The 225,695-nt window shown below is 65.9% G+C and carries 210 protein-coding genes and 2 tRNA genes (1 of these 212 cut by a window edge); 93 read left to right on the top strand and 119 right to left on the bottom strand.

All coding sequences use genetic code 11. The features are described 5' to 3' along the window. From G6P88_RS16510 to G6P88_RS16500, 3 genes are all read left to right on the top strand, one after another. On the top strand, positions 1–14 hold the final stretch of the coding sequence (locus tag G6P88_RS16510) for a thymidine kinase (protein ID WP_165324155.1). 586 nt of this gene lie to the left of the window's left edge; only the last 14 of its 600 coding nucleotides appear in the window; its start codon lies beyond the left edge, outside the window; the stop codon is at positions 12–14. 274 nt (positions 15–288) lie between these two features. Continuing rightward, positions 289–2,421: a TonB-dependent siderophore receptor gene (locus G6P88_RS16505; protein WP_226946614.1), complete on the top strand. Its 2,133-nt coding sequence runs from the start codon at positions 289–291 to the stop codon at positions 2,419–2,421. A gap of 2 nt (positions 2,422–2,423) precedes the next feature. Further along, entirely contained in the window at positions 2,424–3,617 is a 1,194-nt protein-coding gene (locus tag G6P88_RS16500; RefSeq protein ID WP_226946613.1) for a PepSY-associated TM helix domain-containing protein, read from the top strand. Positions 3,618–3,675: 58 nt separating this feature from the next. Here G6P88_RS16500 and G6P88_RS16495 read toward each other — a convergent pair whose 3' ends face one another. From G6P88_RS16495 to G6P88_RS16465, 7 genes are all read right to left on the bottom strand, one after another. Beyond that, complete coding sequence (locus G6P88_RS16495; RefSeq protein WP_165324153.1) at positions 3,676–4,695, bottom strand: sensor histidine kinase; 1,020 nt, start codon at positions 4,693–4,695, stop codon at positions 3,676–3,678. Between the two features lie 152 nt (positions 4,696–4,847). Further along, a complete protein-coding gene (pnp, locus tag G6P88_RS16490) occupies positions 4,848–7,166 on the bottom strand; it encodes a polyribonucleotide nucleotidyltransferase (RefSeq protein ID WP_165324152.1) in 2,319 nt (772 codons plus the stop codon). Between the two features lie 197 nt (positions 7,167–7,363). Continuing rightward, entirely contained in the window at positions 7,364–7,633 is a 270-nt protein-coding gene (rpsO, locus tag G6P88_RS16485; protein WP_165324151.1) for a 30S ribosomal protein S15, read from the bottom strand. Continuing rightward, positions 7,630–8,550: a tRNA pseudouridine(55) synthase TruB gene (gene truB, locus G6P88_RS16480; RefSeq protein ID WP_165324150.1), complete on the bottom strand. Its 921-nt coding sequence runs from the start codon at positions 8,548–8,550 to the stop codon at positions 7,630–7,632. Before truB ends, rpsO begins: the two co-directional genes overlap by 4 nt. 52 nt (positions 8,551–8,602) lie before the next feature. After that, positions 8,603–9,565, bottom strand: a complete 963-nt coding sequence (locus tag G6P88_RS16475) for an MBL fold metallo-hydrolase (protein WP_165324149.1) — start codon at positions 9,563–9,565, stop codon at positions 8,603–8,605. A 12-nt stretch (positions 9,566–9,577) separates the two neighbouring features. Then, positions 9,578–9,913 carry an STAS domain-containing protein gene (locus G6P88_RS16470; protein ID WP_165324148.1) on the bottom strand — a complete coding sequence of 112 codons (336 nt, stop codon included), beginning with the start codon at positions 9,911–9,913 and terminating at the stop codon, positions 9,578–9,580. 69 nt (positions 9,914–9,982) lie between these two features. Next, the gene (locus tag G6P88_RS16465) at positions 9,983–10,603 is read right to left on the bottom strand and encodes an arylesterase (protein WP_165324147.1); all 621 of its coding nucleotides are present in this window, start codon (positions 10,601–10,603) and stop codon (positions 9,983–9,985) included. Between the two features lie 153 nt (positions 10,604–10,756). Between G6P88_RS16465 and G6P88_RS16460 the strand changes: the two genes are divergently transcribed. Then, entirely contained in the window at positions 10,757–13,261 is a 2,505-nt protein-coding gene (locus tag G6P88_RS16460) for an esterase-like activity of phytase family protein (RefSeq protein WP_165324146.1), read from the top strand. A gap of 47 nt (positions 13,262–13,308) precedes the next feature. On the opposite strand, the gene G6P88_RS16455 is transcribed toward G6P88_RS16460, so the two are convergent. Together G6P88_RS16455 and G6P88_RS16450 are read right to left on the bottom strand one after the other, a co-directional pair. After that, positions 13,309–13,917 (bottom strand): M23 family metallopeptidase, encoded by a 609-nt coding sequence (locus tag G6P88_RS16455; RefSeq protein ID WP_165324145.1) that lies wholly within the window; start codon positions 13,915–13,917, stop codon positions 13,309–13,311. Positions 13,918–13,924: 7 nt separating this feature from the next. After that, entirely contained in the window at positions 13,925–14,866 is a 942-nt protein-coding gene (locus G6P88_RS16450) for a L,D-transpeptidase family protein (RefSeq protein ID WP_425594496.1), read from the bottom strand. A gap of 265 nt (positions 14,867–15,131) precedes the next feature. On the opposite strand from G6P88_RS16450, the gene G6P88_RS16445 reads away from it, so the two are divergent. After that, positions 15,132–16,466: an MFS transporter gene (locus G6P88_RS16445; protein ID WP_165324143.1), complete on the top strand. Its 1,335-nt coding sequence runs from the start codon at positions 15,132–15,134 to the stop codon at positions 16,464–16,466. On the opposite strand, the gene G6P88_RS16440 is transcribed toward G6P88_RS16445, so the two are convergent. Together G6P88_RS16440 and G6P88_RS16435 are read right to left on the bottom strand one after the other, a co-directional pair. Next, positions 16,441–17,937 carry a serine hydrolase domain-containing protein gene (locus G6P88_RS16440; protein ID WP_165324142.1) on the bottom strand — a complete coding sequence of 499 codons (1,497 nt, stop codon included), beginning with the start codon at positions 17,935–17,937 and terminating at the stop codon, positions 16,441–16,443. The two genes, G6P88_RS16445 and G6P88_RS16440, sit on opposite strands and share 26 nt — an antisense overlap. 41 nt (positions 17,938–17,978) lie before the next feature. Then, positions 17,979–19,562, bottom strand: a complete 1,584-nt coding sequence (locus G6P88_RS16435) for a peptide chain release factor 3 (protein WP_165324141.1) — start codon at positions 19,560–19,562, stop codon at positions 17,979–17,981. A 95-nt stretch (positions 19,563–19,657) separates the two neighbouring features. Between G6P88_RS16435 and G6P88_RS16430 the strand changes: the two genes are divergently transcribed. After that, complete coding sequence (locus G6P88_RS16430) at positions 19,658–20,842, top strand: BaiN/RdsA family NAD(P)/FAD-dependent oxidoreductase (protein WP_165324140.1); 1,185 nt, start codon at positions 19,658–19,660, stop codon at positions 20,840–20,842. Here the strand turns inward: G6P88_RS16430 and G6P88_RS16425 are convergent. Continuing rightward, positions 20,797–21,957, bottom strand: a complete 1,161-nt coding sequence (locus G6P88_RS16425) for an acyltransferase family protein (protein ID WP_165324139.1) — start codon at positions 21,955–21,957, stop codon at positions 20,797–20,799. The two genes, G6P88_RS16430 and G6P88_RS16425, sit on opposite strands and share 46 nt — an antisense overlap. Before the next feature lie 310 nt (positions 21,958–22,267). On the opposite strand from G6P88_RS16425, the gene G6P88_RS16420 reads away from it, so the two are divergent. Continuing rightward, positions 22,268–23,965, top strand: a complete 1,698-nt coding sequence (locus G6P88_RS16420; RefSeq protein ID WP_165324138.1) for a DEAD/DEAH box helicase — start codon at positions 22,268–22,270, stop codon at positions 23,963–23,965. A 76-nt stretch (positions 23,966–24,041) separates the two neighbouring features. Here G6P88_RS16420 and G6P88_RS16415 read toward each other — a convergent pair whose 3' ends face one another. From G6P88_RS16415 to G6P88_RS16405, 3 genes are all read right to left on the bottom strand, one after another. Further along, on the bottom strand, positions 24,042–25,832 hold the full coding sequence (locus G6P88_RS16415; RefSeq protein ID WP_165324137.1) for an acyl-CoA dehydrogenase C-terminal domain-containing protein: 1,791 nt from the start codon (positions 25,830–25,832) through the stop codon (positions 24,042–24,044). Positions 25,833–25,990: 158 nt separating this feature from the next. Further along, a complete protein-coding gene (locus G6P88_RS16410; RefSeq protein ID WP_165324136.1) occupies positions 25,991–28,312 on the bottom strand; it encodes a 3-hydroxyacyl-CoA dehydrogenase/enoyl-CoA hydratase family protein in 2,322 nt (773 codons plus the stop codon). Between the two features lie 2 nt (positions 28,313–28,314). Beyond that, positions 28,315–29,451 (bottom strand): thiolase family protein, encoded by a 1,137-nt coding sequence (locus tag G6P88_RS16405; RefSeq protein WP_165324135.1) that lies wholly within the window; start codon positions 29,449–29,451, stop codon positions 28,315–28,317. A gap of 163 nt (positions 29,452–29,614) precedes the next feature. Between G6P88_RS16405 and G6P88_RS16400 the strand changes: the two genes are divergently transcribed. From G6P88_RS16400 to G6P88_RS16380, 5 genes are all read left to right on the top strand, one after another. Further along, on the top strand, positions 29,615–30,019 hold the full coding sequence (locus G6P88_RS16400; protein ID WP_165324134.1) for a DUF2147 domain-containing protein: 405 nt from the start codon (positions 29,615–29,617) through the stop codon (positions 30,017–30,019). Positions 30,020–30,055: 36 nt separating this feature from the next. Beyond that, a complete protein-coding gene (locus G6P88_RS16395) occupies positions 30,056–31,366 on the top strand; it encodes an OmpP1/FadL family transporter (protein ID WP_165324133.1) in 1,311 nt (436 codons plus the stop codon). A 17-nt stretch (positions 31,367–31,383) separates the two neighbouring features. Then, on the top strand, positions 31,384–33,093 hold the full coding sequence (locus G6P88_RS16390) for a long-chain-fatty-acid--CoA ligase (protein WP_165324132.1): 1,710 nt from the start codon (positions 31,384–31,386) through the stop codon (positions 33,091–33,093). 4 nt (positions 33,094–33,097) lie between these two features. Beyond that, the gene (locus G6P88_RS16385) at positions 33,098–33,505 is read left to right on the top strand and encodes a MerR family transcriptional regulator (protein WP_165324131.1); all 408 of its coding nucleotides are present in this window, start codon (positions 33,098–33,100) and stop codon (positions 33,503–33,505) included. A gap of 93 nt (positions 33,506–33,598) precedes the next feature. Further along, entirely contained in the window at positions 33,599–34,114 is a 516-nt protein-coding gene (locus G6P88_RS16380; RefSeq protein WP_165324130.1) for a RidA family protein, read from the top strand. 9 nt (positions 34,115–34,123) lie between these two features. On the opposite strand, the gene G6P88_RS16375 is transcribed toward G6P88_RS16380, so the two are convergent. From G6P88_RS16375 to G6P88_RS16365, 3 genes are read right to left on the bottom strand one after another with little or no spacing between them, the layout of a single operon-like run. Further along, on the bottom strand, positions 34,124–34,630 hold the full coding sequence (locus tag G6P88_RS16375; protein ID WP_165324129.1) for a L,D-transpeptidase family protein: 507 nt from the start codon (positions 34,628–34,630) through the stop codon (positions 34,124–34,126). 13 nt (positions 34,631–34,643) lie between these two features. Next, positions 34,644–35,705 carry a GTP cyclohydrolase II gene (ribA, locus tag G6P88_RS16370; RefSeq protein WP_165324128.1) on the bottom strand — a complete coding sequence of 354 codons (1,062 nt, stop codon included), beginning with the start codon at positions 35,703–35,705 and terminating at the stop codon, positions 34,644–34,646. Next, positions 35,702–36,493 carry an exodeoxyribonuclease III gene (locus G6P88_RS16365; protein ID WP_165324127.1) on the bottom strand — a complete coding sequence of 264 codons (792 nt, stop codon included), beginning with the start codon at positions 36,491–36,493 and terminating at the stop codon, positions 35,702–35,704. Before G6P88_RS16365 ends, ribA begins: the two co-directional genes overlap by 4 nt. A 98-nt stretch (positions 36,494–36,591) precedes the next feature. On the opposite strand from G6P88_RS16365, the gene G6P88_RS16360 reads away from it, so the two are divergent. The 10 genes from G6P88_RS16360 to G6P88_RS16315 all read left to right on the top strand — a co-directional run bounded on the left by G6P88_RS16360 (position 36,592) and on the right by G6P88_RS16315 (position 46,837). Continuing rightward, positions 36,592–37,518, top strand: a complete 927-nt coding sequence (locus G6P88_RS16360; RefSeq protein WP_165324126.1) for a thymidylate synthase — start codon at positions 36,592–36,594, stop codon at positions 37,516–37,518. A 5-nt stretch (positions 37,519–37,523) separates the two neighbouring features. Continuing rightward, positions 37,524–38,024: a dihydrofolate reductase gene (locus G6P88_RS16355; protein WP_206335793.1), complete on the top strand. Its 501-nt coding sequence runs from the start codon at positions 37,524–37,526 to the stop codon at positions 38,022–38,024. A gap of 35 nt (positions 38,025–38,059) precedes the next feature. Continuing rightward, positions 38,060–39,001, top strand: a complete 942-nt coding sequence (locus G6P88_RS16350; RefSeq protein WP_165324125.1) for a bifunctional riboflavin kinase/FAD synthetase — start codon at positions 38,060–38,062, stop codon at positions 38,999–39,001. A gap of 89 nt (positions 39,002–39,090) precedes the next feature. Beyond that, on the top strand, positions 39,091–42,102 hold the full coding sequence (ileS, locus tag G6P88_RS16345) for an isoleucine--tRNA ligase (protein WP_165324124.1): 3,012 nt from the start codon (positions 39,091–39,093) through the stop codon (positions 42,100–42,102). After that, positions 42,095–42,616: a signal peptidase II gene (lspA, locus tag G6P88_RS16340; RefSeq protein WP_165324123.1), complete on the top strand. Its 522-nt coding sequence runs from the start codon at positions 42,095–42,097 to the stop codon at positions 42,614–42,616. The genes ileS and lspA overlap by 8 nt, the downstream gene beginning before the upstream one ends. Beyond that, on the top strand, positions 42,606–43,037 hold the full coding sequence (locus G6P88_RS16335) for a DUF3035 domain-containing protein (RefSeq protein ID WP_165324122.1): 432 nt from the start codon (positions 42,606–42,608) through the stop codon (positions 43,035–43,037). Before lspA ends, G6P88_RS16335 begins: the two co-directional genes overlap by 11 nt. Before the next feature lie 76 nt (positions 43,038–43,113). Beyond that, entirely contained in the window at positions 43,114–44,034 is a 921-nt protein-coding gene (locus tag G6P88_RS16330; RefSeq protein ID WP_165324121.1) for an ABC transporter permease, read from the top strand. Further along, a complete protein-coding gene (locus tag G6P88_RS16325) occupies positions 44,034–44,816 on the top strand; it encodes an ABC transporter permease (protein WP_165324120.1) in 783 nt (260 codons plus the stop codon). Before G6P88_RS16330 ends, G6P88_RS16325 begins: the two co-directional genes overlap by 1 nt. Beyond that, positions 44,813–46,381, top strand: a complete 1,569-nt coding sequence (locus G6P88_RS16320; RefSeq protein ID WP_165324119.1) for an ATP-binding cassette domain-containing protein — start codon at positions 44,813–44,815, stop codon at positions 46,379–46,381. Before G6P88_RS16325 ends, G6P88_RS16320 begins: the two co-directional genes overlap by 4 nt. A gap of 102 nt (positions 46,382–46,483) precedes the next feature. Then, a complete protein-coding gene (locus tag G6P88_RS16315) occupies positions 46,484–46,837 on the top strand; it encodes a hypothetical protein (protein ID WP_165324118.1) in 354 nt (117 codons plus the stop codon). A 15-nt stretch (positions 46,838–46,852) separates the two neighbouring features. Here G6P88_RS16315 and metC read toward each other — a convergent pair whose 3' ends face one another. Together metC and sseA are read right to left on the bottom strand one after the other, a co-directional pair. Beyond that, the gene (gene metC, locus G6P88_RS16310; RefSeq protein ID WP_165324117.1) at positions 46,853–48,049 is read right to left on the bottom strand and encodes a cystathionine beta-lyase; all 1,197 of its coding nucleotides are present in this window, start codon (positions 48,047–48,049) and stop codon (positions 46,853–46,855) included. Further along, a complete protein-coding gene (sseA, locus tag G6P88_RS16305) occupies positions 48,046–48,885 on the bottom strand; it encodes a 3-mercaptopyruvate sulfurtransferase (RefSeq protein ID WP_165325249.1) in 840 nt (279 codons plus the stop codon). The genes metC and sseA overlap by 4 nt, the downstream gene beginning before the upstream one ends. A gap of 185 nt (positions 48,886–49,070) precedes the next feature. On the opposite strand from sseA, the gene queF reads away from it, so the two are divergent. After that, the gene (gene queF, locus G6P88_RS16300; RefSeq protein WP_165324116.1) at positions 49,071–49,517 is read left to right on the top strand and encodes a preQ(1) synthase; all 447 of its coding nucleotides are present in this window, start codon (positions 49,071–49,073) and stop codon (positions 49,515–49,517) included. A 45-nt stretch (positions 49,518–49,562) separates the two neighbouring features. On the opposite strand, the gene G6P88_RS16295 is transcribed toward queF, so the two are convergent. Further along, positions 49,563–51,077 carry a S10 family peptidase gene (locus tag G6P88_RS16295; protein ID WP_165324115.1) on the bottom strand — a complete coding sequence of 505 codons (1,515 nt, stop codon included), beginning with the start codon at positions 51,075–51,077 and terminating at the stop codon, positions 49,563–49,565. A 106-nt stretch (positions 51,078–51,183) separates the two neighbouring features. Next, the gene (locus G6P88_RS16290; protein WP_165324114.1) at positions 51,184–52,134 is read right to left on the bottom strand and encodes an isopenicillin N synthase family dioxygenase; all 951 of its coding nucleotides are present in this window, start codon (positions 52,132–52,134) and stop codon (positions 51,184–51,186) included. A 137-nt stretch (positions 52,135–52,271) separates the two neighbouring features. On the opposite strand from G6P88_RS16290, the gene G6P88_RS16285 reads away from it, so the two are divergent. Next, the gene (locus G6P88_RS16285) at positions 52,272–53,744 is read left to right on the top strand and encodes an ATP-binding protein (protein WP_165324113.1); all 1,473 of its coding nucleotides are present in this window, start codon (positions 52,272–52,274) and stop codon (positions 53,742–53,744) included. 83 nt (positions 53,745–53,827) lie between these two features. Then, positions 53,828–55,786 (top strand): alpha/beta hydrolase family protein, encoded by a 1,959-nt coding sequence (locus tag G6P88_RS16280; protein WP_165324112.1) that lies wholly within the window; start codon positions 53,828–53,830, stop codon positions 55,784–55,786. 1 nt (position 55,787) lies between these two features. Here the strand turns inward: G6P88_RS16280 and G6P88_RS16275 are convergent, their stop codons facing one another. The 4 genes from G6P88_RS16275 to G6P88_RS16260 form a co-directional block, all read right to left on the bottom strand. Then, entirely contained in the window at positions 55,788–56,444 is a 657-nt protein-coding gene (locus tag G6P88_RS16275) for a glutathione S-transferase (protein WP_226946611.1), read from the bottom strand. Then, positions 56,392–57,366 carry an oxygen-dependent tRNA uridine(34) hydroxylase TrhO gene (gene trhO / locus G6P88_RS16270; RefSeq protein WP_165324110.1) on the bottom strand — a complete coding sequence of 325 codons (975 nt, stop codon included), beginning with the start codon at positions 57,364–57,366 and terminating at the stop codon, positions 56,392–56,394. The genes G6P88_RS16275 and trhO overlap by 53 nt, the downstream gene beginning before the upstream one ends. 68 nt (positions 57,367–57,434) lie before the next feature. After that, positions 57,435–57,686, bottom strand: coding sequence for a hypothetical protein (locus tag G6P88_RS16265; RefSeq protein WP_165324109.1), 252 nt, complete (start codon positions 57,684–57,686; stop codon positions 57,435–57,437). Positions 57,687–57,753: 67 nt separating this feature from the next. Further along, a complete protein-coding gene (locus tag G6P88_RS16260; protein ID WP_165324108.1) occupies positions 57,754–60,150 on the bottom strand; it encodes an FtsK/SpoIIIE family DNA translocase in 2,397 nt (798 codons plus the stop codon). 172 nt (positions 60,151–60,322) lie between these two features. On the opposite strand from G6P88_RS16260, the gene G6P88_RS16255 reads away from it, so the two are divergent. Next, on the top strand, positions 60,323–61,543 hold the full coding sequence (locus G6P88_RS16255; RefSeq protein WP_165325248.1) for an FAD-dependent monooxygenase: 1,221 nt from the start codon (positions 60,323–60,325) through the stop codon (positions 61,541–61,543). 45 nt (positions 61,544–61,588) lie between these two features. Here G6P88_RS16255 and G6P88_RS16250 read toward each other — a convergent pair whose 3' ends face one another. The 3 genes from G6P88_RS16250 to G6P88_RS16240 are packed head-to-tail and all read right to left on the bottom strand — an operon-like array spanning position 61,589 to position 63,275. After that, the gene (locus tag G6P88_RS16250) at positions 61,589–61,756 is read right to left on the bottom strand and encodes a Trm112 family protein (RefSeq protein WP_165324107.1); all 168 of its coding nucleotides are present in this window, start codon (positions 61,754–61,756) and stop codon (positions 61,589–61,591) included. After that, on the bottom strand, positions 61,753–62,367 hold the full coding sequence (locus G6P88_RS16245; protein WP_165324106.1) for an LON peptidase substrate-binding domain-containing protein: 615 nt from the start codon (positions 62,365–62,367) through the stop codon (positions 61,753–61,755). The genes G6P88_RS16250 and G6P88_RS16245 overlap by 4 nt, the downstream gene beginning before the upstream one ends. 11 nt (positions 62,368–62,378) lie before the next feature. Beyond that, the gene (locus tag G6P88_RS16240; RefSeq protein WP_165325247.1) at positions 62,379–63,275 is read right to left on the bottom strand and encodes a tetratricopeptide repeat protein; all 897 of its coding nucleotides are present in this window, start codon (positions 63,273–63,275) and stop codon (positions 62,379–62,381) included. Between the two features lie 175 nt (positions 63,276–63,450). Between G6P88_RS16240 and G6P88_RS16235 the strand changes: the two genes are divergently transcribed. Further along, positions 63,451–63,525 (top strand) — tRNA-Gly (locus G6P88_RS16235). A gap of 47 nt (positions 63,526–63,572) precedes the next feature. On the opposite strand, the gene G6P88_RS16230 is transcribed toward G6P88_RS16235, so the two are convergent. The 13 genes from G6P88_RS16230 to G6P88_RS16170 all read right to left on the bottom strand — a co-directional run bounded on the left by G6P88_RS16230 (position 63,573) and on the right by G6P88_RS16170 (position 74,758). Next, positions 63,573–64,730, bottom strand: a complete 1,158-nt coding sequence (locus tag G6P88_RS16230) for an integrase core domain-containing protein (protein WP_226946846.1) — start codon at positions 64,728–64,730, stop codon at positions 63,573–63,575. 192 nt (positions 64,731–64,922) lie between these two features. Beyond that, entirely contained in the window at positions 64,923–65,189 is a 267-nt protein-coding gene (locus G6P88_RS16225; RefSeq protein WP_165324104.1) for a Txe/YoeB family addiction module toxin, read from the bottom strand. Next, complete coding sequence (locus tag G6P88_RS16220; RefSeq protein WP_165324103.1) at positions 65,186–65,440, bottom strand: type II toxin-antitoxin system Phd/YefM family antitoxin; 255 nt, start codon at positions 65,438–65,440, stop codon at positions 65,186–65,188. Before G6P88_RS16220 ends, G6P88_RS16225 begins: the two co-directional genes overlap by 4 nt. A gap of 120 nt (positions 65,441–65,560) precedes the next feature. Beyond that, positions 65,561–66,307: an SDR family oxidoreductase gene (locus G6P88_RS16215; protein WP_165324102.1), complete on the bottom strand. Its 747-nt coding sequence runs from the start codon at positions 66,305–66,307 to the stop codon at positions 65,561–65,563. Positions 66,308–66,332: 25 nt separating this feature from the next. After that, the gene (locus G6P88_RS16210) at positions 66,333–67,670 is read right to left on the bottom strand and encodes an aromatic ring-hydroxylating oxygenase subunit alpha (protein WP_165324101.1); all 1,338 of its coding nucleotides are present in this window, start codon (positions 67,668–67,670) and stop codon (positions 66,333–66,335) included. Positions 67,671–67,692: 22 nt separating this feature from the next. Then, on the bottom strand, positions 67,693–68,139 hold the full coding sequence (locus G6P88_RS16205; RefSeq protein ID WP_165324100.1) for a nuclear transport factor 2 family protein: 447 nt from the start codon (positions 68,137–68,139) through the stop codon (positions 67,693–67,695). 70 nt (positions 68,140–68,209) lie between these two features. After that, complete coding sequence (locus G6P88_RS16200) at positions 68,210–70,435, bottom strand: TonB-dependent receptor (RefSeq protein ID WP_165324099.1); 2,226 nt, start codon at positions 70,433–70,435, stop codon at positions 68,210–68,212. Between the two features lie 95 nt (positions 70,436–70,530). Further along, positions 70,531–71,244, bottom strand: a complete 714-nt coding sequence (locus G6P88_RS16195) for a TetR/AcrR family transcriptional regulator (protein ID WP_165324098.1) — start codon at positions 71,242–71,244, stop codon at positions 70,531–70,533. Positions 71,245–71,316: 72 nt separating this feature from the next. Further along, positions 71,317–71,754, bottom strand: a complete 438-nt coding sequence (locus G6P88_RS16190) for a hypothetical protein (protein ID WP_165324097.1) — start codon at positions 71,752–71,754, stop codon at positions 71,317–71,319. 25 nt (positions 71,755–71,779) lie between these two features. Beyond that, positions 71,780–72,613 carry a Coq4 family protein gene (locus tag G6P88_RS16185; RefSeq protein WP_165324096.1) on the bottom strand — a complete coding sequence of 278 codons (834 nt, stop codon included), beginning with the start codon at positions 72,611–72,613 and terminating at the stop codon, positions 71,780–71,782. Further along, a complete protein-coding gene (locus G6P88_RS16180) occupies positions 72,613–72,861 on the bottom strand; it encodes a hypothetical protein (RefSeq protein WP_165324095.1) in 249 nt (82 codons plus the stop codon). Before G6P88_RS16180 ends, G6P88_RS16185 begins: the two co-directional genes overlap by 1 nt. Further along, positions 72,858–73,076 carry a hypothetical protein gene (locus tag G6P88_RS16175; protein WP_165324094.1) on the bottom strand — a complete coding sequence of 73 codons (219 nt, stop codon included), beginning with the start codon at positions 73,074–73,076 and terminating at the stop codon, positions 72,858–72,860. The genes G6P88_RS16180 and G6P88_RS16175 overlap by 4 nt, the downstream gene beginning before the upstream one ends. Beyond that, positions 73,073–74,758 carry an N-acyl-D-amino-acid deacylase family protein gene (locus tag G6P88_RS16170; protein ID WP_165324093.1) on the bottom strand — a complete coding sequence of 562 codons (1,686 nt, stop codon included), beginning with the start codon at positions 74,756–74,758 and terminating at the stop codon, positions 73,073–73,075. Before G6P88_RS16170 ends, G6P88_RS16175 begins: the two co-directional genes overlap by 4 nt. A 140-nt stretch (positions 74,759–74,898) precedes the next feature. Between G6P88_RS16170 and G6P88_RS16165 the strand changes: the two genes are divergently transcribed. Continuing rightward, a complete protein-coding gene (locus tag G6P88_RS16165; RefSeq protein ID WP_226946610.1) occupies positions 74,899–75,513 on the top strand; it encodes a TetR/AcrR family transcriptional regulator in 615 nt (204 codons plus the stop codon). 42 nt (positions 75,514–75,555) lie between these two features. Here G6P88_RS16165 and G6P88_RS16160 read toward each other — a convergent pair whose 3' ends face one another. Genes G6P88_RS16160 through cysD form a run of 3 tightly spaced genes read right to left on the bottom strand, consistent with a single transcriptional unit; the run spans position 75,556 to position 79,156 of the window. Then, positions 75,556–76,314, bottom strand: a complete 759-nt coding sequence (locus tag G6P88_RS16160) for a 3'(2'),5'-bisphosphate nucleotidase CysQ (RefSeq protein WP_165324092.1) — start codon at positions 76,312–76,314, stop codon at positions 75,556–75,558. After that, on the bottom strand, positions 76,311–78,233 hold the full coding sequence (cysN, locus tag G6P88_RS16155) for a sulfate adenylyltransferase subunit CysN (protein ID WP_165324091.1): 1,923 nt from the start codon (positions 78,231–78,233) through the stop codon (positions 76,311–76,313). Before cysN ends, G6P88_RS16160 begins: the two co-directional genes overlap by 4 nt. Further along, positions 78,233–79,156, bottom strand: a complete 924-nt coding sequence (gene cysD, locus G6P88_RS16150; RefSeq protein ID WP_165324090.1) for a sulfate adenylyltransferase subunit CysD — start codon at positions 79,154–79,156, stop codon at positions 78,233–78,235. Before cysD ends, cysN begins: the two co-directional genes overlap by 1 nt. Positions 79,157–79,233: 77 nt before the next feature. Here cysD and G6P88_RS16145 point away from each other — a divergent pair, with 77 nt between their 5' ends. Beyond that, positions 79,234–80,316 (top strand): helix-turn-helix transcriptional regulator, encoded by a 1,083-nt coding sequence (locus tag G6P88_RS16145; protein WP_165324089.1) that lies wholly within the window; start codon positions 79,234–79,236, stop codon positions 80,314–80,316. A gap of 7 nt (positions 80,317–80,323) precedes the next feature. Here G6P88_RS16145 and G6P88_RS16140 read toward each other — a convergent pair whose 3' ends face one another. Genes G6P88_RS16140 through G6P88_RS16115 form a run of 6 tightly spaced genes read right to left on the bottom strand, consistent with a single transcriptional unit; the run spans position 80,324 to position 86,634 of the window. Next, entirely contained in the window at positions 80,324–81,808 is a 1,485-nt protein-coding gene (locus tag G6P88_RS16140; RefSeq protein WP_165324088.1) for an FAD-dependent oxidoreductase, read from the bottom strand. Continuing rightward, positions 81,805–82,848 carry a 4-hydroxy-2-oxovalerate aldolase gene (gene dmpG, locus G6P88_RS16135; protein WP_165324087.1) on the bottom strand — a complete coding sequence of 348 codons (1,044 nt, stop codon included), beginning with the start codon at positions 82,846–82,848 and terminating at the stop codon, positions 81,805–81,807. The genes G6P88_RS16140 and dmpG overlap by 4 nt, the downstream gene beginning before the upstream one ends. Before the next feature lie 13 nt (positions 82,849–82,861). Then, a complete protein-coding gene (locus tag G6P88_RS16130) occupies positions 82,862–83,800 on the bottom strand; it encodes an acetaldehyde dehydrogenase (acetylating) (RefSeq protein ID WP_165324086.1) in 939 nt (312 codons plus the stop codon). Between the two features lie 10 nt (positions 83,801–83,810). Then, the gene (locus tag G6P88_RS16125) at positions 83,811–84,590 is read right to left on the bottom strand and encodes a fumarylacetoacetate hydrolase family protein (protein WP_165324085.1); all 780 of its coding nucleotides are present in this window, start codon (positions 84,588–84,590) and stop codon (positions 83,811–83,813) included. Further along, on the bottom strand, positions 84,583–85,398 hold the full coding sequence (locus G6P88_RS16120; protein WP_165324084.1) for an alpha/beta fold hydrolase: 816 nt from the start codon (positions 85,396–85,398) through the stop codon (positions 84,583–84,585). The genes G6P88_RS16125 and G6P88_RS16120 overlap by 8 nt, the downstream gene beginning before the upstream one ends. A 30-nt stretch (positions 85,399–85,428) precedes the next feature. Further along, positions 85,429–86,634: an acyl-CoA dehydrogenase family protein gene (locus tag G6P88_RS16115; RefSeq protein ID WP_165324083.1), complete on the bottom strand. Its 1,206-nt coding sequence runs from the start codon at positions 86,632–86,634 to the stop codon at positions 85,429–85,431. A gap of 196 nt (positions 86,635–86,830) precedes the next feature. Here G6P88_RS16115 and G6P88_RS16110 point away from each other — a divergent pair, with 196 nt between their 5' ends. The 6 genes from G6P88_RS16110 (at position 86,831) to G6P88_RS16085 (ending at position 93,444) form a co-directional block, all read left to right on the top strand. Further along, positions 86,831–89,047: a TonB-dependent receptor gene (locus G6P88_RS16110; protein ID WP_226946609.1), complete on the top strand. Its 2,217-nt coding sequence runs from the start codon at positions 86,831–86,833 to the stop codon at positions 89,045–89,047. Beyond that, complete coding sequence (locus tag G6P88_RS16105; RefSeq protein WP_165324082.1) at positions 89,044–90,756, top strand: FAD-binding protein; 1,713 nt, start codon at positions 89,044–89,046, stop codon at positions 90,754–90,756. The genes G6P88_RS16110 and G6P88_RS16105 overlap by 4 nt, the downstream gene beginning before the upstream one ends. Before the next feature lie 10 nt (positions 90,757–90,766). Further along, on the top strand, positions 90,767–91,522 hold the full coding sequence (locus G6P88_RS16100) for an SDR family oxidoreductase (RefSeq protein WP_165324081.1): 756 nt from the start codon (positions 90,767–90,769) through the stop codon (positions 91,520–91,522). Beyond that, positions 91,519–92,382, top strand: a complete 864-nt coding sequence (locus tag G6P88_RS16095) for an SDR family NAD(P)-dependent oxidoreductase (RefSeq protein WP_165324080.1) — start codon at positions 91,519–91,521, stop codon at positions 92,380–92,382. The genes G6P88_RS16100 and G6P88_RS16095 overlap by 4 nt, the downstream gene beginning before the upstream one ends. Before the next feature lie 67 nt (positions 92,383–92,449). Further along, the gene (locus G6P88_RS16090; RefSeq protein ID WP_165324079.1) at positions 92,450–92,980 is read left to right on the top strand and encodes an Lrp/AsnC family transcriptional regulator; all 531 of its coding nucleotides are present in this window, start codon (positions 92,450–92,452) and stop codon (positions 92,978–92,980) included. Then, complete coding sequence (locus G6P88_RS16085; RefSeq protein WP_165324078.1) at positions 92,977–93,444, top strand: Lrp/AsnC family transcriptional regulator; 468 nt, start codon at positions 92,977–92,979, stop codon at positions 93,442–93,444. Before G6P88_RS16090 ends, G6P88_RS16085 begins: the two co-directional genes overlap by 4 nt. Before the next feature lie 150 nt (positions 93,445–93,594). Here the strand turns inward: G6P88_RS16085 and G6P88_RS16080 are convergent, their stop codons facing one another. From G6P88_RS16080 to G6P88_RS16055, 6 genes are read right to left on the bottom strand one after another with little or no spacing between them, the layout of a single operon-like run. Further along, a complete protein-coding gene (locus tag G6P88_RS16080) occupies positions 93,595–93,954 on the bottom strand; it encodes an EthD domain-containing protein (protein WP_165324077.1) in 360 nt (119 codons plus the stop codon). 2 nt (positions 93,955–93,956) lie between these two features. Continuing rightward, entirely contained in the window at positions 93,957–94,496 is a 540-nt protein-coding gene (locus G6P88_RS16075; RefSeq protein ID WP_165324076.1) for a nuclear transport factor 2 family protein, read from the bottom strand. Beyond that, entirely contained in the window at positions 94,493–94,969 is a 477-nt protein-coding gene (locus G6P88_RS16070) for a nuclear transport factor 2 family protein (RefSeq protein ID WP_165324075.1), read from the bottom strand. The genes G6P88_RS16075 and G6P88_RS16070 overlap by 4 nt, the downstream gene beginning before the upstream one ends. Further along, positions 94,966–95,469 (bottom strand): SRPBCC domain-containing protein, encoded by a 504-nt coding sequence (locus G6P88_RS16065; RefSeq protein ID WP_165324074.1) that lies wholly within the window; start codon positions 95,467–95,469, stop codon positions 94,966–94,968. The genes G6P88_RS16070 and G6P88_RS16065 overlap by 4 nt, the downstream gene beginning before the upstream one ends. A gap of 29 nt (positions 95,470–95,498) precedes the next feature. After that, on the bottom strand, positions 95,499–96,203 hold the full coding sequence (locus G6P88_RS16060) for an EthD domain-containing protein (protein ID WP_165324073.1): 705 nt from the start codon (positions 96,201–96,203) through the stop codon (positions 95,499–95,501). Next, a complete protein-coding gene (locus tag G6P88_RS16055; RefSeq protein ID WP_165324072.1) occupies positions 96,204–97,139 on the bottom strand; it encodes a haloalkane dehalogenase in 936 nt (311 codons plus the stop codon). 137 nt (positions 97,140–97,276) lie between these two features. Between G6P88_RS16055 and G6P88_RS16050 the strand changes: the two genes are divergently transcribed. Both G6P88_RS16050 and G6P88_RS16045 read left to right on the top strand, forming a co-directional pair. Next, positions 97,277–97,717, top strand: coding sequence for a nuclear transport factor 2 family protein (locus G6P88_RS16050; RefSeq protein ID WP_165324071.1), 441 nt, complete (start codon positions 97,277–97,279; stop codon positions 97,715–97,717). Beyond that, positions 97,714–98,283, top strand: a complete 570-nt coding sequence (locus G6P88_RS16045) for an EthD domain-containing protein (protein ID WP_165324070.1) — start codon at positions 97,714–97,716, stop codon at positions 98,281–98,283. The genes G6P88_RS16050 and G6P88_RS16045 overlap by 4 nt, the downstream gene beginning before the upstream one ends. 12 nt (positions 98,284–98,295) lie before the next feature. On the opposite strand, the gene G6P88_RS16040 is transcribed toward G6P88_RS16045, so the two are convergent. From G6P88_RS16040 to G6P88_RS16030, 3 genes are read right to left on the bottom strand one after another with little or no spacing between them, the layout of a single operon-like run. Next, positions 98,296–99,045, bottom strand: a complete 750-nt coding sequence (locus G6P88_RS16040; RefSeq protein ID WP_226946608.1) for an SDR family NAD(P)-dependent oxidoreductase — start codon at positions 99,043–99,045, stop codon at positions 98,296–98,298. A gap of 7 nt (positions 99,046–99,052) precedes the next feature. Then, complete coding sequence (locus G6P88_RS16035) at positions 99,053–100,204, bottom strand: oxidoreductase (protein ID WP_165324069.1); 1,152 nt, start codon at positions 100,202–100,204, stop codon at positions 99,053–99,055. Beyond that, positions 100,182–101,003, bottom strand: a complete 822-nt coding sequence (locus G6P88_RS16030) for an SDR family NAD(P)-dependent oxidoreductase (RefSeq protein ID WP_165324068.1) — start codon at positions 101,001–101,003, stop codon at positions 100,182–100,184. Before G6P88_RS16030 ends, G6P88_RS16035 begins: the two co-directional genes overlap by 23 nt. 137 nt (positions 101,004–101,140) lie before the next feature. Here G6P88_RS16030 and G6P88_RS16025 point away from each other — a divergent pair, with 137 nt between their 5' ends. Genes G6P88_RS16025 through G6P88_RS16015 form a run of 3 tightly spaced genes read left to right on the top strand, consistent with a single transcriptional unit; the run spans position 101,141 to position 106,352 of the window. Further along, positions 101,141–103,483: a TonB-dependent receptor gene (locus G6P88_RS16025; protein ID WP_165324067.1), complete on the top strand. Its 2,343-nt coding sequence runs from the start codon at positions 101,141–101,143 to the stop codon at positions 103,481–103,483. Next, the gene (locus G6P88_RS16020; protein WP_165324066.1) at positions 103,480–105,072 is read left to right on the top strand and encodes an arylsulfatase; all 1,593 of its coding nucleotides are present in this window, start codon (positions 103,480–103,482) and stop codon (positions 105,070–105,072) included. Before G6P88_RS16025 ends, G6P88_RS16020 begins: the two co-directional genes overlap by 4 nt. After that, positions 105,069–106,352, top strand: a complete 1,284-nt coding sequence (locus tag G6P88_RS16015; RefSeq protein WP_165324065.1) for an MFS transporter — start codon at positions 105,069–105,071, stop codon at positions 106,350–106,352. The genes G6P88_RS16020 and G6P88_RS16015 overlap by 4 nt, the downstream gene beginning before the upstream one ends. On the opposite strand, the gene G6P88_RS16010 is transcribed toward G6P88_RS16015, so the two are convergent. Then, complete coding sequence (locus tag G6P88_RS16010) at positions 106,309–107,178, bottom strand: helix-turn-helix domain-containing protein (RefSeq protein WP_165324064.1); 870 nt, start codon at positions 107,176–107,178, stop codon at positions 106,309–106,311. The two genes, G6P88_RS16015 and G6P88_RS16010, sit on opposite strands and share 44 nt — an antisense overlap. A gap of 122 nt (positions 107,179–107,300) precedes the next feature. On the opposite strand from G6P88_RS16010, the gene G6P88_RS16005 reads away from it, so the two are divergent. From G6P88_RS16005 to G6P88_RS15990, 4 genes are all read left to right on the top strand, one after another. Then, a complete protein-coding gene (locus tag G6P88_RS16005) occupies positions 107,301–108,533 on the top strand; it encodes a hypothetical protein (RefSeq protein ID WP_165324063.1) in 1,233 nt (410 codons plus the stop codon). After that, positions 108,530–109,369, top strand: coding sequence for an oxidoreductase (locus tag G6P88_RS16000; RefSeq protein WP_226946607.1), 840 nt, complete (start codon positions 108,530–108,532; stop codon positions 109,367–109,369). Before G6P88_RS16005 ends, G6P88_RS16000 begins: the two co-directional genes overlap by 4 nt. A gap of 125 nt (positions 109,370–109,494) precedes the next feature. Continuing rightward, entirely contained in the window at positions 109,495–110,034 is a 540-nt protein-coding gene (locus G6P88_RS15995; protein WP_165324062.1) for a nuclear transport factor 2 family protein, read from the top strand. 83 nt (positions 110,035–110,117) lie between these two features. Next, a complete protein-coding gene (locus G6P88_RS15990) occupies positions 110,118–110,870 on the top strand; it encodes a glucose 1-dehydrogenase (protein ID WP_165324061.1) in 753 nt (250 codons plus the stop codon). 52 nt (positions 110,871–110,922) lie between these two features. Here the strand turns inward: G6P88_RS15990 and G6P88_RS15985 are convergent, their stop codons facing one another. The 10 genes from G6P88_RS15985 to G6P88_RS15940 all read right to left on the bottom strand — a co-directional run bounded on the left by G6P88_RS15985 (position 110,923) and on the right by G6P88_RS15940 (position 121,946). Continuing rightward, the gene (locus G6P88_RS15985; protein WP_165324060.1) at positions 110,923–112,092 is read right to left on the bottom strand and encodes a lipid-transfer protein; all 1,170 of its coding nucleotides are present in this window, start codon (positions 112,090–112,092) and stop codon (positions 110,923–110,925) included. Next, positions 112,089–112,487: a MaoC/PaaZ C-terminal domain-containing protein gene (locus tag G6P88_RS15980; RefSeq protein WP_165324059.1), complete on the bottom strand. Its 399-nt coding sequence runs from the start codon at positions 112,485–112,487 to the stop codon at positions 112,089–112,091. Before G6P88_RS15980 ends, G6P88_RS15985 begins: the two co-directional genes overlap by 4 nt. After that, entirely contained in the window at positions 112,484–113,611 is a 1,128-nt protein-coding gene (locus G6P88_RS15975; RefSeq protein WP_165324058.1) for an acyl-CoA dehydrogenase family protein, read from the bottom strand. The genes G6P88_RS15980 and G6P88_RS15975 overlap by 4 nt, the downstream gene beginning before the upstream one ends. A gap of 7 nt (positions 113,612–113,618) precedes the next feature. After that, positions 113,619–114,554 (bottom strand): bifunctional MaoC family dehydratase N-terminal/OB-fold nucleic acid binding domain-containing protein, encoded by a 936-nt coding sequence (locus G6P88_RS15970; RefSeq protein WP_165324057.1) that lies wholly within the window; start codon positions 114,552–114,554, stop codon positions 113,619–113,621. Continuing rightward, positions 114,554–115,726, bottom strand: coding sequence for an acyl-CoA dehydrogenase family protein (locus tag G6P88_RS15965; RefSeq protein ID WP_165324056.1), 1,173 nt, complete (start codon positions 115,724–115,726; stop codon positions 114,554–114,556). The genes G6P88_RS15970 and G6P88_RS15965 overlap by 1 nt, the downstream gene beginning before the upstream one ends. Further along, a complete protein-coding gene (locus tag G6P88_RS15960) occupies positions 115,716–117,542 on the bottom strand; it encodes a long-chain-acyl-CoA synthetase (protein ID WP_165324055.1) in 1,827 nt (608 codons plus the stop codon). The genes G6P88_RS15965 and G6P88_RS15960 overlap by 11 nt, the downstream gene beginning before the upstream one ends. Then, positions 117,539–118,396, bottom strand: coding sequence for an alpha/beta fold hydrolase (locus tag G6P88_RS15955; RefSeq protein ID WP_165324054.1), 858 nt, complete (start codon positions 118,394–118,396; stop codon positions 117,539–117,541). Before G6P88_RS15955 ends, G6P88_RS15960 begins: the two co-directional genes overlap by 4 nt. Then, positions 118,387–119,193, bottom strand: a complete 807-nt coding sequence (locus tag G6P88_RS15950; protein ID WP_165324053.1) for a Coq4 family protein — start codon at positions 119,191–119,193, stop codon at positions 118,387–118,389. Before G6P88_RS15950 ends, G6P88_RS15955 begins: the two co-directional genes overlap by 10 nt. Further along, positions 119,190–121,004: an acyclic terpene utilization AtuA family protein gene (locus G6P88_RS15945; protein ID WP_165324052.1), complete on the bottom strand. Its 1,815-nt coding sequence runs from the start codon at positions 121,002–121,004 to the stop codon at positions 119,190–119,192. Before G6P88_RS15945 ends, G6P88_RS15950 begins: the two co-directional genes overlap by 4 nt. Before the next feature lie 99 nt (positions 121,005–121,103). Beyond that, positions 121,104–121,946, bottom strand: a complete 843-nt coding sequence (locus tag G6P88_RS15940) for a helix-turn-helix transcriptional regulator (protein ID WP_165324051.1) — start codon at positions 121,944–121,946, stop codon at positions 121,104–121,106. Between the two features lie 295 nt (positions 121,947–122,241). Between G6P88_RS15940 and G6P88_RS15935 the strand changes: the two genes are divergently transcribed. From G6P88_RS15935 to G6P88_RS15925, 3 genes are all read left to right on the top strand, one after another. Further along, entirely contained in the window at positions 122,242–124,644 is a 2,403-nt protein-coding gene (locus tag G6P88_RS15935; RefSeq protein WP_165324050.1) for a TonB-dependent receptor, read from the top strand. 7 nt (positions 124,645–124,651) lie between these two features. Next, complete coding sequence (locus tag G6P88_RS15930; protein WP_165324049.1) at positions 124,652–125,461, top strand: SDR family NAD(P)-dependent oxidoreductase; 810 nt, start codon at positions 124,652–124,654, stop codon at positions 125,459–125,461. A gap of 123 nt (positions 125,462–125,584) precedes the next feature. Further along, positions 125,585–127,918, top strand: coding sequence for a TonB-dependent receptor (locus tag G6P88_RS15925; RefSeq protein WP_165324048.1), 2,334 nt, complete (start codon positions 125,585–125,587; stop codon positions 127,916–127,918). On the opposite strand, the gene G6P88_RS15920 is transcribed toward G6P88_RS15925, so the two are convergent. Together G6P88_RS15920 and G6P88_RS15915 are read right to left on the bottom strand one after the other, a co-directional pair. Continuing rightward, entirely contained in the window at positions 127,915–128,730 is an 816-nt protein-coding gene (locus G6P88_RS15920; protein WP_165324047.1) for a TIM barrel protein, read from the bottom strand. The genes G6P88_RS15925 and G6P88_RS15920 overlap by 4 nt on opposite strands. Continuing rightward, a complete protein-coding gene (locus tag G6P88_RS15915) occupies positions 128,727–129,785 on the bottom strand; it encodes an alpha/beta fold hydrolase (protein WP_165324046.1) in 1,059 nt (352 codons plus the stop codon). Before G6P88_RS15915 ends, G6P88_RS15920 begins: the two co-directional genes overlap by 4 nt. Positions 129,786–129,967: 182 nt before the next feature. Between G6P88_RS15915 and G6P88_RS15910 the strand changes: the two genes are divergently transcribed. Next, entirely contained in the window at positions 129,968–130,528 is a 561-nt protein-coding gene (locus G6P88_RS15910; RefSeq protein WP_165324045.1) for a carboxymuconolactone decarboxylase family protein, read from the top strand. Here the strand turns inward: G6P88_RS15910 and G6P88_RS15905 are convergent, their stop codons facing one another. Both G6P88_RS15905 and G6P88_RS15900 read right to left on the bottom strand, forming a co-directional pair. After that, positions 130,529–131,494, bottom strand: coding sequence for an alpha/beta fold hydrolase (locus G6P88_RS15905; RefSeq protein ID WP_165324044.1), 966 nt, complete (start codon positions 131,492–131,494; stop codon positions 130,529–130,531). Position 131,495: 1 nt separating this feature from the next. Continuing rightward, positions 131,496–132,395 carry a LysR family transcriptional regulator gene (locus tag G6P88_RS15900; protein ID WP_206335791.1) on the bottom strand — a complete coding sequence of 300 codons (900 nt, stop codon included), beginning with the start codon at positions 132,393–132,395 and terminating at the stop codon, positions 131,496–131,498. 61 nt (positions 132,396–132,456) lie between these two features. On the opposite strand from G6P88_RS15900, the gene G6P88_RS15895 reads away from it, so the two are divergent. Beyond that, positions 132,457–133,530 (top strand): 3-ketosteroid-9-alpha-monooxygenase, oxygenase component, encoded by a 1,074-nt coding sequence (locus G6P88_RS15895; RefSeq protein ID WP_165324042.1) that lies wholly within the window; start codon positions 132,457–132,459, stop codon positions 133,528–133,530. A 72-nt stretch (positions 133,531–133,602) separates the two neighbouring features. Here G6P88_RS15895 and G6P88_RS15890 read toward each other — a convergent pair whose 3' ends face one another. The 8 genes from G6P88_RS15890 to G6P88_RS15855 all read right to left on the bottom strand — a co-directional run bounded on the left by G6P88_RS15890 (position 133,603) and on the right by G6P88_RS15855 (position 142,167). Further along, entirely contained in the window at positions 133,603–135,138 is a 1,536-nt protein-coding gene (locus tag G6P88_RS15890) for a FadD3 family acyl-CoA ligase (RefSeq protein ID WP_226946606.1), read from the bottom strand. A gap of 78 nt (positions 135,139–135,216) precedes the next feature. Further along, positions 135,217–136,329 (bottom strand): Gfo/Idh/MocA family protein, encoded by a 1,113-nt coding sequence (locus G6P88_RS15885; protein WP_165324041.1) that lies wholly within the window; start codon positions 136,327–136,329, stop codon positions 135,217–135,219. A gap of 1 nt (position 136,330) precedes the next feature. Beyond that, positions 136,331–137,173 carry a sugar phosphate isomerase/epimerase family protein gene (locus tag G6P88_RS15880; RefSeq protein WP_165324040.1) on the bottom strand — a complete coding sequence of 281 codons (843 nt, stop codon included), beginning with the start codon at positions 137,171–137,173 and terminating at the stop codon, positions 136,331–136,333. Then, complete coding sequence (locus G6P88_RS15875; protein ID WP_226946605.1) at positions 137,170–137,931, bottom strand: SDR family oxidoreductase; 762 nt, start codon at positions 137,929–137,931, stop codon at positions 137,170–137,172. Before G6P88_RS15875 ends, G6P88_RS15880 begins: the two co-directional genes overlap by 4 nt. A gap of 24 nt (positions 137,932–137,955) precedes the next feature. Beyond that, positions 137,956–139,173, bottom strand: coding sequence for a hypothetical protein (locus G6P88_RS15870; RefSeq protein ID WP_165324039.1), 1,218 nt, complete (start codon positions 139,171–139,173; stop codon positions 137,956–137,958). Further along, positions 139,170–140,423, bottom strand: a complete 1,254-nt coding sequence (locus G6P88_RS15865; protein WP_165324038.1) for a sulfotransferase family protein — start codon at positions 140,421–140,423, stop codon at positions 139,170–139,172. The genes G6P88_RS15870 and G6P88_RS15865 overlap by 4 nt, the downstream gene beginning before the upstream one ends. After that, positions 140,416–141,429 (bottom strand): zinc-dependent alcohol dehydrogenase, encoded by a 1,014-nt coding sequence (locus tag G6P88_RS15860; RefSeq protein ID WP_165324037.1) that lies wholly within the window; start codon positions 141,427–141,429, stop codon positions 140,416–140,418. Before G6P88_RS15860 ends, G6P88_RS15865 begins: the two co-directional genes overlap by 8 nt. 78 nt (positions 141,430–141,507) lie before the next feature. Next, a complete protein-coding gene (locus G6P88_RS15855) occupies positions 141,508–142,167 on the bottom strand; it encodes a TetR/AcrR family transcriptional regulator (protein WP_226946604.1) in 660 nt (219 codons plus the stop codon). A 257-nt stretch (positions 142,168–142,424) separates the two neighbouring features. Here G6P88_RS15855 and G6P88_RS15850 point away from each other — a divergent pair, with 257 nt between their 5' ends. The 18 genes from G6P88_RS15850 to G6P88_RS15765 are packed head-to-tail and all read left to right on the top strand — an operon-like array spanning position 142,425 to position 158,003. Further along, a complete protein-coding gene (locus tag G6P88_RS15850; protein ID WP_165324036.1) occupies positions 142,425–143,318 on the top strand; it encodes a VOC family protein in 894 nt (297 codons plus the stop codon). Continuing rightward, on the top strand, positions 143,315–144,205 hold the full coding sequence (locus G6P88_RS15845; RefSeq protein WP_345719169.1) for a CoA transferase subunit A: 891 nt from the start codon (positions 143,315–143,317) through the stop codon (positions 144,203–144,205). The genes G6P88_RS15850 and G6P88_RS15845 overlap by 4 nt, the downstream gene beginning before the upstream one ends. 10 nt (positions 144,206–144,215) lie before the next feature. Then, positions 144,216–145,013 carry a CoA-transferase subunit beta gene (locus G6P88_RS15840; RefSeq protein WP_165324034.1) on the top strand — a complete coding sequence of 266 codons (798 nt, stop codon included), beginning with the start codon at positions 144,216–144,218 and terminating at the stop codon, positions 145,011–145,013. Next, positions 145,010–145,447 (top strand): Zn-ribbon domain-containing OB-fold protein, encoded by a 438-nt coding sequence (locus G6P88_RS15835; protein WP_165324033.1) that lies wholly within the window; start codon positions 145,010–145,012, stop codon positions 145,445–145,447. Before G6P88_RS15840 ends, G6P88_RS15835 begins: the two co-directional genes overlap by 4 nt. After that, on the top strand, positions 145,444–146,625 hold the full coding sequence (locus G6P88_RS15830; protein ID WP_165324032.1) for a lipid-transfer protein: 1,182 nt from the start codon (positions 145,444–145,446) through the stop codon (positions 146,623–146,625). The genes G6P88_RS15835 and G6P88_RS15830 overlap by 4 nt, the downstream gene beginning before the upstream one ends. 2 nt (positions 146,626–146,627) lie before the next feature. Further along, entirely contained in the window at positions 146,628–147,707 is a 1,080-nt protein-coding gene (locus G6P88_RS15825) for an NAD(P)H-dependent flavin oxidoreductase (RefSeq protein WP_165324031.1), read from the top strand. After that, on the top strand, positions 147,707–148,462 hold the full coding sequence (locus tag G6P88_RS15820; RefSeq protein WP_165324030.1) for an enoyl-CoA hydratase family protein: 756 nt from the start codon (positions 147,707–147,709) through the stop codon (positions 148,460–148,462). The genes G6P88_RS15825 and G6P88_RS15820 overlap by 1 nt, the downstream gene beginning before the upstream one ends. Before the next feature lie 2 nt (positions 148,463–148,464). Next, positions 148,465–149,616 carry an acyl-CoA dehydrogenase family protein gene (locus G6P88_RS15815; protein ID WP_165324029.1) on the top strand — a complete coding sequence of 384 codons (1,152 nt, stop codon included), beginning with the start codon at positions 148,465–148,467 and terminating at the stop codon, positions 149,614–149,616. A 13-nt stretch (positions 149,617–149,629) separates the two neighbouring features. Then, a complete protein-coding gene (locus G6P88_RS15810) occupies positions 149,630–150,616 on the top strand; it encodes an acyl-CoA dehydrogenase family protein (RefSeq protein WP_165324028.1) in 987 nt (328 codons plus the stop codon). Beyond that, on the top strand, positions 150,609–151,763 hold the full coding sequence (locus G6P88_RS15805; RefSeq protein WP_165324027.1) for an acetyl-CoA C-acetyltransferase: 1,155 nt from the start codon (positions 150,609–150,611) through the stop codon (positions 151,761–151,763). The genes G6P88_RS15810 and G6P88_RS15805 overlap by 8 nt, the downstream gene beginning before the upstream one ends. After that, complete coding sequence (locus tag G6P88_RS15800; protein WP_165324026.1) at positions 151,763–152,362, top strand: gamma carbonic anhydrase family protein; 600 nt, start codon at positions 151,763–151,765, stop codon at positions 152,360–152,362. The genes G6P88_RS15805 and G6P88_RS15800 overlap by 1 nt, the downstream gene beginning before the upstream one ends. Before the next feature lie 13 nt (positions 152,363–152,375). Then, a complete protein-coding gene (locus tag G6P88_RS15795; RefSeq protein ID WP_165324025.1) occupies positions 152,376–153,290 on the top strand; it encodes an SDR family oxidoreductase in 915 nt (304 codons plus the stop codon). After that, positions 153,290–154,408, top strand: coding sequence for an acyl-CoA dehydrogenase family protein (locus G6P88_RS15790; protein WP_165324024.1), 1,119 nt, complete (start codon positions 153,290–153,292; stop codon positions 154,406–154,408). Before G6P88_RS15795 ends, G6P88_RS15790 begins: the two co-directional genes overlap by 1 nt. Next, the gene (locus G6P88_RS15785; protein WP_165324023.1) at positions 154,405–155,187 is read left to right on the top strand and encodes an SDR family oxidoreductase; all 783 of its coding nucleotides are present in this window, start codon (positions 154,405–154,407) and stop codon (positions 155,185–155,187) included. Before G6P88_RS15790 ends, G6P88_RS15785 begins: the two co-directional genes overlap by 4 nt. Further along, positions 155,184–155,651, top strand: a complete 468-nt coding sequence (locus G6P88_RS15780) for a MaoC family dehydratase (protein ID WP_165324022.1) — start codon at positions 155,184–155,186, stop codon at positions 155,649–155,651. Before G6P88_RS15785 ends, G6P88_RS15780 begins: the two co-directional genes overlap by 4 nt. Position 155,652: 1 nt before the next feature. Further along, on the top strand, positions 155,653–156,039 hold the full coding sequence (locus G6P88_RS15775; protein WP_206335790.1) for a nuclear transport factor 2 family protein: 387 nt from the start codon (positions 155,653–155,655) through the stop codon (positions 156,037–156,039). After that, on the top strand, positions 156,032–157,231 hold the full coding sequence (locus G6P88_RS15770) for a thiolase family protein (protein WP_165324021.1): 1,200 nt from the start codon (positions 156,032–156,034) through the stop codon (positions 157,229–157,231). Before G6P88_RS15775 ends, G6P88_RS15770 begins: the two co-directional genes overlap by 8 nt. Before the next feature lie 22 nt (positions 157,232–157,253). Next, positions 157,254–158,003, top strand: coding sequence for an SDR family oxidoreductase (locus G6P88_RS15765; RefSeq protein ID WP_165324020.1), 750 nt, complete (start codon positions 157,254–157,256; stop codon positions 158,001–158,003). A 36-nt stretch (positions 158,004–158,039) separates the two neighbouring features. Here the strand turns inward: G6P88_RS15765 and G6P88_RS15760 are convergent, their stop codons facing one another. The 9 genes from G6P88_RS15760 to G6P88_RS15720 form a co-directional block, all read right to left on the bottom strand. Further along, positions 158,040–159,806, bottom strand: a complete 1,767-nt coding sequence (locus G6P88_RS15760; protein ID WP_165324019.1) for a M14 family metallopeptidase — start codon at positions 159,804–159,806, stop codon at positions 158,040–158,042. Next, positions 159,806–161,965: a TonB-dependent siderophore receptor gene (locus tag G6P88_RS15755; RefSeq protein ID WP_165324018.1), complete on the bottom strand. Its 2,160-nt coding sequence runs from the start codon at positions 161,963–161,965 to the stop codon at positions 159,806–159,808. The genes G6P88_RS15760 and G6P88_RS15755 overlap by 1 nt, the downstream gene beginning before the upstream one ends. A 165-nt stretch (positions 161,966–162,130) precedes the next feature. Next, the gene (locus G6P88_RS15750) at positions 162,131–163,285 is read right to left on the bottom strand and encodes an acyl-CoA dehydrogenase family protein (protein ID WP_165324017.1); all 1,155 of its coding nucleotides are present in this window, start codon (positions 163,283–163,285) and stop codon (positions 162,131–162,133) included. Then, positions 163,282–163,752: a nuclear transport factor 2 family protein gene (locus tag G6P88_RS15745; protein ID WP_165324016.1), complete on the bottom strand. Its 471-nt coding sequence runs from the start codon at positions 163,750–163,752 to the stop codon at positions 163,282–163,284. The genes G6P88_RS15750 and G6P88_RS15745 overlap by 4 nt, the downstream gene beginning before the upstream one ends. After that, positions 163,745–164,836, bottom strand: a complete 1,092-nt coding sequence (locus G6P88_RS15740; RefSeq protein WP_165324015.1) for a DUF1214 domain-containing protein — start codon at positions 164,834–164,836, stop codon at positions 163,745–163,747. Before G6P88_RS15740 ends, G6P88_RS15745 begins: the two co-directional genes overlap by 8 nt. After that, entirely contained in the window at positions 164,833–165,609 is a 777-nt protein-coding gene (locus G6P88_RS15735) for an SDR family oxidoreductase (protein WP_165324014.1), read from the bottom strand. The genes G6P88_RS15740 and G6P88_RS15735 overlap by 4 nt, the downstream gene beginning before the upstream one ends. Continuing rightward, on the bottom strand, positions 165,599–166,840 hold the full coding sequence (locus tag G6P88_RS15730) for an NADH:flavin oxidoreductase (RefSeq protein ID WP_165324013.1): 1,242 nt from the start codon (positions 166,838–166,840) through the stop codon (positions 165,599–165,601). The genes G6P88_RS15735 and G6P88_RS15730 overlap by 11 nt, the downstream gene beginning before the upstream one ends. A 4-nt stretch (positions 166,841–166,844) precedes the next feature. Then, on the bottom strand, positions 166,845–167,606 hold the full coding sequence (locus tag G6P88_RS15725) for an SDR family NAD(P)-dependent oxidoreductase (protein ID WP_165324012.1): 762 nt from the start codon (positions 167,604–167,606) through the stop codon (positions 166,845–166,847). A gap of 5 nt (positions 167,607–167,611) precedes the next feature. Next, a complete protein-coding gene (locus G6P88_RS15720; RefSeq protein ID WP_165324011.1) occupies positions 167,612–168,403 on the bottom strand; it encodes an SDR family NAD(P)-dependent oxidoreductase in 792 nt (263 codons plus the stop codon). A gap of 207 nt (positions 168,404–168,610) precedes the next feature. On the opposite strand from G6P88_RS15720, the gene G6P88_RS15715 reads away from it, so the two are divergent. From G6P88_RS15715 to G6P88_RS15695, 5 genes are all read left to right on the top strand, one after another. Then, positions 168,611–169,351, top strand: coding sequence for an SDR family NAD(P)-dependent oxidoreductase (locus G6P88_RS15715; protein WP_206335955.1), 741 nt, complete (start codon positions 168,611–168,613; stop codon positions 169,349–169,351). 20 nt (positions 169,352–169,371) lie between these two features. Beyond that, on the top strand, positions 169,372–170,538 hold the full coding sequence (locus G6P88_RS15710; protein WP_165324009.1) for a sulfotransferase family protein: 1,167 nt from the start codon (positions 169,372–169,374) through the stop codon (positions 170,536–170,538). Next, positions 170,535–170,984 carry a nuclear transport factor 2 family protein gene (locus G6P88_RS15705; protein WP_165324008.1) on the top strand — a complete coding sequence of 150 codons (450 nt, stop codon included), beginning with the start codon at positions 170,535–170,537 and terminating at the stop codon, positions 170,982–170,984. Before G6P88_RS15710 ends, G6P88_RS15705 begins: the two co-directional genes overlap by 4 nt. Beyond that, complete coding sequence (locus G6P88_RS15700; protein ID WP_165324007.1) at positions 170,984–171,784, top strand: SDR family NAD(P)-dependent oxidoreductase; 801 nt, start codon at positions 170,984–170,986, stop codon at positions 171,782–171,784. The genes G6P88_RS15705 and G6P88_RS15700 overlap by 1 nt, the downstream gene beginning before the upstream one ends. A gap of 172 nt (positions 171,785–171,956) precedes the next feature. Beyond that, positions 171,957–172,703, top strand: a complete 747-nt coding sequence (locus G6P88_RS15695) for a helix-turn-helix domain-containing protein (RefSeq protein WP_226946603.1) — start codon at positions 171,957–171,959, stop codon at positions 172,701–172,703. A 2-nt stretch (positions 172,704–172,705) separates the two neighbouring features. Here the strand turns inward: G6P88_RS15695 and G6P88_RS15690 are convergent, their stop codons facing one another. After that, the gene (locus G6P88_RS15690) at positions 172,706–173,476 is read right to left on the bottom strand and encodes an SDR family NAD(P)-dependent oxidoreductase (RefSeq protein ID WP_165324005.1); all 771 of its coding nucleotides are present in this window, start codon (positions 173,474–173,476) and stop codon (positions 172,706–172,708) included. A gap of 301 nt (positions 173,477–173,777) precedes the next feature. Here G6P88_RS15690 and G6P88_RS15685 point away from each other — a divergent pair, with 301 nt between their 5' ends. The 3 genes from G6P88_RS15685 to G6P88_RS15675 are packed head-to-tail and all read left to right on the top strand — an operon-like array spanning position 173,778 to position 177,830. Next, positions 173,778–176,171 carry a TonB-dependent receptor gene (locus G6P88_RS15685; RefSeq protein WP_165324004.1) on the top strand — a complete coding sequence of 798 codons (2,394 nt, stop codon included), beginning with the start codon at positions 173,778–173,780 and terminating at the stop codon, positions 176,169–176,171. 1 nt (position 176,172) lies between these two features. Beyond that, complete coding sequence (locus tag G6P88_RS15680; RefSeq protein ID WP_165324003.1) at positions 176,173–177,072, top strand: SDR family NAD(P)-dependent oxidoreductase; 900 nt, start codon at positions 176,173–176,175, stop codon at positions 177,070–177,072. Continuing rightward, positions 177,063–177,830, top strand: coding sequence for an SDR family NAD(P)-dependent oxidoreductase (locus G6P88_RS15675; protein WP_165324002.1), 768 nt, complete (start codon positions 177,063–177,065; stop codon positions 177,828–177,830). The genes G6P88_RS15680 and G6P88_RS15675 overlap by 10 nt, the downstream gene beginning before the upstream one ends. 43 nt (positions 177,831–177,873) lie before the next feature. Here G6P88_RS15675 and G6P88_RS15670 read toward each other — a convergent pair whose 3' ends face one another. After that, positions 177,874–178,302, bottom strand: coding sequence for a nuclear transport factor 2 family protein (locus G6P88_RS15670; protein WP_165324001.1), 429 nt, complete (start codon positions 178,300–178,302; stop codon positions 177,874–177,876). 174 nt (positions 178,303–178,476) lie between these two features. On the opposite strand from G6P88_RS15670, the gene G6P88_RS15665 reads away from it, so the two are divergent. From G6P88_RS15665 to G6P88_RS15650, 4 genes are all read left to right on the top strand, one after another. After that, on the top strand, positions 178,477–179,370 hold the full coding sequence (locus G6P88_RS15665; protein WP_165324000.1) for a hypothetical protein: 894 nt from the start codon (positions 178,477–178,479) through the stop codon (positions 179,368–179,370). Between the two features lie 173 nt (positions 179,371–179,543). After that, a complete protein-coding gene (locus tag G6P88_RS15660) occupies positions 179,544–179,954 on the top strand; it encodes a DUF350 domain-containing protein (RefSeq protein ID WP_165323999.1) in 411 nt (136 codons plus the stop codon). Positions 179,955–179,964: 10 nt separating this feature from the next. Then, a complete protein-coding gene (locus tag G6P88_RS15655; protein WP_165323998.1) occupies positions 179,965–180,384 on the top strand; it encodes a hypothetical protein in 420 nt (139 codons plus the stop codon). Then, positions 180,338–181,534 (top strand): glutathionylspermidine synthase family protein, encoded by a 1,197-nt coding sequence (locus G6P88_RS15650; RefSeq protein ID WP_345719168.1) that lies wholly within the window; start codon positions 180,338–180,340, stop codon positions 181,532–181,534. Before G6P88_RS15655 ends, G6P88_RS15650 begins: the two co-directional genes overlap by 47 nt. A gap of 98 nt (positions 181,535–181,632) precedes the next feature. Here G6P88_RS15650 and G6P88_RS15645 read toward each other — a convergent pair whose 3' ends face one another. Further along, positions 181,633–183,381: an N-acyl-D-amino-acid deacylase family protein gene (locus G6P88_RS15645; RefSeq protein WP_165323996.1), complete on the bottom strand. Its 1,749-nt coding sequence runs from the start codon at positions 183,379–183,381 to the stop codon at positions 181,633–181,635. Positions 183,382–183,403: 22 nt separating this feature from the next. Continuing rightward, a complete protein-coding gene (locus tag G6P88_RS15640; RefSeq protein WP_165323995.1) occupies positions 183,404–185,155 on the bottom strand; it encodes an N-acyl-D-amino-acid deacylase family protein in 1,752 nt (583 codons plus the stop codon). 247 nt (positions 185,156–185,402) lie between these two features. Here G6P88_RS15640 and G6P88_RS15635 point away from each other — a divergent pair, with 247 nt between their 5' ends. Continuing rightward, positions 185,403–185,861: a nuclear transport factor 2 family protein gene (locus G6P88_RS15635; protein WP_165323994.1), complete on the top strand. Its 459-nt coding sequence runs from the start codon at positions 185,403–185,405 to the stop codon at positions 185,859–185,861. On the opposite strand, the gene G6P88_RS15630 is transcribed toward G6P88_RS15635, so the two are convergent. The 5 genes from G6P88_RS15630 to G6P88_RS15610 all read right to left on the bottom strand — a co-directional run bounded on the left by G6P88_RS15630 (position 185,810) and on the right by G6P88_RS15610 (position 190,377). After that, a complete protein-coding gene (locus tag G6P88_RS15630; protein ID WP_226946602.1) occupies positions 185,810–187,042 on the bottom strand; it encodes a cytochrome P450 in 1,233 nt (410 codons plus the stop codon). The genes G6P88_RS15635 and G6P88_RS15630 overlap by 52 nt on opposite strands. A 73-nt stretch (positions 187,043–187,115) precedes the next feature. Then, positions 187,116–187,781 carry a TetR/AcrR family transcriptional regulator gene (locus tag G6P88_RS15625; RefSeq protein ID WP_226946601.1) on the bottom strand — a complete coding sequence of 222 codons (666 nt, stop codon included), beginning with the start codon at positions 187,779–187,781 and terminating at the stop codon, positions 187,116–187,118. A gap of 31 nt (positions 187,782–187,812) precedes the next feature. Further along, the gene (locus G6P88_RS15620) at positions 187,813–188,595 is read right to left on the bottom strand and encodes an SDR family NAD(P)-dependent oxidoreductase (protein WP_165323992.1); all 783 of its coding nucleotides are present in this window, start codon (positions 188,593–188,595) and stop codon (positions 187,813–187,815) included. A 4-nt stretch (positions 188,596–188,599) separates the two neighbouring features. Beyond that, positions 188,600–189,499 (bottom strand): NAD-dependent epimerase/dehydratase family protein, encoded by a 900-nt coding sequence (locus G6P88_RS15615; RefSeq protein WP_165323991.1) that lies wholly within the window; start codon positions 189,497–189,499, stop codon positions 188,600–188,602. A gap of 50 nt (positions 189,500–189,549) precedes the next feature. After that, complete coding sequence (locus G6P88_RS15610; RefSeq protein WP_165323990.1) at positions 189,550–190,377, bottom strand: SDR family NAD(P)-dependent oxidoreductase; 828 nt, start codon at positions 190,375–190,377, stop codon at positions 189,550–189,552. Between the two features lie 169 nt (positions 190,378–190,546). Here G6P88_RS15610 and G6P88_RS15605 point away from each other — a divergent pair, with 169 nt between their 5' ends. The 4 genes from G6P88_RS15605 to G6P88_RS15590 all read left to right on the top strand — a co-directional run bounded on the left by G6P88_RS15605 (position 190,547) and on the right by G6P88_RS15590 (position 193,867). After that, positions 190,547–191,548: an NADP-dependent oxidoreductase gene (locus G6P88_RS15605; RefSeq protein WP_165323989.1), complete on the top strand. Its 1,002-nt coding sequence runs from the start codon at positions 190,547–190,549 to the stop codon at positions 191,546–191,548. Beyond that, positions 191,545–191,883 (top strand): hypothetical protein, encoded by a 339-nt coding sequence (locus G6P88_RS15600; RefSeq protein WP_165323988.1) that lies wholly within the window; start codon positions 191,545–191,547, stop codon positions 191,881–191,883. Before G6P88_RS15605 ends, G6P88_RS15600 begins: the two co-directional genes overlap by 4 nt. After that, positions 191,876–192,523: a Dabb family protein gene (locus G6P88_RS15595; protein WP_165323987.1), complete on the top strand. Its 648-nt coding sequence runs from the start codon at positions 191,876–191,878 to the stop codon at positions 192,521–192,523. Before G6P88_RS15600 ends, G6P88_RS15595 begins: the two co-directional genes overlap by 8 nt. A 156-nt stretch (positions 192,524–192,679) precedes the next feature. Beyond that, positions 192,680–193,867, top strand: coding sequence for a calcium-binding protein (locus G6P88_RS15590; protein WP_165323986.1), 1,188 nt, complete (start codon positions 192,680–192,682; stop codon positions 193,865–193,867). A gap of 45 nt (positions 193,868–193,912) precedes the next feature. Here the strand turns inward: G6P88_RS15590 and G6P88_RS15585 are convergent, their stop codons facing one another. After that, positions 193,913–194,980: an alkene reductase gene (locus tag G6P88_RS15585; protein ID WP_165323985.1), complete on the bottom strand. Its 1,068-nt coding sequence runs from the start codon at positions 194,978–194,980 to the stop codon at positions 193,913–193,915. Beyond that, positions 194,980–195,600: a nuclear transport factor 2 family protein gene (locus tag G6P88_RS15580; RefSeq protein WP_165323984.1), complete on the bottom strand. Its 621-nt coding sequence runs from the start codon at positions 195,598–195,600 to the stop codon at positions 194,980–194,982. Before G6P88_RS15580 ends, G6P88_RS15585 begins: the two co-directional genes overlap by 1 nt. 121 nt (positions 195,601–195,721) lie before the next feature. Between G6P88_RS15580 and G6P88_RS15575 the strand changes: the two genes are divergently transcribed. Then, positions 195,722–197,416, top strand: a complete 1,695-nt coding sequence (locus G6P88_RS15575) for an FAD-dependent oxidoreductase (protein ID WP_165323983.1) — start codon at positions 195,722–195,724, stop codon at positions 197,414–197,416. Positions 197,417–197,468: 52 nt separating this feature from the next. Here G6P88_RS15575 and G6P88_RS15570 read toward each other — a convergent pair whose 3' ends face one another. Beyond that, positions 197,469–198,380 carry an alpha/beta hydrolase gene (locus G6P88_RS15570; protein WP_165323982.1) on the bottom strand — a complete coding sequence of 304 codons (912 nt, stop codon included), beginning with the start codon at positions 198,378–198,380 and terminating at the stop codon, positions 197,469–197,471. Between the two features lie 16 nt (positions 198,381–198,396). Between G6P88_RS15570 and G6P88_RS15565 the strand changes: the two genes are divergently transcribed. After that, positions 198,397–199,518, top strand: coding sequence for a helix-turn-helix transcriptional regulator (locus G6P88_RS15565; RefSeq protein ID WP_165323981.1), 1,122 nt, complete (start codon positions 198,397–198,399; stop codon positions 199,516–199,518). A gap of 3 nt (positions 199,519–199,521) precedes the next feature. Here the strand turns inward: G6P88_RS15565 and G6P88_RS15560 are convergent, their stop codons facing one another. Both G6P88_RS15560 and G6P88_RS15555 read right to left on the bottom strand, forming a co-directional pair. Continuing rightward, positions 199,522–200,289, bottom strand: coding sequence for an SDR family NAD(P)-dependent oxidoreductase (locus G6P88_RS15560; RefSeq protein WP_165323980.1), 768 nt, complete (start codon positions 200,287–200,289; stop codon positions 199,522–199,524). Then, positions 200,286–201,434 (bottom strand): LLM class flavin-dependent oxidoreductase, encoded by a 1,149-nt coding sequence (locus tag G6P88_RS15555; RefSeq protein ID WP_165323979.1) that lies wholly within the window; start codon positions 201,432–201,434, stop codon positions 200,286–200,288. The genes G6P88_RS15560 and G6P88_RS15555 overlap by 4 nt, the downstream gene beginning before the upstream one ends. Before the next feature lie 164 nt (positions 201,435–201,598). Here G6P88_RS15555 and G6P88_RS15550 point away from each other — a divergent pair, with 164 nt between their 5' ends. Further along, on the top strand, positions 201,599–202,480 hold the full coding sequence (locus G6P88_RS15550) for a VOC family protein (protein ID WP_165323978.1): 882 nt from the start codon (positions 201,599–201,601) through the stop codon (positions 202,478–202,480). Positions 202,481–202,501: 21 nt separating this feature from the next. Here G6P88_RS15550 and G6P88_RS15545 read toward each other — a convergent pair whose 3' ends face one another. Then, on the bottom strand, positions 202,502–204,289 hold the full coding sequence (locus G6P88_RS15545) for an ABC-F family ATP-binding cassette domain-containing protein (RefSeq protein WP_165323977.1): 1,788 nt from the start codon (positions 204,287–204,289) through the stop codon (positions 202,502–202,504). A 95-nt stretch (positions 204,290–204,384) separates the two neighbouring features. Between G6P88_RS15545 and G6P88_RS15540 the strand changes: the two genes are divergently transcribed. The 3 genes from G6P88_RS15540 to G6P88_RS15530 are packed head-to-tail and all read left to right on the top strand — an operon-like array spanning position 204,385 to position 206,806. Beyond that, positions 204,385–204,687 (top strand): PepSY domain-containing protein, encoded by a 303-nt coding sequence (locus tag G6P88_RS15540; protein WP_226946600.1) that lies wholly within the window; start codon positions 204,385–204,387, stop codon positions 204,685–204,687. A gap of 36 nt (positions 204,688–204,723) precedes the next feature. Continuing rightward, positions 204,724–205,386, top strand: coding sequence for a response regulator transcription factor (locus tag G6P88_RS15535; RefSeq protein WP_165323976.1), 663 nt, complete (start codon positions 204,724–204,726; stop codon positions 205,384–205,386). Between the two features lie 4 nt (positions 205,387–205,390). After that, positions 205,391–206,806, top strand: coding sequence for a sensor histidine kinase (locus tag G6P88_RS15530; protein ID WP_226946844.1), 1,416 nt, complete (start codon positions 205,391–205,393; stop codon positions 206,804–206,806). A 7-nt stretch (positions 206,807–206,813) separates the two neighbouring features. Here the strand turns inward: G6P88_RS15530 and G6P88_RS15525 are convergent, their stop codons facing one another. The 4 genes from G6P88_RS15525 to G6P88_RS15510 form a co-directional block, all read right to left on the bottom strand. Next, positions 206,814–207,638: an ATP-binding protein gene (locus G6P88_RS15525; RefSeq protein ID WP_165323974.1), complete on the bottom strand. Its 825-nt coding sequence runs from the start codon at positions 207,636–207,638 to the stop codon at positions 206,814–206,816. 563 nt (positions 207,639–208,201) lie between these two features. Then, positions 208,202–209,557, bottom strand: a complete 1,356-nt coding sequence (gene prsR / locus G6P88_RS15520; RefSeq protein WP_165323973.1) for a PEP-CTERM-box response regulator transcription factor — start codon at positions 209,555–209,557, stop codon at positions 208,202–208,204. Beyond that, a complete protein-coding gene (gene prsK / locus G6P88_RS15515; protein WP_226946599.1) occupies positions 209,554–211,695 on the bottom strand; it encodes an XrtA/PEP-CTERM system histidine kinase PrsK in 2,142 nt (713 codons plus the stop codon). The genes prsR and prsK overlap by 4 nt, the downstream gene beginning before the upstream one ends. A gap of 3 nt (positions 211,696–211,698) precedes the next feature. Further along, the gene (locus G6P88_RS15510; protein ID WP_165323972.1) at positions 211,699–213,087 is read right to left on the bottom strand and encodes a TIGR03013 family XrtA/PEP-CTERM system glycosyltransferase; all 1,389 of its coding nucleotides are present in this window, start codon (positions 213,085–213,087) and stop codon (positions 211,699–211,701) included. Positions 213,088–213,182: 95 nt separating this feature from the next. Here G6P88_RS15510 and G6P88_RS15505 point away from each other — a divergent pair, with 95 nt between their 5' ends. Further along, entirely contained in the window at positions 213,183–214,268 is a 1,086-nt protein-coding gene (locus G6P88_RS15505) for a mannose-1-phosphate guanylyltransferase/mannose-6-phosphate isomerase (protein ID WP_165325235.1), read from the top strand. A 9-nt stretch (positions 214,269–214,277) separates the two neighbouring features. Here the strand turns inward: G6P88_RS15505 and G6P88_RS15500 are convergent, their stop codons facing one another. Next, positions 214,278–215,666 (bottom strand): helix-turn-helix domain-containing protein, encoded by a 1,389-nt coding sequence (locus tag G6P88_RS15500; protein WP_165323971.1) that lies wholly within the window; start codon positions 215,664–215,666, stop codon positions 214,278–214,280. A gap of 315 nt (positions 215,667–215,981) precedes the next feature. On the opposite strand from G6P88_RS15500, the gene G6P88_RS15495 reads away from it, so the two are divergent. Continuing rightward, positions 215,982–216,347 carry a response regulator gene (locus G6P88_RS15495; protein WP_165323970.1) on the top strand — a complete coding sequence of 122 codons (366 nt, stop codon included), beginning with the start codon at positions 215,982–215,984 and terminating at the stop codon, positions 216,345–216,347. Between the two features lie 54 nt (positions 216,348–216,401). Here the strand turns inward: G6P88_RS15495 and G6P88_RS15490 are convergent, their stop codons facing one another. The 5 genes from G6P88_RS15490 to G6P88_RS15470 all read right to left on the bottom strand — a co-directional run bounded on the left by G6P88_RS15490 (position 216,402) and on the right by G6P88_RS15470 (position 221,395). Beyond that, entirely contained in the window at positions 216,402–217,691 is a 1,290-nt protein-coding gene (locus G6P88_RS15490) for a M20 metallopeptidase family protein (protein ID WP_165323969.1), read from the bottom strand. Between the two features lie 2 nt (positions 217,692–217,693). Then, positions 217,694–218,326, bottom strand: a complete 633-nt coding sequence (locus tag G6P88_RS15485; RefSeq protein WP_226946598.1) for a DUF4893 domain-containing protein — start codon at positions 218,324–218,326, stop codon at positions 217,694–217,696. Positions 218,327–218,436: 110 nt separating this feature from the next. Beyond that, on the bottom strand, positions 218,437–219,222 hold the full coding sequence (locus G6P88_RS15480; RefSeq protein WP_165323968.1) for a 3-hydroxybutyrate dehydrogenase: 786 nt from the start codon (positions 219,220–219,222) through the stop codon (positions 218,437–218,439). A 44-nt stretch (positions 219,223–219,266) separates the two neighbouring features. Continuing rightward, a complete protein-coding gene (locus G6P88_RS15475; RefSeq protein WP_165325233.1) occupies positions 219,267–220,400 on the bottom strand; it encodes a patatin-like phospholipase family protein in 1,134 nt (377 codons plus the stop codon). Between the two features lie 125 nt (positions 220,401–220,525). Next, a complete protein-coding gene (locus G6P88_RS15470) occupies positions 220,526–221,395 on the bottom strand; it encodes a DUF2171 domain-containing protein (RefSeq protein WP_165323967.1) in 870 nt (289 codons plus the stop codon). A 225-nt stretch (positions 221,396–221,620) separates the two neighbouring features. Between G6P88_RS15470 and G6P88_RS15465 the strand changes: the two genes are divergently transcribed. Further along, positions 221,621–221,696: transfer RNA gene (locus G6P88_RS15465), tRNA-Ala, on the top strand. A gap of 296 nt (positions 221,697–221,992) precedes the next feature. Here the strand turns inward: G6P88_RS15465 and G6P88_RS15460 are convergent. Both G6P88_RS15460 and G6P88_RS15455 read right to left on the bottom strand, forming a co-directional pair. Then, positions 221,993–224,530 (bottom strand): TonB-dependent receptor plug domain-containing protein, encoded by a 2,538-nt coding sequence (locus tag G6P88_RS15460; protein ID WP_165323966.1) that lies wholly within the window; start codon positions 224,528–224,530, stop codon positions 221,993–221,995. 60 nt (positions 224,531–224,590) lie between these two features. Further along, entirely contained in the window at positions 224,591–225,595 is a 1,005-nt protein-coding gene (locus G6P88_RS15455; protein ID WP_165323965.1) for an ABC transporter substrate-binding protein, read from the bottom strand. Between the last annotated feature and the right edge of the window lie 100 nt (positions 225,596–225,695).

Below are 225,695 nucleotides of genomic sequence, written 5' to 3'. Positions count from 1 at the left end.
GCGTGGTAGAGTAACGCTATCGCTACACGCGATTGGCAGTCGGAGGCGGGACTGGCCAGATATTCTCGCGCGCCATGTGTTCCAGTGCTGCAAACTGACAACCAACTTCGCGGGTCGGCCGGCACACGCATGACTGATGCCCGACAATCGCCCTGCGCCGCTTGAACGCCTCGATCATCCACTGCGCATCACATAGGGAAAGCGAGCTCTTATCCGCTTGTAACAAGCCGCTTGAATAGATAATGCGACTCGTTCTCATTAGCGAATATTCAGGGGGTCCGTTTGTCTTTGCGCCGTTTCATCCTTCTTGCATCCGCTGCGCTGGGCGCATGCCCGACACTCGCCGGCGAACTCGACGCCAACGCCGGCGGCGATATCGGCGTCGGCCCCGGCGACGCGATCATCGTCACCGGACGCGTCCAGCGCCTCTACCGGGCTGAGGAAACGACGGTCGGCAAGGCTGCCGAAGATCCCATGAACATTCCGCAGGCGCTGCAGGTCATCAATTCGGATCTTTTCGCAGACCAGGGGGCCCGCGACGCCACCGACATCTATCGCAATATCTCTGGCGTCAGCTTCTTCAGCTATGCCGGCGTGACCTTCCGGGGCTTTAGGCAGGACCAGTCCTTCTACGACGGACAGCGCGGCAATCCCTTCATCGGATTTTCCGTCCCGCAACTGTTCAACATCGAGCGGGTCGAAGTGCTCAAGGGCCCCGCGGGGCTATTCTTCGGTCCCGGATCGCCGGGCGGCATCATCAACTATGTTTCGAAGACGCCGTCCGATACGCCATCGCTGCGCATGGTCGCGACCGCCGGAAATTATGATCGCATCGGCATTTCGGCAGAAGCCACCGGGCCGGTCGATGCCAATGGCATCGTCACCTATCGCCTCGGAGGATTCTATGAATCGATGGATCCTTACCGCGTCAACACGCAGAACAAGTCCCGCATCGCCGACGGCGGGATCGCCATCAAGACCAATGAAGGCGGCAAGCTCACACTCCAGGCGGCGATCTACGACAATTATCTGAGGGCCAACCGCCTGCGCGGCGTCCTTACCGACGATGCCGGCAACTTCCTAACCGACATCCGCTGGAACGCCAACGAACCCACCGACTTCCTGCACCTGAAGAGCCAAGCCTATCAGGCCAGATATGCGACTGCGATCGGTGAGCGCGTGACCTTCGACGCTGGGGTACGCTACTTCAAAGCCCGCGAGGTCCAGCAATATCACGAGCCACGCGGTCTCGATCCCAATAATCCGGACCTCGTTCGCCGCGAATTTCGCGATCAGATCCGTCCCGTCAATGGCCTGTCCTTCATGACAAATGCGACAGCGCGCATCGACATTCTCGGAATGGAGCACAAGATTCAGGCGGGCGCCGACTGGTATGACGAGAAGAATATTCTCGACTCGCGCATCCTGCGTACCGGCGTCACGTCGCTCAGCCTGTCCAATCCGATCTATGGCACCTCCTCGACCGATACCGCACGCGCCGCACTGCTGCCCTTCACGCGGACCGACACGCGGACCAAACGCAAGGGCGCCTATTTCCAGGACCAGATCAGCCTGATGCAATCGCTGCTGCTGGTCGGCGGCGTGCGTTATGACAATTTCCGCGATGGCGTGACCACCAGCACGGGGGGCACGGTCAGCAGCCGCCCCACCTACAAGGACGACGACGTTACCTTCCGCACCGGCCTATTGTTCAAACCACGCTCGGACATCTCGACCTATGTCAGCTGGTCGGAGAGCTTCGAGCCGCAGTCTGCGGCAAGCCAGGACCGCAACGCTGGTGGTCCATTTGCACCCGTCACCGGCAATCAGATCGAAGCTGGTGTGAAGACGCAACTGTTCGGCGGCCGCCTTCAGGCCGACGCTGCCGTCTACCGGATCCTGCGCCGCAACATCCTGCAGGTCGATCCTTCACTCCCGCCGGTGAGCGGCGTCGATCAGCTCGCACCGATCGGAGAGGTGACCAGCAAGGGCTTCGAGTTCGACCTTGCCGCCGACGTGACGCCCGACTGGGTTGTTCTCGTCAACTATGGCTATAACGACACGAAGATTACCGGCACCGTCGCCGGACAGGCGATCACCAATGCCGTCGGCAATCGTTTCGCCAACGCCCCGAAGCACAAGGTCGGATTCTGGACCCGCTATCAGGTGAAGGCGATCGAAACGGCTTTCGCATTCGGTGGCGAACATGTGTCGCGGCGGATCAGCCTGTCGGGACAGACCGTGAAGCCTTACACCATCTTCGATGCCTCGATCATCAAGGGGCTTGGCTTTGCCGAGCTTCTGCTCAGGGTCGATAACATCTTCGACAAGACCTATGCGGCCTCCGGCTTCAGTGCCCAGAGCGGCCATTTCCCCGGCGAGCCGCGTACTTTCCTGGCCGAGCTACGCGTCCAGTTCTGACCGTGGAGCAGTCGCGCACGCAAAAGCCCAGATCGCTATGGTGGCGGGTCCACAGCTGGGCAGGATTGAAGCTGTCCATCTTCATGACCTTCATCCTCGCCACGGGAACGATCGCCGTCTTCGCCCATGAGCTCGACTGGCTGGTTACACCGGCGATGCGTGTCCAAGTCCAAGAGCGTCCCGTCGCGAGCTGGGGTGCACTTGCCGAGGCCGCAGCAGCTGCCGAACCGTCCGGGCGCCTCCAGATCCTATATGCGCCGATCGACCCTTGGTTTGCCGCAGAGGCCTGGGTCGAAGTCGGCAAGGGCAGCCCGCGCAGGGTCTATCTCGATCCCTGGACCGCCAGGGTGACCGGCACGCACGGATGGGCGAACGTTCACCGCTTCCTGCGGCAGCTCCACCGCCATCTCATGCTGCCGACACGGATTGGAATTCCCATCGTCAGTTCGCTGGCGCTGCTGCTGCTGGCGTCGCTCGTCACCGGAACCATAACCTATAAGAAATGGTGGCGCGGCTTTCTGCGCATGCCGCGCCGCGGGGACACGCGGCGCTTGAACGGCGACCTTCACCGACTGGCAGGCTTATGGTCCCTGTGGTTCGTCGCGCTCATCTCGCTGACCGGATTGTGGTACTTGGTGGAAACGCTTGGCGGCAACGCCGCCGTCCCGAAGCTTCCCGAAATCGCACAGGGCGCCTCAACTCGCCCTCCGACAGGGCGCGCGCTAGACCATCTGGTTCATATTGGCCAGCAGGCCCGCCCTACACTCGATATTCGGGAGATCCGCTTTACCAGGGAGAACGGCGTGATCCTGCTCGGCCAGGACCAGGCCTGGCTGGTCCGCGATCGCGCCAACGGGCTGGTGCTCGATCCTAACAGCGGCGCAATTCTGGCCGAGCTCGACGGTCGTGATCTCTCCGTACATCAGCGCGTTTCGGAAATGGCCGATCCGCTGCATTTTGGAACATTCGGTGGGCTGGCCACCAAGGCTATCTGGTTCATCTTCGGCCTGATGATGACCGCACTCTCGGTAACGGGCACCATCATATACGCCAAGCGCGTACAGAAGGCGGATCGAGCGGAAGCGAGCGCCACAAGGCTCGCCTGGTCGGGCATGGGCCTGTGGGCCTATGTCGCCGTCGCGCTCATCATCATGGCAATCATATTGACGCCGGGCGCCATCGCCGAGGCAAGCTGAGCGACTGCTCTCAGGCAACGGGACTGTCCGACTGCGCACCGCAGCCGCACGTCCGAGGTCAGGCCGCTTCGGTTTCGGGCAGCTTCAGCAGCGCTGTCGTCACATGACCGGCGGTCAGGTCGAAGCTTCCGCCGAGCTGGCGGGCGAGTGCCTGGGCGAGCTTCAGCCCCAGGCTGTTGGTCTGGTCGAGCCGGAAACCCTCGGGCAGGCCCGCCCCATCATCGGTCACGCGCACCTCGAGCATGCCGTCCGCCGCCCGCAGCGCAGATATGTCGACCTGGCCTTCGTCACGATCGCCGAAGCCATGTTCGATCGCGTTGCTTACCGCTTCCGCGACGATCAGCGCCATCGGAACCGCCGCGTCGGGAGACAGGGCGAAATCCTCCTCGACCGCGACGTGGCAGCGTATCCCCGGCTTGCCGCTGGCATCGATCAGATGCGGGCCCAACTGGTCGAGAAAATCGCGGATGTGCAGCTGGTCGCCCTGCGGATCGTAGAGCTGCCGATGGATGCGGCCGATCAGGCCGAGGCGTCGCGACGCCTCCTCGAGCGCGGCCCGGGCCGCGCCATCGGTCACGCTTTTCTTTTGCAGGGCGATCAGCCCGCTGACGACCTGAAGATTGTTCGAGACGCGGTGCTGCAGTTCGCGAAACAAGACTTCTCCCCGTTCCGCGAGACGCCGGCTTCGCTCCCGCTCAAAGGCGAGCCGCCGATTCATCCGCTGCAGCCAGTCGATCAGGGCAACGTCGATCAGCACGACCAGCGCATAGAAGGCCATCGCGAACATCACCCCGCCCGTGAACTTGACGGAGAAGGCCGGCGGAATGAAGCAATACCAGGATATGATGCCGCACAGCACGGCGGCCAGCGCTCCGGGGCCGACACCGAACAGGAAGGTCGAGAGAATGACGCCGGGGAAGAAGGTGACGAAAGGATAGCCGGCCGGCATCACAGGATCGGCAAGGGCGCGTACCGCAAAACAGACCGCGCAGATGACCAGCGTCGCTCCATAGCGCAGCCCCGGCCGCTTCCGGCCGAGTGGCAAGCGTTCAAGAAAGGACGTCTGTTCGTCCTTCAAAGGCCATTTCTCCACCGAAATCGTCCCTAGCTACTAAGCGCAATCGACGCTGCGGGGCAACATGCGATCATAGTCGCTCCCGATACGTCGGTGAGCCAACGAAAAAGGGGAGCCGCAAGGCTCCCCCTTCCCGTTTTGCGTTATGCGGACGATCAGTCGTCGTCGCGGGTAAGGAACGCCGGCGCGAACTCGGGATCACCGCCCTCGCTGCCACCTTCCGACCGCTCACGGCGGGGACGGTCGCGACGCGGGCCACGATCGCCGCCGCCTTCGCGACGACGGTCGCCGTCACGGCGCGGCCCACGATCGCCGCGATCACCGCGGTCGCTGCGTTCGCCACGCGGACGCTCTTCACGCGGCGGACGCGTGTCGGGCAGTTCCTCGCCGGTCTCCTGGTCGACGACGCGCATCGACAGGCGAACCTTGCCGCGATTGTCGATCTCAAGAACCTTTACCTTGACCTCCTGGCCTTCGGACAGGACGTCGGCGACCTTTTCGACGCGCTCGTTCTTGATCTCGGAGACGTGGACGAGACCGTCCTTGCCGCCCATGAAGTTCACGAACGCGCCGAAATCGACGAGATTGACGACCTTGCCGTTGTAGATCTTGCCGACTTCGGCCTCGGCGACGATGCCGATGATCCAGTTCTTGGCGGCTTCGATCTGGGCGATGTCGGACGACGAGATCTTGACCGTGCCGTCATCGTCGATGTCGACCTTCGCACCGGTGGTGGCGACGATCTCACGGATGATCTTGCCGCCGGTACCGATGATGTCGCGGATCTTCTCCTTGGGAACCGACATCGTCTCGATCCGCGGCGCATGCGCCGACAGTTCGGTCCGGCTATGATCGAGCGCCTTGGCCATCTCGCCCAGGATATGGGCGCGACCTTCCTTCGCCTGATGCAGCGCGGCCGTGAAGATCTCCTCGGTGATGCCGGCGATCTTGATGTCCATCTGCATCGTGGTGATGCCTTCGGACGTGCCCGCAACCTTGAAGTCCATGTCGCCGAGATGATCTTCGTCGCCCAGGATGTCGCTGAGAACCGCGAAATCCTTGCCTTCCAGGATCAGGCCCATGGCGATGCCAGAGACCGGGCGCTTGATCGGCACGCCGGCATCCATCATCGCGAGGCTGCCGCCGCACACCGTCGCCATCGACGAGGATCCGTTGGACTCGGTGATGTCCGAGGTCAGACGGATGGTGTAGGGGAACTCCTCCTTGGTCGGCAGCACGCCGTGCAGTGCACGCCATGCCAGCTTGCCATGGCCGACTTCGCGACGACCCGGCGCACCGAAGCGACCGACTTCACCGACCGAATAGGGCGGGAAGTTGTAGTGCAGCATGAAATGCTCGTAGCGCAGCCCGTTCAGGCCATCGATCATCTGCTCGGCATCCTTGGTGCCGAGGGTGCAGGTCGCGATGGTCTGGGTCTCGCCGCGGGTGAACAGCGCCGAACCGTGGGCGCGCGGCAGGAAATGCGCTTCCGCAACGATCGGACGGACCGTCTTGGTGTCGCGGCCGTCGATGCGGCGACCTTCCTTGAGGATCGCGGTACGGACGATCTCGGCTTCCAGCTTCTTGACGAGCTTCATCGCCGCCATCTGGTCCTGCGGGGTCGCCTCTGCGAAAGCTTCCTTAGCCTTGGCGCGCGCCAGGTTCAGCGCGTTCGAGCGCTCGGACTTGTTGGTCAGCTTGTAGGCCGCCTCGATATCCTTGCCGATCAGCTTCTTGAGCTTGGTCTTGGCAGCCGAGAGATCGGCCTGCGGAGCCATTTCCCAGGGATCCTTGGCCGACTTCTCGGCCAGCTTGATGATCGCCTTGATGACGTCCTGGGACGCCTTGTGTGCGAACATGACCGCGCCCAGCATGACTTCTTCCGAAAGCTCCTTGGCTTCGGATTCGACCATCATGACGGCGTCGTAGGTGCCGGCAACGACCAGGTCGAGTTCGCCCTCGGCGACCTGCGTGTCGGTCGGGTTCAGCAGATATTCGCCATCCTTGTAGCCGACGCGGGCAGCGCCGATCGGGCCCATGAACGGAACACCCGAGATGGTGAGGGCGGCCGAGGCAGCGATCATCGCGAGGATGTCGGGCTCGTTCTCGCCGTCATAGCTCAGCACCTGAGCGATGACGTTGATCTCGTTGTAGAAGCCTTCCGGGAACAGCGGACGGATCGGGCGGTCGATCAGACGGGAGACCAACGTCTCCTTCTCGGTCGCGCCACGCTCGCGCTTGAAGAAGCCGCCGGGAATGCGACCCGACGAGAAGTACTTCTCCTGATAATGAACGGTCAGTGGGAAGAAGTCCTGCCCTTCCTTGACGCTGCGCGCCGCAGTCACGGCGCAGAGGACGACGGTTTCGCCGAGGGTCGCGAGCACCGCGCCGTCAGCCTGGCGGGCAACGCGGCCCGTTTCCAGCGTGAGGGTCTGGCCGCCCCACTGGATTTCAACTTTCTTCGTATCGAACATCTGGCTTCCTTGTCTCCGAACGCCCTATGCGCCCGGGGCCTATGAGGGCGACCGGAGCCCTGCTCCGCGTCACCCGAAGGGCAGGCCTCCTTCGGCCTGCCATGGCGGGATCGTCTGCCCGCCGTCCTGCCCGGAACCGAATTGTTCCTGGCCGGAATGAGAACGGCCCCGGAGACCGGGGCCGTTCCGAAACTTGCTTACTTGCGCAGGTTCAGCTTGCCGATGAGGGCAGTGTACCGGTCGACGTCCTTCCGCTTGAGATAGTCGAGAAGGCTGCGGCGCTTGTTGACCAGCATCAGCAGACCGCGGCGCGAGTGGTTGTCCTTCGCGTGGGTCTTGAAATGCTCGGTCAGGTTGGTGATCCGCTCGGTCAGGATCGCGATCTGGACCTCGGGGCTGCCGGTGTCGCCATCTGCACGGGCATTGTCGGCGATGATGGCGGTCTTGCGCTCGGCGGTAACGGTCATTTCTCTTCCTTCGACATCAGATTGAAACCCCGCACCACGCGGACCTCTCGGTCCTCGACCTCGACGAGCGCCACCGGCATATCACCGTCGATCGCAAGACTAAGGCCGGAAGGTGCGGCGATCCCGACCAATTTGCGCCCCTCGCGGAGCGCCCTTGCCTGATCGGGGGTGACGGGTAGAGCCGGGATGTCGTCCAGCCCCGCCGTCAGCGGCAAGAGTATCTGTTCAAGGTGCCGGCCCTTAGCAAGTTCCTCCAGTTTGTCCAGTGGAATCGCCTGGGTCAGCGTGAACGGCCCCGCCTTGGTGCGGCGCAGCATCGTCACATGCCCCACGGTTCCGGCAGCCTGCGCTATATCCCGCGCAAGGCTGCGGACATAGGTTCCCTTGGACACGGCGCAGGAGAAGGTCGCCTCGGCCAGGCCGTCCCCTTCGCCGATTGGAGCGGCCGAAACAAGTTCCAGCCGGTGGATCGTCACCGCTCGCATCTTCATCTCGACGGCTTCGCCAGCCCGCGCACGATCATAGGCGCGCTCGCCATCGACCTTCAGCGCGGAATAGACCGGCGGCACCTGGTCGATCGCTCCCCGAAACCGATCGAGGACCGCCTCGAGATCCGCACGCGTCGGGCGCGCGTCGCTGGTTTCTACGGCCACGCCCTCGGCGTCCAGCGTATCGGTCTGCACGCCAAAGCCGATGGTGAATTCATAGGCCTTGTCCGCATCGAGCATGCGCCCGGATAGCTTGGTCGCCTCCCCCAGGGCTATCGGCAGTACGCCGGACGCCAGCGGGTCAAGCGTGCCGCCATGACCGACCTTATACTTGCCATATCCGCCGGTGCGCAGCGCGCGCTTGACCGCGGAGACGATCTGGGTCGACCCCGGTCCGACGGGCTTGTCGATGATGATCCAGCCGTGCATCGCGCGGATCTATCCGCGCCACCACCGGCTGTCGAGGCATTGCGGACGCGGGTCAGACCGCCAGTTCGAGGCTGTCGTAGGAGCAGACGACCTCGAGGGGCTGGCGGTCCTTGCGGCTGAGCGCCTCATATTGGATCGTCTCGGCCAGCAGAGCGTCGATATCGGCGTCGTTGCTGGTCGGCTCATGATGGAACAGAGCGAGCTTTCGGGCCCCTGCCCCGTGGCAGAGATTCACCGCCATCACGTTCGACGAGTGGCCCCAGTCGGCCTTGAGCGTGATGCTCTCCGCGAGCGAGTACATCGTATCGCACACCACCAGATCGGCATCGCGAAAGAAGGTCTCGAACGCGCGCTGATCGTCGAGGTCGTCCATCCGGTGCTCGGCATCGGTCGAGAAGACGAAGGTCTTGCCGTCGCGCTGGAATTTCCAGGCATAGGAGACATGGCTATGGTCCTGCGGCATCAGCTCGACGTCGATGCCGTCGATCGAATAGCGCTCTCCGGGCGTCAGCACCCGAAACTCAATCTTGGCGCGCAGCCAGTCGAACGCGACGGGGAAGCTGATCTCCTCCTGCTGGCGACGCAGCGCAGCTTCGCAGTCGGCATGGCCCGAATGGATGACGATCTGCGTTTCGGGATCGAAGGCGGGCCCAAAAAAAGGAAAGCCCATGATGTGGTCCCAGTGCAGGTGGGACATGAAGAAGTTGAACTTGCGCGCCCGGCCCTGGCCGAAGCGGCGAAAGGCGTCGTTGCCCAGCTCGCGCAGCCCCGACCCCATGTCGAGGACGAAGAAGCTTTCGTCGGCGCCTTCCAGCTCCAGGCAGGTTGTCGCTCCGCCATAGGTCCGGCCTTCGCCGAAACTGAGTTCCTCGGCTACGAACCGGCGCGCATCCCGCTCATCCGCGAAACGCCGCCCCTGCGCCCGCATCAGCGCGTTGACGATCTTCGCCTCGATCGCACCGGCACGGGGCGCCACCGGCAGCGAGCCGCGCGTTCCCCAAAAGCGGACCAACATCCCCCCCAACGCCTACTCTCCCCCGTCGTTCGGATCCTCGATGATGTCGAAGATGAGCTGATAGCGGCTGATCTCCAATATCTTCCGCAAGGCCGCCCCCGGTCTCGCGAGGATGATCTTTATGCCACCCGCGACCGCATCCTTCCGCGCGATCGTCAATGCCATCAGGACGGATGCCGACATATGGCCGACAGCCGCCAGATCGATGATCAGCGGGACCGAACGGGCGACGGCTTCCGCAACGCCATGACGCAGATGTTCGAGAAAGAGATCGCGATCGCCGTCTTCGATATCGCCCCGTGGGGTCGCCACGAGCCGCTGGCCAACAGTTGCGGCGGTCCACTCCATCGAAGCACTCCCCCGCTCCGTTGCGAATCCAAGCCTAGGGCCGGAACGATCGGGCTGCAACGTCACTGATCAGCCCAGTAATGATTTGACATGCGGCGCTATCCCCCGAACGATTACGGCTACGCCGCGAGCGTTCGGATGAATGGCATCGCCGATATGCAGCGAACGATCCCCCACTACACCCTCGAGAAAGAACGGATAGAGGGTGGCCTTGTACTTGGTCGCCAGCCGTCGATAGATCGGGTTGAAGCGCTTGGCATAGTCCGGCCCCAGATTGGGTGCCGCGACCATGCCGGCCAGGAGCACCCGGATTCGCCGTCGCGACAGTTCGGCCAGGATCGCGTCGAGATTGGCCTCCGCTCGTTCGGGGTCGAGCCCGCGCAGCATGTCGTTGGCGCCCAGTTCGACGATCACCAGGTCGGGCTTGACCTTGGCAGCAGACAACACCCAGGCGAGACGCGCCTTGCCCTGGGCGGTCGTGTCGCCGGAGACACCCGCATTCTGTACGCGCGCGGCCACCCCGGAGCGTCGGAGCGCGGCTTCGAGCTGTGGCGCGAAGCCCTGCCCCGGCGGCAGCCGGTAGCCGGCAGTAAGACTGTCACCGAAGGCGATGACCAGCTTGTCGGCTGCCTGCGCGGCGGCCGGCAGCATTGTGAGGGCGAGGAAAGCGAGGGCACGAAAAAACATCATCTGCTTGATATCGGGTCGGACGACCGATTTGTCGATGGGGCTTGCGCAAGCGCGCCCGGATAGGGCGGCATCGCAAATCCGTAACGAAAATGCCGCCGATCATTCGCAGCTTCTGGCTAGCCGCCCGGGTGGATCACAAACCGGGGGGACATCATGCTCAATCATTCCATTCTTGTACGCGGATCACTGCTCGCTCTGGCCGTTGCCGTTGCGGCGCCTGGCTTTGCCCAGTCGAAGGCCTTCACCACGGCAAATATCTCGACCGCCGCCGGGGCGGTTAGTTCGACGCTCAACGGTACGACCTTCGTCAATCAGGGTCTGTTGGGAGCAGGACGGCTGAGCGCCAGCACACGCGACTTCCGCAACGAGACGCTCGGCAGCTTCTCTGGCATGGCGCTGAATCTGGCGACCTGGGGCCGCAACGCCGACGGTAGCTACAGCGGCAGCATCTTCACCCTGCCGGACCGCGGACCGTTCGATGGCGCGATCGACTATCGCAACCGCGTTCACACCAGCGACATCACCTTCCGTCCGCTCGCGGCGAACTCGGGCGCGCTGCCGCAGACCACGGCGTCGCAGAACCAGATTACCATCACGCCCACCGGTGGCTTCACCCTCAAGGACACGCTCGGCGTGGAAATGACGGGTCGCGATCCCGGCGCGAACACGGTGACCCGCAACGGAATCGTCTATCCGGTCGCGACGGATGGAACCGCCGCCGGTCGGGTCGCCCTCGACGCAGAGGCGATCGCGTTCCTGCCAAACGGCACTTTCTACGTCTCCGACGAATATGCCGACGGCATTTATTATTTCGATGCGACCGGCAAGCAGATCGGCGCGATCCAGACGGTGTCGGCGATGCTGCCCCGCACCGCAGGAGCCATCAACTTCAACAGCACCACGCCCGGCCAGAGCGGACGGCGAAACAATCAGGGTCTCGAAGCGATGGCGCTGACCCCGGACAACAAGAAGCTGGTGACGATCCAGCAGTCGGCGACCGTTCAGGACACTAATGGCAGCAATCAGCAGACCCGCAACAACACGCGCATCCTAGTCTACGATATCAGCAGCAACGCGACACCGACCAACCCGGTCGGCCACTATGTGCTTCAGCTCCCGATTTTCAACAATAACGGGACCGGTGGAGCCCCGGACCGGACCGCCGCCCAGTCCGAGATGCTGGCCCTGAACGACACGCAGTTCCTAGTGCTAGCGCGCGACGGCCTGGGTCGCGGTGTCGCCGCCAACGCCAGCACCAGCACCACGCCGATCTACAAGAGCATCCTGCTGGTCGACACGAGCGGCGCGACCAACCTTGCGGGAACGACCTACGAGACGGGGAACACGCCGGTGGCCAGCAACGGCACTCTGGTGGCCGGCATCACCGCCGTGCAACAGGTCGAACTGGTCAACATGCTCAACCCGACGCAGCTCGGCCGCGTCGGCATGAACATCACGCGCCTGCCGCTCACCACCGCCACCACGATCGGCGAAAAGCTCGAAGCGATGGCTCTCGCCCCGGTACTGGAAGAAGGCGCGCCTCAGGATTTCTTCCTGTTCGTCGGCAACGACAACGACTTCCAGGCTACGGACATCAACTTCAACGGCGTCCCCGGCACGTCGGGCGCAGCTGACGGAACGGGGAATAACGACAGCGTCCTCCTCGTCTATCGCCTGACGCTCCCGACTTATGTCGATCCGATGGCGCTCTCCGCGCTCAATGCGACGGCGCCCAACATGCTGTACGGCACGCGCCTGGCTATGACCGGTCTCGGCCTGAGCGCCACCCAACCTGCCATCCGCTTCCTGAACGCGCAGCGCGGCTGGACCGGACAGGAGCGTCGCCCGCAGATCTGGCTGGACACCGAATGGAGCCGGATCGGCGCCGGCACATCCCCGCTGACCGATCTCGACGCCACCACCCAGGGCGCCACTTTCGGCTTCGACCTTCCGCTCGGTTCGGTTGCCCGCATCGGCGCGACCGCTGGCTATCGCAATCTCGACGGACAGATCAGCCTCGGTTCCCCGATCGAGGCACGCGCCTGGACGGCGGGAGGCTATGCGGCTGTCGAACTGCCGATGGGCGTTTACGCGCAGGGCTCGGCCGCATGGCTGGGCGACGTCAAGTTCCGCCGCCTCGATCGGGCCTCGGCCTATCGTCAGACCGCCAAGGGACGCACCAAGGGTGACGGCTGGGCTGCCAGCGCGGAAATCGGCTGGATGATGCCGACAGGATCGATCAGCTTCGGCCCGTTCGCCGCGCTCGATTATGCGAACATGGACCTGGATGGATATACCGAAACCGGCGCATCGGTGTCGAACCTCCTGTTCCCGGATCGGAAGTTCAGCAAGATGATCGTCAGTGTCGGCGGCGAATTGGCGACCCAGCTTGGTGCTATCCGCCCCGCCATACGCGCGGGCTACAGCTTCGAGCGCGAAAAGGGCGACAATGTCGCCACTGTCCGCCTTGCATCCGCTCAGCACAGCATGGCGACCGTAGCCCTGCCGCTTGGCGACACGGAGCGCGACAGCGTGTTCGGCGAGCTGCGCCTTGCCATGCAGCAGGGGCGCCTGTCGGGCTATTTCGCGGCCCGCGGTCGCTGGGGCCGGGGTCAGGACGATGCCCGGGTCAACATCGGCCTCGGCTACTCTTTCTGATCGACGCAGGGCGCCGGCAAAGGCTGGCGCCCCGTTTCCTCCAAAGATTAGCGGGACGACCTCAGCAGCGGATAAGGGTTGATCGCCTTGCCCTGCCACCAGCCCTCCCCGGGCGCCATGGCATTGACTGCGAAATGAAGGTGCGGCGCGTCGTCGCTCGCATCGCCTGTTGAACCAACCGTTGCAATCCGCTGGCCACGTTCGACGCGCTGCCCTTCCGCCAGCCCCGGCGCATAACTGTCGAGGTGAGCGTAATAGTCGATCCACTGCCCGCCGGTACGGCGCACATAGATGGTGCGGCCGCCCAATTTGCTGTCGAACAGCTTTTCGACCGTGCCGGCGGCCGCTGCGATCACCGGGGTGCCGCGCGGCGCCATGATGTCGATCGCGTCATGGACACGGCCCTCCCCGCGTGCATCGTCGAAGGTGTCCGACAGCTGCGATGCCGCGACGCCCTCGACCGGAATCGTGAGGTCGGACGCGGAGGGGCGGAGGGATGGCGAAGGCAAGGCCGGGCTACCCGCGGTGGAGACCGACTTAGCAGTCCCCGCCGCAGGTTCAGACGCGCGGTCCCGGCCAGGCAGATTGAGCAAGACGACCCAGCCGACATAGCCGAGGATCAGCACCACCAGGACGATCGCGAGCCTGCGGATCATCGACCGCCTACTCCTGGAAAATTGCCGGCGTGCCCGGCTTGACCATCACCGCGAGCCGCGCCGCGTCCCAGTTGGTCAGGCGGATGCAGCCATGGCTTTCGGTCTTGCCGATATTCTCGGGCTTCGGTGTGCCATGAATGCCATAATGCTTCTTGTCGAGGTCGATCCAGACCACGCCGACGGGCCCGTTGGGACCAGGCGGCAGCAGCGCCTTCTGGTCCTTGCTGTCGGCATCCCAGAACAGCTTCGGGTTGTAGTGGAATGGAGGATTGTAGGCGCGCCCCTGGATCTTCCAGCTGCCGATCGGCAGGGGATCATGCTGGCTGCCCATGGTGGCCGGAAACTGCGCGACGAGTTTGTCCGCCGCGTCGAACGCGCGCAGCACGCCGTCCGACTTGTCGACCACGACCTTCGCCACTTCGGGCTGGTCCGAACCGACGTTGAGGGTCCACAATGTCTTGCGCCAACCGGGGTTGATGTCCTCGGCAAAGGCCTGGGCGGGCGGGATCACATTCGGCACCCGGATGACGGTCCCCGGCACCAGCTTCGTGCCCGGCGAGTTGAGCGCGATCAAAGTCTGGCGCGTCGTGTGGTAGCGCTCCGCAAGCTTCTCCATCGCGTCCGAATAGCCCAAGCTCTTCATCTTGGCCTGCTGTGACTCCTTCGACGGGATCGCGCCGACGAAGGGCCCCTCCAATATCTCTGGCGTCAGTTTGACCTCGATGACCGTCGGCATCTCCCGAAAAGGTTCGAAGCTCTTCACCGTGGCCTCGTCGAGCGTGCCCGTGACGGTGAGACCCTTCGCCTGCTGCCAGCCGTTGAGCGCCTTGGCGAAGCTGCTTCCGCTAGCGCCATCGATCACGCCCGGACCGAAGCCGAGCCGATCGAGCAGCACCTGCGCGCCGAGGATGCGCTGATCCGGCTTTGCCGTCTGGGCGGACACCGCCATCGGGACGGTCAGGGCAGCAGAGAACAGGAGAACGGAAAATAGACGCACACGGAATTCCTTCGATCGTGACGTCGGAAGAACGTGCGGCTCCGCTTTTCTTTCCGTTTACCTCGAACCGCGATCAGCACGGATGTGATTGTCGTGCGATCACCGCCTATCCGCTGGACGTGAGGGCTGGAGCGTCATCCTCTCTCCACCGGTGCCGCACGACGAGGAGCGATCCTCCGGAAAATCACAGAAAAGGCATCGCTGGAGAGTGACTGCGATGGCCGAGCTGGAGTCCGTAAAGAGAAGCCGCGCGGGTGCCCCGTCGTTCTATGACTGGTATGGCGTGGCCATTCTCTTCGCCACCTCGGTGCTCGGCTATATCGACCGGGTCATACTGAGCTTTCTCGCGGAACCGATAAAGGCCAGCCTGGCCCTGAGCGACTGGCAGGTCGGAGCGGTCACCGGGGCGGCGTTCGCCCTTCTCTACGTGTTCGGCGGCGTGTTCATCGGCAGGCAGCTCGACCGGGGCCGGCGCATTGCGATCCTGTCGCTGTGCATATTGACCTGGTCGCTGGCGACGGCGGCCAGCGGTCTTGCGACCGGCTTCGTCGCACTGTTCGTGGCGCGGATGTTCGTCGGGGTCGGCGAGGCCGGGCTCAATCCGGCGGCGATCGGCATAATTTCTTCCCGCTTTCCGCAGGACCGCCTGCAAAAGCCGATCGGGTTGTTCACGACGGGTCTCTATGTCGGCGGCGGCCTCGCGATGATGCTCGGTGCGCAGCTGCTCGCCCGCTTCGCGGCGGGGGGACCTTACGACCTGCCGTTTCTGAAGGATGCCGAACCATGGCGCCTCGTCTTCCTGCTGCTCGCCCTGCCAGGGGTGGGACTGGCGTTCCTTCTCTGGCTGTCGGTAAAGGACGGTGCGCCGTCACGGGCAGAGGACAAGAGATCGGGCGGCGATGCGCTGGCCTTTGCGAAGGCGAACCGGAGGCCCCTGACCCTGCTCGCATTGAGCATCATCGCCTGGTCGATGAACAATTATGGACTGCTCAACTGGTATCCGGCCATGCTGATGCGGTCGCACGACATGACGCCGGCCATGGTCGCATCGACCTATGGCCCCGCCTTTCTGTTCGCGGGCGTCGGCGGCTGCCTGTTCGCGCATCCCTGCCATCGGGCGCTGAAGCGCAAGTCTGGCGACAAGGCCGCCTATCATCTCTGCTTCGCGGCGATGAGCATGCTGAGCCTCACGACCATCGTCGGCCCGCTGATGCCGACCGTTGCCGGCGCGGTGGCGATGGCGTTCGTCAACCTCTTCGTGAGCGCGCTGTCGGTGACCGCCGTGTTCATCCTGCTGGTGACGATCGTTCCGCCCGCGCTGCGCGGCCAATATACGGGTCTCTATATGGCGCTGGTGAACCTCACCGGTGGTGCCTTTGGCTCGGTGCTGGTCGGCCTGCTGACCGACAGGCTGTTCGGCGCAGAGCGTCTCGACCTCGCTTTGTCGACCATGGCATTCGCTTTCGGCTCACCCGCCGCGCTGCTCATGTTTCTCGCTACCCGCCCGCGAAACGCGGTGCTGGCGCCTAAGGCTGCGCCACTGCCAGCTTGAGCTCCTGGATCGATGGCCGAGGCGTGGGTGCCAGTAGGATGCTTCCATCGATCCGGCCATGCTCGCAGGTCCACTGGAAGCGGGCGCCCATCGCCGTGAGCGGAGTCGGTGGGGCGCTCGTGTCACAGGCGCCGACTGCGGTCCGCAACCGGGCGAGATCCGCCTTCCAATGCGCCGCATCGCGGTCGAGCAGGAAATTCATGGCCAGGCGATCCTGCGCCGCCAGCACATCGCCCGCCGCCCAGATCCGCGCCACGGCTGCATAGCCTTCGCTGAGCCCGGCGCTGACGGGGACCACCCGGTCGGCAATCGCACCGGCGGACTGGAGCGCGAGCGCCGCGCGAAAGGCCGGAACATAGGGAGCCGCGTAAGTGCGGTTGGCGAAGGCGAAAAGCGCAACACCCTTGTCGGGCATCAACATGACCACCGAACCATAGCCGGGATAGCCGCCGGTGTGGGTCACCACCCTGCCGAGGTCGCAATCGTCTATGACTCGCCAGCCCATCGCATAGGCCACCGCCTGTCGACAGGGCGCGCCGCCGATCGCAGCGGCCCGCATGGTGCCCGTAGCAAAGTTCGATCCTTCGACGACCGACCTTACCGTCGCCCGAGCCACGGGCCCGGTATCGGCATCGTCCCGCGCCGGCCAGGCGGAAAGGAGAAAGGATATCCAGCGGACATAATCTTCCGCACTGGTTTCCATCCCGCCCATCGCTCCGAAGGCGCCGTCCGCCAGATCGGGCTCGCGCACCCATCGATCATCTTCCCAGCGATAGCCGATGGCGCGTCGTTCGAGCGGGGATTTCGCTATGTCATAGCTGGTGGACGCCATGCCGAGAGGGCGCAGCAGCGCATCGCCGATATAATCCTGATAGCGCTTGCCCGAGACGTTGGAGACGATCCGACCGAGCGTCGCATAGCCGAAGTTGGAATATTCCATCGCGCTGCCGGGCACCCGAGAGAAGGGGACGCCCGCCCGCAGCATCGCGGTAAAATCGGCTTCGGGTAACGACTGCTGCCGATCACCCCAGGGATTGTCGTCGACGAAGCCGGCGCTGTGGTTGAGCAGATCGCGCACGGTAAGCCGGCGGGCATCTCTGGTCGGATAGGTCCAGCCGCGCAGTTCGGGCACATAGGTTTCGGCGGGGCGATCGAGCGAGAGCCGCCCCTCGTCGCGCAGCTTCAGGATGGCGAGCGCCGTGAAGGCCTTGCTCATCGAGGCAATGCGGAACAGCGTGCGCCGGTCGACCGGCTTGCGGCCTTCGATATCCTGGACGCCGAGCCCTCCGAAATGGACGAGCCGGCCATCGGCCACCACCCCATAGGCCATTCCCGGAACGTGGGAGTCGAGCGCCCAGCGAGCGAAGATCGCATCGACCTGCGCGAGCGTCACCGCCTCGATCGAAGCGGCGCGGGCGGACGCGCCGCACAGGGCGAGCGACAGGCATAATGTCGTCAGCAGTCGAAGCATGGCGCATCTCCCCGATCGCGCCGTTCCGAGAGGGCGTCGGATCAGCGCCGGTCTTTGGTAGCCGAGAAGTGGAGGGCGGGAAACTTGCCCTGGATATAGTTCAGTTCCCAGGCGTCCTTGGCCATGAACACCGGCGCTTCGTCGCGATCGCTGGCCATGGCGGAGCGGTGCAGCCCCATGAATTCGTCCAGCGCCTTGGGATCCTCGGAAGTGACCCAGCGCGCGGTGTCATAGGGCGAGGGTTCGAAGCTCGCCTCGACCTTATATTCCGCCTGCAATCGCGAGATGAGCACGTCGAGCTGGAGCTGGCCGACCACGCCGACGACGAGCTGCGAGCCGATCTGCGGATGGAAGACCTGCATGATCCCCTCCTCCGCCATGTCGTTGAGCGCGTTGCGCAGCTGCTTGGTCTTGGTCGGGTCGGCAAGCTTGACGCGACGCAGGATTTCCGGCGCGAAATTGGGCAAGCCCGTGAAGCGGATCGCCTCGCCCTCGGTCAGCGTATCGCCGACGCGCAGCGTCCCATGGTTGGGGATGCCGATGATGTCGCCGGGAAAAGCCTCTTCGGCCAGCTCGCGATTCTGGGCGAAGAACAGGATCGGGCTGTGCACCGCGATGACCTTGCCGGTACCGACCTGGCTCAGCTTCATGCCGCGGCGGAACTTGCCCGAGCATAGCCGCATGAACGCAACGCGGTCGCGATGCTGCGGGTTCATATTGGCCTGAACCTTGAACACGAAGCCCGCGACATTGGGCTCGCCCGGATCGACGTCGCGCGGCTCGCCCGGCTGGGGCCGGGGGCTGGGTGCGAAATCGGCGAGCGCGTCGATCAACTGCTCGACCCCGAAATCCTTGAGCGCGGAGCCGAAATAGACCGGGGTCAGATCGCCGTTGAGATAGGCTTCCTCATCGAACGCCGCATAGCCACCCTGCGCAAGCTCGGCCTCCTCGCGGAGCAGCGCGACCGCTTCCGCCGACAGCAGCTCTTCCAACTGGGCGTCCCCGAGACCGGAGACCGAGGTCGAATCGCCCTCGAACGCGCCGGTCGCATCGTCGGCCGGACGATGCAGCCGGTCGCGCGCCAGGTCGTAAATGCCTTCGAACGTGCCGCCCATGCCGGCCGGCCAGCTCATCGGCGCCACGTCGAGCGCAAGTGCGTCGGCGACCTCGTCGAGCAGCTCGAAGGGCGGCCGCCCTTCGCGGTCCACCTTGTTGATGAAGGTGATGATCGGCACCGAACGAAGGCGGCAGACCTCGAACAGCTTGCGGGTCTGCGGCTCGATACCCTTGGCCGCATCGATGACCATCACCGCCGAGTCGACCGCCGTCAGCGTACGATAGGTGTCCTCCGAGAAATCCTCGTGGCCCGGCGTATCGAGCAGGTTGAAGGTGATGCCGTTCCGCTCGAAGGTCATGACCGAGGAGGTGACCGAAATGCCGCGCTGCTGCTCGATCTTCATCCAGTCGGAGCGGGCACGGCGGTTCTGGCCGCGCGCCTTGACCTCGCCGGCCAGGTGGATGGCGCCACCGAAATAGAGGAGCTTTTCGGTCAGAGTGGTCTTGCCGGCATCCGGGTGCGAGATGATCGCGAAGGTGCGGCGGTCGGGGCGGTTCGGCTTGCTCATGATGGCGCGGGCCGATAGCAGCCTTCGGCGACCGACATAAGCCCCAGCGCCGCCCTGCCCCCCGTCTTCGGGCACAGGCGGACCGAAAGCAGCCGATGCTAGACCTGAATTACGACATGATCATCATCGGCGCGGGTGCCGCCGGCCTGATGTGTGCGCTGACAGCGGGGCAGCGCGGAAAGCGGGTCCTGCTGCTCGACCATCTCGATCGCGTGGGCGCAAAAATCCTGATCTCGGGCGGCGGACGCTGCAACTTCACCAATTTGGAGGCAGACCGGCACGACCGCTTCCTGTCCGCCAATCCCCATTTCGCCCGCTCGGCGCTATCGCGCTACCGCCCGTCGGATTTCATCGCGATGGTCGATGCCCATGGCATCGCCTGGCACGAGAAGGCGCTGGGACAGCTGTTCTGCGACGGGTCGGCGCGGCAGATCGTCGCGATGCTGGAGGAGGAGTGCGCCCGCGGCGGCGTCGAGATTCGCCTGTCGACGCTGGTGCGCTCGATCGCGCATGGCGACGGCCGCTTCTCGGTGGACACGTCGGGCGGGCTGCATCAGACCAGCGCACTTGTGATAGCGACAGGCGGGCCCTCGATCCCGAAGATGGGCGCGACGGGTTTCGCCTATGACGTCGCACGGCGGTTCGGCCTGAAGGTGGTCGAGCCGCGCCCTGCACTCGTGCCTCTCACGCTCGGCGCTTCGGACAGGCTGTTCGAAAGCCTGTCCGGCGTCGCGGTCGACAGCGTCGCCCGCCTGGGCAAGACCGCCTTTCGCGAAGCATCGCTTTTCACGCACAGGGGGCTCTCCGGCCCGGCCATCCTGCAGATCAGCAGCTATTGGCGCCACGGCGACACGATCCGGCTCGACCTGCTGCCCGACTGCGACGCCGCGCTTCTGCTAACCGAGGGCAAGCGTGCCCGGCCTAAAGCCGAGCCTCGCACCTTGCTGCGCGAGAAGCTGCCGGACCGGCTCGCCGATGCTCTGGCCGACAGGCTGGGCCTCACCGGCGCCCTTCATGGGCAGCGTGACCAGCAGCTGGTCGAGGCGGGCCGCACCCTCAACGGCTGGCCCTTTACCCCCAATGGTTCGGAAGGTTTCGCGAAGGCGGAAGTGACGATCGGCGGCGTGTCCACCAATGGCCTCGATCAACGCACGCTGATGGCCAAGACGGTAGCCGGCCTGCATTTCATCGGCGAAGCGGTCGACGTGACCGGATGGCTGGGCGGCTATAATTTTCAGTGGGCCTGGGCAAGCGGACGTGCTGCCGGACTGGCGATCTGATCGCGCCCCAGCCGACCGCCGCTCAGCAGGTCGGCAGCCGTCGGCGATAGCGTTTCCACCGCTTTCGCAAGGACGATCGCGAAGACGAGCGCCAGCGGCGGCATGACGAGAAACAGGCCCAGCCAAGCCGGATGTCCCATCGGACCCGTGATCTGGCCCAGCTGCGGCGCCACCAGCCACATGAACAGCAGATGCGAGCAGAACAGGAAAAAGGCGTAGCGCTCGAGCCCGAGTAGCTGCTCTCCGAGCGGCCGCCGGGCCAGCCCTATGGCGAGCCGCCAGACGAGCAGCGCAACCGCCGCGCGCGTGACCAGATCGACCGCTGCCAGCACATGGAGGTCGAGGCCGCCCCGTCCGTCCATCGCGACCGACAAGCCGATCTTCAGGGGGCCGATCAACAGGAAGGGCAAGGCCGCCTGCCATGGCGCAAGCCGGGCGGCGGCCTCCGCGAGATGATGGCGGCGGGCAAGCAGTCCGGCGATGAAGAAGATCAGGATCGAAGGGCGTAGCAGCAGGTAAAGCTGCCAGCCGACGATCACCCATAGCGTCGTTGCCGCGATAAGCAGGATGAGCCAGCGGCTGGAAAGCCTGACGAGCAAAGGCGCAGCCAGCATGCACAGGAACAGGTCGCGCAGGAACGTCATCTGGACGTTGATGTCCGCGCCACGGGTCACACTTAAAAGGTTGTTCGCGAAGAACATGAAGTCACCGCGGACCGGTCCGACAACCCATCCCGCGCGTGACGCGCTCATCACCACGACGATCCCGATCGCATTCCACAACAGCATCGGCGCGAGGACAGCCCGCGCCTTGCCCGCGACGAAAGATGGCGTCCCACGCCGCCCGATCGATGCCGCGACCAACCAGCCGGAGATCATGGTCAGCAACGGCACCGACGCCCGCCCGAACAGTTCAACGACCGACCAGCGCGTTATGCCCTGCGCCGATTCGGCAAGACGCGACATCTGTTCCCCGCCGATGCCGGTCCAGGCGTGGACGTAGACGATGCCCAGAATACAAATGAGCCGTGCCACGCCGATCGCCTGGGACAGGGGCAGTCCCGGCTCTTTCTGCGTGCCGATGCTCGGCCTGCGAGAGGTATGTTCGCCGTTCATCCGAACATGCAACGCGCCGATAGCTGAACTCGGGCTGCACGCGTCGACGAGCCGCCCCGGCGGCGGGACGGCGCGCTTCGCAGTCTCATCCGGCTGTCGATCCGGCATTCGCGTCCTCCTGGCCATGGCGCATGCCGGCCTGTACGAATGAGCTGCGGGCAAGCTTCCCATATCCGGGAAAAAGGGCCGTCCACGGGGGCGGCGACATTGCCGTACTTATCCCCGCTGGCCTTGCGGCACCTCTCGGACTATAGGGACGGCGAAGTTCCGCCGCGCAAAATCGGTGCGACCAAGACATATCGGATACAACATGCCTTTTTCGACCCTGCCGCGGCCCGTTGCCGAGGCCATTGAAGAGCGTGGCTACACCGCGCCGACTCCCGTCCAGGCCCAGGTCATCGCCGCCGAAGCCAATGATCGCGACCTTCTCGTTTCCGCCCAGACCGGCTCGGGCAAGACCGTCGCCTATGGCCTCGCCATCGCCGAGACCCTGCTCAAGGGCCAGGCCACCCTGCCGCGTCCCGGCGAACCCCTGGCCCTGATCATCGCGCCGACCCGCGAGCTCGCCCTCCAGGTGGAGCGCGAACTGCAGTGGCTCTACGCCAAGCTGGGCGCCCGTGTCGTCAGCTGCGTCGGCGGTATGAACGTCCGCGTCGAACAGCGCCAGCTCAGCTATGGCTGCCACATCGTCGTCGGCACACCGGGCCGCCTGCGCGACCATCTCGAGCGCGGTGCGCTGCAGCCCGGATCGCTGCGCGCGGTGATCCTCGACGAGGCCGACGAGATGCTCGACCTCGGCTTCCGCGAGGACCTCGAGGAAATCCTCGACATGACGCCGCCGGAGCGCCGCACGCTGCTCTTCTCCGCCACCATGCCCAAGCCGATCGCAGTGATGGCGCGGCGCTACCAGCGCGACGCTCTGCGGATCGAAACGACCGGCGAGCGCGAGCGTCACGCCGACATCGACTATCGCGCGGTCGCCGTCGCCCCCGGCGACATCGAGCATGCCGTGGTCAACATCCTGCGTTTCCATGAAGCCAAGGGCGCGATGATCTTCTGCGCGACGCGCGAAAATGTCCGCCGGCTCTCGGCCGCACTGACCGAGCGCGGTTTCGCGGCCGTCACCCTCTCGGGCGAACTGAGCCAGAACGAGCGCAACCATGCGCTGCAGGCGCTGCGCGATCGTCGCGCCCGGGTCTGCGTCGCGACCGACGTCGCTGCGCGCGGCATCGACCTTCCCGGTCTGGAACTGGTGATCCATGCCGAGCTGCCGATCGACGCCGAGACGCTGCAGCACCGTTCGGGCCGCACCGGCCGCGCCGGGCGCAAGGGCACCTGCGTGCTGGTCGTACCCTATACCCGCCGCCGCCACGCCGAGCGCCTGCTGCGCGGCGCCAACGTCCAGGTGAATTGGGACAAGGTGCCGAGCGCCGAGGACATCCATGCGCGCGACGACGAACGGCTGATCGAGAGCCTCGCGGCGATCGAAATATCCGACGAGGACCGCGAAGTGGCCCGCAAGCTGCTCGAATCGCGTTCGGCCGAGGACATCGCCGCAGCCTTCGTGCGCGCCCAGCGGCAGAGCCTGCCTTCGCCGGAGGAGCTGGCCGACGCCAGCCCCGCGCCGCAGGCCACGCGCGACCAGGGTCCGCGCCCAGGTTTCGAGGACGTCAGCTGGTTCCGGATCAACGCCGGCCGCAACAGCAGCGCCGATCCGCGTTGGCTCCTGCCGCTCATCTGCCGTCGCGGGCACATCACCAAGCGCGACGTCGGCGCGATCCGCATCTTCCCGAACGAAACCCGGTTCGAGATTCCGAAGGCGCTGGTCTCCAAGTTCATGTCGGCGGTCAAGCGCACCGCAAGCGAGGACGAGAGCGTCGTGATCGAGCCCGCGGGCGACATGCCGCCGCCGCCGTCCGATCGTCGCGGCCCGCCGCGCGACGCCCGGCGCCCCAACGGACCGCCCCAGGGTCGCCCGGGCCCCCGCCGCGGTCCGCCGCGCCGCTGACGCATTATCGAACAGACACAAAAAGGGGCGCCGCGAGGCGCCCCTTTGACGTTCGGCAGCAGGCCGGGACGCTCGATCAGAAGGCCTCTTCGGGAAGCTCCATCGTCGAGCGCTTGCCTGCCTTGATCGCGGTCAGCAGGCCCGCCACCTGCGGCAGGATGCGTTCGTAGAAGAAGCGCACGGTGGTGATCTTGGCGGCATAGAAGCCGTCGGGATCCTGCCCCATCATCTTCTTCATGCCGGCCAGCTTGGCCGAGCGCGCGAAAAGATAGGCGATCGCGACCAGGCCGAGCAGACGCAGATAATCCGTCGCGGCGGCACCCGCCTCTTCGGGGTCGGCCATGCCCTTCTGCGCGATCGTGGCTGTGGCCAGCTGGAGCGCGCCGAAGGATTTCTCCAGCGCGTCGACCATCTTCTCCATGCCCGGCACGGCCTTGTTCTTCTCGATGAACTCCGACACCGGATGAAAGAAGGAGCGCAGATATCGCCCGGCGTGCGTCGGCATCTTGCGACCGACGAGATCGAGTGCCTGGATGCCGTTGGTGCCTTCGTAGATCATCGTGATGCGGGCATCGCGCGCATATTGCTCGACGCCATGCTCGCGGATGTAGCCGTGGCCGCCATAGACCTGGATTGCGATCTGCGACGCTTCGTGGCCGAGGTCGGTGAGCAGCGCCTTGACGACCGGAGTCATCAGGGCGGTCATGTCCTCGGCGCGCTGGCGTAGCTCGGGATCGGGCGAATGGCGTTCGGCGTCGAGCGCCCGCGCGACCCACATCTGCAGCGCGCGGCAGCCCTCGGTGTAGGCGCGCATGGTCATCAGCATGCGGCGGACATCGGGGTGGACGATGATCGGATCGGCGGAAAGGTCGGGACGCTTGGTGCCCGACAACGACCGCCCCTGGACACGGTCCTTCGCATAGGCGACCGCGCTCTGATAGGCGGCGGTACCGACACCCAGGCCCTGCGTGCCGACCGAGACGCGTTCGGTGTTCATCATCGTGAACATCGCCGCGAGGCCCTTATGCGGCTCGCCGACCAGCCAGCCCTTCGCATCGTCGAAGCTCATCTGGCAGGTCGCCGAGGCCTTGAGCCCCATCTTGTGCTCGATGCCCGTGCACTGGACACCGTTGCGCGGACCGACGGTGCCGTCTTCCTTGGGCAGGAATTTCGGCACGAGGAACAGGCTGATACCCTTCACGCCCTTCGGCGCATCGGGCAAGCGGGCGAGGACGAGATGGATCACATTCTCGGTCAGGTCGTGATCGCCCGCCGAAATGAAGATCTTGTTGCCCGTGATCAGATAGCTGCCGTCGTCCTGCGGCACCGCCTTGGTGCGCAGCATGCCGAGGTCGGTTCCGCAATGCGGCTCGGTCAGGCACATCGTGCCGGACCAGACGCCGGCGACCATGTTGGGCAGATAGCGCTGCTGCAGATCCTCCGACGCATGGCCGATGATCGCCGAGGCCGCACCATGGGTCAGGCCCGGATAAAGGCCGAAGGAGATATTGGCCGAGCTGATCATCTCCTCGACCGCCTTGTTGACCGTCTCCGGCAACCCTTGGCCGCCCCATTTCGGGTCGGAGGCGAGCGCGCACCAGCCGCCGTCGCGGAACTGGTCATAGGCTTCCTTGAAACCCTTCGGCGTGCGGACGACGCCATTATCCCAGAGGCAGCCCTCCTCGTCGCCGCTGGCGTTCAGCGGCAGCAGCACGTCCTTCGCGAGCCGCGCCGCTTCCTCGAGCACGGCATCGACCAGATCGGGCGTGAACTCGGCATGGGCCGGCAGCGCGCCATATTCATCCTTGGCGAACAGTTCGTGGATCAGGAAGCGCATATCGCGCAGCGGGGCCTCATAGACTTGCATCGTCTTGCTCCTCAATTCCTACAACTCCTCCCCGGAACGGGGAGGGGGACCATGCGCAGCATGGCGGAGGGGAAATCCCAACGTCGCGCATGCCCCGCCCCCGCCTGCGGGGGTTCCCCTCCCCGCTCCGGGGAGGAATGGGGGCGTCGCGCATCATCTTAGTTCCGCAGCGGCTTGCCGGTTTCGAGCATCGACTCGACCCGCGCCATGGTGCGCGGATCGCGCACCCGCTTCATGAACGCGTGCTTCTCGAGTGCCAGCATCTGCTCCTCGGTCACCACATCGACGAGGTCAGCCTCGCCACCGGTCAGCACCGTCGCGAGGGCGTTGGACACGACCATATCATAGTCGGTCGCCATGCCGCGCTTGTGGAAGCCCTCTGCAGCCATGCCCAGTGCGACACGCCCGCTGGCGCCCGGCAGGCGGAACTCCGGCGGCTTCGGCGGCTGATAGCCGTCGACCATTGCCAGGGCGCGCGCCTTGGCATCCGCCAGAAGCCGATCGCGGTTCATCGTGATCCCATCGTGCTTGCGCAGGAACTGCAGTTCCCTCGCCTCGGCGGCCGACTTGGCGACGGTCGCGGTCGAGATGGTCTCGAACGCCTTGGCGACCGCCGGCATCGGGCCCTTGGGCAGCAATCCGGACTTCTGCCAGCGGTCGATATATTCACCGCAGCCGCCCCAGCCGGGGACGAGGCCGACGCCGCATTCGACGAGGCCGATATAGCTTTCGGCATGCGCCTGGATCGCGTCCGAATGGAGCAGGATCTCGCACCCGCCGCCGAGCGCAAGGCCGGCCGGCGCAGACACCACCGGGAAGGGCGCATATTTGAGCGCCTTGTAAGCCTGCTGCCCGCCGCTCACGAGTTTCTCGATCTCGCCCCAGGCGGCGATGTTCACCGCGAAGAGCGCGAGACCGAGATTGGCGCCGGCGGAGAAATTGCCGCCTTCATTATAGACGACAAGCGCCTTCATGCTCTTCGCGACATGCTCGACCGCTTGACCGAGCAGCTTGAGCGTCTCGCCGTCGAGCGCGTTCATCTTCGAGGTGAATTCGAAGCAGGCGACGCCGTCGCCGATATCCCAGACCGCCGCCGAGCCATTTTTCAGGATCGGCTTGGCGGCCAGCTTCACATCCTCGAGCAGCAGCACGCCATCCGGCCGGACGACGTCATGATAGGCCCCGTCGGTGCCGAGATATTGGCGCTTGCCGCCCTCGACCCGGTAGAAGCTGCGATCACCGGCGGTCGCGAGGATCGCGGGGACCGGCTTGCCTTCTTCCGCAAGCCGCTTGGCGAAGGCCGCCGCGCCGAGCTGGTCGATCAGCTCGAACGGGCCGTATTTCCAGTTGTAGCCCAGCTTCATCGCATCATCGATCGCGACGATGTCGTCGGCGATCTCGCCGACGAGGCTGGCGGCATAGCCCAGAACCTGGCTCAGCACGGTCCAGGCAAAGGCGCCGGTCTTGCCCGGCAGCGCCACCAGCTGGGGCAGCTTGGCGCGAGGAACCTCGGCCTTGATCGCGGGGCGATAGTCGCCAGTCGCGAGGTCGATCGCCTCCTTGCGCTTCCCCCCCTCGCGGTTGAGGCGATAGAAGCCGCCCTTCCCCTTGCGACCGGTATAGCCCTCAGCGATCATCTTCTCGACCAGCGTCAGCGGCCGAACCGTCGCGAGATAGGGGTCGCCTTCGGGCAGCGTCGAGGTGAAGCTCTTGAGCAACAGCGGCATCAGGTCGATGCCGACCAGGTCGAGCAGGCCGAAGATGCCGGTCTTGGGAACGCCCATCGGACGCCCGCCGATCGCGTCGGCCTCCTCGATCGTCAGCCCCAGGTCGACCGTCGCATTATAGGCGACCTGCAACCAGTAGCTGCCGATCCGGTTCGCGATGAAACCGGGGCGATCATGCGCGGGCACGACCCGCTTGCCGAGCATGCGGTCGATGAAGTCGCTGACCCGGCCAGCCGTCGTCGCGTCGGTGCGCGGCCCGGTCACCACTTCGACCAGACGCATGTAGCGCGGCGGGTTGAAGAAATGGGTGATCAGGAAATCCGCCGCGAAGGCATCGGTCCGGCCCTCGGTGAGCTTCTCCAGCGGGATCGTCGAGGTGTTGGACGACACCGCCGTGCCGGGCTTCCGCACCGCTTCGAGCTTCGCATAGAGCGCCTGCTTCAGGTCGAGCCGCTCGATGATCGCTTCGACCACCCAGTCGCACTCGGCGACCTTGGCGAGATCGTCCTCGATATTGCCCGTCTCGACCAGCTTCGCCGCCGCCTTCGACATGAACGGCGCCGGATCGGTCTTGAGCATGCGCGCGACCGCACCCTCGGCTATGGCGTTCCGGTTGCTGCCATCCTTGGGAAGAATGTCCAGGAGCAGCACGGGAACGCCCGCATTTGCGACCTGCGCTGCGATGCCGGCACCCATGGTGCCTGCGCCGATCACGCACACCTTGCGGATCGGATTGCTGCTGTCCGCGCCCATGGTCAGATCGCTTCCAGCACGGTGGCGATGCCCTGCCCGCCGCCGATGCACTGGGTGGCGAGCGCATATTTGCCGCCCTCGCGCTTCAGCAGTGCCGCAGCCTTGCCGACGATGCGCGCACCGGTGGCGCCAAGCGGATGGCCGAGCGCGATCGCGCCGCCGTCGATGTTGACCGCTTCGGGCTTGACCCCAAGCTCATTGCTGCACGCCAGCGCCTGGCTGGCGAAAGCCTCGTTCAGTTCGACAACGTCCATATCGGCAGCGGTAAGGGCAGCGCGCTCAAGCGCCTTGCGCGAGGCCGAGACAGGACCGATGCCCATGATCTCGGGCTCGCAGCCCGACACGGCGACGCTCTTGATGCGCGCAAGGATGGTGAGGCCGTTGGCCCGGGCATAATCCTCGCTGGTGACGAGCACGGCGGACGCACCGTCGGTCAAAGGCGAGGAGGTTCCTGCGGTGACCGAGCCATTGGCGTCAAACGCCGGCTTCAGGCCTGCCAGCGCCTCGGCGGTGGTCTCGGGACGGATGGTGCCGTCGGTGTCGACGACGCCCTTCTTGGTCTTGATCGGCACGATCTCGTCGGTCAGGCGACCCGCCTCGCGGGCGGCGGCGGCCTTCTTCTGGCTCTGGACCGCAAACTCTTCCTGCGCCTGCCGCGAGACCTGATATTGGGTCGCGACATTCTCGGCGGTTTCGCCCATCGACATATAGGCGCCGGGGCGTTTCTTCGCGAGATCGGGGCTAGGCATCGGATTATAGCCCATCATCGGCACGCGGCTCATGCTCTCGACGCCCGCGCAGACGAAGACGTCGCCCGCACCGATCGCGATCTGGCCTGCAGCGATATGGATCGAGCTCATAGACGAACCGCAGAAGCGGTTGACCGTCATCCCGCCGACCTTGAGCGGCAGATCGGCCAACAGCCCGATCAGACGCGCAACATTGAGGCCCTGCTCGGCCTCCGGGAAAGCGCAACCGAGCACGATGTCCTCGATATCCTCGGGCTTCACCCCGGTTTTCGCGATCAGTCCGCGAATCACCTGGGCGGCGAGATCGTCGGGACGGACGCGGGCGAGGTCGCCCTTGTTAGCAAGGTGGAAAGGCGAGCGCGCATAGCCCGCGATGACGGCAGTCGGCATGGAACCATCTCCCTAGGCGCGGCATTTTTACAACAGCCGCGGATGATTTCTCTTAAAGGTATGAAGTCTCCCCTATACGTCAATCCTTTTTTGTGCAATCCATGCTGCACCATAGGGAACGACCTGATCGCAGCATCAGGCGTCAGGAGGATGACGAAAGCGCATGAGCATCACCTTAATGGCCCTGGCCGCCGCAGCCGTCGGCAACCCCGACGTGGTCGTCGGCCGCTGGCGAACCGAGACCCGTGGCGGCATTATCGAAATCGCCCGCTGCGGCCCTTCTATCTGCGGCAAGATCGTCACGTCTGACGGTCTCGCGACCAATCCGAATCTCATGGACGTCAACAACAAGGATCCGAAGCTCCGCAATCGTCCGATCAAGGGGATGCAGATGCTGAGCGGCTTTTCCTACAAGGACGGTCTCTGGGACGGCGGCACCATCTACAATGGTGAAGACGGCAAGACCTATTCCGCCCGCATCACACCCATCGACGCCAACACCCTGAAGCTCCGGGGCTGCATCTTCGTGCCGCTCTGCAAGAACCAGACCTGGACCCGCGTGCGCTGATCCGCGCGCCTGTACCGTTTTAGAGAGGAATCTTTCATGTCCCACAGCACCATCCGCCGCGCAGCATTGGCAGGCGCATCCACCGCTGCCGCGCTGCTCGCAGCGGGTACGGCCAACGCCTCGGCCTTCTATCTGCAGGAGCAGTCGGTTGTCGCAGCAGGCCGCGCCTTTTCGGGCGAAGCCGCAGACCAGGGCGCACAGAATCTCTGGTGGAACCCGGCCGCGATCGCCGGCAACGAAACCAACACCCTCTATGGCGGCTTCAGCGCCATTCTTCCGAAGGGCAAGGTTCGCAACAACAGCTCGGTGATCATCCGCCCCGGTCAGGCCCCCGCCGGCATCACCGGCAATCAGGTTTCCAAGGATCCGCTGAACAAGGGCTTCCTGCCGTCGGGTGCGATTGGCTACAAGCTGAACGACAAATGGTCGATCGGCGTCTCCGTCGCCGCCCCCTACAGCTTCGCGACCAATTACGAGAATACCAGCTGGGCGCGCTACACTGCCGACAAGACCAAGCTGACGACGATCGATATCCAGCCGACGATCGCCTATGCGCCCTCGCCGATCATCGGCATCGGCGTCGGCCTGAACGTCGAATATAGCAAGGCGTCGCTGTCGAACTTCCTGCCGAACCTGTCCCCGGCTCTGCCCGACGGACACCAGACGCTGCGCGGCGACGGCTGGGATTTCGGCTGGTCGGCTGGTGTCCAGTTGCACCCGAGCCCGCTGATCGACCTCGGCTTCTCGTACAAGTCGTCGGTGAAGCACAAGCTGAAGGGCAGCATCACCACCGCCGGCCTGCTCGGTCCCCTCGCCGGCCAGAACGGCCGCATCGAAGGCATCACCGCGACGTTCCGCACCCCCTGGCAGGCCATCGCCAGCGCCCGCGTCCATGTCAGCGAAGCGCTGACGCTGAACGGCCAGGTCGTCCGTGCCGGCTGGAACAAGTTCGATGCGATCGATCTCGGCGCGCCGGTGAACGCTGCGCTCGACCAGAACTACAAGAACAGCTGGAGCGTCGCCGGTGGCGTCGACTATGCTGTGACTCCGCAGTGGACGATGCGCGGCGGCGTGCAGTGGGACCAGACCCCGACGCGCAACGGATCGCGTGACGCCCGCGTGCCGGACGCCAGCCGCATCAACTTCGCGGTGGGTACCTCCTATGCGATCACCGAGTCGATCACGCTCGATGCGGCCGCCAACTATGTCGACTTCAAGAACTCGTCGATCGACCGGCTCGGCGGCTTCTATGTCGGCACCCCCGCGCAGACGATCGTCCGTCCGAATGGAAGCCTGACCGGCGCGAGTGCGATCATCCTCGCCGTCGGCGGACGCATGACCTTCTGATCAGGAGACCTTTCGAGATGACTTCCCGCGACACCGTGACTGACCCACTTCCCTCCGGTCGCGGTGCCGCACTTCCGGACGGCGGAGGCGTGCCAGCGTCTCCGCCGATTCCGCCTCGGCTGCTGACCGACCTGATCGACAGCGCGGTTCGCGACCATGGTGAACGGCGCGCGATCGATTTTCTCGGTCGGCGTTGGACCTATGCCGAGATCGGCGCTCTCGTGGACCGCGCCGCCGCCGGGCTCCAGGCGATGGGCGTAGGCCCCGATGTCCGCTTCGGACTGTGTCTGCCGAACACCCCCTATTTCGTGATCCTCTATTTCGCGGCGCTCCGCTGCGGCGCGACCATCGTCAATTTCAACCCGCTCTATGTCGAGCATGAGTTGCGCCACCAGATTCGCGACTCGGGCACGACGGTCATGGCGGTCATCGACGTGGCGTCGATCCACGCCAAGGTCGCGGCGGTGGCGGAAGAAAGCGGGCTGGAGAAGATCATCGTCTGCCCGCTGGCGGACATCCTCCCGACCTTCACGTCGCTGCTCTATCGCCTGTTCAAGCGCTCGGAGATCGCCCGCTGGCCGGCGGACGCGCGGCACATGGCGTTCGGCGACCTGACTAGGGCGAATCCCGCATCGTTCAAGCCCGTCGCGGTCACGCCCGACGACGTGGCCGTGCTGCAATATACCGGCGGCACCACCGGCGTGCCCAAGGGCGCGATGCTGACCCACGCCAATCTGACCGCGAACAGCCACCAGATGACGCTTCACGTCGGCCATGGCGCAGAGGCAAACGACCGGATCATGGGCGTGCTGCCGATGTTCCACGTCTTCGCGCTGACCACGGTCCTGAACTTCAGCGTCGACACCGCCGCCGAGATGATCCTGCTGCCGCGCTTCGAGCTCAAGCAGTTCCTGAAGACCGTCAAGCGCACCCGGCCGACCAAGCTTCTGGCTGTGCCGACGATGCTGACCGCGCTCAACAAGGCCGCAGCGTCGCAGGATGTCCACTTCGACGATCTCGACTTCGTCGTGTCGGGGGGCGCTCCGCTGCCGTTCGACGTGCGGCAGGAGTTCGAGCGCGTCACCGGCGCGCGTGTCGTCGAGGGCTATGGCCTGTCCGAGACGTCGCCCATCCTCACCTGCAACCCCATCACCGGCGTCGTGAAGGACAACAGCGCGGGCCCGCCCTTCCCCGGCACCACGCTGGAGATCCGCAGCCTCGACGATCCGCACAGGATCATGCCGCAAGGCGAGCGTGGCGAGGTCTGCGCGCGCGGACCGCAGGTGATGAAGGGCTATTGGAACAAGCCGGAGGAGACCGAGAAGGTCTTCGTCGACGGTGCGATCCGGACCGGCGACGTCGGCTATCTGGACGAGGACGGCTATCTGTTCCTGGTCGACCGGATCAAGGACGTGATCATCTGCGGGGGCTACAATGTCTATCCGCGCGTCATCGAAGAGGCGCTGTACGAGCATCCCGCGATCCTGGAGGCGGTGGTGATCGGGGTGAAGGACGACTATCGCGGGCAGGCGCCAAAGGCCTTCGTCGTGCTGCGCCCCGGCCAGTCGGCATCGACCGCCGAGATCGCCGAATTCCTGAAGACCCGCCTGTCCAAAATCGAGCTTCCCCGCGAGATCGAAATCCGCCAGAGCCTGCCCAAGACGTTGATCGGCAAACTGTCCAAGAAGGAACTGGTGGCCGAAGAAGCGAAGAAGGCAGCGGGCTAGGGGCATGGATCAGGGGGTGACGGCAAAAGGCGAGCGCGACGCGCTCCAGACCATCCAGGACGTCGCCGACGAACTGGGCATGACGACCCGCGCAATCCGCTTCTACGAGGACAAGGGTCTGCTCGACCCGCAACGCGTCGGCACGATGCGGGTCTATTCGCGGCGCGAGGTGGCCCGACTCCAGCTGATACTGCGCGGCAAGCGGCTCGGCTTTTCGCTGCGGGAGATCAAGGAGTTCCTCGATCTCTACGACGCCGATCCGCTGCATCTCGAACAGACGAAGCGCCTGCTCGCCCGCGTGAACGAGCGCGTCGGCGCCCTGGAGGCGCAGCGCGAGGCACTCGACCAGACGCTCGGCGAGCTCCGCGATATCGTCGGGCAGTGCCAAGCCAGGATCGCCGCAGCGCGCTGACCCGGCTTCTTGCGGCGCAGGCTCAATTGGCTTGCGCTCACCTTCCCGGTCCCTAACCTCCGAACTCGACGCCAACCGCATCGAGGTTTCACCATGCACCGCGCCCTTACCGTTGCTTTTGTCGTTCTTACCGCATCGGCCACGCCCGCCGTGGCGCAGTCACCCGCCCCGATCGAGCGGATCGCCAGCCCCGGCCCCGACGGGAAACCCGGCCTGATCCTGAAGGGCGTGATCATCCCTGGCGGCTATGAGACCTTCTACCTCTCCGGCCAGCTCGCCGACCCGATCGACCCGGCGCGCAAGGAGACGGTCGAGGATTTCGGCGACACCCGCACGCAGACCGTCAGCACGCTGCGCAAGATCAAGGCGCTGCTCGAATCGAAGGGTTATTCGATCCGCGACGTGGTGAAGATGCAGGCCTTCCTCGCCGCCGATCCCAAGCTCGGCAAGATCGACTTCGCCGGCTTCAACGCGGGCTTCCGGGAGTTTTTCGGATCGGCCGACAATCCCGACACCGTCGCCCGTTCGACCTTCCAGGTGGCGAACCTCGTTGCGCCACAGTTCCTGGTCGAGCTCGAAGTGACGGCGGTCCGCCCCGCCAAGCGCTGACGTCGGCGGTCAGAGGATCTCGACCGCGTCCCCCGGCGCCAGCAGCGGCAACAGTGCGAGCAGCGCCGGCTTTTCGACCGCGACGCAACCGGCGGTCGGACGGCCTTCGCTGCAATGGAGGAAGATCGCGCTGCCGCTGCCCGGTACCGGCGGCGAATCATTGTGGCCCAGGACGACGATGACGTCATAGGCGCCGTCGTCGCGCACCAGCCGCTCGGCCGAGTGCGCGTGCGGGTGGCGGACGGGCCGGTTATATTCGGGATCGTCGACGCCGTCGGACCAGCCATCGTCGGGGCCGATCCAGCGCCAGGGCAGGCGCAAGCCGGGTGGCGGTACCGCCGCGCCTTTGCGGAACAGGATCGTCCGGATCGGCCAGCGGCCGAGCGGTGTCTTCCCGTCGCCCTCGCGCTTCTCATCGGCGGGGCAGGCGCCTGATCGCCCGATCGCACAGGGAACGGCCACGCCGTCCGGGCCCGTCAGCGTCAGCGCGTCGACGTCCACCCGGATGTCGGTCACGGCCGGCTATCGCTCACAGGACGTGACCGGTCCGGTCGCGCTTGGTCGCCAAATAGGCGCTGTTGTGCGGATTCTCGCCCATCTTGTGGGGCACGCGTTCGGCGACGGCGATGCCCGCCGCTTCCAGCCCGGCGACCTTCTGCGGGTTGTTGGTCAGCAGCCGCACCTTCAGCTGCCCCAGCAGCGAGAGCATTCGTGCCGCGACGCGGAAATCGCGCTCGTCGACGCCGAAGCCCAGCCGCAGATTGGCGTCGACCGTGTCGAATCCCTGATCTTGCAGCGCATAGGCGCGCAGCTTGTTGATCAAACCGATGCCGCGGCCTTCCTGCCGCAGGTACAGCAGGATGCCCCAGCTCGCCTGCGTCATCGCCTTCAACGCGCCGTTGAGCTGCGGTCCGCAGTCGCATTTGAGCGAACCCAGCACGTCGCCTGTCAGGCATTCGCTGTGCAGGCGGACGAGCGGCGGCGTGCCATCGGGCGTGCCGATGATCAGCGCGACATGCTCGGCCGCGTCGGCGACATGGCGGAAGGCGACGATCTCGGCCCGCTCGCTCACCGTGACCGGCAGGCGTGCCTGCGAGGCGATCACCAGATGCGCCGGATCTTCATAGTCGTCGAGCGACGCAGCCTCGAGCTCGGCCTCGACCGCGCCGTCCAGGCGGACGAACAGCGCCGGCAACAGACCGGCGAGGCGCGCAAGGCGAAGTGCTGCGGCGCAGGCTGCGGCCGCGGTAACGCCCTTGGCGCGGAACGGCCCTTTCAGCGGCGTCGCCATGTCGCGCACCGGATCGGCGAGCGCGATGGCGGTGGGCAGGTCGATCCACGGCACCCGCTCGATCATCGCCGGACAAGCCGGGCTCGCAGCATCGCGCTGGTTGGCGAGGTTGAGTGTCGCAGCGCGCGCAGCGGACAGCAGCACGTCCGCAGGCTGCCCGCCATCGAAGGCGGCAAGCGAAACATCGTTCGCGGTCTCGATCGCGAGCACGACGACGCGCCCGTCATCAGCGCTGACCGCAACCGGCCAGCCCCGCTTCAGCGCGTCGATCGCGCGGGCAGCATCTCTTGCAGCGGTCAAAATTCGAACTCGGTCACCAGAGGGATGTGATCGGACGGGCGCAGCCACGACCGGCAGGGTTCGCACACATAATGGTTGGTCGCCTGCTTCGCGACAGACGGGCTCGCCCACATATGGTCGAGGCGCCGTCCGCGATCGGACGCGGCCCAGTCCTGCGCGCGGTAGCTCCACCAGGTGTAGAGCCGCTCGGGCGGCGGGATGAAGGTTCGGCCGAGATCGACCCAGTCATGACTGGCCTGCAGGCGCGCCAGCGTCTCGACCTCGATCGGCGTATGGCTGACCACGTCGAGCAGCTGCTTATGGCTCCACACGTCGCATTCGAGCGGGGCGATGTTGAAGTCGCCGACCAGCAGGGTCGGCTCGCGCAGCTCCTCGGACCAGCGGATCATGCGCCCCAGAAAGTCGAGCTTCTGGCCGAACTTGGGATTGACCTCACGGTCGGGAACGTCGCCGCCCGCCGGTATGTAGACATTCTCCAGCCGGATGCCGCAGTCGAGCCGTACGCCGATGTGACGCGCCTCGCCATTGTCCTGCCAGTCGTGACGGCCATTGTCGTGCAGCGGCACTTTGGAGATGATCGCCACGCCATGGTGCATCGGCTGGCCGTTGATCTCGAAATGGGCATAGCCGAGCTTGCGGAACATCTCGAATGGGAAGACGTCGTCGCGGACCTTCGTCTCTTGCAGGCACAAGATGTCGATCTGCTGCTCCTCGAGGAACTGCCGCACGATGTCGATGCGCGCGCGGACCGAGTTGATGTTCCAGGAAGCGATCTTGAGCTTGGCCATATCGGAGCGATGTAGCGAGCGGGCGATCCGAATGCCAGTGCCCCATCGACATCCCCGCTCCCTTGAAAGGCGGGGGCGTAAGCGGCTACGCCCTTCCCATGACCGACCATCCCGAACGACAATATCTCGCCGCCATGCGCCGCGCCTGGACCGACGGCGACGAGCGCACCGACCGCACGGGGGTCGGCACCCGTGCCTTGTTCGGCGTCACGATGCGCTTCGACCTGTCGGACGGCACGGTCCCGCTGATCACCACCAAGAAGATCTTCTGGAAATCGGCGGTCAAGGAGCTGCTGTGGTTCCTGTCGGGCGAAACCAACATCCGCCCGCTGGTGCAGCAGAAGGTGCACATCTGGACCGACTGGCCGCTCGATAAATATCGCCGCGCCACCGGCGAGACGATCGACCGCGATACGTTCGAGCAGCGCATCATCGACGACCCCGCCTTCGCGGAGCAGTGGGGCGACCTTGGGCCGGTCTATGGCAAGCAATGGGTCGACTGGCCGCGCTACACCCCCGCCGGCGACGGGCTCTACCGCCGCGAGGGGCAGGGCATCAACCAGATCGCCGAACTGGTCGAGGCGCTGCGGACCAATCCCGGCTCCCGGCGGCTGATTTTCACCGGCTGGAACGTGCCCGAACTGCCGGGCATGGCGCTGCCGCCCTGCCACATGACCTATCAATATCATGTCGCGAACGGGCGGCTATCGGGCATCCTCTACCAGCGCTCCTGCGACCTCGGCCTCGGTTTTCCGTTCAACATCTTCGAAGCCGCGCTGCTGGTGCGGATGCTGGCGCAGCAGGCCGATCTGGAGCCGGGCGAGATCGTGTGGATGGGGGCCGACACCCATGTCTATTCGAACCATGGCCATCTGGTCGAAGAACAGCTGTCGCGCGAACCGCGCGCCTTCCCGACGCTGAAGCTGGTGCGCAAACCCACAAGCATGTTCGACTATGCGCTCGAGGACTTCGTGATCGAGGGCTATGACCCGCACCCGCACATCGCCGCGCCGGTGGCGGTTTGAGCGAGATGAGCGCGGTGAGCCGGCCGGAGATCGTCTTCGTCCTCGCCAGGGCGCGCAACGGCGTGATCGGGCGTGACGGCGATCTGCCGTGGCGGCTGCCGGCCGATCTGCGCCGCTTCAAGGCGCTGACGCAGGGCGCGCCGATGCTGATGGGGCGCAAGACCTTCGAGAGCCTGCCCGGCCTGCTGCCCGGTCGGCGCCACATCGTCCTGACGCGCGACCCCGCCTGGCAAGCGGAAGGGGCCGAGACCGTCCACAGCGTCGACGAGGCAATCGCCGCCGCCGGCAACGCCCCGCGCCTGTCGGTCGTCGGTGGCGCCGAAATCTATGCGCTGACGCTCGACCATGCCGACCGCATCGAACTGACCGAGGTCGAGCTGGAGCCCGAGGGCGATACGGTCGTCCCGCCCTTCGACCCGGCCATCTGGACCGAAGTCGCGCGCGAGGCGCATCCCGCCGAGGATGGGCGCCCGGCCTACACTTTCGTGACGTTGGTCAGGCGCTGATTGCGCGGGCCTCCGCCCCTTTCTATAGGCGGCGCATGGAGCGACTGACATGCGATCGCCCCGTGCCTGCGCATCTGCGCGGGGGCGTGGTGGCCCTGGGCAATTTCGACGGCTTCCACCGGGGGCATCAGGCGGTCGTCGGCGCAGCGATCGCGCATGGCCGCGCGACCGGGCGTCCGGTGCTCGTCGCCAGCTTCGATCCGCACCCGGTCCGCTTCTTCCGCCCCGATGCCCCGCCCTTCCGGCTGACCACGCTCGACCAGCGCGCGGGGCTGTTCGCCGAGGCCGGCGCCGACGCGATGCTCGTGTTCCGTTTCGACGGAGCGCTCGCCAGTCTCACGCCCGAACAGTTCGTCGCCGATTTGCTGATCGAGCGCGCGGGCGCGGCGCATGTCGTGACCGGCGAGGATTTCACCTTCGGCAAGGGTCGGTCGGGCAATGTCGCGATCCTGGCCGAAATCGGCGCGCGCCACGGCATGACCACCGCTGCGATCGGCCCGGTCAGCGACGACAAGGGCCCGATCTCGTCGAGCCGCATCCGCGCCGCGCTGACCGAGGGTGATCCGCAGGAGGCCGCGCGCCTGCTGACCCGCCCCTTCCGCATTGCCGGCACCGTCCAGCATGGCGACAAGGTCGGCCGCACGATCGGCTATCCGACCGCGAACATCGCGCTCGATCGCTATCTGCGCCCGCGCTACGGCATCTATGCGGTGCGCGGCCGCCTGCCCGATGGACGTGTGATCGACGGCGCCGCCAATGTCGGCATCCGCCCCACCTTCGACCCGCCCAAGGAACTGCTCGAGGTCTTCTTCTTCGACTTCGCCGAAAGCCTCTATGATCAGGCGATCGAGATCGAGCTGATCGCCTATATCCGGCCCGAAGCGAAGTTCGACAGCCTCGAGACGCTGACCGAGCAGATGGATCGCGACTGCGCCGAAGCCAAGCGGATACTTGCCGCGTCCAGCCCGGTCGCGTAGGGCCTGCCGGCAAAGCCCGAACCTGTCCGACGCCGCCGAGACCGTCTCGGCGCCGCGCCTGACCGGCGGCCTGTGGAACAGATCTTCGAATGACCGACGCAGCACCCGACTATCGCAACACCGTCTTCCTGCCGAAGACCGACTTCCCGATGAAGGCCGGCCTCGCCCAGAAGGAACCGGCGATCCTCGCCCGCTGGGCGGCGGAGGACCTGTACGGGACGCTGCGCAAGGCGCGCGCGGGCAGCGAGCGCTTCATCCTCCACGACGGCCCGCCCTACGCCAATGGCGACATCCACATGGGCCATGCGATGAACAAGGTGCTGAAGGACATCATCGTCCGCAGCCAGTCCTTGCTCGGCAAGGATGCGCCCTATGTCCCCGGCTGGGATTGCCACGGCCTGCCGATCGAGTGGAAGGTCGAGGAGGCCTATCGCGCGAAGAAGCTGAACAAGGACGAGGTCGACCCGGTCCAGTTCCGCGCCGAATGCCGCGCCTATGCCGAGAAATGGGTGTCGGTGCAGCGCGAGCAGTTCAAGCGGCTGGGCGTCGACGGCGACTGGGATGATCCCTATCTGACGATGAAGTACGACGCCGAAGCGGCGATCGTCGGCGAACTGCTCAAGTTCGCCGAGAGCGGCCAGCTCTATCGCGGCGCCAAGCCGGTGATGTGGTCCCCGGTCGAAAAGACCGCGCTGGCCGACGCCGAAGTCGAATATGAGGACATCGTTTCGACCCAGATCGACGTGGCGTTCGAGATCGTCGAGGCGCCTAATGCGCCTGACATCCAAGCATCGATCGACGCAGGTGAAAAAGTCTACGCGGTCATCTGGACAACCACACCTTGGACTATCCCAGTCAACCAAGCTTTGGCCTATGGCCCGGAGGTGGACTACGTCTTGGTCGAATCTACCAAGACATTCGCCCAAGTTGTGCAACCCGGCGAAGCAACGCCGCTAATGGGTAACTATCGGTTTATCGTTGCCGAAGCTCTGCTGGACAGCTTCAGAGCGCGCACGCAGCATGGCATGGCGCCCGGATACGTGATCCAGCGCTTCAAAGGCTCCCAGCTCGCCGGCACCATCGCCCGCCACCCGATGCACGAGCTCGGCGGTTTCTTCGCCAGGCCGCGTCCGCTCCTGCCGGGCGAATTCGTCACCACCGATGCGGGCACCGGCCTCGTCCACATGGCGCCGGACCATGGCGAGGACGACTTCTTCCTGTGCAAGGCGCATGGCATTGAGCCGGTGTTCGCGGTCGAGGGCGATGGCAAGTACCGCGCCGACTGGGCGTGGCTCGGCGGACAGGGTTCGGTGATCAACGCCAAGTTTACCGCACCCGACGGCCCGATCTGCACCGACCTGCGCGAAGCGGGCGCACTGCTCGCGGCGAGCGCGGACTTCAAGCACAGCTATCCGCACAGCTGGCGCTCCAAGGCCAAGGTGATCTTCCGATGCACCCCGCAATGGTTCATCCCGATGGATCGGGCCGTTAGCCCCTCCCCTTCAGGGGAGGGGTCTGGGGTGGGGCCTCAGGGTCTCGCAGAGTCTGGCGTTGGTGGGGAGAGTAGTCCCCACCCCAACCCCTCCCCTGAAGGGGAGGGGCTTAGCAAGACGAACGGCGCCACGCTCCGCGAGACCGCGCTCGATGCGATCGAGCGGACGCGCTGGGTGCCCGAGAAGGCGCGCAACCGCATCCATGCGATGGTCGCGGGCCGCCCCGACTGGGTGATCAGCCGCCAGCGCGCCTGGGGCGTGCCGATCGCGCTCTATGTCGACCGCAAGAGCGGTGACTATCTGCGCGACCCGGCGGTCAACGGCCGCATCATCGAGGCTTTCGAGGCCGGCGGTGCCGATGCCTGGTTCACCGCCGATCACCAGCAGCTGCTCGGCGCCGACTACGACGCAGCCGATTATGAGCCGGTCAACGACATCCTCGATGTCTGGTTCGATTCGGGCTGCACCCATGTCTTCACGGTCGAGGCGCGCTATGGCGCCGGCACCCGCGCCAACCTCTATCTCGAAGGCTCGGACCAGCATCGCGGCTGGTTCCAGTCGTCGCTGCTCGAAAGCTGCGGTACGCGCGACCGGGCGCCCTATGACGCGGTGCTGACTCACGGCTTCGCGCTCGACGGGCAGGGCCGCAAGATGTCGAAGAGCGTCGGCAATGTCGTCGATCCGCTCAAGATCATCAACGAGAGCGGCGCCGACATCCTGCGCCTGTGGGTCGCCTCGACCGATTATTTCGAGGACGTCCGCATCGGCAAGGAGATCCTCGCCGGCACCTCGGACGCCTATCGCAAGCTGCGCAACACCTTCCGCTATCTGCTCGGCGCGCTCGACGGCTTCGACGAGGCCGAGCGCGTCGCCCCGGCGGACATGCCCGAGCTGGAGCGCTATATCCTCAACCTGCTCGCGTCGCTCGACGCCGAGCTGCGCGAGGCGACCGCCGCGTTCGAGTTCAACCGCTATGCCCGCGCGCTGAGCGACTTCGCGAACAACGACCTATCGGCCTTCTTCTTCGACATCCGCAAGGACTCGCTCTACTGCGACGCGCCGTCGGACCTGAAGCGTCGGTCCTATCGCACCGTCCTCGACATCCTGTTCCACGCGCTGGTCCGCTATGCGGCGCCGATCCTCTGCTTCACCGCCGAGGAAGTGTGGACGACGCGCTATCCCGAGCGCGGTTCGGTCCACCTGCTCACCTGGCCCGAGGTCGAGGCCGGCTGGCGCGACGAGGACCTGCGCATGCGCTGGGAACTGCTGCGCCGCTACCGCCTGAAGCTGACCGGCCAGATCGAGCCGCTGCGCCGCGAGAAGGTGATCGGGTCGAGCCTCGAGGTCGACGTGACGGCGATCAGCTACGATCCCGCCGAAGCCGCCCTGCTCCGTTCGGTCGACTTCACCGAGATTGCCATCGTCGCCAAGATCGAGGTCGTCGACGGCGACCCGGCCGCAGCCGAGCTGGCTGGCGGATCGGATCCGATCGCCTTCGAGGTCGCCAAGACCGAGGCCGAGAAGTGCGGCCGCTGCTGGCGGCATTTGCCCGAGGTGACGACCGAAGGCGCGCTGTGCGACCGGTGCGAGTCGGTGGTCCATGGCTAACGTACAGGGGCGGCCCCATCGCGCCTTCGGGCTGATCGTCGCCGCCCTCGTCCTCGTCGCCGACCAGGTCAGCAAATGGCTGATCATGGGTCCGCTCGCCCTGCCACAGCGCGGGCTGATCCCGATCATGCCCTTCTTCGACCTGCGCTGGGTCGAGAATTACGGCATCTCGATGGGCTTTCTGGTGGCCGGATCGAACGCCGAGCGCTGGATATTGGTCGGCCTCACCTCGGCCATCGCGATCGGCGTGATCGTCTGGCTGTGGCGGGAGACGGCGCGGATCGACGTCGCGGCGCTGGGCCTCGTCCTCGGCGGCGCGGTGGGGAATATCGCGGATCGGACACGGCTCGGCTATGTTGCCGACTTCCTCGATCCGCATATCGGCGACTGGCATCCCTTTTTGGTCTTCAATGTCGCGGACGCCGCGATTACCATTGGTGTAGTGATCCTGGTCGCCCGCGCTCTCTTCGCGCGTGAGTCCCGGGACGGTTCGGAGAATATCGATGCGGTCTAAGTTGCTTCTGGGTTCGGCACTGGTCGCGATGACCCTGCTCGCGGCGTGCAGCCGTGGAGACCGCCCCGGCGTCATGGCCGGCCGCTCGTCCAATCTCGACGCCTTCGCGGTGTCGAAGCGCGCGCCGCTCACCATTCCGCCCGATTTCGCGCTGGTCCCGCCGAAGCCGGGCGCCTCGCGCCCGCAGGAAGCCGATTCGAGCCAGCAGGCGCTGTCGGCGCTGTTCGGCAACACCCAGGCACCGAAGAGCCAGACCGAGAAGGACATCATCGGCCTGACCAAGACCGTGCCCGAGCCCGGCATCCGGTCGTCGGTCGGTGAGATCAGCCAGTCGACGGTCGACAAGGGCAACACCACGCGCACCATCCTCGCTGCGGCCGCGACGACCAACGACACGGCCAGCGTCTCGCTCGGCAACTGACCGCCGGGGCGCCCCGCCTGACGCGATTTAGCCCGGCGCAAGCCGGGCGATCAGCCGCCGCGACGGCGATATCTCAATGCTAGACCTGATCCGGCGACGGCTGCTGACGGCGCTGCCGACGCTCGCCGCCGTGATCATCCTGTCCTTCCTGCTGATGCGCCTCGCGCCCGGCGGTCCGTTCGACGGCGAACGCCCGCTCGATCCGCAGACGCGCGAGGCGCTGATGACCGCCTATGGCCTGAACGAGCCGCTCCACGTTCAGGTCGGCACCTATGTCTGGCGGCTGCTCCACGGCGATTTCGGCCCCTCGCTTGTCTATCGCGACTTCACCGTCACCGACCTGATCGCGCGCGGATTGCCGGTTTCCCTGACCTTGGGCGGGCTCGCCCTGATCCTCGCGCTTTTCCTGGGCCTGTTGATGGGAATGGCGGCCGCGATCCGGCCGGGGAGCCGGACCGACCGGAGCCTGATGCTCATCGCGACGCTGCTCACCGCACTTCCCGCTTTCGTGGTCGGCCCCCTGCTCGTCCTTCTGCTCGGCCTGTGGGCAGGTTGGTTGCCGGTCTCGGGCTGGGGCGACGGGGACGTCCCGCATCTCGTCCTCCCCGTCGTGGCACTCGCGCTGCCGACGGCGGGCGCGATCGCCAAGCTGGCGCGCGCCGGCCTCGCCCAGGTGCTGGCGCAGGACCATGTCCGCATGGCCCGCGCGCGGGGTCTCGGCTGGCAGCGCATCCTGCTCGTCCATGCGCTTCGCCCCGCGCTGGTGCCGGTCGCCTCCTATCTCGGCCCGGCGGCGGCGGGCCTGCTGACCGGCGCGGTCGTCATCGAGACGGTCTTCGCGCTGCCGGGTCTCGGCCGCTACTTCGTGCAGGGCGCGCTCAACCGCGACTATCCGCTCGTGATGGGCGTGGTCACCCTCTATGCGGGCCTGATCATCCTGTTCAACCTGCTGGCCGATCTCGCTTATGGCTGGCTCGATCCCCGGACGCGCGGCTGATGCGCGCGCCGCTCGCAATCCTCGCGCTTATCCTGCTCGCGGCCCTGATAGGCCCCTGGCTGATCGACTGGCGCTATGACGTCATCGACTGGGACGCAGTCCGCGCTGCCCCCCTGTCCCCCGGCCACCTGCTCGGCACCGACAGCGTCGGGCGCGACCTGCTGGCCCGGACGCTGATCGGCACGCGGGTGACGCTGGGTGTCGCGCTGGCCGCTGCTTTGGTTTCACTCGTCATCGGTGTGGGCTGGGGCGCCATCGCCGGCTGGAAGGGCGGCCGGGTCGACGAGGCGATGATGCGGATCGTCGACGCGCTCTATGCGCTGCCCTTCATGTTCGTCGTGATCCTGCTGATGGTGCTGTTCGGTCGGTCGATCCTGCTCGTCTTCCTCGGCATCGGTGCGGTCGAGTGGCTGACCATGGCGCGCGTCGTGCGCGGACAGATGCTCGCTTTGCGCGAACGCCCCTTCGTGATCGCCGCCGAGGCAGCGGGCACCCCGCCCGTGGCGATCGTCCTGCGCCACATGCTGCCTAACATCGCCGGGGTCGCCATCGCCTATCTGCTGCTCACCATCCCGCAGGTCGTGATGATCGAGAGCTTCCTCTCCTTCCTGGGCCTCGGCGTACAGGAGCCGATGACGTCGCTCGGCATATTGCTCAAGGACGGGGTCGACGACATGGACATCGCGCCCCATGCGATGCTGGTTCCCGCCATAGTGCTCGTCGCCCTGCTGCTCTGCCTGACGCGCATCGGCGAGCGGCTGCGCGACCGGTTCGTCGGATGAGCCTGCTCGTCGCCCGCGACCTGTCGGTCGGCATCGCCGGCCGGCCCGTCGTGCACGGCCTCGACTTCACGCTGGAAGCCGGCCGCAGCCTCGCCCTCGTCGGCGCTTCGGGATCGGGCAAGAGCCAGACCTGCCTCGCACCCTTCGGCCTTTCCGTGGGCATCGCTTCCGGATCCTTCCAACTGGCCGGCGAAGAGCTGGTCGGCCTGCCGGAGCCCCGGCTGCGACAGGTGCGCGGCCAGCAGGTCGGCTTCGTGTTCCAACAACCGCTGACCGCGCTGACCCCGCATATGACGATCGGCGCGCAACTGCGCGAGGCCTGGGCGCAGGCAGGCGCTCCGCCGCCGACACGGGCAGAGATGGAGGCAGCACTCGAACGCGTCGGTCTCGACCGGCCGGGCGAACGGCTCGACCAATATCCGCACCGCCTGTCGGGCGGTCAGCGACAGCGCGCGCTGATCGCGATGGCGATCGCGCACCGCCCCAAGCTGCTCGTGGCCGACGAGCCGACGACCGCGCTGGACGCGATCCTGCGCGCCGAGATCATGGCGCTGCTCAGCCGCCTCTGCCGTGAGGAAGGCATGGCTCTGCTGCTGGTCAGCCATGATCTGGCGGCGGTCTCGGACCATGCCGACGCTGTGGCGGTGATGGAGAATGGCCGCATCGTCGAGAGCGGACCGACGCGCGCGGTCGTCGATGCGCCGACGACCGGCTATGCCCGCGCCCTCGTCGCCGCGAGCCCCCGCCTCGACCAGCCGGCACCGGCGCTCGGTCCGGTCGGTGCGCCGCTGCTCGAAGCGCGCGACGTTTCGGTATCCTTCCGCAAGCCGGGCTGGGCGCGCGGGCGCCTGCAGGCGGTCGACCGCGTCTCGATCGACGTCGCGGAGGGCGAAGCGGTTGCGATCGTCGGCGGCTCCGGCTCTGGCAAGTCGACCTTCGCCCGCGCCGTGGCCCGCCTGGGCCCGATCGACAGCGGCGAGGTGCACTGGCGCGGTGCCCCCCTGCCCGAACGCAAGGCGATGCGCGCCCGTGACCGCGCCGGTCTGCAACCGGTGTTCCAGGATCCGGTCGCCAGCCTCGATCCGCTCTGGACCGTGCGCGATATCGTCGCCGAACCGCTGACCCGCCTGCGGCCCGATCTGGACCGCGCCGCGATCGACGCGCGCGTCGGTGCCGTGCTGCTCGAAACCGGTCTGACCCCCGAGTTCGCCACGCGTCGCCCCACGGCGCTGTCCGGCGGACAGGCGCAGCGCGTGGCGATCGCCCGGGCGCTCGGGCCCGATCCGGCGATGCTGCTCCTCGACGAGGCGACGTCGGCGCTCGACGTGCTCGTCGCCGGCACCATCCTCGACCTGCTCGGCCAGCTCCAGCGCGAGCGCGGCCTCGCGATCCTGATGATCACCCACGACCTCCCCGTCGCGCGCCGGCTCTGCCATCGCATCGTCGTGATGGACCGCGGCCGCATTGTCGAGGAAGGCCCCGCGGAGGCGCTGATCGACGCGCCACGCCATGACATCACACGCCAGCTGATCGAGGCGAGCCGGTCGCACGCAGGCATCGCCTGACGGCCGATTTCGGTTTTCCGCAATGGCCGGTGAGACCAGGGTTGACCGGATATTAAGCATTCCGATCCATCGTCGGCGCGCAATCACAGGCCGGAGACCCCCATGTTCGAGCGCGCGATACGGATCGATGCAGGGACGCCCGCAACCGCCCAGCACTGCTTCGAACTGCTCGACCGTACCCTCGGTCGCTCGGCCGACATCGCCGCCCGCGAGGGCGTATCCGCTCTGCTTTCGACCCTGACCGAGGCCTATGCCGGCGCGCATCCGGTCGCGCGGCGACGCATCGACGCGCTGCTGCGCGAAGCCGAGCTGATCGCTGCCATGGGTCTGGGCGCCGTCGCGGCGCGGGATGCACGCCCGCCGCAGGGAAGCCAGGGCGCCGTCGCCGCCCTCGACAAGGCGCTGCAGGACATCGCCCGTCGCATCCGCTCGACGCTGTCGCCCGCCATCGCCTGACCGGGCGTGCGGCGTTCAGCCTGCCGCAGCCGCGAAGCGCTCCAGCCCCTGCCGCAGATCCTCGATCAGGTCGTCGGGGTCTTCCAGCCCGATATGCAGGCGAACGAGCGGCCCTTCCGCCTGCCAGGACGTGGCCGTGCGCAGCGAGTGCGGATCGACCGGCAGGGCGAGACTTTCGAAACCGCCCCAGGAAAAGCCGATCCCGAAATGGCGCAGCCCGTCGATCAGCGCGGCCCGCGCGGCGTCATCGCCGCCGCTCAGCATGAAACTGAACAGGCCTGAGGCACCTGCGAAGTCACGTTCCCACAGCGCGTGCCCGGGACAGTCGGGCAAGGCCGGGTGGAGAACGCGCGCGACCTGCGGCTGCTCGGACAACCATCGGGCCACCCGCAGGGCGCTCTCCTCATGGCGGCGGAGCCGGACCTCGAGCGTGCGCAGGCCGCGCAGAGCGAGAAAAGCATCGTCGGCGCTGATGGTCTGCCCCAGCGCCGTCGCCGTCTGGCGCAGGCGAGGATAGAGAGCCGGGGTCGCAGTCGCCGACCCCATCATCGCGTCGGAATGGCCGACCACATATTTGGTGCAGGCGAGGATCGAAACGTCGACGCCGTGCGACAGCGCCGGAAAAAGCAAAGGCGTCGCCCAGGTGTTGTCGATCGCGGTGAGCAGCCCGCGCTCGCGCGCGACTGCCACGATCGCCGGCACGTCCTGCACCTCGAAAGTCAGGCTGCCGGGGCTTTCGAGGAAGATCAATTTCGTGTCGGGACCGATCAGTTCCGCTATTCCGGCGCTGATGCCGGGATCATAGAAGCGGGTGCGGATGCCCATCCGCCGGAGCAGGCCGCCGCACAGCGCGCGGGTTGGCTCATAAGCGCTGTCGACCATCAGCAGTTCGTCGCCGGGCGACAGCAGCGCCAGCAGGGTCCCCGCGATGGCCGCCACTCCCGACGGATAGAGCAGCGTTCCCCCCGCCCCGGGCTCAAGCTCGGTCAGTGCCTCGGCGAGCGACCATTGGCTGGGCGTGCCACGCCTGCCGTAGAACAGGCCATCGTCGGGCTTACGGGTGGCGGCGCGCAGTTCGGCAACGCTGTCGAACAATATGGTGGAGGCGCGCCAGACGGGGGTGTTGACGATCGTCCGGCGTTCGCCATGCGGTCGCCCGGCCGTCGCCAGCCGGGTTCCCGTCTTCAACCTGTCGCGATCATCTGCGTTCACGCAGGACCGATCGCCTTTTCCGTGTCGGGGAGCAAGCCCCACTCGCTCCACGAGCCGTCATAGAGCGCCACGTCTTCCTTGCCGAGCAAGGCTGCGGCGAAGAGGATGACGGCGGCGGTGATGCCCGAACCGCAGGTGGTGATCATCGGCTTGTTCCAGTCGACGCCCGCAGCGTCGAATTCGGCGCGCAGCGCGGCCTTGTCCTTGAAGGTGCCGTCCTCCTGGAACAGGCGCTCATAGGGCAGGTTACGCGAGCCGGGGATGTGGCCCGCCGCGAGGCCACGTGGATCGACCTCTTCGCCCGAGAAGCGCTTGGCGCCGCGTGCATCGACGACCTGCTCCGCACCGCTCGCCAGATTGGCCTTCATTTGCGCCAGATCGCGGACCGGGGCTGGATCGCGCCAGACTGTGAAATGGCGATGGCGCAAGGCCACCTTGCCCTGCTCGAGCGGGCGCCCCTCGGCGATCCACTTGCCGATCCCTCCATCGAGGATCGCGACCTGATTCACCCCGAACATGCGGAACATGAACCAAGCGCGCGCGGCCGTGTGGTGCGGACTGTTGTCGTAGAGAACGATCCGGCTGCCGTCGCCCAGGCCCAGCGACTGCATGCGGCTGGCGAACTTCTCCGCGCTTGGCAGCATCGAAGGCAGGCTGGACGTCTCGTCCTTGAGATTGCCCAGGTCGAGGAATACGGCTCCGGGAAGGTGGCGCGCCTCATATTCGCCCTGCGCATCCCGCCCGGCATCGAGCGCGAAATAGGTCGCGTCGACGACGCGGAGATCATTCGCTCCGAGCTCGCCCGCAAGCCATTCGGTCGAAACCAGCATGTCCATCATAACCTCCTCAAACGAACGCGACAGAGCGCCACGCCTTCACTTAACGAATCGACACGCCTGGGGAGGCGTCGCTTAGTTACGTATTGTGAGAATGTGTGGCAAGTATATTTGTTCCTGAACGTATTATTTGTAATTTTCATACAGATGTGGCGATCGGATCGACGCTCCGCTAAGGGCGCCACATGTCCAAACCGCTCCATCTCGGCCAGACCAGCACGCTTCCCGCCACGCCCGAGGACGCGATCCTTGATTATGTCCCGAACCCGCGCAAGGGGCTCTATATGGTGCGCTTCGCGGCGCCCGAGTTCACCTCGCTCTGCCCGGTGACCGGCCAGCCCGATTTTGCGCATCTGGTGATCGACTATGCGCCGGCGGAAACGATCGTCGAATCCAAGTCTCTCAAGCTGTTCCTCGGCTCCTTCCGCAATCATGCCGGCTTTCACGAGGACTGCACCGTCGGCATCGGCCAGAGGCTGTTCGACGAGATGAAGCCGCACTGGCTGCGCATCGGCGGCTACTGGTATCCGCGCGGCGGCATACCGATCGACGTCTTCTGGCAGTCGGGCCCCGCGCCCGAAGGCCTGTGGGTTCCCGATCAGGGCGTCCCCGGCTATCGCGGTCGGGGCTGACCCCTCCCCGGCAGGGAGGGGTCTGAACCCACCATCTGACTCGCGTCAGCGCGCGCGGATGAACGCCTTCACGTCGGCGCTCAGCTTGCGCAGATCTTCCTGCCGCACATACATCATGTGGCCGGCGTCATAATAATGGAACTGGATCCGCGACGGGTCGAAGCCCGGGCGGTTCAGCGAATATTCGGCGCCGAAGAAGGGCGTCGCGAAATCATAATAGCCCTGGCCGACGAACACGCGCAGCCCGCTATTCTCGCGCAGCGCACGTCCGAGATAGGGCGCGACATTGACATAGACCTCGCCGTCGCGGCCGCCCTGCCCCTCCAGCTTCCAGTCCCAGCCGCGCACCCCGCCGATCGTCACATATTGACGGTCGGTGGTATATTTCAGGTCGCCGCGCAGATAGCTGTTCACCGCTGAGGTGTAGGAAGCGTCGATGCCGTAGAAGCTCGGGTCGTTGTCGCCCTCTTCCCCGGCGCGATCATAATCGACGCCGGTATAGCGGGAATCGAGGCGCCCCACCGTCAGCCCACGATCCCGCAGCAACTCCTTGTAGAAGCGGCCCGGCGTCACGCGCAGATTGGCATTGTCGAGATACTGCTCGGACAGTCCGGTCAGCCGCGCCAGTTCGGCGCGGATCGATGCCCGCTCCTCCGCGCCCAGCTGGTTGCCCTTGAGCAGCGCGGCGGCATAGGGCCCGATCGCGAAGGCACGCGCCTGCGCCGCCGCCTCGGCAACGGTCGCGGCCGGATTGGGCAGCTTGCGATGATACCAGGCGGTCGCCGTCATCGACGGCAGGTTGAGGATATAGGGCATCTCATTGCCCTGCACTTCGGCCGGCGCTGCGAAGTCGAGGATGGTCGAGATCAGGATGATCCCGTTGACCGCGACGTCGTTATAGCTGCCCTCGAGTTCGTTGATCAGCGCGACCGAGCGGGTCGTGCCATAGCTCTCGCCACCGATATATTTGGGCGAGGCCCAGCGGCCATTCTCGCTCAGCCATTTGCGGATGAAGTCCGAGATCGACTTGGCGTCGGAGGAGACACCCCAATAGTCCTTGGGGTCCTTGCCGCCGAGCGTGTGCGAGAAGCCGGTGCCGACCGGATCGATAAAGACGAGGTCTGTGACGTCGAGCAGGCTTTCCGGGTTGTCGACGAGCGGATAGGGCGGTGCGCCATCGTCCTTGGCGTCGGGCAGGACGACGCGCTTCGGACCGAAAGCGCCCATGTGGAGCCACAGCGAACCCGAACCAGGACCGCCATTGTAGAGGAAGGTCACCGGCCGGGTCTTCGGATCCCCTCCGTCCCTGACATAGGCGGTCGAAAAGATCGCCGCTGCCGGCTTGCCGTCCTTGTCGTTCAGATAGGTTTCGCCGGTCGTCGCCGTGTAGGCGATCGACTGGCCGCCGAATACGCCCTTATGCTTCGTCACCGAAACGGTGGGCGGCGGAACGGGCGCGGGCGCGGCGGCCGCCTCCTCGTCCTTCTTCTTGTCGGCGGCGTGCGCCGCGAACGGCGCGAGCGCAATGGCGAGAGCGGCGAGGCTGGTGGTCAGGCGCATTTCCGGAATCCCCTTGTAGGAGAACAGGCTAGCCCAGCTTTCGCCGCGAGGGAAAGCGTGAAATCTCACGCGCCGGCGCGGCTGCCCCGCGAACCGATGCCCGGGGTCAGATCAGCTTTATCTCGCGCAGCCGCTCCAGCAGATAGTCATTGGCCGTGATCGGTTCGGGAAAGCGGTTCGGCCGTTCCGGCGTGATCGTCTGCGGCAGCGTCTCAATCAGGTAATCGGGGCGGAAATGCAGGAAGAAGGGCATCGAATAGCGCGCAAAGCCGCGGCGTTCCGGCGGTGGGTTCATCACGCGATGGCTGGTCGACGGCAGCCGGCCATTGGTCAGCCGCTGGAGCATGTCGCCGATATTGACCACCAGCTCACCCGGCGCGATGTCGACCGCAAGCCAGCGGCCGTCGCGATCGAGAAGCTGCAAGCCGCCTTCCTCGGCGCCCAGCAGCAGCGTGATCGTGTTGATATCCTCATGCGCGCCCGCCCGGATACCCGGCGCATCGGGACCGATCGGCGGATAGTGGAGTAGCCGCAGGATCGAATTGCCGTCGCGCACCGGATCGACGAAATAATCTGCGGGCAGGTCGAGATAGAGCGCGATCGCCGACAATATCCGCGCGCCCGTCCGCTCGAAGGCGGCGAACAGGTCGAGATAGGTCTGGCGGAAATCCACGATCTCCTGCGGCCAGAGATTGGCCGGCATCTGATCGGCATAGACATGCCCGGCCGGCAGTTCGCGGCCGACATGCCAGAACTCCTTGAGGTCCGCCTCGGTCGAATCCTTCGCCGTCTCAACCCGGAAGGGCGTATAGCCCCGCTGCCCGCCGCCGCCCGCGACATGGTAGCGGCGCTTGACATCCTCCGGCAGCGCGAAAAAGGCCTTCGCCGCCGCTTCGGCGCGCGCGATCAGATCGGCGGGGATGCCATGATCGGCGACGACGGCAAAGCCGAAGCGCTCGAACGCCCGCCCGATCGCCTGCGCGAAGCCAGCGGCGTCATGGTCTGCGGTCGCCAGCGACGTGCTGGGAACGCGGGTGAGGTCTGCGATGTCGGTCATCTGTCCGATATAGCGGCCGCCAGCGGGGTCGTCATCCCCGCCGACGGCTAGCGGCCGACCGACAAAGGCGAGTCATCCACAGCTTTCTGCCGCAGACGGCTTGAACAAGGGGGCCGCCATCCGCCAGACAGCGGCACGTGACCGCACGAATCGACATCGGCACCAGCGGCCCGGGCCAGTCGGTCCATTTCGACGTTGAGGAGCTGCTCGCCACCCGTCTGCTCGTCCAGGGCAATTCGGGCTCGGGAAAGTCGCATCTGCTGCGCCGGCTGCTCGAGGAATCGGCCAATGTCGTCCAGCAGGTGGTGGTCGATCCCGAAGGCGACTTCGTCACCCTAGCCGACCGTTTCGGCCATGTCGTGATCCAGGCCTTCGACCATAGCGAGGCCGAGATCGTCCGCCTCGCCAACCGCATCCGCGAGCATCGCGTTTCGGTCGTGCTCGCGCTCGACGAACTCGAGATCGAACAGCAGATGCGCTGCGCGGCGACCTTCCTGTCGGCCCTGTTCGATGCGCCCCGCGACTTCTGGTATCCCGCGCTGGTCGTCGTCGACGAGGCCCAGCTCTTCGCCCCCGCCGTCGCCGGCGAAGTCTCCGACGAGGCGCGCCGCGCCTCGCTCGGCGCGATGACCAATTTGATGTGTCGCGGCCGCAAGCGCGGGCTGGCCGGCGTGATCGCGACCCAGCGCCTCGCCAAGCTCGCCAAGAATGTCGCGGCGGAAGCCTCCAACTTCATGATGGGTCGCACCTTCCTCGACATCGACATGGCGCGCGCGGCCGACCTGCTCGGCATGGACCGCCGCCAGGCAGAACAGATCCGCGATCTGCCGCGCGGCCAGTTCCTCGCACTCGGCCCGGCGGTCTCCCGCCGACCGGTTGCGGTAACGGTCGGCGCGGTACAGACCTCAGCGCGCAGCGGCAGCCCGAAGCTGGTTCCGCTGCCGTCTGCAGCACCCGGCGATCTGCAGGGCCTGTTGTTCGCCCCCGGCGACGACGCGCCACCCCCGCCCCCGCCGCCAAGGGCTCCAACGCCGACCAGCGACGACCTGCTGCGGGCGATCAGCCGCTCGGGTCCTGTCCTGACGCCGTCGGCCGCGCCGGGCGGCCCCGCCATGCCCGACGAAGAGCGTGATGCCGTCATCGACGCCGTATTGCGCGAAATGGTGGAGGATCCTGAGGCGACCTATCGTCAGCCCGCTGTCCTCTTTCAGGACTTCGCGGTGCGCTGCCGGATGCAGCGGTTGACCAGCCCCGGCCTGGACCTCGCGGGCTTCCGCCGCCGCCTCGCCATGGCGCGCGCGGGCCTCTACGGCGAACTCGACGAGGGCTGGCTCGACGCACTCGCGATCGGCGCCTCGCTGCCCGACGACATGCTCGCCCCCTTCCTGCTGGTCGCCCGCGCCGCGCGCGATGGTCAGGAGGCGCCGTCCGACACGGTTATGGCGCAGGTCTACGGCACGCACTCCCTCGGCCGCGTGCGCCGGCTGATCGCCTATATGGAAGAACAGGGGATCTTCGTCCTGCGCACCGACCTGTCGGGCAAGCGCTCGATCAACATTCCGCGCCTCGGCTGGACGACCGCCGCCTCGTTGCCCGAAGCCGCCGAATAGCGGGCCGATTGCTCCGTATCGGAGCAATCAAACATGGTCGCTTTCCCGAGCCGCGCTATTCCTGCGAGGCACAGGGGGCATTTATGATCGTGTTTTCGTGGTTTGCGCGGTTCGCGGCCGCTTTTGTCATGCTGCTTTCGGTCGCGGTGGCCGCAGCGCCCCCGATCGACGTCTATGGCAAGCTGCCCACGCTCGAGATGACCGCCATGTCGCCATCGGGCGACCGGATCGCGCTGATCGGCATGTTCCAGGGCAAGCGCCAGCTGCTGGTGACCGACGGAAACCGCAAGCTGCTCACTGCGGTGGAGGTCGGCGACTACAAGCTGCGTGCGATTCACTGGGCGGGCGACGAAACACTGCTCATGCACGCCACCAGCACCTATGCCCTTGGCTTCGGCTTCACGACCGACAAGACCGAACTCAGCTCTATGGTCGTCGTCAACCTCGGTAAGGGCGCCCCATGGACGATCTTCCAAAAGGATGACCGGATCACCGGCGGCATACGCGGCTATTTCGGGGCGATCGAGCGCGACGGACGCTGGTACGGCTATTTCGGCGGGATCACCCTGCAGCGCACCGGCTATGATTTCACGCTCGGGAGCACCAAGGCGGAACTGTACGAAGTCGACCTCGAAACACGCAAATCTCGGCTGATCTCCAATCGCTCGCCTTCCGTTTCCACATGGCGCGACTGGGTCGTGAACGCGGACGGCAGTCTGGCCGCCTATCTCGACTTCGAGGAGACGAAGGGCGACTGGACGCTCTACAATGGTCAGCGACGCTCGATCGCGACCGGCCGATCCCCCCTTGGCGACATTTCGCTGCTCAGCCTCGGCCGCACGCCCGGTACGGTCCTATACTTTGATCGTGATGCGGAAGGGCGCGGTACGGTCTTCGAGATCCCGCTGGCCGGCGGGGCAGCCGTCGAACTGCTGCCCGACGAGGCGACCGACCGCCTCCTGACCGATGACAAGAGCCGGCTGACGATCGGCTATACCCGCGATGGGGATGTTCAGGAGGATCATTTCTTCGACGAGCGCCACGAAAAGCGGATGGCGGGCGCCCGCCGCGCCTTTCCGGGCGCGACCGTCCGGCTGATCGACGCGAACGCCGCCTTCGACCGCATGATCGTTCGGACCGATGGCCCCGGCGATCCGCAGAGCTACTGGGTCGTCGACATCAAGACGGGGCGCGCCGATCCACTCGGCAGCAGCTATGCGATCAATCCGGGCGACGTGGGCCCGATGCGCATGATCCGCTACAAGGCTGCCGACGGCCTGGAGATCGGCGCTGTCCTGACCCTCCCGCCAGGTCGCGGCGAAAAGAATCTGCCGCTTATCGTCCTGCCGCATGGCGGCCCCGCCGCGCGCGACTATCCGGTGTTCGACTGGTGGGCACAGGCCTATGCATCGCGCGGCTATGCCGTGCTCCAGCCCAATTTCAGAGGGTCGGAGGGGCTGGGCCCGGCCTTCCGCCTCGCGGGCTATGGAGAATGGGGCCGCAAGATGCAGTCCGACATTTCCGACGGCGTCGCCGATCTCGCGCGGCAGGGCATCATCGATCCGAAGCGCGTATGCATCGTCGGGGCCAGCTATGGCGGCTATGCGGCGCTGGCTGGGGTTACCCTGCAACAGGGCCTGTATCGCTGCGCCGTCTCGGTCGCGGGCGTGGCCGACGTCTCACGGATGATCAGCACCGACATTCGCGAGAGCGGTCAGAGCCGCACCGTGATCCGGTCTCTGCGCACCGAGATAGGATCAGGCCGTGACATGAAGCTGGTTTCGCCCGCCAATTTTGCCGAACGCGCAGATGCGCCGATCATGCTGATCCACGGCGTCGACGATATCGTCGTTCCGTTCGACCAGAGCCGCCAGATGGCATCCGCCCTGTCGCGCGCGGGTAAACCGCATGAGTTCATCCGGCTCGAGGGCGAGGATCACTGGCTGTCGAAAGGCGAGACGCGGCTGGCGATGCTCAAGGCATCGATCGCCTTCGTCGAGAAGCACAACCCACCCGATCCGGCTCCGGCAGCGAAACCCTGAGCTAGGCTGGAAAGCTGACCGGTGCGTCGCTGGCCTTCCAGGGAGCAAGGCGCACCATGATCGCGGTGAACAAGTCGCTTTCGGTCAGACCGGCGAGCCATGCTGCGACCGCAGGCAGGGGCTGCGCGTCGAACCATCCGCGATCGGTTTCGGCGAACTGCCGCACGAAGGGGAAGATCGCGATATCGGCGAAACCCCGCCGATCGCCGCACAGATAGGGCCGGCTCGCGAGACGCGCTTCCAGTGCCAGGAGCATATCCATCCCGGCTGACCGGTGAACCTCCGCATCGCTGCCGTGCCGTTCCGGATATTTGTAACGGTCGAGATGGTGCTTGAACGGCCCGTCATTGGCCGCGATCAATGCCGGATCGTCGCGGCCGAGCCAGGCCTCAGGATCGCTACGGCCCAGAGCCCAGCGCATGATGTCGAGGCTTTCGTCGAGCACCCTGCCGTCGGGCAGGCACAGCACGGGAACAGTCGCCTTGGGCGAGGCCGCCGCCAGTTCGGGCGGCTTGGCGGACAGCTTCACCTCGCGAATCTCGCAGCTCTGCCCTGATGCGAGCAGCGCCATCCGCGCCCGCATCGCATAGGGGCAGCGGCGAAAGCTATAGAGGATCGGCAGCACGGTCATCGGCCACGGGCAGGACGGCACCGACATGCGCCACGCCTCGCTCGGCCGCGAGGCGCTCCTGCCGGTTGCGCTCGGCATAGCGGCGGCGCTGCTCCTCGTCGCGCTCCTCGAAGCAGGCCGGGCAGCAGACGCCCTCGATGTAGAGCGAGGATTGGCGATCCTCTGAGCTTACCGGCCGCCGACAGGCGAAGCACAGGCTATGGCTGCCGGGCGCCAGGCCATGCCCCACTGCCACCCGCTGGTCGAAGACGAAGCACTCGCCTTCCCACAGGCTTTCCGCAGGATCGACGGTCTCGAGATATTTCAGGATGCCGCCCTTGAGGTGATAGACATCCTCGATCCCCTCGGCCTTGACGAAGGCGGTCGCCTTTTCGCAGCGTATGCCGCCCGTACAGAACATCGCGATGCGCGGCGCCTTGCCCTGCCCCGCGAGCCGCTCGCGCTCGGCCCGGAACCAAGCCGGAAAGTCGCGGAAGCTGGGCGTCTTCGGGTCGATCGCTCCGGCGAAGCTACCGATCGCAACCTCATAGTCGTTGCGCGTATCGATGACGATAACGTCGGGATCGGCGATCAGCGCGTTCCATTCCTCGGGTTCGACATAGTGGCCGACGTCGTCGAGCGGGTCGATGTCGGGCTGCCCCATCGTCACGATCTCGCGCTTCGGCCGGACCTTCATCCGGTGGAAGGGCATCGCCGCCGCGCGCGAATATTTGACCTCGATATCGGCGCAGCCGGGGATCGTACGGATATGCTCGACGACCGCCGCGATCGCCGCATCGGTCCCGGCAATCGTGCCGTTCAGCCCCTCGCGGGCGACCAGCAGAGTGCCCTTGATCCCGAGCTCCGCGCAGCGTCGGGCCAGCGGCACGCGCACCGCTTCGGGATCGTCGAAACGGGCAAAGCGGTACAGCGCCGCGACGCAGATGGGCAAGGCTGCCGGATCGGTCATGGCGCGTGCCTATGACAAGAGATCGTCACCACGCAAAGCGGGAATATGGCGTCGAGGATCGCTCCGGCTCAGCCTTCCGGCTGACCCGGCTCCGACGGGAGGAGCGGTGCGGGTGCCTCGTCTGGGTGGAGTGGACGGCGATCGCCGAGGCGTACCGGCCTCGCCGCAGCAGCAGCCTCGTCCCTCGCAGCGGCAGCAGCCGCATCACGTTGCACCTTCTCGGCGACGATCGCTTCGGCGTCGAAGTCGATCGGCAAACCTTGCGCAACCAGGGCGGACGGCCATGCGGCGAGGGCGATCAACAGGGGGAGCAGCTTCATCCTCCCTGAATGGCACCACAGTCGAACCGGCGAGGTGATCCGCATCACAGCCGGTCAGAAAGCCAGATCAGTTCAGGAAGCGTCCCAGATCGGCGACGTCGACCAGCACCTCGCGGCGGCCGACATGGTCGGGCTGCGACACGATCCCGTCCTTCTCCAACCGCTCGATCAGCCGCGCCGCCGAGTTATAGCCCACCCGCAGCTGACGCTGCAGCCAGCTGGTCGAGGCCTTGCGATTCTCGACCACCAGCTGGATCGCCCGGCGATAGGCCTGCGTCTCGGGATCGTCCGGTCCGGTCGGCCCGCCCTCCATCGCGAAACCGCCATCCTCCGGTTCCTCGGTGACCGCCTGGATATAGTCGGGCGTCCCCTGCGAGCGCCAATGGTCCGCGACCGCACGGACCTCGTCGTCCGACACGAATGGGCCGTGGACGCGGACGATCTGCTTGCCGCCGGGCATATAGAGCATGTCGCCCTTGCCCAGCAGTTGCTCGGCGCCCTGTTCGCCCAGGATCGTGCGGCTGTCGATCTTGCTGGTGACCTGGAAGCTGATGCGGGTCGGCAGGTTGGCCTTGATCACGCCGGTGATGACATCGACCGACGGCCGCTGCGTCGCCATGATCAGATGGATGCCCGCGGCGCGCGCCTTCTGCGCCAGCCGCTGGATCAGGAACTCGACCTCCTTGCCCGCCGTCATCATCAGGTCGGCGAGCTCGTCGACGATGACCACGATCTGCGGCAGCGGATCGAACTCCAGCTTCTCTTCCTCATAGATCGGCTGGCCGGTTTCGGCGTCATAGCCGGTCTGGATACGCCGGCCGAGCGGCTGCCCCTTGGCCTTGGCCGCACGCACCCGCTCGTTGAAGCTGGCGAGGCCGCGCACCCCGACCGAGGACATCATCCGGTAGCGGTCCTCCATCTGCTCGACCGCCCATTTGAGCGCACGAACCGCCTTTTGCGGCTCCGTCACCACCGGCGACAGCAGGTGGGGAATGTCGTCGTAGATGCTGAGCTCGAGCATCTTCGGATCGATCATGATCATCCGGCACTGCTCGGGCGTCAGCCGGTAGAGCAGCGACAGGATCATCGAGTTGATGCCGACCGACTTGCCCGAGCCGGTGGTACCGGCAACGAGCAGGTGGGGCATCGGCGCGAGGTCGGCGATCACCGGGTCACCGCCGATATTCTTGCCCAGCACCAGCGCCAGCCCGGTCGCCGCTTCCTCGAAGGCATCGCTGGCGATCAGTTCGGACAGCGAGACGGTCTCGCGCTTCGCATTGGGCAGTTCGATGCCGATCACCGTCCGGCCGGGTATCACCGCGATGCGCGCCGACAGCGCCGACATGTTGCGCGCGATATCGTCCGCCAGCGCGATGACGCGGCTCGCCTTGATGCCGGCGGCCGGCTCGAGTTCATACATGGTGACGACCGGGCCCGGGCGGATCTCGACGATGCGGCCCTTGACGTTGAAGTCGTCGAGCACCGTCTCCAGCAGGCGGGCGTTGCGCTCGAGCGCAGCCTTGTCGATCGTCTTGTTCGTCGCGGGCGGCGCCGGCGCCAGCAGCGAGAGGCTGGGCAGCTTGTAGGTGTCGCCAAGCGGCAGCGAGCTCTGCCGTTCGCGCGCGACCGCCTTGGCGGAGGGCGCGGCGGCCTTCTTGCGATCGGCGATGACGGGCGGAGGTGCCGCCTCGACATCTTCCTCGATCGGCGCGTGGCGCGGCGGACGCACGGGAACCGGATCGCGGTCGATCGTGCTGATGTCGGTCTCGTCGAACGGGGGATCGTCGTCCATGTCGAACGGCTCGGCGGGACGACGGGCATGGGCGCCGCGCCGCAGCAGCCAGTCGCGTTCGTCCGCTTCCAGCCCAAGCCCCCATATCCACAGCGACAGGCCGATTATGGCGAGCAGCGCCGCGCTCCCCAGCCGGGCGCCGTTGGCGACCATCGGATCGGCGATCTGGTCGAGCCCATAGCCCACCAGCGCCGCGCCGCCGAGGCCGAGACTGCCCCCGTAGCCGGCGGGGAGGCCGGCAACCGAACCGCCCCGGAACAGGGCCAGGCCCACGCCCAACAGCGCGACGGCAAGCAACGCTATCAGGATGGAGCGCCCCCAGCGCCCCACCGGATGCGCACGCCACATGCGCAGACCCCAGACGAAGCCGAGCGGCAGAACGAGCGCGATCGCCGGGCCGAAGAGGCTCAGCGCGAGATCGGCGATCCAGGCGCCGACGGGACCCAGCACATTCTTCGGCGGGCCGCCCGCCGCCGTGTTGAGCGAAGGATCGGTGACATGATAGCTCACCAGCACGAAGCCGAGCGCGATCGTCCCAGCGATGAGCGCAAGAGCGCCGAGCAGACCGCCTGCCCGACGGCCGAGCCCCGCCAGCGACCCGCGCCAGCCCTCCGCCTGCGGCGGCGAAGGCGCCTCTTCCTCGCCTGCGATCCTGATGCTGCGACTTGCCATGATTCCATCCGCCGGCGGGACGACCGGCGCCCGCATGAATATGCTCGCCGCAGAATCCCATAGCGGGGAGTCCCGGTCAAGCGAGCCGCGCGTCGCTTCGTCGCGCCGCCACGTCCGAAGGTGCATGACGTGGATGGTGGCGCCCGTCGCGGCTTGGGCCTATGACAAGGGCATGGAACGGCAGGACGTCATCATCCTGGGCGGGGGCCTGGTCGGCCTGACGCTCGGCATCGCACTCTCGAAGCACGGCATCAGGGCGGCGGTCATCGATCCGGCCGACCCGCAAGCGGTGCTGGCCGCCGGCTTCGACGGCCGCGCCTCCGCGGTTGCGAGCGCCCCTTGGCGGATGCTCGATTCGATCGGCGTCGGCGAATTGCTCGCCGGCAAAGGCTGCCCGATCGACGCGATCAGCGTGCAGGACGGGCTCAGCCCCGAGGCGCTGATGTTCGAGCCGCCGGCGGACGACGGCGCGCTCGGCCATATGTTCGAGAATCGCGACCTGCGCATCGCGCTCGACACCGCCGCCCGGGCCGCCGAAGGCCTGACGCTGTTCCGCCCGCTGCGTCCCGTCGACGTCAGGCGCGACCTTGATGGGGTAGCCGTTACGCTCTCCGACGGTCGCATCGTCGAAGGTGCGCTATTGATCGGTGCGGAAGGCCGCCAGTCGCCGACCCGTGAGGCCGCCGGCATCACGGTGGCGCGCTGGAGCTACGGCCATGTCGCGATGATCACCGGCATCGTCCACGACAAGCCCCATGGCAATGTCGCCTATGAGATCTTCTATCCTTCCGGCCCCTTCGCCATCCTGCCGCTGATCGACGGCCCTGAGGGCGAGCATCGCTCGGCGATCGTGTGGACGGTGTCCGCCAAGGACGCTCCCGCGATGCTGGGTCTGCCCGACCGCGCCTGGCAGGCCGAGGCGGCCAAGCGCATGGGCGCGCTGCTGGGCGATTTCCGCCTCGCCTCCCCCCGCTCCTCCTATCCGCTCGGCTTCCACCATGCGGCGCGGATTACCGACACGCGGCTGGCGCTGGTCGGCGATGCGGCGCACGGCATCCACCCGATCGCGGGCCAGGGCGTCAATCTCGGCTATCGCGATGTCGCGGCACTCACCGAGGTCCTGGTGGAAGGGATGCGCCTGGGCCTCGATCCCGGCGACGCTCAGTTGCTCGCACGCTATCAGCGCTGGCGGAGCCTCGACAGCTTCATGGTTGCTGCCTCGACCGACGGCCTCACCCGCCTGTTCGGCGTGCCCGGACGAGCGGCCCGCACGGTCCGCCGCATCGGCCTCGGCGCCGTCCAGCGTCTCGGCCCGCTGAAGGGCCGCTTCATGGCAGAGGCGCGCGGCGAGACCGGCAAGCTGCCGAAGCTGCTCGAAGGGCTGGCGATCTAGGATGGGGCGACGGCACGGTAACTGCCGCTCCAACGGCCTTAGACGTCAGAGCGGACGGGCTTCCTCGACCACCATCACAGGCACGCCCTCCCGAATCGGGTAGGCCAGCCCGGCCGCGTCCGAGACCAGTTCTTGCCGAGCCTCGTCATAGCGCAGCGGCGTGCGCGTCACCGGGCAGACGAGGATAGCGAGAAGATCGGGATCGAGGCTCATTGCAGCGTCCCCCCGTCATCGTCGCCGCGGCGGAAGAAGGCGAGTATCTGGGCGAGCAGGTCGGCGCGCACGTCTAGCGTTTCCGCCTCCAGCAACGCCTGTTTCGACGCGGCGTCGAATGGGGCCAGCGCGCAGATGGCGTTGACCAGCGTCTCGTCATCGAGCCGGCTGACGCCGGTCCAGTCGACGGCGACGCCGCGCGCATCGGCGAAGCGGCGCGCTTCGCGCTCGATCTCCGCCCGAACGATGCTCGGCAGCGCATCGGGCGACGCGATGTCGTCGAACGCCTGGAGATCGGCCTCGACCTGCCGGAAGGGCGTGGTGACATCGAGTTCGCGAAGGATGCGGAAGCGGGTCAGCCCGGCGAGGATCAGGTTGAAACGCCCGTCGTCGAGCCGTTCGACTTCCTGGATATGGCCGACGCAACCGACATCGAATAGCGGCGGCGGCTCACCCGGGCCACGCGGCTGAACCATCGCGATGCGACGATCGCGGGCGAGCGAATCGGACACCATCGCCCGATAGCGCGGCTCGAAGATATGCAGCGGCAAATGGCCGCGCGGGAACAGCAGCGCCCCGGTCAGCGGAAAGATGGAGAGGCGCTCGCCCATAAGATTGCCGATCAGGTGAACAGAATTGCGGAAAGGCGGCGGCGCTGGTCGCGCACCCACTGGTCCTCCAGGCCGACGACTTCGAACAGCTTGAGCAGCCGCTGCCGCGCTGCGCCCTCGTTCCACTCGCGTTCGCGCGCGATGATCTCGAGCAGATTGTCCGCCGCGCCATCGCGATCGCCGCTCGCCATCAGGCCCCCGGCCAGTTCGAACCGCGCCTCATGATCGTCCGGGTTTGCCGCCACCTGCGCACGCAGTCCGCCAAGATCGTCGACCGGCTGCGCCTCGCGGGCCAGCGCGATCGCAGCCTGCGCCCGCGCCACCGGGGCTTCCTTCATCTTGTCGGCGGGCAATGTCGCCAGCGCGGCTTCGGCCTCTTCCAGCTCGCCTGCCTGCACGAGCGCGCGGGCCATGCCGCCCATCACTTCGGCATCCTCGGGGGCCATTTCGGCAAGCTGGCCGAAGATCGACAGGGCACGCTCGATATCGCCGGCCTCCAGCACCTCCTCGCCCATGGCGATCAGCGGCGCGATGTCCTCGTGCATCTTGGCGGCAGCGCCCTGGATCGGCAGCTGGCGCAAAATCTGGTCGAGCATCTGCTTGAGCTGCCCTTCGGTCCGGGCGGGCGTCAGGTCGGCCACGAGCTGCCCCTGGAACAACGCATAGACGGTCGGGATCGACTGCACGCGGAACTGCGACGCGATCATCTTCTGCTCGTCGACGTTGATCTTCACGAGGACCACGCCCTTGTCGGCATAGTCGGCGGAGACCTTGTCGAGAATGGGGCCCAGCGCCTTGCACGGACCGCACCATTCCGCCCAGAAATCGAGGATGACGAGCGAGGTCATCGACGGTTCGACCACGTCTCGGCGGAACGCCTCGACCGCTTCCCGATCCGCCGCGCTCATTCCCAGGGTCGCCACCGATGATTCTCCCAATGCCCGAAACAGGCCCCTTATGTGGGAGGGTGAAGGCCGATGCCAAGGCCCTGCATTTTTTTCGAGAATTGGGCTTGCGGTGTCAAAACACCCGGGCTAATAGCCGCGCCTCGACGGCAGGCATCGCCCGCCGGACAGCGCCAGAGCGGGCGTAGCTCAGGGGTAGAGCACAACCTTGCCAAGGTTGGGGTCGAGGGTTCGAATCCCTTCGCCCGCTCCAGTTTTAAGAATGTACATACCCGAGACATGGGTGACGGATTGTTCCGGTCACATGGGTAACAACCTCGTGCCGAACGGGTTGTCGATGGTTTGCAGGGTTTTCTGTTCCAAGTCGATATATCCGAGATCGTAGTCGAGGAATGAGACGAGCCATATTCCGTCGTCGACTTCCTTGATGCCGAGTTTCTGGCCGGCGAGAACGGTCGAGATGTTGACCCTTTTCCGGTGCATGCAGATTCGCCCGCAGGCGGTGACGAGCACGTCGCGGTCGTGGAACGGGTACTCGACCGGGGGCAGGCCCTGATAAGGTTTCGTCGAGGGCGTGTAGAGTTCGGCGGGATATTTCATGCCGAGCGCTTCATGCGGGCGCTCTTGGTTGAACTCGGTGACGAAGCTGTCGAACCGGTCCTGCTGCTGTAGGAAGTTCATGCGCGCCGGGCGTGTCGCCTCGGCTTTGAGCGTACGATGCATGCGTTCGTGCCGGCCGTTCTGCTGGGGGCGACCCGGCTTGATCCGTTCGATGGTGATGACCAGGCGGAGCCACCAGACGGACAGTTTGGACAGGTTGTAGAGGCCGTTGGGACTGGCGAAGGGAACGCCATTGTCGGAGCGGATGGCGGCCGGGAGACCTCTTTCCCTGAACAGCCTCTCGAAGCTCTCGATGACGGGCATTTCGCGTGTCGATTCCAGCGCCTCGCAGGCGAGCAGGAAGCGCGACGCATGGTCGGTGACCGTGAGCGGGTAGCAATATCGACCGCTTCCGAGTTTGAACTCGCCCTTGAAGTCGGTGCACCAGAGCTCGTTCGGCGCGAGGCCGGGCGACAAGGATGTTCCGGACGCCTTGCCTCGCCGCTTTCTGGCGCGGGTAACAAGTCCATGGCGATCGAGCACGGCGTGAACCGTGCTGACGGACGGTACGCGATAATCCCCGTCGAGCTTGCGCACCAACAACTCCCGGATCTTGCGGGCACCCCATCCCGGCTTATCCTTCTTGGTCGCGATCAGCAGTTGTACGATCTGGTCGGGCAGCTGATTGGCGTATCGAACCGGACGGCGGGAGCGGTCACACAGCGCGACCGGCCCATTCTCGCGGTACCGACTGACGATCTTGTAGCCGGTCTTGCGAGATATGCCGAACTCCCGGCACACATCGGTCATCGGCTCGCCCTCCAATATGCGGGCCACGAAGCGCAGACGTTCGTCCATCACGGAGACTTCCTTCCACGGCATCGACACATCTCCCCTGCGATCGCAGGGGAGATGTGTCACCCATGTCTCCGGTACAGTCTGTCACCTATCTCTCGGGTCGCTCAGAAGAAGATCAAGCGGTTGAGCGATCCGAAAGGGTCGCTTTTTTGCTTATATGCCTTCGGATTGGACCAGAGTAAGCGCCACCCATCAGTAGTGGAATCGGCACTGGGCGATTTCCAACTGCTGGTCAGGGGGGCTACCGGTGACACGGTAGACCAGCCGGTCCTCCAGTGTAATACGCCGCGACCACCAGCCCTTAAGATCCCCTTTCAGAGGCTCGGGCTTGCCGGTGCCCTTGAACGGGCTGCGCTGGCATTCCTTGATCAAGTCGTTGACGCGCTGCAGAGTGTTGGGGGCGTTGGCTTGCCAATGAAGATAGTCGTCCCAAGCCGCATCGGCGAAGACGAGCTTCATGGCTCGATCAGATCGCGCGCCTCGCCCTTGCCGCTATCCAGCTGTTGTATCGCCGCCAGCAGGCGCCCGCGGTTCGCCTCAGTCGACAGCAGATGCATCGACTCCTCGATCGCGTTCCAATCGGACAGGGACACCATCACGACCGACTCCGCCTTCTGCCGCGACACGACTATGGGCGCGCGATCGGCCACGACGCGGTCCATCACCTCCTTGAGGTGCGCGCGCGTATCGGAATAGCTGATGACGTCCATGGCAATTCTCCTGCGATTTATATGTACCAATTTCTGTACAATTGCAAGAATGTCGCTTGGCGTGCTGACCTGACCAGAACGATGCTGTGCCCTGTGGCCGCACAGCTCCGGACGTCCCCCTCAGCGCACCGTCTCGCCATTGTCGATCACCATGTTCGTGCCGGTGATGTGGCGCGACTCCTCGGACGCCAGGAACAGGACGAGGTTCGCGACGTCGATCGGCTTGCCCATGCCATGGTTGCGGGTCTGCTCCATGCCGGCGCTGTCGGCGTCGAGTTCGGCCACCGCTTGTGCCGTCATCGGAGTTTCGATGCCGCCGGGCGCGATCGAGTTGCAGCGGATGCGGTAGCCCTGCTCCTGGCAGTGGATCGCGATCGACCGGCTCATCGAGATGATGCCGCCCTTGGCGCCGGCATAGGCCGGAATCTGGCTGAGGCCGATCATGCCGCCGATCGAGGCCATGTTGATGATCGATCCGCCGCCACCCTTGGTCATGTGCGGGATCGCCGCCTTGCAGCCGAGGAAGGTCCCGTCGAGCATGACGTCGACCTGGATCTTGTAGTCGGCGAAGCTCAGCCCTTCGATCGTGCCGAAGCGGACGAGGCCGGCATTGTTGACGAGGACGTCGAGCTTACCGAAGCGAGCGATCGTCTCGGCGATCACCTCGTCCCAGCGCGCCTCGCTGCGGACGTCCTGGTTCAGGTAGACCGCCCCCGGAATCTCGGCGGCGATGCGCGCGCCGAGGTCGTCCTGCACGTCGGTGATGACGACCTTCGCGCCCTCGCGTGCCAGCACGCGCGCATCCTCGGCACCCAGCCCCGACGCGCCGCCGGTGATGATCGCGACCTTGCCTTCTACCCTACCCATCGTCCTGTCTCTCCTCGCATCCGGCTCAGCGCCGGCCTTCCAGATAATCGTTGATCACTTCGTGAAAGCGGCGAACCCGCGTCTCCTGTCCGGCCAGATAGCAATCGCCGAATGCCATCGATCGCAAGCCCTTTTGCTGCGTCACCGCCAGCGACAGGTCCTGCGCCAGAAAATCGCCCTGCGCGATCGTCGTCTGATAGGTCTCGAACTCGCCGAAGCTATGCTCGGCCTCGCGATAAGGGCGCATGCCGTAGAGCGTGGGGATCTCGCTCATCCCGCGCACCGGCGGCGCCAGATACCAATAGTCGAAGGTCGACCAGTTGGGATCCTCGGCATCGGGCTCGGTCCGGAACACGTGCAGCCCCTCGGGGGTGGCGGTCAGCGTCAGATTGGGAAAGCAGGTGTGGTGCATCTGATCGGTGAGTTCGTCATCGGTCAGCCGCGCGAAATGGTCATGGCCGCGTGCTGGGCCGAGTTCCCGCCGCGCCCGCTGGAGCGCCAGCCGCCCTTCCTGCGCCCGCCCCTCATAGTCCGCCGGATCGATGTCCCACTCGCGCAGGACAGAGGCCCAGAGCGGCTTGATCTGCTGCGCGTCCGGGTAGCGCGACGAAGGCTGCAGCTTCTCGATCATCCGGTTGTGGCCGTTCGGATACATCTCGAACAGGGTCGTCGAATAATGGTCGTCGATCATCGGCTCGAACTGCGGATGGACCGAGGGGATATGATAGGCCTCGTTGAAATTGTCCGAGGCGAACTTCCAGTTGGTGTTCACCCGCAGCGTCTGCCACACGACCCGCGTGTACTTCTCGAGGTCGCGATTGGCGAACAGCGTCGGGATCGGATCGAGATAGTCGAGCAGCGCGGGCGCGTGCGGATCGAAGCTCCAGAAGATGAAGCCGCCCCATGTCTCGCAGCGCAATTCCTTGAGCGTCAGCTTGCCGCACGGATTGCCCTGCGGGAAATCCTCCGGGTCCTGCACCTGCCCGAGCACCCCGTCGAGGCCCCATTTCCAGCCATGATAGGGGCAGGTGAACGCGCCGCTGACCGATCCCTCCGACACCGACAGCAGCCGGTTGCCGCGATGCATGCAGACATTGAAGAAAGCGCGGATGGCTCCGTCCTGCTGGCGAACCATGACCACGCTCTCGTGGCGGAAATCGTGGACGATGAAGTCGCCCGGTTCCTCCAGTTGCGACACCCGCCCGCCCAGATGCCAGACGCGCTTCCACATATGCTCCCATTCGCGGTCGGCGAACTCCTTCGACCAGTAACGGTCGCCGCCGATCGGATCGCCGCGCGCGGCGGGGGGACGAGCGTCTGGGTGGACCGGATAGCCGGTCCGGCTTTCGGCGAGCGTGGCCATGGCGATATCCTGAAGCGAGGGGTCAGCGGGTCGCGTGGATCTCGGCGAGCGATCCCGGCAGCGGCATCATCGAGAACATCGAATAGCGGCGACATTGCCAGCCGGCCGGCGTCTCGACCGCATCGAAGCGATACTGCACCTGCACCTCGACGCTGTTGCCGTCCTTGGCGCGACCCATGCCGATCACATAGGCGCTCATCGACGCGGTCGCGCCGTCATAGGCGTTCGGTCTAAAATTGGTGATATAATGGGCATGGTGGCTCATGTCGGCGAAGACCCGGTCGAAGAAGGCCTTCATCTCCCCGCGTCCGTTCATCACCGGCAGGCCGATCGCCGAGAAATCGAGCACGGCATCCTCGGTGAACAGGTCGAGCAACGCGTCGACGTCGCCCAGGCGGTCGACCGCATAGCAATAGGCAGTCATCAGGTCCTGGAGCGCGACGCGCACCTCCATCGGCATGCCGGTCATGCGATATGTCCTTTGCTGTTCAAAAAAACGGGGCCGACCACGAGGAGATGTGCAGCCGGCCCCTCCGCCATCACCAGCGGACCTTGAAATCCAGGCCATATTCGCGCGGGTTGCCGAGCGACGCGAGCGTGCCGATCCCGACCAGATTGAGCTTCTGGCCGTAATATTTCTCGTTGAAGAGGTTGCGGCTCCATGCACCGATCGACCAGCGTTCGCCATCGGGCGACCAGGACAGCGACGCGTTCGCCAGATCGATCGACTGAACGAGTTCGGACGGCCGACCGGTGAAGGCGGTGAACTTGCTGCTGGTATAACTGTAATTGCCGGTCGCGGTGACGGTGCCCCCGCCCAGCGGCTGCTGGATGGTGAAGCCGACATTGGTGTTCCACTTCGGCGAATTCATCAGCCGGTTGCCGGCATAGCTGACCGCGACCGTCTGACCCGTCGCATCGAGCACGAAGGTGTCGTACTTGGTGTAATAAGCGTCGAGATAGGCGACCGAGCCGTTGAAGGTGATGCCCTCGACCGGAACGAGCGTCGCCTCCAGCTCGACGCCCTTGGTCTTGGCGCCACCGGCGTTGCGGATCGAGGCCGAGTTGCGACCGTCGAGATAGGTCAGGTTCTGCGTGACCTGCATGTTCTTGTAGTCGTTGTAGAACAGCGCCAGATTCAGGCGCAGGTGGCGGTCGAACAGGTCCGCCTTGGCGCCCACCTCATAGGTGTCGAGATGCTCGGGGTCGAACGGGCCGATGTCCTGCGCCACCGCGATGCGGCCCGTGAAGCCGCCCGATTTGAAGCCGCGCGCATGATAGCCATAGAGCAGCACCGTCGGGGCAGCCTGCCAATCTACGCCGATCTTGTAGCCGACGTCGTCCCACGACTTGGCGCCGCTCGCGGAGATCAGCGAACCCGGGATCAGCGGATCGTTGAAGCTCGACAACCCACCGGGCGTCGTCGTGAAGCTGTTCGCGGTGGTCGAAGTCGCGGTCGTCTTCTCATGGCTCACGCGGACGCCGCCCTGCAGGCGGACCGTATCGGTCAGCTGGACATAAAGCTGCGCGAAGCCCGAGATCGACCAGTTCTTCTGCCGCTGGGTCTGCGGCTGGCCGAGGCCGCGCAGGAAGCCGTCGAGCTTGCCGCCCTGGAGGAGCCTGTATTTCTGGCTGAAGTAGAAGGCACCCGCGACCAGCTTGATGCGGTCGTTGATGTCGCTGTGCAGGCGCAGTTCCTGCGACAGCTGGTGCTGCTTGGTCTGGCGGCGGGTCTGCAGCAGGATCGCGGTCTGCGCGTCGTCGTCGCTGTAGAGATCATTGTCATATTCGCGATAGCTGCTGATCGCGACCAGTTCGCCGATTCCGGTTTCGATATTCTGGGTGAGCGTCACCGCATAGCTGTCGCGGTTGTTGTAATCCGGCTGGTCGAGGCTCTGCCCGCGGCGGAAATTGATGCCCTGATCGGTCTCGCCGGGAGCGTAGAAGAGTTCGCCCGGGCCTGCGATGATCACGCCGGTCTGCGATCCGTTCCGGCTGCGGTCATATTGGCCGATCAGCGTCGCATTATAGCCGTCGCCCGTATATTTCAGATAGGGGCGCACCGAGGTCATGTCGCGCTTGCCCAGGCGGCGATTGTCGCCATAGGCGCGGAAGAAGCCGTCCGAACCTGTGTGCAGCACGCTCACCTTGCCGGCCAGTGCATCGCTGATCGGGAAGTTGATCGCGGCGTTCAGGTCGATCCGGTTGTAATTGCCATAGACGATCTGCGCCTCGCCGCCGAACTCGCCGGTCGGCTGCTTGGTGATGACGTTGACGACGCCGCCGGTCGTGTTGGCCCCGAACAGCGTCCCCTGCGGACCGCGCAGCACCTCGACCCGCTCCACGTCGAACAGCGACAGCAGGGCCGCCGTATTCACGCCGACGGGTACGCCGTCGACCACCACCGACACGGTCGTCCCGACATAGGGATCGGCGTCGTTCACGCCGACGCCGCGGATAGTGAACACTGCCGAGTCCGGCGAGTTGGAAAAGCTGTTGATCTGGACGTTGGGGATCGTGTTGGCGAGGCCCTGCACGTCGCGCACCTGGGCGCGTTCGAGCGCCACGCCACTCACCGAGGTCACCGCAATCGGGACTCGCTGGATGTTCTCCGAACGCTTCTGCGCGGTGACGACGATGTCCTCGACGCCAGATGTGACGGCTTCTTCCGCAGCTGCCGGCGACTGTGCCATCGCGATCGACGACCAGCCCGCCAGAGCCGTTCCGACCAGCGCCGCGCGCGCGAAACCCTTGATTCCCCTCATGCTCGCTCTCCCAACTTCCGACCGCTTCTGGCAGTTCGGCTTCATCTATGGTGCATTTGCACCATTTCAGCGGGGAGCGTCAGCTGTGCAAATGATTAGCTTGCTCGGTCTGCCCGTCCGAGAAGCGCGTCGATGCCGCCGACAAGGAAATCCTCGAGATGATCGTAAAGGTCGGCAATGGCGTCGGCCGACCGGACGATCCGGGAGCGCGCCAGTTGCGAGTCCACATTGGCGTAGACCGACAGCAGGTTGGCCTCGATCAGATAATAGGCCGCGCGCGTACGCGCCGCGCCAGCCTGCGGATAGAGGCGGGCCAGTTGCCTGATGATACGTTCGTTGAGCGGTTGGAAGGACTGTCCGTGGCTGCGCACATAATCGGGCTGGTCGAAGCTCATCGTGCTGAGCGCGAGCATGCGGAGATAGCGGTGCCGTCCGGCATCATCCGCCGACAACCATGCCCTCGAAACCGACATCCCAGCACGCACGACCGCGCGGAGATCGGCCTGCCCCGCCTTCACGCTCGCCTCCATGCCCTCGACCGCCGCAGCATAGTCGGCCGTCACCTGCTCGAGCCGGCGATCGAGAACGCCGACGAAGACGTCTTCCTTCGTCGGGAAATAATGCTGGAGCTGCCCCATCTGAACGCCGGCCTCATCCATGATCTGGCGAAGCGACACGCCCTCGAAGCCACGCTCCGAAAATTGCCGCTCGGCCGCGTCGAGGATCGCCGACCGTGTCTTGAGGCCTTTCGACGTCAGCCGCTTGGCTGGCGGGGCTTCTTCAATCGAGGTGCTGCTCGTGCGGGGCATCGACCTTGCGTAGCCATGGCCCGCACGCTCGGCAAGCGGCCCGGCAAGCGCCGGGCCAGCCGCCTTACGCCATCAGAGGCTGTAGAAGTCGGGGAAACGCTTGAGCAGTTCGCCGATCTCGTTATCCGACACGTTGAACTCGAAGCCTTCCTCGTCGCCCTTGCGGCGATAGCCATAGACGTTCGTCCACAACCAGCCGGGGGTACCGTTCACCGGATAAACCTCCCAGGTCAGGTGGCAGAGCGCGGCATCTTCGGATACCGGCACGATCTTGTAGTCGATCAGGCGGATGTCGGTGCCGACTCCCGACCGGCCGAAGCGGGCAACCTGATCGGTGCAGGCCGCGTCCGCGGTCGCGCGATCCTCGAAGCTGTGCACATGGCCCAGCGTGAAGGAGATATAGGGAAACAGATAATGGCCGGCGATGGCGCGGCCATCCTTGTCGAGCATCGCCTGCCCGTAGCTGCGACACAGCCCTTCGGGGCCCTTCAGCGCGGTGGTCGTCGTCATGCCTTCCTCTCCCGTCCTGCAGCAGTCAGCCTTTGAAAACCTTGAAGATCCAGTCCCAATAGCCGGGCTCCGGACCGTCCTCGAAGCCGAAATCCGCCCGGATGTCGTCGATCTGGCGGTCGAGATGGTCCTCCCAGCGGACCATGAACAACGGCTTCTTCTGCTTGGCCCCCAGCGCATAGCCCCGGGCGAAGCCCTCGAGGAGCGACGGCAACGCCTTGGGATAATGCAGCCCCGCGCGGCTGAGCGAGGTCGACATCAGCACCGTGCCGTAGAGGTTCAGCTCATGCGCGAAATCGGTCGAGAAATAATTGGCGTTGGCGATCGTGTTGGCGACGATCAGCGCGATCTCGCCCACCTGGCTCGGGCAGAGGCCGGTGACCATATGCTCGATGTCGTGGTTCTGTGCACGCCGCTTGAGCAGGAACTCATAATCGTTGCGCGGGGCATCCTTGAACAGGAAATCGATCTGGTAGCCGCTTTCCGCGATAAAGGCATGGATGCGCGCGCCCAGTGTGCCCGGCGCGCAATGCGCGGTCTGCTCGGCGGTGAAGTCGGACACGAAGCGCTCGTCGAGCCAGGCAGCGAATTCGGGCAGCCGGGCCTTCTCGGCCGCCAGCAGCTCCATCGTCCGCACCGGATCGACCACCTCGCCCATGGCGCGCGACAACGTCGGAATCAGATAGGCATCGGGCAGGTCGTGGCCGTCGCGCTTCAGTCCCATTTGCGCATAGACGTCGCGGAACAGCGGGCTGTTCAGATATTTGGAATTGCTGATCAGCACGCTCGACGTCACCGGCTCGGCGGCGCCCATCAGATAGGCGGCTTCGTCGGCCGCGAGATTGGTTTCTACGTTCATCAGCTGTCCTCTCGCTTCATTCTGGTCATGAAGGCCGGCTCTTCGATGTCGAGCACCGCCCAGCTTCGTCCGATCAGGTCGGCGGCGTTGCCGACCCCGGCGCGCGCCATCACCCGGCGCATGCCCTCCGCATCGATCTGCACCTTCGATCGCCCGCCATTGGCAAAGCGCAGGGTGATCACCAGCGCGGCCTCGCCGTCATGCGTCGGCGTCAGGCACAGCGCTTCGATCATCGCCCCGTCGCTCACGCCCCGGCAGGCGCCTGCGGCGGCTCGATGAACAAGATGTCCGACGGCGTGATCACGCTGGCCGGGCGGAAGACGAGGAACAGGTTCCAGCTCTTGAGTTGCTCGACCGCCGCCTCGACCGGGGTGTCAGGCATCACCCGCGCGGCGATGCTCGGCCAGTCGTCGCCGCTCTGCGGCTGGATGAAGCGACGGCGCGGGGGAAGCGAAACGCTCATGCACTCTGCCTTTCGGTGATCTGGCCGGCGCGCGCCGGGGCATAGCCGTCGTCCCGGCTATAGGCCTGCACGCCGTTGACGAAGACGCGGTCGATGCCGCTGGCGCGGCGGATGTAGCGGAAGCCCGGAGCGGGCAGATCCTCCACGGCGATCTCCGGGCCGCGATCGATCGTCTGGGGATCGAACAGCACGATGTCGGCCGCATAGCCCGGTCGCAGCAGGCCGCGGTCGCGCAGGCCCCACACCTGCGCCACGTCATGGGTCAGCTTGCGCACCGCAGTCTCCAACGGCATCGCCCCGAAGCCGCGGACATAGCGGCTGAACAGATAGCCGGTGTCGCCATAGGTGGCGAAATTGGTGACATGGGCCCCGCCATCGCCCGCACCGATGCCGATCAGCGGGTCCGCCAGCATCTTGGCGATCTTGGCGTCGTCATTATGACCGATCGCGTCGAGCCCGTAGGAGGTGGCGAGATTATCGGCGAGCGCGATGTCGATGATCACCTCGGCGATGTGGCATCCGCGTTCCTCGGCAAGGTCACCCACGCGCCGGCCCATCAGCGCCGCATCAGGGGTTCCCATCCGCTTCACATAGGCGTCGGCGAAGTCGATCTGCAGGCCTATCGGCATGAAGAAATTGTCCATCTCCGCCGCCAGAGCCTGCCGCCGTTCCGGATCGCGCAAGACAGCGAGCTTTTCGTCGTGCGGCAGCAGGGTCATCGCCCACCAGCCCGGCAGCGTCGCGAAGGTCGACATCGGCGCACCGAGGTCGAAGGACAGATCGATCGGCCGGGTCTGCATCTGCGGCACGACGCGCGCGCCATGGGCGCTCTGCAACCGGATCCGGTCGAGGGCGATGCCGACCAGTTCGGGCGAGGCGTTGCTGTCGAACAGCGGTGAGAAGGTCGTCGAAATGCCATGCTTGCGCGACAGATCGGCAAGGAGGTCGATCCGCGCGCAGAGCATGTCAGCGTCCCAGAATTCGGGGACCATCTGCAGGATGCCGCCCTTCTTGCCGAGCGTCGCGCACAGGGCGTCGAGTTCGGCCGGTTCGGCCATGCGTGCAGGCACCGGACGGTTTTCATGATCGATGTCGACCCACGAGCCGCTCATCCCGACTGCGCCAGCATCAAGGCATTCGGCAAGGAGAACGCGCATCTGCGTGATCTCGGCATCGGTCGCCGCCCGCTCACGGGCATCGAGGCCCATCACCCACAGCCGCAGCAGGCTGTGCCCGACCAGCGGCGCGACGTTGACGCCGAGCCGCGGTTTGATCGCCGCGAGATAGTCGGCGAAGCTCTCCCACGACCAGGTCAGGCCTGCGTCGAAGGCGTTCTTGGGCATCTCCTCGATCTTGCGAAAGGTAGCGCCCAGCAACTCGCGATGCTCGGCCTTGAGCGGCGCCAGGCTGAGCGAGCAATTGCCCGGCATCACCGTGGTTACGCCATGTTCGAGGGAGGGCTGCGCCTGCCCGTCCCAGACTAGTTGGGCATCATAATGGGTATGCGGATCGATGAAGCCGGGGGCGATGACCCGCCCGCCCGCGTCGACCGTCTCGCGCGCCTCACCCTGGATTTCACCGATCGCCACGATGCGTCCGTCGCGCACCGCGACGTCGCCCCTAAAGGCCGGTGCGCCGCTGCCGTCGCAGACCAGGCCATTGCGTATCACCAGATCGAGCATGGCATTCCCTCCTGTCCCGCCCGTGCTTTGCGCATCGAATGGCGGCTCTCGACAAAAAAGGTACATACTGTCCCGTAAAAAGCAAGCGAGTCGGTGGCGCACGCTGGACTTGCCCGGCATCGCCGTGGCAGCGTGCCGCGATGGACATGACGAGCGAAAAGGTCGCGACACGCAGCCGGGGGCGCCCGCGCGATGCGGATATCGACCGCCGGATCATCGATGCGGCGCGGACGCTGCTCGCCGAAGGCGGCTATCATGCGCTCGCCTTCGACAGCATCTCGCAGATGACCGACATTCCGCGTTCGATGATCTACCGCCGCTGGCCGACAAAGGCGCATCTGGCGAACGAGATTGCGACCGGCGGCGGCGAGTCCTTTCCCGACGTGATCGACCGGGACGGTCTAAAGGCGCAGGTCGCGCTGCTCGCCGGGCAGATCTTCGAGCGCTATCGGCGTCCCGACATCGGCGCAGCGGCGGTCGGCGTCATCGCCTCGACGCAGGGCGACCGCGCGCTGCAGGCGGAATTGCAGCATGACAGCGAACGCGACGCGCGGGCGCGCATGGCGTCGATCGTGGACAAGGGAAAGGCGGCAGGCCTGGTCGCGGGCGACTGCGATCCCGACGCGTTGTTCGACATGATGGTGGGCACGCTGCTCTACCGGGCCCTGTTCAGCCTGGAGACGCCGCCCGCCGACTATGTCGAGCGCGTCACGCACCTCGTCGTCGACGGGGTCGCTATCCGCGATAAACGGTAAGGCGGCGACCGCCGGCTGCCCGGACGGTCGCCGTAGATAGCGTCAGGCCGGCTCGCCCGCCTGCACCGCCCGCGCCTCGCGCAGCACGGCTTCGGCCAATTCGGGGCGGCAGATGATCAGGTCGGGCAGGTAGACGTCTTCCTGATTATAGCGCAGCGGCGAACCGTCGACCCGCGAGCAGAACAGGCCATGCGCCGCCGCGACCGCGACCGGCGCGCAGCTGTCCCATTCATATTGCCCGCCCGTGTGGAGGTAGATGTCGGCCTCGCCGCGCACCACCGCCATCGCCTTGGCACCAGCCGACCCCATCGCCACCAGTTCGGCGCCGAGCCGCTCGGCGACCTCGACCGCCTCGCGCGCGGGCCGCGTGCGGCTGACGAGCATTCGCAGCGGCTGGTTGGCGGGGGGCAAGCGCTGCGGCCGGTCGGTCCGCAAAACCAGATTCAGCCCCGGCAACGCGACCGCGCCGACAGTCGCCACGCCATCGATAGCCAGGCCGACATGCACCGCCCAGTCTTCGCGCTCCTCGCCATATTCGCGGGTGCCGTCGACCGGGTCGACGATCCACACCCGCGACTGCGAGAGCCGCTCGGCATTGTCCTTTTCCTCCTCCGACAGCAGCCCGTCGTCGGGCCGCTGCGCCCGCAGGGCGTGGCAGAGGAACTGGTTGGCGGTCTGGTCGCCGGCCTTGCCCAGCGCCTTGGCCGGGAACATGCCGCTGGCGCGCACTTCGAGCAGCAGCTTGCCCGCGACCTCGGCAAGGTGCGCCGCGAGTTCGGCGTCGGTCATCGCACCGCTCATGGGATCAGCCTGCGGATGATTTCCTCGGCCGCTTCCTCAGCGGTCATCGACGTGGTGTCGATGCGGATCTCGGGATCTTCCGGCGCCTCATAAGGGCTGTCGATGCCGGTGAAGTTCTTCAACTGGCCCGACCGTGCCTTGGCATAGAGGCCCTTCACATCGCGCGATTCGGCATCGGCCAGGGGCGTATCGATATGCACCTCGATGAACTCACCCGGCGCCATCATCGACCGCACCATGTCGCGCTCCGCCCGGAAGGGCGAAATGAAGGCGGTGATCACGATCAGCCCGGCATCGGTCATCAGCTTGGCGACCTCGCCCACGCGGCGGATATTCTCCACGCGGTCGGCGTCGGTGAAGCCCAGGTCCTTGTTCAGGCCATGGCGCACATTGTCGCCGTCGAGCAGGAAGGTGTGGCGGTTCATCCGCGCCAGCTTCTTCTCGACGATGTTCGCGATGGTCGACTTGCCCGCACCCGACAGACCGGTGAACCACAGCACCGCCGGCTTCTGATGCTTCATCGCGGCATGATGCTCGCGCGAAATGTCGGTTGCCTGCCAGTGGACATTCTGTGCGCGCCGCAGCGAGAAGTGCAGCATGCCCGCAGCGACGGTCGCGTTGGTGATCTTGTCGATCAGGATGAAGCCGCCCAGCGAACGGTTCTCGCCATAAGGCTCGAACACCAGGCTGCGGTCGGTCGACAGATTGGCGACGCCGATGGCGTTGAGCTCCAGCGTCTTCGCCGCCAGATGCTCCATCGTGTTGACGTTGACCTGATATTTCGGTGCCTGGATGCTGGCCGAGATGGTCTGCGCCCCGAGCTTCAGCCAATAGGGCCGGCCGGGCAGCATTTCCTCGTCCGACATCCACACGATCGTGGCCTCGAACTGGTCGGCGGCCTGCGGGGGATTGTCGGCAGCCGCGATGACGTCGCCGCGCGAGCAGTCGATCTCGTCTGCGAGCGTGATCGTCACCGATTGGCCGGCGACACCCGCATCGAGATCGCCGTCGAGCGTCACGACCCGCGCCACGGTCGAGGTCTTGCCCGAGGGCAGCACGCGGATCTTGTCGCCGGGCTTGACGGTGCCGGTCGCGATCAGCCCGGAGAAACCCCGGAAGTCGAGATTGGGGCGATTGACCCACTGCACCGCCATGCGGAACGGCTTGTCCTGATCGGACACCTGGTCGACCTCGACGGTCTCCAGATGCTCCATAAGCGCCGGGCCGCTATACCAGGGCGTGTTCGGCGACGGGCCGGTGATGTTGTCGCCCTTGAAGCCCGAAATCGGCATGGCGACGAACTCGCGGATGCCGATCGAGTCGGCGAAGGCGCGATAGTCGGCGACGATGTCGTCGAAGATCTTCTGGTCGTAGCCGACCAGATCCATCTTGTTCACCGCCAGCACGATGTGACGGATCCCGATCAGATGGGCGAGATAGCTGTGGCGTCGCGTCTGCGTCAGCACGCCCTTGCGCGCGTCGATCAGGATGACCGCCAGGTCTGCGGTCGACGCGCCGGTGACCATGTTGCGCGTATATTGTTCGTGGCCGGGGGTGTCGGCGACGATGAACTTGCGCTTCTCGGTCCCGAAGAAGCGATAGGCGACGTCAATCGTGATGCCCTGCTCGCGCTCGGCGGCAAGACCGTCGACGAGCAGCGCGAAGTCGATCTCCTGCCCTTGCGTGCCGACCCGCTTGCTGTCGGCTTCGAGCGCGGCGAGCTGATCCTCGAAGATCATCTTGCTGTCATAGAGCAGGCGACCGATCAGCGTCGACTTGCCGTCGTCGACCGAACCGCAGGTGATGAAGCGCAGCAGCGTCTTGTGCTGGTGGAGCTTCAGATAGGCGTCGATGTCCTCGGCGATCAGGGATTCGACCTGATAGACGCTGTCCCCGGAGGTGGCGTTGAGCGTGCTCATCAGAAATAACCCTCCTGCTTCTTCTTTTCCATGCCGGCGCCGCCGGCATCCTTGTCGATCACGCGTCCCTGGCGTTCGGACGTGGTCGTCAGCAGCGTTTCCTGGATCACTTCGGACAGCGTCTTGGCCTCGCTTTCGACCGCACCGGTCAGCGGGAAGCAGCCAAGCGTCCGGAACCGGATCGACCGCTCGGTGATCTCCGGGCGCTTGCCCATCACCTTCTCGAGGCGCTCGATATCGTCGGCCATGAACAGCTGCCCTTCCCATTCGAAGGTCGGGCGCTTGTCGGCGAAATAGAGCGGGACGATGGGGATGTCGTTGAGCTGGATATATTGCCAGATATCGAGCTCGGTCCAGTTGGAGATCGGGAAGACGCGGATGCTCTCGCCTTTGTTCTTCCGCGCATTGTAGAGGTTCCACAGCTCGGGGCGCTGGTTCTTCGGGTCCCAGCGATGGTTGGCCGAGCGGAAGCTGAACACGCGCTCCTTGGCACGGCTCTTCTCCTCGTCGCGGCGCGCGCCACCGAAGGCGGCATCGAAGCCATAGAGATCGAGCGCCTGCTTCAGCCCCTCGGTCTTCCACATGTCGGTGTGGAGCGGACCATGGTCGAACGGGTTGATACCGCGCTCCTCCGCTTCCGGGTTCTGATAGACGAGCAGCTCCATGCCGCTCTCTTTCGCCATCCGATCGCGCAGCTCGTACATCGCCTTGAATTTCCAGGTCGTGTCGACATGCAGCAACGGGAAAGGCGGCGGCGACGGATAGAAGGCCTTGCGGGCGAGGTGCAGCATCACCGCCGAATCCTTGCCGACCGAATAGAGCATCACCGGCTTCTCGCACTCGGCGACGACCTCACGGATGATGTGGATCGATTCGGCCTCGAGACGTTCGAGATGGGTCAGGGTTTTGGGATCGGAAGCCATGCAGCACCCTCCTCATTTGTGGTTCCCCGCCATCTTACAGGGATGACTTTCGACTGAACCTCCCATATGGGAGATCCATGGCTCTTACGCGCACCGACGAAACGGAATTGCTGACCGCGCTGCACGAGGGGATGCATGAGACGCCGCGCTGGCAGACCTTCCTCGAACGCCTCCGTCGCCGCACCCGCGCCGACTATGTCTCGCTGATCTTCGCCCAGGGCCAAGCGCCGATGTACAAGGCGACCGAGGTTCATGCCGGGCGCAATATCCGCGCCGAGGCGCAGAAGCTGGAGGAACTCGCGCGGCTCGATCCGATTCCTTATGGCCGGCTGCGCCCCGGTCGGGTCTATTCGCCCGACGAACTGCTCGACCCGGCCGACCCGCGCTATGACCGCTTCCGGCACGAATATCTGTCGCAGATCGGCGTCAATCATAGCCGCTTCATGCGGGTGACCGAGCCGGGCGGCGCGAGCGCCTGGGCGGTTCTCCTGCGCGAGCGCGACAATTTCGTCGCCGCCGACGCGGCGGTGCTTGCCGCGCTGGAACCGCATCTCGCCATCGCGCTGCGCAATTTCGCGACGCTGGAGCGCGAGCGGATGCGCGCCAATGTCGGCGAGGATGTGCTGCGGCGCGCCGGGCTCGCCTGGGCCGTGCTCGGCACCGAGGGCTCGGTCATCGCCAGTTCTCCCGACGCCCGCCCGATATTGTCACCCGGCGGCGCGCGCATCGTCGCGGGCACGGCCGAGGCCGAGCGGAAGCTGGCTCGACTGATCGAGGCCTTCACCGCACAGCCGCATGGCGAGCCGCAGGTGGTCCCACTGGAGGACGATGCCGAACGCGGGCTGGTCGCGCTGCCGATGCCTGATCGGCCACTGACCGCGCTGACCATGCCTGCTTATGTCGCAGTCGTCCGCCTGCCGCGCGAACGCGACGACCGCCATGCCGCGCTGCTATCGGCGCTACACGGCCTGACCGACAGCGAGGCACGCCTCGCCATCGCTCTGTCGCGGGGGGAGTCTATCGCCGATGCGGCGCTCCTTCTGGGTCTAACCCTGGAAACCGCGCGCAACTATTCAAAGCGGGCCTATGCCAAGACCGGGACGACCGGTCAGGCCGACCTCGTCCGCCTCGTTCTCGAAAGCGTCGCGCTGCTCGCCTGACCAGCGGTCAGGCTGGCTCGGCGACCCGCTGCGACGCCTTGGCTAATAACGCTGCCGACGTGCCCGCCTTACGCCCGAAGAAGGTGCAGTCAGCCAGACTCATGCCCGAGCTGTAGCCATGCCCCCAACGCGGCAGCCCCGAGGTCGCGCGTCCCGCCGCGAACAGGCCGGGAACCGGCTCGCCACCGCGGTCGAGCACTTCACCCGTCGGCAGGGTCGAGAGCCCGCCAAGGGTGAAGAAGGAAAAATAGCTGGTCGCGAAGTTGAGTTCGAGCGCAGCAAAAGGCGGCTCGTCGAGCACCTTCAGCCATTTGGCCGACTTGTGCCAGACGGGGTCATGTCCCTCGGCCGCATAGCGGTTGAAGGTCCGCACCGTGGCGGTCAGCGTGTCGGCCGGCAGGCCCAGTTCGGCTTCGACCTCTTCCCAGGTCTCGCCGACCGCCGCGATGTCGATCCGGGCCAATTCGATCGGTCGCGCGAAGATCGCATTGTCGACCAGCAGCCAGACGCGGTCGCCCGGCTGGTCGATCATCGTGCGGCTGACGCGGCCATGATAGCAGTCCTCGTTCATGAACCGCTGTCCGTTGCGGTTGACGAAGATCCCCTTCACGAGGCTTTCGGGCATGATCCACGGACAGGTGGTGAAGAACTCGTCCATGTGGATCGCGTCGCCGCCAGCGCCCATGCCCATCAATATGCCCGAGCCGTTGTCATTCTCGCCGATCGGGTTGGCGAGCTTGATCGCTTCGGGGGCGTAGCGGCGGAGCATGTCCTGATTCATGCAAAAGCCGCCCGTGCAGATCACGGTAGCGCCCGCGCGGACATAATGGTCCTTGTTGTCGATCCGCACGACCAGTCCGACGATCGCGGGACCATCGGCGATCAGCGAGACGACGCGGGCATCGACGCGCACGTCGACCCCGGCCTCGCGCACGTTGCGCTCCAATATGTCGACGAGCTTGCGGCCGCCGCCCCAGCCCTCGAACTGGATGACATGGCCGCGCGGTGCGGGCTGCGCCTGTTCGCAGAAGGGCCAGGCCTCTTCGCTGCCCGACCAGATCAGCGTGTCGTCGGTCGCGGGCTCGATAATCTTGCCGGGTACGAAAGTGCCCTTGTACGGCACGCCCTGCGCCTTCAGCCATTCATAATGCGACAGGCTTTCGGACGCATAGAGTTCGCATTTCGCGTGGTCGGCGTCCGGGCCGCCCGCCATCTTCAGATAGGCGGCGAGCGCCTCCGGGCTGTCCTCGAAGCCGGCGGCACGCTGCACGTCGGAGCCGCCACCGATATAGATTTCCCCGCCCGAGAGCGCCGAGGCGCCGCCGCTGCCCGATCCCATCTCGAACAGCGTGACCGACGCATCGCCGCGCGCGGCTTCGAGCGCCGCGCAGGCGCCCGACGCGCCGAAGCCGATCACAGCGACGTCGGTCTCGATGTCCCACCGGGCGACCTCGCCCACGCCAAGCGGCCGATGGAGCGAGGGGCTGGTCATTGCGCGGTCTCTCTTTCCTTGAGCATGTCGAGCGCGACATCGACGATCATGTCCTCCTGCCCGCCGACCATCCGTCGGCGGCCGAGTTCGACAAGGATCGTGCGGGTGTCGAGGCCATAGGTTTCGGCCGCCTTCTCCGCATGGCGCAGGAAGGAGGAATAGACGCCGGCATAGCCGAGCGCGAGCGTCTCGCGGTCGACCCGCACCGGGCGGTCCTGCAGCGGACGGACGAGGTCCTCCGCCGCGTCCATCAGCGCCATGACGTCGCAGCCATGGTTCCAGCCCTTGCGGTCGACGGCGGCGACGAAGACTTCGAGCGGCGCATTGCCCGCGCCCGCGCCCATGCCGGCCAGGCTGGCGTCGATGCGAACCGCGCCTTCCTGTGCGGCGACGATCGAGTTGGCGACGCCCAACGAGAGATTGTGGTGCGCGTGCATGCCGCGCTCCGTCTCGGGCTTGAGCACCCGGTCATAGGCCTGGAAGCGCGCGCGGATGCCATCCATGTCGAGCGCGCCGCCGCTGTCGGTGACATAGACGCACTGCGCGCCATAGCTCTCCATCAGCAGCGCCTGCTGCGCCAGCGCCTCGGGCTCGATCATGTGGCTCATCATCAGGAAGCCCGACACGTCCATGCCCAGATCACGGGCGATGCCGATATGCTGCTTGGACACGTCGGCCTCGGTGCAGTGCGTGGCCACGCGGACCGAGCGCACGCCCAGATCATAGGCCCGCTTCAGTTCCTCGACCGTACCGACCCCCGGCAGGATCAGCGTGGTGAGGACCGATTTCTCCAGCACGTCTGCGACGGCTTCGAGCCATTCCCAGTCGGTGTGCGCGCCGAAGCCGTAATTGAAGCTGGCGCCTGACAGACCGTCGCCATGGGCAACCTCGATCGCGTCGACGCCGGCCGCATCGAGCGCCTTGGCGATCGCGCGGACATGGTCGATCCCGTACATGTGCCGGATCGCATGCATGCCGTCGCGCAGCGTCACGTCCTGAATGTAGAGCTTGTTGCCCGCCTCTACGTCGAATCCCGCCATCTCGCGTCTCTCCTCAGGCGGCCATCGCGGCCAGGCGGCGCTTCGCGAGAAGCTCGCCCGTCGCCTTCGCGGCAGCGGTCATGATGTCCAGATTGCCCGAATAGCTGGGCAGATAGTCGCCGGCGCCCTCGACCTCGAGGAAGATCGAGGTCTTGATGCCGGTGAACTCGCCGCGTCCGGGGATGCGGAGCTTATTGTTGTCGCCGAAGCGCTCGAACTGCACCTGCTGCTTCAGGCGATAGCCGGGCACATATTTCTGCACCTCGGCCACCATCTTCTCGACCGAAGCGCGGATCGTCTCCTCGTCGGCGCCTTCGGACAGGGTGAACACCGTGTCGCGCATGATCATCGGCGGTTCGGCCGGGTTGAGAATGATGATCGCCTTGCCCTGCGTGGCTCCACCGACCGCTTCGATCGCGCGCGCCGTGGTGCGGGTGAATTCGTCTATATTGGCACGCGTACCGGGGCCGGCCGAGCGCGACGAGACCGAAGCGACGATCTCGGCATAATGGACCTTCGCCACCTGACTGACCGCCGCGACCATCGGGATCGTCGCCTGGCCGCCGCAGGTGACCATGTTGACGTTGGGCTGGTCGAGATGCGCTTCCATATTGACCGGCGGCACGGTGAACGGACCGATCGCAGCCGGAGTCAGATCGACGACCTGCTTGCCGTCGGCGCGCAGCGCTTCGTCATGGACCTTGTGGGCATAGGCGGAGGTCGCGTCGAAGACGATGCCGATCTCGGGATAGCAGGCCAGCTTGCGCAGGCCGTCGAGCCCCTCATGCGTGGTCGCGATGCCATGCTCGCGCGCCATCGCCAGCCCCTCGGATGCGGGGTCAATGCCGACGACAGCGGCCAGCTCCATGTTCTGGGGATATTTGATCATCTTCATCATCAGGTCGGTGCCGATATTGCCCGAGCCGATGATCGCCGCCTTCAGACGTGCCATGTTCTTTTCCTTAGACGAAGCGGGCGGCGCAGCGCCCGATACCGTGCAATTCCATTTCGAAGACGTCGCCGGCCTTGGCCGGCGCCAGCGGCACGAGCGACCCCGACAGGATCACGTCCCCGGCATCGAGCGTCACGCCATGCGCGCCGAGCGTATTGGCGAGCCATGCCACCGCCTCGGCAGGAGAGCCCTGCACAGCCGAGCCATATCCCTCGGACAGCGGTTCGCCATTCTTGGTCACCGTGACGTGCAGCGCCGGCAGATCGTGCGCGCGCGGGTCGGCGCGCGCCTCGCCCAGCACGAACACGCCGCAGGACGCATTGTCGGCGACGGTGTCGACGATCCCGATCTTCCACTCGGCGATACGGCTGTCGACGATCTCGAAGCAGGGCGCGATGCTCTCGGTTGCGGCGATCACCTGTTCGGCGGTCACGCCCGGGCCTTTCAGCGGCTCACGCAGGATGAACGCGATCTCGGCTTCGGCGCGTGGCTGGATAAGCCCGGTCGCGGCGATGTCGATCGTCTCGCCGTCGATCCACATGCGGTCGGTCAGGAAGCCGAAATCGGGCTGGTGGACGCCCAGCATGTCCTGCACGGGCTTCGAGGTGACCCCGATCTTCTTGCCGACGACCCGTTCGCCGTCCGCCTGGCGACGTTCGAGGATGCCGAGCGAGATCGCATAGGCATCGTCGATCGTCAGGCTCGGGTCCTGACCGCTGATCGGCGCGAGCGTGCTTCCGTCACGCAGCGCACGGTAGAGCCGTTCGGCCCAGACTGTGGTGTCAGCCATGGAGGAAGGCCAGGGTGTAGCGATTAAACTCCGCGGCGCGCTCGACCTGGACCCAGTGGCCCACGCCGTTGAAGGTCATGAAGCGCGCATCGGGGCAGGCTTCGAGGAAGCGCTGCGCCCCCGAGGCCGGGCAGAAATCGTCCTGCAGCCCCCAGAAGCCGAGGATCGGCATGGTCAATTCGCCCAGACGCGGCGCCAGATTGGGCGTCCGCATGCGCGCCAGCACGTCCTTCGACTGCGTCTTCGCAACCGCATAGCGCTCGGCCACCAACTGATCGCTGACCACCGAAGAGTCGTAGACGAGGTTGGTGATCAGCGTCCGCTGATCTTCCAGCGAGAATTCGGGGCTGCCGAAGCTCGACTTCATCTTGGCGATGCCGGGCATGGCGAAATAGACCGGCAGCTCCTCAATGCAGCCCGGTGCCATCATCACCAGCTTCTCGACGAAGCCGGGATGATCGAAGGCCAGCTGCATCGCGATGCCGCCGCCGAGCGAGTTGCCGACACATACCGCCGAGGTCACCCCGGCCTTCGTCAGCGCGTCGTGGACCGTGTCGGTGAACAGCTGGAGCGTGTAATCGATGCCCTCCGGCTTCGACGACGCGCCATAGCCGATCAGGTCGGGCAACAGGACGCGATAGCCCGCTGCGACGAATTCCGACGCATTGAGGCGAAAGTTGGAAGCACCGGACGCTCCCGGCCCGCTGCCGTGCAGGAACACGACAGCGGGACCGGAGCCGGCCTCCGCCATGCTGATCTCATAGTCTCCGCCGACCTTATAGGCCGTACGGATGAACTCGACTGTCATTGAAACCCCTCCAGTCGATTGGGAAAATACTCAGAGGAACAGGAAGGACGGCGCCTGCCCGTTCAGCGTGCCCACGAGGTCCGCCGCCATATTATTGGGGTCGTTGGCCACGTGCGCGCGCGCTGCATTGATATCGAGCCAGGGCTGGATGATCGGGCTGGACATATAGATCGCCCGGCCGCCCAGCAGCGGCATGAGCTCATCCACCAGATCGGCGCAGCGCCGGACGACGGTCGAGGACTGGTAACGATACAAGGCACGCTCGGACATTTCGAGCGGCTGACCGCGCTCCGCCTTTGCCATCATCTTGTCGAAGCTGGCCTCCAGCGTGGCTTCCATCTCCAGAAGCTGCGCGTGCGCCTTGGCGATCGCGGCCATCAGGATGGGATCGGTCTTCGACGCCTTGCCGGTGTTGGTCGACACGCGGTCGTTGGCGATCTTGATCGCTGCGTCGATCGCAGCCCGCGTACCGCCCAGGGCAGCCGACGAGACCGAACGCACGAAGATCTGCGCCCAGGGCAGGGTGAAGAGCGGCGCGCCATTCTCCTTCTGGCCGGGATTGGTGCAGAGAAAGCCGTCCGCCGCGCGGTGCGTGCGATAATCGGGGATGAAGGCCCGTTCGATCACCACGTCATGGCTACCCGTGCCCTGAAGACCGAAGGTGTCCCAGGTCTCCTCGATCCGGTAGTCCTTCCGCGGGACGAGGAAGGTGCGCATGTCGGGGGCATCGCCCTCGTTCTTCGGCGGCACCAGCGAGCCGAGCAGCACCCAGTCGCAATGCTGCGAGCCGGAGGAGAAGCCCCAGCGGCCCGACAGGTAGAAGCCGCCCTCGGCATGCTCGACCTTGCCCACCGGCTGGTAGGAGGACGACACCAGAACGCTCGTGTCCTCGCCCCAGACTTCGGCCTGCGCCTTGTCGGAAAAGAGCGCCAGCTCATAGGGATGACAGCCGACGACGCCATAGACCCAACCGGTCGACATGCAGCCCTGCGCGATCTCCTTCAGCACCGAGAAGAAGACGTTGGGATGCATTTCATAGCCACCCCAGCGCTTGGGCTGGAGGATGCGGAAGAAGCCCGCTTCCTTCATCTCGGCGATGGTCTCGTCGGGGATCCTGTGGGCCGCCGTCGCCTGTTTCGCGCGCGAGCGGAGCACCGGAATCATAGCACGCGCCCGCTCGATCAGATCTTCCGCGCTCGGGATCGCGACATCCTCATTCTTAAGCATCGTCGCCATGTTCGTTTCCTGACCAGCCTCTCCGCATCCGATCGTTCATCAGATTCGTAATCCTAGCTACCGATTTCTACGCAAAGCGTCAACTATCGGAGCCAAGTTCTGCGATTGCCGATCTAGCAAAGCATGCAATCACGTGTTACGCATATGGTAGAAGGAGCGGGTTGACACCCGCCATATACGTAGTGGGAGGGTCGTTTTGAAACGCGCGCACAGGCTGTATGCAGCCTCTCTGGCTGTCCTGTCCACGGTGGGATTTTCCCCGGTTTCGGCGCAATCCACCACCGACGACTCCGGCATCGGCGACATCGTCGTAACCGCCACCCGCATGGGCGAGACCCGGCTGCAGTCGACCCCGATCGCGGTCACGGTACTGGGCGGCGAAGCGCTCGATTCGCGCGGCGTGCGCGACGTTCAGGACCTGAAAGCCTATGTTCCGTCGCTCCAGGTGTCGGACCTGTCGGGCTATACCCAATTGTTCATACGCGGCATCGGTTCGAACATCGTCTTCATCGGATCCGATCCGAGCACGACGATCCACAGCGACGGCATCTATCTCGCCCGCCCGCTCAGCTACCTGACCGACTTTCTCGACGTCGAGCGGGTGGAAGTGCTGCGCGGACCGCAGGGCACGCTCTACGGCCGCAACTCGGTCGGCGGCACGATCAATGTCGTTTCGCGCAAGCCCTCCTCCACACTCCAGGCGCAGGCGCAGCTGGGCTATGGCACCTATGATCGCTATGCTGCGCAGGGCTATATCAGCGGGCCGATCGCGGGCGAGGTGCTTGCAAGCCTCGCGGTAGATGTGTCGGGCCATGACGCCTTCCGCGAGAATATCTCGACGGGCAACGACGTCGAGGACCTCAAGTCGCGTGGCGTGCGGGCGCAGATCCTGGCTCCGATCGGCGGGGGAGAATGGATCATACGCGGCGACTGGTCGCGCCAGTCGGGTGCCATGGCCGGCTATCCCAAGCTGATCCGGCCGACCGGTAACCCGTTCGACGACGCGATCCTCGGCCACTTCGACAAGGTGTCGATGAACCGGGACAACTTCACGGTGCTGAAGAATTACGGCCTGTCGAGCGACCTGTCGCTGCCGCTGGCCGATGGCCTCACGCTGCGCTCGCTGACCGGCTGGCGAGCCTTCCGCGGCTCGATCCTGACGGATTCGGATTCCAGCTCGATCGACATCCTGCGCAACCTGATCGCACCGATCCGGCAGAACCAGTTCAGCCAGGAGTTCACCCTCGTTGGCGAAAGCGACCGGTTCGACTGGGTGCTCGGCGCCTATTATTTCCAGGAGCGCAACCGCGAGCCGCTGACATTGGCGATCCTGCCCTTCGGCGCATCGCACATCCAGCGACCGCTGTTGAAAGCACGTTCCTATGCCGGCTTCGCGCAGGGCGAGTATAAGCTGACCGACGCCCTCTCCTTCGTCGCCGGCCTGCGCTACACGCGCGAGCGGAAGATCTACCGGATCACCGACTATTTCACCGCCTCGACCGATCCCGATCCGCGTGTCGCGGCCCAGGGTTTCGTCCTGTCGGGCGTGCCCGGCCTGCCGAACCCCTTCACGGTCGACACGCGCCGGAACGACGACGCGCTGACGCCGAAGTTCGGGATCAACTTCAAGCCCAGCGAGCAGCTGCTGATCTACGCATCCGCAACGCGCGGCTTCAAGAGCGGCGGCTATGACTATGGCAGCAATAACGCGATCGACGCGGCGGCAGGCTATGGCCCGGAAAAGCTCTGGTCTTACGAAGTGGGTCTGAAAAGCGATCTGCTCGACCGGCGACTGCGGCTCAACCTGACCGGCTTCTATTACGACTATACCGATCTGCAGGTGCAGAGCTTCGTCCAGGTTGGCGCTTCTTTCGGCGCACGGACCCAGAATGCCGCGACGGCCCGCGTGAAGGGCATTGAGGCCGAGATCGTCGCCAAACCCGTTCGCGCACTGGAATTGACCGCCAATGTCGCCTGGCTCGATGCCGAATATCAGCGCTATCCCAACGCCTTTGTCAGCACCTTCGGCTCGTTCGACGCCAAGGGCAAACGGCTCAACAACGCACCGACATGGTCGGCGACCTTCGGCGCGACCTATGCGTTCGACCTCGCTGACGCTGGCAAACTCACGGTAGGCGCCGACGCGCACGTCCAGAGCCGCATCTTCTTCACCGCCGCGAATGACGGCATCGGCGCGGTGGCGGGCTATGCCGAGCAGCAGGGCGGCTATGGCATCGTCAATGCGCGCATCGGCTGGACCAGTCCCGACGATGTCTGGAAGGCCCAACTGATCGCGACCAACCTGTTCGACCGCGACTATATCGTCGGCACGGCCAACTATACGGCCGCGATCGCCGCGCGGCAGGGCCGTCCGCGCGAAGTCCTTGGCCAGCTCAGCTACAGCTTCCGATGAACGCGCCCTTCCCGCCGGCGGCCGACGTCGGCGTTCCGGTCGAGCAGCCGATGCTGGTCGAGGATGCCGACGCCGTAGCCTGGGACCAGAGCACCGACCTGCTCGTCGTCGGCCTCGGCGGAGCCGGACTGGCAGCGGCGCTGGAAGGAATAGAACGCGGCCTGTCGGTCATCGCCGTCGATCGCTACGCCTGTGGCGGATCGACGGCGGCCAATGGCGGTGTCTTCTACGCAGGCGGCGGGACTACGATCCAGCGCGAGGCCGGAGAGGACGACAGCCCGGAAGCGATGCTCGACTATCTGCGCATCGAGGCGGGCAAGGTCGTCAGTGACGAGACGCTGCGCCGTTTCGTCGAGCAAAGCCCGGAGACTGTCGACTGGATCCTGCGCCACGGCGGCAAGCTCGCCGCCTCGGTCTGGAAGGAGAAATGCTCCTATCCGCCGCTCGACCGCTTCCTCTACCACCCCGACAATTCGCTGGTGGCGAGCTATCGGGCCAGGGCGAAGCCCGCCGCGCGCGGCCATCGCGCCTTCGGACGCGACGGCAAGAAGGCCTGGGGCCTGGGCAAGTTCATCACCGAACCGATGACCCAATCCGCCCTTCGCCTGGGCCTCGTCTTCCACCGCTACAGCGAGGCGCGCCAGCTCGTCGTCGACCGCGACGGCCGGGTGGTCGGCGCGCGCATATTGTCGACCCCCGAAGGATCGCCCGAAGCCCGCCGCTTCGCTAAATATATCGCACGCGCCAACATGCTGCTCGCGGCCCTTCCGCCCAGCATCCCGCTGGCCTCGATCACCATCGCCCTCGGCAACCATTATCTGCGCAAGGCGAGCGAGATCGAGGCGAAGGCCCGCTTCTCGCGCTTGATCCGCGCGCGCGAAGGCGTGGTGCTGAGCGCGGGCGGATTCATCATGAATCCCGCGATGGTCCGCCGTTACGCTCCGGCCTATGCGACGGGCATGCCCAATGGAACGCTCGGCGACCAGGGGTCGGGCATCCTGCTGGGCATGAGCGCGGGCGGCGCCACCGCGCTGATGGACAAGGTCAGCGCGTGGCGTTTCATCAATCCGCCCAAGGCCTGGGCACAGGCGATCGCCGTCGACCGCGCGGGCGAGCGCTTCGTGGACGAGACCGTCTATGGCGCGACGATGGGCGAGCATATCGTCGACTATCGCGGCGGGGTTGCCTGGCTGATCTATGACAAGAGCCTGCGCGAAGCCGCCTTCCGCCAGGCGCGCGACCCCAAGCTCGTCCCGTTCCAGCGCGACGTGACCCTGCTCAACCTGTTGTTCAACGCACGCAAGGCGCCGACGCTCGACGCGCTGGCCCGGCGCATCGGGGTCGATGCAGAGGGACTTGTCCGGACCGTGGCCACCTATAATGCTGCAGCGCGCGGAGAAGCGCAGGACCCGTTCGGCAAGGAGGCGGTCGACATGCATCCGATCGAGCGCGGCCCCTTTTACGCGATGGACATATCGATCGACAGCCGGTTCCTGCCCCTGCCCGTCATCACCTTCGGCGGGCTGCGCGTCGCCGAGGAAAGCGGGCAGGTGCTCGATCGCGCAGGCAAGCCGATCGCGGGGCTCTATGCCGCCGGCCGCACCGCGGTGGGCCTCGCCTCGCAGACCTATGTCAGTGGCCTGTCCTTCGCCGACTGCTTCTTTTCCGGCCGCCGCGCCGCACGGCACGCGGCCCGGGCCAATGTCTGAGAGGAACTCGATGGACGATATTCACGGCATAGCGGGCAAGGTCGCCCTGGTTACCGGCGGGACGCGCGGCATCGGTCTTGCCATTGCGCGCAAGCTCGCGGCGGCGGGCGCGAAGGTGGTCGTGTGCGGGCGCAACAGCGGGTCGATCGACGGCATCGAGGCGCTGGCCTGCGACGTGCGCGATCCCGAAGCAGTCAAGGCTATGGTCGACGACATCGTCGCCCGCCATGGCCGGCTCGACATCCTCGTCAACAATGCCGGTGGATCGCCCGACGCTGCGCTTGGCACGAGTTCGCCGCGGCTGGCCGAGAAGGTCGTCGGTCTCAACCTGATGGCGCCCATCTATCTGTCGCAGGCCGCCTATCCGCATATGATCAAGAATGGCGGCTCGATCGTGAACATCGCCAGCGTATCGGCGATGCGCCCTTCGCCGGGCACCGCCGCCTATTCGGCCGCCAAGGCCGGGCTGATCGCGCTCGGTCGCAGCCTCGCCCATGAATGGGGTCCCGACATTCGCGTCAACGCGATCGTCGTCGGCTATATCGAGACCGAGGCGACCGAGGCGACCTATGGCGATGCCGCGACGCAGGCCGCCATCGCCCATAATATCGGTGCGCGCCGGCTGGGCCGCGCCGACGAGATCGCGGCGGCCGCGCTCTTCCTCGCGTCGCCGGCATCGTCCTACGTCACCGGCGCCGCGCTCGAAGTCCATGGCGGCGGCGAGCGCCCACCCTTTCTTGATATCGTGAAGGAGCAATCGGCATGAGCATCGACAATCGCAAGGTGGCCGTTGTCACCGGCGCCAGCCGTGGCGCGGGCGCAGGTATTGCGCGAGCGCTGGGCGAGTCCGGCTATGCCGTCTATGTGACCGGCCGCACCACCAAGGAGGGCACAGCCGCCCTGCCCGGCACGATCGGCGCGACCGCCGCCGCCATCGACCGCCTTGGCGGACGCGGGGTCGCCGTCGCGGTCGACCATCGCAAGGACGACGAGGTCAAGGCGCTGTTCGAGCGGATCGAGCGCGACGAGGGGCGGCTCGACATCCTGGTCAACAACGCCGCCATCATCGACGACGCCCTGATTCAGCCGGGCGGCTTCTGGGAGCGTCCGCTCAGCCTGGTCGACATCCTAGATGTCGGCCTGCGCTCCGGCTATGTCGCCAGCTTCCATGCCGCGCCGCTGATGATCCGGACGGGCGGCGGCGTGATAGCCTTCACCTCCTCCTTCGGCTCCGCCTGCTACATGCATGGCCCGGCCTATGGCGCGCAGAAGGCGGGCGTCGACAAATTCGCGGCCGACATGGGTGTCGACCTGCGCGAACATGACGTCGCCGCCGTGTCGATCTGGATGGGCCCCCTCAAGACCGAGCGCACCGACAAGGCGATCGCCGAGCGACCCGATCAGTACGAAGCGATCATGGCCAATGCCGAGACGCCCGAGTTCACAGGCAAGCTCGTCGCCGCCATCCATGCGGCTCCGGACCGGATGGAGATGTCGGGCCATACCTTCATCGGGGCGGAACTGGGGACACGCTTCGCCATTCAGGACGCGGGCGGCAAGCAGCCTCCGTCCTTCCGCGAGATGCTGGGCGCTCCGCGCCTTCCCCACCCCGCGATCGTTCGCTAAGGAGTTTTACAATGTGGGCCGGGCTGCCGCGTTCAGCGGCGCCCGGAAACACGGCAGGGACAAGCTTGTGGCAACAAAGAAACCGACGACCAAGAAGAAGACGGCTGGCGACGAAACGGCATCGGCGCGTCAGGCGTCGCCACCGCCCGCCGTGCTCGAACCGATCGACGAGAAGATCATCGCGGCCTTGCGCCAGTCCGGCCGTATCGCGAACCGCGATCTCGCCCGGCTGATCGACGTCAACGAGGCGACCGTGCGGACCCGGCTGCGCAAGCTGGAGTCCACCAATGCGGTGCGCGTCGTCGCCATGCGCGACCTGACCGCGATGGGCTTCAACGCAATCGCTGCGGTCGGCGTACAGGTGAAGGGCCGATCGGCCGCCGACGTCGGCGCCGAGCTCGCGAAGATCGACAACGTCATCACCGTGAACGTGACGATCGGGATGTACGACCTCGAGGCGCAGGTCGTCGCCGACAATATCGAGGAACTCGACCGGCTCCTGACCGACGTCATCGCCCATATCGAAGGGGTCGAGCGACTCTTCCCCGGCCTGTCGATGAAGATCCTGAAGTATAACCCCGAATGGGCACCGCTATGACCCGCATCCCGCTCGACGACCTCGACCACAAGATCATCGACCGACTGAGCCGCGACGCCCGCGTCAGCAACCGCGAGATCGGCCGCGAATTCGGACTGACCGAAGGCACGATCCGCTCGCGCCTGAAGCGGCTGCTCGACAACAAGGTCATCCGCGTCGCGGCGGTCACCAACGCGAACCGGCTGAAGAACCCGTTTCTCGCCTATCTGTGGATCGAGGCGGACACGGCCGGCGACATCCAGGCGCTGGCCGAGCGCCTCGCCTCGTTACCCGAGATCGGCTTCGTCTCGACGATGCTGGGCCGGGCCGACGTGCTGGCGATGACGCTGGTCGAGAATGGCAGCCAGCTGACCGATTTCCTCCACCAGACGATCGACAAGATCCCGGGCGTGCGGCGGGTGCGCTACAGCCTGGGGCAGAATTTCATCAAGCACGACTTCCGCTACTGCGCGCTGGTGGACTGAACGTCCCGCCTTTATTCTCGCGTAGCGCATTCCCCTCCACCGCCTTCGGCGGTCCCCCTCCCCGTTCCGGGGAAGAATGTCGTAAGTTCCTCCCCGGCACGGGGAGGGGGACCATGCGCAGCATGGTGGAGGGGAATGCGCAACGCCCGCCTAAAGCGCGCTGACCTTCTCCTCGACCAGGAACATCCGCGTCCCGCTGCGGTCGAGGAAATTCTCCTCGTCCTCGGCGATCCGCTGGCCAATCTCGGGATCGGCGACCTTCGCCATCGCCGCGTCATAGGCGGCGCGGCTCTCGAACCAGATCTCGGTGACCACGTCGAAGTCGAAGGGCGCCGCCCCCTCGTTGACATAGGCGCCGTCGAACAGGGTGAAGTTGCGCCGATACTCGACGATGCCCGGCAGCAGCGACCGGATCAGCGGCACGTGGCGCGTCTCATAATAGTCGACGAAGGCCTCGCGGCCGAGATCGGACCGACGGCGCAGCAGTGCAATGGACTTCACCCGGCTCATGCTTAGGCTCCCCGTTTCAGCATCTGGAAAAAGGCATAGGACGGGTCGGCCGGACCCGGCTTGCCGATATAGGCCCCTTCGAGGAAGGGATGGTTCAGGTCGACGATCGAGGGGCTGTGGATGTTCGCCCAATCGGCGACGATCGCGCGATGGGCGAATTTCCAGTGTCCGTCGCGGCGCTCATATTTGTCGAAATAGCGCCCGCCGACCAGCACGTCGAACGGCCCGTCCGGCCCCATCACCCGGTGCAGTGCGAGCAGATAGACCTCACCCTCGGCGCGGTCGCCGTCGATCGCCAGATTGATCGTCGTGACATTGTGGTGGAGGATCTCCATCGGCGCCTGGATCTCGGGCAGCTTGTCGATGAAGTCCATCGCTGGCCCCTTCGACATATGCCCATGCTCGTCGATCGCATCCTCATGATAGAGGCTGCGCATCTTGTCCTGGTCATGGCGATCGGCGGCGTTGCAATAGGCATAGATCAGCGACCGTATCTCCTCGCGGTCGAGCAGCTCCTGCAGCCGGGCGGGATCGACCGTCATGACGCGGCCTTGGTCGCGAGGAAATGCGCGGTCAGCCCGGGCGCGGGATCATGATAAACGCGCTCATAGACCCGGTCATATTCGCTGTGCGCGATCAGCCAGCGGCCATCGCGCTTGACATAGCGGTCGCGGTAGATCGCCGAGCCGACCGTGGTCTTGTTCCCTTCGGCAAGGTTCAGCGCATAGTCCAGCAGGGTCCACACGCCGGTCGCGTTCTCGTCGTCGAGGACCTCGATCTCGGGCATGTGCATCGTGTGCGAACCGACGAAATGCGGGCCGAACATCCCGCGCAAAATGTCGACGATCGCATCGCGGCCCTGCAGCTGGACATGATAGCTGCCGCCGCGATAGTCGATCGTCGCATCCTCGGCGAAGAGGGACGCCACCGTCTCCATGTCGCCGGTGTCGATCCCGCGCGAATAGCGATATTTCAGCTGCCGGATCAGCTCGATATCTTCGAGCCGCAGCGTCATGCCGCGGCCTTGCGCGCCGCGTGGATCGCCTCGGCCCGCGCCTTGAGTGCACGCGCCGTATCGTCGAAAGCCCGCTTCACCCAGGGACCGCAGAACCGCATCACATGGATGCCGTTCTCGCCGAAGAAGGCGTCGGTCGACCAGTAGCGGCAGCGCTCGGGGCCATCGGCCTCGATGATCTGGTCGCGACGCGCCGGATAGGGCCAGATCGGATTGTCGAGCAGCTCCCAGCTGATCAGCCGCTCCGGGATCTTGGCGCAGACATATTCGACATTCGGCGCGGTCTGCCCCGGCATGGTGTAGTTGAGCAGCGTCATATGGATCGGATCGCCGATCTCCAGCGTGGATTCTGCGCCGATGCAGAAGGGGTTCCACTTGCCGTAATTGGGCAGGTCGGTCAGCACCTCCCACACGATCGAAGCCGGGGCGTCGATCGTCACCGTCTCCGATCGGACGGTGGTGTCGGCGGGATAGTCCGGCAGGCCGAGGTCGTCGCTCACGCATCTTCTCCTTCGATTGGTTCGGCCCGTCAGGCGAGCGTCTTCATCTCATATTGGCGCATAGGGATGCAGTCGCAGCCCTTGGCGCCGATGAAATTGGCGCAGCTGTCCATCATGCGCTTCTCATTGGCTTCGAGCTTCGCCTGGTCGCCCGCCGCATCATAATAGAGCTGCTTGTCCTGGATTGCCGCCAGCGGGAAACATTCCTCGACGACCGCGGCATAGGGGCCGGCACCGGGGGTCACCGGGCGGACGACCAGATTCTGCACATATTCGAAATTGCTCTGCGTCACGATCGCGGTTTCGGTGTGCCCATCCTGCCAGTTGCGACGCCAGGTCTCGTAATCGAGATGGTCCGGCTTCTCGATGAAAACGACCTGAGAGAAGCCTTCGGTCGGCTTGCCTGCGGGATGCGTCCGGTTCGGCAAGGGCGTGGACTCGGCGACGAGCCAGCCCTCGACCCGGCTCGACAGCTTGGCGAGTTCTGCCTCGATCGGAGCCCGCGCCGGCGGGAAGGCCGTGTCGACCCAGATCTGGACGGCCGCTTCCATCTGCGGCTGCGTTACCACAAAGACAGGGTTGCTACCCTTGGGCAGCGCATCGTCCTGCACATTGATGCGCAGCGCTCGGACATGCGGGGCGATGGCCTCGGCGACATCGCCCAGCAGCCGCTCGTTGAACGCCGCACGGGGCGTGTCGGCATCGCGCCACAGCGCATAGATCAGCTTTTCCATTCAGTCCTCCAGCTGGCGCAGGAAATCGACGAGCGCCGCTGCCAGCGCCTCGCCCTGCTCTTCCTGCACGAAATGCCCCGCCCCCTCGATCCGCACATGCGGCGCCTTAGCGGCGCCGGGTATCCGGTCGCGAAAGACCTGCTCCCAGGCCGCCGTCGAGGGATCGCCATCGCTGAATGCGGTGGCGAATGGCCGGTCGAAGTGTTCGAGCACCGACCAGGCCGCCTTGTTCTGCGCGATGCCGTCGCTGTCGGCGCGTGCCGGGATCAGCGTCGTGATCGCCAATGCCGCCGCCTTGTAGCTGGCATCCGGAAAAGGCGCGTCATAGGCGGCGAGGACCGCCGGATCGGGCCGCTGTACGCAGGTCGCCGCGACGATCTCGCTCACCGGCAGATCGTCGCTGGTCCGGCACAATTCTATCCAGGGTTCGATGATCGGTCCCGGCCAGCCGGCCACCCCACGCGGCGGCTCCTCGGCGGTGGGCAGAAGCGTGTTGGTCGCCAATACCCCGATGAAGCGATCGGGCATCTCCGCCAGCAGGCGCAGGCCGATCGGCCCGCCCCAGTCCTGGATGACGAGCACGATCCGCTGGAGGTCGAGCTGCTCGACGAAGCCGCGCATCCAGCCGACGAAGCGATCATAGCTGAAGATGCTGCGGTCCGCCGGCTTGTCCGATCGTCCGAAGCCGACATGGTCGGGCGCCACTGCGCGCCACCCCGCCGTCGCGACCGGCCCGATCAGCTTACGATAGAGAAAGCTCCAGCTCGGCTCGCCATGGAGCATCAGGACAGTGCCGTGCACCGCCTCACCCTCGTCGACATAGTGCATGCGCAGCGGACCGAGTTCCGCGTCGGCGACCTCGATATAATGCGGCGCGAAGGCGAAGCCGGGCAGGCTTGCGAAACGCTCGTCCGGCGTGCGCAGCAGCTTCGACACGCGACATCCCCTCGAATCTTTTTGCGAATGCTTATGCCCCACAGTTTACGCATTGAGCATTTTGGATTGCAAGCCATTCGCGCTTCGCGCATCCTTTGAACCAATGTCGCCACCAAGTGCGACGGAAAGGACGAGGGATGCTGTCGCTTCAGGAAATGTCTGACCGGCTCGAGATTCAGGATCTCATCACGCGCTATGCCTATGCGATCGACGAGCAGGACTGGAACGCGCTCGATCGCGTTTTCACGCCGGATGCCGTGATTGACTATACCGATCTGGGCGGCGCCAAGGGCAGCCTGTCGGAGACCAAGGCCTATCTCGCCCAGGCCATGCCGACCTTCCCCGCCTTCCAGCATCTGTCGACAACGACGCGGATCGACATCGACGGCGACAGCGCCAGGACGAAGACGATCCTGTTCAACCCGATGGTCATGAATCACGAGGGTGAGGAGCGCGTCTTCTTCATCGGCCTCTGGTATAATGACGAACTCGTGCGGACCGCAGACGGCTGGCGCATCAAGCACAGGCGCGAGCAGAAATGCTGGTCGTTCAACGCACCGCCGGGCCTGCTTCCATGAGCGGACCGACCGCGAAGACGATCGGCTTCATGCCGCGCAGGGCCGACATTTCGCGTGCCGACTTCCGGACCTATTACGAAACCCGGCACGCCGTCCTCGCGGTCCCGCTCTTCCCCTTCCGCCGCTACCGCCGCAATCATCTCGCGGATCAGGCGATCGAGCCGGGCTTCGACTGCATTTCCGAATTCTGGGTGGGCTCGCTGGAGAAGATCGGCGAACTCATGGCGGGCGAGGTCGGCGACACGATGCGCACCGACGAGCGCAACTTCCTCGACCAGCCGAACATCCTCGCCGTGCGCGCCGAACCCGTCGCGACGGGAAGCGACAGTGCAGGCAGCCTGGCCTTGCTGATATCGGAGGGCGGCGACGCAGCCGCGCTGACCGAAGCGGCGCGCAAGGCTGATGCCGGCCTCGACCTGCTGTCGCCGCTCGACGAGCGGGCTTCGCCCTGCGATGCGATCCTGCGCTTCTACGGCAGCCTGCCCGCCCTCCCGGAGGGATGGCGCGTGGACCGCCAGATCGAGGTCATTCCCTGCGAAACCGATCCGGCCCAGCTGCGCGGCTGAGCCGGACCAGGTTCAGATGGCGGTCTGCCCGCCGTCGACGGCCAGCGTCGTGCCGGTGACGAAGCGGGCGTCGCTCGACAGCAGGAAGGCCACCGCTGCGGCGACATCCTCGGGCTGGGCGACCGGACCGATCAGCGGCGTCATCCGCGCGAACAGGTCGAGGTCGACGCCCTCGATCGCATCGAAGCCCCCCGCGATCAGCGGCGTATCGACCGCGCCGGGGCAGATCGCGTTCACCCGAACGCCGCGCCGCGCATATTCCGCAGCGACCGAGCGGGTCAGCCCGACCACGCCGCTCTTCGACGCCGAATAGGCCGCGGCATAGGGCGTCGCGACCAGCCCCGCCGCGCTGGCAATGTTGACGATCGCCCCGCCCTGCGCCTCGATCGCCGGGAGCGCGGCGCGGGTCATTTGGAAGACGCCGGTCAGGTTGATGCCGATCACGCGTTGCCATTCGGCATCGCTCGTCGCCGCCGCATGGCCGAAGCTGCCCACGCCGGCGACATTGGCGAGCCCGTCGAGCCGCCCGAAGCGTGCCCTGGCCTCCGCCACGGCTGCGTCGCAGGCGGCGGGGTCCGAAACGTCGACCTGCATCGAAGCGGCGTTGCCGCACGCCTCGGCCGTGGCGGCCGCCCCCGCGCCATTGATGTCGACGCACAACAGGCTTGCGCCCTCTTCGGACAGCCGCAGCGCGGTCGCCTTGCCGATGCCCGAGGCAGCCCCGGTCACCAGCACCACCAGACCTTCGAAACGCTTCATCATCCCCTCCTCATGTCAGCGTGGTCAGGGCGGCAAGGTCGAGCGCACGGAGCTCTCCATCGCGGCCTTCCCGGACCTTGTTCGCCCATTGCGCGTCGGCGAGCAGCGAACGCCCGACCGACAGAAGATCGAACTCTCCCCTCGCCAGCATCGCGGCGACCTGATCCAGCCGCTCTAGCGAGACACCCGGCAGCGCCGCGCCGGGCGTCGCAGCCTCCTCCTCGGTGAACAGGCCCGCCAGCCCGACCGATCCGACCGCAATGGTGGGCAGCCCGGTAAGCCGCTTCGCCCACCCAGCCAGATTGAGCGGGCTGCCCTCGAACGCAGGCTCCCAGGCTTCGCGTTGCGAGCAGTGCAGGATGTCGGCACCGGCCGTCGCCAGCGGGCGCAGCAGTTCGCCGAGTTCCTCCGGCGTCTCGGCGATCCGCGCCTCATAGGCGTCGATCTTGAACTGCGAGATGCGGAGGAGGATCGGGAAATCGGGGCCGGTGGCGGCGCGGCAGGCAGCAATTACCTCGGCCGGAAAGCGGGCGCGGTTGGCAGCGTTGCCGCCATAATCGTCGCGGCGGCGATTGGTGCCGGACCACAGGAACTGGTCGAGCAGAAAGCCATGGCCGGCATGAACCTCGACCCCGTCGAAGCCCCGCGCCTTGGCCGCTGACGCCGCGTCGGCAAAGGCGTGCGCGACGGCCGCCATGTCGGCCTCGGTCATGGCCGTGGCGCTCGGCCCGCGTCCTGCATCGAGATCCGCTATCGTATAGCCTGACGGCCCCATGGCGGATTTGTCGGTAAAGGCATCGACATGGCGGGCGGCACCCGTGTGCCACAATTGGGGCATCAGCATGCCGCCGGCCTCGTGGACCGCGCGCAGGACGTGGGCCCAGCCGTCGAGCGGCGCCTCGCCATGGAAGATGGGTCCGGTGCCGTCATAGTCGGCAAGGTCGTGCCCGACCGCCGCCGCACCGGTGATCGCCAGCGACACGCCGCCCTCGATCCGGCGACGGAAATAACCGGCATAGTCTTCATGCGGTCGCCCGCCTTGCGCATGGGCGCGACCCATGGGCGACATGACGATCCGGTTCGGCAGCGTCAGGTTGCGCGAGACGAACGGCTGGAACAGCGCCGCACGCGCCTGCGCGTCAGCAGAAATAACTGCCTCCATTGGCCGCGACGACCGATCCGGTCACGAAGCTCGCATCGTCGCTGGCGAGGAAAGCGACCGCCGCAGCGACCTCCTCGGGCTGCGCCATCCGCCCCAGCGGCACCGCGCGTGCCAGATCGGCGCGCACCGAGTCCGGCACATTGGCCATGATCGGCGTGTCAGTCGGGCCGGGATGGACAGCGTTGACCCGGATGTTGCGGCTGGCGACCTCGCGCGCCAGACCCCGCGCGAGCCCCACGATCGCGGCCTTGCTGGTGACATAATGGATCGGACCTTCGCCCGATGCGGCCGAGGTCGATGCGATCAGCACGATCGAGCCGGCGGCGTTGCGCGCGACCATGTCGCGCAGCGCGGCACGGCAGCAATAGAAGGCGCCGTTGATGTTCACGCCCATGACCGCGAGCCAGCCGGCATCGGACATGTGGATGCTCTGGTCGGGATGCGCAGTCGGCGCCTCGCCGCGCGCGGTCTGCGCCGCGCGCTCAGCTGCGCCCGCATACATCTGCTCGCTGCCATCGTCGGGGCCACGCCCGATGCCGGCATTGCAGACCAGGATATCGATCCCGCCAAGGCGGTGGGCGACCTCGGCCATCGCCGCGTCGACCGAGGCACTGTCGGAAACGTCGCAGCCAAGCCCGATATGGCCGTCCGCATCACCGAAGACCGCCGCTGCGGCCGCCTGCTCGCGATCGATCACCGCGACCGTGGCGCCCTCGGCGGCCAGCCGCTCGGCGATCGCCCGGCCGATGCCCTGCGCTCCGCCCGTGACCACTGCCCGGCGCCCTTGGAGCCGCTTCATGTCCCCCTCGCGCACATTCGTCATCCTCTCAAAACTTTACGCAGATACACATATTCTCATAATTCATATTACCATATGCGGAGTTACACCGCCCGCACAAGAAACTAAAATGCGGGTTCCGAGGGGAGGATTTCATCATGCGTCGAACCATCGCCCTGGCCCTGCTCGCATCCGCGCAGTGGCCCATGACCGCTTATGCGCAGACGGCCGCCGAAACGGCGACGTCGCCCGACAGCGACATGATCGTCGTCACCGCACGACGGCGCGAGGAGAGTGCGCAGGATGTTCCGATCGCGCTCACTGCGCTGGCCGGTGCCCAGGTGTCCGTGCCGGGCACGATCGGCCTCGCCCAGGTCCAGCAGCTTGCCCCCAGCCTGCAGCTGACCGCCACCAACCCACGCAACACCAACATCAACATTCGCGGCCTCGGCGCGACGCCCGCCTTTGCCAGCCTCGGCCTCGAATATGGCGCGGGCGTCTATGTCGATCAGGTCTATTACAGCCGACCCGCTCAAACCGCCTTCGATCTTTATGATCTGGCGCAGGTCGAGGTGCTGCGCGGCCCACAGGGCACCTTGTTCGGCAAGAACACCACGGCCGGCGCGATCAACCTGACCACCGAGGCGCCGACCTTCGACCCCGCTTTCCGGGGCGAGGTGAGTTTCGGCAATTATCAGACGCTGCAGATGCGCGCGACGGGCAGCACGCCGCTATCGGACACGGTCGCGATCCGCCTCACCGTCACCGATACCAGCCGCAACCATGGCTTCCAGCGCATCCCGGCACAGGGCAATCGGCGCGTCCATGACCTGCACAGCTTCGGCACGCGCGGGCAATTGCTGTTCGACAACCACAATGGGCTGCGCCTGAGGCTGATCGGGGACTATTCCTCGCTGCGCCAGGATTGCTGCACCGGTGTCACCACCACCATCCGGACGACCCGGATCGACGGGTCGACCCTGCCGAACAACTTCCTCGTCCGCACCGCACGCGCCGGCTACACGCCGCTGCCGATCGATCCCTATGCCCGGCGGCTGGAAACGAACCGGCCCTTCACCATCGACATGAAGACCTATGGCGGGACCGGCATAGCCGACTGGGATCTGGGCGCCGCGACGCTCACCTCGGTGACCGGCTGGCGCAAGCTGGACTACAAACCCGCCACAGACGGCGACGTGATCGGCCTCGACATCTTCGAAAATGCCGGCGTGCGCGAGAAGCAGGAGCAGTTCAGCCAGGAACTGCGCCTCGCGAGCGACGGCAGCAACCGCATCGATTATGTCGCCGGCCTCTATTATTTCTGGCAACGGATCGATGACCGCTTCTTCACCATCTACGGCCGCGACGCAGCGCTGTGGATATTGGGCCCCGGCACGCCCGGCGGCACCGCGCCGTCGGCGGGCGGTCTTGCCGCGCTCAACGGCCTGTTCGCGGACGGCACCGCCTTCGCCCGGACGAAGAGCTATGCCGGCTTCGGCGAGGCGACCTGGAATGCCACCGACAGGATCAGCCTGACGGGCGGTCTACGCTACACGCATGAAAAGAAGGACGGCGCCTTCGGCCAGGTCCAGCGCGGCCCCGCGCTGACCCCGGCGCAGATCGCGCTGGGCGCACAGGCGATCCGTAATGCCTTTGCCGCGAATATCCCGACCTTCCTGGTCGACACCAAGGAGAACAACCTGTCCGGTCGTGCCACGCTCTCGTGGAAGCCGCTCGAAGGCGTGCTTGCCTATGCGACCTACTCGCGGGGCTTCAAGTCGGGCGGCCTCAACCTCAACGCCACCGCCGCGCCCAGGGTGATCGACCCGGAGAAGGTCAACAATTGGGAGGCCGGCCTGAAGACAAGCTTCCTCGACGGAAAGGGAACGCTCAACCTGGCAGCCTTCACCCAGACGGTGCGCAATTATCAGAGCCAGCAGATCGACACGCGCATCGCGCAGACCGCCTATATTGCCAATGTCGGCACGGTGCGCTCGCGCGGCTTCGAGGTCGACGCCACCATCCGTCCCAGCCGGAACCTGCGACTGTTCGCCTCCGGCTCCTACACCGACGCGACCTATCGCAGCTTCACCAACGCCCCCTGCCCGGTCGAATATCTCGGCCTCGCCGTCACCTGCGACCTCAGCGGCCGGCGCCTGCCCGGCGTCTCCAAATGGGCGGCGGCAGTCGGCGGCGACTATGCGGTGGATATCGGCAGCGACCGGCAGCTCTATCTCAATGCCGACCACAGCTACCGCTCGAGCTTCTACACCACCTATAACCTCGCGGCGGACTCGCTCGCCGGCGGCTATCATCTCACCAATGCCCGGATCGGCCTGCGCCGTGTGGGCGGCACATGGGACGTCGCGTTGTTTGCGCGCAACCTGTTCGACACCCACTATGTCAGCATCATCAACCCCTCGGCGTTCAACACCGGGCAGTCGACTGCGATCCTCGGCGATCCGCGCACCTATGGCCTCACGCTGAAGGCGGCCCTGTGACCAAGCGGCCCAATTTTCTTCTGATCGTCGCCGACGATCTGGGCTTCTCGGATCTCGGCTGTTTCGGCGGAGAAATCGGGACGCCGCGCCTCGACGCACTGGCAAGGGCTGGGATGCGCTTCACCGATTTCCACTCGGCCCCAGCCTGCTCGCCGACGCGAGCGATGCTGATGACGGGCACCGATCCTCATGTCGCCGGGATCGGGACGATGCTGGAAGTCGCGCAGCCGGGCTTTGCGGGAGCGCCGGGCTATGAAGGGCATCTCAACGACCGCGTGGTGACGGTCACCGAACTGCTGCGCGATGCCGGCTATCACACGCTGCTGTCGGGCAAGTGGCATCTCGGCGACACGCCACGCAGCATGCCCGCCGCACGGGGCTTCGACCGGTCCTTCGCGCTGCTGCCCGCCGGGGCCAGCCATTATGCGGGCGACGGGCTCGACCGCTTCTCGATCGTCGCGACCGCCTATCAGGAGGATGGCCGGCCGGTGGCGAAGCTGCCCGACGACTTCTACTCGTCCGATTATTTCGCGGATCGGCTGATCGGCTATCTCGACGAACGGCCCCGCGACCGCCCCTTCTTCGCCTATCTGCCGTTCAGCGCGCCGCATTGGCCGCTGCAGGCGCCGGAAGAGACCTGCCTGCGCTATCGGGGGTGCTATAATGCGGGGCCCGAAGCGCTGCGTGAGGAGCGGCTGGCCCGCCTGAAGACAGAGGGGTTGTGTCCCCCGAATGTCGTCCCGCACCGCTTCGTGGACGGGCAGGACTGGGCCAGCCTGACTCCTGCGCAGCGCGCCTGGTCGGCGCGGACGATGGAAGTCTATGCCGCCATGGTCGATCGGATGGACTGGAATATTGGCCGCGTGATCGACAGCCTGTCCGCCAGCGGCGACCTCGACGATACGATCATCCTGTTCCTGTCGGACAATGGCGCCGAAGGTGCGATGGTCGAAGCGATGCCGATCGTCGGCAAGATGATCGAGGCGCAGATCGCCGCGCATTTCGACAACAGCCTCGACAATCTCGGCCGGCCGACCAGCTGCTGCTGGTACGGTCCGCGCTGGGCACAGGCGGCGACGGCGCCGTCGCGGCTGCACAAATCCTTCCCCACCGAAGGCGGCATCCGCGTACCCTTCTTCGCCAGCGGGCCCGGAATTGCCGGTGGTCGGATCAGCGACGCCTTCTCGACCGCGATGGACGTGCCTCTCACGATCCTCGAAGCGGCGGGCCTGCGCTTTCCAGCATCATATCAGGGACGCGCGGTCGCCCAGCCGCTGGGCAGTTCGATGCTGCCGCACCTCCGAACGGGCGAGGGCGAAGTTCACCCTGCGGGGACCGAGACCGGCTGGGAGCTCTTCGGCCGGCGTGCCGTGCGACGCGACGGGTGGAAGGCGCTGTGGATGCGCAGCCCCGAGGGCATCGGGGCATGGCAGCTCTACGACCTGAAAGCCGACCCCGGCGAAACCCAGGACCGCGCGGGGGACCGGCCCGAGCTGCTGGCGGAACTGATCGAAGCATGGCAACGCTATGTTGCCCAGGTGGGCGTGGTCGAAAGCCCCGTATCCGTGTTCGAACTGGACCCTGCATGACCCAAGGCACGACGGACGAAAAGCTGACCCGGCAGCATGTCGGCCTGCTGGCGATGCTCGCAGTCGTCGTCATGTTCGAAGGGTTCGACGTCAGCGCGACGGCGGTGGTGCTGCCCTATCTGGCCAAGGATTTCGGCACGACGACCGCGGCGCTGGGCGGCGCGCTCGGCATCATCGCGATGGGGTCGATCGCGGCCTGGGCGATCGTCCGCCTCGGCGACCGCTTCGGCCGTCGTCCGATCCTGATCCTGGCTGCTGCCGGCTTCTCGCTCGGTTCCCTCGCCACGGTTATGGTCGGCAGCGTGGGCCAATATACGGCGGTCCAGATGGCGACCCGGGCGCTTCTCGTCACGCAGATTGCCACCGCCTATCTGATCGTCAGCGAAACGCTGCCGCCCGCCACGCGCGGACGGGCCAACGGACTGCTCGGCGCCTTTGGCAGTTTCGGCGCGGCACTGCCTTTCCTGGTGCTGGCGCCGGCGCTGCAAACGAGCCTGGGCTGGCGCATGCTCTTCCTGATCGGTGCCCTGCCGCTGCTGATGGTCCCGCTCCTGCTGTTCAGGCTGCGCGAAACGCCCGTCTGGCGCGACGCGCAGGCCCGCTCGGCACCGCGACTCTCGCCGCTCGACGAGTTGCGCCAGTTGCTCGTGCCCGGCCTGCGCATCCGCTTCGCCGCGATGAGCCTGCTCTGGTTCCTGGTCAATTTCGCGACATCGGTGGGCAGCCTGTTCTTTACCCTCTACGTCGTGCGCGAACGCAACTGGGCGCCGTCCGACTTCGCGGCGATCGCACCCGTCGGTCTCGTCGCCTGCTTCTTCGGCTATCTAGCGGTCGGCTGGCTGATGGACCGCATCGGCCGTCGCTGGACGATCACCCTCTTCATGGCGGCGCTCGGGGGGCTCACCCAGTTCTGCTATTCGGCGCAGGGCTGGTGGGCAGTCGCGGGGGGCTTCCTCGGGGTGCAGGTCGCGCTCGGCGTATGGGTGGCAAGCTATACGCTCAATTCGGAACTGTTCCCGACCCATTTGCGCGCCGCCGCCAATGGCTGGTGCCACAATCTGATCGGACGCTGGGGCGTGGTGATCGCGCCGTGGCTGCTGGGGGCAGTCAGCGCGGCGATGGGGTCGATCGGTCCGGCGGTGACGCTTCTCGGCTTCGCCGCCTATCTGGCGATTCCGCTGATCTGGCTGCTGATGCCCGAAACGCGCGGGGAACGGCTGGACGTCGATCCGCTCGTCAGTGCGGACGGCCCGAACGGTGGCGCTGCCGCCACGTCATAGGGCTGACGCCGAAGCGGCGGCGGAAGGCGGTCGAGAAGGCCGCCTGCCCGGCAAAGCCGCAGGCACCTGCGATCGTCTTCACCGGCAGGTCCTGACGCTCCTCCAGCATCCGGCGGGCGCGGTCGAAGGTGAACTGTTCGACACGGTCCATCACCGTGCCGCCCATCGTCGCCTTCCAGGCGCGCATCAGGTGCCGGCGACTGATCCCGCACAGATCGGCGAGCTCGCCCAAGTCGGGCGGCAATCGTCCGTCATCCTCAACCCGCGCCTCGATCCGGCGGAGCTGCCAGTCGGCCAGCCCGCCGCGCGGAGCGCCCGACTGCCGAACCTCGTCAAAATGCCGCGCCAGCTCGCCCAGCAAGACCATGCCAAGCCCCGCCACGATCGTCTCGCGCGCAATCGAGGGCCTCGCCATCTCGATGCTCAGGCGGTCGAGCGTCGCCGCGATGCCTGCCGCCCTGACATCCACGCAGGAAGCGAGCAGCGCATCCTCCAGCCCGTCGCTGAGCCCGGTCAGCGTTGCAAAACGGTCTGCGTCGAAGCGCACCACGATCATTTCGCGCCCGCTGAAGCCATGCGACCGGACATGGAGGGGGACGTGCGCCGGCACAACGATCGCCGATCCGAAGCGGCTGAAACTGCGATGAGAGCTCGGCTCTCCGAAGCAGCCGATCGCCGCCTCCTCGCCCGTCCGGGTCATGTAGACGATCGACGGCTCGTCGAGCTCATGGCAGCGCTCGAAGGGACCGCTACGGTCCTGGACGAGACGCTCGACCCGCAGCTCGGGCAAGGCCATCTCGACGACGCTGCGATAGTGGCCGTCCATCCTCTTCTCCGTTGCTTCTCTACGCGTCGCTTTAACGCATATCCGTCCCTGGCTCCATCTGCGTAGCGGTTGCGCACCTCGCGCTACGCCTTAGCGTAGATCCAAGAGAGAGGAGCCACAGCGTGAACCCGATTGCCACCGAAGAACAGGCCCGTTTCGAGCGCGAAGCGCTCGCCGTCCTTGCCGACCCGCGCATGCAGCAGACCATCGAGGACCGTCGCGCCTATTGGCTCGACAAGGCCCAGCCCTCGCCCGCCATGCGCAGGGCGTTCGAATGGGCCTATCCCGAGGTCGCCTTCGGCGCGATTCTCTGGTCGCTCAACACCGACCCGCAGCGCCCTGCCGTCGTCACCATCACCCGCCTGCCGCACAAGCTGGGCGATCTCGACGTGCCCGGCACCCGCTGGGGCATCGACAATCCCGACTCGGTCTACCGCGTGATCCCGATCGACGGCGCCGAGCGCTACGTCATCCGCGGCAGCGTCCCCGATCCGCGCCTGACCGAAAATTACTTCACTCTGTGGAACGCGCATATGGGCACGGTCGACGTGCTCGACGGCAAGTCGCTCGTCCTCGACGCGCAGGGCAATTTCGAGATTTTCGTCGATGCCGACGAGAAGGGCGACCGAGCGAACCATATCCGCTCTTCGCCCGAGGCCGTCGAATTCTACATCCGCGACGTCGTGGCCGACTGGGCACGCGAGCGGCCGAACATGCTGACGATCGAGCGGCTGGGTGGCGCCCCGAAGACAGCCGAGCGCAGCTTCGACCAGAAGGTGGCCGATGCGCAGGCGATGCTGATCCGCAACGTCGACAGCACGATGCGCTGGAACGCGCAGGCGACCACAAAGGCGGCCAATGGCTTCGACTTCACGATCGACCGCGACAGCGACGGCGCGCTGCGCAACCAGATCTACATCATGGGCCATTTCGACCTGAAACCCGACGAGGCGCTGGTGATCGAGGTCGGCCTGGGCGGTGCCGACTATTTCCTCGCCCCGATCACCAATATCTGGGGCACGACCAACGACATCATGCACCGCACGTCGAGCCTCAACCTGACCCAGGCGGTACGCGACGATCAGGACAGCCTGACCTTCGTGGTCTCGGAGCGCGATCCCGGCCTGTGGAACTGGCTCGACCCCTGCGACATGCCCGAAGGCCTGCTCACCCTGCGCTGGGCCGAGTTCGCGAGCGGCCGGCCGGGCGAGGGCTTCGGCGCGCGCAGCCGCGTGGTGAAGTTCGACCGCCTGCGCGACGAGCTGCCGGCGGGCACGAAATGGGTCACGCCAGAAGAACGCCGCGCGCAGCAGGCCGAACGCGCTGCCTCCTATGCCTGGCGGATCGCGGAATGAGCGGCATGCGCAGCTGGATCATCACCGGATGCTCGACCGGCATCGGCCGGGCCATCGCCACCCATGCCCTGTCCATCGGCGACCGCGTCGCCGTGACCGCGCGGAAGCCTGCGGATGTGGAGGACCTCGTCGCCGCCTATCCCGACCGCGCCATCGCCCTGCCGCTGGACGTCGCCGATCCCGTACAGGTGCAGGCCGCCGTTGCGGAGACGGAGAAGCGTTTCGGCGCGATCGACGTCCTCGTGAACAATGCCGGCTATGGCTATGTCGCATCGATCGAGGAAGGCGACGAAGCCGCCGTCAAGGCGATGTACGAGGTCAATCTGTTCGGTGCGATCCGGATGATGCAGGCGGTGCTGCCCGGCATGCGCGCGCGGCGAGCCGGGCAAATCATCCAGATCTCTTCGCTCGCAGGCCGCATCAGCAATCCGGCGACAGGCTATTATTCGGGCTCGAAATTCGCGCTGGAGGCCATTTCCGAGGCGCTGTCGCGCGAAGTGGAAGGTCTCGGCATCCGCGTCTGCTCGATCGCGGCGGGCATGTTCCGGACGGACTTTTCGGGTCGCTCACTCAAGACCGGCGAGTCGGGCGTCGCCGATTATGACGATGGAGTTCACGCCCGGATGCAGCTGGTGAAGTCGGTCGACGGACGCCAGCCCGGCGATCCGGCGAAGCTCGCCGCGCTCGTCGCCGCCGTTGCCGACATGCCTTCGCCGCCGCGCCAGCTGATCGCGGGCCCCGACGCCTATGCCGCCGTCTGCGCGCGCATGGACGAGGTGCGCGCAGCGATGGAATCGCATCGCGAGCTCAGTTGCGGGACGAATTTCGACGCCTGATGACCCTGTACCGGCGAAGGCGCGCGACGCCCTCGCCGGCGCTTTCTGCCTCTAGCCAAGCGCGCGATCCTGCTTTAGCGTCTGCGCACGCAATATAAGCATAGATTACGCAAATGGAGGGGTTCGTGGCCTATACGCTACAGCAACTGTCGGACCTTGAGGATATCCGCACGGTAAAGCATCGCTATTTCCGGTCGATCGATACGGCAGATCAGGCGGTGCTGGAGACGCTCTTCACCGACGACGTGTCGGTCGAATATCGCGGCGGCGGCTATTTCGTGCAGCTCGAAGGCGCGGCCAAGATGGTCGACTTCCTGATGAACAGCTTCAATGCGACCGCAGTCGCCATGCACCATGGCCACATGCCCGACATCACCCTGATCGGCGACGATGAAGCCGAGGGCATCTGGTATCTCGAGGACATCTTCATCTCGCTCGAGCGCAAGGACGTCACCACCGGCACCGCCATCTATCGCGATCGCTATCGCCGGGTCGACGGCAAATGGAAGATCGCCCGCACCGAATATGACCGCATCATGGAAGTGGTCCAGCCGCTCACCGATGCGATGAACATCACCGTGCATCATCTGGGCAAGGTCGGCCGCAAGCTCGAGGATTGCAGCGACATCAGCCACCTGATCACCTGGTACGACAAGGCCGCCTGAGACGCGGTCCGAAGGCGCCGGCCCGCTGCCCGACGGCAGATGGGAACCGGCTGCCGCTTTACAGAAAAGGGGAGAATGAAGACATGGCAGGACAGTTCGAGGGCAAGGTCGCGCTCGTCACGGGTGCCGGCGGCGGCATCGGCCGGGCCACGGCGATCGCCTTTGCCCGCGAAGGCGCGAAGGTCGTGGTCGCCGATCTTCCAGGACCGGGCGGCGACCAGACCGTCGCGATGATCAAGGATGCCGGCGGCGACGCGACCTTCATCGCCACCGACGTCGCGAACGAGCAGGCCGTCGCCGCGCTGGTCGAGGGCACCGTCGCCGCTTACGGCCGCCTGGACATCGCGTTCAACAATGCCGGCGTCAATTTCGATGCCGACATCTGGGACAATGTCGACGCCTTCGACAAGTCGATCGCGATCAACCTGACCGGCGTCGCGTCCTGCATCCGCCACGAGGTGCGGCAGATGCTCAAGCAGGGCGGCGGCGGCGCGATCGTCAACACCGCCTCGATCAACGGCATCGTCGGCTCGCCCCAGCCGGGCTATGTCGGGTCCAAGCATGGCGTGGTCGGGCTCACCCGCTCCGCCGCCTTGGCCTTTGCCAAGGACGGCATCCGCGTCAACGCGGTGTGCCCGGGCGTGGTGCGCACGCCGATGACCGAGAAGTTCGACAATAATCCGCAGATCAAGGCCGTGATCGAGCAGATGACCCCGCTCGGTCGGTTCGCACAGCCCGAGGAAATCGCCTCGGCCGTGCTGTTCCTCAGCTCCGAAGCCGCCAGCTTCGTGACGGGTCACCCTCTCGTCGTGGACGGGGGCGCAACCGCGATGTGAGGGCGGGCGGCGCCGTCGGTTCGGGGGAATCGACGGCGCCCCCATTTTTCGATCAGGCTTCCGACAGGATCAGCCCGCTCGTCGGAACCCCCGTTCCCGCCGTCACCAGCACATGACCGGGGCCCGACACCTGATTGACCGACGTACCGCGCACCTGGCGCACAGCCTCGGCGATCCCGTTCATCCCGTGGATATAGGCCTCGCCCAGTTGCCCCCCATTGGTGTTGACCGGCAGGCGTCCGCCGATCTCGATCCCCTCATTGGCGATGAAGTGCCGCGCCTGGCCGCGCCCGGCAAAGCCGAACGCCTCGAGCTGCGGGAGCACGAAGGGGGAGAAATGGTCGTAGAGGATCGCGGTGCGGATATCGTCCGGCCCCATCCCCGCCTGCGCGTAAAGCTGCTCGGCGACGAGGTCCATTTCGGACAGTCGGGCGATGTCCTGCCGATAATAGCTGGTCATCATCTGCTGGTCGTCGGCCGCCCCCTGCGCTGCCGCGCGGATGATCGCGGGCGGTTGCTTCAGCTTCGCCGCACGCGCGGAGCTGGTCACTACGATCGCTACCGCACCGTCCGATTCCTGACAGCAGTCGAGCAGGTGCAGCGGCTCGACGATCCAGCGCGACGCCTGATGATCGTCCAGGCTGATCGGCTGCTGGTAGAACCAAGCGGCCGGATTGTTCGCAGCGTGCCGACGGCAGGCGACCGACACCCGCCCGAAATCCTCGGAGGTGGCGCCCGTCTCATACATGTAGCGCTGCGCCGACATCGCGACCCATGATGCGGGCGAGATCAGCCCGAACGGGACATAATAGCCATAATGGGCGGACTCGGCATTGGGCACGGGCGGCGGGGTGTAGCCGGTGCCGAAGCGATATTGCGACCGCTCGTTCATCGCGCGGTAGCAGACGACGACCTCGGCAACGCCGGTCGCGACCGCCATCGCCGCCTGCATGATCGGCGCGCAGGCGGCGCCGCCGCCATAATGGATGCGGCTGAAGAATTTGAGCTGCCGGCCGCCGATGTTGCGAAAAACCTCGATCTCCGGATTATTGTCCATCGTATAGGTGCTGAGCCCGTCGACCTCGCCACGGTCTATGCCGGCATCCTCGAGCGCGCTCAGGATCGCCTCGACCGCAAGCCGCAGTTCCGAACGGCCGCTATTCTTGGAGAATTCGGTGGCACCGATTCCGACGATCGCCGCCTTGCCCGCCAGTTCGCTCATGCTTCGGCTCCCATGTGCAGCGTGACCGTGGCAGAGACATGCTCGCCGATCTGGTTGCGCCCGCTGACCTTCACGTCGACCTCGCGCCCCTCGACCCGCGCGACCTCGCCGGACAGGCGCATCGTGTCGCCCACGAAATTGGGCGCCCCCAGCCGGATATCGACCGAAGCGATGCGTGCCGATGGGCCGCTCCAGTCGGACACATAGCGCTGCACCAGTCCGTTGGTGGTCAGGATGTTCATGAAGATGTCCGGGACGCCGGTGGCCTGCGCGGCGGCCTTGTCGTGATGGACATTCTCGAAATCGTTGGTGGCCATTGCGCCCGCGACGATCGCCGAGGCGGTGGTCGGAATGGCGAGTTCGGGGAGCGCCTGCCCTACCGTAACGTCCTTCATGCGAGTGCCTCCGTCTGTCCCGAGGCGACCGCCGCGCCGATCGCGGCGAGCATCGGCTGCGCGCCGCCCAGCGTCTCGCCGATGGCGACGGCGTCGAGGAAATAGCGGTGGATCGGATAGGTTATGTCGGCGCCCATGCCGCCGTGGAGATGCTGGGCGCTGTGAACGACGCGGTGCCCCCCGATCGCGGCCCAATATTTGGCTGTAGCGATGTCCGCCGCCTGCGGCCGGCCCTGATCGATCTGCCACGCCGCAAGCAGCGCGGTCGAGCGCATCGCCTCGACGTCGATGAAGGCGTCGGCCGCGCGCTGCTGCACCGCCTGCATAGAGCCGAGCGGCTTGCCGAACTGGATGCGGCCGCTCGAATAGGCGGCGGTGCGCTTCAGCGCTTCGGCCGCGACGCCGACCTGCCGCAACGACAGCGCTACCTGCGCGCGCTGGACGAGCGCCGTGACGATCGCACCGCCCTCTTCCACGCTGCCGATAATCGCGTTGCCCGACAGCGTCGTGCCCTCGAAACTGATCATCGCCTGCGGCTCGCCATTGGTCGAACGCTGCCCCCGGATGGTGAGGCCCTTGGCACTGGGCTCGACAAGGAACAGCGCCGGACCGCTTTCCGTCCGTGCCGTGACCAACATCGCCTGCGCCTGCTCGCCATAGGGGACCGCGACCTTCACGCCGTCGAGACGCCAGCCATTGCCGTCAGAGGTGGCGGTGACACCCGGCGCGGTCGGATCGACGCCGCCGACCTCATCGATCGCTACCGTCAGCAATGCCTCGCCCGAAAGCAGGCGCGGAAGCCAGGCCCATTGACCAACGGTGCCGTGCGCATCGAGCGCCCATCCCGCAAGCAGAGTGGGGATAAGCGGAATCGGAGCGAGCGTGCGGCCCTGTTCTTCCAGCAGCAGGCCCAGATCGATCATGCCGAGGCTCATGCCCCCAGCAGCCTCCGACAGGCCCAGCCCCAGCAGCCCGGCATCGGCGAGCGTCTTCCAGAGCTTCTCGTCATAGGGCCGGCCGCTGTCGGCAAAGCTGCGCAACGCGTCGTCGCCGGTGGCGTCGTCGAGGATGCGCGCGGCGAGGTCGCGCAGCGCCACCTGATCTTCGGAAAGGGTGAAATCCATGATGTCCTCAGGCGAAACGGAAGGCGGGAAGCAGATAGCCGGGCTCGACTTCCACGAAGTCGGCGATAACCGGGCGGCCGATCGCGATGTCCTCGGGCTTGGCCTCGATCATATTGGCGACCATGCGGACGCCCTCCTCGAGCTCGACCAGCACGACCGGCAGCGGATAGTCGTACCCCGGCAGGCGCGGCTGGTGCATCACGACGAAGCTGTGGATCGTGCCTCGGCCGCTGGCCTCGACGATCTCGAAGTCGAGCGAGCCCGACACCGGATCCATCGGTCCTGGCGGATGGCGGAGCCGGCCTTCGCACGACTGGAACAGCAGCTTGCGCTGGGCAATCCCCTCCCAGAAAAAGGCATTGTCATGGGTGATCGCGGGGCGCGGATGCGGCCAGGCCTTCGCCTCGCCATCGGCGGGCGCCGCAGCCTTTGGCTGGGCGAGGTTCGGCTTGAACTTGAGCACGCGGAACGTCATCCGGCCGACCGGTTCGCCATCGACGGTGAAGTCGTAAGCGAGCGTCACGAAATGGCCGATGCCGAGCGCCGTGCGCTTCTCGTCGGACACGTCGGCAACGGTCGGGGTGGAGGTGACGACGTCGCCGATCCGCAGATAGCGACGATAGTCCTGCCGGACATTGGTCGCGACCACGCCGGTATAGCCCGCCGCGTCGAACAGAGCGAGGACGGCCATATTCTCCTCGGCGGTCCGCCCGCCGGGGCGGTAGGGCGCCATTGCCCAGACATCGAGCATGGCCGGCGGCGCGACGATTCCCGGATGGCCGGCAGCGCGGGCGGCGGCCTCGTCCAGATAGATCGGGTTGGTCTCGCCCATCGCCTCGCACCAGCGGCGGATCATCGGCAGGTTCACTGCATCGCGCGCTACGGCCGGCCTGTTGGCAGGACGCCCCACCCACGCCCGGGCCTGGTCGAGAAGCTCGCTCATCAACGTGCTCCCCGGGGCATGCCGAGCCCGATCTGCGCCACCATGTCGCGCAGCACCTCGGCGGTGCCGCCGCCGAAGGTGTTGATCTGGCACTTGCGATATTCACGCTCGATCCGACCGCGCAGCACCGCGCCGGGCGATCCGTCGCGGATCAGGCCGACGGGACCGAGTATGTCGAGCAGCAGCCGCATCACCTTGATCATCGCCTCGGTGCCGAACACCTTGAGCCCCGAGGCGAGATCGGCACGGGTCGAGCCCTGCGCGACTTCGGCCGCCACGCGGTTCCCCATCACGCCCACGGCGCGCAACAGCGCATAGGATTCGCCGAGCGCCGACTGGACCCACGGCACGTCGATCAGCCGCCCGCCACCCGACGGCGTCTCGCGCGCCCAGGCGACGACCTCGTCGAAGCAGCCATTGCCGGTGTAGGTGAGCGCGGCGAGGCCGATGCGTTCATGGTTCAGCTGCTCGGCGATCAGCCGCCAGCCGCCGTTCTCCTCGCCGATCACCATGTCGGCGGGGACGCGAACATCCTCATAATAGGTCACGTTGGTGCGGAAGCCGCCGACCGTCCAGATCGGCGAGACCGAGAAGCCGGGGAGCGCGGTGTCCATCATCAGGATGGTGATCCCCTTGTGCGGAGGCGCGTCCGGATCGGTCCGCACCGCGAGGAAGACATAGTCCGCCCCCTCGGCGCCGCTCGTGAAGATCTTCTGCCCGTTGATCACATAATCGTCGCCGTCGCGCACGGCCTTGGTCTTGAGCGCGGCGAGATCGGTGCCGGCCCCCGGCTCCGAATAGCCAATCGCGAAGATCAGGTCGCCACTGGCGATGCGCGGCAGGATGTCCCGCTTCTGCTTCTCGGTCCCCAGCCGCATCAGCGCCGGGCCGACCGTGTTGACGGTCACGAAGGGAAAAGGCGCCTCGGCCAGCACCAGTTCCTCAAGCAGGATTTTCTGGGTCAGCGGATCGAGGCCGCGGCCGCCATATTCGACCGGCCAGCCTGGGGTCAGCCAGCCGTCGGCGCCCATCTGCCGGATGATCCGGCGATAGACCGGCCCGCTTTCGGCATTGACCGTGGCGGCACGCACCTCGGGCGTCATCAGCCCGTTGAGATAGGCGCGGAACTCGGCTCGCAGCGCCTGCTGGTCGGGTGTGAACTCAACGTGCATGGGGGGATGCTCCTGCAAAGGGCGGGATGTCGAGCCGCGCCAGCGCATCGGGCGTCAGCGGCACATAGGTGCGGGCCTGGGGGTCGGCGACGTAGAGCGGGTCGCCCTTCACCTGGCCGGGATCATAGCCTTCGCGCTGCAGGTCGACCTTGCGCAGCTTGAAGGTGGTGGTCATGTCGGCGGTATCCGACAGCCTGACGAACAGCGGCATGGCGTAGCTCGCCAGCCGCTCGGCCGCGAAGGCGTAGAAGGCCTCCGGCGCGAAAGCCTTACCCTCGGGATAAGTCAGCGCGACCATGCCTGCGCGCCCCTCGGTCCCCGGGACCGCAACGCCATAGACATTGACGATCGAGGGACCGGGGAAGCCCGACAGGACGGTCTCGACCTCAGCGGTCGAGACATTCTCGCTCTTCCAGCGATAGGTATCGCCGACCCGGTCGACGAAGAAGAAATAGTCGTCCTCGTCGAAGCGGACGAGATCGCCCGAGCGGAACCAGCGGTCGCCCTCGCGGAACAGGTTGCGGAGCAGCTTCGCCTCGGTCGCTTCGGCTGACGTATAGCCCTCGAAGAAGCCGCCGACGCCGGTGCCGTCGAGCACCTCGGCGACCAGTTCGCCCACCTCGTGCGGCCCGGCCTCGACATAGGCACCGTTGGCATCGCGGACATGCTCGCCCGAGGCGACATCCCATTTCAGGATGCGGATGTTGGTCGCCTTGGGATAGGGCAGCCGCCCGACCGACCCCGGCCGGCCGTCGACATTGGTTATCCCGTAATTGGCCTCGGTCGACCCGAGCCCCTCGATGATCGTCTCGACCCCGAAGCGCTCGGCGAAGGCGGTCCAGACATCGGGCTTGAGCCCCGCGCCGGTCATCACGCGCAGGCAGTGATCGCGATCTTCGGGTGATGGCGGCGACGCCATCAGATAGCGAACGATCTCGCCGATATAATAGGTCGCGGTGATGCGGTGGCGGCGCACGTCCTGCCAGAAGCCCGAGCGGCTGAACTTCCGGCGCAGCACGAAGGGCCGCCCGGTCGCGAGCGCCACCGAAGGCACCACCATGCCGCCCGCCCCATGATAGAGCGGCAACACGCAGTAGAATACGTCTCCGGCGCCGAACTCCATCAGCCCGGTCATCATCTCGCCGGCGTTCAGGAAGCGCATATGGCTCATGCGGGCAGCCTTGGGCAGGCCGGTCGTGCCCGAGGTGAAGATCAGGTAGAGCGGGTCGGCCATGACCACCCCTGCCCGCGCGCTGCGCGGGGGATTGGCATCGGATACCGCCGCCATGTCCGCGTCGAGATCGCGCCAGCCCTGCTCGCTGCGATCCGCGCCCGTCTCCGACTGCTCGAAGACCAGCGCCGGCAGACTGTCGGCCGACATGCGGGCCACCGTTTCGGCCAGTTCCGACCCCACGATGAGCCCCCTGGCGTCGACCTGGCGCAGCGCATGGGCGAGGATGTCACCGGTGGCGCTGGTGTTGAGCAGCGCGGTGACCACGCCGATCTTCGAGAGGCCCAGCCAGATCATGACAAATTCGGGCCGGTTGAGCATCAGCAGGGCGACCACGTCGCCTTTCCTGAGCCCCGCCGCCTGGGCGGCATGAGCGACGCGGTTCGCGCGGCGGTTCATCTCGGCAAAGCTGATCGACTGCTCTTCGAACAGGATGAAGGGCGTATCGGCCGCATCGACGGCGCGCTCCTCCAGCCGGTCGGCGACGCTATAATCCATGTCACGCGCGAAGCCGGCCACGCGCTGATAGCCGCGCATCAGCCGCGCCATGCTCTCCTCGCGGCTGGGGACGACGAAATCCTTCATGCAATGGGCTCCGGCAGCGTATCGAGGAAGGTCAGCAGCGCGCCGAGAAAGGCGTCATTGTCGTCGCCTGCGACCATGTGGTGGGCGCCTGCGATCGGCACGACCTGTGCCTGGGGCAGCATTGCGCGGAAGCGTGCTGCGCCAGCCTCCGAGACGATCTCGCTCGCCGTGCCGTGGACCAGCATCAGAGGGCTGCTCACCGCACGCGCAGCAGCAGACAGGCGGCGGTTGATGTCGTCCATGTCCCATTTGGCGTTGGGCCGGACGAAGGCGGGATCCCAATGCCAGTACCAGCGCCCGTCGGCGCGCTGGCGCAGGTTGCGCGACAGGCCATCGAGCCGGTCGGGGCGCGGCCGGTGCGGCAGATAGGCGGCGATGGCGTCGGCCGCTTCGTCGAGCGTGTCGAACCCGCCATCGGTGCCGCGCATGAAACCGACGACCTGCTCGCCGCCCTTCTTCTCCATCCAGGGCACGATATCGACCAGCACGATCCCGGCGACCTCGGCCTGTGGCGCCTCGCCCGCTGCAAGCAGCGAAGCGAGCCCGCCAAGCGATGCGCCGACGAGGATCGGGCGCGCATCGAGCGTTTCGATCACCCGGCGCAGGTCATCCCCGAACCGGTCGAGCAGATAGTCGCCCTTTTCGGACCATGCGCTTTCGCCATGGCCGCGCTGGTCGACCGCGATCGCGCGATAACCGGCGCGAGCGAGCGCCGCGACCGCGTTGCGCCAGGACCCGCGCGTCTGCCCCCCGCCATGCAGCAGGATCACGGGCTGGCCATCGAGCGGCCCCGCGACATCCGCCGCCAGAGCGATGCCGTCCGCGCCTTCCAGCTGGATGGCAGTCAGTTCCATTCGGCCGATGCCGCTGCGGTGTCGGCGATCCGCACGCCACGTATGCCGAGATGCACGCGCGCGTCCTCGGGGGTCATGTGGAAGACCTCTTCGTAGCGCATCAGATAGATCGGATCGGACTCGCGGCCGACCTTCGCGCCGCGCTCCATCGCGTCGAGGACAGTCAGCCAGGTCTGCGGATAGTGGAGCACCGCGCGGGTGATGATCCGCGTCGATCCGAGGATAGAGAAGACCGACAGCTCGCCGGCCAGCTCGGGGCTCAAATGCACGAACAGGTTCGCGAGGCGCATATAATAGGGCACCACCTCGCCAATGAAGTCGAAGCCGCCGCCGCCGAGGATATGCTCGAGGTCGTGCTGCTGGCCAGCGCGGAAATTGAAATACTCATAGTCGTTGCGCGCCTTCACCGGCGGCACGATGTCGACCTGGAGATTGTTGTCGACCAGTTGGCGATAGAAGATGTTGCCGACGGTACCCGGGGCATAGTGGGCGAGGTCGTCGCGCTGGAAGGTCGAGGCATAGCCCTCCTCGAACCAGGCATCGAGCGCGGCATTCTTCTTCCGCTCCTCGGCGAACAGCGCGTTGATATGGTCGATGTCCTGGATCTGGCGCAGCAGCAGGACGAGCTGGATCGAGTCCGAGGGTGTCGGCACATCGGGGCCGTTCCGGCGCAGCATGTGCGTCGACACCCAGTCGCGCAGGCGGGCGTCGTTCAGATATTTGGAGGAGCTGATCAGCGTGCTGCTGTCGGTCGAAAGCGGCACGATCCCCTTCATCAGATAGCTATAATCGTTCATGCCAATGTCTCCGCATGGAGGGTCGCCGCGAGCGAGCGCGGCACTGCGACGGGAAAGCGCATGATCAGCTGCGCCATGCTCTTGGCGGCCGGATCGACCCCGGCTCCACTCAAAATGCCGCCGCCCAGACAGCCATGGACGACGAAGTTCAGCGCCGAGAAGCCGGGCACCGCATAGCGGTCGACTCTCGGCAGGCTGCCGTCCGGCGAGAAATGGCGATACCATTCGCCGACCGTCTCGGGCGTCATGGCGGCGGCAATCCAGCCGATCCAGTCGGGGTTGCGCGCGATCACCGCGACGTTGAACAAGCTGCCCTTGTCACCGCTGCGCCCCCAGGCAAGGTCGATCAGATCGACCGTCGCCATATCCTCTTCAGGTACGGCGGAAGCGACAACCGGCGCAGAGATCTCACTCGTTCGACCGGGAGCGATCGGGACAGGCCAGCTCTCTCCGCTCATCGTCACGATCGGGGTCACCGTCTCGCGAGGCAGCAGGAAGCCGAAGAGCCCGGTCAGCGGTTGCACCGTCGTCGCCAGATTGATGCTGGTGCCTACCGACATCGTCGTGATGCCCGAGGCCTGCTCGCGTGCAAACATGCCCGCGCCCTCGACCATGGGGTGGTCGACCGTCAGCTTGAGCACCACCTCGCGCGCGCCGGAGATGCGGGCATGCGGGCCATAGCTCGCCTCCTCTCCGATCACGACAACCGAGGTGCCGCTGAAGTCGGGAAGGTTGCGCGCGCGCAGCAGGCTCCGGCCGCGTTCGATCAGCGCCTGGCCTTGCCGCCGCGCCTTCGCCCCCGCGCTCTCGCCGATAATCGGGGTGAGCCCCGTCGTCCGCCAGCCCATGTCGAAGGTGACGCTGGCCTTGAGCCACGGCGTCGGCGGCCGCCCGCGCGCGCCGCTGACATGCACGCGATCGGGGCTGAGTTGTTCGAGCCGCACCGCGCCGAAATCGCAGGACACGTCGGCGACGACATAGTCTGCCGGGTTGCTGACTTCGTAGAGCAGTTGCTCGGCTACCGTGCCCACCGAGACCAGCCCGCCCGTCCCCTCGGGCTTGGTCAGGATCATGCTGCCGTCCGAGGCGACCTCGCCGATCGGGAAGCCGATCGCTTCCCAACCCTCGACGGCCTCCCAGTCGGTGAAGGTGCCGCCGGTGACCTGGGTGCTGCATTCGAGCAGGTGTCCGGCCAGCGTTCCCGCTGCGAGCTTCCCATAGTCATCCGGCTGCCAGCCGAACTCGTGGACCAGCGCGCCGAGCACGATCGCGGAGTCGACCACGCGCCCGGTGATGACGATATCGGCGCCCCGCGCCAGTGCAGAGGCGATCGGGAATGCGCCGAGATAAGCGTTGGCGGTCAGCACCTTGTCAGGGAACGGCGCGCCCGTGAACATGTCGCGCACGCCCGACGCCCGAAGCTCGTCGACGCGCTGAATGAGCTCGTCGCCCGTGACCGCCGCGACCTTGAGCGACAGGCCTTCGGCGGCGACCTTCTCCTCGACCGCGCGCGCCAGCCCGAGCGGATCGAGCGCTCCGGCATTGGCGATCACCTTGATCCCCTGTCGCGCGATCTCGTGCAGATGCGGCCCGACATGGACCGTCAGGAAGTCGGGCGGATACAGCGCGGGCGGGCTCGCCTGACGCGAGCGGCCGAACATGCCCATGCTGGCCTCGGCCAGATAGTCGAAGATCAGATAATCGAGGCCGCCCGCAGCCAGAAGCTGCGGGACGCCGAGCGCGCTGTCGGCGAAATAGGCCGAACCGCCACCGATCCTGACCTTGCGGCCTGCGTATCTTTCTGTCGTCACGCGGTTCCTTCTCCTGCTCGAAGCATAATCACGGCCGGAGGGGCGCTGCGACAGGCGCGCCTGTTCGAATAGCCGCGCCGCTATTCCGATCCGTGCAGATCAGCTGATCGCGGCTTCCATGCGAAAGCGGCCGGGCGTGGTCCCGGTCGCCTTGCGAAAGGCCAGCGTGAAGCTGCTGGGGCCGCTGAAACCGAGTGTCGCCGCGATCTGCTTCAACGGCAGGTCCGTCTCGCGCAGCATCGCCTGTGCGCGCGAAAGCCGGACTTCCTCGACGAACCGGTGGACGGTGCGTCCGGTCGTGGCGCGGAACACCCGGGCGAAATGGCTGGGACTAACCTCAGCCAGTTCAGCCAGTTCGGCGATGGTGAGCCTGTCCCCCGACGCCGCCGTGACGCGATCCTCGATTCGGCGGAGCTGCCACGGCGCAAGCTTGCCGCGCGCACTATCGGTATCGCTCGTCGATCGCCGGAAATAGCGGGCAAGATCGATCGCAAGCGTCGTCGCCAGCGCATCGATCAGCACGTCCGATCCGAAACCCGGCGCCAGGGCCTCCGCCGCCATCCGCTCCATCGCCGCGCGGACGCGCACGTCGCGCACATCTCCGCACAGCGCCAGCTGCCGCCGGTCGGTCGGGTCGAAATCCGCCGGCAGCCAGCCGGCCGCCGAACTGCAGACCGAAAGACGACGATCGCCCCCGGGTCCTGTCGCGCTGATCGCCGCGCCGGCCGGGATCACCATCATCCCGCCAAGCGGCAGCACGGCGCTGCTCGCATCCGCCGACCGGAAAATGCCGGCCGAACCCCGCGCTGGATTTTCGCACAAAACCACAAGATCGCGGCCCGGCGCGCGCGTGTCGCGCGACGGCCGTTCGTAGCGATAGGTATAGACGTGGACCCGCGTTCGATCGGTGCGGAACTCGCCGTCAGTCCGGGCGCGTCGCATTCAGCCTCTCCATCGGTCTCGTGCCGCCAAATCAGCCTAGACGACCAAGCGCAGCTTAACCAGCATGATCGCATGAATGCGTATCATCTTGAGATGATTTTTACGCATCAACATTCCGCTCCGGGTTCCAACGCAAACGAATGCCATGACCTGATCGGGCAAAAATGTCACAATATGCGCAAGATTTTCAATTTTAAGATACGCGTTCCGGATTGACTTGCCTCATTTTGCGGACTTATGCGTCGCGTCGATACAGAAGCGCCGGACGTCGATCCGGGATCCGAGGGGACGTAGAATGTCGCATCATAAAGTTCGTTTCGCCACGCGCTGCGCCGTTATCGCGCTGGCCTTCTCCGCCATGTCCGCTCATGCCCAGACGACTCCCGTCGAGGAAGGCGTCAGCGAAGGCATACAGGACATCGTCGTCACCGCGCGCCGTCAGTCGGAGTCGCTGCAGAAGACCCCGATTTCGATCACGGCGCTGGACAGCCGCGCGATCGAGAGGATCAATATCCAGGCGGTCGACAAGCTCGGCCAGGTCGCGCCGAACCTTGTGATCAGCCAGCAATCCTCGTCGCTGTCCTCGGCCTCGATCAACATCCGGGGCATCGGCCAGACCGATCCGTCTCTCGGCCTCGACACCGCTGTCGGCATCTATCTCGACGGCGTCTATGTTGCCCGCAGCGCTGGCTCGATCTTCGACCTCGTCGATATCGAGCGGATCGAAGTGCTGCGCGGTCCTCAGGGCACGCTGTTCGGCCGCAACACCACGGGCGGCGCGATCCAGATCGTGTCGAAGAAGCCGTCGGACGTATTCGGTGCGACACTGCGCGCCGGATACGGCACCCGCAACAACTGGTTCGGACGCGGTCGCGTCGACACCGGCGAGTTCGGCGATTCCGGCATCTCGGCGGCGGTCAGCTATTATCACCGCCAGCGCGACGGCTATTTCGACAATTTCCTCACCCCGCGCAGCAAGGATCCGGGCTCGCTCAACGTCGATGCCTTCACGGTCGCGCTCTCGGGCGATTTCGGCCCGCTTCAGGTCGACTATGGCTTCGACTATGACGACCGCACCGGTGCGCCTGCCTTCCACCAGACCGTGGCGCTCAGCCCCGACGCCCGGACCTATTACAGCCGTTCGCCCAATTATGGCGGCCCGGCCCTCCAGTTTGTGGGCTCCGATACGCGCCTGAACCGCGGTCTCCAGCAGCCCGGCGGCCCCGGCAACGACTATACCTCGCATACGCGCAGCCAGGGCCACACGCTGACACTCTCCTATGAGGCGTCGGATGCGATCACCTTCAAGTCGATCACCGGCTATCGCAAGCTGCTGCTCGAGAACGTCCTCGGCCTTAGCGGGCAGGGCGATCTCAAGGGCCTCGTCCTCGACTTCGCCTCGCCGACGCTGACCTCAGTCCAGTCGGTCACGCCCTATAACGGCTATAACAGCCCGCAGAAGCAGAAGCAGTTCTCCGAGGAGCTTCAGCTGCTCGGCAAGGCGGGCGACTTCAGCTATGTGCTCGGCGCCTATTATTTCCGTGAGAAGGTGTCCGAGAACAACAACCAGAACCTGACGCTGGTGCTGTCGCCCTTCGCCCTGCCCTTCCTCGGCTTCCCGACCGCCGTTCAGGATGCACTGGTTGGCCAGGGCATCGACCTGATCGGCCTCAACCTCTCGCCGATCGCGCGCTATTCGCAGGTGTCGAAGTCCTACGCCGCCTTTGGCCAGGTCAGCTGGAAGCCGCAGGCGCTCGACGAGCGGTTCGAGCTGACGGGCGGCATCCGCTACACCGAGGATCGCAAGAGCATCTTCCTGCAGAACCTGTCGAACGGCGTGTCCAGCATCATCGGCCCGCCGCGCGGGAGCGTGAAGTACACCAACACCTCGTTCCTCGGATCGGCCAGCTATCAGCTGAGCCCCGACGCGCTTGTCTATGCGAAGCTGTCGACGGGCTATAAGTCGGGCGGCTTCAACCCGCGCGCCGACACGCTCAACAGCTTCGCGCCGGAAAAACTGGTGTCCTATGAGGCGGGTGCCAAGCTCGACCTGCTGAACCGGCGCCTGCGCATCAACGGATCCGCCTTCCTCAGCAAATATGACGACCTTCAGGTGCCGCAGTTCGCAGCCGGCAGTGGCGGTGCGTCGACCCTGCTGGTCAACGCCGGCAAGGCCGAGTTCAAGGGCGTCGAGCTGGAAGTGACCGCGCTTCCCGCACGCGGCCTGACCCTCTCCGGCTCGCTCGGTTACACCGATCCGAAATATAAGAGCTTCCTGTTCCTCAACCCGAACACCAACACGGTCAGCGACATCGCCAGCACGGCGCGCTTCCCGAACGTCGCGAAGTTCAACTCGAACCTCGCGGTCGACTATGTGTTCGAACCGATGGCGATCGGCACCCTCTCGGCGCGGGTTTCCTACGCCTATCGCAGCCACATCTATTTCTACCCGAACGACGCGGTGAATCCGTTCCAGCAGCAGGTGGACTCGCCTGCCACCAACACGGTCGACGCACGGATCGCCCTTAGCGATATCGCGCTTGGCAGTGCCGCGAAGGGCGAATTGTCGCTGGTCGGCGAGAATCTGCTTAACGAGGACCAGGTGCTCTACGGCATCGACTTCGGCTCGCTCGGTTTCGGCGGCAAGATCTATTCCGAACCGCGCCGCGTGTCGGTCGAGTTCAAGATCAGCTTCTGATAGCGGCATGATCTCCACCGCCACCAATGCGGTCATCACCGGCGCGGCGAGCGGGATAGGCTTAGGCCTGGCCCGCGAAGCCGCCCGGCGGGGCCTCCGCCTGATCCTGGCCGACCGCGACGCCGACGCCCTGGCGGCTGCGACCGCCGAGTTGCCCGACGCGCTGGCCGTGCCGACCGACGTCACAGATCGTGCGGCAGTCGACCGGCTTGCCGACATCGCCTTCGAGCGCTTCGGTCGCGTCGACCTGCTGTTCAACAATGCCGGCATCATGGCGACCGGCTTCAGCTGGGAGATCGAGCCCGCGCGCTGGGACGCGTCGCTGGCGGTCAACGTCGGCGGCGTGCTCAACGGCATACGCAGCTTCGTGCCGCGCATGCTCAAGGCGAATGTCCCTGCGCGGATCATCAACACCGCGTCCGTCGGCGGCTTCAACCCCAGCCCGCTGATGGCACCCTACAGCGCCACCAAGTTCGCGGTGGTGTCGATCACGGAGTCGCTGAAAGTCGAACTCGACATGCTGGACGCACCGATCGGCGTCAGCCTGCTCGCGCCGGGCCCGGTTCGCTCGGCGATCTTCGACGATCCTTTCAGTGGCGAGATCCATCCGGCGACCCAGAAATTCGTCGATGCGCTGCGTGCGATGATCGACCAATATGGCATGGATCCGGAGCCCTTCGCGGCCGCCGTCTTCGATGCGATCGAACGCGGAGACTACTGGATCGTGCCGCAACCGGAAGCACTGGACCCGATGCTCGAACAGCGGCACAAGATGATCGCCGAACGGGCGCAACCGCGGTTCGATTTCTTCTCCTGACCTGATTTCAGGCCATTAGCGCTCTGCGTAGCATATCGATTGATGCGCTACGCAGAGCGTTGCCATGAGCAGTAGAATCTGCCATTATTCGCGGACAAAATAAGCAACCCAAGGGAGGGGAAGTTGACCATCGCATCCAAATTCCTTCGCGCGTCCGTCATCGCTCTCGCAGCTGCTGCGCTAGCCCCGCTGCACGCACAGACGACGCCGGCCGCCGACGAAACGACGAGCAATGACGGTCTCGAGGAAATCGTCGTCACCGCCGAACGCCGTGCCGAGAATCTCCAGCGCACCCCGATCGCCATCACCGCGCTGACAGCCAATGCGCTGCAGGCATCGGGCATCACCGATCTGCGCGGCGTCGTGCAGGCAGCGCCGAGCCTCTATTTCGCTCCCTATCCCAGCTCGTCGACGACGCTGGTCCTGTTCATGCGCGGCCAGGGCATCGGCGATCCCAACCTGATCACCAAGGATGGCGGCGTCGGCCTTTATGTCGACGGCATCTACCAGTCGCGCCCGCAGGCCTCGACCTTCGACCTCGCGGACGTCGAGCGGGTCGAAGTGCTCCGCGGACCGCAGGGCACGCTCTACGGCCGCAACACCACCGGCGGCGCGGTCAACATCATCAGCCGCAAGCCGAGCGGCGAACTGGGCATTCGCGGCCTCGCCTCGGTCGGCAACTATGGCTATCGTCGCGTGCTCGCCAATGTCGACCTGCCGCAGTTCGGTGACTTCAAGGTCAAGCTGACCGGTCTCTATTCGAACCGCGACGGCTGGGCGGAGAATGCCCGCAACACCGCCGGCGTGCCGAGCGCGAACGACTTCCAGGCCGACCGCAAATATGCCGTGCGCGGCGCGGTCCGGTGGGAGCCTTCGGACACCGTCACCGTCGACTATGCGGCAGACTATAGCCACCAGCGCACGACGCCGGTCCGCTACGTCACCGAGAACAGCTTCGCGCCGTTCCTCTTCCCGGGCTACAGCTCCGACGTCGAGCGGACCTACCGGCCGGTCTACCTGCCCTATAGCCATGTGAAGTCCGACGGGCAGACGCTGGTGGGCGAGTGGCAGGCGACCGACGGTCTGACGCTGCGTTCGCTGAGCAGCTACCGCAACATCCGGGTCAAGACCTATCAGGACTATGTCGAGGCGTTTCTCGCGCCCTTCTTCAGCTACGACAAGATCGGCTCGAAGACCTACACGCAGGAATTCCAGGCAGTCGGCAATTTCGACCAGTTCAAATATGTCGTCGGCGTTTATTATTTCCGTGAGAAATCGGACCATCTGCTTAACGCCGACATCGGCACCGGCACGCCCAACCAGCTGGTGCTGGTCGATCGCCTGACCAACGCCAAGTCGACCTCCAAGGCAATCTTCGGCCAGCTGACCTGGACGCCAGACTTCGCCGAGGGCAAGTTCGACGTGACGGTGGGCGGTCGCTACACCAGCGACAAGCGCACGGCCGATCGCGTCCGGACGCAGAATTTCTTTGCCGGGCAGACCTCCCCCCTCGTGTTCCGCGGCTTCAACGGCCCGGGCTTCACCCTGCCGCTCGGCTCGGTGGTCGGCGCGACCAACGTCAAGAACAACAAGTTCAATCCTGCGCTGACCCTCTCCTATCGTCCAGCGGACAATGTCTCGCTCTATGCGAAGGTCGTCACCGGCTACAAGGCGGGCGGGTCGAACGAGGCTTCGCCGACCTTCACCCGGACCTTCAACCCGGAAACGGTTACCAGCTGGGAAGCCGGCATCAAGACCGACCTGCTCGACCGGCGCCTGCGCTTCAACCTCGCAGGCTTCCTGGCTAAGTATAAGGATCTGCAGCTCGACATCTCGGCCGATCCGGTCGACGCCTCGCTGGCCGACACGTTCAACGTCGGCCGAGCGACGGTGAAGGGCCTCGAAGCCGACCTGACCGCCGTTCCGATCAGCGGCGTCACGCTGACCGCGAGCTACGCTTACACCGACGCCACCATCAAGAGCGTGCGGGCACCGGCTGGCTCGATCTTCGATCCGCTGGTCAACCCGAGCTCGCCGGTTCGCGTCGGCGACGACATCACCGGCTATTTCGTCCTTCCCTTCACGCCGAAGCACAGCGTCCGCCTGTCGGGCGACTGGGCGATCGCGACGATCGGTGACGGCACGCTCGCGGCCCATGCCGACTATACGTGGAAGGACAAGGTCTACACGACGGCGGGCGCCGGTCCGTCGGTGCCTCTGGGCCGCGACGCGCCGGTCAACGACAGCTTCGGCATCGTCGATGCGCGCTTGTCCTACACGATCGATCGCGGCGATGGCCGCAACATCTCGATCGCGCTGTGGGGCAAGAATGTGTTCGACAAGCGCTATCCGGGCTTCGTGATCGGCTCCGGCTCGATCATCACCGGCTATCCGAACCAGGCGATCTCCTACGGCGACCCGGCGACCTACGGCATCGACGTGGGCTTCTCCTTCTAAACCGCCCGACCAAGACCGAGGCCGGCGAGCCGCGCGATCATCGCGCGCTCGCCGGCCTCTCCTGTTTCCTGCGGCTCGAGCTCGAGCTCCAGCAGTCCGGCATATCCGGCCCTGTCGAGCGCGGCGAAGATAGCCGGCCAATCGAGCTTTCCGGCGCCGGGCTCGATCCGCCCCGGCAGGTCTGCGATCTGCAAATTGCCGATGTGGCCCGCCGCCAGGCCGATGATCTCGACCGGGTCCCGGCCATGCAACGCGACATGCCCCAAATCGAGAGCCAGCCGCACCTTCGGATGATCGGCCAGCCGAACCACCTCCAGCGCATCCTCGACCTGCTCGATCAGCAGCCCGGGCGCGAAGACCGGATGCGTGGCCTCGACGCAGAGCAGCGGTCCATCCGCGGCGATCCCGTCGGCAGCCCGGCGCAGATTGTCCGCCATGCCGCGTCGATCCCTCGCTGGATCTCCCCTGCCGGCCGTGATGCAGGTGATCGAAGCGGCCCCGCTGCGCGCAGCGGCGGCGAGCGTCCGGTCGAGCGAGGAGAGGGCGGTGCCATCGACCCAGGCCGGCTGGTCCCAGCGCAGCGGATCGTGGACGAAGGACCCCATCGCCATGCCATGGCGGCGAAGCTCCGTACCGATCCGGTCCTGATCCGCTTCGTCGCGCAGCAGCAGATAATTGTCGAACACTCCGGCAAAGCCGAGTTCGGCCATCAGCCCGATCTGATCCACCGGATCGTGAGACGCGGCCATATGCTGCAGCAGCGGCGCATCCGGCCCCCGAACGCCCAGATGCCCGGCAAAGCGCCGATTCATGCGACGCTATCCAGGAAGCGTAAGACGGCGGCGTTGAACGCCTCGGGCGCCTCCTGCTGGACGAGATGGCCCGCACCCTCGATCGTCACGATGTCGGCCAGCCCCGGCACGCGGCGGCGGAGCCGTTCCTCCCAATCCGGGAAGAAGCCGAAGGAGGGATCGGCGGCGCCGTACAACATCAATGTCGGCACGGTGACGTCCGCATCGGCCCAGGCCCGGCCGATCTCCCAATTGGCGTCGGCCGTGCGATAGGAGTTGAGCCCACCGATCATCCGCAGGTCGATATCGGGATGATCGTAGCGCCGGACATATTCGGCGAACTCCTCGGCGCTGAGCCAGGACCAGGGCAGGTCGGGCGCGGGTGGCAGCGCGTCGAGATAACCGGTGCCCTCCGACGGCAGCGCCTTCCACGCCCACAGGTCGCCCGACGCGCTCAGCGCATGGAAGCTGCGCCGCAGATAATCGGCCAGCGCGTTGCCCAACTCGCGATCGGCGGGTCCTACCGTCTGGAAATAATGGAAGTGGACGAAATGCGCCTTCGCCATTTCGGCGAAGCGCACCGATGGGCGATGGTCGGGCGACGCCATGTCGGGTCGCGGCCCCTCGCCCTCGGCGAGGCGGGGCTGGCCGCCCAGCATGGCGCGACCGGCAAGGTCATAGTCATAGGGAATGGTGGCGATCAGCGCCCGGACACGCTCGGGCGAGCGGACCGCCATGTTCCACGCATATTGCGCCCCGAAATCCTGCCCGATGACGACGGCGTCGCGCGCACCATAATGGTCGAGCAGCGCCGTCAGATAGGCCTGCATGTACGCGGAGTCGTAGAGAGCGGGATCAGCCGGCCGGTCGCTTGCGCCATAGCCGAGGCTGTCGATCGCGACGGCCCTGAAGCCGGCGCTTGCGAAGGGGAGCATCTGGTGCCGCCAGCTATAGGCGAGGCCGGGAAAGCCGTGGATCATCAGCAACAAGGGGCCGCTGCCGGCCTCCATCACGTTCAGGCTCAAGCCTTCGCCGACCGATATCCTGCGTTCCTGAATCACGAGATCGCCTCGCATATCACACCCTCATCCTCTTATCCTTATCCGCTCTCGTAGCACCGAAGTTGGACAGCGCCGCAAGATGCTATAGTCTGTGCAGGCGAATAAGAGGGTTCGGAGGAGTCGCGCGACGAGGTCGCGGGGACGATCCGGACGGAAGATAGCCCGTAATCGCACGAGGATGGAGAGGAGAGTCCAGCATGCGCATCGACGTTCCAGCAGCCCAGGCCCATGATCCCTATGGCTATGCCACCGAGAATCTCGCGCCCGAGATCATGAAGGCCGGTGGGGCCTTCAGCTTCGCGGTCTATCGCCACTCGAAGCTGTCGCTGCGCGAGTTCGAAGGCGCCCGTGCGCGAACCGCCGAGATCAACGGCTGTACCATATGTCAGCAGTTCCGCGCGGCGCGCGATCTGGGCGGTATGTTCTCCGGCACGGGCACGCGCGGCACGGTGGTCGACAATGGCCCTGCCCCCGACGAGGCCTTTTACGCCGCCGTGACCGAATGGCGCACCTCGCCGATCTACAGCGACCGCGAGCGACTGGCGATCGAGTTCGCCGAGCGCTTCGGAATCGAACCGAAGTCGCTCGCCAGCGACGAGGAATTCTGGGCCAAGGCCCGCGCCGCCTTCACCGACGCGGAAATCGCGGATCTTGCCAATTCGGTCGCAGCCTGGGTCGGCCTCGGTCGCGTCGCCCATGTGCTGGGCTTCGACGAGGTTTGCCTGCCGTTCACGGCACAGGCCGAAGCCGCGGAGTAATTACAGGCTTTCGACGAACTCCCGCATCAGCCGGCTGACCTCATCCGCGCGTTCGAGCTGGATGAGGTGGCCGGCCTTGGGCAGCATCTCGATGCGGCGGACGTCGGAATATTGGCGGGGGATGGCGCCCAGCGGGTCATCCCCATGCCAGGCTTCCAGATCGACGTCATTCTCGCTGCCGATGAAGAAGAAGGGCCGATCGATCGGCCGGTGCCGCCATGCGGCGCGCTGCGACCAGCGCAGATCCATCGCCCGGTACCAATTCAGCCCGCCGGTGAAGCCGCTGCGCGCATAGTCGGCGGTGTACCATTCGAGTTCCCATTCGGAGAACCAGGGCCAGGGCAGCGGCGGCGTCTCTGGCAGCGCGTCGATATAGGCCATGCCCGGCGGATTCTTCCACACGTCGAGATAATGGAAATCCCCCGACAGCGCGTAGAGCACCTTGCGCAGAAACTCTCGCGGGGCGGCGTTCAGCGCGGCATCGGCGGGTCCCACCGGCCGGAAATAGTCGATGTGGACGAAATGCTCCTGCGCCCATTCGGCGGCTTCGACGAGCGGCGCCTTGTCGGGGGAGTCGGGATAGGCCGGGTTCTCCAGCGCGATGATGGCCCGCACGCGCTGCGGGTGGAGATAGGCGAGGTCGTAGATCGCGAACACGCCGAAATCGAGCCCGGCGAAGACCGCCTCCTCAAGCCCCAGATGATCGAGCAGCCCCGTCAGGTCGCCGACGATCGCATGCACGTCATAGTGGCTGTGATCCGCCGGCCCCTCGGTCTGCCCCATGCCGCGCATGTCGGGCACGATGACCCGCCAGCCAGCCGCCGCGAGCACGGGAATCTGATGCCGCCAGCTCAGCCAGATATGGGGGAAGCCATGGCAGAGGACGATCGCAGGCCCCTCCCCCTGCTCAACCCAATGCATCGCGATCCCGTTTACGCGGGCATGGTGGTGCGTCCAGTCGGCCACATCATCTCTCCTCGACGAACCGCGCGACGATCTCGGGCGCCGCGTCGATCAGGGCTGCGACCGCCGGCTCTACGGCCAGGTCGGCGCGATACACGATCCAGATATCGGCCGCCGCAGCGGCTGCCGCCTTGCCGGGCAGGCGTTCGAGCCGCTCGTCGGCATCGCCGATCCGGTCCCACAACCATCCGCTGCCCAGCCCCGCCTGCACCGCGTCCTGCAGCGCCGCCAGACTGTCGACCTCGACGCAATTGCCGCCGTCCGCGGCGGCGTTGAGCCGCGCCCAGGGCTGGGGATTGGCGAGCATCATCGAATGGCCCCAGACGATCTGCCGCGCCGACGTCGCACCGCGCCGGGCAAACGGCGCCTGGACGAAGGGCGAAACCCGCTCGCCCGCGAGATCGCGCGGCTTGGTGCGCGCGATCGCGAAGCCGATATCGGCCTGGCGCTGCTGGATCGCAGCGATCGCATCGCGCGCGCCGACGACCTCGAGCGACACCGCAGGATGCCGTTCCAGAAAGGGAGCGAAGGCCGGCAGCAGCAGCGATGCAAGACCGGCGGTCCCGGCGACCCGCACGGGGCCGCCGATCCGTTCGCCCTCGGGCGCGAGATCATGATCGAGTCGGGCCATCGCGCGTTCCATCGCCGCTGCGGCGCGCAGCACCGCGCGGCCCGCTTCGGTCGGGCGATAGCCAGCGGCGGTCTGCTCCCACAGCGAACGGCCGGTGGCCCGCTCCAGCCGGGCGAAACGGCGCCCGACCGTGGTCCGGTCCATGTCGAGCTTGCGCGCAGCCGTGCTATAATCGCCGGCGCGCACCGCCGACTGGAACACCCGGACATCATCCCACTCGATCGCCATGCCGTGCATCTTTGCACAGGCGGAGTGCGGCTTCCAGTCGAACATTGCATGATATTCTGCGGGCAAATGGCTTCCCATGGCCATGTCGACACAGGAGAGTAGATCGATGGCAACCACCGCCGAATATCGCCTCGGCTCGCACACCTTCGCGCGCGGCTGGCACATGATCGCCGACGCGTCGAAGCTCGGCACCGCGCCGATGCCGGTACGCTTCTTCGCCCGCGACATGGTGCTCTATCGCGGCGAGAGCGGCACGCCGCACCTCGTCGACGCCTATTGCCCGCACATGGGCGCGCATCTCGGCAAGAACGAGACCAGCTATATCGTGCTCGACAATGAGCGCATCGAGGGCGAGTCGATCCGCTGCCCCTTCCACGGCTGGCGCTTCGGCCCCGACGGCCGCTGCAACCACATCCCCTATTCTGACCAGAAGCCGCCCGCCGCGGCGCAGATCCAGACCTGGCATGTGGTCGAACGCGCCGGCATCATCTGGATGTGGCACGACGCCGAGGGCAACGCGCCCGACCATGAACTGCCGCCGTTCGACGCGTGGGACAATCCCAACTGGGTCCGCTGGGTGATCGACGATCTGGGCGAACTGCCGCAGCATCCGATCGAGGTCGTCGACAACATGACCGACTTCGCCCATTTCGTGCCGATCCACGGCTCGCGCGACATCGAATATTTCTACAACGAGTTCGACGACCATGTGCAGTGGCAGATGTTCGGCGCCGGCCACCGCACGCTGGTCCAGGAGGGCGAGGGCCTGCTCGAGCTCGACACCTGGTATACCGGCCCGGCGATCCTCCAGTCCTTCATGCGCGGCACCTTCCCCACCCATATGCTGATCGCGCACACCCCGGTCGAGGATGGCAAGATCCAGGTCTGGCACGCACTGATGGTCGACATGGGCCGCGAGGCGACCGAGGCCGATATCCCGATGGCGCGCGCCTATCAGGAGGCGAGCCGCCTCGCCTTCGCGCAGGATTTCGAGATCTGGAGCCACAAGCGCCCCTGCTTCGCCCCGCTGATGGTGCGCGGCGACGGCCCGACCGACAAATGCCGCATCTGGTACCGCCAGTTCTACAATCCGATTTCGCAGGCCCCCGAGTTCCAGAAGCGCGTAAACGGCCGCCACACCGTCGTCGACAAGCGCGACCCGGCCAAGCAGGTCGCCTGATCCGAGCCAGAACGAAAAAGGGCGGTCCGATCGCGCATCGGGCCGCCCTTTTCATTGTCCCGACGATAAAGCCTATTTGAGCAGGAAGCGCTGGACCTTGCCCGAGGCGTTGACGGGCAGTTCGTCGACCCATTCGACCGTGCGCGGGACCTTGTAGTTCGCCATCTGCTCGCGGCACCAGCCGATGAGCGCCTTGTCGTCGCGCACCGCGCCGGGCTTGGGCACGATCACGGCATGGCCGACCTCGCCCATCCGCTCATCGGGACGCCCCACCACGGCGACCCGCGCCACAGCGGGATGTTCGAGCAGCCGCGCCTCGATCTCGGCCGGGTAGCAATTGAAACCGCCACAGATGAACAGGTCCTTGGCGCGGTCGGTGATGCGCAGATAGCCGCGGTCGTCCTGCGTCGCGATGTCGCCGGTCCGCAGCCAGCCATCGGCATCGATCGTCTCGGCGGTCGCCTTCGGGTCGTCGAGATAGCCCTGCATAACATTGAACCCGCGCACGAGCAGTTCGCCCGGCTCTCCCGTCGGGACGTCGCGGTTCTCGGCATCGACGAGCCGCACCTCGACACCGGGGATCGGTCTTCCGCAGCTCGATGCGACCAGTTCGACCGGGTCGCCAGCCTGCGTCGCGCTGACGCAGCCCGAGCTTTCGGTCAGGCCATAAGCGGTCAGCACTTCGGCGATACCCAGCTCGTCGTGCATCCGCCGGATCAGGATCGGCGGCACGCTGGCGGCGCCGGTCACGGCGAGACGCAGGCTGGCGGTATCGCCGGGCTTGCGCCCGGCTTCGTCGAGCAGCGACTGGAAGATGGTCGGCGGCCCCGGCAGGACGGTGATCTTCTCCTGCGCGATGGTCGCGAGCACCCTGGCGGCGGCGAACTGGGCAACCGGGAAGATCGTGGCCCCCTGCTGCAACGACACAACCCAGCCGGCCTTGTAGCCGAACGTATGGAAGAAGGGGTTCACGATCAGATAATGGTCGCCTTCGCGCAGCCCGACCGCATCCGCCCAGCCCTGGAAGGTGCGCAGATTCTGCGAATGGCTGCTGAGTACGCCCTTGGGCCGGCCGGTCGTGCCCGAGGTGAACAGGATGTCGGCAATGTCGTCGGGACCGACCGCCGCAATTGCAGCCGACACGGCATCGTCATCGGCACCCGACACAGCGCCGAGCCAGCTATCGAAATCACTGTCGATAAATACCGTCTCTTCGAGCGCGGGCAGATCGCGCCCGGCGAGCATTCCGGCATAATCGAAGCCCAGGAAGTCGCGCACGGTGAAGAGCCAGCGCACCTTGCCGCGGCCCAATATATCCTCGGCCTCGGCGCCCTTGAAGCGCGTGTTCAGCGGAATGAGCTGCAGCCCGATCTGCGTCGCCCCCGCCGCCACGATCGCCCAGGCCCCGCTGTTCGGCGCCCAGATGGCGATGCGATCGCCCTTGCGGCCACCACGCGCGAGCAGGGCCTGCGACACGCGACGCGACGCCTCCCGGAAGGCGGCAAAGCTCAGCCTACGCCCATCCTCCTCCTTCAGATAGGGGCGGTCGGGCCAGCGGCCTGCGGCCGCGTCGAGAAGTCCGCCCATCGTCAGCAAGTCGGGAAGCATATACCTCGCCCTTTATCGATTTGCTTTGCGCATTAGAGAGGAATCACCCCGCCATCAATGCATTATGCGTACCGATATTCATTCCACATCGACCCATTTCCCCAATCGCGCCGAGCGCCGCGCCGCATCGAGCACCTTCTGGTTGACCAGGGCATCGTCGAAGCTGCCCGCCTGCTCGCGATCGGTCACGGGCTCGCCGGAGATCCGCCGCCGCATCTCACCGAATAGCCGTGCATAGGGGATCACGTCGAAGCCCATCGTATGCCAGCGATCCTGCTCGGTCTGGATCAGCTCGGCCACAGGGAACGGTTCGGGCGGCGGCAGAGCCAGATCGGCCGGCATGTCGATCCGCCGCGAGCCATCGGCGTCGGACACCCACACCTCTTCCGGATCGCCGAAGGCGGCACCCGACTGGATCCAGGCACCGCCCGCAGTGCCGACGACCTTGGTCGCCATCACCAGCGGACCGGGTGCGGCCATCGCCGCCATCAGCGTCCCGCGCGCGCCGCCCTCGCATTCGAACTCGAGGACATAGCTGTCGTCCGCCGTCATGGTGGGCCGACCGGGTGCGAGCGTCTGCAGCGTGCAGGACAGGCGCCGGATCGGGCCGAGCATGTTCACCACCTGGTCGATCATGTGCGTCCCGAAGGCGCCGAGAAAACCGCCCCCCTGCCCCGCATCCTCCCACCAGTCGCTGAGCTTCTCGCCGGGATCCTGCAGGCCGGGCTGGTGATAGATTCGCAGGAACTGGCGCGGCTCGCCGATCGCCCCGTCCTGCACCACGCGCCGCAGCAGCGCCTGCGCCGCGTCGAACCGAAACTCTGCGCCGAGCATGTGGACGACACCCGCCTTCTCCGCCGCATCGCGCATCTCGCGGGCCTGGGCCGCATCGCGCGCAAAAGGTTTCTCGCAGACCACATGCCGGCCGGCGGCGACCGCATCCATCACCACCTGGTAATGGGCGTGCGGCGGGGTCGCGACGGTGACCAGCACCGTTCGGGGATCGGCGAGCGCTTCGGCCAGGCTATCGGTTGCAAGCGGAATGCCCAGCGGGGCCGCCCGCTCCGCCGTGCGCGCACGGTTGCGGCCGACGATCGCGCGCACCTCGAACCCCGCCTCGCGCAGCGCGCGGACATGGGTGAACAGGCCGAAGCCCGTCCCGACGACGACGGCACCATATGCATCAGCCATGTCAGGCTCCTTCCAGGATCAGTCTTGCACTGTCGGCGCAGAGCCGGGCGATGTCTTCGACGGGTCTGGTTGCCAGCGTCGCCGAGAAGACCTCGACCGAGCAGGGTGCGGTCGTGCCGGTTGCGCGCAATGCCGCGACGAAGCCGTGGAGGTCGAGACCACCGTCGCCCGGCAGCAGGCGCCCCTGGATCATCTCGCTGTCGAGATCGTCCGAGGCGGCGGCAGGTGCGTCGCAGATCTGCACGCTCTTGATCGCACCCGCCGGCAGCGCCGCCAGCAGGTCGAGGCTCGATCCGCTGCGGAACTGGTGCCAGCTGTCGACCAGCAGGCCGCCATTGTCTCGTCCGGCGAGCCTGACGAGGTCCCAGGCGGTCGCAAGATCGGGAATGGTGCCGGTCGGCACATATTCCAGCGCAACATGCAGCCCAGCCGGCGCGGCGCGGTCGCAGATCGCAGCAAAAGCCTCGACGCCCTCATCGACGCTCCAGGCCACGCCCTGCAATTCGCCGACGCTGACGCCGCGCGCGCCGACGGCCTCGGCGAGGTCGATCAATCGTTCGGGCGTAGAGCGCTGCAGCAAGGCCTCGAGCCAGCCGGGATTGGCCTTGGTCGGCGCGCCCGGAAGCCAGTTGCCGACGATCTCCACCTCATGGATGAACAGCCCGGCATCGGCGACCCGGTCGCGGACCTCGCCGGGCGACACGCCCTGCTGTTCCAGCAGCTCAAGGTCGGCCGCGAAGATCGATATGCCGGCGAAGCCCACATCGCGCGCGGGGGCGAGCCGCTCGAGAAAGGGCACCGCCTGCACCGTGCCCGCCGCCAGCAGCAACTGGTCGAGGCTCATCCGGCCACCGTGAAGCCGCCGTCGATCGGCAGCACCTGCCCCGTGATCCAGGACGCCGCCGAGCTGGTGAGGAACAGCACCGCGCCCGCAATGTCGACCGGCTCGCCCAGACGGCCGAGCGGCGTGCGACTCAAGGTCGGCGCGGTCCATTCGGGCGCATCGAAGGTCCCCGCCGTCATGCGGCTGCGGGTGAGGCCCGCCGCGACCGCATTCACCCTTATGCGCTGGCTCGCCCATTCGGTCGCAAGCACGCGGGTAAGCCCGACGAGCCCCGTCTTGGCCGAACCATAGCCGGGGATCATCCCGATCCCGAAATAGGAGGTCATCGAGGCGATGCCGATGATCGAGGACCCGCCCGGCTGCTCTCCGCGCGCCAGCGCCGCGCGGCAGCCATGCGCCATGCGGAAGGCCGAGGTCAGGTGCATCGCGATCGACCTCTCGAAAATCGCGGGATCCCATTCGTCAAGGCCGAGCGAACCCAGCGCGAGCCCCGCATTGTTGACCAGGATATCGAGCCGGTCGAAACTCGACGCGACGGCGTCGATCTGCGCGCCGTCCTCGACGTCGAGTTGTCGATAGTCGAAGCGCGACAGATCCTCGTCATAGTCGCCGGGCCCGCCGCGCGTGCCGGTGATGACCACCTCGGCCCCGGCATCGGCATAGGCAGCGGCTATCGCCGCGCCGATGCCGCTCGTGCCTCCCGTGACGAGCACTCTCGCGCCGCCATAATCGAAGCGCAGGTCGCTCCAGCTCATCATCCTCTCCCCTCGATTGTCCGTCGTTCAGTCGGTGATCTCGCCGCTCAGGATCGGTGGCGTTGCGTCGAGCAGCGCGCGTCCCTCCGCGCGCAGCCGCTCCAGCGGCACCCGCCACAGCGACACCGGCGGCGGCTCGCCCTGCGTCTTGATCAGGCGCAGGCTCATCCCGCCATGCGCATGGCCATAAGGATCGATCCTGTTGCCGCCGATGCCGGCATCGCCCGACGCGATGACGATCAGCACCGACCCATCGGGCTCATAGGTGGCGCGGTATTTCTGGATATGGCCGCCGCCATCCTCATAATTGTCGAGATTTTCCTGCCAGATGTTGCACAGCTGGAAGATCCAGTAGTCGCAGGGCGTCGGCGTGAAGCGCAGCACCAGCGCCTCGTCAGCTCCGCATTCCCAGGTGCCGAATCCATGGTGCCGATCGGGCACGCCGCCATTCGACAGATAGACCGCCCGGCTGAAGCGAATGCGGTTCGGGCGCTTGCCGAGATTGTCCTGCCACCAGCGCCGCACCAGTTCGGCATAGCCGAGCACCACCTGCCCCGACTTGGCGAGCGCATCGGCCATGTCGGCCGGTGCGATCGGGCGCGGCGCGGCGCCGTCGGCGCGCTGGATCGTCATGCGCGGCGCGATCGTCTCCTCGCGCAGATGATAGACGGTGCGGACCAGCAGGCCGACGCAGCCATCGGTGATCGGCAACCAGGGACGCCCGTCGGCGGGACGCTCGCGCCCGACGAACACTTCGAAATCGCCATTGGCATCGAAAGGGATCGTATCGCTCTGGAGAAAGCCGGTCGTGGTCAGTGTCGCGGGATCGAAGGTCTTGAGGCCACCGACGCCCTGCGGCGCCCAGTCCTGCTCGCCCGGATGGGTCGGCTGCGGCGCCGTCCAACTCGCCATCACGAAATAGGGGATGGTCCCGCGATTGCCCCGGATCACATAATCATGGCGGCCGTCGACGAACTCGGCGAGCAGATGGTCCTGGTCGGGCGACTGGAAGTTGATCGCTTGCCGCCAGGGCGCGTCGCGCAGGCGAGGCCGCTCGGGCTCGCAATTCTCGACGAAGCGCTCGAAGCCGTTGCGCATGAGCCGCGTGACGAAGCGATACCATTCGGCCCGGTCGAGATCGTCGACCTCGGCGCCGAAGCGATCGACCGTCCGGGCCGCCAGCTTCACCGTCTCGAGATAATCCTCGAAGGCGCGTCCGGTCAGCAAGCGTTGCGCGGCGGTCATGATTTCTCTCCGAGCACGGCTTCGCGGCGCACCGGGAAGCGATCATAATAGAAAGCGAAACGCTCCCTCAGCGCCCCCACGTCGACCCCGAAATCCCCGATCAGATCATAGACCACCCGGCCATGTTTGTTGCGCGGGTTGGCGGCGAGGAAATGGTCGATCCGCGCCTCGGCGTCGGGCGTCATCTCCAGGTCGGCCAAGGCATAGACCCGGCGCACGGTCGCCTTCTGATCAGCCATATACTCGTGGAAGAGGATGTCGATCGACTGCCCCTCGGGTATCGCATCACGGTCGCGGACGCAGCGGCGCAGCAGCACCTCGATGCGGTCGATCCACCAAGCCGCGAGGCCGGGCAGGTCCTGCCGCGTCCGCCGCGTCCGGTCGCCATAGGCGATCATGGTGATTGCCGACTGGAGCACCGCAACGGGATCGCGGTGCGTGACCGGTACGATCGCCTTCGGATGCACGGCGATCAGAGCGGGCAGATTTTCCATGTGCGGCGGCGACTTGACGACCCAGCGATTGGGCCCCTTGAGCCAGGTCAGTGCCTGCATCACCCGCTTCGCATAGGCATAATGCGGGGTCTGGTCGGTCGCCAGATAATGGTCGCGCCAGGCGGTCGGGCGGCTCAGCCATTCGGGCAGATAGGAGGAAAAATCCGGCCCCTGCAGTTCGATGTCCTCGTGGACATGGTCGGGCGCCATTTCGTGCATCGCCGGCATCAGCGGCAGCATCGTCTCGAACGCGCCCCACATCTGCGCGGTGCGGACGTGCCGCGGGTCCGGATCGCCGATGTCGTCGGGACCGGGAATCGGCTCCATCGTTTCCCACAGCGGTGTTGAGCGCAGCCGGGGATCGGCGGCGAGGATGTTGACCAGATGGGTCGTCCCCGATCGCGGCAGACCCGCCACCATGATCGGCCGGTCGATCTCGACCTGCTCGATCTCGGGATGGCGGCGGATCAGATCCTCGATGCGCAGCCGGGCCGAGGCATAGCGTACGCATTCGCCGAACAGGGTCGCGCGGCCGAGCGTCGTGAGATCCTTATCCTCGTCATAGCTGCGCAGCCACAGCGCCAGCCGCGCGCGAAAGTCCCCGGCGCCGAAATCGGACAGGCCGGTCGCGGCGCGCGCTGCGGACAGCACCTCTTCGACATCCATCCGTACCGGCGGGCAGGCGTCGATCGCCTGCTGCTGGAGGGGGGTGAGGCGGGGCTGGGCGAGGTCGTCGATGCGGATGTCGTCACGCATCGCACGCCACCATGACCTTGGCTGACATCTCGGCGTCGCGCGCGACCGCGAGCGCCTCGTCGAACCGACTGAGCGGAATGCGGTGGCTGATGAAGGCATCGGCATCGAAGCCGGGCTCGGAGATCGCCGCGATCACCTCCGGAAATTCATCCGGATAGGCCATCGAGGTGATGAAGCTCATCTCCTTGCCCAGCGCTATCTTCCAGTCGATCGCGATCGGCTGGTGGTGGACGGCGACCATCACCGCGCGGGCATGAAAAGGCGCCATGCCCACGATCGAGGGTAGCACCGCAGGCGCTCCCGAGGATTCGAACCACAGGCTGGTGCCGACCGTCGGCCACCCGAACAGGTCGGCGCGCCCGTGGAGATCGCCCAGCGCGGCGGCAACGTCCTCGCTGCCGGCGTCGATGACATGGTCCGCCCCCAGCCGTCGTGCGCGCTCGAGCCGCTGGCGCGACCGGTCGATCGCGACGACCGAGGCCACGCCGGTGCGCTTAAGGAAGAAGACGATGCCCAGACCTATCGGACCTACGCCGAACACCGCGACCTTGTCCTGCCGGGTCGCGCCCGCGCGATGGACGGCGTGGAGCGCGACACCGAGGGGTTCGGCGAGCGCGGCTGCGTCCCAGTCGACATGATCGGGGATGGGATGGATGGCCCCGCCCAGCGTGGCGTTCGAAACGCGCAGCAACGGAGCGAAAGCGCCTTCGGGCAGCCCGGCGCCGATCCCGTTGCCATCGCCCATCGGGTTGACGACGACGCGCTGCCCCGGCGCGATGCCGACCACGTCGGCGCCAACAGCCTCGACGACGCCGGACAGTTCGTGACCGATCCCGAAGGGCGCCTCGGCCGGGGCCGCGACGCCGCCGACCTTGATATAGCCGAGGTCGGAGCCACACAGGCCACACCGCCGGACGCGGACGATCACGTCGCGAGGCCCGGGCTGCGGCTCCTCGATATCGTCGACGCGAACATCGTTCACGCCGTGGATGCGCACCGCCCTCATCTCGCCTCTCCTCTTTTCGTTTTGCGTTTCAGATTATCGACTCTGATACGCATTTAATCGACAATACAGAGTATATTGTCAATTATCGGCGACGAAGGCCGCGACCTGCTCGGCGAGCACAGCCTCATAGTCCCGGACATCGGCCAGTTCGGCGAACAGCGTGACCTCGGCGCTGATCCGGTCGAGCATCATGAAGAAGATGTCGGCCCTCGCCCGCTGGCGCCGCGCTACGGCATCCTCCCCCACGGCCCGCCCGAACGCCGGCACCGCCGGCGCAAGGCGCTCGATCATCCGCTGGCGATCGTCTCGCAACCGCTGGTGAAACGCCTGATCGGTGGCGGCGAGGCCGTGGATCAGGACCGAAATCTGCCCTTCCTCGCGATAATATCCGATCGCCTCATGCGCCCACCACTGTGCCGACAGCCGACCGGTCGCGACATCCGCCAGCAGGAGAAAATGCGGCATGGTCCGCTCGAGGGTGGCCTCGTAGATGCACAAAGCGACGTCGCGCCGGGACTTGAAATGGCGGTAGAAGGTCGCACGGCTGACGCCCGATGCCGCGAGAATGTCCTCGACCGGAATCTCGTCGAAGGGCCGCGAACGCAGCAGGCCGCGCATGGCCTCGACCACGTCCTGCCGGCTGGCAACCACCTGGTCGCGCTGCCGGCCCGACCGCATGCCGGGTTTGGGGCCTCGCTTCCGAGCCGAAATTTCGCCCTTTTCGAGCAGCGTGGCCATCACCCTCTCCCGACCCGGCCCGCACCCTCGACCGATCACTTTCGCAGGGTCCGAAACCGCTTACCAATACTAAGGCGAGAGCGATGGGCACCGCAAGCGACATAGCTTCGCTTTTCCGCGTGCTACGGACGATATGCCCTTTCGCTAACAATGTGCGTACCAAATTCGATTTTTCAAAACGTAAAGTGCTTGAAACCATGCGGACGCGCCGATAGACCCGAACGCGAAAGTAAGAGGTGCGGGGAGGGCAAAGGACGATGGCCGTAAGATCGCTGGCCTATATTCGCGTCGCGTCACGCGATGTGGGTGCCTGGCGCCGGTTTGGCGAAAATGTGGTGGGGGCTGCGGCCACGCCCGATTCGACCGATGACCGGTTGATGCTGCGGCTCGACGGGCGCCCGTGGCGCTTCCGCATCGAGAAGGGCGACGAGGAAAAATATCTCTGCGCCGGGCTGGAATGTCCGAGCGAAGAAGCCTGGGCGGCTGTTCTCGACAAGCTCGACAAGGCTGGCGTCGCCGTGGAGCGCGGAGATGCCGCGCTGGCCGCCGACCGCCATGTCCGGGGCATCGCATCGCTCGCCGATCCATCGGGAAACCGGATCGAGCTTGTCTGGGGCAATGTCGTGGCGGGGACGCCCTTCGTGTCCCCCGTCGGCGTCCCGGCCTTCGTCACCGGCGAGATGGGCTTCGGCCATGTCGTGGTGCCGACCAATTGCTATGACGACACCCGCCGCTTCTACAAGGATCTGCTCGGCTTCGGCGACAGCGACGAAATGCGGGTGCATTTCCCCGGCGGTCCCGAACAGGGACTGGGCATGTCCTTCATGCACGCCAGCGGGCCGCGGCATCACACTGTCGCGGTCGGCGAATTTCCTGCGCCGTCCGGCCTGATCCACACGATGGTCGAGGTGCCCTCGATCGACGATGTCGGCCTGGCCCTCGACCGTGCGCTCGCAGCCGGGGTGCACATCTCGTCGACGCTGGGGCGGCACACCAACGACAAGATGATCAGCTTCTACATGCGCACGCCATCCGGTTTCGACATCGAATTCGGCTGTGGCGGTGAACAGACCGTTGACTGGACCACGGTGACCCCGACCTTCACTATCAAGGAGGACCTCTGGGGCCACAAATGGGATTTCGGAGCGTGACGATTAAGACTTTCGACAAGAGAACGACTGCCGACGCCGTCATCGGAAAGCTCCGCGACGGCATGACGATCGGCATTGGCGGCTGGGGCCCGCGCCGTAAGCCGATGGCACTGGTGCGCGCCCTGCTCCGCAGCGATCTCAAGGACCTGACGATCGTCACCTATGGCGGCCCCGAAGTCGGCATGCTGCTGGCGGCGGGCAAGGTTCGCAAGGTGATCTATGGCTTCGTGTCGCTCGACGCTATCCCGCTGGAACCCTATTTTCGCAAGGCCCGCGAAGCCGGCGGGCTGGAAGTCCTCGAACTCGACGAAGGCATGCTGCAGTGGGGCCTCAAGGCCGCAGCGCTTCGCCTGCCTTTCCTGCCGACGCGCGTGGGTCTCGGCACCGACGTGTTCGAGCAGGGTGGTTTCAAGACGGTCGCCTCGCCTTATGAGGACGGCGAGGTGCTGCTGGCGATGCCCGCCATCCCGCTCGACTTCGCGCTGATTCACGTCCACCGCGCCGACCGCATGGGCAACAGCCAGGCGCTCGGCCCCGACACCTATTATGACGACTGGTTCGCCAAGGCCGCGAAGGAAGTCGCCATCTCGGCCGAGGAGGTCGTCGACCGGCTCGACCACAGCTATCCCGAGGACGCCAAGGCGAACCTGTTCGAGCGCTGCTTCGTCCAGCATGTCGTCGAGGCCCCCGGCGGGGCGCACCCGACCTCAATGCCGCCAGCCTATGGCTGGGACATGGCTGCGCTGAAGGCCTATGCCGCCAGCGCCGCCGAAGAGGGCGGCTGGGATCGCTATCGCGACGAAAAGGTCGGCCCCGACGAGGCCCATTATCTTGCGCAGGCCGGTGGGATCGAAGCGATCTCCAAGCTGCCCTTCCCGATTTTCTGAGGACGACGCGATGACCGCGCCAGACCATACGCTCGCCGAACTGCTGATCGTCGCCTGTTCCGAACTCTATCGGGACAATGGCGAGATCGTCGCCACCGGCATCGGCCCGATCCCGCGCCTCGGCGCGAGCCTCGCCAAGAGCACCCATGCACCCGAACTGCTGATGACCGATGGCGAGGCCTATCTCGTCGAGGATCCGGTGCCGATCGGCCCGCGCGGCTATGACGATCGCAAGCCTTCGGGCTACCTTCCCTTCTCGCGCTATTTCGACAGCGCGGTATGGACCGGCAAGCGGCACGCGGTGGTGTCGCCGATCCAGATCGACCGCTTCGGGCAGATGAACCTGTCCTATATTGGCGGCAGCTTCGAGAAGCCGAAGGTCCAGATGCTGGGCGCACGCGGCTTTCCGGGCAACACGATCCACCACATCAACTCGATGTTCGTGCCGGCCCACTCGACCCGCATCTTCGTGCCCGGCGAAGTCGATTCAGTTTCGAGCGTCGGCTACAATCCTGCGCGCCGCCTAGCGGGCGCCGACTTCAGCGGGGTCGATCTCCGCTTCATCGTCACCAATCTCTGCGTGATGGACTTCGGCGGACCGGATCATGCGATCCGCCTCGTCTCGCTGCACGATGGCGTGACCGTCGACGAGGTCAAGGCCGCGACCGGCTTCGACCTGATCGTCGACGGAACGCCGCCGACCACGCCGGCTCCGACCGCCGAGCAGCTGGAGATCATCGCGCGCCTCGACCCGCACAATATCCGCGCGACCGTGATCAAGGGTAATCCTTCGGGAACGCGCGGATGAGCGAAGCCGATCCCGTCCTGCCGGGCTGGTTCACGACCGGCCCCGAACCGCATCTGATCGGCAGCCGCTGCTCGGCCTGCGGCACCTATTATTTCCCGAAGCTCGAGAGCTTCTGCCGCAACCCGGCCTGCGCAAGCACGCAGTTCGAAACAGTCGAGCTGTCACGGACGGGCAAGATCTGGTCGTTCACCGACGCCTGCTACCAGCCGCCCGAGCCCTATATCGCGGCCGATCCCTTCGTCCCTTATGCGATCGCCGCCGTCGAACTCGACCGTGAGAAGATGATCGTGCTGGGACAGGTCGTCGAAGGCGTCGGGATCGAGGCCCTGCGCGCTGGCATGCCGATGGAGCTGGTGGTCGAGACGATCCCCGACGCGGTCGATCCCAAGGGCAAGCTCGTCTGGAAATGGAAGCCGATGGAGGACGCAGGATGAGCGAAGATGTCGTCATCATCGGCGCCGGCATGCACCCCTGGGGCAAATGGGGGCGCAATTTCGTCGGCTATGGCGTCGCCGCCGCGCAGGAAGCGCTGCGCGATGCGGGAATCGACTGGCGCGACGTGCAGTTCGTGTCGGGTGCCGCCACCATGCGCTGCGGCTATCCGGGCTATGTGGCGGGTGCGACCTTCGCCCAGGCGCTGGGCTGGCAGGGCGCCGAGGTGCAGACCAGCTATGCGGCCTGTGCCAGCGGATCGCAGGCGCTGACGGCGGCGCGCTCGCGCATCCTGAGCGGGCAGGCGGACGTCGCGCTGGTGATCGGGGCCGACACGACGCCCAAGGGCTTCCTGGCGCCGGCCAAGGGCGAGCGGCCGGACGATCCCGACTGGGTGCGTTTCCGCGTCGGCATCACCAATCCGACCTATTTCGCGCTCTATGCTCGTCGCCGCATGGAAATCTACGGCGACACGCAGGACGACTTCGCGCGGGTGAAGATCAAGAATGCGCAACACGGCCTGACCAATGAGCGGGCACGCTATCGCAAGGCGTTCACGATGGAGGACGTCGCGGCCTCGCCGATGGTCGCCAACCCGCTGCGCCTGATGGACGTCTGCGCGACCTCCGACGGCGGCGCCGCTCTGATCATTGCCAGCGCGGCCTATGCGCGCAAGATCGGCAAGATCGACGCACCGAAGATCGCGGCCATCTCGACGGTCACCCCGACCTTCGCCTCGGCGATCATCGAGATGCCTGATCTCGCCACCGACAGCGCAGTGGCGGCGGAAGCGCACAGCTTCCGTGCCGCTCTCCCAGCCAAAGCCTATGCCGAGGCCGGAATGGGTCCCGAGGACATCTCGGTCGCCGAGGTCTATGACCTGTCGACCGCGCTCGAACTCGACTGGATCGAGGATCTGGGTCTCTGTGCACGCGGCGAGGCTGCAGGTCTCACCCGCGACGGCGCGACCCGGGTCGGCGGGCGCATGCCGATCAACCCCTCGGGCGGTCTCGCCTGCTTCGGCGAGGCGGTTCCGGCCCAGGCGATTGCCCAGGTCTGCGAACTGACCTGGCAGCTGCGCGGCGAGGCCGGCGAGCGACAGGTCGAAGGTGCGAAGGTCGGCATCACCGCCAACCAGGGGCTGTTCGGGCATGGCTCCTCCGTCATCCTGAAGCGGTGACCATGGCTGATCCGATCGAGACCCCCCTCACCCGCCTGCTCGGCTGCCGCTACCCGATCGTCCAGACGGCGATGGGCTGGGTCGCCACGCCCCCGCTCGTGATCGCGACATCCAATGCAGGGGCCTTCGGCTTTCTCGCCGCTGCCGTGATGACGCCCGACGAAGCGCGCGCGGCGATCGCCGAGGTGCGCGCCGGCACCGACAAGCCGTTTGGCGTGAACTTCCACTCCTTCCAGCCGGGGGCCGCCGAGATCGTCGAGGCGATCCTCGAGAATGCAGCCCAGATTCGCGCCGTGAGCTTCGGGCGCGGCCCCGACGCGAAGATGATCGCCCGCTTCAAGGAGGCGGGCATCCTCTGCATGCCGACCATCGGCGCCGCCAAGCACGCCCAGAAGATGGTCCAGATGGGCGTCGACATGGTCACGGTGCAGGGCGGCGAAGGCGGCGGGCATACCGGTTCGGTCCCGACGACGATCCTGCTGCCGCAGGTGCTGGATGCCGTGCAGGTGCCCGTAATCGCGGCTGGCGGCTTCGGCGACGGGCGCGGCCTCGCGGCAGCCCTGGCCTTCGGGGCGGCGGGCATTGCCATGGGCACCCGCTTCCTGATGACGCAGGAAAGCGCGCCGCCCGACAACGTCAAGGCGCGCTACGTCAAGGCCGGGACCGACGACATCACAGTGTCGACAAAGGTCGACGGCCTGCCGCAGCGGATGATCCGCAACCAGGCGCTCGACCGGATCGAGCGCTCCAACGGCATCGGCCTGTGGCGCCGCGCGGTGGAAAGCGGCCTGCAGATGAAGCGCCAGACCAAGGCGAGCTATGCCGACCTGCTGAAGGCCGCGAAGGGCATGACCAGCCATGGCGGGCTTAGCCTGCCCCAGGCGATGATGGCCGCAGCCGCGCCGATGATGATCCAGCGTGCGGTGGTCGACGGCGACGCCGATGGCGGGCTGATGGCGACGGGCGTAGTCGCCGGCCGCCTCGGCGACCTGCCGACCTGCGAACAGCTTATCGAAACCATCATGGCCGAGGCGCACCAGAGACTGGCTGCGCTCGCCTCTCTTTCCTCCGGAGTCCGCTGATGCCGATCACGACCACCATCAAGGATCGCATCGCCGAGATCGTCTTCGACGTTCCCCCGGTGAACGCCTTCGACAGCACGACCTGGAACAGCATCCCCGCGATGGTGACAGAGGCCGGTCGCAATCCCGAGGTCAATGTGGTGCTGATCCGCGCCGCCGAAACCGCGCGCGGCTTTTGCGGCGGCGTCGACATCAAGGAGATGCAGGCCCATCCCGAGCGGATCACGGTCCTCAACCGGGGCAATTACCTGACCTTCAAGGCGGTCCGCGACTGCGAGGTGCCGGTCGTGGTTGCCGTCCACAAATTCGTGATCGGCGGCGGCATCGGAATTTGCGGCGCGTCGGACACGATTTTCGCCGCCGAGGACGCCTATTTTTCGCTGCCCGAAGTGGATCGCGGCGCGATGGGCGGCGCCAGCCATCTGTCGCGCATGCTGCCGCTGCACAAGGTGCGCGCGGCCTTCTTCACCGGCGGCAACATCCCCGCCGCCGAGATGCACCGCCTGGGCGCGGTGGAAAAGGTGGTGCCGCGCGAGGCACTGGTCGAGGAGGCTCGGGCCTTCTGCACCGTCATCGCATCGAAGAGCCGCAAGGCACTGGTGATCGCCAAGGAAGCGCTCAACGGCCTCGAGCCGCGCGACGTCGACCATGGCTATCGCTTCGAGCAGGGCTTCACCCTGGAAATGTACATGCACGAGGACTCGCAGAAGGCGCGCGACGCCTTCGTCGAGACCGGCAAGGCGGCGACCTTCTGACCATGGACCTGAACTACACGACCGAACAACAGGCGTTCCGCGCCGAAGTCCGCGACTGGATGCGGGCCAATGTCCCCGCGCAGCCGCTCAAGACGCTCGAGGGCCGCGAAGGCTATGACCAGCATGTCGAGTGGGAGCGCAAGCTCGCCTCGGGCAACTGGGGCATGGTCACCTGGCCCGAAGCCTATGGCGGGCGCGGCCTCGACCTGATCCGCTGGCTCATCTTCGAAGAGGAATATTGGGGCGCTGGCGCACCGCTGCGCGCGAACCAGAACGGCATCTTCCTGCTCGGCCCGACCATCATGGAATATGGTACCGACGAGCAGAAGGCCCGCTTCCTGACGCCGATGGCAAAGGGCGAGCTGATGTGGGCGCAGGCCTGGTCCGAGCCCAATGCCGGGTCCGACATGGCGGCGATCCGCACCGTCGCGGTGCGCGATGGCGACCATTATGTCGTCACCGGGCAGAAGACCTGGTCGAGCCGCGCCTCCTTCGCCGACTGGGGCTTCGGCCTGTTCCGGACTGAACCGGATTCGAAGCGGCACAAAGGCCTGTCCTTCATCCTGTTCGACCTCAACAGCCCGGGCGTCACCCGGCGCCCGATCCGCCAGCTTCACGGCGAGCCGGGCTTCGCGGAGCTGTTCTTCGACGAGGTCCGCGTCCCCGTCGCGAACCGCATCGCGGGCGAGGGCGAGGGCTGGAACGTCGCGATGGCGACGGCCGGCTTCGAACGCGGCCTCATGCTGCGCTCGCCCGCCCGCTTCCAGGCGATGGCAAAGCGGCTGGTCGAACTCTATCGCCAGCACCGCGATACGGCGTCGCCCCAGGCGCGCGAGGCGGTATTGCAGGCCTGGCAGGATGCCGAGGCCTATGCGCTCAACACCTATTCGGTCGCGGCGACAGTGATGGCCGGCGGCCATATCGGCGCCGAGGCCAGCCTCAACAAGATCTTCTGGTCGGAGCTCGACCGGGCCGCGCACCGCGCGGCGATGAGCCTGCTCGGCGCGGGGGCCGAACTGCGTTCGCTCGCCGACGGCAGCGAGAATAGCTGGCTGGAGGGCTATATCTTCTCGCTATCCGGTCCGATCTACGCGGGATCGAACGAGATCCAGCGCAACATCATCGCCGAGCGCCTGCTCGGCCTGCCGCGCTGAGGGGGACGGCCACATGGATTTCCGTCTTACCCAGGACCAGATCGACCTCCGCGAAGCCATCCGCGACTATCTGAGCGGTGAGCATGGCCCCGAGGTGCTTCGCCGCCTCGACGCCGAAGGCAATCGCGACGCCGCCATCTGGGATGGCCTCGTCGGCATGGGCCTGACCGGGCTGCTGGTTCCCGAAACACAGGGCGGCCTCGGCATGGGGCTGGTCGAAGCGGCGCTGATCGCGATCGAGCTCGGGCGCGCCAATGTCTCCGAGCCGCTTGCGGACACAGCGCTTGTCGCCGCGCCGCTGCTCGACGAAGCGCAGCAGGCCGATGTCGCCGCCGGTACGCTCAAGGTGGCGCTCGGCCATCCGATCAATCCGTGGATCGCCGACCTCGACCAGGCCGGTCTGCTCTATGCGGGCGGTATCGCCAGGCCGGCTCCCGACGCCGGGCAATCGGTCGAGACGGTCGATCCGCTTCGCAGGCTCTTCGCGGCCACGCCCGTCGCGGAAGATGATCGCCTGCTCGATCGCGCCGCGCTGATCGCGGCCGCACAGCTGATCGGCGCGGCCGAGCGCATGCTCGAACTCGCTACCGATTATGCCAAGACGCGCGAACAGTTCGGGCAGCAGATCGGCCAGTTCCAGGCGATCAAGCATCATCTGGCGACCGTCGCGGTCAAGCTGGAGTTTGCCCGCCCGGTCGTCCTGCGCGCAGCCTTCGCTGCGCAGAACGATCATGCCCGTACCCCCATCCATGTCAGCCACGCCAAGGTCGCCGCGACCGATGCGGCGATGCTGAGCGCCGAGACCGCGATCCAGGTCCATGGCGCGATGGGCTATACCTATGAGGTCGATCTCCACTTCTGGATGAAGCGCTGCTGGGCGCTGGCCGGAGCCTGGGGCGATCGTGCCTTCCACCAGCGCCGGATCGAGGCTGCCGTGGTCGACGGCGGCATGACGATCGGGCCCGACACGACTTTCGAAAGCGAGCTGCACCATGGCTGAAGCCTATATCGTCGATGCGATCCGGACCCCGACCGGCAAGAAGAAGGGCACGCTCGCCGGCTGGCATCCGGCCGATCTGGGCGCGATCCCGATCCAGGAGATCGTCAAGCGAACCGGTATCGATCCGAACGCGGTCGACGACGTGATCTGGGGCTGCGTCGACGCGATCGGTCCGCAGGCGGGCAATATGGGCCGCAGCTGCTGGCTCGCCGCCGGCTATCCCGAGGCGGTGCCGGGTGTCACGATCGACCGGCAGTGCGGCTCGTCGCAACAGGCGATCCACTTCGCGGCGCAGGCCGTGATGTCGGGCACGCAGGACCTGATCGTCGCGGGCGGCGTCCAGAACATGAACGCGATCCCGATCTCCGCCGCGATGATCGCCGGACAAGCCTTCGGTTTCGAGACCCCCTTCTCCACCTCGCCTGCCTGGGCCGCGCGCTATGGCAAGGAAGAGGTCAACCAGATCTACGCCGCCGAGAAGATCGCGGAGCAGTGGGACATCAGCCGCGAGGACATGGAAGTCTTCGCCGCCGAGAGCAACCGCCGCGCCGAGGAGGCGATCGACAGCGGTCGCTTTGCGGCCGAGATCGTCGCAGTCGACGGCTTCGCGGCCGACGAAACGGTGCGCCGCGGCACGACGCTCGCGGGGCTGGCGAACCTCAAGCCGGTTCGCGAGGGCGGGCGGATCACCGCCGGCGTGTCGAGCCAGATCGCCGATGCCGCCGCCGCCGTGCTGATCGCGAGCGAGCAAGCGGTGAAGGACCATGGCCTGAAGCCGCGCGCGCGCATCCATCATCTGACGGTACGTGGCGACAACCCGATCATGATGCTGACCGCACCAATCCCCGCCACGCGCCATGCGCTGCAAAAGACCGGCCTGAAGCTGTCGGACATCGACCTGGTCGAGATCAACGAGGCCTTCGCCAGCGTCGCTCTGGCCTGGGCCAAGGATCTCGGCGCCGACCTGTCGAAGGTGAACGTCAATGGCGGCGCGATTGCGCTCGGACATCCGCTCGGCGCGACGGGCGCAAAGCTGATGACGACGCTGCTGTACGAACTCGAACGCCGCGGCGGCCGCTATGGCCTGCAGACGATGTGCGAGGGCGGCGGTCTCGCCAACGTCACCATCATCGAACGGCTGGGGTGATGCCGGTCTATGCGTTCGAGGGATCGGTGCCGGTGGTCGACCCCGGCGCCTTCCTGCATCCCACCGCGTCGCTGATCGGCGACGTGATCGTCGGCCCGGGCTGCTATATCGGCCCGGGTGCGTCGCTACGCGGGGATTTCGGACGCATCCTGGTCGAAGGCAACGCCTCGATCCAGGACAATGCCACGCTGCACAGCTCGGCCGAGACCGATTGCATCGTCGGCTATGGCTGTACCGTCGCGCATGGTGCGATCCTGCACGGCTGCACGCTGGGTCGCCATGTGCTGGTGGGCATGAACGCAGTCGTCCTCGACGGGGCGGAGATCGGCGACGAGTGCCTCGTCGCGGCGCTCAGTCTCGTGAAATCGGGGATGCGCGCGCCGCAACGCACGCTGCTGGCGGGCAACCCCGCGCAGGCCGTGCGGACGATCGACGCCGACAAGGTGATGTGGCGGATGGAGGACGACGGCGAATATGTCCGCCTCGCCCGCCGTTCGCTCGCCGAACTACATGAATGCGAAGCGCTGACGGCGCCCGAGCCGGATCGTCGCCGCCCTGCGGGCGGTGCCCGGGCCGTGCGCCTGTCGCGCGCCAATTGAGAGGAAGACGCTAATGGGTATTTGCGAAGGACGGGTGGTGATCGTCACCGGCGCCGGAGGCGGGCTGGGCCGCGCCTATGCGCTGGGCCTTGCCGCCGAAGGCGCCAAGGTTGTCGTCAACGACCTCGGCGTCGGAACCCATGGTGAAGCGGGCGAGTCGAAAGGTGCCGCCGAAAAGGTGGTCGATGAGATCCGGGCGGCCGGCGGCGAGGCGATCGCCGACACCGCCGACGTCGCCGACTGGGAAGCGACGCGCGAGACCGTCCGCAAGGCGATCGACGCCTTCGGCGCACTCCATGCGGTCGTCAACAATGCGGGCTTCGTCCGCGACCGCATGTTCGTCTCGGCGACGCCCGAGGAGTGGGACGCGGTCACCCGCGTCCATCTGCGCGGCCATTTCTGCCTCAGCCGCCATGCGGTCGATCACTGGCGCGCCGAACAAAAGGCGGGTCGTCCGGTTTCGGCGCGGATCGTCAACACCACTTCTGGAGCGGGCCTGCAGGGCAGCGTCGGGCAAAGCGCCTATTCGGCGGCCAAGGCCGGGATCGCCACGCTGACGCTGGTCCAGGCGACCGAACTGGCGCGCTATGGCATCACCGCCAATGCGCTGGCCCCCAATGCCCGCACCCGCATGACGATGACGGCCTTCGCCGACACGATGACGTCGATGCAGGAAGCGGCCTTCGACCCCTACGCACCCGAGAACACCGCGCCGCTCGTCGCCTGGCTGGCGAGCGAAGCGTCCGCTGGCGTCACCGGGCAGGTGTTCGAGCCATTCGGCGGCACGATCCGCATCGCCCAGGGCTGGACCGACGGACCGACTTCGGCCGATCCGGGCCGCGCGCTGCGCGCCGATGAGGTTGGCGCCGTCGTCGAAGCCCTCGTCGCGGGCCGCGCGCCCGCCAAGCCCGTCTACGGAGCAGGCTGATGGCTCTGACGCTCACCGACGACCAGATCGCCATTCGTGAGGCCGCGCGCGACTATCTCGCCGACCGCGCCGATTTCGAGCGACTGCGCAAGACGATCGACAGCGACGCCGGCTGGGACGAGGAGCTCTGGCTGGGCTTCGCGCAGGAGCTCGGTTTCGCAGGCCTCGGCATCGCCGAGGAGGATGGCGGCATCGGCCTGGGCGCGATCGAACAGGCACTGATCCTCGAAGAGCTCGGCCGCACGCTCGCTCCCATTCCCTGGTTCGAGAGTGTCGTCCTCGCGGGCGGCACCATCGCTCGCGCCTTTCCGGCCGGAAAGCGCCAGGAATTGCTTGGTCGGATCGCCAGTGGCGAGGTCGCGACCCTGGCGCTGCGCGACGCGCGCGGCGGCGCACTGCCCCACGGCATCGGCCCGCGCATCGTTGATGGAAGGCTGAACGGCGAAGCCCATTATGTCTCTTTCGGCCACGGAGCCTCGATCCTGATCGTGGCAACCGGCGGGGGCAATGGCTGGGACGATGTCGGCCTCGCCGCGATCCCTGCAGATCGCGCTGGCGTCACCGTCGAGCGCGTCGTGTCGCTCGACCTGACCCGCCCGATGGCGGTCATCCGCTTCGATGGCGTCGAACTGGCGGAAGGCGAATTCGTCGCCGATGCCGGCCCCGCGCTACGCGAAGCCTGGACCGCCGCAGCGGGCCTGCTGGCGTCCGAACAGGTCGGCGGGGCCGCGCGCACGCTCGACGAGACGGTCGCCTATTCGATGCAGCGCGTTCAGTTCGGTCGCCTGATCGGCTCCTTTCAGGCGATGAAGCATCGCATGGCCGATATGAAGCTGCTGGTCGACAGCGCTCGTTCGGCCGCCGACTGGGCCGCGCGTGCGATCGCGGATGGCGAGGATTTCGCCAAGGCCGCGCATGGTGCGCGCGCCTATTGCAGCGACGCCTATCTGCGCTGCGCCGCCGACGGCATCCAGCTGCACGGCGGCATCGGTTACACTTGGGAACATCACGCCCATCTATTCTTCAAACGCGCCCGGTCTTCGGCGACGTTGCTCGATCGGATCGACGAGCATCGCGACGCCATCGCGCGCGCCATCATCGACGAGGTTGCCGCATGAGCCGTACCGTTCCCCCCTATCCGCCCGGTCGCAATCTTCTGGCCGGGAAGACCGTCGTGGTCACCGCCGCCGCCGGTACCGGCATCGGCTTTTCTGCCGCCAAGCGCGCGTCGGAAGAGGGCGCCACCGTGCTGATGAGCGACTTTCACGAGCGCCGCCTGAACGAGGCCGCCGACCGGATCGCCGAAGCGACCGGCACCCGCCCGGCGGTCAAGCTGTGCGACGTGACCCGCGAGGAGGACGTGCTCGCCCTGCGCGATGCCGCATTGGCCGAACTCGGTCATGTCGACGTGCTGATCAACAATGCCGGCCTGGGCGGCACCGCCAGCGTCGTCGACATGAAGGATGACGAGTGGAGCCGCATCATCGACGTCACCCTGACGTCGGTGATGCGCATGAGCCGCGCCTTCCTGCCCCACATGTACGAGCGCGGCCAGGGCGCGATCGTCAACAACGCCTCGGTGCTCGGCTGGCGCGCGCAGGAGGGCCAGTCGCATTATGCCGCCGCCAAGGCCGGGGTAATGGCCTTCACCCGCTGCTCGGCGATCGAGGCGGCGCAGCATGGCGTCCGGATCAACGCGGTCGCCCCGTCGATCGCGATGCACGCCTTCCTCGCCAAGGTCACCACCGACGAGCTGCTCGCCGAACTGTCGAAGCGCGAGGCCTTCGGCCGCCCCGCTGAAGTGTGGGAAGTGGCGAATGTGATGATCTTCCTCGCCTCCGACCTGTCGAGCTACATGACCGGCGAAGTCCTGTCGGTGTCGAGCCAGCACGCATGACCGGCCCCCGCATCTTCGCCTCGCCGCGCGACCTGCTCGGCGCCGAGGGAACGCAGCTGGGCCCGACCCCCTGGCTGGTGATCGAACAGTCGCGCATCGACCAGTTCGCCGAGGCGACCGAGGATCGCCAGTGGATCCATGTCGACCCCGAGCGCGCCGCCACCGGCCCGTTCGGCAAGACGATCGCCCATGGCTATCTGACGCTCAGCCTCGCCAACGCCTTCCTGCCGCAGCTGATCGAGGTCCAGCGGTTCAGCCATGGCGTGAACGTTGGCATGGACCGTACCCGCTTCCTCGCCCCCGTGCCCGTCGGTTCGCGCATTCGCGGCACCGGCGAAATCGTGAAGGTCGAGGAGATCAAGGGCTCGATCCAGTCGATCGTGCGGATTACCATCGAACTGGAAGGGTCGGAAAAACCGGCCTGCACGGTCGACACCATCAGTCGCTATTATCCGGAGAGCTAAGATGCCCAATGCTGCAGATATGGTCCGCGCGGTCGAAACCTATGTCGCGGCGTTCGACGCCTGCGATCCCGAAATGGTGGTCGGCCTGTTCGCGGAGAACGCGACCGTGGAAGATCCCGTCGGCACCCCGCCGCATGTCGGCCATGACGCGATCCGCGCCTTCTACACCTCCTCGATGCAGGGCAAGCCCAAGCTCAACCTCGAGGGACCCGTCCGCATTGCCGGCGACACCGCCGCCTTCGCGTTCAACGTCGGCTTCGCCCACCCCGGCATGCGGGTCGACGTGATCGATCTTTTCCAGTTCAACGAGGCCGGCAAGGTCGTGTCGATGAAGGCTTTCTTCGGCCCGACCAACATGACCGGATTTGAAGGTATGCCCCATGCGTGAAGCCGTTATCGTTTCCACCGCCCGTACCGGCATCGGCCGGGCCTATCGCGGCGCCTTCAACGACACCGAGGCCCCGGTGCTGTCGGGCCATGTCGTGCGCGCCGCCGTCGAGCGCGCGGGGATCGATCCCGAGCGGGTCGAGGATATCTTCCTGGGCGTCGGCACGCAGTCGGGTACGCAGAGCTATAATCTCGGCCGGCTGACGGCGGCAACGTCGGGCCTGCGTAACGCACCCGGATTTGCGCTCGATCGCAAATGCGGCTCGGGGCTGACCGCCGTCGCGCTCGCCGCCCGCTCGATCATCGCCGACGATATCGACGTCGCCGTTGCAGGCGGCGTCGAGTCGATCAGCCTGACGCTCACCAAGCATGCCTCGACCTATCGCAACCGGTCGGAAGCGGTGATCGCCGCCGAGCCGCATGCCTATATCCCGATGATCGAGACCGCCGAGATCGTCGCCGAACGCTATGGCATTTCGCGCGAGGCACAGGACGCCTTCTCGGCCGAGAGTCAGCAGCGCGCGGCAGCAGCCCAGGCCGAAGGCCGTTTCGCCGACGAGATCGTTCCCATCTCGGTCCGCAAGGCGTTGTTCGAGAAGGACGGCACCGCAGCGGGCCATCAGGACCTCGTTCTCGACCGCGACGAAGGCATTCGTGGCGACACGACGGCCGAGGGGCTCGCCGCCCTCAAGCCGGTCTACAAGGACGGCGCGATCATCAAGGAAGGTCGCCACATCACCGCCGGCAACGCCAGCCAGCTGTCGGACGGCGCTTCAGCGCAGGTCGTGATGTCGCGCGCGCTGGCCGAGAAAGAAGGCCTCCCGATCCTGGGCATCTATCGCGGCATGCAGGTCGCGGCCTGCGCGCCCGAGGAAATGGGCATCGGTCCGGTCTTCGCCATTCCGAAGCTGCTCGACCGCGCCGGCCTCAAGGTCGACGATATCGGCCTGTGGGAGATCAACGAGGCCTTCGCCAGCCAGCTGCTCTACTGCCGCGACAAGCTCGGCATCGATCCCGCCAAGCTCAATGTCGACGGCGGCGGTATCGCCCTCGGCCACCCCTTCGGCATGACGGGCTCGCGCCTCGTCGGCCACGCACTGCTCGAAGGCCGTCGCCGTGGCGTCCGCTATGCGGTCGTGTCGATGTGCATCGCCGGCGGCATGGGGGCTGCGGGTCTGTTCGAAATCGTCTGAACGAAAACAGAGGGGATACGCCATGGCAGGATTGCTCGAGAACCGCATTGCCTTTGTCACGGGCGGTGCGGGCGGGATTGGTGCGGCCACCGCAATCGCCTTCGCCGCCGAGGGCGCGAAGGTCGCGGTCGCCGACCTGAAGGATCCGACCGAAACCGTCGAGACGATCCGCGCCGCAGGCGGGGACGCCTATTCGATCGCGCTCGATGTGACCGATCAGGCGGCGGTCGAAGCGGCGGTCGATGGCGTGGTGGCCAGATGGGGCCGGCTCGACATCGCCTTCAACAATGCAGGCGTGTCGCTGGAGGACTATACGACCCCGTGGGAGTCGGTGGACCTCTATGACAAGGTCGTCGCGGTAAACCAGCGCGGCGTGATGCTCTGCATGGCCGCCGAGCTGCGCCACATGGCGAAGCAGGGCTCGGGCTCGATCGTCAACACCGCATCGGTTGCCGGCATGGTCGGCCTTGCAGGTGCCGGCTATTGCGGCAGCAAGCATGCCGTGGTCGGCCTCACCCGCTCGGCGGCGATGCGCTATGCGGCCGAGGGCATCCGCGTGAACTGCGTCTGCCCCGGCGCGATCAGCACGCCGATGACCGAAGCCGAGGGGCTGAGCGACCAGAGCCGGGCCTTCATGGCGCAGATGCACCCGATGAACCGCATGGGCCGGGCCGAGGAAATCGCCGATGCCGTGGTCTTCCTCGCCTCCGACAAGGCGAGCTTCATCACCGGTCACCCGCTCGCAGTCGACGGCGGATATCTGGCGCGCTGATCGGACGGCCCGAGCGGGTCGCGCAGTGCGGCTCGCTCAGGGCTCCCGCCGGACGGGATAGGTCAGCGCATCGCCGCGCACGCTGTCGAGCAGCCACGACAGCCGGGCCTCCGGATCACGGGCGAAGTCGGGTTCCTGTGCCAGTTTTCGGGCGAACTGCTCACGCAACCGGCTGTCCGCTTCAAGCAGTGCCTCGGCGGATGCAGCCCGGACAAAATCCTCCGTCCCGGGCGGAACGCCCAGCATCTCCGGGAAGAAGCCCCAGGCAAGGAAGGAATCCTGGCTCTCCGGCTCGAGCAGCGCCGCCGCAAGCAGGCCGAGCGGCTGGTCGGACGGCACCCGGATCGTGCCCGCGGGCATGGTCTCTTCGATCAAACCATGTTCGAAACGCGCTTCAAGCGGAACGCGCCCTTCGTTCGGCCGTGCCAGTTTCGGGTCGCGCAACGTCACGCGGTCGACCTTCAGGCGCCGGGGCTGGTCAACCACCTCGAACCCGATGCCATGAAGACGCAGGCGATCGATCACCTCGCTCTGGGCGGCCGGGACCCACCAGGCTTTGAGGAGCGTGACCGTCTCCACCGGCACCTGGCCGATGATCGGCATGCGGAACCGCGCGGGTCGGCCCAGCCAGCGTTGCTCGACCCGTCCACTCGCGGGCGACATATAGGTCTCGAACGCGACGCCCTTGAAGTCCTCGACCCAGCCGATCGGCTCGGCAGCGGGCTTCCATCGGGTCAGCAGTGATGCAGGGCGGCTCGCCCGGTCGGTGGCCTTGGCCTGCTCGATGCGCGCGGCGTCGGCGGCGGCGAGGCGTAGTGCCGCCTCGATCAACACATAGGTGCCCAGCACGCGCTGGCGATACGGCTTGAGCATATGGTTCTCGACGAGCACCGTCGGCACGCCGATGAAGTCGCCATAGCCGGTCGAATAGCGCGGCCCCTCGGGGCTGTAGCGTATGCCCTTGTCTGGCTGCCGGACGTCGATCGGGCTCGGATAGATGGCGGGGATATGCCCCCTGCGCTCTAGCGCGGCCATAACGGTCGGCCCGAAGCGCGTTTCGAGCCAGTCCGCCGTGGCGCGGTGGCGGGCATAGCGGCCCCATCCGGCATAGGTGAAAGTGATGTCATAGCCCATGTCGAAGCCGCCGCTGACATGGCAGTCTATGTAGAGAATGGGATCGAGCCGGCGCAGCAGGCCGATCATCGCCCGGGTCTCGGGTGCATCGGCCTTGGCATAGTCGCGGTTGAGATTGATGTCGCGGGCATTGCCTTCGGTGCCTTTCTCGGCGGGCCCGCGCAGATGCGGGAAGTTCCACCGGCTCATCCGCTCGTGCCCGTCGACATTGTAGATCGGCACGAAAACCAGATCGACATGGTCGAGCAGGTCCGCCTTGCCGCGCAGCGCGATGTCGCGCAGCAGCATGAGGCCGGCATCCTTGCCGTCGATCTCACCGGCATGGATCCCCGCCTGAACGAGCACCACTGGCTTGACAGTCCCACCTTTGCTGGCCCGGACCAGGACAAGGTCCCGCCCTTCGCCGGACTGCCCGAAACGTTCGACGGAAATCAGCGGAGAGGCCGCAGCCAGCCGATCCAGCCAGGCCCGCACCTCAACCTCGCGCGGGGTCGTCGCGAAGCCCGCACGTTCCGCCGGGGTGACCCAGGGGTCGGTCGCGTCCACGACCAGCCGTTCGCTGGAACCTGACCAGGGCAGTGCCGGCGGCAGGACCGGCCCGGGAACCGACGCCACCGCCAGGGAAGAGACCGCCGCCAGGGCGGCGAAGCGCACCAATCGACCGTACATCAGAACGCCGCGCGGACCCCGATCGTGGCGGTGCGCGGAGCGCCCGGCTGCACCCACAGCGGCGAGTAGCTGTTGGCGTACCATTTGGTGTCGAACAGATTCTGGACCGATGCGAACAGCTCGATCCCGTCGAGCAACTCGACATCTCCGAACAGCCGGAACAGCGTGTGCGACGGCAGCGTGAAAGCCGTCCCGGTCTCGCCGGAACGCTCGCCGACATATTGCAAGCCCGCGCCGAACTGCGCCTCCCGACCGCCAATGGAGAAGCGCTTCGACAACTGGGCGTTCAGGCTGTGGTCGGGAATGTTGATCAGGGGATCGCCCGGTCGGATCTGGAACGAGAAATTCGGGTCGCGAACGCTCGATCGCGCTTCGGCGTCCAGATAGGCATAGCTCAGCAGCAGATCGATATCGCCGGGCAGGCGGCCGTTCAGATCCAGCTCGATACCCCGGCTGCGGGCCTTGCCGATGGCCACCGAAAAGCCGGGGTTGTTGGTGTCGCTGGCAAGGACGTTGGACTTCTGCAGTTGGAAGACCGCCAAAGTGCCCGTCAGGCGCCCGCCAAGCGCATTCAGCTTCACCCCCAGCTCGGCCGACCGGCTGGTCTCAGGATCGAAGATCCGGCCCAGGACATCGGTGCCGATATTGGCACGAAATCCCTCGCCATAGGCGGCATAGAGCGTGAGCGGATCGCTCAGCCGATAGACGACGCCGGCTTGCGGGCTCAACCGCCCCTTGCTGCGCCGGGTGTCGATACCGGTCAGGCGGTTGTCGGTGCGCAGCCGGAAGTCGTCATAACGCGCGCCGATGCGGATCTGCAGCCGATCGGTCAGGCTCAGTTGATCCTGCACGAAGATGCCGGTCGAACGCTGGACATCGAGCCGGTCGTTGAGCGGCGCCGGAACGGGCAGCGCGAAGCGGCCATAGACCGGGTTGCGAATGTCGATGACATAGCCCGCCTGGTCGGTGGTCGCGCCGGTGACGACGGGCGGGCGGAAGCGCCGGAAGTCCTGCTCATTCTCGAACACGTCATGATCCGCGCCGATCAGGACGCGGTGGCGGAAGCCACCGGTCTCGAACTCGCCCGAAAGCTCTGCGCGCACGACCCATTGGCGCGAGTCGTAGCGGCGCGAACGGCGCTGCCGCGACAGCGACGTGCCGTCGACGAACAGCTTCTGCCGCGACGGCACCAGTTCCGCGTCGGACGACATACCCGTAAGCAAGGTGTCGCGCAGGCTGGCGCCGACAAGCAAGCTCCACCCGTCGTTGATCTCATGCTGCAACCGCAATTGATGGCCGGTGGCACGGGCCACGGTGTCGCCGTCCCCTGGTTCGCCCAGAAAGCGGCTACGCGGGACGGTGTTGAAATTGTTGTTGAGCACCACGATGCCACGATCGAACGGCACCTCGACCCTGGTCCATTCGAAATCATAGGTGAGGCGGGTGCGTTCGCCGAGCGCGAGGCCGATCGAGGGGAGGAAGCCCCAGCGCTTTTCCTCGACGGTATCGCGGAAGGACTCCTTCTTTTCCGCATAGCCGATCAGCCGCGCCGTCAGATTGCCCGAGAGCGCTATGTTGGCATCGGCTTCGCCACGGAAGCGATCGAAACTGCCATATTGCAGAGAGGCCGTGCCGAAGCTGCGACCGATCTCGGCCTGCTTTGTCACGATGTTGACGGTGCCACCCGGTTCGCCACGCCCCAGCAGCGCAGCCGCCGGGCCCTTCAGGACTTCCACGCTCTCGATCCCGGCAACGTCGCGCTGGCCGCCGAATCCGCGGCCGCCGTTGAACCCGTTCACCAGATATCCGGTCGGGAGATTTTCATCGCCTGCGAAGCCACGCACGGCAAAGGAATCCCACAGACCGCCAAGCGTGTTCTGCCGCGATACCGACGCGTTGAGGTCGAGCGCGTCGGTCAGCCGCACTATGACGTTCGCCTCCAACGTCTCCGCCGTGATGCTGGCGATCGACTGCGGAATCTCGGCAAGGGTGAAATCGCCGCGATAGGGCTGGCGCACGCCGTTGACGGTGATGTGCTGCTCTGCCTCCTCACCATAGGCGTCGCCCCCCGCATCCTCCGCGAAGGCCGGAGCGGTGACGGTAGCCAAGGCGACCGCAAGGGCTCGAAGCGAAAAACGGTGGCGTAGCGCGAAATACATGATGTCCCCCAATCGGCTTGCACGGCGGGGACCGATGCGGCGAGCCCCCGGCGGCGCCATGTGACAACATCACATTCACGCGTCAATGGAATGTTGTCACATATCCATCGGGCATACAGAAAAAGGCGGAGCGAGGCCATCCCCCGCTCCGCCTGAACATGTCGGTCAGAGCTCGCCGCGGGGTTCCCTGGGCAAGCCGAGGCCGCGTTCGGCGATCAGATTTCGCTGGATCTGGCTCGATCCCGCGTAGATCGTGTCCGCCCGGCTGGCGAGGTGCATATGGGTCAGCTGGTTGAAGCGATAATGCTCGCCTTCCGCCACCTCGCCCGCCAGACCCTGCACGTCCATCGCCAGATCGCCGAGATCACGGTGCCAGCGCGACCAGTAGAGCTTCGAAGTCAGCGCCTCTTCGCCCAGTTCCTCGGTCGCCTCGTCGGACAGGGTCCGCACCAGACCATGGCGCATGACCTCCAGTCCGATCCAGGCATCGGCGATCCGGCGCCGCAGCGAGGGGTCGCGATCGGCGCCATTGGCCCGGGCCAGCCGGATCAGCGCAGCGAGTTCGTTGGCAAAATGCATCTGCTGGACGACGGTCGACACGCCGCGCTCGAAACCGAGCGTCGCCATCGCGATCTGCCAGCCCTGCCCCGGCGCGCCGACGATATTATCCGCATCGGTCACCGCACCGTCGAAGAACAGCTCGGCGAACTCGGCCTCGCCGGTCATCTGGCGGATCGGCCGGCGCACGATGCCGGGCTGGTCGAGCGGCACGAGCAGATAGACGAGCCCCTTGGGACCCCGGCTACCCTCCTCGCTGCGCGCGACGACGAAAGCCCAGTCGGCGATCATGCCGAGCGAGGTCCAGATCTTCTGCCCGTCGATGATCCAGCGATCGCCTTCGAGCCGTGCCTTCGTGCGGACATTCGCGAGGTCCGACCCGGCATTGGGCTCGGAATAGCCCTGCGCCCACAGCTCGCGGCCCGAAACGATGCCGGGAAGGAACTTCGCCTTCTGCGCCTCGGTCCCGAAGGCGATGATCGTCGGCCCTGCCAGTTCGACGCCGACATGGGCGATGCGCGGCGGCGCGTGCAGCCGCGCATATTCCTCGGCAACCGCAACCTGCTCGGCGATGGTGGCGCCCCGACCGCCATGTTCCACCGGCCAGCCCACGGCCCCCAGGCCGGCCTCACCGAGCGCCAGTTCCCACTGCTTGCGGCGATCATATTCGCTCGACAGGTCGGCGATGCCGCGAATGTCGGCGAACGGTCCGTCGAGGGCCTGGGAGAGCCACGCCCGGGCTTCTTCGCGCAGGCCGCTCATGCGAGGATCGACCGCGCGGTAACGCCGGTCTCGCCAAGCTTGCCGTCCATGATGGTGCGCGGCTCGTGCCGCGATTTCGACACGCGCCAGCCGTCGGACGTGCGCACATATTCGTCATGGTAGAAGCTGCCGATCAAGCGGAAACTGCCGTCACGCGGATCATAGGTCGAGAAGCCCAGGCTCCAGCGCGCCTTGGCATTGTCGGCGTCGATCACCTCGATCTCGCCATTGTGGATCTGGTGCACGTCCACGATCGGGCTGTGCAGCGCGATCTGGGTGAAAGCCTCGATCAGCCCGTCGGGACCGAACTTTCCGACGGGCTGGTAATCGAGTTCGGCATCGGGGGTGAAGCAGGCGCGGATGGCCTCCACGTCCTTCGCATCGCAGGCGTTGAGATACCGGGCCTTCAGCCGACGGATGTCGCTTTCCGCCTCCAGCCTGGCGATACGCTCTTCAAGATCAGCCATCTAACCTCACCACCTTAGTCTTCGGGACCGGATGCTCGCTCGCGCCGGTCCAGCGCAGCAGCATCGTCCCATGTTCATGCCCGGCCGTATCCACCCAATTGCCATGGCCGGGGTCTCGTTCGGCGACGATGATCGTCACCGACCCGTCCGGGTTGGTCTTCGCGCTATGCTTGTTCACATGGACGCGGTGGAAGCGGTAATCGAGCGATTCCATCCAGATATTGTCGAGCTGGAAGTTCCAGAAAGTGCAGTCGGGCACCGGCGTCTCGATCACCAGCGCCTCGCCCGGTTCCAGCTTCCAATAGCCGTGCAGGTAGAAGATCGTCGGATCCCCGCCGGCCTTGAAGAACATCGTCTGGTCGGTGGTCGCCAGCTGGTTGAGCTGCTCCTTCTTGAACAGGTCGGCCCAGTGCAGGAAGGTCTTCGCCGTTCCCTCGACGAAGGCGACGGCCTTGCCGAAGCTCTGTTCGAGCTTGGGCAGGCTCAGCGGTTCCGGCGTCGCGCGTGGTGCATCGATCGCCTCGATCTTCACCGTAGCCGGCTGTTCATTGTCGCGGTCGAGAAAGGTCTGGCGCACCAGAAGCATCGACGTGTCGTCGGCCAGCGGCAGCCAGTTGCCGTTCGCCTTTTCCTTCGACGCGATGATCTCGAAGCTGCCATCGGCCTCGAACACCATGTCGGCGGAGTCGATCTCGCCGGTCGATGCCATCGTACCGTCGACCGCATAACGGTTCGCCTTGGAACCGAAGCTGAGGATCGGCACCGTGCCGCGCTTGCCGGTGATGCGATAGCGGCGCTCGCCGCTGATCGACGCGTTCAGGTAGAGATTGTCGGGATTGTCGGCGCCGATCTTCGCAGTCGGATGCGAGGCCTGGTAGAAGCCCGGGAAATCCGTGTCCGAATTCTCCAGATGCATCTCCAGCGCGATGCGCATCAGGCGCGAGAGATAGCGATAGCCCTCGGCCTGGTCGATCGGCGTGCCCGCCACCTCGGCGTTGAAGACGAGGTCGCCGGCTTTCTCAAGCCGGCGACAAAAGTCGCGCCAGACCTCGCCCGGCGCGACCCGATCCACCTCGACGCTCATGGCGCCATATACTGGCCGCCGTTGACGTCGAGCGACGCCCCGTTGACCACCTTGGAATAGTCGGAAACCATGAACAGGACCGCCTTGGCGCAATCCTCTTCGGGCGGAATGATGCCCAGCGGGATGCGGCCGGTGATCTCGCCGACGACCTCGTCGCGATCGCGTCCGCCAGCGACTTCGCGGTCGATATGGCCCCACACCGGCGCGCCGCCGATCCAGCCCATGCGCGTGACGTTGACGCGGATGCCGTGGCGCCCGAAGTCCTTCGCCATGTGGCGGGTCAGCGCGTTCATGCCGCCCTTGCCGGCCGAATAGGCGCCCTCGCCCGGGAAGGGATTGACCGTCGACATGGTCGACACGTTGACGATCGCGCCCTTGGACTTCTTGAGTTCGTCGAGGCAGGCCTGCGCCATGCGCAGCGCGCCGGCGCAGTTGACGTTGAACACGTCGGCGAATTCCTCGGCATTGGCCATGTCGGTCGGCAGCCATTCGCCATGCATATAAGCCGAATTGACGAGGCCATCGATCCGCCCGAACGCCTCTGCGGTCGCCTTGGCGAGCGCCTGGCACTGGTCGGCCTTGGTGACGTCCGTGGCCAGCGCAATCGCCTGACCACCTTTCGCCTTGATCTCTGCCACCACCTCATCGAGGAACGCCTTGTTGCGCGCGCCGAGACCGACCTTCGCGCCTTCCGCGGCTGCGATCTTTGCCAGCGACTGGCCCATCCCCGGGCCGACGCCGCTGATCACGATCACCTTGTCCTTAAGCAGCATGATTGAGCTCCTCTCCAGCATATATTTTGTTGAGCTTGGGATCGATCGCATTCCCCGACAGGGTGCAATAGGTGCCGGCCGGGCCGTACATCACCGCCACGCAGCGGTTGCAGGCGTCGCAGGCCGACCGATGCGTTACGTCGGCCTGCCATTTCGAGACCAGCGCCGGATCGTGGACGAGCGAGCGCGCCATGACCACCGCATCGAAATTCTCCGCCAGCGCCTTCTCGGCACCGTCGAGCGACAGCACGCCGCCGAGATAGCCGAGCTTGCACTTGACCGCTGCACGCACCCGCCGCGCAGCTTCGAGGAAATAGAGTTCGGAGAATTTGACGGTCTTGGGCGTCGCCATCTTGAGCAGCCGGAATTGCAGCTTGGCGAAGAAGCCGCGCTGCATCAGCGCCAGATCGTCATAAGGCAGCGGGCTGGAGAACATCACATAGCTCGCTTCGATGTTCCGTCCGCCCGACAGCACCAGCATGTCCGCGCCCGCAGCTTCGAGCGCCTTCGCGGTGACGATGCCGTCCTCGACTGTCGCGCCGCCCTTGGCGCCGTCATAGAGATTGATCTTGGCGAGCACGGCGATGCGGTCGCCGACCGCTTGCTTCACGGCTGCCAGCACCTCGGCGGGAAAGCGTGCTCGCTTCTCGGCAGTGCCGCCATACTCGTCGCGGCGCTTGTTCGAGAGCGGCGAAATATACTGGTTGAGCAGATAGCCATGGCCCATGTGGAGTTCGACGGCGTCGAAGCCGGCCTCGACCGCACAGCGTGCGGCCGCGACGAACTCGTCGCGGACCTGGTCCATGTCCTGCCGATTCATCTGCCGCTGGAAGAAGCGGCCCATCATAACACCCATCTTGTCGATGCCGCCCGAGGACGACATCGCGCGGGGCGTCGACAGTTCCTTGTGCTGGACGAAGCTGCCGCCATGGGTGATCTGCGCCGAGGCCAGCGCGCCTTCGGCGTGCACCGCATCGGTGATCGCGCGATAGTCGGCGATGCTGTCGGCATTGAGCACGCCCTGGCTCGCGAAGGTCCGCCCATCGGGTGACACCGCGACATAGGCCAGCGTCGTCATGCCGACCCCGCCCGCCGCGAGCCGGCGGTGGAACTCCAACAACGACTGCGTAGGTCGCGACCGATAGGTCATCATCTCGTTCGCGCCCGACCGGATGAAGCGGTTGCGCAGCGTGACGGGACCGATCGTCACCGGAGTGAAGGCGCTGCCCATCGGATCAGTCGAAATTCGCCTGGCCGCCGTCCAGCGGGACGGTGGCACCGGTCAGATAGCCGAACTCCGGACCGCAAAGCGCGGAAACGGCACGACCGATATCCTGCTCGCAGCGGCCGATGCGGCGGAGCGGGATCGTGCGGAAGAAGGCCTCTGCCTCCTCCGGACGCGCCTCGATCCAGGCCTTGAGCCCCGGCGAGTCGGCATGCGGTGCGACGGTCAGCACGCGAATGCCCTCGACGCCCCATTCGGCCGCAGCGGCGCGCGTCAGAATGCGGGTTGCCTCCTTGACCGCAGCATAAGTGCCGTAGCCACTCATGTCCCAACGCACCGCAGCCGACGTGGCGAGGTTGATAATCACACCCTCGCCCGACTTGGCGAGATGCGAGCGGCATTGCTTCATAAGGCGGAAGGTGGCGAGCGGACCCGATTCGAAACCGGCAAGGAAAGCCTCGTCGCTGACGTCGCTCAACGGCCCGAGCGGAACCTCCTGCGCATTGTTGACGAGGATGTCGATGCCACCGAAGGCTCCGGCGACCTCCGTGACGAGCGTCTCGATCGAACCCGCGTCCTTCACGTCGCAGTGAAAGGCCCGCGCTTTTCCACCTGCGGCCTCGATTTCCGCCGCGACCGACTGCACCTTGTCGAGCGTCCTGCCGACGACGGCCACGGCCGCGCCGTCAGCCGCAAGCGCCAGCGCGATGCCGCGACCGACGCCCTGTCCGGCGCCGGTAACGATCGCGACCTTGTTGTCCAGCCTCGCCATGGCGGTCACCGCAGGCTGTCGGGGCAGCCCGGCAGGGCGGGCTCATAATGGCCGGCGGTCCAGCCGCCGTCGACGGCGATCTCGGCGCCCGAGATGTAGCTCGCCTCGTCGCTGCACACGAACAGCGTTGCGCGCGCGATCTCCTCCGGCTCGCCGATGCGCTGCAGCGGCACGCCGCGGAAGGAACGGGCGTTGACCGTCTCGACGCTCTCGCGGCCGGGATTGCCCATTTCGGTGTTCACGCCGCCCGGATGAATCGACACGACGCGGATGCCGTGGGGTCCGAATTCATAGGCATAGGATTTGGAGATGCCACGCACCGCCCATTTGCTGGCGGTATAGGCGACGAGGCCATTGCAGCCGCGCATACCATCGACCGACGAGATGTTGGCGATCACGCCGCCACCATTGGCCTTCAGCGCGGGGACGGCATGCTTCACGCCCATCATCGTGCCGATCAGGTTGATGCCCAGCACCCGCTCCGCATCTTCCTTGCGCAGTTCCTCGGCCGCACCGAAATGCGTCACGGCCGCGTTGTTGACGAGGATGTCGAGCTTACCGAAGCGATCGGTCGCGGCCTTCACGATGGCGGCCCACTGATCCTCCTCGCGAACGTCGAGATGCTGGTAGAGCGCATTGGCTTCGCCGAGTTCGGCTGCGACCGCACGGCCCTTTTCGTCGAGTACGTCGCCCATGACGACCTTGGCGCCCTCAGCCACGAAGAGTCGCGCGGTGGCCGCGCCCATGCCCTGCGCTGCGCCGCTGATGATTGCTACTTTGCCTGCCAGTCTCGCCATGTGGCCCCTCCGAATATGACCGGCTTGTGACCGGCTCTGTTACGCAAGCCTCCGCATTTCACGCTTCCATGTCAAGCTATGCGTGTTGATTTAGCCGTCTCAGTCTGCAATTCAGTGACGCAGAGATAATGGAGCGGCGGAATGCGAACCGCCATTACCATAAGGAGGGGACGCGTGAGCGATCAGATTTTTCCGGATGGCGCAACCATGGTGCTCGGCGCCACGGGCGGGCTCGGCGCAGCTTGTGCCCGCGCGCTCGCGCGCGACGGCAGCGACGTGGCGCTGTGCTTCCGCAGCAAGCGGGAGGCGGCCGAGGCGCTGGCCGAGGCGCTGCGCGCCTATGGCCGGAAAGTCTCGCTGCACCAGGTCGATGCGACCGACCCCGCCACGCTCGATGCCGCGCGCGATGCAGCGATCGCGGAGCATGGCCGCGTGCACGGCCTCGTCTGGGCGGCCGGGCCGCTGGTCGACCAGCTGCACCTGTCCGAGACGCCGCTGGAGAAGTGGAAGCGCGCGATCGAGGTCGAGGTGAACGGATTCTTCTCGGCGGCGCAGGCCCTGATCCCGCATTTTCGCGCGACCGGCGGCGGCTCCTTCGTCCATCTGGGGTCGGCCGGCGATCTTTACTGGCCGCCGCGCGACGGCCTCTCGGTGGCGCCCAAGGCGGCCAACGAGTCGCTGGTGCGGGGCATCGCCAAGGAAGAAGGGCGTCACGGCATCCGCGCCAACAGCGTCCTGGTCGGCGTGATCGATGCCGGCATGTTTCATGAGCTTCTGGCCCAGGGGCAGTTCGACGACGCCTGGGTCAAGGAGGTGCAATCGCAGCTGCCCCTGCGGCGCTGGGGCAAGGCGGAGGAGATCGGCCATGCCGTCTCCTTCCTGATATCGAACCGTGCGGGCTACACGACCGGACAGCAGCTCGCCGTCGCCGGCGGCTACGGCGTCTGAGCCTTTTGGAGAGGAATGACATGAGCAATGTAAGCGACCGGGCGACGCTGGCGGCCCGCGCGATCGAGGCGACCGGCCTGTCGGATTTCGGCGATCCCTGGATTTTCGAAAATCTCGACGCACTGATCCCGATCCTGAACAGCGAAGCCAAACTGACCGACGTCGGCGTCGGCGGGGCGGAGGCGATGATCGTCACCGCCCTGACCAACCGGCTTCGCCATGTCGACCTGATCAAGCGCCATCCCGAGATCCTCGACGAGAAGGTCGATATTGCCGCCGTCGTCGTGGGCCTTCCGCGCACCGGCAGCACGATGCTCCACCGGATGCTCTCGTCCGCCCCGGGCATGACCGGCGTGAAATGGTGGGAAGCCCAGAATTACGCGCCCTTCCCCGGCGAGGAGCGCGGCAAGCCCGACGGGCGCCGTGAAGCGGCCAAGCATTATCTGGCCTATATGCTCGAACATGCACCCGAGCTGATGTCGATCCATCCGATGAGCATCGACCAGTCGGACGAGGAGTTGATCATCCTCGGCCTGCTCTTCTCCTCGACCATGATCGAGGGGATGTATCACGTGCCGAGCTACGCGCGCTGGCTGATCGAGAACAGCCGCACCCGCTGCTATGCCGATCTCAAGGAAATCCTCCAGTCGCTGCAGTGGCAGGACCCGGCGCGACGCGGCACCAAGTGGGTGCTCAAGACGCCCGGCCACCTGATGGCGCTCGACGGCGTGCTCGACACCTTCCCGGAGGCCAAGATCGTGATGACGCATCGCGATCCGGTCCAGACCGTGCCGTCCTACTGCTCGATGATGACGACGCTCTATCATATGGGGTCGACCGTCGATCGCGAGCGCATCGGCGCCTTCTGGGAAAAGCGCCTGGCCGAGCTGCTGGACCTGTTCATGTCGGTCCGCGCCAAGGTCGGCCCCGACAATTTCATCGACGTGCGCTACACCGACACGACGACGAAGCCCGTCGAGGAAGGCAAGCGGGTTTTGGCCGAGGCGGGCATCGCCGTGACGCCGGAGATCGAGGCCGGCATGGCCGAATGGGTCGAGGCGAACAAGCGCGAGGACCGCGCACCGCACCGCTATGCGCTCGAGGATTTCGGACTGACCCGCGAACTGGTGGAGCAGGACTTCGCTGAATATCGCGCGACCTATCTTGCCGAAAAGGTGACCGCATGAACCCGATCGATACATTGCTCGCCATCGAGGGCGTGAAGCGCTGCAAGGCCGAATATTTCCGCTGCATCGACGAACAGGATTGGGACGCGCTCGTCGCCAATTTCACTGCCGATGCCGAGACCGACATGCGCGAGGCGGTGGAGCCGCATAATCCGGACCTGCTGTCGCATGATCCCAAGGCCTTCGCGCAGAACAATGCCTATGTGCTCGGCGGGGTGAAGACCGCCCATTTCGGCTATATGCCGCGGATCGACGTGCTGTCTCCGACCGAGGCGAAGGCGATCTGGTCGATGGAGGACTGGCTCTGGACGCCGGAAGGCCATCCGGTGCTCCCGGCCGGCCGCATGCATGGCTGGGGCCATTATCATGATCGCTACGTCAAGGTCGGCGACCGATGGCTGATGGCGGCAACACGGCTTACCCGCATCAAGCTGGAGTATAGCTGATGTCCCGGCCGCTCGAAGGAAAGCGCGCGCTGGTCACCGGATCGAGCGCGGGCCTGGGCGAAGGTATCGCCCTGCGGCTGGCGGAAGAGGGCGCGGACGTCTGCCTTCATGGCCGGAACGAGGAGCGGCTGGCCGCGGCGCGCGAGCGCGTCGCCAAGGCCGGCGGCGCGGTGCATGCGGTGACCGGTTCGCTGTCCGATGACGCGGGCGCGAAGGCGGTCTTCGACGGGGCGGTGGCTGCACTGGGCGGCGTCGATATCCTCGTCAATAATGCCGGCGGCGAATCCGCCGGCGGCGGGACGATGGCGTGGCTCGATACCGACGCCGACATCTGGAACAGCAGCTATAATTCCAATGTCGGCTCGATCGTCCGGCTGGTGAAGCTGGCCGTGCCCGGCATGCGCGAGGCGGGCTGGGGGCGGCTGATCCAGCTGTCGAGCGAGTCGGCCGATTTTCCGATGGCGATCATTCCCGACTATCAGGCGGCCAAGCTCGCCATCCGCTCGCTCACCCGAAGCCTGGCCATGGCGCTGGCCCGCACCGGGATCACCTCGAACAGCATCAGCCCGGGCCTGACCCATTCGACCGGCCCCGACCGCTGGCTGAAGGAGATGGCCAAGGCCAATGGCTGGGCCGACGACTGGGAGTCGATCACCGCGCAGGTTCAGGATGGGATGATCTCGAACTTCGCAGGCCGGATCGGCGAGCCTGCCGATATCGCGCATGTCGTCGCCTTTCTGGCCGACCCGCGCGCAGGCTTCGTCAACGGGATCGACATCGCGGCGAACGGAGGCCGCTGAACGAGGCGGCCGGCCCTGACATAAGAGATCCGGCCGTCGCGGACGACGGCCGGACCAGTGAGGGTCGGAAGTCCGACCGACAGCGTCGAAGGCGGCCGGACATCGCAGGACAGAGATTATGCTTGCCTCTCCACCGGGTCGCTCTCACTTTAGCACGATGGATCACCGCAAGATGCCGGACGACGCAGCAAATGATACCGCCGACGGAGATGCCGCGGCGATGCTCGGCGCCCTCCGGCGGGCCCTGCGGGCAGCGGGATGGACGCAGGCCAAACTGGCCGAAGAGCTGCAGGTCGGCTCAGCCACGATCAAGCGGTGGCTCCACGGACGCGGCCTGAGCTTCAACACGCTGGCGCAGCTCTGCCGGCTGGCCGACACCACGCTCGGCGAGTTGGCCGACAGCAGCCGCACCGCCGAGCAGGAGAAGGACCAGCTGACGCTGGCGCAGGAAGAGGCACTGACTCAGGACAAGGATCTGTCGACGATCTTCTTCCTGATCGTGAACGGCTGGCCGCCGAGCGAGGCCACCGAAGGCTTTCACATCCCCCCCGATACGGTTGAGCGTCATGTGGCGAAGCTGGAACGCCTCGCCCTGGTCGATCGCCTGCCGGGCGGGCGTGTGCGGTCGCGCATCAGCCCTGCCCATGCCTGGCAGCGCGTGCCGATGCGCCGGCATTTCGAACGGCATCTCAAACAGCTGTTCGTCACGATCGACTATAGCGACCCGGAAACGATCTTCGGCGCCGAGACGATCAAGCTGTCGCCCTTGGGCGCGGCGCGCGTGCGCGAGTCGATCGAACGCTTTCGCGCAGAGCTGCGCGCCATCGCGCAGGATGATCGGCGGACCGCAGCGCTGCCGGGCGAGTGGCACTGTGTTCTTGCCGTCGCCCGGTCGATGCGCCCGCTGATCCGCCCCTGAGGTCAGGCCGGAACGTAAAGCTGCTGCAGCTTGCCGCCGTCGACCGGCAGGCATGCCCCGGTTACGAACGAGGCCTCGTCCGACAGAAGGAATCGCACCACCCGCGCGATCTCCTCGGGCTCACCACCCCGCCGCATCGGTATCGTCTCGGAAACCCGGGCGTTGCGGTCGGGATCGGCGGCAGCGAAGGCGCGCGTGGCGGGCGTCATGACCTGACCGGGGGCAACGACGTTCACGCGAACGCCATGCGGCGCGGCTTCCGCGGCCGCAACCGCGCTGAAATGGACCAGCGCCGCCTTGGACGCCGAATAGCTCGCCATGCCGGGCATCGCCCGCAGCCCGTTGAGCGAGGAGATGTTGACGATCGAACCCCAGCCCTGCGGCAGCATGATGCGCATCGCCGCCTGGGTTCCCACGAACACCGCCTCCGCATTGACGCGGAAGTCGTGCCGCCAGTCGTCCAGCGTCAGGTCCAGCACGTCCTTGTAAGACACGGCCATGGCATTGTTCACGAGACCGTCGAGCCGGCCATGGCGCTTCGCGACATCGGCTATGAGTCCAGCGAACGCCGCCGCTTCGCCAACATCGAGAATGTGCGATTCGACCGATCCTGCAGCCTGCACCTCGGCATGAGCCTCCGCGAGAACGGCCTCCCGCCGGGCGCAGATAACGACATGCGCAGCGTTTCGGGCGAGTTCCACCGCAGTTGCACGGCCGATGCCATCGCTGCCGCCGGTAACGATGACGACCTTGCCGGCCATTGCCTCGCCCATGATCCAATCTCCTTTCCCATTTATTGCTCGAATTCGTCGACTACGGTCCAAATTTGACTGGATTGGCAGCCGATCTCTCGATACATTCCTCACTTGCGTAAACGATAGACAAATATCCAGCGCAAGTCGAAAAAGGAGAGCGGGGGACATGCCGAGATGTAAGGACAGGGCGAGCTGAGCCTTTGAGGGCGGCGCGGCGGCGAAAGGCTGCGCGCCATCCAGACGTACCGAGCCGGTGGCGCGAACCCGATACGGGCACGACGCCGGAGATAATTACAGCGTCGACTCAGGAGAGGATTTCATGCGCTTCACCACAACCGCGCTGGCGCTTGCCGGCGTTTCCCTTCTTGCCACCGCAGCCGTCGCGCAGGACACCGCGCCGCAGGCGTCCGAGTCGGACATGGCAGGCCTGGAAGAGATCGTCGTGACCGCCCAGCGCCGCGCCGAGAGCCTGCAGAAGGTTCCCGTCGCCGTCACCGCGATCAGCAGCGAGCAGCTCGACACGCTGCGCGTTACCAACGTCAAAAATCTTGCCGGCCTCGCGCCGAGCCTTCAGATCCAGACGCAGGGCCTGCAGAGCAACCCGTCGATCGCCATTCGCGGCGTCGCCTCGGGCGTGTCGAACAATGCGGTCGACCCCAAGGTCGGCATCTATCTGGACGGTGTCTATATCGGCCGTACTGTCGGCTCGATCTTCGACCTCGCCGACATCCAGCGCGTCGAAGTGCTGCGCGGTCCGCAGGGCACGCTGTTCGGCCGCAATGCGACCAGCGGCGCGATCAGCCTCGTGAGCGCCGATCCGACCGGCGAGTTCGATGTCCGCGGCAATGTGTCCTACGGCAATTACGACGCCATTCGTGGCAAGGTCGTCGTCAACCTGCCGGCCTTCGGCCCCTTCTCGGTCAAGTTCGCCTATCTCCATGACGAGATTGCCGGCGACTATACCAACCTGCTGGGCGGCAAGACGCTCAACATGTCGCTGCGCGATCCGAAGTTCGGCACGCAGACCTTCGCCAAGAAGCTCGGCGGTCGCAACATCGACGGCGGCCAGCTGGCGATCCGCGGCGAGTTCGGCAATCTGACCGCCGACTATCGCTTCGACTATACCGACTCGCGCACCGTTGGCCGCGCGATGCAGAGCCTGGGCGTGATCCCCGACCAGTCGGGCGCGCTGCTGCAACCGATCGTCAACCTCCAGCCCTTCTTCGGCGGCATCACCAACATCGCCCCGAATTCGCGGCTCAAGGCAGTCGCGAACGCCACCAGCGCCGAGCATGTCGTGACCCAGGGTCACAGCCTGACCCTGGCCGTCAAGCCGAACGATCTCGTCACGCTGAAGAGCATCACCGCCTATCGCAAGTTCAAGCAGGACCCGAATGTGTATGACCTCGCCGCGAGCGGCGGTCTGCGGTTCACCTTCGGCCAGTTGGGCGCACTGATCACCCCGGGCCTGACCCCTGCGCAGATCCAGGCGGCCCTGTTCAACCCGGCCAATATTCCCGGCCCAAACGACTATTTCTTCTCGCTGCTCACCTCGCGTGACACCAGCCAGAAGCAGTTCAGCCAGGAATTCCAGATCCAGCTGGATGGCGAGAATTATGAACTGACGGCGGGTGCCTTCTACTTCCACGAGCGGTCGCCCGCGACCGACGTGCTGGGCATTTTGTCGCCGACGCCGAATGGCACGGTCGTACCGAGCCCGCTCGATGCGGTCTTCGGCAGCGGCCTGACCGACACGCTGTCGATCAACGACTCGATCGCCGGCTATGGTCAGCTGACCATCCATCTGGGCGACCGGATCGACGTCACCGGCGGCCTCCGCTACACGATCGACGACCGCAAGCTGAACATCAACGCGATTTCCAACGCGCAGGGCGGCGCCCTCGGCGTCGGCAAATATTCGGTGTCGTTCAACAAGCTGAACTACACCGGCATCGTGACCTGGCGGCCGACCGACGACTCCACCGTCTACGGCAAGATTTCGAGCGGCTATGTGGCTGGCGGCATTCTCAGTGGCATTCCGTACAAGCCGGAAACGCTGGTCGCCTACGAACTCGGCGCCAAGACGCAGATGTTCGACAACCGGGTCCGCCTGAACGTCGCGGCCTTCTACAGCGACTATAAGGACCTGCAGACGCAGAACTTCATCAACGGCCGCCAGTTCTTCGACAATGCGGGCAAGGCCAAGATCAAGGGCTTCGAAGTCGAGGCCGACGTCGTCCCGGTTCGCGGTCTCGTGCTCAGCGGCAATATCGGCTATGCCGATCTCGACTATAAGACGTTCATTCTGAATGGCGTCGAAGTCGCCGACGTGGCCCGTACCACCTATAACTCGACCTGGACGGGCCGCGTCTCGGCCCAATATGATGCTCCGGAATTCTCGAACGGCAGCCATCTCCAAGCGCGTATCGAGGGTCGTTACCGCAGCAAATATTATCTGACCTCGACGCCCTTCCGGAACCTCGCCGGACAGGTCGCGCTGGAGAATGAGAATAAGCAGCCCGGTTACTGGCTCGTCGATGGCCGCGTCGGCCTGATGAACGTTCCGGTAGGCAGCTCGAGCTTCTCGGTCTCGGCCTTCGGTCAGAACATCCTCGACAAGCAATATATCTCCTTCGGTGCGCCGGTGCTCTCGCTTGTGGGCACCTATGATCGCGGCCGCACCTACGGCGTCGAACTGGGCTTCGCCTTCTAAGATGCCGCAACCGCAGCTTGCCGGTCGTGTCGCGCTGGTCACTGGTGCCAGTCGCGGCATCGGCCGGGCGGTCGCTCAAAGGCTGGCGTCGGCCGGCGCGACGGTGGTTGTCACCGCGCGCTCGGTCGGCGCCCCAGCCCTTCAGAAGCGGTTCGGTGCCGACCATTTGGTCGCCGGAACGCTTGAGGAAACCGTCTCCCTTATCGAAACCGCAGGCGGCCGCGCCATCGCGCTGGCGGCCGACCTGGAAGACGAGGCCCAGCGCGGCACGCTGATCGATCGGACGATCGAGGCGGCCGGCGCAATCGACATCCTCGTCAACAATGCGGGCTTCGCCGATTATGCGCGCGTCGACGCGATGAGCGACGACACCTTCCGGCGAACCTTGCTCCACTATCTCGAAGTCCCCTTCGCGCTCAGCCGCGCCGCGATCCCCGCGATGAAGGCGGCCGGCGCAGGCTGGATCGTCAACATCGGCTCGGTCACCGCGATGCCGCCGCTCCGGCCTTATGCCGATTATGCGCGGGCCGGCGGGGACACCGTCTATGCCGCGACCAAGGCGGCGCTGAACCGGTTCAGCCAGGGGCTGGCCGCCGAACTGATCGACTGGAATATCGCGGTCAACGTGGTCGCACCGTCGACCGCAATCCGCACGCCCGGCGCCGACCAGCTGATACCGAGCGACTATCCGACCGAGGACGTCGCCTATATCGCCGCGACGGTGCTCGACATGTGTCATCTGCCTGCGGGCGAGCGTACCGGTCGGATCGCCTATTCGATGCAATGGCCGCACGACCAGCGGCTCGACGTGCGATCGCTGGACGGCCGGGACAGCCTGCCGCCGGCAGAACCGCCGGCCTGGTCGCATCCGGCAATAACAGGCTTGGCGGAATGGGCATGATGCAGAGACTGGACGGCAAGGTTGCGATCGTTGCAGGGGCTGGCGGGATCGGAACTGCGACCGCCTTGCGACTCGCCCGGGAAGGCGCCGGCGTGTTGCTCGGCGATCTCAACGGCGACGCCGCACGCGCCGATGCGGACGCGATGGCCGCCGAAGGCCTTCGCGTGATCGGCATGGCCTATGACCAGGGCGACGACGCATCGGTCGCAGCCCTTGTGGCGAAGGCGGTCGAGCATTTCGGCCGGCTCGATTTCATGCACGCCAATGCGGCCAACATGAAGGCGATCCGCGAGGATGGCGATGCGGTAACCATTTCCCTCGAGACATTCGATGCGACCGTGGCGGTCAACATGCGCGGGGTTCTCTCCTGCGCGCGCCACGCCCTTCCCCATCTCGTCGCAAACCGCGGCGCCTTCATCGTCACTTCGTCATCGGCAGCGCATATGGGCGAGCCCGAGCGCGTGGCCTATGCGATGACCAAGGCCGCAGTGAACGCGCTTGTCCGCCACATCGCCAGTCGCTGGGGCAAGGAGGGTGTCCGCGCCAATGCGATCGCGCCCGGCATGGTGATGACCGCGCAGATCAAGCAGAATATGCCGGTCGAGTTTCAGCAGCAGGTCCTCGCCGCGCACCGCCACTGGCGGCTGGGCGAGAGCGAGGACATCGCCGCGATGGTTGCGATGCTCTTCTCGCCAGATGGCGAGTGGATCAACGGCCAAGTGCTCGCCGTCGATGGCGGCGCCTCCATCCGTCCCTAAGGCTCCATCGCCCTGCCAAAGGCAGCGCGAAACCCTGGGGAGCTCAGTCGCCCGGGCCGAGGATCGTCGGATCGCCGATGTGCATCGACCATGTAACGTCGCGGCGAACGACCTTCCAGTGGCCCGCAACCTTCCGCCACCGATCGACATAGTCGCCATGCGTGTCGAAGATCCGGTCGGCGCGGTCTCCGCGTCCCTGATGTCGCGCCTGAACGTAGGTACGGGACAGCCACCCCTCGCCATCGGGCTCGATCGCGATGCTCCCGAGCAGGTGCTGCGACGGACCGCATCCGTCCAGGAAGGCGCGAAACTGCTCGCGCATGGCGGCGATTCCGGACTGCTCGCGACCGTCGCCATAATGGAAGCTCACCTCGTCCGCGAAGACGTCGCCCACCGACTCCCATGACCGCGAGTCGAGGATGCGGGCGAATCGAGCCAGCTGATTGCGTATCGCCTCACGCTGATTTTCCATAATTCGCTCCGAATCACCCTCTCCACTACGCAAAAGCTAAAGAGAATCGTCGCGAACCGCTATCTTTCCAGCGCATTTCCCTTGCCGCGTCGATATAAGTGAAATAGGTTCCGAAATAGCTTTACGCCATTGGAGAGGCTGCCCCCCGCGAGGGGCTCAAGCAGGAGAGCGGACATGGAAGACAATATCGCAGCGAAAGTGAGCGACGCCGACTTCGCCTATTATAACGGCACCGGCGCCAACATCACGACGCAGAGTTCGACGCTGATCAGCTCGTCGCCCTATCTCAACCATGCGGAGCTTCGCACGCTGATCGCGCAGGAAATGCTGCGCCGGAACGGCCCCGAGCTTCCGAACACCGCCTTCATCCCCAATGTGGTCAAGATCCTGATGGAGCTCGAGGACTGGCCCCGTATCTTCCAGCTGTTCGAGGAAGAGAAGGCGCGCCTGCCCGAGTTCAAGGCGTGGCTCGAAGGCCGCAAGATCTCGCTGTTCACGATGGACGAGCTCAAGGACCCGAAGCCCGGCACGCTGCGCTCGGTGATCCATGATTTCGTGGTCAACAGCGGCTACAATATGGACCACTTCTATCAGGGTATGGAAATCAAGACCGACTTCGATTTCTACATGAAGGAGCGGACCCACACCCACGATATCGAGCACATGATCACCGGGTTCGAGACGAACCATGCCGGTGAAGTCGCGCTGCTCGCCGCCAATTCGCGCGCGCTCTACAAATATTTCAAGCCGGAGCTCGCTGCCTTCTTCAACCGCGTCAGCACCTATCTGAAGGCGAAGACGACGATGAAGAGCGGCCTCTTCTATCCGGAGGCATTCAAGGTCGAGCTCGACGCAGAGGACATCGGCGCCGCCCAGGGCCGCGCCTGGAAGCACCCGCTCTTCCTGATCCCCTTCCGCGACTATCTCGACTGGCAGGTGCAGGACATCCGCGAGGAATATGGCATCACCAACCCGCCGCCTCCGGGCGAGTGGGCCTGGACGACCGCGGTCAGCGAAGACCCGCGCGGCGCCAATGACGACCATGCGATGGCAACCGCCGCCGAATAATCGTCATCCCCTTTTTCGTCAGGAAGGGCGTCGCCGGGCAACCGGTGGCGCCCTTTCTGTGTGCGGCCGCCTGCGCATGGCTCCACAATGGAGCAAAATGCCGCGCTTTTTCGCCGCCATTTCGCTTTGCCGCCGCTGCGGGGCTTGTTAGCGTCGGCGCACAAGGGGACGACATGCTGCTCAGCTATTTCATTGGGGCCTTACCGCATTTCCTGGCCTATTTCGCTGGCGCGGTCGGTCTCGCGCTCGCCTTCATGGTGCTCTACGTCCGGATCACCCCTCATCCCGAATTCGCGTTGATCCGCCAGGGCAACAGCGCCGCCGCGGTGCAACTTGTCGGGACCTTCCTTGGCTTCGCCATTCCCGTCGCGCTCGTGATCGCCCATTCGGTCAGCGCGATCGACATGCTTCTGTGGGGAGCGGTCGCGGCGCTCATTCAGGCGCTCGTCTTCTTCGCCATAGCGCGCCTGCTGTTCCGCGCGATAGAGGACCGGATCAGCAAAGGCTGCACCGCTTCCGGGATATTCGTCGGCGGCATCGGCCTCGGCATGGGTATCCTGCAAGCCGCCTGCATGGTTCCCTGAGCGTCGGCCGATGGACAAGAACGTCGCCCTGACCTCCTCGGTCGCAGCCGCGCTCATCGCTGTCTCCGCCTTGACGCCCTCGGCCGAGCCCCAATGGGAAGACCCGGTGGCGGATCTGGACACGGCAGTCTGCGTAGACAGCCAGGGGTACAGGGTCGCCGACCCCAACTGCCATGAAGGCGACACCAACGGAAGCGGCAGTTCGGCGCATGGCGGCGGGCGGTGGTTCTACCTCAATCGCGGTGCCCGCCTGCCCTTCCTGCTCGATTCCGTATCGGGCGCAGCGCAGGACGGCAGTGGATCTTACGAACGCCGCCCCGGCATATCCTATTATCAGGCGCCATCTTCGGTAAACATGACCCGGTCCAGGGCGGTATCGCGTGGTGGACTCGGCTCCAGCGGGCGGCGCTTCGGGGGCGGCTGGTCCTGAGCCGATGGAGCGGCGCAACCGCGAAGCCCGTGCCGACTGGCGCAGGCGTGTCGAGCGCCTCGGGCTGATTTGGCACAGCGACGGAGCCAATGTCTATTGGGACGAAACCGTCCATTATGCGCTCTGCGCAGCGGACGTCGAACGGATTGAAACCGCAACCGAGAATGTCCATGCCCTGTTCGTCGAGGCAGGCGCCCACATGGTCCGTAACCCGGCGTTGATGCAGCATTTCGGTATTCCGGTCTATTGCCGCCAGGCGATTGCCGACAGTTGGCGCGATCAGCCGCCGGCGCTCAACGTCGGCCGCTTCGACTTCGGCTACGATGGGTCGGACGAACCAAAGCTGTACGAGTTCAACTGCGACACCCCCACCGGCATGCTCGAAGCGGCGGTCGTCCAGTGGGACTGGAAGGAGCAGTGTTTTCCCGAACATGACCAGTTCAACAGTCTCCACGACAAGCTGCTGGCGCGGTGGCGCCGGCTGGCGCGCTCCCTGCCGGGCCGCAGGGCCTGGTTTACCCACGCGGCAGACCCGTCGCACGAAGACACCATCACCACGACCTATCTGCGCGATCTGGCCGAGCAGGCAGGGATCGCCACGCGGGCAATATTGATCGGCGACATCGGGATCGACGAGGACGGCCGCATCGTCGATCTCGACGACTATCTGATCAGCACGATCTTCAAGCTCTATCCCTGGGAATGGATCGTCGACGAGCGCTACGGACCCGAGATCGTCCGGAACCTGCCGGCAACGCTGTGGATCGAGCCGATCTGGAAGATGCTCTGGAGCAACAAGGCCATACTCGAGCTGCTGTGGAAGTTGTTTCCCGGCCATCCGAACCTGTTGCCGGCATCGAGCACCCGTGACGCGATCGGCGACAGCCATGTCGCCAAACCCTTTCTCTCACGGGAAGGCGCAAATATTCGGGTGGTGGAAGCGGGAAAGGTGATCGCCCAGTCGGAGGGCAATTATGCCGCCGATCGCCTGCTGTACCAGCAGAGGTTCCGATCGGACGGATTCGACGGATTTCACCCGGTCATCGGGTCGTGGATCGTCGATGGCGAAGCCGCCGGGGTCGGCATTCGCGAGGATGGGCTCATCACCGGCAACATGGCGCGCTTCGTACCGCACATCATCGACGGTTGAGGAATCGGCGCCTGCCTTACTCTGTCCTGCGAGACGCATGAAAAAGGGACGGAGGCCATGGCCCCCGCCCCCAAATCATGACCTCTCGGTCCTCGCCTTTACTCGGCCGCTTCGAGCGCCCGCTGTTCGGCGGCGGCTTCCGACGGCGCCAGATATTCGCCCGGGCGATTGCCGGTATACTGGCCGTCGGCGAAGGTCTTCACGCCGTTGACGAGCGTCAGGCGCATCGGCGCGGCCTGGCGGGTGAAGCGCCAGGTGGTACCGCCGTCGCCGTCCGGAACGTCGAAACGCTTCTCCATGTCGCGATAGGCGATCTCGTCGAGGTTGAAGACCACGACGTCGGCACGACGGCCGGCCTTGATCTCGCCGGTGTCGTGCAGGCCGAAGAAATTGGCCAGCTTGCCGGTCTTGATGTGGATCGCCTGCTCCAGCGAGATCATCTCGTTCTTCACATATTTGGTGAACAGCAGGATATTCTCGCCGCCGCCGCACAGCATCTGCAGATGCGCGCCGGCATCGGAGATGTTGCCGACCGAGCGGGGGTCGTTCATCAGCTCGACGGTCAGCGCCTCGTCCTTGGGGAAAGGCGCCATGTGCACGGTCGAGCGCGTCCCATTTTCGAGGATCCATTGCGCCATCGCGTCCGAGCGATGGAGACCCCGGCTGTCGGCGAAGTCCTTTAGCGTGATGCCGACGGGGCCTGCACCATTCTCGCTGTCGAGCAGATAGAGATCCTGCGGGTTGTTCATCGGCGAATGCGGCCAAGCCTTGGTGTCCCAGCTTTCGCGGGCGCGGGCGCGCCAGTCCGCATCGGCCAGCAGCCGCGCCTTTTCCTCATGCGTCTCGGCCAGCACGACCTCGTGCCAGACATAGTCGTTCGACTGGGCGAAGATCAGCGACTTGATCAGGCTGAGCGTGCTGGTCGGCGAGACATGGGCATAGCCCGGCCAGATGTCGGCGCCCTCGGCACGCAGGCGGCCCAGCGTCTCCTGCAGCTTCGGCAATATGTCCTTCTGGAATTCCAGCGTGGGCACCGCGCCGGCGATCTGCATGCGGATACCGCGGCCCTTGGTCAGGCGACCGAGACGTTCCAGGCTGGCCGGGCCCGTCTTCCGCATGAAGGTGTCGATGATGCACTGATAGGTCGTGCCCGGATAACGCTGCATAACGTCGAACAGCGCCTCGAACTCGGCATCGTCGGCAAGCAGGGTCGGAATGGCGCGATCGTCGCCGTCATGGTCGTGCAGATTGTCCGACATGCCGAGCGCGCCGGCCGCCAAGGCGTCCTCGAGCAGTTCCGCCATGCGGGCAATCTCGTCGGCGGACGCGGCACGCTCCCAGGCTTCGATGCCCATGGCGGCGAGGCGCAGCGCGATATGGCCGACAAAGGCCGAGTAGTTGGTCGGCACGGTGACGTTGCGTGCCATCGAGGCCTTATATTCGGACCAGGTCTCCCAATCCCAGGGGACATGCTGCAGGAAGGGCTTGAGGGGAATGTCCTCGAAGAAGGAGAAGATCTTGATCATCTCCATCTGCGCGGCCTTTTCTTTCGACAGCGGAGCGGCGGTGAAGCCGCAATTGCCGAGGATCACGGTCGTCGCGCCATTGCCGGGCAGCGGGTCGAGGTCGGGCTGCCACCACATCGTCGCGTCATAATGGGTGTGGCTCTCGATGAAGCCAGGCGTGACATAGCAGCCTGCGGCATCGAAAACCTCTTCCCCGGCGCGCGGCGCAAGGCCTGCGCCGACCTCGACGATCCGGCTTCCCTCGATGCGGACGTCGGCGTCGAACGCCTTGGCGCCCGTTCCGTCGACGACCTTACCGCCGCGAATAAGCATATTTGTCATATGAACTACTCCAATCCTACTTTCACTCTGCGGCAATGGCGGTCGGCTCGAGCACGGCGGCCGGCTCCAGGAAGGCGCCCGGCTTGGCTCCGGTGTAGGCACCGTTGCGGAAGGTCGCCTCGCCATTGACCAGGGTCAGCTTCATCGGTGCAGGCTTGCGGGTGTAGCGCCAGGTGATGCCACCCTTGCCGTCGGTGACGTCATAGACCTTCTCCATGTCGTGCTGCTCGATCTCGGCGAAATCGAACACGACCAGGTCGGCACGCTTGCCGGTCTTCACCTCGCCGATGTCGGTCAGGTGGAAATGGTTGGCGAGCTTGCCCGTCATCGAGTGGACCGCTTCTTCCAGGCTGATCGCCTTCTGATCGCGGACATATTTGGTCAGATAGACGAGATTCTCGCCGCCACCGCAGAGCATCTGGAGATGCGCGCCGGAGTCGGTGATGTTGCCGACGGTCTTCGGGTCGCGGATCATGTCGACCACCACTTCGTCGTCCATGTCGAACGGCGCCATGCGCACCGTCGAGAGAACGCCGTTGCGCAGCAGCCACTCCGCCATCGCGTCCGAACGGTGCAGGCCCAGTTCCTCGGCATATTCGAGCAGCGTGCAGAAGGGGCCGGCGCCATTGTCCGAACCCAGCTTGGTCAGCAGCAGCATGCCGGGGTTGTTCATCGGCGACTGCGGGTAGCATTGCGTGTCCCAGCTCTCGCGGGCGCGGGCGCGCCATTCCGGATCGCGCAGCAGCTTCTCTTTGGCCTCGGCCCCATCGGCCAACACGACCTCGTGCCAGACATAGTCGTTCGACTGGGCGAAGATCAGCGACTTGTAGAGGCTGAGCTGGCCGGTCAGCGGCACATGGGCATAGCCGGGCCACACGTCGATGCCATCCTTGCGCATCTGCTCGACGCGCTCGCGCATCGGCTGCAGCAGATATTTCTGATAGGCGACGGTCGGGATCGCGCCGGTCAGCTGGGTGCGCAGATTGCGGCCCTTGAGCAGCTTCGCCATGCGGTCGGTCTGAGCCGGGCCGGTGTCGCGCATCAGCGCAACGTCGATGATGCACTGGAAGGTCGAGTTGGGATAACGATCGAGCACGTCGAACAGCGCCGAGAATTCGGCATCGTCGGCGACGAGCGTCGGGATTGGGCGGTTCTCGCCATCGTGGTCGAGCAGGTTGGTCGAGAGGCCGAGCGCGCCGTTCGCCAGCGCATCGTCGAGCATCGAGGCCATTACCTTGCGCTCCTCCGCCGTGGCCGGGCGCTTCCAGGCGTCGAGCCCCATCGTCGCCATGCGGATCGCGATATGGCCGACATAGGCCGCGTTGTTGAGCGGCAGGCGGATCTTCTCCTTGACCGACGCCTTATACTCCGACCAGGTCCGCCAGTCCCACGGCACATGCTTGAGGAACGGCTCGAGCGGGATATCCTCGAAGAAGGAGAAGATCTTCACCATCTCCAGCTGCGCGTCCTTGTCGTCGGACATCGGCGCTGCGGTGAAGCCGCAATTGCCGGTGATGATCGTGGTCGCGCCGATGCCGGGCAGCGGATCGAGATCCGCCTGCCACCACATGGTCGCGTCATAATGGGTGTGCGCCTCGATGAAGCCCGGTGCCACGATGCAACCGGTCGCGTCGAACAGCTCCTCACCGTCGCGCGGCGCGAGATCCTGTCCGATTTCGACGATGCGATCGCCCTGAATGCGGACGTCGCCAGACTTACGGTCGGCGCCGGTGCCGTCGATGATGGTGCCGTTCTTGATCAACATGTCGGCCATGGCCTCTTCCTCTCCAGATGCGTGATGTCGGCGGTCCGCCGATCCGGTCATGCCCTCCGCATGCCGGCTTCTGATGGTGCACCGAAGCTATCGGCAGCCCTGTCGGGGAACAAGGAAGCCTGCCGGCATGCGCAGCTGCAGGGATCAATGAGAGACGCACATTGGGGCATCAGATGATCCATCCTCCGGTTGGTGCTGGCCAAGCCGAAAGCAATTTGCGCAGAGAGGGTGCCGAAAGGGGAGAGGAATGTCGCTATCTGAACTGATGGACAAGGATGCGATCCAACAGGTCTACATCCGCTACTGCGAAATCGTCGACGCCAAGGATTTCGACCGGATGGACGAGGTCTTCCATGAGGACTGCGTGGGCGATTACACCCAGGCGCTGGGGCCGGGCGTGATCAGCCCCAACCGGGCCAGCCTGATCGCGTCGATGCACGCCAATCTCGGCCCCGACTCGAGCTGCGGCGCCACGCACCACAATGTGCTGAACTTCCGCATCGCGGTGGACGGCGACCGCGCCACCGCCAAAGTTCATTATTATGCGGTCCATCGCGGACGCGGGCGCTGGGACGGCGCGCTCTATTCGATGTGGGGCCAATATGCCGACGATCTCGTCCGCACGCCGTCCGGCTGGCGCGTCGCGCGGCGGGTCTACACCGTCGCCCTGACCGACGGCCCGTCCGAGGTCGTCGCCGGCCCCTGATCGCAGACGAGCCAGGCGTTGCGCAGCTCATAGCCCGTAACGAGGTCGTTCCAGGTCACGTCCGGCACCTTCTCGAAGCGCAACCCCGGTATTGCAAGGAGGCGCAGCAGGAAGATGTCGGTCTCCTGGATCGCCAGGAAAGAGCCGGGGCAGCGGTGATGTCCGTCGCCGAAGCTGAGCACCGGCCCACCCGCCCGATCTGCGGGACAACGGCCCGGCTGCGCGGAGAGCGGCTTCTCGCCGCTGACGGCGGGATCGGCGTTGACCGCACGTACGTCGACCGCGACCAGCGCGCCTTGGGGAATCTCCGTCTCGCCGACCGACACCGGGCAGGTCGTCCGGCGGAAGATGGTGCCGACCACCGGCTCCAGCCGCAGCAGCTCCTCGAGCAGCGCATAGCGCGCCTCTTCGTCGGCGGCGAGATAATGGTCGCGCAGCGCCCTATCCTCGAGCAGATGCCAGGAGCAGACCGTGATGAACTCGCGCGTGGTCACCATGCCGGCTGCACCATAGGTGATGCACTCGGTCAGGATCTCGGTGTCCTTATAGCCCTCCGCCAGCAGGTGCGAGATCACGTCCTCGCGCGGCTGGGCGCGGCGCACTTTCGCGCTCGGCCGGACGTCGTACCAGTAGAAGCGCATCAGACGATATTGTGCGACCAGCGCCTGCCAGGCCTTGCGCAGCGCGCCCTCTGCATTTTCGAGACCATCGGCGAAAAAGGCGTTGATCCGCTTGTCGAGACCGGGCTTGCGGCTGTCGGTCAAGCCGACGACCTGGGCGGCGACGCCGACCGCCATTTCCATGCCCATCGTGCTGAGTTCGCCCCGCCCTGCCCGACGGAAATCGCCGATCACCTTGTCGGCCAGGTCGGTCATCAGTTCGCGATAGCGGCTGTCGACCGCGCGGGGGGTGAAGAAGGGCGCGGTCAGCCGGCGCTGTTCACGGTGGGTTTTGCCTTCCAGGAACAGGATCGGAATCTTGCCCTTCTCGGGCAAGCGTTCGAGCAGCTCCGCCTTGAACCCAGCCTGTTTGGTCGCGTCGCTGCGCAGCAGCTTGCGTGCCGCGGCGAAGCTGCGGATGTGCCAGGTACCGTCCTTGTCGCGTTCGACCGGCACGCGGGAGGGACGGCGACCAAAGGCGGTGCGCCGCTCGTCGGGTTCGATCGTCGTTTCCATATCCATCAAGTCGGCTCCGATTTACGGAACCGGATTATCATAACCTCGACTGGGCGGCAACCTGATCGAAGGTGCCGTGTCAGGGATGATGGCCTGCCATCTGCTCCATCACAGCTTCGAGGATCGGCTTCCACGCCGTGGCGGCTGCCTCGTCAGCATAATCGTCCGCCGCAGCACGGAGGTGCGGCAGTTCCTCCTCATCCCAGCTTTCCAGCGCGCTCTTCAACTCGCGCGCCTGATTCGTGCCGCGTGCGGCAAGCGCCGCGAAATGCCCTGCTGCCACAGCCGCGCCGAGCACGACCTTCGCCATGGCGCGGTACAGGTCCATCGCCTCGCGCGCGGTGAAGCCCCGGGCCTTCAGTGCGCCGAGAAAGCCGTCGACTGATTCGAGTTCGACCTCGATCCCCCAGCGCGCCTCGACGAACTCGATGACGAGCGATGGTTGCTGGCCGACCGAGCTGAACAACGAGGTGGCGTGATCCATGACGAGTTCGCGCCAAGGCTGCCCGCGGTCGATCGGCAGCGCCCGGATCGCCTGACGCCCCACGGCCAGGCGGATCAGTGCCTCGCGATTGTCGACATAGCGATAGAGAGTCGCGATTCCGACGCCGAGATTGGCGGCCAGTTCCTTCATGTTGAGGTCGGGCAGCCCCATCTCGATCGCCGTATCGAGCAGGCGATCGAGGGTCAGGCGGCGCGGGCGTCCTGCCGGCCGGGCGGGGGGAGAGTCTGATTTGATGTCCACGCGGCCCATCTTCCCGTGCTTTGACCGGGAATCAAGCGTCCTCGGGAAGCTCCGGTGCCCAGGCGACCCCATTGATGTGCGATCCGCCGTCCAGGAACAGCGTATTGCCCGTCAGATAGCGGCTGTCCTCGCTCGACAGAAAGGCGATAACCGGGGCGATATCTTCGACCGGATCGCCCATGCGGCCCATCGGATTCTGTGCGGCCATGATCGCCGCCGTCTCCGGATTCATGTCGCGGAACTTGCGATAGGCGGCGCTGATGCTGGCCGGGCAGACGATGTTGCAGGTGATGCCATGCCCCGCCCACTCGCGGGCGGCGGTGCGGGTGAAGGCCCGCAACGCTTCCTTGCCGACATTATATTCGGCCGATCCGATATGGGCGTTGACCCCGTTCAGCGACGCGATGCTGACGATGCGGCCCCAGCGCTTCGCCTTCATCACGGGGAACACCGCCTGCATCGCCCATTTCGCCGCCATCAGCGCCATGGTCAGCCCGTGCTGGATCGCAGCGTCGCTCTTATTCTCGATGCGGCCAAGCTGCGTCCCACCCCAGGCATTGTTGATCAGGATGTCGACCGTGCCGAAGCGGGTGATCGCCTCGGCCACCATCGCCTCGACCTGATCCTTCTGCATGACATCGCAGGCGAAGAAATGTCCGCCCGTTTCCTCGGCGGCCCTGCGCCCGCCCTCGACGTCGAAGTCGGCGAGCAAAACTTGCGCGCCGTCGGCCCGGAACCTCTCGACCACGCCCCGGCCGATGCCGTCGGCACCGCCCGTGACGATCGCGACCTTGCCTTCCAGCGCGCCGGCCATGCGATCAACTCCGATACTGGGCGACGATCTCCTGGATCGCCGGGACGATGTCGTTGCGGCGATAGCCGAGCAGCTCCGCCACCTTGGGATCGGTATCGTAGAACAGGCTGTTGCCGCGCCCGAAGAAGATGGCGCCGTCGGGCAGCATCGGATGCTCTTCGTCGCGTACCGGCGGCTTCTCGCGGCCAACGCCCTCGAAGAAGGCCCCGAAATAGTCCTGGAAGGACAGATTCTCGTCGCCGACCAGATAGGAGCCGCCCGGCTCGCCGCGCTCGAGCCCGCCCTCGATCGCTTCGGAGAGCGACTGGGTCGAGATGAAGTTGGTGCCGCCCGGAGGCGCGAACTCGGGCATGGGCGCGAACTTGCCCTCGGCATATTGGGTGTAGGCGGCGAACATCGGGATGACGAGGCCCGGAACTGCGCCCACCACGAAGGGCGCATTGATGCTCATCGCGACGAAGCCGTCATCGGCGAGAGCCGCTACGCCCTCGTCAGAGACCTTGCGCGACTTCACATAGGCGTTGGTCTCGACCAGATGAGGCGCGGCCTGCGGATAGAAGCTGCCGACATTCACCGCGCGCTTGATCCCCGCCTTCTTCGCTGCCTCGAAGAAGCGCGGTACGCCGACCGAATTGGCGTCGTGCCAATGCTGGTCGCCCACGCCCTCGGGCTGGTGGCGGACGTCGTTACCCGCCGCGAAGACCAGCGCATCGAACTGGCCAAGCGCGTCGCGGTCGAAGTCCATATTGACGTAATCGACGCGCAGGAAGGGCAGGTCGCCCAGCGGCGTGCCTGCGGCAGGCGGATTACGGCCGGCGATAGTGACGTCATGGCCCTTCGCTTTAAGGTGGAGCGCGGCGCGCCCGCCGATCATGCCGGCACCGCCGACGACGATGATCTTCATATGCTTTTCCTTCGGATCAGAAATTGGGGCGGATCAGAAATGGGTGCAGATCAGAAATTGAGGCCGTTGCCCGACAGCACGGGCACATTGGTCCAGACGCCGCGCGGGTCGCGATACCAACCGGCCGCAGCGAGCGCGCCGCCGTCGATGTGGAGCGCGGTGCCGGTGATCCAGGCCGCATGCGGGCTCGCCAGGAACAAGATGCCCGACGCCATGTCCTGCGGCGTGCCGAAGCGACCCAGCGGGATCCAGCGCGGGATATGCTCGCGATGCTCCTCGGGGATCATCAGCGACACCGGTACCTGCGGGGTATCGGTCGTCTCGGGCGCAATGAGGTTGATACGGATGCCCTCCGGGCCGAGTTCCAGCGCCAGGCTCTTGGCGAAGCCGGTCAGCCCGGCCTTGCATGCCGCATAGACCGCGCAGTTCGGGATGCCGCGAAAGCCCTCGATCGAGGACACGCAGACGATGCTGCTGCCCGCGCCCTTCTTGCGCAGGAGCGGGATCATCGCCTTCGTGACGGAGAAGACCTGACCGAGATTGGTCATGTACAGGCGACCGACCTCTTCGTCGGTGAGCTGGTCGAATGGCTTGGCCAGCATCAGGAAGTCGCCGACATTGTTGACGAGGACGTCGAGCCCGCCGAACGCCGTATCGACCTGCTGCGCAAGATCGGCCACCGCTGCCGGATCGGTCACGTCTCCGACCACGACGAGTGCATCCGGACCCAGAGCATCCCTCGCGTCGGAAGCACGCGCCTCGTCGATCTCGATGATCGCTACGCGCGCACCGGCGTCGCGAAACGCCTCGGCGGCCGCGCGGCCGATGCCGACACCTCCACCGGTGACCAGCACGGTCTTGCCCGTGAAATCGTACACCAACCCCTCCATTGGTTCATCTTCTTGTTCGACTCGATGGCTAACCCGACACACCGTCAATCGCAAGTCTATACAACGCAATGCGGAGCGATATGTCAGTTTGACTTTGCATTTGCGTTTTCATCGCGGCACAATATTGCGAAATAGATCATATGGAGGGGCGCGAACGATGTCCGGTGAAACGATGCAGGCGATGGTTCTCAACCGGTTCGGAGGGCCAGAGGTTCTGGAACTCGCGCGGATCGAGCGTCCCAGCGCCGGCCCAGGCCAAGTGGTCGTCCAGGTCGCCTACGCGGGCGTGAACCCAGCAGACTGGAAGGCGCGCGAAGGCTGGCTCCAGCTCTATTTCCAATATGTATTCCCGTTCGTCGTCGGCTTCGACGCCGCCGGCTTTGTCGCCGAGATCGGTGAGGGGGTGACGGGCCTCGCCATCGGCGACCGCGTCGTGACCGCGTCGAACCAGGGCAAGGGCGAACGTGGCTCCTATGCCGAATATGTGCTGTCCGACCGCGAAAGGGTCGTGAAGCTGCCCGACCATGTCTCGCTGCGCGATGCCGCCTCGATCCCCACTGCAGCGATCACCGCATGGGAAGCGGTGTTCGACGTCGGCGGCACCAAGGCGGGTCAGCATGTTCTGGTGAATGGCGGTGCCGGCGGCACCGGCGGCTTCGCGGTACAGCTTGCGAAGATGGCCGGCGCGAAGGTCGCCGCCACCTGTGGCTCCGCCAATGTCGATTATGTGCGCAGCCTGGGCGCCGATCTGGCGATCGATTATCGCCAGGGCGACGTCCGCGCGCAGGTGGCTGCCTGGGCGCCCGACGGTGTCGATCTCGTCGTCGACACGGTCGGCCAGGGAACGCTGCTCGACTCGATCGAGATGGTCCGCCGCGGCGGCATCGTCGCGCCGATCGGTACGCTGATCGCCGACGAACCAATGCCCGATCCCGCGCGCGCCGCCGAACTGGGCGTAGCTATCGTCCCGACCATCGCCAATTTCGCCCGGCAGGAGCGGCAACTGAACGCCCTCGTCGAGGCTCTGGGCGCCGGCAAGATCACGCCGCCGGCGATCGAGATCCTGCCGCTCGCCCAGGCGGGCGAGGCGCATCGCCGCGTCCAGGACGGCCATGTCCGGGGCAAGATCCTCCTGGCCGTGAACGAGGCGCTGTCATGATCTGGATTGTCGACGAGATCGAGACCAAGCCCGGCATGGGCGAGGCTTTCCTGAACGCCTATATGGCCGACTATGCGCCGGGAAACGAGGCACGCGGCCTCACGCTCGTCCACAAGATGGTCGAGCCGGCGATGTGGCTCGACGACGCGCCCAACCGGCTGCTGCTGATCTGGCAGGCCGATCATGCGGGCAGCGTCTGGGCCGCCAAGCATCAGGCGCGCGGGGACGAGTCGGTCTATCGCTGGTGGAACGAGACCGCACCGCAGTTCATCCTGTCGCGCAAGCGCGGCACCTATGCGCCAGCCGAGGCGCTGGAGGCGCTCGCCCATGTATAATCATCTGATCATCCCGACCTTCGCCCCCGAGCACCGCGACGAGGCGATGCGCACGATTGCGGAGGCGAGTGCGGCACTCGACAGCGCATCGATCCTGTTCGCCCCCACCCTTCCCGGCGTCTACAATGGCGGCGATGCGATCTGGCGCGGAAGCTTCGCCGACCGCTCGGCTTGTGAGGCGGCCTTGGCCAGCGACGCCTGGGCACATGCCGCCCGGCTACTGGCCGACCCGAGCGTCACCACCCATGCGGACATCGTGTCCTATGCCAATGGTAAGGTCGGCGGTCCCACCGAGGGCGGCGGACTTTACCGCGTTGCACTGTTCCGGGCCTCGGTAAACCCGACGCCCGAAAGGCTCGACCAGTTCGGACAACAGACCTCGTCCATGCCCAAGGCGATATCCTCGATCCGCCGCTGGCAGGTCGCGACAGCCGATGCGGCGTCGGGCCTCCATGAATGGACGCATGTCTGGGAACAGGAATATGCCGACCGGGCAGGCCTCGAAGGGCCTTATATGATGCACCCGGCGCACTGGGCGCATGTCGAGCGCTGGTTCGACCCGGAATATCCGGAATTCCTCGTCCACCCGTTGCTCGTGCACACCTTCTGCGACATCGAGCGGCCGGTGATCGCGTGCTAACGCTCCATCGACTGGCAGGATCACATTTTCAAAAGGCGCTTGTTTCCCCGTGATCCAAATCTGCCTCAGCTCGTCCGTTCGAGCCATTGCGGAGATGATACCGCGTGCGCGGCCCGCTGCGTCTCTATAAGGCCAGCTTAGCTTGAGGAGAGCTTGATGGCCCGAGTTACAACCATTTACCCCGAAGGTTATCGGTTTTCGGTTTTCCTCGACCCGCTAAGCCTGATAAATTTCGATATTGCGACGCTGTCGGACAGAACTTCGACGAGCTTCACGCTCGACGCCCACAACAACGGCTATGTGCTGACGGTCCAGGGCTCTGGCCTCCGCTACGGCAGTGACGGCCTCCCGACGCAGGGAATCATCACCGAAATCCACGGCATACAGGGAGGGACGCCTACCTATGACGTCGTTGACATTCAGCTCGACGTCGCAACCCTGATTGCTTGGTTTGCGGCAGATAGAAGCGGGCCCCACCCCCTGTTCAACGGCAACGATACCGTCATTGGCGGATCTGGGAACGATACCTTCTTCGGTAATAGGGGGCATGACGTCGTCATGGGTGGCGCCAACGCCGATAATATCGTCGGCGGCCCCGGCAACGACCATGTCTATGGCCAGTCCCCCAATGGAGGACCCGATGGCGATGACACCCTGTCCGGCGATGAGGGCAATGACTACATACAGGGTAACGCAGGAAACGACCGCCTATCCGGCGGCGACGGATCGGATCGGATCTACGGCGGCGCCGGCAACGATTACATCTTCGGCGATGGCACGAATGCGCCACCGGGGAGGCCCGGCAACGATACCATCAATGGCAATCTCGGCAACGATACGATCAGGTCCGGCGAGGGAAATGATTTCGTGCGCGGCGGGCAGGGCAACGACCGCCTCGAAGGGGACGAGGGTAACGACGTTCTCATGGGCGACAAGGGCGACGATGTCCTTATTGGCGGCGCCGGGTTCGACATTATGACCGGAGGAGAAGGAAATGATATCTTCTCCTTTGACCTTTTTCCCAATCAATTCCTCGCCACCACCGGCCCTGATGCTTATCGCACCGATATCGTGACGGACTTCAGCCATGGGGAAGATCTCTTCGACCTCGTAAAGCCTAGTCATATCTACACGGGCCAAGCGTCAGATGCCCAAGACGCCTTGGCAGTCGCTCGAGATTTGGTAAGTGATCATCCTTTTGAAAGGTCAGTGGCAGCGATAACGGTAGGGAATGACGTCTATATGTTCGCCACGTCTGGGAACAACACGCCCTCTATTGATATCGCAGTCCTTTTGCTCAATTTCGACGCCACGAAGATCACGATCAGTGACTTCGCATATTGAGCCGAAGACGCGCAGAGCTAGCGACTGCTCAGCTTACCAATCACTTCAACGATCCTCAAACGTCGGATAGTCGGTGTAGCCGCGCGCGCCCTCGGCGTAGATCAGCATCGGATCGAAGTCCGCGAGCGGATAGCCATTGCGGAACCGCGCGACGAGGTCGGGGTTGGCGATGAAGGGCCGCCCGAAGGAAATGGCGTCGGCCGCCCCTTCCGCCAGCAGCGCCTCGGCCTTTGCCTGATCGATGCTCTCGTTGAGGATCAGCGGACCGTGCCAGTGCGCGGCGGCCAGCGCCCGATGGTCGATTCCCTGCGGAACCTCCATCGCGATCAGGTGACAATAAGCGAGACCCAGCCCATCAATGGCATCGAGCAGAGTGGCATGCGTTTCGGCCGGGTCCTCATCGTGCAGATCGTTAAACGGGTTGCCCGGGCAGATGCGGAAGCCAACCCGCTCCGCGCCGATACGTTCAGCCAGCGCCTCCAGCGTTTCCACGACGAAGCGCACCCGGTTCGCCGCCGAGCCACCATAGCCGTCGGTCCGGCGGTTCGTTCCGGTCGCCATGAACTGTGCGGGCAGATAGCCCGAGGTACAGTGCAACTCGACCCCGTCGAACCCCGCCGCGATCGCGCGTGCGGCGGCCGACGCATAGGCTTCGATCACGCCCGCGATCTCCGCAGTCTCCAGCGCGCGGGGCATCATCGTTCCCGACATGCCGGTAGCGGTCCACAGCTTCGCATTGGCCTGGATCGCCGAAGGGGCGACCACGTCGGTGCCGGCCGGGCGATTCGCCTCGGCCGCGATGCGGCCCACGTGCATCAGCTGGGCTACGATCGACCCGCCGCGCGCGTGGACCGCCTCGGTCACCTTGCTCCAGGCCACGCGCTGCGCATCGTCATAGATACCGGGCGTGCGAGGATAGCCCTTTCCCTCGATCGACGGGTGGATACCCTCGCTGACGATCAGGCCGGCGTCCGCGCGTTGCGCATAATAATCGACGTGCAGATCGCTCGGGCAGTCGGCCTCGTCGGCGCGGCTGCGCGTCATCGGCGCCATCACGATACGGTTGCGCAGGTCGAGCGCCCCCAGGCGCACGGGGTCGAACAGTCCGGGCATCAGCGCACCTTCACCTTGGGCGCGGCAGCCGATCCGCGCATCGTTGCGATAAATTTCTCCAGCGGCGCGGGCTCGGCGACCGGCCGGTCGCTGGGCCCGGTGCGTGCCCAGAACTCCTTCCAGGACGGGAAATAGTCGTGATAGCCGCCCTCATAAGGCTCCCGACCGGGCCAGCGCATCTTGCGCGCACCGATCGGCGGCTTGTTGAGGTCGGTCGCGTACCAATAGAGCGGCAGCCGCCGCCGGAAATACCAGCGACCGTCGATTCGCTCGTAGCGGTCGACATAGATCATCTGCATGATCACCCATTCGGGGCCCGTCTCATGCTCGTTCTTGGAATAGACGACCCCCTGCGCATGATCGGGATCGTCGAACTCGATGATGTGGCCGCCGATATGGTGCGAGGTGCCGTCGAACTGCTGACGCATCGTCTGGTCGAACCAGTCGCGCAGCGCAGCGCGACCGGTCGAGCCATCGCCGACCTTGACGTCTTCCGGGAACAGGCCGACCCAGGCGTCTGCGTCGCGCATGTCGAGGGCAAGGCTGTATTTGGCGGCAAGCTGGCGGATCGCATCGATCGACTCGAGCCGGTCGAGCCGCCTGAGGATATCGTCGGTCACTGCTCCCTCCCCACGCAGACTCCAGTATCATTCCACTGGAAACTGTCGATTTGCGTTGATACACGTTCGATCAGCTTCGCATAGTGTAGTTTTTACACGATAAGCGATTACGGGAGGGGACATGGCGTTCGATCGGGAAGTGGATCTGCTGGTGGTCGGGTCGGGCGCTGCCGCGCTGGTGGCGGCGCTGCGCGCGGCCAAGGCAGGTGCCGATGTTCTCGTGACTGAAAAGGGTGATCTGTGGGGCGGCACGTCGGCAACGTCGGGCGGCGGTATCTGGATCCCCGGCAGCCATCTCGCCGCAGCGGCCGGCCGGCCCGACGATCTCGAGGAAGCCTTCGGCTATGTCCGCCGGCTGACCGCGCCGAACGTCAAGGACGAACAGATCCACGCCTTCATCGACAACGCCCACCGCATGCTCGCCTGGATCGAGCGCGAGGCGGACGTCGAATATGCCGCCCTGCCCTATCCCGATTATTATCCCGAGACGGAGGGCAGCCGCGACGGCTTCCGCACCCATCTGATGCCGGGCGAGGTCGATGCGCGGACGATGGACCGCGCGACCTTCGACACGATGCAGCGCGCCTCGCCGGCCGCCAGCCTGTGGGGCCGGATCAACTGGAAGTTGTCGGAGACGAACACCGTCCTGTTCCGCCCCAAGGGCTGGCTCGGCGTCACGCTCAAGGTCATGGCTGGCTACTGGCTCGATATTCCGCAGCGGCTGCGCAGCCCGCGCGACCGGCGCCTGACCCTCGGCACCGCGCTGATGGCGCAGCTCCGCAAGGCACTCGACCGGACCGGCGCGACCTTCTGGCTGAAGAGCCCCTTCACCGGCCTGATCGAAGAGGGCGGCAGGGTGGTGGGCGCCACCGTCCGTCATGAAGGCCGGGAATTGCGCATCGGCGCACGCCGGGGCGTTATCCTTGCCGCAGGCGGTTTCGAGCGCAACGCCGCGCTGCGCGAGGAACATCTGCCAGGCGCGCACCAGCCACAGGCGAGCGGCTCGCAGATCAACAACGAGGGCGATGCGCTGCTCGCCGCGATGAAATTGGGCGCCGCGACGCGCAACCTCGATTCGGCGTGGTGGGCGCCCGTCTTCCGCATTCCGGGCGAAGATCGCGCGCGGCTGTCGACGGTCGAGCGGGCCCTGCCCTATTCGATCATCGTCAACCAGGCGGGCAAGCGCTACGCCAATGAGGCGCTGTCCTATCACCGCTTCGGCGAAGCGATGATGGCCCGCCATCGGCCGGGCGCCTGCACTGATCCCAGCTGGCTGGTCTTCGATGCGCGCTATCGCGCCCGCTATCCGGCGGGACCAGTGATACCGGGCTTCCCCGACGCGATGCTGCCCGCGAATGTCCGCCAGGTTCTGGTCAAGGCATCGACCATCGAGGCTCTTGCCGAGAAGATGAAGCTCGACCCGGCCACGCTGAAGGCCACGGTCCACCGCTTCAACACCATGGTCGCGCAGGGCCGCGACGAGGATTTCGGACGGGGTGATGCGACCTATGATCGCCTCTACGGCGATCCGCGCGTCTCGCCCAATCCGTCGCTCGGCAGTGTCGAGAAGGCGCCCTTCTATGCGATTCCCCTCTATCTGGGCGACATCGGAACCAATGGCGGCGTCGTCACCGACGGCCGCGCCCATGTGCTGCGCGAGGATGGCAGCGCTATCCCGGGGCTCTATGCGGTCGGCAATCTTGCCGCCTCGGTGATGGGCTATTCCTATCCGGGGGCCGGCGCGACGCTCGGGCCGGCGATGACCTTCGGATGGCTTGCCGCCGCCGATGCGATCGGGATCAACGAACCCGCCTGAACGACCGGGCCCTGGCAGGACGGCGAACGCGAGTCCGCCGTCCTGCGCCTGTTCAGGCGAAGGCGCGCTTCAGCGCCGCTGCGCCAAGCGTGACCGCCTGATCGGCGATCGGCGAAAGGCCGAAGAAGCTCGCAAACCCGTGGATGCCCCCCGAGAAATCGTGGAGATCGGTCGGCACCCCGGCTTCGCGCAGCCGCACCGCATAGGCGAAACCTTCGTCATGCAGCGGATCGTTCGCGGCCAGGATGATCGTGGCCGGCGGCAGGCCCGACAGGTCCTTCGCCCGGATCGGCGCGGCCAGTTCGGTCGGCTGGGCATTGCCGACATAGGCGTTCCAGAAAAAGGCCATCATCTCGTTCGAGAGGAAGCCACCCGCCGCATTGGCGCGGTAGGAGCCATTGTCGAAATCATTGTCGATCACCGGGTAGAAGAGCAGCTGCGCGAGCGGCGCATGGGGCTTGCCGCGCAGGGCCAGCGCAGTCGCGGCGGCAAGATTGCCGCCCGCGCTGTCACCGACAACCGCATAGCGGCTGCGGTCGACGCCGAAGCCCGCTGCACGCGCAGGCAGGCCCTCGACCGCCGCGACACAGTCGAGCAGCGGCGCGGGGAAGGGATGCTCGGGGGCCAGCCGGTAGGCGACCGACAACACGGCACAGCCGGCCTCCTGCGCGATCTTCCGCGCCAGGCCGTCATGCGTCTCGAGCGTACCGACGACCCAGCCGCCGCCATGGAACAGCACCGCGACCGGCAGGGCCTCGCCCGGCTTCGGATGATAGAGGCGCGCGGGCAAGGGGCCTGCCGCCCCGTCAACCTCGACGTCGCGGACTTCGGCGACCTCGACCGGCGGCATCGGCATGGGATTGTCCATCATCGCCCGCATGGCATTCGCCTCAAGCGGGTCCGGCAAGGCGAAGCCGCTGGCGGCCATGGCATCAATCATTTGCTGCAAGGCTGGATCGATCATTCTATTCCCTCTCCTGATGCTGGACCTGATGCCCGAAGAATATGACGACATGCCCGGCGTGCTCGCCGCGCTGTTCGCGAGCCTGCTGGACGAAGAACCCTGGGCGGCCTTTCTCGGCCGCCTGTCGAAGGCATCGGGCGCGACCTGGGTCACGCTGATCCTGACGCCGCGATCGGCCGAGCAGCCGGGCATGATCCTGACGCCCAATGCCGACCCGGGAGTCGGCGCCGACTATAGCAGCCGGCTGTTCGCCGACGATCCCTTCATCGGCCTGCCCGACGGCAAGGTCGAACATTTCCGGGACTTCGTCTCGGCGACGATGCTCGACCGCAAGACCGCTTTCCGCGAGTTCGTCGAGCATACGAGTGACGAGATACTGGGCGTCGACATCGGCGAGGCGAGCCGGCTCGAACTGCGCCTGCGGCTGACGCGCGCGGCCGACCAGCCGCGCTTCACCCTGGAAGATCGCCGCAAGCTGGAGAAGATCGTTCCCCACCTGCGGATCGCGCTCGCGCTGTTCGAGCGGCTCGCGGCCGGGGAAACCGAGCAGCGCATCTACGCCGGCGCGGTCGCGCAGATGGCGGTCGGCCTGATCATCCTCGACCGCCGGGGCAAGGTACTGCGGCTCAACGCCCCGGCCTCGACGATCCTCGCCGAGCAGGACGGGATCGCCTTGCGCAATGGTGCGCTGACCTTCGACGATGCGGTGATCGGCAGGCAGCTCCAAGAGCGGCTGGCGCGCGGCGAAGACGGCGCCCCCATGACGATCCGCATCGAACGGCCGTCCGGCACCGGGGATCTGCTCCTGGTCGCGGGGCAGGCCCCGGCCCCCGACTATATATCGGCGGGAGGCGGCCCCGCGCTGGTGCTTTTCCTGACCGACCCGACCCATGGTCCGCGCATTTCCGCAGAAGCGATCCGCGACTTGCTGGGCCTCACCCAGGGCGAGGCCGCAGTCGCGGCGCATCTGGCGGAGGGACTGGCGCCAGCCGAGGTGGCGGCACGGCTCGGCATTTCGGCCAATACCGTGCGCGCGCATCTTCGGTCGATCTTCGGCAAGACCGGGGTCAAGCGGCAGAGCCAGCTCGTGCAACTCGTGCATCAGAGCCTGCCCAGCCTCTCTCGGCCCGCCGGCTGATCCCTAGAGATCGAGCGGCGGGAAAGACGACAGCAGCGCAGCATCGACCAGCTGCGCCTGTCCGTTCACCCCGGCAGCGTTGCGCGACAGCAGGAACAGCGCCACTTCGGCGATGTGCTGCGCCGACAGGCCGCCGCGATATTCCGGATCGACGAGCTCCGTCTGGATCGAGTCGTCCTGCTCGAGCCCGTTCATGGGCGTCAGCACCATGCCCGGACAGATCGCGTTCACCCGCAGCGTCTTCTCCGCAAAGGCACGCGCCGCAGACCGGACGAGCCCGACCATGCCATGCTTCGACGTGGCATAGGCGGCGGCTTCCGAAAAGCCGATCACGCCTGCCGCCGACGCCGTCACGACGCAGGCCCCGCCCGGACGCGAGCGCGCCAGCGCGAGTTGCATGCCCAGGAAGGTCCCCCGCAGATTGACCGCGATGATCTTGTCGAACAGCGCGGGGGTCACCTGGTCGAAGGGAATATAGGGCTGCAGCATGCCCGCATTGAGGAAGGTCAGGTCGACCCCGCCAAACGCGCGCTGGGCGGCATCGAACATCGCCTCATTATCGGCATCGCTCGAAATATCAGCTTTGACCGCGATGGCGTTGCCGCCAGCCTGAACGATGAGAGAGGCGGTGGCCTCAGCGCTCTCCCCGTTCAGGTCGGCGACGACGACCGATGCGCCCTCCGCCGCGAGACGCCGGGAAGCGGCACGACCGATCCCCGACCCGCCACCGGTGACGATGGCGACCTTGTTCGCGAACATGGAGCCGGTCATTCCGCGGCGATCGCGGTCTTCTGCTGGTCGCGGAAGTGCGGGATGACCTTGTTGCCGATGTTGCGGATCGTCTCGAGGATCGATTCGTGCGGGATGGTGCCCATCTGGAACAGGAACAACACCTCGTCCGCGCCCGCATCCTGCAACCGCGTCACATAGCGGACGCAGTCGTCGGCGTTGCCATATGCGTCCTGCGCGACCGAATAGTTGCTGGTGTGCTCGTCGCCGATCTCGATCTTCTCTTCCGACAGATAGGTGACGATGGCTTCCTTGCCCTTGCTGAGCGCAGCTTCCTGCTCCTCGGCGGACAGGTCGTTGATCGAGGGCTTGGGGCCACCCTGATACCAATGGGCGATCGCCTCGGCGAAGAAGCGCTGGCCGCGCAGACCGATGCGGCGGGCTTCCTCGCGATCGTCGAGCACGCAGGCAGCGCAGAAGGCGGCCAGATGCTCGGTCGGAACGACGCCGACCTGGTCCTCGATCTTCCGGTTGCGGAAATTCTCGCGGTAGACCGCATTCTTGCGGGCGATTTCCTCGGGGCCCGAGAAGCCGAGAACGAGCGCACCGATGCCGCGACGGCCGGCCAGTTCGAGCGTCGCTTCGCGCGTGCAGGCATAATAGAGCGGCGGGTGCGGCTTCTGCAGCGGCTTCGGATGGATCGGACGGCGCGGGATCTGGATGTACTTGCCGTCATGCTCGATCTCGTCCTGCGTCATGATCTTGGGGATCAGATACATGGACTCGTCGATCATCGGCTGCAGCTCGGTCAGGTCATAGCCGAAGGTGCCGGCTTCCTGCTGGGTTCCGCCCTTGCCCATGCCGAAATGGACGCGACCGCCCGACAGGATGTCCAGCGTCGCGATCCGCTCTGCCACCTTCACCGGGTGGTTCATCGCGGGCGGGAGGCAGACGACACCATGGCCGATGCCGATGCGCGAGGTCTTGCCGGCCAGATAGGCGAGCATCGTCTCGGGCGCCGACATATGGGCATATTGGGTGAGGGCCGTGTGTTCGACGCACCAGACATTGTCGAAGCCCATTTCCTCGGCGAGCAGGACCTGCTCGACGATCTCGTTGAAGCAGCGCACCTCGGACTCGGGCGAGGGGTCCGCCATCTGCGCTTCATAGATGATCGAGAATTTCATGATGTCCGCTCTCCTTAAACCTGGCCGGTCTTCGCATTGCCGGCTGCATCCGGTGTGGAGACTATGTGGCGCGCAAATGCGTTACATCGTCCAATCGGACTATGCGGTCCTCCGCCCCATGCGGCAGGCTGCGGCCAAAGACATAACCCATAGGAGGGGACGAGATGGTCAAGCTGTCACACCGCGGAATCTGCATTAGCGACATGGAAGTGTCGGAGCGCTTCTATCGCGAGGGCCTGGGGTTCGAGGACCATCAGGACTATGGGATCATCGAGGGTCCCGACATGGACAAGACGATGGAGCTGCCCGGCGTCCGGCTCCGCGCGAAGATGCTCCGGCACCCCGACGGGCCGGTCATCGAGCTGCTCCATTTCCTCGCCCCGGAGGCGAGCGGACCACGCGAACGGCGGTCGACCCTCGATTATGGGCTGGTCCACCTGTCCTTCTATGTCGACGACATCGACGCGGCAGCGGCGCGGATCGCGGCGGCCGGAGGCCATGTGCATGAAAGCACCCGCGCCCATTATGCCGAGAACGACACGACGATGCTCTACTGCACCGACCCGGACGGAGTGCGGATCGAGCTGATGAAAGCGCCGGGCGTCGCTGCGCGCTTCTCGCACAGCGGCATCTGCGTCGACGATGTCGACGTATCGCTCGCTTATTATCGCACGCTCGGCTTCGAACGCGCCGAGGATTATGTCCTCGATCAGGGTTTCGACTGGCTCGGCGTGATCAACGAGGTACCCGGCATAAAGCTGCGCGCCCAGATGATCCGCGATGCTGAGGGCAACACCCTCGAACTGCTCAAGGTGTTCGAACCGGGCAGCAAGGGCCAGCGGACGCGCCGCCCGCTGAACCGCTTCGGCCTCACCCACATCGCCTTCTGGGACGATGAGCCGGAGAAGACGGCGGCCGAACTCACCGCGCGCGGCGGGCATTTCGTCGAGGCGGCGCATGTCCGCACCCCCGTGATCGAGCTGATGCACGGCGCCGACCCGGACGGCGTCCGCATCGAATTGATGCGACCGCTGGTCAGTGCCTGAACCAGGAAGAGCGGCTGGGCGTCAGCCCAGCTGCTCGGCCATTTCCGCAAGCTCGAGCCAGCGCAGCTCGGCCTCTTCCTTCTTGGCCCGCGCGGCATCGATTGCCTTGGTCAGGGCTTCGAAGCGGGCCGGGTTGCTGGCATAAAGGTCGGGGTCGGCGAGCGCCGCCTCGTCGCGAGCGATCGCGGCTTCGAGCTTCTCGATCTCGCCGGGCAGCAGGTCCAGTTCGCGCTGGTCCTTGTAGCTGAGCTTGGTCTTGGCCTTGGGCGTGGCAGGTGCCGCCGGAGCGGCCTTGGCGGCGGAAGGCCGGCTGCGCGCCGCTGCGTCGGCCGCGCGCTGCTTCTCCCAATCCTCATAGCCGCCCGCGACGATGTCGACCTTGCCGCTGCCGTCGAGCCCGAGGGTGACGGTCACGGTCCGGTCGAGGAAGTCGCGATCGTGGCTGACGATCAGGACGGTGCCTTCATAGTCGGCGATCACCTCCTGGAGCAGGTCGAGCGTTTCGAGGTCGAGATCGTTGGTCGGCTCGTCGAGCACCAGCAGGTTGGACGGGCGGGCGAACTCGCGCGCCAGCAGGACGCGCGACCGCTCGCCCCCAGAGAGAGTGCCCACCTTGGCATCGGCCATTGACGGCTCGAACAGGAACTCCTTGAGATAGCCGTGGATATGCTTCTTGTTGCCCTGGACCTCGATCCAGTCGCCGCCATCGGCGAGCACGTCGCGGACGCGCTTGTCCGGCGCCATCAGCTTGCGCTGCTGGTCGATCACGATGCCGTCGAGCGTCTTAGACAGTTTCACGGTGCCGCTGTCGGGCGCCAGTTCGCCGGTCAGCAGCTTGAGCAGGGTCGACTTGCCCGCGCCGTTCGCGCCGACCACGCCGATGCGGTCGCCGCGCGTCACGCGAAAGGTGAAGTCGCGGATGATCGCCCGGTCGCCGAAGCTCTTGGTGACATGCTCGGCGTCGATGACGACCTTGGTCTTGACGTCGTCGGCCCCGATCGAGAGCTTGGCCGTGCCCTGCGGCCCCATCATCGCCTTGCGGGCCGCACGCATCTCGATCAGCTTGGCGAGGCGCCCCTGGTTGCGCTTGCGCCGGGCGGTGACGCCACGGTGCAGCCAATGCTCCTCCAGCTTGAGCCGGGCGTCGAGCCGTTCCGCATTGCGCGCCTCATCCTCATAGACCTTCTCGGTCCAGGCCTCGAAGCCGCCGAAGCCGACCTCGTTGCGCCGGATGGAACCGCGGTCGAGCCACAGCGTCTGCTTCGTGAGACGGGTGAGAAAGGTGCGGTCATGGCTGATCACGACAAAGGCGCCACCGAAGCGGCCGAGCCAGGATTCGAGCCATTCGATCGCGGCGAGGTCGAGATGGTTGGTCGGCTCGTCGAGCAGCAGCACTTCGGGCTCCTGCGCCAGCGCCCGCGCGATGGCGGCGCGGCGGCGCTCGCCCCCGCTCGCCGTCGACGCCTCGCGGTCGAGATCGATGCCGATCTGGCTCGCGATCGCCTCGACGACATGCGCGGGCGGGGCATCCGCACCGGCGAGCGCGAAATCGCGCAGCGTGGCGTGACCCGCCATCGACGGTTCCTGCTCCAGCATGATCACGCGGGTTCCGGGGACGATGGTGCGCAGCCCCTCGTCGGAGTCGATCTTCCCCGCGAGCAGCTTGAGCAAGGTGGTCTTGCCCGCGCCGTTGCGGCCGATCAGCGCCAGCCGGTCGCGCGGCGCGATATTGATGTCGAGACCCCGGAACAGCCAACCGCTGCCCTGGACGACGCCGAGATTCTGATAGGATAGGATGGGAGCGGACATGTGTCTTACTGATGCAACAGGTGTGGGCTTTCTGCCGAAGCACGAACATTCATGCCCTATTCAAGCCCATGACCCTATGCCTATACCCCATGTCAATGCGTAACCCCGTTGCCGCCCTCTCGCTGGCGTTGCTTTTCGTTGCCGCGTCCCCCGCTTCGGCGGACCGGAATCGCGTGCCCGAACAGGATGCTTTGCGCGCCGGCGTGCAGTCGGGCGAATATCTCCCTTATTCCGAAATGCGCGCGCGCGCTCAGGGCCGCGTCGAGGGCAGGATGATAGGTTCCGAATTCGATCCGGGAACCGGACGCTACCGTTTCAAGTTTCAGCGTGGCGGTTCGGTGATATGGATGGACATGGACGGACGCACCGGTCGCGAATTGGGTCGCGTCGGTCAATGAACGCCACCCCATGAGGGGTTCTTAAAAGGGGAAGCAATGCGCGTCCTTATCGTCGAGGATGAACCGAATCTGGGCCGCCAGCTGCGCGCCACGCTGGAAGGCGCGGGCTATGCCATCGACCTCGCCACCGATGGCGAAGACGGGCATTTCCTGGGATCGACCGAAAGCTATGACGCGATCATCCTCGATCTCGGCCTGCCCGAGGTCGACGGCCTGACCGTGCTCGACCGCTGGCGCCGAGAGGGCCGCGATGTGCCCGTGCTGGTGCTGACGGCACGCGACAGCTGGTCGGACAAGGTCGCGGGGCTCGATGCGGGCGCCGACGATTATCTGACCAAGCCGTTCCAGACCGAAGAGCTGATCGCCCGCCTGCGCGCGCTCATCCGTCGTGCGTCGGGCAATGCGTCGTCCGAGCTGACCGCCGGCGACGTCCGCCTCGACACGCGCAGCGGCAAGGTCACGCTCGCGGGCGAACCGGTCAAGCTGACGGCGCAGGAATATAAGCTGCTCAGCTATCTGCTCCATCACAAGGGCAAGGTGGTCAGCCGGACCGAACTGATCGAGCATATCTACGATCAGGACTTCGACCGGGACTCCAATACGATCGAAGTCTTCGTCACCCGCATCCGCAAGAAGCTGGGCCAGGACGTGATCACCACCATCCGCGGCCTCGGCTATTCGCTGGATGATCCCGCTTAAGGCGATGCCGGCCGCGTTGGCGGGCTGGTTCTCTCGCGAGGCCCGCCAGCGGCGCCATTCGACGGGGTCGCTCACCCGCCGGATGATCTCGATCGCGGCGCTATGGATCATCGTCCTGCTCGTCGGGGGCGGCTTCGCTCTCGATCGAGTGCTGAGCGAGGCGATCACCCGCAATTTCGACGGCCAGCTCGAATATGTGCTGAACGCGATGATCGGCTCGGCCGAGATCGGCCCCGATGGCGAGGTGCGCTTCAACCGGCCGCTCGGCGACCAGCGCTTTCTGGAGCCCTATTCGGGACTCTACTGGCAGGTGAGCGGCACCGGGCACGAGCCGTTCCGGTCGCGCTCGCTCTGGGACCGGGCGCTGCGTCAGGACGCCAAGCATCATGGCCGTGCGCTTCACGTCGACAATAGCGACGAGTTCGACGGCGAACCGCTGCGCGTCCTCGACCGCGAAATCCGTCTGCCTGGATCCGAAACCGAATGGCGCTTCGAGGTTGCCGCCAGCCGGGCCGCGCTCGACGACCAGATCGCGGTGCTCCGGCGCACGCTGGTGCGTTCCTTTGCCATATTGGGCCTCGGCCTGATCATCCTCGCCGCGCTGCAGGCGACCTATGGCCTGTGGCCGCTGCGCAGCCTGCGCCGGGCGGTCGCCTCGGTGAGTTCGGGGATCAGCTCGCGGATCGAAGCGCGCTTCCCGAATGAGGTCCAGCCGCTCGTCGACGAGCTCAACGAGCTGCTTGCGCATAATGAGCGGCAGGCCGAAGAGGCGCGCCGCCATGCCGGCAACCTGGCCCATGCGCTGAAGACCCCGCTGACCGTGCTGATGAACGAGGCGACCGCCAATACGCCCGAGCTGGCGGAGACGGTCGTGCGGTCTACGACGATGATGCGGCGGCAGGTCGACCACCATCTCGCCCGCGCCCGCGCGGTCGGGCGTCGCGCCAATGCGCAGGCCCGGGCCGAGGTCTGGCCTTCGCTCAAGGCGGTCGAGCGCGCGGTCAACCGCATGCACCGCCATGTCACCGTCGATCTCGCCGGGGACAAGGAGGCGATCGTCCATGTCGAGCGGCAGGACCTCGACGAGATCCTCGGCAATCTGATCGAGAATGCCGCCAAATATGGACAGGGTCGCGTCTTCGTGACGGTCGGCCGTGTCGTCCGCGACCTGCCCGGCAACCGCAAGGCCGAACAGGTCGAAATCCTGATCGAGGATGACGGCCCCGGCATTCCGGAGGCCGAGCGCGGCAAGCTGTTCGAGCGCGGCGCGCGGCTCGATACCGGCAAGCCCGGCACCGGCCTGGGCCTCGCCATCGTCCGCGACGTGATCGGCATCTATGGCGGATCGATCACGCTCGAGGAGAGCGAGGATCTGGGCGGCCTTCAGATCCGCGTGCGCCTGCCCGGCGGCGGAAGCTGATCGCGCGTCAGAGCGCCTTGCCTGCCCGCCCCGCCAGTTCGACCACATATTGCCAGGCGACACGGCCCGAGCGGCTGCCCCGCTGGGTGGCCCAGGCGATCGCGTCGAGAGGCTCGAACTTGAGACCGTAGCGATCGGCATAGCCCTTCACCATGGCGACATAGGCATCCTGGTCGCAGACATGGAACCCCAGCGACAGGCCGAAGCGATCGGCCAGCGCCAGCTTGTCGTCGACCACGTCGCGCGGATTGATGGCGCTGTCCTGTTCCTTCAGGTCGCGCGGCACGATGTGTCGCCGGTTCGCGGTCACGTGCAGCCGCGCATTGGCCGGGCGAGCTTCGGCACCGCCCTCCAGCATCGAGCGCAGAATGCGCGGCCCCTGCCCGCCGGCTTCCTCGTCGAAGCCGAGATCGTCGATGAACAGCAGGAAGGCGCGCGGCACTTCCGCGATCAGCGCGAACAGGCGCGGCAGATCCTCGATCTTCTCGCCCGCAATCTCGATCAGCGCGATGTCATGCCCCTCGCCGCGCAGATGGCCGACCGCCGCCTTGACCAGCGCCGACTTGCCGGCACCTCGCGCGCCCCATAACAGCACGTCATGCGCCGCCGCCCCCTGCGCGAGCCGCCGCGCATTTTCCAGCAGAGCCGCCTTCTGGGCGTCGATCCCGGTCAGCAGGTCGAGCGGTAACGGCGCAAAGGCCCGCGCGGCCGCAAGCCCATGGTCACGCCAGACATAGGCCGCATGCGCCGCCGGATCGGCATGCGGTGCCGGCGGCGGGGCGAGTCGTTCCAAGGCGTCGGCGATGCGGCGAAGCGTGTCGGGATCGGTCATGGCGGGGAGATAGCCGTCGCCTCGGCGGCGTTCCAGCGAAAGCTGGCGCAGGCCTCATGGCGGGACTTTTGAACAGAAGAGCGGATGGTCACTTTCTGAAAGGACGACGGAGATGGCAGACGGACACCCCATATCCGCGTCATTCCCGCGAAGGCGGGAATCCACGGTCACGGGACGCTGTGGTGTCGGACGTGCCGCATCCATGGATTCCCGCCTTCGCCGGAATGACGGGTGGGGGAGCGTCGGCGATACGAGCGAGCCTGTCGGGATCGGCCATGGCGGGAAATAGCGGTTGCCTCAGTGGCGATCCAGCGAAAGCTGGCGCAGGCCTCATGGCGGGGTTTTTGAACGGAGGAGCGGATGGTCACTTACTGAAAGGACGGCGAAGACGGCGGAAGGACCACCACACTCCGACGTCATTCCCGCGAAGGCGGGAATCCACGGTCACGGGACGCTGTGGTGTCGGACGGACCGCCGTCCATGGATTCCCGCCTTCGCGGGAATGACGCGTGGGATAAGACCCGCTCTCTTTCCTGGCATGCCAGCACAGGCCGAAATCCCCATCACGCCTCCATCCCATATTGCTTGAGCAGATCGTACAGCGTGGGCCGGCTGATCCCGAGCATCTTGGCCGCGCTCGAGATATTGCCCTCGCTGCGGGCCAGCGCGCGGCTGATCGCGGTGCGGTCGGCGACTTCGCGGACGGCCTTCAGGTTGAGATAGCCGCCATCCTCGCGCTCGGGCGCGAGATCGAGGTCGTCCGCCGTCACCAGCTTGCCGTCGGCCATGATGACCGCGCGCTTGAGCTTGTTCTCCAGCTCGCGGACATTGCCCGGCCAGCGCCAGCCGTCGATCGCGGCGAGCGCATCGGGCGCGAAACCCTTTACCGGCGAGTTCATCTCGCGCGCCAGCCGGCGCAGCAGGGAGCGGGCGATGAGCAATGCGTCGCCGGGACGCTCGGCGAGCGTCGGTATGCGCACGACGATCTCGGCAAGGCGGTAATAGAGATCCTCGCGGAAACGGCCCTCGCCGATCATCGCTTCCAGATTCTGGTGGGTCGCGCAGACGATGCGGGTATCGACATCGATCGCCTTGCGGCTGCCGATCCGCTCGATCACCCGCTCCTGCAGGAAACGCAGCAGTTTTACCTGGAGCGGCAGCGGGATGTCGCCCACCTCGTCGAGGAACAGCGTGCCGCCCTGCGCCAGCTCGATCTTGCCTTCGGTCGTCTTGATCGCCCCGGTGAAGGCGCCCTTCTCATAGCCGAACAGCTCGGCCTCGAGCAGATTTTCAGGTATAGCGGCGCAGTTGATCGCGACGAATGCGCCACCCGCGCGCTTGCTCGCCCGGTGCAGCATGCGCGCGAGCACCTCCTTGCCCGTGCCGCTGGCCCCCAGCAGCATGACCGAGACATCGGTGTTGGCAACGCGCTCGACCGTGCGGACGACCTTGAGCATCGCAGGGTCGTTGGTGAGCAGCCCACCCTCTTCATCGACGCCCGCCTGTGCCTGAAGCCGGGCATTTTCGCGCTCCAGATCATGGAGCTGGAAGGCGCGGGCGACGATCAGCCCCAACTCGTCGATATCGACGGGCTTGTGATAATAATCGTAGGCGCCGGCCGCGATGGCCCGCAACGCTCCCTCGCGCGCACCATGCCCCGAGGCGACGATGACCTTCGTATCGGGCTTGAGCGACAGGATTTCATCGAGCGTCGCGAAGCCCTCGCTGGTCCCGTCCGGGTCGGGCGGCAGGCCCAGATCGAGCGTGACGACCGCGGGCTCATAGTGGCGTAGCGCATCGATCGCCGCCTGCCGGGTGGTGGCGGATATGACGTCATAATCCTCGAACGCCCAGCGAAGCTGCTTCTGCAGGCCCTCGTCATCCTCGACGATCAGCAGCCGCTGCCGTGGACCGCTCATGCATCTTCTCCCGATCGGCCGGTGCCGGTCAGCTGCACCTCCGGCAGCAGGATGGCGAAGCGGCTGCCCTCTCCCTCACGGCTCTGCACGTCGATCCTGCCTCCCATGGCTGCGACGATCTCGCGCGCCTCGAACGTCCCGATACCGAAACCGTCCTGCTTGGTCGACGAGAAGGGATGGAAGAGCCGCGTCCGGATGAACTCGGACGACATCCCGCACCCCTTGTCGACCACCTCGACCGCGGCCTGTCCGTCGCGGCGCGAGAGGCGGATTTCGACAGCCCGACCGGGCGGGCTGGCGTCGATCGCGTTCTGCACGAGATGCCCCAGCGCCTGCGCGAAACGGTCGGGATCGACCGCGGCGGCGATGTCGTCCTCGCTGACGATACGCAGATCGGCCCCGCCGACGCGGTCGCGTACCGTCTCTTCGACCAGCATGCGCAGCGCATGCGGCGCGGGCTCGTCCGGGCGGGCGCGATGATGCTGCGACAGCCGTGCGAGCATGTCGTTCATCTTCCCCACTGAATTGCGCAGCGTGTCGATCATGTCAGCCCGAAATTCGGGCTTGTCGGCATGCCGTTCGGCGTTGCGGGCCAGCAGGCTCAGCTGGCTCACCAGATTCTTGATGTCGTGCATGATGAAGGCGAAGCGCCGGTTGAACTCGTCGAACCGGCGGGCCTCCGACAGCGCCTCCTGCCCGCGCGCTTCGGCCAGGTAGCTCGCGACCTGCCGCCCGGCGACGCGGAGAAGGTCATGATCCTCCTCGTCGAGCAGGCGCGGCGCCGCAGGGCGTTCGAGCAGGACGGCACCGACCAGCCGGTCGAAGTGAATCAGCGGGACCAGCACCCAGGCGGCGGTCTCCCGGCGCATCCAGTCGGGGAGCGGCGCGGCGTTGCCCGCATCGGGATCATCCGACAGTTCGACGATTTCGCCCTGTTCGAGCTGGCGGGCGAGGTCGATCGAACCCGCATTCAACGGCGCATCCAGGCCTGGCCAGTTCCACCGCGCCGATGTCACCAGACCGCCCGGCCCCGTCACGAGCAGCAAAAGCCCGCCCGGGGCGTCCAATATGTCGGCCACCGCCTTGATGGTGCGCTCGGCCAAGGCAGGAGCATCCTCGCCCGGACGGCCAACCGTCTCGGTGAAGCGCCGCCATTCCACCCGATAGTCGTAGCGGTGCTGGAAGAGGCGGCGTGCCATCGTCTTCTTCAGGCGCCGCCGGTACCGGCTGGACGGGAACAGCGACAGGGCAAAGCCGAGCACCGCCGCCGCGATCGTCAGCTGCGGCAGCCAGCGAACGGCAGCGACCACCGCCAGCAACCGCGCGACGAGCAGCATCAGCGCGAGATAGCCACCGCTCAGCACGAGGGTGATCGTCTGGAAGCGCGCGCCGCGCGACACGCGGACGCGATCGAGCGTGGCGAGGCGGCCCGCCGTCACCAGCAGCGGCGCGATCATCATCAGAAGCGGACCGCGCAATCCGAACAGCCACATCGGCCAGGCGCTGATGAGATAGGAAACCGTCGCGAGGTTCAGGTCGAACGCCCAGAGCAGCGCCAGAGCGAGCATGGGCGACGCGATGCCGATGCGCGCCTCGGGCGAGGCTGCGGCATAGAGATTGTGGAGCAGGCACAGCCCGCCGATCGCGATGAAGGCGCGGATCGACTGGTCGGTCAGGAAGAGCCCGGTCTGGATGCGGGGACTGCCATCGAACGCCAGCGGCAGCAGCTTCATCACGACGGTCGCGGCGATCAGGGCGCCGAGCAGCACGTAGATGCCCAGGATCAGCGGCCTTCGATGCTCGCGCGAGACCGGCGGCTGGAGGGCGAAGAGGAAGGCCAGCCACGCCGCATCGACCAGGCTCTTGGCGACATTTGCGGAGATGCTCGCGGCACCGTCCTTCGCCACCAGCGCGCACCAGAGCGCGGTGAGCGCCCCTGCCATGGTGAGGACGACGCGCCGCGCGCCGCCGGTCCGCACGGTCGCCTGCCAGCAGACCAGCGCCCCGAACATGATCGCCGCCAGCGCATGGCCCCACTGGATGGTGCCGAACACCAGGGGCTCGGGCAGGGCGTTGGAATAGACGCTGGGCTGGGCCGTCTGCTGGGCCAGCATCGCGGCTTCGAGCCCCCGCGCCATCGCCTAGCGGGCCCCCTCCGCCCAGAGCAGGACGCGCATCGTCTGGAGGATGATCAGCACGTCGAGGAAGGGGCTGTAGTTCTTCGTATAGTAGAGGTCATATTCGAGCTTGTGCCGCGCGTCGTCGAGGCTGGCGCCATAGGGATAGTTGATCTGCGCCCAGCCGGTGATCCCCGGCTTCACCATGTGCCGCTCGGCATAGAAGGGAATCTGCCGCTCCAGTTCGGCCACGAACTCCGGCCGCTCGGGACGCGGGCCGACGAAGCTCATGTCCCCCTTGAGCACGGTCCACAACTGCGGAAGCTCGTCCACCCGGATCAGGCGGATGATCCGGCCGATACGGGTCACGCGCGGGTCGCCCTTCTGCGCCCAGATCGCATTGCCTCCGCTCTCGGCGTCCTGGCGCATCGAACGCAGCTTCAATATCTCGAAGGTCTCGCCATAGCGGCCGACGCGAATCTGGCGATAGAAGGCGGGGCCCGGACTGTCGATCTTCACGATGATCGCGGTGATCAGGATGACCGGAGCGGTTATCAGCAGGATCAGCGCGCTTACCAGCAGGTCGAAGCCGCGCTTCAGCACCGCCGACAACTGGCGCCCCGAGGAAAAGCCGTCGGAAAAGATCAACGTCGATGGCCGCACCGTGTCGAGATCGATCCGTCCGGTTTCCCGTTCGAGAAAGTCGGAAATGTCGAGAACGTGGACGCCGGTCGTCTTGAGCCTCAGCAGCGCGTCGACCGGTACGGTGTTGCGCCGCTCGTCGAGCGCCAGCACCACCTCCTGCGCTTCCCCGCGCTCGACAAGCTCAGCGAGGCTGGCGATGTCGCTGCGGACCGTGGCACCGGGTACCTGCGCCGGGGCGTCCTGCATGTCGACGCAGCCGACGATGCGAAAGCCCGAGCCCACGCGATGTTCGAGATCGACGACCCGTTTCGCGCGCCGCCCTGCCCCCAGCAGCAGCACGCGGCGCTTGAAGACGTCGCCGCTGACGAACCCGCCGAGCAGGACCCGCACCATCATCAGCAGGACGACCGCCAGGACCATCGAATAAAGCGAATTCGAGCGCCACAGGGTCAGTTCGGGCAGGATGAAGAACAGCACGGACATCAGGATGACGCCGAGCGAGATGGCGACGAGCAGGCGGGCCGCCGCAAAGCGCATATTCTTGACGGACTCGGGCGAATAGCAGCCGACCCCGATCATCGACGCCTGGATGGCGAGCGCGAAGGTGATTAGCTGGGGCGCCCGGTCCCATATCGGAGTCGGGATGCTGCCGATCTGGCGCAGGCGCAGCACCCAGCCGGCCTCCGCCACCAGCAGCAGTACCGCGAGATCGATCACGCACAGCAGGATGACCGGATAGGCGACATAATGTTTGAACAGCCTTACCATCGCCGATGCCGCGCCACCGGTTCGCCCCCGCCTGTCATGAAACCCCCTTGCCGCCAGTCCGTTACCTGTCGGATAACGACATCTTCTTCTGGACCATGGAGCCCGTCATTTCCACCACCATAATCACCCCGGTCATTCTCTCGGGCGGATCGGGCACGCGGCTCTGGCCACTTTCGCGCTCGCATCGCCCCAAGCAGCTCCTGCCGCTGACCGGGGAGAAGACGATGCTGCAGATGACGTCGGAGCGCTGCCGCGACGGCAGCTGCTTCGCCCCCGCGATCATCGTCACCAACGCGCTCCATGCGACCGAGATCGCACGACAGCTGGCCGAGGATGCGCCAAGCGCGATCATATTGGAGCCCGCAGGGCGGAATACCGCGCCCGCCATCGCGCTCGCGGCGCTGGAATCCGCACCGGACGCGCCGCTGCTGGTGATGCCCAGCGACCATGTCATCGAGGATGTCCCCGCGTTCCATGCGGCGATCGCGGCGGCCCTGCCGCTGGTCGAGCAGGGCTGGCTCGTCACCTTCGGGATCACGCCGGACAAGCCGGAGACGGGCTATGGCTATATCCGGCGCGGAGAAAGCGTCGCGCCCGGAGTCCAGAAAGTCGACGCTTTCGTCGAAAAGCCCGATCTGGCGCGCGCGGCCGACTATGTCGCGGACGGCAATTACAGCTGGAACGGCGGCATCTTCCTGTTCCGCGCCGACGCCTATCTGGCGGCGCTCGACCGCTTCGAGCCCGAGATGGTCGCAGCGGTGCGTGCTTCGCTGGAGGGCGCGGCACGCGAGGGCCGGATGGTGATCCCCGCCGCCGAAGCCTTTCTTTCGGCCAAGTCGGAATCGATCGACTATGCGGTGATGGAGAAGGCGGAGCGGGTCGCGGTCGTGCCCGTGGAGATGGGCTGGTCCGACGTCGGCAGCTGGGACGCGCTGCATGCGCTGGGCGGGAGCGACGGCGCGGGCAATGTGATCCGCGGCGATGTGCTGGCGATCGACACGGAGGGCTGCCTGCTGCGCAGCGAGGGACCGGTGCTCGCCACGGCCGGGGTCCGCGACCTGATCGTCGTGGCGACCCGCGACGCGGTGATGATCCTCCCCCGGGGCTCGAGTCAGGATGTGAAGAAGATCGTCGAGGGGCTGAAGGCGACAGGGCACGTCACCCTCGACGTCCCCTTCTGAGCAGGCCGCTCAGTCGCCGACGAAGGAGAATGGCGCCAGGCCGCGTTCGCGCTCGTTGATGGTGACGGCCCGACCGGCCGGTGGCGCCGCCCGCTGGACGCATTCGGCGCGCTGGCAATGGGCACAGCCGAGACCGATGCGCTCCGCCGGTCCCGTCAGGTCGATGCCGCGCGCGATCGCCAGCGAAGGCGCATGTTCGGCGGCAAGGCCCAGGGCCACGACATGCTCGGCCGCCGGGACGCCGGCAGCCCCGCCATGGTGGCGCACACTGCGCGCGACGGTGAACCAGCGCGACCCGTCTTCCAGCTCCGCCAGCTGGTGCAACAGCCGCCCCGGCTGGTCGAAAGCGTGATGGATGATCCACAGCGGACAGCGATGCACGGCGTCGACCAGCGCGGCGCCGCTCGCGCCGGCATAGCCCTTCGACATCTGGCCGGCGCGATCGATCCGCAGCATGAAGAAGGGCAGTCCCCGGGCGCCGACGCGCTGCAGAGTCGTCAGCCGATGCGCGACCTGCTCATAGCCCGCCCCGAAACGCCGTTGCAGAATCTGCGTGTCGTAACCGCTCGTTTCGCAGGCGCGCAGGAAGCGGCCATAGGGCATCATCAGCGCCGCTGCGACATAGGAGGTCACATGGCGGCGATAGAGCCTTTCGGCTGGCCGGTCGCCGAACGCCGCGCCCGACACCAGCGCCTCGATACCCGCCTTCGCCTCGATCTGCGCCAGCTGGAATGCCGCCTGGAAGGTCCGCGCCGCCGGATCGAGCATTTCCGACAGCTGCAGCTGTCGGGCGTGCAGGTCGAGCCGACGCAGCCGGTCGGGCATGACGTCGAAGGGCAATATGCGGATCGCCAGCTGATGGCGTACCCGCAGCCTTTCGGTGATCGCCCCGTAGAGATCGCCAGCCCCCATGCGCAGTTCGTCGGCGAGCGCCTCCGCCTCGGCATCGAGATCGGCGAAATGGTTGCGCCAGCGCTCGATCTCGCGCCGGACGCGGGCGACCGGGCCCGGGCCTGCCTCCGCCATCGCACCGCCGCCCTCGCGCCAGCGATCGAACAGCCGTGCGAACGCCTCGGCAGCCCCCGGCGCATTGTCCATCCACGCCTCCAGCTCGGCGCGGTCGATGGAGATGTCGGCGAACAGCGGATCGGCCAGCCGGCGTCGCATCGCCGCCGAGCCCCCGCCAGGCTCCTCCTGACTCAGGCTGCGCACGTCGAAGTCGAACAATTCGGCAAGGCGCAGAATCAGGCCGGCGGTCAGCGGGCGACGGTTGCCCTCGATCAACGCCAGATAGCTGTCCGATATGCCGAGCATCTCCGCCATGACCTGCTGCGTCAGATGCTGGTCCCGGCGCAGCCGCCGCACGCGCGGACCGGCGAAAATCCCCTGCTTGGCCATAAAGCGGTCACCGTAAGAAGTTTACAAAATTACACAGCTCATAGCGCCAGACCCAACAAACGGACACGAAAATCGTAACGCCGGTCATGGAAGCCGCAGCGCACTGTGGGCAGAAGAAGCGCAGATCGAATCGCTTGCGGTTTCCCTGCGGGGCCGCCGCAGTACCGCTCTTTTCCTGGGGAGGAAGAGATACGCCCGTCAGGCCCGGCCTGGCGGGCGTAACCTCGTCGCATCACCCGTCTCTGCGTTGGCGATTGCTTCCGTAACATATATCGTTCATCACGCCGTCAGGGGGAATTTCGAAGAAGGACTGAAATGGCTAGCGAACCCCCTGCGGGAACCCGCGTGCTGATCGTCGAGGATGAGACGATCATCGCGATGACGGCGGAAGACATGCTCGAGGAAGTCGGCTGCAAGACGGTGGCGGTGGCCGCCAATGTCGACGAGGCGCTGGCCCGCGCGAAGGATACCGAGTTCGACATTGCGCTGCTGGATCTCAATCTCGGCAGCGAGAACAGCCTGATCGTCGCGCAGACGCTGCGCGATAGCGGACGCCGGTTCCTGTTCGCGACCGGCTATGAAGGCCTTCCGCCCGGCAGCGGGTTCGACAATGCACCCGTGATCGCCAAGCCCTATCGGCTCGACCAGCTCGCAACGGCAATCGCTGCAGCTCTCGCCTGAAAGACCGAGGCGCCGGAGACGCTTACCATCCCGGGCCCCTAGCCTTGCGGCACCTTATCCCTTCTTCAACACGTCCAGCGCCGCTATCGTCATCGCCTCGACCGCAGTCGAGATGACGGCATCGGCGTCGGGCGCCCAGAAGGGGCTGTGGATCGACGGCAGCTTGGTGACGTCCCCGCCCGCCGCCTTCCACTTCTCGGCCGACACTCCCCCGACCCAGAAGAGCAGCGACTGGATCGACTTGTCCGCAAGGTAGAATTCGCTGAAATCCTCGCCGCCCATCTGCGGCTTGATCAGCTTGACCCGCTCCTGCCCAAATCGATTCCGGAACAGGTCGACCATATGCGTGGTCACCTCATGGGTGTTGAACGTCGCGGGGGTCCGCTGATCCTGCAGCGTCACCACCGGCAGCCTGTCGTCGGGCAGGCCCGCCGCAATGCCTTCGCCCTTCGCGATCCGGGCGATCCCGTCCAGCAGGTGCTGACGAACCTCGGGCGTGTAGGACCGCACCGTCAGCTGGAGCTTCGCGTCGGGCGGAATGATGTTGTGCTTGGTGCCGGCCTGGAAGCTGCCGACGGTGACGACCCCGGACTCGAGCGGGTCGGTCTCCCGCGAGATCAGGGTCTGCAGCGTCGTCACGATGCGCGATCCGAGGACGATCGGGTCCTTGGCGAGATGCGGATAGGCGCCATGGCCGCCAACGCCCTTCACCTGCACGTCGACCGAGTCGACATTGGCCATGATATAGCCATCGACCGTACCGATCGTGCCGGCCGGCAGGGCTGCGGAATCGTGGAAAGCGATGACGGTCGACGGTTTGGGGAAGCGGCTGTAGAGCCCGTCCTTGAGCATCGCCCGCGCCCCCGAGCCGATCTCCTCGGCGGGCTGCCCGACCATGACCAGCGTGCCCGACCAGCGATCCTTCATCGCGGCCATGCGCCGGGCGACGCCGATCCAGCTCGCCATATGCGTGTCGTGGCCGCAGGCGTGCATCACGCCGGGATTCTGGCTGGCATAGGGAAGACCCGTCTGCTCGGCCACCGGCAGAGCGTCCATGTCGGCGCGCAGCAGCAGCACCGGCCCCGAGCCGTTGCGCAGGATCGCGACCACGCCGGTCCCGCCAACGCCGCTTGTGACCTCGAAGCCCGCCTTCTTCGCTTCCTCCGCCATGATGCCGGCGCTGCGGCCTTCCTTGAAGCTCAGCTCCGGATGGATGTGCAGGTCACGGTAGATGGCCGTCAGGCCGGGCATGTCCGCCTTGATCGCATCGGCCAGCGGATCGGCGCGCACTGGTGTCGCAATGACGGCCGTCGTGGCAGCGAGCAGCGATATCAGCTTCTTCATCCTCATCCCTTCGGCACCAGTTCGAATATGTCGATCGTCGATTCCCATCGCGGATAGGGAAAGGCGATGCGCCAGCGCTTCGGCGCGATCCGCTCGACGATCCCGGCCATGTCGCGTTCCGTGTCGCGCCCATAGGGCAGCGGCCGCGCTTCGTCGCCCAGCGACATAGCCCCCAGGAAGATCATCCGGCGACCTTCGTCGGGATAGAGCGTCCCGACCGGTCGCTGGGAGCCGTCGAGCTTCGCGAGATGGAGGCCCGCCGCGTCCGCGCTGACCCGGCAAGTGAAATAGGGATAGGCGATATAGTCCATCAGACCCTTGGTCTGGGCGCCCATCTTGACGACGCGGCACCGATAATCGCCGACCGGCAGCAGCGGATCGTCGATCGCCATGTCCGGCTGGAGCAATGCCCCCTGCGCGGCCACCTGTTGCGGGCTGCTGGTCCGAGCCTTCTCGAGGCCCGCAATCCAGGCGCTTCGCCAACGGGCGATCCGGTCACGGTCGGCTGCGCTCGCGACGCGCTGCCATACAGACGTGCGGTCGGCGGACGCGGCACTTTCCAGGCCGCCATCCTTGCCACACCCCGTCGCCAGAAGCAGCGCAGAGGCGGCCAGCACGAGTCGCGATGACTGCAAGCAATCGTCTCCTCAAGCCCCCGGAAACGGCAGCCTGCCCGCCCACGCCATGCTTGGCAAGCCTAGCTTTTCAGCGATTTACGCAAGATCCGGGGACGCGCGGCTTCCCCTCACTGGGCAGTCCAGCCTCCATCGATCGAGATGTTGGTCCCCGTGATCGCGGCCGCCTCGTCGCGACAGAGATAGAGCGCCATGGCCGCAACCTGCTCGACGGTCACGAACTGCTTGGTCGGCTGGCCCGCCAGCAGCACGTCGTTCATCACCTGCTCGCGCGTCATGTTCCGCGCCTTCATGGTGTCGGGGATCTGCTTCTCGACGAGCGGGGTCCAGACATAGCCAGGGCTGATGCAGTTCGCGGTTATGCCAAAGGTCGCGGTCTCGAGTGCAACCGTCTTGGTAAAGCCGGCAAGGCCATGTTTGGCGGTGACATAGGCCGATTTGAACGGCGAGGCCGTGAGCGAATGAGCGGAGGCCGTCTGGATGATCCGTCCCCATTTGCGCGACTTCATCCAGGGCAATGCGAGGCGCGTCGTGTGGAAGGCGCTCGTCAGGTTCAGCGCGATGATGAGGTTCCACTTGTCGACCGGGAACTCCTCGACCGAAGCGACATGCTGCACGCCGGCATTGTTGATCAGGATGTCGACGCCGCCGAAGGCCTCGGCAGCTTCCGACATCATCGCCTCGATCTGGTCCGCCTTCGTGAGATCATGGCCGCTGTAGAGCGCCGCCGCACCGCTCGATGCTTCGAGGGCTTTGCGCTCCTGCTCGATCGCGTCGGCATCGCCGAAGCCGTTGATGACGACATTCGCGCCTTCGGCGGCGAGATATTTGGCATAGGCCAGGCCGATGCCCGAGGTCGAACCGGTGATCAGAGCGGTCTTGCCCTTGAGAAACATGCTGTCGAACTCCTTGGCGGTGTCTGGAAGAAGGGGGCGGGCGTTCAGCGGGTCAGGTCGAAGGCGGCGGTGCGGCCGTCATAGATGTTACGGGCGAGCAGTTCGGAATTGCTCATCGTCTCGGCGATGGCTGCACGCCCAGCGGCGATATGGTCGCGCATCGTCCGCTGCGAGAATTCATAGTCGCGCGAGCCGCCTTCCCAGCGATTGGCGCGGTAGATCAGCTGGACGAGACTGAGGCTGGACGTACGAGCGCGATCTCGCAGCGCCACCACGTCGGGGTCGTCCGCCATGTCCGCCGGGAGCTTGTCGAGCAACCGTGCGATGAGCTGCTGATCCCGCCGGCTGCGGATGAGCTGGTCGGATATCTGCCGCGTGCGGCTGGAAAAGCGGATTTCCTTCTCGCGCGCCATGACGTCGAAGATCGTGCGGGGCGGTTCGGAAGAAGCCGCGAACAAATCGATCTGGAAGGCCAGCATGTCCTCGGTCTGGTTTTCGACGATGTGGCTGAGCGGGGTATTCGATACGAGACCGCCGTCCCACCACAGCTTGCCGTCGATCTCGACCGGCGGCAGGCCCGGGGGGAGTGCGCCAGACGCCATGACGTGGCGCGCGTCGATGCGATCGGTGCGGTTGTCGAAATAGCGGAAATTGCCGCTCTCCACCTCGACCGCGCCGACCGAGAAGCGCATCGGCCCGTCGTTGAGCAGGTCCCAGTCGACCAATGCGTCGAGCGTGTCGCGCAGCGGGGCGCTGTCATAGACGCTGAGCGCCGCCATCGACCCTGCCGGCGCGAAGGCCGGCGGAATGAGCCGCGGACGAAAGAAGCCTGGTACGCCGAAGGTGGCCACCAGTGCGGCCGCGCTTTCGTGCAGCGCCTCCCGCCCGAAATCCCCATTAAACAGTGCGATCGCCGGGATCGCTTCGGTGATCTTGTCCCAGAAGGCGTGCAGCCGCTCCAGCCGGCGCTCGCAGGGATTGCCCGCGATCAGTGCGGCATTGACGGCGCCGATCGAAATGCCGGCCACCCAGTCGATCTGGATCCTCGCGGCATCGAGCGCTTCGAACACGCCGACCTGATAAGCCCCCAGGGCTCCACCGCCCTGCAACACCAGCGCGACGCTGTCGGGAAGAGGCAGGCCTGTCGCAGCCTGCCTGGCGGGTTCGGGTTCGGCCATAGCACCATAGTGGGCGCGATGCTGCACCGCATCAAGAGGGGCCGTCATCGGATTGCAAAGCAAAGGGGCCGATCCGAAGACCGACCCCTCTCCCAGCCGTCGTGCGGCCGGACCACCGTCAGGGCTCAGTAAGTGCCCGAAAAGGCCCGGTTCAGATTATGCGGCCCTTCGTTCCGCTCCTCGTCCTTCCACGCCGCCTGTGCCTGCTCGGCGGTGCGGTTGAGCTTCACCTCGGTGCCGACCTCGGCGATCCAGCTGCAGGGGATAGAATGGTGCCGTCCGCCGGCATCCTTGTCGGTCTTGGTCAGCAGGATACGGTCGCCGCGGACATGATCGACGGTTCCGACATGGGTGCCATCCGAGCCGACGACTTCCTGATGCTCACGGGCCTGGCGGATGGCGCTACGTTGCCCCTGCCGGGTCGAGCGCCAGCTGCCGAAGTCGCTTTCGAAGCGGCTCTGATTCTCGCGGCGATAGTCATCATAGTCGCGATCGAGTTCCTCCATCTGGCGGCGACGCCACTGGCTGTAATTGGGGTCCTGACCCCAGCCGTCATGGTCGCGACCGGCGCCCAGGCCCCAGCTGCTGGTGGCACCCGCACCCCGGCCGGCGCCATAGTCGGATGCATAGCCGCTTGAGGCGCCGAGATAGCCGCCACGCGCGCCATAGCCGGAACTGGAAGCGGCGAAGCCACCGCCCGACGCTCCGTAGCGCCGCTCGTCTTCACGGTCGCGCAGCCGCTCGTCCCAGCGCCGCCGACGCTCCGCTTCTTCGTCACCGAACCAGGAGCGCACCTCGTCTCCGGCACGATCGAAAAATCCGCGATCCTCGTCATAATCGCGCGGCCGCGAATAGCCTCGATCGCCATAGCCGCGATCATAGTCGGACCGAGCGCGATAACCGCGTTCCTCGTCGCGATCGCGCTCACGATAACCATATCCATAGCGCCGGTCCTGATCGTCCCGATAATAGCGGCTGCTACGTTCGTAACCCATGACATCCTCCTGCTCTGGCGTGATTTTCCCGGGCGTTTGCCCTGGGAAGGATGTCGCGAAAACGACCGCCCGGCTTTGGCCGTTCCGGCCCTGGCGACAGAAAGGGAGCAGAAAACGACCGACGGTTCGTCGCAAGCGAAACGCTTGGGCGACGAAATCGCCGCCTGCGCATCATGGGCTGTTGCATCGGATCGCGCCTCCCGCTAGAGGATGCGCCCGGCGTGCGGGGCTGTAGCTCAGATGGGAGAGCGCTGCAATCGCACTGCAGAGGTCAGGGGTTCGATTCCCCTCAGCTCCACCAACCCACGCCGATTTTCACCAGAATTTAAGCTCCTCTGCCGTGTCAGCGGTGCAGTGTCGGCGCAGTCGTTCCTGCGCATGATCGCGACAGCCGATGTGATCCCGGAAAGGTCCGTCCGCGGGTAATCAGAAATTGGTATCGGATCATCAGACTGCGGGACTGTCGTCATGATCGCAGGGTAAGCGGCAGGCAGGTCGACCCTGGATCGGTGCCCGACCATCCATTGCCTGGAATGGTCGGGCACCGGCTTCTGAAAATTTGAAGAGCAGGCTTGGGACACTCTCCAACTGTGCACCTCAGAAGGTCACGCTCGCGCGCGCATAATAGAAGCCGCCGCTCAGCCCAAAGGGCGCGAAGTTGCCATAGGCGCCCGATCCGTCGGCAGCGATGATGCCGTTGCGGTCGGGATAGGTGTCGAACAGGTTGTTCGCGCCGACCGACAGCGTGACATTCTCGCTGACATCATAGCCCACATCCAGATCGGCGATCCATTTCGCGCCGAAGCGGCGGTCGCCGGTCGCGACGTTCGACGATTCGATGTAGGAGCCGAACCGGGTCAGGCGGGCGAGTGCGTGGAGCCTGCCGGAGGACCAGTCGTTGGTCAGCACCAGCTTGGTCCGCGGCGTAGCGACGACGAGATCGCGCTGCGCCTGCCGCCCGAACAGGGTAACGTTGAGCGACGCCAGCTGGCTCGGATTGGCGATGATGTCGGTGATCTTCGTCTTGTTGTAGCTGAATGCCGCGTTGAGCCGGAAATTGCCGAGCGCCGTGCTCCGCAGATTATATTCCGCCACCACGTCGATGCCGCGCGTACGGGTGTCGATCGCGTTGGCGAAGAACTGCGCGCTGTCGACCCCGGTGACCCCGTTTGCGATCAGGATCGTACGGATCGCGCTGCCCCCGTTCGAGGCGGTGCCGAGGAACTCGGTCTTCACGATCCGGTCGTCGACCTTGATCTGATAGGCATCCACGGTCAGCCGCGCCGGCTCCCGCTCGAAGGTGAAGCCGAGCGTGTAGTTCAGCGACTTTTCGGGCTTGAGTGCACGGGCACCCAAAGCCTGCGCTGCGACGCTGTTGACGGGCAGGAATTTGGAGGTCGTGTTGACACGCTGGGTGCCAATGATCGTCACCGTGTTCTGCGTCGTGGAGAAACCGGTCTGCGCCAGCGACGGCGCGCGGAAACCCGTGTTGATGCCCCCGCGCAGCGCGAAGCCCGGCAGGATCTCGTAGCGCGTCGAAATCTTGCCCGACACGGTGTTGCCGGCGCTGTCGTCATAATGTTCGAAACGGCCGGCCACGCCGACGAACCATGCCTTTGTCACGTTGGTCGACAGGTCGACATAGGCTGCCAGATTGTTGCGGCTGAGCGAGGTCGCATCGGCCGGCGATGTGCCGGTGAAGGACACGAGGCCAGGCGACGGGGAACGCCCGCCGTACAGCTGGCCATAGGCGGTGCCGTCATTGGGGATCACATAGCCGCCGTCGCGATAGCTGTCGGGTTCACCGGCCTTGTTCTGGAAGCGCTCCCAGCGATGTTCGGCGCCCACGGCCAGCGTCAGCGGCTCGGCGAAGCCGATGTCATATTCATGCGAGAGGTCGACATTGTTGACCCAGAGCGTCTGGATCTGCCGTCCCATCAGAAACTCGGTGGGGCTCGACGGGCCCAATGTCGGATTGAGCGTCCCCACGGCGCCCAGCTTGACGTGGTCCTTGCCGTAGCTCGACGAGACATCATAGTTCCAGCCGGCGAGCTCGCCCTTGACGCCCAGCGCCGTTTGATAATCCCATTCCCAGATGCGCCGCCGCGCCTGGAAGCCGGCAGGATAGAGCTGCGGCAGCGCGTTGAAGCCGGTCGGGTTGGCCTGCCCCCCATAGCCTGTCGGAGACGGGAAATAGGCGCCGCGCTTGTCGTTGATGTCGCGATAGCTGAGCGTCGAGAAGCTGTAGATGTCGGCGCTTCCAACCGGGACCGACAGATTGAGCGAGCTGTTGATCATCTTGTCGCGGTTGGACCGGCCGTAGCCGCCGGCGATGAGGTGGTCGGCATTGGCTTCGCGTGGGTCGGGCTGGCCGTTCACCAGCGGGTAGAGCCTGGGCACGGGTTCGGCGGAGCTCTTCGCGCGGTCGCGATAGCGCCCTTCGATGGCGAAGCGGATGAAACCGCCGTCGCCCAGCTTCGTGCCATAGCCGATCGTCTGCTGAAGCAGCTGCGCCCCTTTCTCGTAGAGCTGGCCCGCCTGCGCGGTGAACTCGCCGCCCTCGGGGCGGTCGTCCAGGATGATATTGATGACGCCCGAGATTGCATCCGAACCATATTGCGCGGCGGCACCGTCACGCAGCACCTCGATCCGGCCCACTGCATTGGTGGGAATCAGGTCGATGTCGACCGGCGTGGAGCCGCCCGAAATGCGCGAGAGATTGTTGATCAGCGAGGTCGTATGACGGCGCTTGCCGTTTACGAGCACGAGCAGATAGTCGCCCGAGAGGCCCCGGATCGAGATCGGACGGACGCTTGCCGAGGTGCCGCCGCCGCCGAGCGCGGGCATGGTCAGCGAGGGGATGATGTTGCCCAGCACCTCCTTGAGACCCGCGCCGCCGGTGGCGCGCAGCTCGGTGGGCGTGATCACGTCGATCGGAACCGGGCTGTCGGCGACGGTGCGCGCCGTGCGGCTGCGCGACCCCGTCACCACGATCGTAGCCCCGTCCGCTCCATCCGCGCCGTCGGCTTCGCCACCCGGCGTAACGGCACCGGCCGGTGCCTCGGCGGCATAGGCAAGACTTCCCCATCCGCCGACCGCGATCGCGGCGGCGCCAGCATAGAATATCGGTTTCATGTCGTTCCCCGTAGATGTTGGTGGTTGGCCGGCTTTCCGCCGGCGTGGATCAGATCGACCTCATGGCGTGGCGCGATCCTGTGCGGCCCCGGCGGCTGCCGGAGCGAAACTTCGGTCGAACGCGCCCGTGAGCGGCCTGTCGCCTTTGATGGCGCCGGCAGCGCGGAATCCGTCGATCACCTTTTGCTGGTCCGCGACCAGCTGGTCGTCGATCGCGACCACGGTGCGTCCGTTCTTGTCGGCATAATCGGTCGCGACATCGAGCGGCAGACCCGTTTCCTGGGCCAGCAGCCGCCCGAATGCGTCCTTGTTGCGCTTGGCCCAGTCGAGCGCTTTCGCTTCGCGCTGCAGGAAGTCCGCCAGGATGGCACGCTTCGCACCGATCGCCTTTTCATTGGCAACGTCGAACCCATAGCCCCGGACGAGATCCTTACCGTCCACGATGCTGCGGGCGCCGGCGTCGATGGCCGGCTTCACATAGGGCGTCCAGGTCGCCCAGCCGTCGATCGCCCCGGAAACGAAAGCCGCACGGGCGTCCCCGGGGGTGAGGAAGGTGATTGTCAGCCAGTCGGCCGGAAGGCCTTCCTGCTGGAGTGCCCGCAGGATCAGATAATGGCCGATCGAGCCGCGGGTGGTTGCCACCTTCCGGCCCTTCAGGTCGCGTAGCGTCTTTGCGGTCGAGCCGGGCGGTACGAGCAGCGACAGCGCCCCGCGCGGGCGCTCCACTGCATATTGCGCCGATACGGCCTTGACCGGGCTGCCGCTCTGATAGGCGAAGATGAAGGGGGCGTCGCCCGCTACGCCGACATCGACCGCGCCTGCTCCGATAGCCTCGAGCAGGGGCTGCGCCGCCGCAAACTCGGACCATTCGATCCGGTAGTTCGCACCTTCCAGCGCACCGCTCGCCAGCATGACCGCCTTCGTACCGCCGCGCTGGCTGCCGACATGCAGCGTCGGCACATCGTCCGCCGTGCCTTTTCCACAGGCCGACAGGCCGAGACTCGCCAGTGCGAGGAGCAAAGGGAGGCGCAGGCGCAAAGCGGATTTTCTGAGAGCGTTTTCCATGTCGGCCAACCGCCAGTTTATCTCTATCGTTTCAATAGAAAAAAACTTCTAGGGTCTATTAGCGGCGCTAATCATGGGTCCGCCTCCCTTGAAAACAGGG

Origin of the sequence: Rhizorhabdus phycosphaerae, assembly GCF_011044255.1 — a bacterium.
GTDB classification, from domain to species: Bacteria; Pseudomonadota; Alphaproteobacteria; order Sphingomonadales; family Sphingomonadaceae; genus Rhizorhabdus; species Rhizorhabdus phycosphaerae.
This window is presented reverse-complemented; position numbering and strand designations above follow the sequence as displayed.

Excerpts from the sequence above, each read along its gene's own strand:
- G6P88_RS15510 (WP_165323972.1), bottom strand. The coding sequence starts at position 213,087 with ATGGTAAGGCTGTTCAAACATTATGTCGCCTATCCGGTCATCCTGCTG.
- G6P88_RS15935 (WP_165324050.1), top strand. The coding sequence starts at position 122,242 with ATGTCGCATCATAAAGTTCGTTTCGCCACGCGCTGCGCCGTTATCGCG.
- G6P88_RS16030 (WP_165324068.1), bottom strand. The coding sequence starts at position 101,003 with ATGAAGCGGCTCCAAGGGCGCCGGGCAGTGGTCACGGGCGGAGCGCAG.
- G6P88_RS16280 (WP_165324112.1), top strand. The coding sequence starts at position 53,828 with ATGATCGTGTTTTCGTGGTTTGCGCGGTTCGCGGCCGCTTTTGTCATG.
- G6P88_RS15780 (WP_165324022.1), top strand. The coding sequence starts at position 155,184 with ATGACCGGCCCCCGCATCTTCGCCTCGCCGCGCGACCTGCTCGGCGCC.
- G6P88_RS16395 (WP_165324133.1), top strand. The coding sequence starts at position 30,056 with ATGTCCCACAGCACCATCCGCCGCGCAGCATTGGCAGGCGCATCCACC.
- G6P88_RS15980 (WP_165324059.1), bottom strand. The coding sequence starts at position 112,487 with ATGAAGGACGTTACGGTAGGGCAGGCGCTCCCCGAACTCGCCATTCCG.
- G6P88_RS15825 (WP_165324031.1), top strand. The coding sequence starts at position 146,628 with ATGGCTGATCCGATCGAGACCCCCCTCACCCGCCTGCTCGGCTGCCGC.
- G6P88_RS16145 (WP_165324089.1), top strand. The coding sequence starts at position 79,234 with ATGGCTCTTACGCGCACCGACGAAACGGAATTGCTGACCGCGCTGCAC.
- G6P88_RS15745 (WP_165324016.1), bottom strand. The coding sequence starts at position 163,752 with ATGGCTGATCTTGAAGAGCGTATCGCCAGGCTGGAGGCGGAAAGCGAC.
- G6P88_RS16075 (WP_165324076.1), bottom strand. The coding sequence starts at position 94,496 with ATGACGGTCGATCCCGCCCGGCTGCAGGAGCTGCTCGACCGCGAGGAG.
- G6P88_RS15970 (WP_165324057.1), bottom strand. The coding sequence starts at position 114,554 with ATGAGCGAGCTTCTCGACCAGGCCCGGGCGTGGGTGGGGCGTCCTGCC.
- G6P88_RS16205 (WP_165324100.1), bottom strand. The coding sequence starts at position 68,139 with ATGACCGGCATGCCGATGGAGGTGCGCGTCGCGCTCCAGGACCTGATG.
- G6P88_RS15720 (WP_165324011.1), bottom strand. The coding sequence starts at position 168,403 with ATGGCGAGACTGGCAGGCAAAGTAGCAATCATCAGCGGCGCAGCGCAG.
- G6P88_RS16010 (WP_165324064.1), bottom strand. The coding sequence starts at position 107,178 with ATGGACGGCCACTATCGCAGCGTCGTCGAGATGGCCTTGCCCGAGCTG.
- cysD (WP_165324090.1), bottom strand. The coding sequence starts at position 79,156 with ATGGCTTCCGATCCCAAAACCCTGACCCATCTCGAACGTCTCGAGGCC.
- G6P88_RS16215 (WP_165324102.1), bottom strand. The coding sequence starts at position 66,307 with ATGGGTAGGGTAGAAGGCAAGGTCGCGATCATCACCGGCGGCGCGTCG.
- sseA (WP_165325249.1), bottom strand. The coding sequence starts at position 48,885 with ATGGACATGCTGGTTTCGACCGAATGGCTTGCGGGCGAGCTCGGAGCG.
- G6P88_RS15690 (WP_165324005.1), bottom strand. The coding sequence starts at position 173,476 with ATGGGCGAGGCAATGGCCGGCAAGGTCGTCATCGTTACCGGCGGCAGC.
- G6P88_RS15665 (WP_165324000.1), top strand. The coding sequence starts at position 178,477 with ATGGAAGACAATATCGCAGCGAAAGTGAGCGACGCCGACTTCGCCTAT.
- queF (WP_165324116.1), top strand. The coding sequence starts at position 49,071 with ATGTCCAAACCGCTCCATCTCGGCCAGACCAGCACGCTTCCCGCCACG.
- G6P88_RS15880 (WP_165324040.1), bottom strand. The coding sequence starts at position 137,173 with ATGAGCCTCGACCAGTTGCTGCTGGCGGCGGGCACGGTGCAGGCGGTG.
- G6P88_RS15740 (WP_165324015.1), bottom strand. The coding sequence starts at position 164,836 with ATGAGCGTCGAGGTGGATCGGGTCGCGCCGGGCGAGGTCTGGCGCGAC.
- G6P88_RS16390 (WP_165324132.1), top strand. The coding sequence starts at position 31,384 with ATGACTTCCCGCGACACCGTGACTGACCCACTTCCCTCCGGTCGCGGT.
- G6P88_RS16435 (WP_165324141.1), bottom strand. The coding sequence starts at position 19,562 with ATGAGCAAGCCGAACCGCCCCGACCGCCGCACCTTCGCGATCATCTCG.
- G6P88_RS16220 (WP_165324103.1), bottom strand. The coding sequence starts at position 65,440 with ATGGACGTCATCAGCTATTCCGATACGCGCGCGCACCTCAAGGAGGTG.
- G6P88_RS16385 (WP_165324131.1), top strand. The coding sequence starts at position 33,098 with ATGGATCAGGGGGTGACGGCAAAAGGCGAGCGCGACGCGCTCCAGACC.
- G6P88_RS15460 (WP_165323966.1), bottom strand. The coding sequence starts at position 224,530 with ATGAAACCGATATTCTATGCTGGCGCCGCCGCGATCGCGGTCGGCGGA.
- G6P88_RS15470 (WP_165323967.1), bottom strand. The coding sequence starts at position 221,395 with ATGGGTTACGAACGTAGCAGCCGCTATTATCGGGACGATCAGGACCGG.
- G6P88_RS15530 (WP_226946844.1), top strand. The coding sequence starts at position 205,391 with ATGCCGGCCGCGTTGGCGGGCTGGTTCTCTCGCGAGGCCCGCCAGCGG.
- G6P88_RS15795 (WP_165324025.1), top strand. The coding sequence starts at position 152,376 with ATGGGTATTTGCGAAGGACGGGTGGTGATCGTCACCGGCGCCGGAGGC.
- G6P88_RS15750 (WP_165324017.1), bottom strand. The coding sequence starts at position 163,285 with ATGAGCGGCCTGCGCGAAGAAGCCCGGGCGTGGCTCTCCCAGGCCCTC.
- G6P88_RS16250 (WP_165324107.1), bottom strand. The coding sequence starts at position 61,756 with ATGAGCCTCGATCCCGATCTTCTCGCTATCCTCGTCTGCCCGGTGACG.
- G6P88_RS15965 (WP_165324056.1), bottom strand. The coding sequence starts at position 115,726 with ATGCACGTTGAGTTCACACCCGACCAGCAGGCGCTGCGAGCCGAGTTC.
- G6P88_RS15735 (WP_165324014.1), bottom strand. The coding sequence starts at position 165,609 with ATGCTGCTTAAGGACAAGGTGATCGTGATCAGCGGCGTCGGCCCGGGG.
- G6P88_RS16260 (WP_165324108.1), bottom strand. The coding sequence starts at position 60,150 with ATGGCAAGTCGCAGCATCAGGATCGCAGGCGAGGAAGAGGCGCCTTCG.
- G6P88_RS15900 (WP_206335791.1), bottom strand. The coding sequence starts at position 132,395 with ATGTTCGACTGGAAGCCGCACTCCGCCTGTGCAAAGATGCACGGCATG.
- G6P88_RS16320 (WP_165324119.1), top strand. The coding sequence starts at position 44,813 with ATGAGCCTGCTCGTCGCCCGCGACCTGTCGGTCGGCATCGCCGGCCGG.
- G6P88_RS16420 (WP_165324138.1), top strand. The coding sequence starts at position 22,268 with ATGCCTTTTTCGACCCTGCCGCGGCCCGTTGCCGAGGCCATTGAAGAG.
- G6P88_RS15570 (WP_165323982.1), bottom strand. The coding sequence starts at position 198,380 with ATGATCGATCCAGCCTTGCAGCAAATGATTGATGCCATGGCCGCCAGC.
- G6P88_RS16360 (WP_165324126.1), top strand. The coding sequence starts at position 36,592 with ATGACCGACCATCCCGAACGACAATATCTCGCCGCCATGCGCCGCGCC.
- G6P88_RS15660 (WP_165323999.1), top strand. The coding sequence starts at position 179,544 with ATGCTGCTCAGCTATTTCATTGGGGCCTTACCGCATTTCCTGGCCTAT.
- G6P88_RS16025 (WP_165324067.1), top strand. The coding sequence starts at position 101,141 with ATGCGTCGAACCATCGCCCTGGCCCTGCTCGCATCCGCGCAGTGGCCC.
- G6P88_RS16050 (WP_165324071.1), top strand. The coding sequence starts at position 97,277 with ATGCTGTCGCTTCAGGAAATGTCTGACCGGCTCGAGATTCAGGATCTC.
- G6P88_RS15505 (WP_165325235.1), top strand. The coding sequence starts at position 213,183 with ATGGAGCCCGTCATTTCCACCACCATAATCACCCCGGTCATTCTCTCG.
- G6P88_RS16175 (WP_165324094.1), bottom strand. The coding sequence starts at position 73,076 with ATGAGCGTTTCGCTTCCCCCGCGCCGTCGCTTCATCCAGCCGCAGAGC.
- G6P88_RS15985 (WP_165324060.1), bottom strand. The coding sequence starts at position 112,092 with ATGAGCGAACTGGCGGGCAAGGCGGCGATCGTCGGAATCGGTGCCACC.
- G6P88_RS15700 (WP_165324007.1), top strand. The coding sequence starts at position 170,984 with ATGTCCCGGCCGCTCGAAGGAAAGCGCGCGCTGGTCACCGGATCGAGC.
- G6P88_RS15600 (WP_165323988.1), top strand. The coding sequence starts at position 191,545 with ATGATCTGGATTGTCGACGAGATCGAGACCAAGCCCGGCATGGGCGAG.
- G6P88_RS16105 (WP_165324082.1), top strand. The coding sequence starts at position 89,044 with ATGAACGCGCCCTTCCCGCCGGCGGCCGACGTCGGCGTTCCGGTCGAG.
- G6P88_RS15920 (WP_165324047.1), bottom strand. The coding sequence starts at position 128,730 with ATGAATCGGCGCTTTGCCGGGCATCTGGGCGTTCGGGGGCCGGATGCG.
- G6P88_RS16255 (WP_165325248.1), top strand. The coding sequence starts at position 60,323 with ATGGAACGGCAGGACGTCATCATCCTGGGCGGGGGCCTGGTCGGCCTG.
- G6P88_RS16125 (WP_165324085.1), bottom strand. The coding sequence starts at position 84,590 with ATGGCTGACACCACAGTCTGGGCCGAACGGCTCTACCGTGCGCTGCGT.
- G6P88_RS16430 (WP_165324140.1), top strand. The coding sequence starts at position 19,658 with ATGCTAGACCTGAATTACGACATGATCATCATCGGCGCGGGTGCCGCC.
- G6P88_RS15930 (WP_165324049.1), top strand. The coding sequence starts at position 124,652 with ATGATCTCCACCGCCACCAATGCGGTCATCACCGGCGCGGCGAGCGGG.
- G6P88_RS15480 (WP_165323968.1), bottom strand. The coding sequence starts at position 219,222 with ATGTTTCTCAAGGGCAAGACCGCTCTGATCACCGGTTCGACCTCGGGC.
- G6P88_RS15870 (WP_165324039.1), bottom strand. The coding sequence starts at position 139,173 with ATGACCGCCGCGCAACGCTTGCTGACCGGACGCGCCTTCGAGGATTAT.
- G6P88_RS15835 (WP_165324033.1), top strand. The coding sequence starts at position 145,010 with ATGAGCGAAGCCGATCCCGTCCTGCCGGGCTGGTTCACGACCGGCCCC.
- G6P88_RS15525 (WP_165323974.1), bottom strand. The coding sequence starts at position 207,638 with ATGACCGATCCCGACACGCTTCGCCGCATCGCCGACGCCTTGGAACGA.
- G6P88_RS15715 (WP_206335955.1), top strand. The coding sequence starts at position 168,611 with ATGGTGCTCGGCGCCACGGGCGGGCTCGGCGCAGCTTGTGCCCGCGCG.
- G6P88_RS15635 (WP_165323994.1), top strand. The coding sequence starts at position 185,403 with ATGTCGCTATCTGAACTGATGGACAAGGATGCGATCCAACAGGTCTAC.
- prsR (WP_165323973.1), bottom strand. The coding sequence starts at position 209,557 with ATGAGCGGTCCACGGCAGCGGCTGCTGATCGTCGAGGATGACGAGGGC.
- G6P88_RS16295 (WP_165324115.1), bottom strand. The coding sequence starts at position 51,077 with ATGCGCCTGACCACCAGCCTCGCCGCTCTCGCCATTGCGCTCGCGCCG.
- G6P88_RS15615 (WP_165323991.1), bottom strand. The coding sequence starts at position 189,499 with ATGAAGATCATCGTCGTCGGCGGTGCCGGCATGATCGGCGGGCGCGCC.
- G6P88_RS16035 (WP_165324069.1), bottom strand. The coding sequence starts at position 100,204 with ATGGAGGCAGTTATTTCTGCTGACGCGCAGGCGCGTGCGGCGCTGTTC.
- G6P88_RS16140 (WP_165324088.1), bottom strand. The coding sequence starts at position 81,808 with ATGACCAGCCCCTCGCTCCATCGGCCGCTTGGCGTGGGCGAGGTCGCC.
- G6P88_RS16185 (WP_165324096.1), bottom strand. The coding sequence starts at position 72,613 with ATGAACGTAGAAACCAATCTCGCGGCCGACGAAGCCGCCTATCTGATG.
- G6P88_RS15975 (WP_165324058.1), bottom strand. The coding sequence starts at position 113,611 with ATGGATTTCACCCTTTCCGAAGATCAGGTGGCGCTGCGCGACCTCGCC.
- G6P88_RS15565 (WP_165323981.1), top strand. The coding sequence starts at position 198,397 with ATGCTGGACCTGATGCCCGAAGAATATGACGACATGCCCGGCGTGCTC.
- G6P88_RS15680 (WP_165324003.1), top strand. The coding sequence starts at position 176,173 with ATGCCGCAACCGCAGCTTGCCGGTCGTGTCGCGCTGGTCACTGGTGCC.
- G6P88_RS15820 (WP_165324030.1), top strand. The coding sequence starts at position 147,707 with ATGCCGATCACGACCACCATCAAGGATCGCATCGCCGAGATCGTCTTC.
- G6P88_RS16275 (WP_226946611.1), bottom strand. The coding sequence starts at position 56,444 with ATGTCGGTGCCGTCCTGCCCGTGGCCGATGACCGTGCTGCCGATCCTC.
- dmpG (WP_165324087.1), bottom strand. The coding sequence starts at position 82,848 with ATGGCGGGATTCGACGTAGAGGCGGGCAACAAGCTCTACATTCAGGAC.
- G6P88_RS15630 (WP_226946602.1), bottom strand. The coding sequence starts at position 187,042 with ATGGATATGGAAACGACGATCGAACCCGACGAGCGGCGCACCGCCTTT.
- G6P88_RS16460 (WP_165324146.1), top strand. The coding sequence starts at position 10,757 with ATGCTCAATCATTCCATTCTTGTACGCGGATCACTGCTCGCTCTGGCC.
- G6P88_RS15950 (WP_165324053.1), bottom strand. The coding sequence starts at position 119,193 with ATGAACGATTATAGCTATCTGATGAAGGGGATCGTGCCGCTTTCGACC.
- G6P88_RS15490 (WP_165323969.1), bottom strand. The coding sequence starts at position 217,691 with ATGAAGAAGCTGATATCGCTGCTCGCTGCCACGACGGCCGTCATTGCG.
- G6P88_RS16045 (WP_165324070.1), top strand. The coding sequence starts at position 97,714 with ATGAGCGGACCGACCGCGAAGACGATCGGCTTCATGCCGCGCAGGGCC.
- G6P88_RS15790 (WP_165324024.1), top strand. The coding sequence starts at position 153,290 with ATGGCTCTGACGCTCACCGACGACCAGATCGCCATTCGTGAGGCCGCG.
- G6P88_RS15590 (WP_165323986.1), top strand. The coding sequence starts at position 192,680 with ATGGCCCGAGTTACAACCATTTACCCCGAAGGTTATCGGTTTTCGGTT.
- G6P88_RS15910 (WP_165324045.1), top strand. The coding sequence starts at position 129,968 with ATGCGCATCGACGTTCCAGCAGCCCAGGCCCATGATCCCTATGGCTAT.
- G6P88_RS16200 (WP_165324099.1), bottom strand. The coding sequence starts at position 70,435 with ATGAGGGGAATCAAGGGTTTCGCGCGCGCGGCGCTGGTCGGAACGGCT.
- G6P88_RS16415 (WP_165324137.1), bottom strand. The coding sequence starts at position 25,832 with ATGCAAGTCTATGAGGCCCCGCTGCGCGATATGCGCTTCCTGATCCAC.
- G6P88_RS15455 (WP_165323965.1), bottom strand. The coding sequence starts at position 225,595 with ATGGAAAACGCTCTCAGAAAATCCGCTTTGCGCCTGCGCCTCCCTTTG.
- G6P88_RS15500 (WP_165323971.1), bottom strand. The coding sequence starts at position 215,666 with ATGGCCAAGCAGGGGATTTTCGCCGGTCCGCGCGTGCGGCGGCTGCGC.
- G6P88_RS16470 (WP_165324148.1), bottom strand. The coding sequence starts at position 9,913 with ATGGAGTGGACCGCCGCAACTGTTGGCCAGCGGCTCGTGGCGACCCCA.
- G6P88_RS15775 (WP_206335790.1), top strand. The coding sequence starts at position 155,653 with ATGCCCAATGCTGCAGATATGGTCCGCGCGGTCGAAACCTATGTCGCG.
- G6P88_RS15555 (WP_165323979.1), bottom strand. The coding sequence starts at position 201,434 with ATGAAATTCTCGATCATCTATGAAGCGCAGATGGCGGACCCCTCGCCC.
- G6P88_RS16015 (WP_165324065.1), top strand. The coding sequence starts at position 105,069 with ATGACCCAAGGCACGACGGACGAAAAGCTGACCCGGCAGCATGTCGGC.
- G6P88_RS15575 (WP_165323983.1), top strand. The coding sequence starts at position 195,722 with ATGGCGTTCGATCGGGAAGTGGATCTGCTGGTGGTCGGGTCGGGCGCT.
- G6P88_RS16325 (WP_165324120.1), top strand. The coding sequence starts at position 44,034 with ATGCGCGCGCCGCTCGCAATCCTCGCGCTTATCCTGCTCGCGGCCCTG.
- G6P88_RS15535 (WP_165323976.1), top strand. The coding sequence starts at position 204,724 with ATGCGCGTCCTTATCGTCGAGGATGAACCGAATCTGGGCCGCCAGCTG.
- G6P88_RS15955 (WP_165324054.1), bottom strand. The coding sequence starts at position 118,396 with ATGGAACTGACTGCCATCCAGCTGGAAGGCGCGGACGGCATCGCTCTG.
- G6P88_RS16240 (WP_165325247.1), bottom strand. The coding sequence starts at position 63,275 with ATGAGCGCGGCGGATCGGGAAGCGGTCGAGGCGTTCCGCCGAGACGTG.
- G6P88_RS15890 (WP_226946606.1), bottom strand. The coding sequence starts at position 135,138 with ATGCTTCCCGACTTGCTGACGATGGGCGGACTTCTCGACGCGGCCGCA.
- G6P88_RS15850 (WP_165324036.1), top strand. The coding sequence starts at position 142,425 with ATGGCCGTAAGATCGCTGGCCTATATTCGCGTCGCGTCACGCGATGTG.
- G6P88_RS16445 (WP_165324143.1), top strand. The coding sequence starts at position 15,132 with ATGGCCGAGCTGGAGTCCGTAAAGAGAAGCCGCGCGGGTGCCCCGTCG.
- G6P88_RS15805 (WP_165324027.1), top strand. The coding sequence starts at position 150,609 with ATGGCTGAAGCCTATATCGTCGATGCGATCCGGACCCCGACCGGCAAG.
- G6P88_RS16315 (WP_165324118.1), top strand. The coding sequence starts at position 46,484 with ATGTTCGAGCGCGCGATACGGATCGATGCAGGGACGCCCGCAACCGCC.
- G6P88_RS16165 (WP_226946610.1), top strand. The coding sequence starts at position 74,899 with ATGGACATGACGAGCGAAAAGGTCGCGACACGCAGCCGGGGGCGCCCG.
- G6P88_RS15605 (WP_165323989.1), top strand. The coding sequence starts at position 190,547 with ATGTCCGGTGAAACGATGCAGGCGATGGTTCTCAACCGGTTCGGAGGG.
- G6P88_RS15620 (WP_165323992.1), bottom strand. The coding sequence starts at position 188,595 with ATGGCCGGCGCGCTGGAAGGCAAGGTCGCGATCGTCACGGGCGGTGCC.
- G6P88_RS15595 (WP_165323987.1), top strand. The coding sequence starts at position 191,876 with ATGTATAATCATCTGATCATCCCGACCTTCGCCCCCGAGCACCGCGAC.
- G6P88_RS15885 (WP_165324041.1), bottom strand. The coding sequence starts at position 136,329 with ATGGCTGATGCATATGGTGCCGTCGTCGTCGGGACGGGCTTCGGCCTG.
- G6P88_RS15770 (WP_165324021.1), top strand. The coding sequence starts at position 156,032 with ATGCGTGAAGCCGTTATCGTTTCCACCGCCCGTACCGGCATCGGCCGG.
- G6P88_RS15915 (WP_165324046.1), bottom strand. The coding sequence starts at position 129,785 with ATGCGAGGCGATCTCGTGATTCAGGAACGCAGGATATCGGTCGGCGAA.
- G6P88_RS15730 (WP_165324013.1), bottom strand. The coding sequence starts at position 166,840 with ATGGGCAGCGCCTTCACTCCGGTGACGATCGGTCCCGTCACGCTGCGC.
- G6P88_RS15540 (WP_226946600.1), top strand. The coding sequence starts at position 204,385 with ATGCGTAACCCCGTTGCCGCCCTCTCGCTGGCGTTGCTTTTCGTTGCC.
- G6P88_RS16400 (WP_165324134.1), top strand. The coding sequence starts at position 29,615 with ATGAGCATCACCTTAATGGCCCTGGCCGCCGCAGCCGTCGGCAACCCC.
- G6P88_RS16120 (WP_165324084.1), bottom strand. The coding sequence starts at position 85,398 with ATGACAGTCGAGTTCATCCGTACGGCCTATAAGGTCGGCGGAGACTAT.
- ileS (WP_165324124.1), top strand. The coding sequence starts at position 39,091 with ATGACCGACGCAGCACCCGACTATCGCAACACCGTCTTCCTGCCGAAG.
- G6P88_RS16405 (WP_165324135.1), bottom strand. The coding sequence starts at position 29,451 with ATGCCGACTGCCGTCATCGCGGGCTATGCGCGCTCGCCTTTCCACCTT.
- G6P88_RS15645 (WP_165323996.1), bottom strand. The coding sequence starts at position 183,381 with ATGACAAATATGCTTATTCGCGGCGGTAAGGTCGTCGACGGAACGGGC.
- rpsO (WP_165324151.1), bottom strand. The coding sequence starts at position 7,633 with ATGACCGTTACCGCCGAGCGCAAGACCGCCATCATCGCCGACAATGCC.
- G6P88_RS16455 (WP_165324145.1), bottom strand. The coding sequence starts at position 13,917 with ATGATCCGCAGGCTCGCGATCGTCCTGGTGGTGCTGATCCTCGGCTAT.
- G6P88_RS16195 (WP_165324098.1), bottom strand. The coding sequence starts at position 71,244 with ATGCCCCGCACGAGCAGCACCTCGATTGAAGAAGCCCCGCCAGCCAAG.
- G6P88_RS15675 (WP_165324002.1), top strand. The coding sequence starts at position 177,063 with ATGGGCATGATGCAGAGACTGGACGGCAAGGTTGCGATCGTTGCAGGG.
- cysN (WP_165324091.1), bottom strand. The coding sequence starts at position 78,233 with ATGAGCACGCTCAACGCCACCTCCGGGGACAGCGTCTATCAGGTCGAA.
- G6P88_RS16080 (WP_165324077.1), bottom strand. The coding sequence starts at position 93,954 with ATGAGCCGGGTGAAGTCCATTGCACTGCTGCGCCGTCGGTCCGATCTC.
- G6P88_RS16440 (WP_165324142.1), bottom strand. The coding sequence starts at position 17,937 with ATGCTTCGACTGCTGACGACATTATGCCTGTCGCTCGCCCTGTGCGGC.
- G6P88_RS15695 (WP_226946603.1), top strand. The coding sequence starts at position 171,957 with ATGCCGGACGACGCAGCAAATGATACCGCCGACGGAGATGCCGCGGCG.
- G6P88_RS15475 (WP_165325233.1), bottom strand. The coding sequence starts at position 220,400 with ATGGCCGAACCCGAACCCGCCAGGCAGGCTGCGACAGGCCTGCCTCTT.
- G6P88_RS15585 (WP_165323985.1), bottom strand. The coding sequence starts at position 194,980 with ATGCCCGGACTGTTCGACCCCGTGCGCCTGGGGGCGCTCGACCTGCGC.
- pnp (WP_165324152.1), bottom strand. The coding sequence starts at position 7,166 with ATGTTCGATACGAAGAAAGTTGAAATCCAGTGGGGCGGCCAGACCCTC.
- G6P88_RS16190 (WP_165324097.1), bottom strand. The coding sequence starts at position 71,754 with ATGACGACGACCACCGCGCTGAAGGGCCCCGAAGGGCTGTGTCGCAGC.
- trhO (WP_165324110.1), bottom strand. The coding sequence starts at position 57,366 with ATGACCGATCCGGCAGCCTTGCCCATCTGCGTCGCGGCGCTGTACCGC.
- G6P88_RS15785 (WP_165324023.1), top strand. The coding sequence starts at position 154,405 with ATGAGCCGTACCGTTCCCCCCTATCCGCCCGGTCGCAATCTTCTGGCC.
- G6P88_RS16085 (WP_165324078.1), top strand. The coding sequence starts at position 92,977 with ATGACCCGCATCCCGCTCGACGACCTCGACCACAAGATCATCGACCGA.
- G6P88_RS16115 (WP_165324083.1), bottom strand. The coding sequence starts at position 86,634 with ATGGCGACGATGCTTAAGAATGAGGATGTCGCGATCCCGAGCGCGGAA.
- G6P88_RS16070 (WP_165324075.1), bottom strand. The coding sequence starts at position 94,969 with ATGACGCTGCGGCTCGAAGATATCGAGCTGATCCGGCAGCTGAAATAT.
- G6P88_RS16100 (WP_165324081.1), top strand. The coding sequence starts at position 90,767 with ATGGACGATATTCACGGCATAGCGGGCAAGGTCGCCCTGGTTACCGGC.
- G6P88_RS15895 (WP_165324042.1), top strand. The coding sequence starts at position 132,457 with ATGGCAACCACCGCCGAATATCGCCTCGGCTCGCACACCTTCGCGCGC.
- G6P88_RS16365 (WP_165324127.1), bottom strand. The coding sequence starts at position 36,493 with ATGGCCAAGCTCAAGATCGCTTCCTGGAACATCAACTCGGTCCGCGCG.
- G6P88_RS16410 (WP_165324136.1), bottom strand. The coding sequence starts at position 28,312 with ATGGGCGCGGACAGCAGCAATCCGATCCGCAAGGTGTGCGTGATCGGC.
- G6P88_RS15560 (WP_165323980.1), bottom strand. The coding sequence starts at position 200,289 with ATGACCGGCTCCATGTTCGCGAACAAGGTCGCCATCGTCACCGGTGGC.
- G6P88_RS16450 (WP_425594496.1), bottom strand. The coding sequence starts at position 14,866 with ATGGCGGTGTCCGCCCAGACGGCAAAGCCGGATCAGCGCATCCTCGGC.
- G6P88_RS16130 (WP_165324086.1), bottom strand. The coding sequence starts at position 83,800 with ATGGCACGTCTGAAGGCGGCGATCATCGGCTCGGGCAATATCGGCACC.
- G6P88_RS15765 (WP_165324020.1), top strand. The coding sequence starts at position 157,254 with ATGGCAGGATTGCTCGAGAACCGCATTGCCTTTGTCACGGGCGGTGCG.
- G6P88_RS15755 (WP_165324018.1), bottom strand. The coding sequence starts at position 161,965 with ATGTATTTCGCGCTACGCCACCGTTTTTCGCTTCGAGCCCTTGCGGTC.
- G6P88_RS15670 (WP_165324001.1), bottom strand. The coding sequence starts at position 178,302 with ATGGAAAATCAGCGTGAGGCGATACGCAATCAGCTGGCTCGATTCGCC.
- G6P88_RS16060 (WP_165324073.1), bottom strand. The coding sequence starts at position 96,203 with ATGGAAAAGCTGATCTATGCGCTGTGGCGCGATGCCGACACGCCCCGT.
- G6P88_RS16170 (WP_165324093.1), bottom strand. The coding sequence starts at position 74,758 with ATGCTCGATCTGGTGATACGCAATGGCCTGGTCTGCGACGGCAGCGGC.
- G6P88_RS15760 (WP_165324019.1), bottom strand. The coding sequence starts at position 159,806 with ATGTACGGTCGATTGGTGCGCTTCGCCGCCCTGGCGGCGGTCTCTTCC.
- lspA (WP_165324123.1), top strand. The coding sequence starts at position 42,095 with ATGGCTAACGTACAGGGGCGGCCCCATCGCGCCTTCGGGCTGATCGTC.
- G6P88_RS16210 (WP_165324101.1), bottom strand. The coding sequence starts at position 67,670 with ATGGCCACGCTCGCCGAAAGCCGGACCGGCTATCCGGTCCACCCAGAC.
- G6P88_RS16335 (WP_165324122.1), top strand. The coding sequence starts at position 42,606 with ATGCGGTCTAAGTTGCTTCTGGGTTCGGCACTGGTCGCGATGACCCTG.
- G6P88_RS16040 (WP_226946608.1), bottom strand. The coding sequence starts at position 99,045 with ATGATGAAGCGTTTCGAAGGTCTGGTGGTGCTGGTGACCGGGGCTGCC.
- G6P88_RS15865 (WP_165324038.1), bottom strand. The coding sequence starts at position 140,423 with ATGCGTGACGACATCCGCATCGACGACCTCGCCCAGCCCCGCCTCACC.
- G6P88_RS16160 (WP_165324092.1), bottom strand. The coding sequence starts at position 76,314 with ATGAGCGGTGCGATGACCGACGCCGAACTCGCGGCGCACCTTGCCGAG.
- G6P88_RS15860 (WP_165324037.1), bottom strand. The coding sequence starts at position 141,429 with ATGAGGGCGGTGCGCATCCACGGCGTGAACGATGTTCGCGTCGACGAT.
- G6P88_RS15990 (WP_165324061.1), top strand. The coding sequence starts at position 110,118 with ATGGCAGGACAGTTCGAGGGCAAGGTCGCGCTCGTCACGGGTGCCGGC.
- G6P88_RS15495 (WP_165323970.1), top strand. The coding sequence starts at position 215,982 with ATGGCTAGCGAACCCCCTGCGGGAACCCGCGTGCTGATCGTCGAGGAT.
- G6P88_RS15815 (WP_165324029.1), top strand. The coding sequence starts at position 148,465 with ATGGACCTGAACTACACGACCGAACAACAGGCGTTCCGCGCCGAAGTC.
- G6P88_RS16290 (WP_165324114.1), bottom strand. The coding sequence starts at position 52,134 with ATGACCGACATCGCAGACCTCACCCGCGTTCCCAGCACGTCGCTGGCG.
- G6P88_RS16225 (WP_165324104.1), bottom strand. The coding sequence starts at position 65,189 with ATGAAGCTCGTCTTCGCCGATGCGGCTTGGGACGACTATCTTCATTGG.
- G6P88_RS16350 (WP_165324125.1), top strand. The coding sequence starts at position 38,060 with ATGGAGCGACTGACATGCGATCGCCCCGTGCCTGCGCATCTGCGCGGG.
- truB (WP_165324150.1), bottom strand. The coding sequence starts at position 8,550 with ATGCACGGCTGGATCATCATCGACAAGCCCGTCGGACCGGGGTCGACC.
- G6P88_RS15940 (WP_165324051.1), bottom strand. The coding sequence starts at position 121,946 with ATGCGACGCGCCCGGACTGACGGCGAGTTCCGCACCGATCGAACGCGG.
- G6P88_RS15640 (WP_165323995.1), bottom strand. The coding sequence starts at position 185,155 with ATGGCCGACATGTTGATCAAGAACGGCACCATCATCGACGGCACCGGC.
- G6P88_RS15705 (WP_165324008.1), top strand. The coding sequence starts at position 170,535 with ATGAACCCGATCGATACATTGCTCGCCATCGAGGGCGTGAAGCGCTGC.
- G6P88_RS15545 (WP_165323977.1), bottom strand. The coding sequence starts at position 204,289 with ATGTCCGCTCCCATCCTATCCTATCAGAATCTCGGCGTCGTCCAGGGC.
- G6P88_RS15655 (WP_165323998.1), top strand. The coding sequence starts at position 179,965 with ATGGACAAGAACGTCGCCCTGACCTCCTCGGTCGCAGCCGCGCTCATC.
- G6P88_RS15810 (WP_165324028.1), top strand. The coding sequence starts at position 149,630 with ATGGATTTCCGTCTTACCCAGGACCAGATCGACCTCCGCGAAGCCATC.
- G6P88_RS15830 (WP_165324032.1), top strand. The coding sequence starts at position 145,444 with ATGAGCGAAGATGTCGTCATCATCGGCGCCGGCATGCACCCCTGGGGC.
- G6P88_RS15550 (WP_165323978.1), top strand. The coding sequence starts at position 201,599 with ATGGTCAAGCTGTCACACCGCGGAATCTGCATTAGCGACATGGAAGTG.
- G6P88_RS15960 (WP_165324055.1), bottom strand. The coding sequence starts at position 117,542 with ATGAAGGATTTCGTCGTCCCCAGCCGCGAGGAGAGCATGGCGCGGCTG.
- G6P88_RS15840 (WP_165324034.1), top strand. The coding sequence starts at position 144,216 with ATGACCGCGCCAGACCATACGCTCGCCGAACTGCTGATCGTCGCCTGT.
- G6P88_RS16465 (WP_165324147.1), bottom strand. The coding sequence starts at position 10,603 with ATGATGTTTTTTCGTGCCCTCGCTTTCCTCGCCCTCACAATGCTGCCG.
- G6P88_RS15725 (WP_165324012.1), bottom strand. The coding sequence starts at position 167,606 with ATGGCGAGGCTGGACAACAAGGTCGCGATCGTTACCGGCGCCGGACAG.
- G6P88_RS15685 (WP_165324004.1), top strand. The coding sequence starts at position 173,778 with ATGCGCTTCACCACAACCGCGCTGGCGCTTGCCGGCGTTTCCCTTCTT.
- G6P88_RS16380 (WP_165324130.1), top strand. The coding sequence starts at position 33,599 with ATGCACCGCGCCCTTACCGTTGCTTTTGTCGTTCTTACCGCATCGGCC.
- G6P88_RS16425 (WP_165324139.1), bottom strand. The coding sequence starts at position 21,957 with ATGAACGGCGAACATACCTCTCGCAGGCCGAGCATCGGCACGCAGAAA.
- G6P88_RS16330 (WP_165324121.1), top strand. The coding sequence starts at position 43,114 with ATGCTAGACCTGATCCGGCGACGGCTGCTGACGGCGCTGCCGACGCTC.
- G6P88_RS15800 (WP_165324026.1), top strand. The coding sequence starts at position 151,763 with ATGCCGGTCTATGCGTTCGAGGGATCGGTGCCGGTGGTCGACCCCGGC.
- G6P88_RS15855 (WP_226946604.1), bottom strand. The coding sequence starts at position 142,167 with ATGGCCACGCTGCTCGAAAAGGGCGAAATTTCGGCTCGGAAGCGAGGC.
- G6P88_RS15875 (WP_226946605.1), bottom strand. The coding sequence starts at position 137,931 with ATGATGAGCTGGAGCGACCTGCGCTTCGATTATGGCGGCGCGAGAGTG.
- prsK (WP_226946599.1), bottom strand. The coding sequence starts at position 211,695 with ATGGCGCGGGGGCTCGAAGCCGCGATGCTGGCCCAGCAGACGGCCCAG.
- G6P88_RS15710 (WP_165324009.1), top strand. The coding sequence starts at position 169,372 with ATGAGCAATGTAAGCGACCGGGCGACGCTGGCGGCCCGCGCGATCGAG.
- G6P88_RS16355 (WP_206335793.1), top strand. The coding sequence starts at position 37,524 with ATGAGCGCGGTGAGCCGGCCGGAGATCGTCTTCGTCCTCGCCAGGGCG.
- G6P88_RS16475 (WP_165324149.1), bottom strand. The coding sequence starts at position 9,565 with ATGTTGGTCCGCTTTTGGGGAACGCGCGGCTCGCTGCCGGTGGCGCCC.
- G6P88_RS16245 (WP_165324106.1), bottom strand. The coding sequence starts at position 62,367 with ATGGGCGAGCGCCTCTCCATCTTTCCGCTGACCGGGGCGCTGCTGTTC.
- G6P88_RS16265 (WP_165324109.1), bottom strand. The coding sequence starts at position 57,686 with ATGAAGCTGCTCCCCCTGTTGATCGCCCTCGCCGCATGGCCGTCCGCC.
- G6P88_RS16230 (WP_226946846.1), bottom strand. The coding sequence starts at position 64,730 with ATGGACGAACGTCTGCGCTTCGTGGCCCGCATATTGGAGGGCGAGCCG.
- G6P88_RS16095 (WP_165324080.1), top strand. The coding sequence starts at position 91,519 with ATGAGCATCGACAATCGCAAGGTGGCCGTTGTCACCGGCGCCAGCCGT.
- G6P88_RS16000 (WP_226946607.1), top strand. The coding sequence starts at position 108,530 with ATGAGCGGCATGCGCAGCTGGATCATCACCGGATGCTCGACCGGCATC.